This window comes from Pseudomonas putida (genome assembly GCF_009883635.2).
Classification (GTDB): domain Bacteria; phylum Pseudomonadota; class Gammaproteobacteria; order Pseudomonadales; family Pseudomonadaceae; genus Aquipseudomonas; species Aquipseudomonas putida_W.
Genome location: NZ_CP026115.2, coordinates 674123 through 904808, shown reverse-complemented (window position 1 = coordinate 904808; position 230686 = coordinate 674123). Strand labels below are relative to the sequence as shown.

The window sequence follows — 230686 nt, the reverse complement described above, 5'->3', positions numbered from 1 at the left end:
GCAGATTTCTGGAATATTAGGCCTAAAAAAAATAGGCCTTGAACCATGTCGCTCGATTCACCAACCCGGCACACCCTGCAGCTCAATGCCTTGCGCGCCTTCGAAGCGTCGGCGCGGCTCGGCGGTTTTGCCCGGGCTGCCCACGAACTGAAAGTCACGCCTGGGGCGATTGCGGCGTTGATCAAGACCCTGGAAACCCAGTACGGCGCCGCCCTGTTCGAACGCCATGCCAAGGGCGTGCGCCTGACCCCGCTGGGCGAAAGCGTGAAGACGCAGTTCACCGAGGCCTTCGATGCGGTGGAGGAGGCTGCCCGTACCTTGCGCCGGCTGGCTGCGCCGCAGCGGGTGCATATCGTCACTTCGCCGGCGCTGGCCCAGTTGTGGCTCGGGCCGCGATTGCCGCGCCTGACCGAAATGCTCGCACCCATCGAGATCTCGGTGACGGCGGTCGATGAACCGCCCAACCTCAAGCGCAGCCCGTTCGACCTTTGCCTGTTCTACATCGAGCAGGTCGAGCGCGGCCAGCGCAAGCTGGCCGATGAAGACATCCTGCCGGTATGCAGCCCCGCGCTGGCCGCGCAGATCACCGCGCCGGCAGACTTGGCCAGTGCGCGCTGCATCAAGGATGTCGGTTGGCAGGACTGGGATGTCTGGTCGGCGGCGATCATGCCTGAACAGCACTTCGTGGCCCGAGGCCCCGGTTTTTCCCTTTATTCGATCGCGGTGCAGCAAGCCTTGCTGGGCGCTGGCGTGCTGATCGGGCGCAGGAGCCTGATCCAGCCATACCTCGACAGTGGCGAACTGGTCGCGCCCCTGGCCCGTTCGGTGCCGCTGGGGTTGACCATCGCGGCATGGCGCCTGCCCGGTGCCACGGGCAACCCGCGTGTGGCGGCCGTAGAGGAAGCATTGAAACTGTTGGCCTAGGGTGTGGCCCCTTGCGGGGTAACACCCGTGCCAGCCGTGCAAGCCACGAAAATAGGACGTTCTGGCTATTCCGGTCGTTGCCCGCCAGGCATATGCTTGCCTGTCAGAGGAAGCACGTTGCCGCCTGCGGCAAACACAAGCACTGTCGGCAGCCACTTCATCGGGGCGCAGTTGCTGGACACCAGGGAGAGCGTCCATGAGTCAGGAATCAATGCCGGCACCTGCCGGTTTCAGTGAACAGCAGTTGGCCACGCTGTTCGCGTTGATCAGCGATGGCATCTGGGACTGGAATGCCAATACCGGCTACGTCTATCGCAACCCCGGCTGGTACGCCATGCTCGGCTACGAAAGCCATTCCATGGCCAACACCGTACTGACCTGGGAAAGCGTGATCCACCCCGAGGACTACCCCCGGGTGATGGCGCACTTCGAGGCCTATATCAACCAGCGCAACGAGCGCTATCTCATCGAGTACCGCTGCCGCTGCCACGATGGCAGTTACCTGTGGGTCGAGGACAGCGGCCATATCATCGGCCGCAACGAGGATGGCTCGGTGGCGCGCATGCTCGGCGCGCACCGCAATATCGATGCGGGCAAGCGCCTGGTGGCTCAGCTGGAGCAGAAGAACCATTCACTGGAAGCCCAGGTGGCCGAGCGCACCCGCGAGTTGTCGTGGGTCAACCAGCAGCTGCAACGCCAGCTCGACGAGAACCGCATCCTGGCCGAGCGCGACGCGCTGACGCGGATAGCCAATCGCTACCGGCTGGAGAAGACCTTGCAGCAGGAGTGCGAACGAGCCAAGCGCTTCCGCCAGCCGCTGGCGCTGGTTGCCATGGACCTGGATGATTTCAAGCCGATCAATGACCGCTATGGCCACGCCCGTGGCGATGCGGCGTTGATCCGGGTGGTCGAAAACCTGAGCACCAGCCTGCGTGAACTTGACCTGCTGGCGCGCTGGGGCGGCGACGAGTTCGTCATGGTGCTGCCGCAGACCACGCTGGGCGAGGCGCTCGGCCTGGCAGGGCAGTTGCGCCGGGTGATGGAGCGGCTTGAACCGGTGGGTGAGTGCCGGCTGACCCTGAGTTATGGCGTGGTGCAATGGCAGGAAGGGGAAGGCCAGGAAGAGCTGTTGGCCCGGGCTGACAAGGCCTTGTACCGGGCCAAGGAGGCGCGCAAGAACACGATTTCCGAGTGAGCCGATAGCGGATGAAAAAAGACCCGCGGCGCCAGGGGCGCAGCGGGCCAAATCGGCCTGGGCCGCTTCAGTGTCAGATATGCAGCGCGTGGCCCAGCGCGCGCAGTGCCGCTTCCTGTACCGCTTCACCCAGCGTCGGGTGAGCATGGATGGTGCCGGCCACATCTTCCAGCCGGGCGCCCATCTCCAGCGACTGGGCAAACGCCGTGGACAGTTCCGATACCGCCACGCCAACCGCCTGCCAGCCCACGATCAGGTGGTTGTCACGCCGCGCCACCACGCGCACGAAACCGCCTTTCGATTCCAGGCTCATGGCCCGCCCGTTGGCGGCGAACGGGAACTGCGCGACGATGCAGTCCAACCCTTGCTGGCTGGCTTGCTCCGGCGTCTTGCCCGCCACCACGACCTCCGGGTCGGTGAAACATACCGCGGCAATCGCTGCAGGTTCGAAACGCCGGGCCTTGCCGGCAATGATTTCGGCAACCATCTCGCCCTGCGCCATGGCGCGGTGTGCGAGCATCGGTTCGCCGGCCACGTCACCGATGGCCCAGACGTTGCGCATGCTGGTCTGGCAGCGTTCGTCGATGGCGATGGCGGCGCCGTTCAGCTTCAGGTCCAGGCATTCCAGATTGAAGCCTTTGGTCCGTGGCCGGCGGCCCACGGCCACCAGCACCCGGTCGGCTTCCAGGCGCAATTGCCCGCCCTGGCCATCGCTGGCCAGCAGGCAGCCGTTCTCGTAGCCTTCGACGCTGTGGCCAAGGTGCAGGGCGATGCCCAGTTTCTTCAGCGATTCGGCCACGGGCGCGGTCAGTTCGCTGTCGTAGGTGGGCAGAATGCGATCGCGTGCTTCCACCACGCTGACCTGCGCACCCAGCTTGCGATAGGCAATGCCCAGTTCCAGGCCGATGTAACCGCCGCCCACCACCACCAGGTGCTTGGGCAGGGCCTTGGGCGCCAAGGCTTCGGTGGAGGAAATGATCGGCCCGCCGAGCGGCAGCATCGGCAGTTCGACGCTGTGCGAGCCGGTGGCCAGCAGCAGGTGCTCGCAGCGGATGCGCTGGCCGTCGACCTCGACCTGCTTGCCGTCGAGGATCTTCGCCCAGCCGTGAATTACCTTGACCCCATGCTTTTTCAGCAAGGCGGCCACGCCGGTGGTCAGGCGGTCGACGATGCCGTCCTTCCAGGCCACGCTCTGGTCGATGTCCAGGCGTGGACTATCGACGCTGATGCCCAGTGGCGACTGCCCGGCAAAGCGTGCGGTCTGGTGGAACTGCTCGGCCACATGGATCAGCGCCTTGGACGGGATGCAGCCGATGTTCAGGCAGGTGCCGCCCAGGGCCTGGCCTTCGACCAGCACGGTGGGGATGCCCAGTTGCCCGGCGCGGATGGCGGCCACGTAGCCGCCGGGGCCGCCACCGATGATCAGCAGGGTGGTGTCGATTTTCTGTGACATGCTCACTCCAGCTCTCTACAAAAAAAGGCAGGCAGGTTGTTCGAGCAGGCCGCGCACGGCCTGGATGAACTGCGCGGCATCCATGCCATCGACCACCCGGTGGTCGAACGAGCTGGACAGGTTCATCATCTTGCGCACGACGATCTGGCCGTCGATCACCACCGGGCGCTCGACGATGCGGTTGACGCCGACGATCGCCACTTCCGGGGTGTTGACCACCGGGGTGCTGACGATGCCGCCGAGGGCGCCGAGGCTGGTCAGGGTGATGGTCGAGCCGCTCAGTTCTTCACGGCTGGCCTTGTTGGTCCGTGCGGCATTGGCCAGGCGCGCGATCTCGCCGGCATTGGTCCACAGGCTGGCGGCTTCGGCATGGCGCAGTACCGGCACCATCAGGCCGTTGTCACCCTGGGTGGCGATGCCCACATGCACCGCGCCGTGGCGGGTGATGACCTGGGCTTCGTCGTCGTAGGTGGCGTTGATCTGCGGGAAGTCGCGCAAGGCCACGACCAAAGCGCGGACCAGGAATGGCAGCAGGGTCAGCTTGCCACGCGTGTTGCCGTGCTTGGCATTGAGCTGCTGGCGCAGGGCCTCCACGGCGGTGACGTCGATCTCTTCCACGTAGCTGAAGTGCGCGACACGGCGCTTGGCGTCTTGCATGCGCTGGGCGATCTTGCGACGCAGGCCGATCACCTGCACCTGCTCGCTGTCGGTGCGCTTGGCATAGCCACTCGGCGCCTGGCCGGCAGCGCTGTGCGGCTTGCTCATGAAGGCGTCGAGGTCTTCGTGCAGGATGCGCCCGGCCGGGCCGCTGCCATGCACGTAGCGCAGCTCGATGCCGGCATCCAGGGCGCGCTTGCGCACCGCCGGCGAGGCCAGCGGCTTGTCGCCCGGCTGGCGCGGCACGATCGCGGCTTCGACGTGATGCTCGGGTGCCTGCAAGGCGGCCGGCTGCGGCGCTTTGGCTTCTGGCTTGGGTGCGACAGGTGCAACAGGCGCGCTGTGGGCTTCCACAGGTTTCGCCTGTGGCACATCCACATGGTTGCCGCTGCCTTCCACTTCGATGCGGATCAGCTCGCTGCCGACCGCCATCACTTCACCGGGCTGGCCGCCCAGGGCCAGCACCTTGCCGCTGACCGGCGACGGGATTTCCACGGTGGCCTTGTCGGTCATGACATCGGCTACCACCTGGTCCTCGGCGATCACGTCGCCGACCTTGACGAACCATTCCACCAACTCGACCTGCGCGATGCCTTCGCCAATGTCCGGCATCTTGATGACGTGCGTGCCCATTCAGACCTCCATGACCCGTTTCAATGCCGCGCCTACCCGCGAAGGGCCTGGGAAGTAAGCCCATTCCTGTGCGTGGGGGTAGGGGGTGTCCCAGCCGGTGACGCGCTCGATCGGTGCCTCGAGGTGATGGAAGCAATGCTCCTGCACCAGCGACACCAGTTCGGCGCCGAAGCCGCAGGTGCGGGTAGCTTCGTGCACGACCACGCAGCGGCCGGTCTTCTTCACCGACTCGACGATGGTCTCCAGGTCCAGTGGCCAGAGGCTGCGCAGGTCGATGACTTCGGCGTCGACACCGCTTTCCTCGGCGGCCACCTGGGCCACGTAGACCGTGGTGCCGTAGGTCAGCACGGTGACATCGTTACCCGGGCGGGTGATGGCGGCCTTGTCCAGCGGCACGGTGTAGTAGCCATCTGGCACGGCGCTTTGCGGGTGCTTCGACCAGGGGGTGACAGGGCGGTCGTGGTGGCCGTCGAACGGGCCGTTGTACAGGCGCTTGGGCTCGAGGAAGATCACCGGGTCGTCGCATTCGATCGAGGCGATCAGCAGGCCTTTGGCGTCATACGGGTTGGACGGCATCACCGTGCGCAGGCCGCAGACCTGGGTGAACATCGCCTCCGGGCTCTGGCTGTGGGTCTGGCCACCGTAGATGCCGCCGCCGCAGGGCATGCGCAGGGTCAGCGGGGAAATGAACTCGCCGGCCGAGCGGTAGCGCAGGCGGGCCATTTCCGAGACGATCTGGTCGGACGCCGGGTAGAAATAGTCGGCGAACTGGATTTCCACCACCGGGCGCAGGCCGTAGGCACCCATGCCCACGGCAGTGCCGACGATGCCGCTTTCCGAGATCGGCGCGTCGAACACCCGCGACTTGCCGTACTTGGTCTGCAGGCCCTCGGTGCAACGGAAGACGCCGCCGAAGTAACCGACGTCCTGGCCGTAGATCACCACATTGTCGTCGCGCTCGAGCATGACATCCATGGCCGAGCGCAGGGCCTGGATCATGGTCAGTGTGCTGGTGGCCATGGCGGTTTCCGGGTTGATGCTGTTGTTGTGATCGTTCATCTCAGACCCCCAGTTCCTGGCGCTGACGGCGCAGGTGGTCGGGCATTTCCTTGTACACGTCCTCGAACATCGAGGCCGCGCTCGGGATGTGGCCGTTGGCCAGGGTGCCGTACTGTTCGGCTTCCTTCTGTGCGGCGATGACCGCGGCTTCGAACTCGGCGGTGGTGGCCTGGTGTTCTTCCTCGGACCAGTGGCCGATCTTGATCAGGTGCTGTTTCAGGCGGGCGATCGGGTCGCCCAGCGGGAAGTGGCTCCAGTCATCGGCGGGGCGGTATTTGGACGGGTCATCCGAGGTCGAGTGCGGGCCGGCGCGGTAGGTGACCCACTCGATCAGCGAGGGGCCAAGGCCGCGGCGGGCACGTTCGGCAGCCCAGCGCGAGGCGGCGTAGACGGCGACGAAGTCATTGCCGTCGACCCGCAGCGAGGCGATGCCGCAACCCACGCCGCGGCCGGCGAAGGTAGTCTGCTCGCCACCGGCGATGGCCTGGAAGGTGGAGATCGCCCACTGGTTGTTGACCACATTGAGGATCACCGGGGCGCGGTAGACGTGGGCGAAGGTGAGGGCGGTGTGGAAGTCCGACTCGGCGGTGGCGCCGTCGCCGATCCAGGCCGAGGCGATCTTGGTATCGCCCTTGATAGCCGAGGCCATGGCCCAGCCGACCGCCTGCACGAACTGGGTCGCCAGGTTGCCGCTGATGGTGAAGAAACCGGCTTCGCGCACCGAATACATGATTGGCAACTGGCGGCCCTTGAGCGGGTCGCGCTCGTTGGACAGCAGCTGGCAGATCATCTCCACCAGCGACACGTCGCGGGCCATGAGGATGCTCTGCTGGCGATAGGTGGGGAAGCACATATCGGTGCGGTTGAGCGCCAGCGCCTGGGCGCTGCCGATGGCTTCCTCGCCCAGGCTCTGCATGTAGAAGGACATCTTCTTCTGGCGCTGGGCAACCACCATGCGGCTGTCGAAGATGCGCGTCTTGAGCATCGCGCGCATGCCTTGGCGCAGGACCTGCGGGTCGATGTCCTCGGCCCATGGACCTTGGGCGTTGCCTTGCTCGTCGAGCACGCGGACCAGGCTTTTGGACAGGTCGGCGGTGTCGGCAGCGTCGACATCGATCGGGGGTTTACGGACTTGCCCTGCGTCGTTCAGGCGCAGGTAGGAGAAATCGGTCTGGCAGCCTGGCCGGCCGGTGGGCTCGGGCACATGCAAACGCAGGGGGGCGTACTCGTTCATGCTTTTTACGCTCGCTCGGATGTTGTTTTTGTGAGCTCTGAAGCGGCCGCCGCTGAGTACCGGCTTGTGACTGGTAGGTCAGCGTCATCTACATCTTAGTGGGAGGGCAGGAGAATTTTTCTCTCAAGTTGATTGCCTTTGTCCGGCAGGGGAGATAAACATTCCGCATAAACATAAAAAACCGGTGAATTTGTCTCATGCGCAAACTCGATCGTACCGATATCGGCATTCTCAACAGCCTCCAGGACAACGCCCGCATCACCAATGCCGAACTGGCGCGGTCGGTGAACCTGTCGCCGACGCCCTGTTTCAACCGGGTCAAGGCCATGGAAGAGTTGGGGGTCATCCGCCAGCAGGTGACCTTGCTGTCGCCAGAGGTGCTGGGGCTGGACGTGAACGTGTTCATCCATGTCAGCCTGGAAAAGCAGGTCGAGCAGGCGTTGCACCGCTTCGAGGAAGAGATCGCCGAGCGGCCAGAGGTGATGGAGTGCTACCTGATGACCGGCGACCCGGACTACCTGCTGCGGGTGCTGTTGCCGAGCATTCAGGCGCTGGAGCGGTTTCTCGATTACCTGACACGGTTGCCGGGGGTGGCAAACATCCGCTCGAGCTTTGCCCTCAAGCAGGTGAGATACAAGACTGCCTTGCCGTTGCCTTCCAATGGCATGACCTTGCGGGAATAACTTTCACCTTTACTGGCCTCTTCGCGGGCGAGCCCGCGAAGAGGCCTGAACAGGCAACACAGAGGGTGCTTGATATTTTAAACACCCCAAGCCTATGTTGTTGTCAGCCTATAACAACAAGGACAAGCGTCATGACCACCGCCGCCCACCGCTCGCCTGCCGAGCTCTTCAAGGGCATCGACCAGATCGAATGCGTCACCCCCGACCTCAACGGCGTTCCTCGCGGCAAGGTGATGACCGCCGAAGGCTTTCTCGAAGGCCGTCGCCTGCAGATGGCCCGGGGAGTGCTGCTGCAATGCATCATGGGCGGCTACCCGCCGGCGCGTTTCTACGGCAGTGACGACGGCGACCTGGCGCTGGTGGCGGAGCCTGCGCAGATCCACCGCCTGCCGTGGAGCGAGGAGGGCCTGGCGCTGGCCATCTGTGACGCTAACGAGCTCGATGGCAGGCCTTCCGGGTTGTCCACCCGGGGGCAGCTCAAGGCGGTGATTGCCCGCTACGCCGCCCTTGGGCTGGCACCGGTGGTGGCGACCGAGCTGGAGTTCTTCGTCTTTGCCCCCAACACCGACCCACAGCAACCCTTCCTGCCACCCGTTGGCAAGGATGGCCGCCGCGAGCTTGGCCATTCGGCGTTCAGCGTCAGTTCCAACAATGGCCTTCGCCCGTTCTTCCAGGAGGTCTACCAGTGCATGGCGGCCCTGGGCCTGCCGCGCGACACCTTCATGCACGAAATGGGCGTGAGCCAGTTCGAGATCAATCTGTTGCACGGCGATCCGCTGCTGCTGGCCGACCAGACCTTCCTGTTCAAGCACCTGCTCAAGGAAGTGGCACTCAAGCATGGCCTGAGCGTGGTATGCATGGCCAAGCCGTTGGCGCACACCCCGGGCAGCTCCATGCACATTCACCAGAGCGTGGTGGAGATCGCCAGCGGACGCAACGTGTTCAGCGATGAACAAGGGCAGCCGACCGACACCTTCTACCACTTCATCGGCGGCCAGCAGGCGTGCATGGCCGACTTCACCGCGCTGTTCGCGCCCAACGTCAACTCCTACCAGCGGCTGTGCCACCCCTACGCCTCGCCGAACAATGCCTGTTGGTCCGAGGACAACCGCGCTGCCGGTCTGCGCATTCCGGCCAGCGCCCCGGTGGCGCGGCGGGTCGAGAACCGCCTGCCGGGTGCCGACGCCAACCCCTACCTGGCCATCGCTGCCAGCCTGGCCGCTGGCCTGCACGGCATCGAGCAGCGCATGCAGCCAACCGCGGCGATCCAGGGCGAGTTCGAGGTGCCGGAACACCTGAGCCTGCCGTGCACCTTGCATGCGGCCCTCGAACGCCTCAAGCGCAGCACCCTGGCGCGGGAGCTGTTCGGCAGCGAGTTCATCGATGGCTACTTGGCCAGCAAGACCCTGGAACTGACGGACTTCTTCAACGAGATCACCCCTTGGGAACGCCGCGTGCTGGCCGCACAGGCCTGATCGCGACACAACCGCTACTGGACGCGCCCCTGTCCGGCTATTTGTCTGGCAGGGGACTGCGCCGCGGCCATTTTGCTTTTATGCTTGCGAGCAAGCCAACGCCACCTGACCTGGGAGTTCGACGGGACGTATGCGGAACATCTGGAAGCCCTTTCAGTCGTTGTATTTCGCCGCCTTGATGATGTTGATCGGCTCAGGCCTGCTCAGTACCTACCTGGCGCTGCGCCTGGCGGCCGATCATGTCGACAGCCTGTGGGTCGGTGCATTGATGGCAGCCAACTATTTCGGCCTGGCCGTGGGCGGCAAGGTCGGCCACCGGCTGATCGGCCGGGTTGGGCACATTCGCGCCTATGCCACCTGTGCCGGTATCGTCTGCGCGGCGGTGCTCGGGCATGGCATGACCAGTTGGCTGCCGGTGTGGGTCGGGCTGCGGATGATCGTCGGCCTGGGCATGATGTGCCAGTACATGGTCATCGAGAGCTGGCTCAACGAGCAGGCCGAGGCCAAGCACCGCGGTGCGGTGTTCAGTGGCTACATGATCGCGTCCTACCTTGGCCTGGTGCTTGGCCAGCTGATCCTGGTGGTGCACCCGCAGCTGGGCCCGGAACTGCTGATGCTGGTGGCCATGTGCTTTGCCCTGTGCCTGGTGCCAGTGGCGATGACCCGGCGCATCCACCCGGCGCCCCTGCGCCCGGCGCCAATGGAGCCGAAATTCTTCATCAAGCGGGTGCCGCAGTCGCTCAGCACGGTGCTGGGTTCAGGTTTGATCGTCGGTTCGTTCTACGGCCTGGCGCCGCTGTACGCCTCCAGCCAGGGCATGACGACCGAGCAGATCGGTCTGTTCATGGGTTGCTGCATCTTTGCCGGGCTGCTGGTGCAGTGGCCGTTGGGCTGGTTGTCCGACCGTTATGACCGGGCGGTGCTGATCCGTAGCGTTGCGGTGGGCCTGGCACTGGCTTCGGCGCCGCTGGCGTTCCTGCCGAGCGTCCCGCTGGAGGTGCTGTTCGGCATCGGCTTCGTGATTTCGCTGCTGCAGTTCTGCCTTTACCCGCTGGCAGTGGCGTTTTCCAATGACCACGTCGAGAGCGAGCGACGGGTGTCACTGACCGCCATGCTGCTGGTCACCTATGGCGTGGGTGCCTGTATCGGGCCACTGGCGGCAGGGGTGCTGATGAAGGTGCTGGGGGCGCAGATGCTGTATGCCTTCTTCGCGTTCTTTGCCCTGGTACTGGTGTGGCGCATCCGGCCGAAAGCGGTTACCGGGCTGCACCAGGTGCAGGATGCTCCGCTGGGCCACGTGGCCATGCCGGCGGCCGGTTCGCCACTGTCGGCGGCACTTGACCCGCGGGTGGATGAGCAGACCGTGCAGGAGGTGATGCAGGCGCCGGTGGCGGCTGAGGATACCGAGGATGATCAGAAGGCTGAGCCGGTTGCCGAGGCTCGGCCTGAGGATGAGGTCAGTAAATCGGTGTAAGCCTGCCCCGGCCTCTTCGCGGGACAAGCCCGCTCCTACAGGGTATCGCGGACTCTGTAGGAGCGGGCTTGTCCCGCGAAGAGGCCGGGGCAGGAGGAGCACAATCAAAAACGCCACCCAATGGGTGGCGTTCTCGTATCGGCAGGCAACTCAGTAGTCGTCTTTGTCGAACCGCCGCGCCTCACGCTGCAGCTGGTACACAAAGCTTTCGATCTTGCGTTGTGCCTGGCCATTGAGGTTATGGAAGCGCACGCCAGCGAAGGTGGTGTTGATCCGCTCTTCATAATGCAGGTGGCGCAGCTCGACCATGGTGTCCACCAGGCCCAGGGGGTTGCTTGCCTTGAAGCGCTCGTACACCTGGCCCAGTTGCAGGCGGTCCTCGACATTCCCCTCGAAGCGCAGCTTGCAGCCGGTGGCAGAGATGTCCAGCAGCTTGCCGCGCAGGGCGCCGTTGCCTTTGAGGTGGGCGCCGTCGAGGATGATGTCGACCAGCTGCGACAGCTTCAGCGCGGCGCGAAAAGCGTTGCGACGCTGGTGGTAGGTCATTTCTTCCGGCATCGCGCCACGGTAGCAGCGGTGGCCGTCGACTTCGCTGATTTTCAGCTCGTGATTGCATTCCCAGGCGATGCGCACGCCGTCGTGGAAGCCTTCGACGCGGAACGGTTCGCCGTTCTCGATGAATTTTTCGCCATCGCGCGGGATCATTTCGTCCAGCGCCAGGGTATTGCTGTCACGGTCCACGTGTACCACGTAGCTCTGGAACCGCTGGCTGCGCTCATGGAAGGTAATGATCAGCGGATCATGGCTCTCTTGTAGCTGGCGCAGGTTGGCCGCGATCTCCAAGGGCGTGTTCAGCACCTTCGGCGGTTGCGGGGCATCGGCTTCATTGAACACGGGTTTTCAATCTCCAGGCAAAAACGACACACGCAAGTAACGGCATTTTGCCAGTATGTTCCGTGCCTTGATAGAAGTAATCACACTTGGCTGAGCGCCCGGGGCTTGGCAAGTGGTGATGTGGCGCCACGGCTGTCGTAGAGCGACGGTGCTTCGCCACCCTGAAGGATTCTGATCTGGTTGGCCGTGACGTGTTGCTGCACCTGGATGATCCGGCCATTGGTCTCGTTGACCTTCTGGCAGGCATCCATCAGCTGGGTCAGCACATCGAGCTGCTGCAGGATCAGCTCGCCGTTGTCCGACTGAGCCGCCAATGCCTGCACCCCGGCGCGGTTGGCGCTGAGGCCGAGGCCGGTAAGCAGGTTGTTGCGGCGCATGCCTTGCTGCTCGAGCAGGACGATCAGCGACTGCTTGCGGGCCAGGATGCCCTCCAGCGGCGCCATGTCGCGGCCGTGCAGGGCTACCGACTCCTGCTGGAGCAGGTCGAGCAGTTCCTGGGTCGGGGCGATGTCGTCTTCGATCAGTTGCAGCAAAGTGATGTCGTGCATGGCTAACTCTTGGCTTTACATAGCGTCCGTGAAGTCAGCGCGACGAACGGTCAGCGCTGGGCTTCGAAATCGAGCAGTTTGCTGGCGACACGGCCGGCATCGACCTGGTAGCTGCCGTCTGCGATCGCCTGTTTCAACTGCGCCACGCGGGCACTGTTGACGACGGGCTGGTCGCGCAGCTTGTCGCTGACCTTTTGCAACTGCTGGGCCTCTTGGCTGAGGTGTACCGCTTCTCCGCTGGCGCTGGCGCTTTTAGGCGCGTCTTGGGTTTCGCCGGTTTTCTCGGCGTTGCCGGACGTGGCGTTGCCACGAACGCCGCCTGTGATGGACGGAGAATTATTCAAACGACTGAAGTCGATGACCATGATCAGAAACCTCTGGGTATTTGGACGCTTGCCTTGTTTTCGGCCAACCCGAAAGAAACTTTAGGCACAAATGCTTAGCCGCCTGTCAGCAAGCTCGCGAACCCGTTTCTGGCACAGTTTAGGAAAAGCGGTTGCACACCGCCAGCGCAATCTACATGGCGACCTCAACCTGGCCGGGGCCGGTGACCCGGGCCTTGACCACCCGCTGCGAATTGAGGTTGCGCACGCGGATCTGCTCGCCCTGGCCGCCCTTGGCCAAGGCTTCGCCCGGCATGCGCACGCTCAAGGGGCCGCTGCGTGCGGTGATCACCACATGGTCGCCCTTGCGCACCACCTCGGCTTGCTCCAGGTGCTGTGCCGTGAGCACCTGGTCGAGCACCGTCGATCGCACCATCTTCATGCCCACCGCCTGATCGAGGTCGGTGAGGAAGCCCTGAGTCAGCGTACCGACGTCGCGCTCGCGCAGGGCTACGTCATTTTCGCCAACGACGTTGTCGCGCTTGAGCGGGCGGGTCACCACCACCACGTCGCGGAACAGCTTCACCGTCGCCGGCACGAAGAGGGTCCACGGCGCGCTACCGTCACAGCGTACCCGTACGGTGACCCGTCCCAGCGGCTGCGCCGGGCTTTCCAGCGAGGCGTCCAGCTGCTGGCTGCACAGCGGCATGCGCAGGCGCGGGTCGAGCGGGTTGACCTGGATTTCGTAGCGCCCGGGAGTCTGGGTGGTGGCCAGGTAGTCCTCGACACTGAATTCAAGAAACCCTTGGGTGACACCGATAAGCTGTTCAGGCAAGGTAACCGCGTCCGCCAGCGTGCGAACGCCGGGTGCCAGCAGGCACAGCACGGCGAGCGTGCCGCTCAGCAGGTGCGTCAGTCGTCGGAAATTTGTCGTTTTCGTGTACATGGCGCTCAAAAAAGCAAAGCCCGTGCCGAATTGGTGACCACGTAGCACCAAAATGGCAGATCGCATAAGGAGTCAGGCATGGCGGGGGTAATGGATTCAGTCAACCAGCGCACGCAGCTGGTTGGGCAGAATCGCCTGGAATTGCTGCTGTTCCGTCTCAACGGGGCGCAGCTTTACGGCATCAATGTGTTCAAGGTTCGCGAAGTGCTGCAGTGCCCGGAGCTGACCGTGCTGCCCAAGTCGCACCCGGTGGTGCGAGGCGTGGCCAACATTCGCGGGGCGACCATCCCGATCCTCGACCTGTCGATGGCGACGGGCCTGCCGGGGTTGCAGGAAGAAACGCGCAACAGCTTCGTGATCATCACCGAGTACAACACCAAGACCCAGGGCTTTCTGGTGCACTCGGTCGAGCGCATTGTCAACATGAACTGGGAAGAGATCCATCCGCCACCCAAGGGCACGGGGCGCGACCACTACCTGACCGCCGTCACTCGTGTCGACAACCGCATGGTCGAGATCATCGACGTGGAGAAGGTGCTGGCCGAAGTGGCGCCGTCGTCCGAGTCGGTGTCTGCCGGCGTGGTCGATGCCGAGGTGCAGGACAAGGCCACGCTGCTGCGGGTGCTGACCGTCGACGATTCGTCGGTGGCGCGCAAGCAGGTCAGCCGCTGCCTGCAGACAGTAGGTGTGGACGTGGTGGCGCTCAACGATGGCCGGCAGGCCCTGGACTACCTGCGCAAGTTGGTCGACGAGGGCAAGAAGCCGGAAGAAGAGTTTCTGATGATGATCTCCGACATTGAAATGCCGGAAATGGACGGCTATACGCTTACCGCAGAGATCCGCAGCGACCCGCGTATGCAAAAATTGCACATCTGCCTGCATACTTCGTTGTCCGGAGTGTTCAACCAGGCGATGGTCAAGAAGGTCGGGGCTGATGATTTCCTGGCCAAGTTCAAACCGGACGACCTGGCCCAGCGCGTGGTCGACCGGATCAAGGCAGCGCATTGAAGCAGCCGGGGGCATGCTCCCGGCACCAGTGATTGAAAAGAGGCGGCAGTAGTGTCTACGGGTAATTTGGAGTTCGAACAGTTCAGGGTCTTCCTGGAAAAAGCCTGTGGCATCCTGCTGGGGGAGAATAAGCAGTACCTGGTTTCCAGCCGTCTCAACAAGCTGATGGAACAGCAGGGCATCAAGAGCCTGGGCGAGCTGGTGCAGCGCATCCAGACCCAGCCGCGGGGCGGTTTGCGCGAACAGGTGGTAGATGCGATGACCACCAACGAGACCCTGTGGTTTCGCGATACCTACCCGTTCGAAGTGCTGAAGAACAAGGTCATTCCCGAGTTCATCAGGAACAACCCCGGGCAGCGCCTGCGCATGTGGTCGGCGGCCTGTTCGTCGGGCCAGGAGCCGTACTCGATCTCGATGGCCATCGACGAGTTCGAACGCAGCAACCTGGGCCAGTTGAAGATGGGTGCGCAGATCGTTGCCACCGACCTGTCCGGCTCGATGCTGAACAACTGCAAGACCGGTGAGTACGACAGCCTGGCGATTGCCCGTGGCCTGTCCCAGGAGCGCCTGCAGCGTTACTTCGACACCAAGGCGCCGGGGCGCTGGGCGGTCAAGCCGGCCATTCGCAGCCGTGTCGAGTTCCGCTCGTTCAACCTGCTCGACAGCTATGCGAGCCTGGGCAAGTTCGACATCGTGTTCTGCCGCAATGTGCTGATCTACTTCTCGGCGCAGGTGAAGAAGGACATCCTGTTGCGTATCCACAGCACCCTGAAGCCTGGGGGCTACCTGTTCCTCGGTGCCTCGGAGGCGCTGAACGGGTTACCGGACCACTACCAGATGGTCCAGTGCAGCCCGGGGATCATCTACCAGGCCAAGTAAGAACGGAGCGCCTGGTGCATGCCGGTGGTTCTGTAGTTCCCGTCAAACCGAGCCGCCGCGCGGGCGGCTCTTGATGTGCTGAACAACATGCTCAAGTCGGTACTTCCGAGAAAAAATAGGGCTCTAGATCAGTGAGTTGAGCAAGGAAAATCAAATGCTCAACTGCACTGATTTTTTTCAAGAATTTGAGAGAGTCGGATCCGCCAAGCGCAAGCGCAGGGAAAAAGCCATACATTTCATCATGTTTGAGCGGGCCGAGAGTGCTTAGGGCGGGTTTAAACAAGTCGTTGAAGTCGTTCGATTCAACTTTTCTTGAGAGGATAAAGCCTTGAAGGTGATTATTTAACTGTTCTTTTGAAAAGTCGGTTTTATAGAAAATGTAGTTGGAGCTAACGCTTGTGATTTCCAGTGAAAAGCCGCTATTTTCCCCCCATAGATACAAATCACCAAACGCGCTGCGTGCAATCAGGTGATATTTGTCGTGTTCCGCTAGCTGGGTGCCATCGATCCAAGATGAGACCACTGCCTCATATTCTTGTGGGTTAACCAGCCAGAAAATTCCGTCGCCGTAACCCCCCCAGCCGTGTTCGGACCAATACTCCAAAAGTTTTGCAGGGAGTTTGTCTTTGTACCGTTCTATCGTGGAGGGTGGTACCTCTATACGATCAATAGGTGGGCCGAATTTTTCGATAAATGCTGCAAAAATCTTATCCATGTTAATTTTCTCGTTTCAGCATTTGTGAAGTTTGACGTTCATTCGAGTGGTTCCTCGGAGCTCTGGTGGGACTGTTTCGGCAGCTTTTTTCAACTTGGGTATTTTTGATTTCCACTGAGGCCCGATTGTCGAATTAACTTTACGGTCTCCGAAGTCAGAGATCGCGTCCTTGCCTCCCACGATTAAATCCGGGTTGTGTAGTGCTGCTAAAACCGACATTCGATTCAAGGTTTTTTCGATTGCGACCTGCTGCGCCTCAAATGCATCCATGGTTTTTTGTAGCTCATTCTCAATGCTTTGTTGGACGGAGCCTTGATAGCGTTCTCTTGCTCTTTTCGCTACTCCAGAGTTTCTCTTGCTCGGGCTCGAAACGTTCTCCAAAAACTCCTCAACCGTCATCCAGTTGAGCCCGTCTTCCTGGCCATTCAGCTGGCGCTTGAATTCCCCTATTTTATACTCCGGCAACTTGCCTGTTTTAAAGCATTCAACGTGATGCAGTGCCATGAACCCCGGTCGGCTTTTCGGCGGCCCGTTGTCATTTTTTTGGGTGTTCGGTGTCTCTGGTTCCCGCCCGCCCACAGCGCCTTTGCGCCGCTCCGCCACCTGCAAATCCGGCCGCTTCTTCAACCCCTCCTCATGTTTGAGCATCCACTGCCCAAGTCGTGCGCCCTTACTGCTGGCCGCCATTTCCTGGGCCAGCACGCGCGCATCACCGCGCCCGCGCGTCAGGTACGAGACAATTGCCCCCAACAACAGCACCACGACTTCTACATGGCCAAGGGCTATGGAGTGAGCGGCCCGCGAGATCGCACTCGGGTCGTCCTGGCTGAATGCAGTCAAACCCTCCTCGCCACGCGTCCCCTCCCAGGCGCTGCGGATGCCATCAATGTAGTACTCGCCGATACGCGGCAAGCCATCGATGAAAAACTCGGCAATGGACGACAGGCCCAGAACGCCAAGGATCCAGCCGCTGACCTTGAGGCCCATGGCCGCGCCGGCACCGGCAAATGGAATCGCCCCGGCTCCTGCACCAAAGGCGCCAATTCCTGCACCTATGGCGCCGCCGGTGAGGGTGCTGCCAACGACAATCATTGCCATCTGCCTGACGACGATCAGCAGCTCGTCGATGATGCTGGCGATTTCCAGGTCGGCAAAACGTTGGCGCAATATATGCGCGGCTTGCCATTCGGCCTGATTGAAGGCGGACTCGACCGCCCGCACCCGGCGCAAGGTGAGTGCCAGTGAGGGTACAGCTTCGTTGTAGTAAGTGCGAAAATGGGCGCCTCCTTGATAGCCCATTCGGTCAGTGATGCGTGACTCGATTTCGTGCCATGACGGTGCGAAATGATGAAGAAACATGAGGTGTCTCCCTGACATCTATGTGCAGGGAAAATCTCATCACAAACGCGAGTAGGAAATTTCTGAGAAGAACGTAGGGTGCTTCCCAAAGTTCATTGCGGCAGGCGCCGTCAATTTTTTGTGTTGCCGCTTTTGCCGCCCGGCAATTGCCGCTTTCGCTTCGCCAGGCGGAAGCACTTTGCCGCTTTTCTGGCATCGCGCCATCAACCATCCGCGCCACAGCCCCGTAATTCCGGGCTTTCAGGTTTCTGGCACAGCCCTTGCTATACCTTGCTCAACGAAATTCCGGCCAACCTTCGAAGGTTTTCCCGACATGAGCATCAGTTTCGACAAGGCGCTTGGCATTCACGAAAAGGCACTGGGCTTCCGCGCCCAGCGCGCCGAAGTGCTGGCCAACAACATCGCCAACGCCGACACGCCCAACTACAAGGCGCGTGACATGGACTTCTCTTCGGTGCTCGCCGCCGAGAGCCAGAAGCAGCAAAGCGGCCGCTTCGCCATGGACCGCACCAACAGCCGCCACATCGAGGCCGAAGGCCTGGCGATGGCAGACGACTCGCTGCAATACCGCGTGCCGACCCAGCCGTCGATCGACCAGAACACCGTGGACGCCCAGATCGAGCAATCGAACTACACGGAAAACGCCATCGGCTTCCAGGCCAGCTTCACCTTGCTCAACAGTAAATTCAAAGGGCTGGTTTCGGCCCTGCGCGGAGAGTAATTCATGTCCCTTTCCAGTGTTTTCAACATTGCCGGCAGCGGCATGAGCGCGCAGAACACCCGCCTCAACACTGTTGCCTCGAACATCGCCAACGCCGAGACCGTGTCGTCGAGCATCGACCAGACCTATCGTGCGCGCCACCCAGTGTTCGCCACCACCTTCCAGAACGCGCAGAGCGGCGTCAGCCAGTCGCTGTTCGAGGACCAGGGCGAGGCGGGGCAGGGCGTGCAGGTCAAGGGCATCGTCGAAGACCAGAGCAATCTGGAGGCGCGCTACGAGCCGAATCACCCGGCGGCGAACAAGGACGGCTACGTCTACTACCCGAACGTCAACGTGGTCGAGGAGATGGCTGACATGATCTCCGCCAGCCGGGCGTTCCAGACCAACGCCGAGCTGATGAACACCGCCAAGAACATGATGCAGAAAGTGCTGACCCTGGGTCAGTGATAAGGAAGCCGGACCATGGCCATCGATACCTCCACCACCGGTGTCAATCTCAACGACGTCCTCGCGGCGTCCGGTGTCAGCACTGGCACCACCAAAAAGACCACCACCGATACCGCGTCCCAGACCGGCAACAGCTCGCTGGGCAAAGATGCCTTCCTGCAGCTGCTGGTTACCCAGATGCAGCACCAGAACCCGCTCGACCCGCAGGACAACGGCGAGTTCGTGGCCCAGTTGGCGCAGTTCAGCAGCCTTGAGGGCATCACCTCGCTGAACGAGTCGGTCACCAACATCACCAGTGCAATGGCCTCGTCCCAGGCACTGCAGGCGTCGTCGCTGGTCGGCCGCTCGGTGATCGTGCAGAACGACAAGGCCGTGGTCGATACCGCCGACAGCTTCAATGGTCAGTTCGTCGTGCCGCAGGCCATCGACGGGGCGAAGATTACCGTCAAGGACAAGGACGGCAACACCGTCAAGACCATCGAGGTGGGCGAGCAGAAAGCCGGCTACGCCGACTTCATCTGGGATGGCACCAACTCGAGCGGCGCTAAGGTCGACCCGGGCACCTATACCTTCACTGCCAGCACCACCGTGGATGGCAAGGCGGTGCAGATGAACACCCTGCTGCCGGCCAAGGTCACCAGTGTCAGCTTCAACTCCACGGGCGAGATGGTGCTCAACCTCGCCGGGGTCGGCAAGGTTTCCCTGTCCGACGTACAAACCATCGGTATCTAAGGCCAGAACGGCACAAGGAGCAACAGCATGTCTTTCAATATCGGCCTTAGCGGTCTGTACGCAGCCAACAAGCAGCTGGACGTTACCGGCAACAACATTGCCAACGTCAACACCACCGGTTTCAAGTCGTCGCGTGCCGAGTTCGCCGACGTCTACGCTGGCGCCAACCGCCTGGGCGTGGGCAAGAACCAGGTCGGCAACGGTGTGCGCCTGGCCGCAGTCTCCCAGCAGTTCACCCAGGGTGACGTGAACAACACCGGCAACGTGCTGGACATGGGTATCCAGGGTCAAGGTTACTTCGTGCTGTCCGACAACGGCTCGATGGTCTACACCCGTGCCGGTGCCTTCCAGACCAGCAAGGACAACTATGTCGTCACCTCCGACGGCCTGCGCCTGCAGGGCTATGCTGCCGACAGCAGCGGCAACATCAAGAAAGGTGTGCTGACCGACCTGAAGATCGACACCTCGGCCCTGCAGCCAAAGGCCACCAGCCTGATCGACCAGGGCATCAACCTGAACTCCTCGGCCACGTCGATCCCGCTGCCGTCGACGCCGCCGGTTGCCGGTGACATCGTGTTCGACCCGACTGACGATACTTCGTACACCAAGTCGTTCCCGACCAAGGTCTACGACAGTCAGGGTAACGAGCACACCATGGAGCAGTTCTACCGCAAGACCGACACCAACCAGTGGACGATGTACACCCTGATAGATGGTCGCAACCCGATGGACCCGACTTCCACGGCGCCGCTGGAAGCGACCATGACCTTCAATACCGACGGTAGCGTGGCGTCCATGGCCACCGACCCGGCCAGCATTCCGCCAGGTGCGCCGGCCAACGCCGAATGGGCGGTGACCAACAATACCTTCACCCTCAAGGGCTGGGTCCCGGCCGCCAAGGACGCTGCGGGCAACTGGGCCTCCAACGGTTCGGCGGAGAATACCGACGGCATGAAGCTGTCGATGAACAGCACCACCTCGTACAACACCGAAACCGCGCGCATGTCGCAGTCCCAGGACGGTTATGCCACCGGCATCCTGTCGAGCCTGAGCATCGACTCCACCGGCGTGATGTTCGCCAGCTTCAGCAACCAGCAGTCGCGTGCCATTGGCCAGGTAGCCCTGGCCAGCTTCGCCAACGATCAAGGCCTGCAGCAGATCGGTGGCACCCGCTGGACCGAGACCTACTCCTCGGGCATTCCGGGTATCGATACGCCGAAGACCGGTACCCTGGGCAGTGTCGAGTCCAACGCACTGGAAGGCTCGAACGTCAACCTGACGCAAGAGCTGGTCGAGCTGATCAAGGCGCAGAGTAACTACCAGGCGAACGCCAAGACCATCTCCACCGAAAGCACCATCATGCAGACCATCATCCAGATGACCTGATGGTCGCTGGCTGAGCATGCGTGGACTGACCCCTTTCCTGTAAAGGGGTCAGTCGTATTTGCAGGAGGGATCATGAAAAGGCTGGTTGTGACGTTGATCGCCGCTTTCTGCCTGTACCAGGCCCAGGCCGGCACCGCGCCCTGGTGGCGCTGGGAAAGCCAGGTGGATGGCCGCTTGGTGTGCTCGCAATGGCCGCCGGGGGAGGGCTGGAAGAAATTCGCCGGCCCCTTCAGCAATGGCGGTTGCCGCGAACCTTGATGAGGTCGGTACAGGTTTGCCGCCACCGGCAACCTGGCGCCGGATAACCGGCGGCAGCCCAATGACAAAACCCCGAAAAAGCCCGTATTCACGGGCTTTTTCACGAATTCGAAAAGTTGGTTCGGAACTTGCTTTAGAGCCTGCACAGCAACGGCGAGCGGCAAACGATCGTCAGTGCAGCGGAGGATGACTGTGGACAAGATGCTTTACGTGGCCATGACCGGCGCCAGCCAGAACGCGCTGGCGCAAAAGGCCCACGCCAACAACCTGGCGAACGTTTCCACCAACGGCTTCCAGCGCGACCTGGAACAGGCGCGCTCGATGCCGGTGTTTGGTGACAGCTTTCCGTCACGGGCGTTTGCCATGACCGAACGCCCGGCCACCGACTTCAGCGAAGGGCCGATGGTCGAGACCGGGCGTGACCTGGATGTGGCTGTGAGCGGGCAGGGTTTCATCGCCGTGCAGGCGCCGGATGGCAGCGAAGCCTACGTACGCACCGGTAGCCTTAACATCGACGCCCTCGGCGTGCTGCGCGCCGGCAATGGCATGCCGGTGATCGGCAACGGTGGCCCGATTGCCATTCCGCCAGAGCAGAAAGTCGAAGTCGGTGCCGACGGCACCATCAGCATCCGCTCGATGGGCGAAGACCCGCGGGTGATGGCCGAGGTCGACCGCATCAAGCTGGTCAACCCGGACATCAAGAGCATGACCAAGGGCCTGGACGGGCTGATCCACACCCAGAACGGCCAACCGGCTGCCGCCGACGTCAATGTGCGGGTGGTGTCGGGCTTCCTTGAAGGCAGCAACGTCAACGCCGTGGAAGAAATGACCTCGGTGCTGGCGCTATCCCGCCAGTTCGAGCTGCACGTGAAAATGATGAACGCGGCCAAGGAAGGCGATGAAGCCATGGCGCGTGTTTTGCAAATCGGCTAACCAACTTTGAACGGGTGCCGTAAAACAGGCGCACGAGGAGAATACTGATGCTTCCGGCTCTTTGGGTCGCTAAAACCGGCCTGTCCGCCCAGGACACCAACCTGACCGTCATTTCCAACAACCTGGCCAACGTCTCGACCACCGGCTTCAAGCGGGATCGTGCCGAGTTCGCCGACCTGCTGTACCAGATCAAGCGTCAGCCAGGCGCGCAGTCGACCCAGGACAGCGAGCTGCCATCGGGCCTGCAGGTCGGTACCGGTGTGCGCATTGTCGGCACCCAGAAGAACTTCCAGACCGGCAGCCTGCAGACCACCGAAAACCCACTGGACATGGCGGTCAACGGCCGTGGCTTCTTCCAGGTGCTGCAGCCAGACGGCACCGTCTCGTACACCCGTGACGGTACCTTCCACCTGAACTCCGATGGCCAGATCGTCACTGCCCAAGGCTTTGCCCTGGAGCCAGCGATCGTGGTGCCGAACGACGCCCAGACCTTCACCGTCGGCCAGGACGGCACCGTGTCGATCACCACCGCCGGCAACCCGGCTGCACAGGTGATCGGCAACCTGCAGACCGCCGACTTCATCAACCCGGCCGGCCTGCAGGCGATCGGTGACAACCTGTTCCTGGAAACCGCCGCCAGCGGTGCGCCACAGGTCGGTACCCCGGGCCTGAACGGCTTCGGCACCACCCTGCAGCAGACCTTGGAAAACTCCAACGTCAGCACCGTGGAAGAGCTGGTGAACATGATCACCACCCAGCGTGCCTACGAGATGAACTCCAAGGTCATCTCCACCGCCGACCAGATGCTGTCGTTCGTGACTCAACAGCTCTAAAGCCCTAGTACAGGTTCTACTCCCGTTACACCGTGAGGTAAGTGTCATGAAGCGTCTGTTGTCTGTGTTCGCCCTGGGGGGGGCGGTTGTGTTGGCAGGTTGCGTCGCGCCGACGCCCAAGCCGAACGACCCGTATTACGCGCCGGTTCTGCCGCGCACCCCGCTGCCGGCGGCAGCCAACAACGGTTCGATCTACCAGGCGGGTTTCGAGCAGGGCCTGTACACCGACCGCAAAGCGTTCCGCGTGGGTGACATCATCACCATCACCCTCAACGAACGCACGTCGGCGAGCAAGAACGCAGGTTCGCAGATCCAGAAGAACAGCAAGGCCGACATCGGCCTGACCTCGCTGTTCGGCTCCACCCCGAATACCAACAACCCGTTCGGCAGCGGCGACCTGTCGCTGGAGGCGGGTTACAGCGGTGACCGCACCACCAAGGGCGACAGCAAGGCCACCCAGGGCAACACCCTGACCGGCTCGATCACTGTCACCGTGGCCGAAGTGCTGCCCAACGGCATCATCGCCGTGCGCGGCGAGAAGTGGATGACCCTGAACACCGGTGAAGAGCTGGTGCGTATCGCCGGCCTGATCCGTGCCGACGACATCGCCACCGACAACACCGTGCCGTCCACCCGCGTGGCCGATGCACGCATCACCTATTCGGGCACCGGCTCGTTCGCCGATGCCAGCCAACCGGGTTGGCTGGACCGCTTCTTCATGAGCCCGCTTTGGCCCTTCTGAGTACGGATGAACATGTTCAACCTTAGGCAGCTGATAGCCGCGACCCTGCTCCTGTCCTGCGCGTTCGGTGCCCACGCCGAGCGCCTCAAGGACATTGCCAGCATCTCCGGCGTGCGTTCCAACCAGTTGATCGGCTATGGCCTGGTGGTGGGGCTCAACGGTACGGGTGACCAGACCACCCAGACCCCTTTCACCCTGCAGACCTTCAACAACATGCTGTCGCAGTTCGGCATCAAGGTGCCGCCTGGCTCCGGCAACGTGCAGCTGAAGAACGTCGCGGCGGTGTCGGTGCATGCCGACCTGCCGGCGTTCGCCAAGCCGGGCCAGGTGGTGGACATCACCGTTTCGTCGATCGGCAACTCCAAGAGCCTGCGCGGCGGCAGCCTGCTGATGACCCCGCTCAAGGGTATCGACGGCAACGTCTACGCCATCGCCCAGGGTAACCTGGTGGTCGGTGGCTTCGATGCCGAAGGCCGTGACGGCTCGAAGATCACCGTCAACGTTCCGTCGGCCGGCCGTATTCCTGGTGGCGCCTCGGTCGAGCGCGCCGTGCCGAGCGGCTTCAACCAGGGCAACAGCCTGACCCTGAACCTCAACCGCCCGGACTTCACCACCGCCAAGCGCATCGTCGACAAGGTCAACGACCTGCTCGGCCCAGGCGTGGCCCAGGCCGTGGATGGCGGCTCGGTGCGGGTCACCGCGCCCATGGACCCGAGCCAGCGGGTCGACTACCTGTCGATCCTCGAAAACCTCGAGATCGACCCGGGCCAGGCCGTGGCCAAGGTCATCATCAACTCGCGCACCGGTACCATCGTCATCGGCCAGAACGTCAAGGTCTCGCCGGCTGCGGTGACCCACGGCAGCCTGACCGTGACCATTACCGAAGACCCGATCGTCAGCCAGCCGGGGCCGTTCTCCAATGGCCAGACGGCGGTGGTTCCGCGTTCGCGGGTCAATGCCGAGCAGGAAGCCAAGCCGATGTTCAAGTTTGGCCCGGGCACCACGCTGGATGAGATCGTCCGCGCGGTGAACCAGGTGGGCGCGGCGCCCGGCGACCTGATGGCCATCCTCGAAGCACTGAAACAGGCCGGCGCCTTGCAGGCCGACCTGATCGTGATCTGAGGACGCTGCGGATGAATTCGAAAAGCCTGGTCTCCAGTCATGCTGACAGCGGTGCCTACACCGACCTCAATCGCCTGAGCTCGCTCAAGCATGGTGACCGCGACAGCGACGCCAACGTGCGCAAGGTGGCCCAGGAGTTCGAGTCGCTGTTCATCAGCGAGATGCTCAAGGCCTCGCGCAAGGCCAGCGACGTGCTGGCCGACGACAACCCGATGAACAGCGAGACGGTCAAGCAGTACCGCGACATGTACGACCAGCAGCTGGCGGTGAGCATGTCCCGCGAGGGTGGCGGTATCGGCCTGCAGGACGTGCTGGTGCGCCAGCTGTCGAAGCACAAGAGCACCCCGGTCAACACCAGCCCGTTCCCGCGTGTCGATGGCAACGCGCCGACGCTGTGGGGCAACAAGGTGGCCGACCCGGTGCAGGCGACGCAAACCACGGCCACGCGCAACGACGTCGCCGCGCTCAACTCGCGGCGCCTGGCGCTGCCGGGCAAGCTCACCGATCGCCTGCTGGCCGGCATCGTGCCTTCGGCCACCAGCCCGGCTGCAGCCACCAATACTGCCGCCGTGCCGGCCCGTGACGGGCAGCAGGTGGCCAAGGCCATCGCCATCCCGGACAACGGCCTGCGCATCACCGGTCGCGCCGTGGCGCAGCCGCCGCTGGCGCCGAAGAAGGCCTTTGCCGACAGCGACGAGTTCGTCGCCACCATGCTGCCGATGGCCGAACAGGCCGCCAAGCGCATTGGTGTCGATCCGCGTTACCTGGTGGCCCAGGCTGCCCTGGAAACCGGCTGGGGCAAGTCGGTCATGCGCAACAGTGACGGCAGCAGCAGCCACAACCTGTTCGGCATCAAGGCCAGCAGTAATTGGCAAGGCGATTCGGCGCGGGCGATCACCAGCGAATTCCGCGACGGCCAGTTCGTCAAGGAGACGGCGGCGTTCCGTTCCTACGATTCGTACCAGGACAGTTTCCACGACCTGGTAAGTCTGCTGCAGAGCAATTCGCGCTATCAAGATGCGGTGAAGTCGGCCGATAACCCAGAACAATTCGTGCGAGAACTGCAAAAGGCCGGGTACGCCACCGACCCGAACTACGCCAGCAAGATCTCGCAGATCGCAAGACAGATGAAGTCGTACGAGAGCTACGCAATGCTCGGTACCACAACGAAACTTTAAGGGTATGGAACCATGGCGAGTCTGATCAATATTGGCATGTCGGGGCTTGGCGCCGCGCAGTCGGGGATGTACACCCTCGGTAACAACATCGCCAACGCCGATGTCGAGAGCTACTCGCGCCAGCAGAACGTGCAGAAGACCAAGGGCGGCCAGCAGGTCGGCCAGGTGTTCATGGGTTCCGGGACCACCCTGGCTGACGTGCGTCGGGTGTACAACGCGTTCCTCGAGAACCAGCTGCGTACCACCACCTCGCTGAGCAGCGACGCCACCTCGTACCTGAATCAGATCACGCCGATAGATACCGCCCTGTCGAGCAGCGACACCGGCATCACTGCCGCGCTGCAAAGCTTCTTCAGTGCCATGCAGGATGCTGCCGCCAAGCCGACCGAGGACGCCTCGCGCCAGCTGCTACTGACCAGCGCCCAGTCCCTGGCCAAGCGTTTCAATACCCTGTCGGCGCAGCTCAACCAGCAGAACAGCGACATCAACGCCAACATGGCGTCGATCGCCGACAAGGTCAACGCCCTGACCAAGTCGATTGCCGACCTCAACGGCCAGATCTCCAAGATGACCGCCGTCAACGGCCAGCCCAACGACCTGCTCGACCAGCGCGATGGCGCGGTGCGCGAACTGTCGTCGCTGATCGGTGCCGACGTGGTGGAGCAGAAGAACGGCAACTACGACATCTACCTGAAGAACGGCCAGGCCCTGGTGCTGGGCAACACCACCCAGACCATCGGCGTCGAGCCGAGCGCCACCGACCCGACCCGCATGAGCCTGGTGCTCAATCGCGGTTCGACCAAGATGGACATCACCAACAGCACCACCGGTGGTGAACTGGGCGGCCTGATCCGCTACCGCAAGGAAACCCTCGACCCGGCGCTCAACGAGCTTGGCCGCGTGGCCCTGGTGGTGGCCGATGCCATCAACAGCCAGCTGGCCCAGGGTATCGACAAGAACGGTGACTTCGGTGCCACCCTGTTCGGCGATATCAACAGCGCCGCAGCCATCGCCCAGCGCAGCGTCGCCAAGACGGGCAACAGTGCAGGCTCCGGCAACCTCGACGTGACCATCAAGGACACCGGCAAGCTGACCACCAGCGATTACCAGGTGACCTTCAACAGCGACAAGCAGTACACCGTGCGCAAACTGCCTGATGGCACCGACATGGGTACCTACAGCCTCGACGACGACCCGGCGCCAGTGATCGACGGTTTCACCCTGTCCCTCAACGGCGGTGCCCTGAGCGCTGGTGACAGCTTCAAGATTACCCCGACGCGTAATGCCGCGGCGAACATCGACACCGTGCTGACCGACCCCAAGCGCCTGGCGCTGGCCGCGCCGCTGACCGCCACCAGCGGTTCGGGCAACAAAGGCACTGGCGTCATTACCCAGCCGACGCTGACTTCCGAGATGGACATCTACGATGCCACCCAGCGCTCGCAGCTGCAGACCGGCCTGAAGTACTCGACCCCGGTCAAGCTGGTGTTTGGTGACGACGGCAGCTCGCCGCAGGCGTACACGATGTACGACGCCAAGGGCAACAACATCGGCAGCGGCACGATCATCCCCGGGCAGGAAAACAAGCTGCAGCTGTCGGTACCGATGGTCGATGGCAGCGGCAACTCGCTGGGCAGCAGCTTCACCTTCGAGATGAGCGTCTCAGGCGCGCCGAAGAATGGTGACAGCTACACCGTGGCGCTGACCGGCGCGGGCTCGGCAGACAACCGCAACAGCCAGTCGGTGATCGACCTGCAGACCAAGTCCACGGTCGAAGTGGGGGCTGACGGCAAGGGCATCAGCTTCACCGATGCCTACGCGAAGCTGGTGTCCAACGTCGGCGGCAAGGCCGGCCAGGCGCAGATGGACAGCGACGCCACAACGGCCTTGCACACCTCGGCGCTGGATGCGCGCGACGGCGTGTCGGGTGTCTCGATCGACGAAGAGACCGGCAACCTGATCAAGTTCCAGCAGTACTACACCGCGTCGTCGCAGATCATCAAGGCGGCCCAGGAAACCTTCGCCACCCTGATCAACAGTCTTTAAGGAGCCGTAGATCGTGAGCGTACGCATCTCTACTTCGCAGTTCTATAACACCAACCAGGCCAACTACCAGCGCACCTTCTCCAACGTCAACAAGACGAGCCAGGAGGCCAGCGACTTTCTGCGCGTGCGCACTGCCGCCGACGACCCGGTGGGCGCCGCGCGCCTGCTGCAGCTGGAACAGCAGCAGAACATGCTGGGGCAGTACAGTGACAACGTCGTAAACGCACGCAACGCCCTGGGCACTGCCGAGAGTACCCTCAACTCCATCGGCACCATCTTGCAGCGCGTCAATGAGTTGGCGATCAGCTCCGGCAATGGCAGTTTCACCGACGCAGACCGCAAGGCCAATGCCTCTGAATTGGCCTCGCTAGAAGACCAATTGTTCACCCTGATGAACAGCAAAGACGAGAATGGCAAGTACCTGTTCTCCGGATCCAAGGGCGACACCGCGCCCTATGTGCGCAATGCTGACGGCACTTATAGCTACCAGGGTGACCAGGGGCAGTTGAAACTGCAAGTGGGCGACATGATCAGCCTCGCGGCCAACGAGACGGGTTATGACGCGTTCGAACAGGCTCTGAACACTAGTCGCAGCCAGACACAGCTCGTTTCGCCAGCGACCGATGATGGCCGTGTCAGCCTGTCCAATGGTCAGGTCTCCGGCAGCGTTACCTACAACGACCGTTTCCGCAGCGGCGAGCCATACAGCATACAGTTCACCAGCAGTACCCAGTACAAAATTCTGGATGCCGGTGGCAACGATGTAACGTTGGAAGCCAGCCAGGGTGGCACGTTCAAGCCCGATGGCGAAAACACCACCATCAGCTTCCGAGGCGTCGATATGCGCCTGAAAATCACCTTCCAGGCAGGTGACGAAGCCAATCCGGATGCCGCGATCGCCGGTCACACATTCAGCCTGAGCTCCAAGGCCGACTCCATTGCTGGCACTCGCAGCCCTGGTAACACCTCGACAGCGCAGATCACCGACGCCAGCATTAGCGATCCCGCCGCCTACAATGCCGCCTTCCCAGGCGCAGGCGCGGTACTCAAGTTCACTAGTGCGACAGATTTCGAGCTCTATTCGGCACCGGTAACCGCCGATAGTCGGCCGATCTCCACCGGCAGTCTTTCGGGTACTACTGCCACCGCAGCCGGCGTGAGCTTTGAGTTGTCGGGAGCGCCGAGTGCTGGTGATTCGTTCGCGATCAAGGTCAATACGCATCAGACCCAAAACGTCCTCGATACCATCAGCCAGCTCCGTACCGCGCTGAATACACCGCAAGATAGTGACCCCGTGGCCCGGCAGAACTTCCTGGCCTCCCTGGATTCCGCTGTTGGCAACATTGCCAGTGCGACCAACCAGGTTTCATCGTCAATTTCTTCCATCGGTGGTCGTGGGCAGGCGCTTGATGTTCAGGCTGAGACCAACGAAGCGCTGAGCACCGAGAACAAGAAGACTCAGAGTTCGATCCGCGAAAGCGACCCGGCTGAAGTGATGCTGCGCCTCGAGATGCAGAAGAACATGCTGCAGGCGTCCCTGCAGTCGTATGCCAAGATCGCGGGTCTGTCGCTGATCAACTACATCTGATCGAGCCGCAAATTTCTGTTTTTTGAGAGGGGTGAACCTTTAGCCGAGTGGTCACCCCGCTAAGTGAGCGCGCGTGAAGGCACAACCTCTTGTCACTATCGCCATTGCGGCGTTCAACAGTGAGTTTTTCCAAGGTGCTCTTGGCAGTGCCCTCGCCCAAGACTACCCGAACCTGGAAATCGTCGTCTGCGACGACAGCGCAGGAGGCGAAATCGAGGCAGTCTGCGAGGCGTTTGCCAGTGCCACGACAGTGCCCCTGCGCTATGTGCGTAACTCGCGGAACCTGGGGTTCGCTCACAACCTGCTGGCGTGCCTGGCGCAGTCGCGAGGCGAGCTGATCAAGTTCCTCTGCGACGACGATAGCCTGCTTGCCTGTTGCATCACACAGCAGGCCCAGGTCTTGATCGAACACGCCTCGGTCACTGTGGTGAGCAACCAGCGATTGCTGTGCGATGCGGATGAAGCGCCGCTGCCCCCGCGTATGCTCAACTGGCTGATCTCGTCCAGTAATGCGGTGCTCCACGGAACCGATCTGCTCGATTGCGTGAGCGACAATGCAATCAATTTGTTCGGCGGCATCAGTCATGCCTTGTTCCGCCGGGCGCAGGTCGAGGCGTACCTGGCGACGTTGGTGCATGAGGGAGGCTTCCGCGCCCGCGTGGACATGGCGCTTTACATATGCCTGCTGCGGCGTGGTCACTTGTGTAGCCTGGCTCAGATATTGAGCGTGGAACGGGTGCATCCGGGGCGCCTGAGTCATCACGTATCCATGACCGAGGCTGCCAAGGCGGAGAGCTCTTGGCTGTTGCAAATGTTGCAAGCTCGTACCGGCGAGGCAGCCCCTGCGAAAGGCTGGGTGAGGTTTTTGCCGTTGCAGGCATTTGGCGATGAGACCGAGCCCGTCTGGGAAGAGATGAACCTGCGCAGTGCCTTCGCCGAGCAGATGGATGACTTCAAGCTGCAGGTTGGTACCGACAGCCTTAGCTTCACCGAGCTGTATTCACAATGGCTTGAATGCCGCACCCTGAGCCAAGGCCAGGCGGGGTTGTTGGCCAGACGCATCGAGCAGTGGCCACAACGGCCAAGTATCTTGGCTGTGATATTCGCTGAGGGCTGTGACGATCTTGCTTTAGGCGCCACTTTAGACAGCCTGGCGACCCAATCCTATGCTGCTGGCCGCACTTGCGTGGTGGGGGCAGCCTATGCGCACTCGCAAAGATCTGGCATCGAATACCTGCCCTCGCCGGGATCGGATGCTGCACTGCTCAACCAATTGATGATCGATGATCCGCGCTCCGACTGGGTCTTCCTCTTGCGCGCTGGCGATCGCCTGCACCCGCAAGCGTTACTGCTCATGGCCGAGCGTATGGCTCTGCGTGCCGACAGCCTATGTCTGTACACGGATGAGGGAGCTTACGACGGACGCTTGTCTAGCGACCCGGTGTTCAAGCCTGATTTCAATCTGGACCTTATGCGCAGCCAGCCCTACGTCGGGCGCCTGTTGGCGTTCAAGTGCGAGGCGGTTCGTGGCGTGCATGGGTTCGATGAGCGTTTCGTGCGCCTGGCCCCTCACGATCTGCTATGGCGCCTGGTCGAAGGATACGGCGTGCACGTGGTGGAGCATGTTGCCGAATTGCTGGTGCAGTGTCAGTACACCTACGCCGATTGGTTGGCCGACCCGCAAGGGCAGGCGGAAGCCTCTGTAGTGGTGGAATCGCACTTGCAGCGGTTGGGTGTCGAGGCTTTGGTTGAGGCTATACCAGGCTGCATGATGTCGCGCGTGCATTACCGAAGCACGCACTCGGCGGGTGTATCGATCCTGGTTCATGCGGGACATGATGTTTTGGCGTTACGTCGTTGTGTGGAAGCGCTGTTCGAACACACGCGCTATGACGCCTACGAGGTCCTGCTAATCGCCAACGGCGACGAGCCGCTCGATGTGCGTGAATGGCTGAGCATGATGGGCGGATTGGCCGTCGCTTCACTGCGGGTGGTGGAGGTTCAGGCCCAGGGGCGAGTGGCGAGCCTGAACCAGGCCTGCAGGTACGCCCATGGCGAGTTCCTGCTAATGCTCGATGTAGGCTGTGTCGCATTCGATGGCCCGTGGTTGCAAGAACTGATGCTCCAAGCGCAGCGCCCTGAGGTCGGGGTGGTAGGGCCAAAGCTGTTCGGCCAGGATGGTAGTATCGCCTCCGGCGCTTTGGTGCTTGGCTTCCGTGGGCCGGCTGGTAACCCATTCCAGTGGGGGGCTGGCACCCGTAGCAATCCCTTGGACCGGTTGAACCAAGTGCAGAACTGGAGCGCGTTGAGCCTGGATTGCCTGTTGGTGCGGCGTGAGCTGTTCGAGACACTGCAGGGTCTGGATGTGCAGGCTATGCCTCATGCCTGGAGCGATGCTGACCTATGCCTTCGGGCACGTGAACAAGGCTACCTGGTGGTCTGGACGCCCTACGCCAAACTGGCAGTGGTTACATCCCGTACACCGGTTGAAGCAGACGAGTCTGCGCAAGCTCAGGGTCGACAAGCTTTCTACCAGCGCTGGTTGAGCAAGGTGGCCAACGATCCGGCTTATAACCCCAACTTGAGCCTGAACCTGATCAGTTTCAATCTGGAGCCAGGCGTGCGCGGTGGCTGGGACCCCTTCATCGCTAAAGCCACACACTCGGTATTGGCGGTGGCGCGCAATACCTCGGGTGTAGGTCACTACCGGGTCATACAGCCGTTCAGTGAGCTTGAGCGTGCCAGTTATGTCCAGGGGCGTCTCACGTTCAAGATGCCGAGCCCGGTCGAGCTGGCTCGGGAAAAAGCAGACACCTTGATCATGCAGTACCGCTATTCGCCCAATGACATCAAACGCCTGACAGAGCTCAAGCAAGTATGTGACACGCGCTTGATCTTCGAGCTGGACGACTATGCCATCGCCCCCCCGAAGAAAAACGATCATGCGCGCAACCAGCCCGGCAATGTGCGAGAAATGCTCGCACAAGCCATTGGCTTGTGCGATCGCCTGGTGGTATCCACTGAGCCGTTGGCCGATGCCTTGTCCAGCTTCCACGACGATATCCGTGTTGTGCCCAACATGCTGTCGGCCTCATTGTGGGGTGAGTTGCGCAGCGTTCGGCAAACCAGCGCAAGGCCACGAGTGGGCTGGGCAGGGGGTACCAGTCATCGCGGCGACCTGGAGTTGATGCTGGGGGTTGTCCAGGCCTTGGCTGATCAGGTCGATTGGGTGTTCTTCGGGATGTGCCCGCCGATGTTGCAACCCTACATCAAAGAGTTCTACCCCAACGTGCCAATGGTGGAGTATCCACAGAAGTTGGCCAGTCTCAATCTGGACCTGGCGCTGGCGCCGCTGGAGCAGAACCTGTTCAACGAATGCAAGAGCAACTTGCGGCTTCTGGAGTATGGGGTGTGTGGTTATCCAGTGATTTGCACGGATATCAAAGCGTATGCGGGGTACTTACCCTGCACCCGGGTCAGGGACAACACCACAGAGCAATGGCTGGCGGCGATCCGCATGCACTTGGCCGATCCGCAGGCGAGCTATCGCCAGGGCGATGCGCTGCGTGAAGCGGTGCTTCGCGACTATGTCCTGACACCACTCCATGTTCAGCACTGGGCCAATGCCTGGTTGGCAGACTGAACCCTTGCGCGTGGCTGAGCTGGCGCAGAACCCCCCTTATTTGAAGCAGGTGCTCTATGAACCTAACCGCCAACGGCTCCCGAAGTGATGTAACGGTCATCTTGCTCGGTCATGAGCAGGCAGATCATCGTGAACGGGCGCAGCATTTTTACCAGCAAGCCGGTGTGCCTTGCCTGGCAGTGGCGCCGTTGTATGCCGATAGCAGCGCTGATCTGTGTCGCAAGCGTTTGGCCCAGGCCTTGCAAAAGGTGAGCACCCCGTTGGTGGTGCTGGCGCTGGATGCTGACTTCGTACTTCCTTGTGCCTTGGACAACGCTGCCCGTTGTCTGAGTGAGTCTCCCTTGGCATTGGCTGCTCAGGGCTATGCGCTTGGCTATGTCGCGGGGGCGGCGAAGGTTGAGTACTACAGGCTGGGCTCGGCGTTGTCGCCTCAAGCAGTGGATATTGGCCAAGCCCAGGTACGCCAGTATGGCGCAGCGGCGCAACAAGCCTGGCGTGCCGTGGTGCGGGTGCCCGTCTTGCTGGATGTGCTGTCGCAGCTGCCCGATACGCTGGAGCTGGACTTTGCCGGATGGCGGGTGGCGCTCTCTTATGCGCTGTTGGCGCAAGGGAGCATTGCGCGCCTTGGGCAAACCGATGCGGTATGCGAGTACGCAGCCAGCAACGTGGCTGTCGTTCGTCGTGAAGATCAGCTCGCCCAGACGGTGCGGGTGCTGCGTCAGTGGGATGCGGCGACGGTGAATCTGTGCAGCGACGACTTCTCGTTGCTCAATGAGTTTGTCCGCAACACCTATGAGGTGCTCGAGCAACCTTTGTTGTTCACGTCGCCTTGGACGAGCGTTCTCGATCAACCTAAGCGGGTATTCGAGCCACAGCAGTTCGTCGAACTGCCTTACTACAATGCGAAGCTCTTCGACAGGCTGTCGGCACTGGAATTTCTCTGCCATGTCTGGCCGACTGGCGAACGTCAGTATCGAGCATTGGAAGGCAGTTGGGTGCGACAGCGCGAACTGTTGCATACCTACCCGAACGATACGCCGGAGAGTGCGTTGCAGCGGTATTGGCAAGCCTTGAGTTTGGGTTTGTTCAACCGCGAAGTGTGTCAACGCCTGGTCGGTGCGCTCGACCCGGTCAGTGATGTGGAGGCTGTGCGGGAGCTTTCTGACTGGGTGGTGAGCCTGTCCGAGGTGCCAGCCGTGCGGCTGGAGCAGGGGTTGGCGTCAACACCGTCTGGCAAGGTGTTGGCGATGCTCGAAGCGCTAACCTTGCCCCGGGCGGCTCATCAGCAAGTGTTGGCGCAGCTGGCTAGCGCGGGAGCGCCACAGATCGCGTTCGTCGTGCTCGATCTGGTTGATGACGACTTGGCCTTGCAAGCTACCTTCGACAGCCTGCTGGCCAGTGGCATACGTCATTTCAAGCTGCTGGTGCTGAAGGCTGGCAAACCCTCGATCATCACCACAGCACGCGACACGCTTCATTTCATTCAGGTGACGGCAGACAACTGGGTCGCCCACCTGAACCAGGCTGTGCGACAGCTGCCGAGTGAGTGGTTGATGTTGCTGCAAGCGGGTGAGCAATTGCTCAGCGCAGGGCTGCTGCACCTTTCCAGTGAATTGTGCAAGGCCCCTGGCTGCCAAGCTATTTGTGCCAACGAAGTGCAGCGTGATGCGCAAGGGCGCTTGCGCTCGGTGGTGCGCCCAGGTGCTGATCTGGACATGCTCCGCGCCCAGCCCGCAATGATGTCGCGGCACTGGCTGTTGCGTCGCCAGGCGGTGCTGGAAGTGGGAGGGTATTGCGAAAGCTTCCCCCACGCGCTGGAGTTCGACCTGTTGCTGCGCTTGGTCGAGGCACAAGGCATGAATTGCCTGGCTCACCTGGACGATGTTCTGGTGTTGGGCGAACAGACCAGTGAGGCACTGAACGCACAAGCGCTCAAGGCGCTCGAACGGCATCTGGGGCAATTGGGCTATCACGCTCAGGTCAGTGACCGGGGCGCAGCCGGGTTGCTTGTGGACTTTCGCCATGCCACCACTCCCTTGGTCAGCATCCTGCTGGTTAGCGACAACGCCGCTTCTGTGCAAGCCTGCCTGACCAGCATCTTGCAGCGCACGCGCTACCCACGTTACGAAGTTCTGCTGGCCTGTGCTGGACGAGAGCAGGGGGGCGACAATCGCTTCGGACAGCGCTTGAGTAATCGAGTACGGCTGCTGACCGGCGAGCCAGGCGCCTCCCGCAACGCGTTGCTGAACATGGCTGCCAGCCAGGCCCAAGGTGAGTACCTGGTACTGCTTTCGGAGCAGTGCGAGGTGATTACGCCCGCGTGGCTGGAAAGCCTGCTTAACGAGGCTCAGCGGCCGGAAGTCGGGGTTGTGGGGGGCGGGCTGTATGCAGCGGATGCAACCGTGGTGCATGCCGGTTACCAGTTACTCAGAGGCGCGCGCGTCCATTCGCCTTGGCTGGGTGTTGGAGCGCATTGGCAGCACACTGTGCATGGCTGCGTAGCCGTATCGGGCGCTTGCATGATGGTGAGCAAGGCGCTCTTCGAGCAATGCGAGCGGTTTCAGGCGGTGCCCGGGGCGGATATCGAGTTGTGCTTGCGTGCGCGTGAGAGTGGGTTGTCAGTGGTTTGGACGCCGTTGGCACATGTGCGTGGCGTGCTGCTGACCGATGCCGACGTGGGCCCATCGCTGGCCGAGCGCTGGCCGCAGGTTTTCAGTGAGCGGGCCTATGACGAGCCGTTGGATGGGCAAACAGGATTGGCGTGGTTGAGCGACCTGTGATGCTGTCCTGTTTGCCGCCAAGCACTTTCATCCTTTAGTTATCCCGGCAGTAAGAGTGCCTATATGAAACCGATTCGAATCGTTTGCGGAACACGTCTTTCCAAGCAGGATTTCGCAACGCACAGCGCGCTGGGGCGGTCACTACTGTCCAACTACGACGCGTGTCCTGTCGAGATCCGTTTATTCGCCGAAAACACCCAAGGGCTTTCGACGATTTACAACCAGGCCATCGAGGAAGTCCGGGACAACCCGGCCATCCTCGTGTTCGTTCACGACGATGTGCATCTGTGCGATTTCTTCTGGACTGATCGTGTGCGTGAAGGGTTGAGTACCTACGATATCATCGGTTTGGCGGGTAATGTTCGGCGTGTGGCAGGGCAGGTGGCCTGGCTGTTCGTCGATGATGCTTTTACCTGGGACGAGCGGAGCAAACTCTCCGGGCGGGTTGGGCATGGCCAGGGATTCCCGTGCCCGATCTCGAACTTTGGGCCAGCGCCTCAGGCTTGCAAGCTGCTCGATGGATTATTCCTGGCCGCGGATAGTGAGCGCCTGCTGCAAGCCGGCGTGCATTTCGATGAGCAGTTTGCGTTCCACTTCTATGACATGGACTTTTGCCGCCAGGCTGAACGCAACGGGCTAAGCATGGGGACTTGGCCACTGAGTGTGGTTCATGAAAGCGGGGGGGCGTTCGGTTCGCCGGCCTGGCGGGAAAATCTGCGACGTTACCGGCTCAAATATGGTGAAGTTCAGGATGGGGCGATGCTACCTGACGGTCAGGCTCCCACTTGAGCCTGACTGCGCAGTAACTGGGCGATCTGCTCAGGCGCATTCCACATCATGACATCCAGAATCGACAGGCCAGGCTCGAATGCATAAGGGTTGGTAGTGTATTCGACGCTGGCAAATCGCATGAACTCAAGCTGAATATCTAGCAGGGCAAAATCCTGAGGATCGAATAACGCTCGCCCACCTTCCGGGTTCAGGTAGGAGGCTGCGCCCATCTGGCGGCAGATTTCAGGCGCCCATCCGCCTGGTTTGTTGACCGTTCCCAAGTCCAGTCCTAGCTCCGAACAGACCTGGTAGTCGAATGGCAGCCCCAGGTAATCGCAAATCGACACCAGTCCCGCGATATTAAGTTGCACCAATCCATTATTTTGGGTGCGGGCAAAAGTCTGCGCGACCAGGTCGACAACAGCTTCGTAGTGGGGCGCCTTGCGACGATAATGGCTGAGTTTCCCCAGTACGCTGCGCTGGGTAGCTTCGAGGTCTTTGACCCGAGCCTCACGTGTCAGTAGCGTGGTCGATGATTGAATCAAAGGTGCGCTTATGTAATTCCAGCCCGCCTGTGGGTGCAGGACTCGATTACGGTTCATCCACGACCGTGGCGTGTACTGAGTTACATCGAATACTACCCACTGATCGGTATGGGCGATCAGCGCAAAGTGCCCCAAGTACGGGAAGAAGTAGGGCTGCATTATTCCCAGCCTCACATGGACCCCCTCAACATTTCGGCCAGTTTCTGAGCATGCCGATGCGCTTGGCAAATGACTTCGACCAAGCGTTCGGCGCCTTTCAGGTCGAGGGCCTGACCAATGGGCAGCTGCAGTGTTCGCTGGCACAAAGCATCGGTCACTGGTAAGTCCGGTTGCAGTCTGGAATCCTTATAAGGAGGGCAGCGGTGCACGCCCGGCGAGAAGTAACGGCGGGCCAGCACATTCTCAGCACGCAATACGCTTTTCAATTCGTCTCTCGTCAATCCAAACGTGGCAGCATCGACTTCGCAAACGACATACTGATAGTTTGTGCGACTGACACGCTGAGGTTGCATTAACCGAATGCCGGGCACATCAGCCAAGCCGCTTTCATAGACCTCAAACAGTTGTTTATTGCGCTGAAGAATGTGTTCGAAGTTGTTAAGGCTCAACAAGGCGATGGCTGCTTGGGCCTCGGACATGCGCCCATTGGCGGTGCGGTCTACAGGCACTGGATGCCCTGCGCCATAGCTGCTTCTGATGTTGCGCAGACGTGCTGCCAGTTCGTCGTTACTCGTGCAAATACAACCGCCTTCAGCGGCGCTGAATACTTTCGTGGCATGGAAGGAAAAGACCTCCAGTTCACCGCAACCTCCAACTGGGGTGCCCTGGATCTCGCAGCCAAAAGCATGAGCTGAATCGTAGTACAGGCCGATACCTCGTCGCTCGCATAGCTTGCTGAGCGCCTGTTGATCACACACGTCGCCCCAGAGGTTGACGGCCAAAACCGCGCTTACTTGCTCATCGTCGATCAAGCGCTCTACGTGAAGCGGATCAATTTGATGGGTGAGAGGATCGACGTCACAAAACAGTGGTTCCACACCCGACCACGTCAGTGACTGTGCGGTTGCAATGAAAGTGTAGGCCGGGGTAATGACTTTACCTTTAAGCCTCATCGCATCGGCTGCCATCATCAAGCCGATGGTGGCATTGGCCACGCAGATAACATGGCGAACGCCCAGACGCTGTTGCAGTTCAGTCTCGAGTTGCTGGACCAGTGGCCCTTGGTTGGTGTAGTACTGGCGTTCGAAAATCCCACGCATGGCCTGCACATAATCGTCCCAGGCGGGAAAGTAGAGTTGTCCAACAGGCAAGGGGGTAGCAAACGCGGGCTGGCCTCCTAGCATGGCAAGTGTGTAAATGCTCATACAATCGACATCTCTTGAATAGCCTCGGCCTGCTCTGATAGGAAGCGCATCAAGCGACACACTTCGACAATGTCTTGTTCATCCACGAAATTACCGCATGGCAGCAACAGGTAGCGCTCTGCGAGGTACTCGGTTACAGGCAATTGCCCTGTCAGAGTAGGATAGCCAGAGGTTTTCATGTGCAGGGGCGGGGAGTAGTAGGCCCTGGCGAGTACGTGTTCGGCGTTGAGTAAGCGTATGGTCAGTTCTCGTGGCAAGGGCCAAGCATCGAGTAGTTCTATCAAGATGTTTTTGAATCCGCAGCCCTCGGTTTCGTCGAAGGCTACCAAGCGTGCACCGACAATACCTTGCAGTTCTCTTTGGTAAATCCTGTAGCGCTGGCGATTATCCGCAACCTGTTGCTCCAGGTTATCAAGCCCAGCCAGGGCCATCGCGGCATGGACCTCATTGAGTTTGGCGTTCATTCCGAGCTCGACAACATTGTCGGGTGTATAGAACCCAAACCCACGCATGGCCAGCAGGCGTTGCGCCAACGCGGCATCGTTGGTGGTGATATACCCCCCTTCAAAGCCATTCAGCAATTTGCTGGCATGCAATGAGAAGCACTCTGCCACCCCGAAGCTACCCACTTTCCTGCCATCGAAGGTCTCATAAACAGACTCGACGGCATCCAGGAACAGCGGTATCCCAGTGTCTTGGGAAAGTTGTTCGAGTGCTGTGACATCGCAGCAGTTCACGATTGGGTGTACCCCAAGAATAAGTGCAGTGTCGTCATTGATGTGCGAGCGTGCCGTGTGTGCACTGATGGCCAAGGTATCGGCATCTACGTCGCAAAAACGTGGAGTCAACCCTGCCCACGCTGCGACATCCGCCATACGGCGGTATGTCAAGGAAGGCATCAGCAGTTCTTTTCGACCGGGCAATGCCAAGGCGCGGATGGTCAAAACCAGTGCCCAAAACCCACTGCAGAACGTAATGCAAAAGCGTGTTTGATGAAAATCCGCCAAGCGCTGTTCAAGCATCTGCACAACCGGACCATTGTTGGTGTACTGATGGGCGTCGTAGAAGACTCGTGAATAGCTCAGGAAACGGTCGAAGTCAGGGGCAACCAGGCTTGAGGTAGAGCGCGGTGCGACGAAGAGGGGATCCGCTCCAAACAAGGCCAGATCCGTTATGGTGCGCTTAGCGTTTTTCAATTGTCATGCCCTATGCAACACGAGCCAGCAGCACGTCATAACGATAATGGCCTGCATAAAATTCACTGGGCATCCTTTGAATCGAGGCGCTCCAGCCGCAGCTCGCGGCCAATGCCTCGAACTCGGCCGGGCTGCGCCATATACCGATCAGGGAGGCAGCCGTCTTCAGCTCGTGATCATGAGACTTGCCATCGGTATAAAAGGCTTGGTGCAGGTCCAGGTCGGGTAAGTTACCAATGAAGACACGGTCAACGTTGGTGTAATCCTGGCTAAGGCGCGTCAATACGCTGCGCGCGGTGTCCTCGGTAAAATAAGAAAAACTGCCATAGCACAACACCTTGGTAAAGCGCTCGGGGTAGGGCTCTGACAAAATGTACTCGCCGACATCTGCGAGCACAAACTGACGTTTCGGTTGTTCGAAATAACGCTTGGCAACGTCAATCAAAACGTCGGAGACATCCACGCCCAGGAAGCTTTCGCATGCATTGAAGAAATACTGTGACAGTGCGCCATTGCCACATGCTAAATCCAGTAACTGATCTTCAGGCGAAAGCTGCAATGCGTTGCGGATGGCCGCGACAATCATTGAAATTTGCTCGTCTGATACCGGCTCACCGTTAACAGTGCGCTTGATTTGGCGCCAGAAGTCTCCAGGCGCCATGGCGGCTGGGTACTTTTTGTAAATGGAATCCATCGTGCCCCCTTATAGATTGCGGCTTGTCAGCGCCCACCGGCCAATCAGCTCACCTTGGGGCAGGCTCATTAGGCAGCCTGGCAATTTCCCCATCAATCAGCGATCTGCAGTGGCATTTTCGGACCACGGCATGGTGTCCAAGTCTCCCAGGACACTTCTCGACGAGGTGTCAGTTGGTAGCCGGTTTTCTGACACATCAAGCGCTCTGGGGAAGCTTGAGCAAAAAGCCGGCCAGAATGCTCCGGAGGTGAAGTTTTATGGTCGGCAGCAGTACACGCAAGGCCCTGCAACGCCCCAGCTATAGACTCTGTCCGTTCGCAAGCGGAACCATGATCAGGCCCGTCAAACCAGTGGCTGCCACTTTGAGGGCTGGCTTCTGAGTGGTTCGAACGCGTTGGCCTCGTCTTTGCATGGCGCAGTGGATTGCCATCACCAGCAGGATGATGGTCCGGCTTTCTGGCCTAACGCCAATGTTAAACGCGAGCGCGGCTACAGTCTTTGGACGGTCGCGTTCTGACTGGGAGCGCATCACGTGAGTTTCGCACCGCTGGTTACGATTGCTATTCCATCTTACAAGCCACGGCATTTCGAGGCCGCCTTGCTGAGTGCGATTGCGCAGAGTTATGAAAACCTCGAAATCCTGGTCAGCGATGATTGCCCGACCGATGCGATAGAGCAAATCCTGCGGCGCTATGTGTCTCGAGCCCGTCGTGAAATTCGCGTCATTCACAATCGTCCAGGGCTTGGCGGGTTGATGAACTATACCCAGTGTGTAGTGGAAGCGCGTGGCGAGTTCGTCAAGATTTTGAATGACGACGATATCTTGATGGTTGACTGTATCGAGCGCATGGTCGAGGTGTTCCAAGCCAATCCTGATGTCAGCCTGGTGACTAGTCGGCGAGTGGTGATCGATACCTTGGGGGTACCGGCAACGGATATTCTTGCTACCTGCAGCCCCTTTGCCCAAGATACCGTAATCCAAGGTGTGGACCTGGCTGCATATCTGGTCGACGAAACGATCAACTTCATTGGCGAGCCCAGTACCGTACTGTTCCGCCGAGAGCATCTGGCGCATATCAAACCTAATATATCCTGCCTCAATGGCCACACGGTGCGCGCGATCAACGACCTGGCCATGTACGTCAACATTCTGCGCCATGGCCATCTGGCGTACCTGTGTGAGCCACTGTCCTGTTTTCGACGGCATGAAGAGCAGCGTCAGCAACAGTCCGATATACAAGACCTGTATCGCCAGTACATACACGTGTTCACTTCGCAAATACGTGAAATGGGGTTGTACTGCCCGCAACCGGATGGGCAAGTGCGCTGCCGTGCATTGTCGGGGGGGGCGGATGATTGGAGTCTGTTCCCGTTGCGCCAACGTTTCAGGGAGGAGGGCGCGCGGCTTGCGCATGAGAAACAGCAAGCACTGATGGCGCACAATGCTGCCAAATCCGTGGCTGGCCCGCATGACGTGCATATCCACCAGATCTTCTATTCTGCAGAAACCCTGGCCATGCTGGAGCCGGGCTTCATCCCGCTCGACAATAGCGGTCAGCGCCCTGACTGGGCCGAGTACTGGCCAATTCGCAATCTCCTGTTGAACAAGGATCTGGACGAGAACGCTTTCTATGGCGTGCTGTCTCCCCGCTTCAAGCAAAAGACGGGTCTGGACTCAGGGCAGGTGCTGGAGTTTGCAAGGTCGGCGCCAGGTGATGCCGATGTGTTGCTGTTCCCGATGTTTTTCGACGAACTCGCGTTCTATGAGAATACGTTCATCCAAGGGTTTGTGTGCCACACCAACATTTGGCCCGCATTCGTTGAAATGGCGCGACAACTGTGCCCTGGGGTGAACCTCGAAACCTTGATCATGGATGCGCGTCGTTCCCAGTTCTGCAATTTCTTCATTGCCAAGCCGCGTTTCTGGCGGCAGTGGTTCAATAAGGCGGAAACGATTTTCCATGCGGCGGAACAGGCCCGTACTGCGGAGCGGCCAGCCCCCTATGGTGCTGCACTCAATGAAGCCACACTGCATCGTGGCGAGAAGGGTTATGAGTGTAAGGTTTTCGTGATGGAGCGCTTGCTGTCGTTGATGTTGGCCACTGATCCGCAGTGGCGTGTGCATGCCTATGATTCTCTGAAGTTGGCTGCGCTGAATAAGCCTGTCGATGATAATTACATTCAGCTCAACCAATTGAAGATTCGCTTGTGCGAAAAGGATAGCCATGAGAATCGCATGGCTTACGAGGCGCTGAGAGAGAAAGTCTTCCGCAGCGCCTATGCGGAAAAGATTGCCGAGCTTGGCGGAAATGTTCGGCCTATCGCAGAGCAGATCAAAACTGCTTTGCGTAATGTTCAGGCGCTGCCAGGGTCACCGGAAGTTCCTCAATGGCTCGCACAGCGTATTCCCAGTGAGGCGCAGCAACGCTTGATAACCGAGCGGCTTGCGACCCATGCGGCGCCCCGTTTCGGCGTGTTGGTGTTGGACCGTGAAGGGCGTGCCGATCGCTTGATGGTGACACTGCAAAGCTTGAGCAAGGGGCGAAACCTCTATGCAGGCTTAAGCGTCGTCGCGTTGACGCCGCACGTTTTGCCGGGAAGTAACGGGCCGCAAGATGCACTGCGCTTCGTGCAGATCCACGGCGGTAGCCCGTTGCCGGGTATTGAGCAGGTTGTGCGCGAAGGTCGTTTCGACTGGTTCATGTTGGTCGAGGCAGGGAGCGTATTCACGGCGAGCGGTCTTTTGATCGCTGCGTTGGACCTGCTGAGTGCGCCAGGTTTGCGGGCGGTTTACGGGGACGAAGCGGTTGGCTCGGAGGGTGATGCCCATGAACTGGTACTGCGCCCGGATCTGAATCTGGACATGTTGCTCAGCTTGCCTGGCACGATGGCCAGCCATTGGTTGTTCAATCGTGAAGCGTGGTTGGCGTTGGGCGGTTTCCGTAGCGAGGCGGGGCGTGCTTTCGAGTTGGACTACATCCTGCGCCTGATCGATGACAAAGGCTTCGAGGGCTTGGGTCACATCAGTGAGCCGCTGTTGATACGAGCAGCTGCGCAAATGCACGATTGCCCGGATGAACGTCGGGCAATCCAGCGGCATTTGCAGGCGCGCGGGTTCGAGAATGCGACTGTCGATAGCCGCCTGCCGGGCCATTACGAGCTTGGCTACGGCGCCGGTGAGAGCGCGCTGGTGAGCATCATGGTGTCCACCCAGGGCGGGCTGGCTCGGGCTCATCGCTGCATGGACACTATCCTCGAAAAAACCGCCTATGGCGCCTACGAGATTTTGCTGCTGGACCAGGGTGATGAAGACCCTGCCCTTCAAAATTGGCTGGAAGGGCTTGAGCAGCTGGGTTCGCAGGCCCTGCGGGTGGTGCGATTCCCTGCCCAGTGGTCCCAGGCGCGAGTTCGTAACCAGGCCGCACAGCTAGCGCGTGGCGATTTGCTGTTGTGGCTGGATGCGGGGGTCGCGGTGCTGGAGTCCGACTGGTTGCAGCAACTGGTCAATCACGCCTGCCGTCAGGAAGTGGGGGCGGTAGGTGCCAAGTTGCTGGCGGGCGATTGCACCGTGGCTCAGGGGGGGTTGGTTCTGGGGCTCAATGGGCCGGTCGGGCAGGTCTTTGCCGGTCAATCCATGGGGGCTCCCGGCTATCTGCACCGTCTCCTGGTGGACCAGAACCATGCTGCGCTTAGTGGCAAGTGCCTGATGTTGAGCGCTTCGATGTTCCATGAATTGGGGGGCTTCGATGAAGATCAAGCGTTGGCGCCGTGGGCCGATGTGGACTTGTGTCTGCGTCTGCACAGTGCGGGTTACCTCAATGTGTGGACGCCAAGAGCCTCGTTGCTGATCAACGAAGCGCCCGAGCCGGCTGTGACGGCTGAGCAAGTTGATGCCTTGTATGCCCGTTGGCTGCCGTTGCTGGCCCGTGACCCGGCATACAACCCGAATTTTTCGTTGGGTACCGGCGAAGAGTTCAGTGTCAGCCCAAGCAGGCTGAGCTGGAAGCCTCTGTCTTCTTGGCAGCCTGTCCCTTCTGTGCTGGCTTATGCCGCAGATCAACAGTGCAGTGGGCAGCATCGGGTTATTCAGCCATTGGAGCAACTCAGCCGCGCTGGGTTGATTGATGGCACCCTGATCCATTCGCAATTATCCCTTACGGAGCTGGAGCGTTTTGCGCCGGACAGCATCGTGCTGCAGTGCCGCATAGGCGAGGCGCAGCTCGAGCGCATGCGTCGCATGCATGCTTTTTCCCGGACGTTCACGGTGTGCGAACTGGATGAATGGTTGCCCGGCCTGCCCGAGGGGAGCGCCTACCGATCGCAGATGCCAGAGGATATCGTGGGGCATTTGGGGCGCATGCTGGGTTATGCGGATCGCCTAGTGGTGCCTACAGATTCATTGGCAGATGCGTTGAAGGGGCTGCACGATCAGATCCACGTGGTGCACAGCAGGCTTGACCCGCGCCAATGGGCTGCCCTGGCAAGCCGTCGTCGACGTTCTGTCAGACCTCGGGTGGGTTGGGTTGGCGGCTTGGATCATGCAAGTGACCCAGAGGTGATGGTGGAGGTCGTCAAGGCCTTGGGTGGCGAGGTCGAGTGGGTTTACTTCGGCATCTGTCCGGAGGCGTTGCGGCCTTTCATTGACGAGTATCACCCGGCCGTCGTGGTCGCAGACTATGCCAAGGCCCTGGCGCGGCTCGACCTTGACCTTGCTCTGGCGCCGAGGGAGCAGACCTTGTTCAACGAGTGCATGAGCAATCTGCGTCTATTGGAGTACGGCGCTTGTGGCTTCCCGGTGGTCTGTAGCGACCTGGCCTGCCATCAGGGCGACCTGCCTGTCACTCGGGTGCGAAATCGTCTTGAAGATTGGCTGGACGCGATTCGCATGCACCTGAGCGACCTGGATGCCACGGCGCGCATGGGCGACGAGCTGCGAGCGCGAGTAATGCGCGACTGGATGTTGGATGGTGACCACCTGCAGCGCTGGCGCAAGGCTTGGCTGCCCGACTGACGCAGGCCTGGGAGGTAACTTTGGCAAGCCTATGTGCCATGGCCCGTGCTCCTCGTTTTCGAGGTGCCGCGGGTTGTTGCCGCAAAGGCTGTGCGTATTTGTTGCAACAGTGACTTGGCAGTCGAAACGTGCATCTCTAATCTATTGACTCAGCGGGCAGCCACATCGGTATGACGTGCAAGGCGTATGGCTTCGGCCTCTGTGTCCGCGATTTTCCGCCATTTCCATCGGGAAGCCACAATGATTGGCATCAAAAGCATCGCCAGTTACGTACCTGTCGAAGGCGTTGACAACTACGCCCAGGGTGCGAAATTCGGTAAGGATCAAGATTTTATTTTTGGCAAGATTGGCTCGACCTTCCTGCCGCGTAAAGGGGTGGCACAGGAAACGTCCGACCTGTGCGTAGAAGCGGCCAAGGCCTTGTTTGGGATCAATTCGTCGCTGGACCCGGCGTCCATCGATGCCGTTATCGTCGTGACCCAGAACGGTGACGCTGAAGGTCTTCCGCACACGGCCGCGATCGTCCAGCACAAGTTGGGATTGTCGACCCATGTCGCCGCCTTCGATGTTTCGTTGGGGTGCTCGGGCTATGTTTATGGCTTGTATGCGATGAAGGGCTTCATGGAAGCTGCAGGCTTGAAAAACGGCCTGCTGATCACCGCCGACCCTTATTCGAAGATCGTCGACCCTGAGGATCGCAACACCACAATGTTGTTTGGCGATGCCGCCACGGCCACCTGGATGGGTGAAGACGCCGACTGGCAGCTGGGCAAGTCGCTATTTGGCAGCGACGGTTCCGGTGCTGAACATTTGCGTACGACTGACGGCAAGTTTTTCATGAATGGCCGACAGGTTTACAACTTTGCGCTGGTCAAAGTGCCCGCGCATCTGAAGCAGTTGCTCGAAGTCAGCCATTTGCAGGCCCGGGACATCGACCTGTATTGCCTGCATCAGGGTAGTGCTGCAATCGTCGATGCCGTTTCTCAGCGCTTCGAGGAGGGTGAGCATCGGGCCAGGTTCGTCAAGGATATGGTCGAGACGGGTAACACCGTATCTTCGAGCATCCCGCTGCTATTGGAAAAACACGTGCTTGGTTCGCAGTACAAGCGTGTTGCCCTTAGTGGCTTTGGTGTGGGCTTGTCCTGGGGTTCGGCAATTATCGAGCGTCGTGACTGAGTGCTCGCGCTGTGCACTGAAACGCCGCCTCTTTCGGGGCGGCGTTTCACGTTCAGCCGTTGGCTTAGTGCTACCAGAGGCAGGGCGGCTTGAGGGTGGCCTTTGCTCTCCATACAGTGGTGCAGTGTAAGGCTTCATGCATTGGCCTGGATGCCCGTTGCGGCGGGAGCCAGTCGACCTCCAAACTATAAGCAGGATTGAGATGACTACTCTTCAGGAAATCAAAGACTTCATCCATTCGCCAGGGCTGAATGAAAGCATGGCGCAAGTGTGGGAGCTGATTGGTCACCACTATGAGCAGGCTCAGGTCACTCTGCCTCCAGAAAGCGCCATGCAGCGGCGAGAGATTTCCTTCCATGATCAGGTTCGCCTTCTGGGCTACCTGGCATTGATGCTCGAGGACGTACCCGGCGATGTGGTTGAAATTGGGGTTTGGAAAGGCAAGTCCCTGGTGTTGATGAATGAGGTTTTCAATCGTGCTCGTCGGATAATCGGCATCGACCCGTTCGAGTTGCCTAACCAGTTTCAGGAGTTTTCCCATTATCGGGAATTGCTATTGCCAAACGCCACCATCTTGAGAGGCTACTCGGAGCTGTGTGCAGAGCGCTTCCAGGCGTTGACGCCGCGTGTTGCCTTGCTGCATATCGATGGTGGGCATGCCGGTCGCAATGTGCTGCTGGATTTTCTGCTGTATTCACCGAGTGTGGTTGCTGGCGGATTTGTCGTATTTGATGACTACCGAGATTTCCGAAGCTCTCCAGAGGTTGGCCCGGCCGTTGATTTGCTCAGGGCTGGTGGCTACTTCAAAGGTTTCAATGTGCTCGGTGCGATCCCGGGTTACGAAAATAGCTACGTGCTGCAGCGCGTTTGACCTCAGCCGTGTCGCGTGAGGAGGCAATAAAGCACCTCCCTGCGCGGCACCTGACGAGTGGGGTGGGCGCCGATCAATTGTGATGCCCTTTTTTTGGCGTCAACTTGTTGATTTCATTGGGCTGGCAGGGTGCCAGCAATTTTTTCGAAAAAAGAACTAAAGCAACGAGCCCTGACGACGATAACTATTACGAAGGTTCTCTGTGCCATCCCCGGGCGAATGCCAAGGCCGGAAGCCGTAGTACCCAAACAACGAGGAATTCGTCATGGCTTTGACTGTAAACACCAACACCACCTCCCTGGGCGTTCAAAAGAACCTGAACCGAGCTTCCGACGCGCTGGCTACCTCGATGAGCCGCCTGTCCTCCGGCCTGAAAATCAACAGCGCCAAAGACGACGCCGCTGGCCTGCAGATCGCTACCAAAATGACCTCGCAGATCCGTGGTCAGACCATGGCGATCAAAAACGCCAACGACGGTATTTCCATCGCCCAGACCGCTGAAGGCGCGATGCAAGAGCAGGCCAACATCCTGCAGCGTATGCGTGAACTGGCCTTGCAGTCGCGAAACGACTCCAACAGCCCTGAGAACCGGGATGCACTGGACGGCGAATTCCAGAAAATGCTGCTGGAAATCGACCGTATCGCCAACAGCACCCAGCTGAACGGCAAGAACCTGCTGGATGGCTCTTCTGGCTCGATGGTCTTCCAGGTTGGTTCCGAAGCCAACGGCAACAACCAGATTACCGTCACCCTGAGCTCTGCCATGAGCACTACTGGTGGCCTGTCTGCGCTGGCTGGTAAGACTATCGTCGGTGCTGACAGCTCCACTGCCGAAACCAACTTCGCTTCCGCCATGTCGGCTATCGACAGTGCCCTGTCGACCATTGGTACCACCCGTGCCGACCTGGGTGCCGCTCAGAACCGTCTGACCAGCACCATCAACAACCTGCAGAACATCAACGAGAACGCTGAAGCTGCTCGTGGCCGTGTACAGGACACCGACTTCGCTGCCGAAACTGCCCAGCTGACCAAGCAGCAGACCCTGCAGCAGGCTTCGACCTCGGTACTGGCTCAGGCCAACCAGCTGCCGTCGGCAGTCCTGAAGCTGCTGGGCTAATCTGCCTGACAGTTGCCAGCGGGGGAGTGCATCCATGGCGCTTCCCCGCTTTTTCATTGTGAGGTGGTTAAGATGGACATGAGCGTCAAGCTGAACCTGTCCTATCAGGCTGCGCGTCAAGTCGAGCAGGTCACCGAAAAGCCGGTTGTACAGCCGACAGGTGTTTCCGGTGATGACAAGAAGGGCAACCCGGCCAACGTGCAGGGCGTTGACGACGTGAAGAGTGCCGTCGCGGAAATCGAGAAGTTTTTGAAAGAAACCCGACGTAACCTGGAATTCTCTACAGATGAAGAATCCGGCAAAATCGTGGTCAAAGTCATTGCCAGCGACAGTGGTGAACTGATTCGTCAGATCCCCTCGGAAGAGGCCCTGCGAATTGCCCATAGCTTGAGTGATGTCAAGAGTGTTCTGTTCGACGCCAAGGTTTGATCGGCTGCGAACATACCAGATGTGAATCATGTTGATCGTGCAGGAGCAGGATCGACGCGTTGATTGAGAGGGACAACAGCATGGCAAGCCCGATTACATCCAGCGTAGGCCTGGGTTCTGGCCTCGACATTGGTGCGATGGTCAAGGCGCTCGTTGGCGCTGATACTGCCGCCAAGCAGGCGCAAATTACCCGGCAGAGTAGCAACAATAGCGCGATGATCTCAGGTGTCGGCTCGCTGCGAAGTGCTTTGACGGCGTTTCAGGACGCCATGAAGAAGCTCAACGACAGCAATGCTCCCTCCTTCAATGCCTACGTCGCCAAGTCGGCGAACGAGTCGGTGGTCAAGGTAACGTCCAGCAACAGCGCAGTTGCCGGTAACTACGACATTGTGGTCAACCAGCTTGCCACCGGCTCCAAGGTGGCCAGTGCGAAACAGTTGGGTGGCGCCACAACGCCGATCACGGCTGGCCAGATGGTCATTAGCCAAGGTACTAGCGGCAAGACGTACAACGTCGATATTGCCAGTGGCGCCACGCTGCAGAGTGTTCGCGACCAGATCAACAAAGAGCTGGGTGCGAGCGGTATCACTGCAAACATCGTCAACGAGGACGGTGGTGCTTCCAGGCTGGTCTTGAGCTCCACTACTACTGGAGCGGATACCGATATTTCCGTTTCCGGCATTCCCGAGCTCGTAATCGATGGTGGCACAAAAATGTCGGGCGATGGGGCGGGCTTCATCAGTGCCAAGGCGCAGGATGCAAAGCTGACCATCGATGGTTTGAGTGTGACCAGCAAGTCCAACAAGGTTGAGGGGGCCATTAGTGGTCTGACACTGGAACTTACGGGCGTAAGTGCCAAGGATGCCGGCGGCAACGCTTCGCCAACGGCGCTGACGCTTACTGCCGACAACGATGGCCTGAAAAAATCGGTTCAGAGTTTTGTCGATGCGTACAATACCCTGCAGAAAGCAATCTCCAGTCTGACCTCGCCGACTTTGAACAGCGACGGCACGGTGCAGTCGCTGGGCCCGCTGACCAATGACCCGACCACTCGTTCGCTGCTTACGGACATGCGTAAGGTGCTGGCCGAGGTGGGGGCTGGCGACAAGCTGACGACCTTGGGTCAGTTGGGTGTCAATACCATGCAGGACGGTACGCTCGAGTTCAACAGCGTCAAGTTCAGCGCGGCTATGGACGACAAGAAGCTGGGTGCCGAAGTGCAGGAGTTGTTCACTGGCACTAATGGCGTTTTCGAGCGCATGAACAAGGCCATCGATCCTTACAATGCCACCGACGGCACCTTGGCCACGCGCAAGGCCAACCTCGACAAGGCGGCCAAGAACCTGTCCGACCAGCAGGCTGCTCTGGATCGCCGCACCGAGTCCCTGACCGAGTCCCTTACCAAGAAATTCGTCGCTCTGGACACCGCCTTGGGCAAGATGAAAGCACAAGCTGACCAGATCACCTCGATCTTCGAGGCGATCAACGCCCAGGCCAAAAAGTCCTGATCGTCTGATCCTGCCAAAAGCCCGGCGGCGTCCTCTGGATGCCCCGGGCTTTTCGCTTTTCCCCTAAAGTTTTTTGACGGGGCGGCGATACACAAGGTACAAGCAACCTTTTTCGCAGCAACGAGGCAGATCCATGAACCCGATGTTGGCCCTTCGGCAATACCAGAAAGTCAACGGTGTGGCCCAGACGTCTGAAGCCAGTCCGCACCGCCTGGTACAGATGCTCATGCAAGGCGGACTCGATCGCATGGCCCAGGCCAAAGGTGCCATGGCGCGCAACGATGTCGCCCAGAAGGGCATTCTGATCGGCAAGGTCATCGACATCATCGGTGGCCTGCGGGAAGGCCTGGACCTGGAAAACCACGCCGACAGCCTGGCCGAGCTGGACAGCCTGTACACTTACATGAGCCGGCGCCTGATCGAGGCCAACGTCAAGAACGACCCGGCCATCATCGACGAAGTAGCGCGCCTGCTGATTACCGTCAAAGAAGGTTGGGACGCAATCGGCGACCAGTCGTCGGCTTCCTGAGCAAGGAGCATGACATGAACGATGTGATCAGCCGTATCGAACAGACCCGTCAGCTGCTGCTGACGGCGCTGGAAAAGCGCGATTGGGATGCCGTGGGTGAGCTGGACCTGGAATGCCGCCTGCGCATCAATGATGTGCTGGGAGAGGCGCAGGGCCAGGAAGCGGATGTTCGCGACAGCCTGGAACAGCTGCTCGACGTTTATCGGCAATTAATCGACGTTGCAAGTGGCGAGCGTCAATCAATAGTCGACGAGATGACGCAAATCCGTCAGGCGAAAAACGCTGCCAAGGTATACCATCTGTTCAGTTGACCACAGATGAACAGAAAGCCGTGCGCCATTAATTTGACTGCACGGGATTTTTTGACTTTACTAGTGGCTGTTTTCGAATTTCAGACGTCCGAACACTGACCATTCAGTCGGAGATGTCGAGCATGCCCTGAGAAGGGCGCCGATATGACTAGGGAAGTTGCTATTGGATGTGGCGTGAAACCAAGATTCTCCTGATCGATGACGACAGCGCCCGCCGCCGCGATCTGGCGGTGGTCCTGAACTTTCTCGGCGAAGATAACCTCCCATGCTCCAGCCAGGATTGGCAGCAGGTCGTAGGGAGCCTGTCTTCGAGTCGCGAAGTGCTCTGCGTGCTGATCGGTACCGTCAATGCCCCAGGCAGTGTCCTCGGGCTGCTTAAGACAGTGGCTGGTTGGGATGAGTTCCTTCCGGTTCTGCTGATTGGTGAAATTTCTTCTGCGGACTACCCGGAAGAGTTGCGCCGTCGGGTCCTGTCCAACCTCGAGATGCCGCCGAGCTACAGCCAGCTGCTCGATTCGCTGCACCGTGCCCAGGTCTACCGCGAGATGTACGACCAGGCCCGTGAGCGCGGTCGTCAGCGCGAGCCCAACCTATTCCGCAGCCTGGTCGGCACCAGCCGCGCCATCCAGCATGTGCGGCAGATGATGCAGCAGGTGGCCGATACCGATGCAAGCGTGCTGATCCTCGGTGAGTCCGGCACTGGCAAGGAAGTGGTGGCGCGCAACCTGCACTACCATTCCAAGCGCCGCGAAGCGCCGTTCGTGCCGGTCAACTGCGGGGCGATCCCGGCCGAGTTGCTGGAAAGCGAGCTGTTCGGCCATGAGAAGGGCGCCTTTACCGGCGCGATCACCAGCCGTGCCGGGCGCTTCGAGCTGGCCAACGGCGGTACCCTGTTCCTCGACGAAATTGGCGACATGCCGCTGCCGATGCAGGTCAAGCTGCTGCGTGTGCTGCAGGAACGCACCTTCGAGCGCGTGGGCAGCAACAAGACCCAGAGCATCGATGTGCGCATCATCGCGGCGACTCACAAGAACCTCGAAACCATGATCGAGGACGGGACCTTCCGCGAAGACCTGTACTACCGCCTCAATGTGTTCCCGATCGAGATGGCACCACTGCGCGAGCGCGTGGAGGACATCCCGTTGCTGATGAACGAGCTGATCTCGCGCATGGAGCACGAGAAGCGCGGTTCGATTCGCTTCAACTCGGCGGCGATCATGTCGCTGTGTCGCCACGGCTGGCCGGGCAACGTCCGCGAGCTGGCCAACCTGGTCGAGCGCATGGCGATCATGCACCCGTACGGCGTGATCGGTGTGTCGGAGCTGCCGAAGAAGTTCCGCTATATCGACGACGAAGACGAGCAGCTGGTCGACAGCCTGCGCAGCGACCTCGAAGAGCGCGTAGCCATCAATGGCCACACCCCGAACTTCAGCAATCATGCGATGTTGCCGCCAGAAGGTCTGGATCTGAAAGACTACCTCGGTAGCCTGGAGCAGGGTCTGATCCAGCAGGCGCTGGACGATGCCAATGGTATCGTTGCGCGCGCGGCTGAACGTTTGCGCATTCGCCGCACCACTTTGGTCGAGAAGATGCGCAAGTACGGCATGAGCCGCCAGGGCGGCGAGGATCAGGCGGAGGACTGATTCCGCTTTTGAGTGTATGCCTTGAGTGTGATGTTGGGGCGTAGATCGAGCGCCGCCCGCGCGGCGCTCGATCTATGCCCCGCCACACCTCCAAAACCGTTCACCCCGAAGCCCCATCCCCGGCACGGCTATTGCTACACCGCTGGCACCACACCGTTTTTATGACGGTCAGCCACGCGAGAGAGCACGATGCCCCAGGCCGCCCACTTTTCCCGAGTCCCTGATCCGCAGGGGCGTACCCCGGTCGAACAGGAGAGTCGACAGGGGCTGGAGCAGGCATTCGCCCTGTTCAATCAGGTATCCACCCAACTCAACCAGTCCTACAGCATGCTCGAGGCCCGCGTCAGCGAGCTCAAGGGCGAGTTGGCGGTGGTCGGTCAGCAGCGCATGGCCGAGCTGAACGAGAAGGAGCGCCTGGCCAACCGCCTGCAGAACCTGCTCGACCTGCTGCCGGGCGGGGTGATTGTTATCGACGACCAGGGCCTGGTGCGTGAAGCCAACCCGGCAGCCTGCGAATTGCTCGGCGAGCCGCTGGTCGGCCAGCTGTGGCGCCAGGTGATCGCCCGCAGCTTCGCCCCGCGCGAGGATGACGGCCATGAAGTCTCGCTGCGTGATGGTCGTCGCCTGTCCATTGCCACGCGTTCGCTGGATGCCGAGCCCGGCCAGCTGGTGCTGCTCAACGACCTGACTGAAACCCGTCGCCTGCAGGATCAGCTGGCCCGGCATGAGCGCCTGTCTTCCCTGGGGCGCATGGTCGCCTCGCTGGCCCATCAGATCCGCACGCCGCTGTCGGCGGCCATGCTCTATGCCAGCCATCTGGCTGACGCTGAGCGCGAGCTTGCGCCAGAAACCCGCCAGCGCTTTGCCGGCAGCCTGAAGGAGCGCCTGCACGAACTGGAGCACCAGGTGCGTGACATGTTGGTGTTTGCCCGTGGCGAGCTGCCGCTGGGTGACCGGCTGACCCCGAAGGGCCTGTTCCAGGCCCTGCAACAAGCGGCCCAACCCCATGTGCAAGGGCATGCGGTGCGCTGGCAGTGCGACAGCCAGCTGGGTGAGTTGCTGTGCAATCGCGACACCCTGGTCGGTGCCTTGCTCAACCTGGTCGAGAACGCCTTGCAGGCCAGTGACAGCCCGGCGCGGCTCAAGGTGCACCTGTTTCGTCGTGAGCACACCCTGCACTTGAACATCAGCGATGCCGGCAGTGGTATCGATGCGCAGTTGCTGGGGCGCCTGGGCGAACCCTTCCTGACTACCAAGGCTACTGGGACCGGGTTGGGGCTGGCGGTGGTCAAGGCTGTGGTGCGTGCGCATCAGGGCAAGCTACAGCTGCGCTCGAAAGTCGGGCGTGGCACATGTGTAAAGGTTGAGCTGCCGTTGATCGACGGGCAGGCAACGGAGGTCGTGTGATGGCAATCAAGGTGCTGCTGGTCGAGGATGACCGCGTTTTGCGCCAGGCGCTGGGCGATACCCTGGAGATCGGCGGTTTTGCCTTCGATGCGGTCGGCAGTGCCGAGGAGGCGCTGGAGGCGGTGGCGGGCGAGGCTTACAGCCTGGTGGTCAGCGACGTGAACATGCCGGGCATGGACGGGCATCAGTTGCTGGCGCAGCTGCGGCGCCATCATCCACAGTTGCCGGTGTTGCTGATGACCGCCCACGCGGCCGTCGAGCGCGCCGTGGAAGCCATGCGCCAAGGCGCTGCGGATTACCTGGTCAAGCCGTTCGAGCCCAAGGCGTTGCTGAGCCTGGTCGAGCGTCACGCTACCGGGCGCCTGGCGGCAGCCGACAACGAAGGGCCGGTGGCGTGCGAGGTCGCAAGTCGACACCTGCTGGAGCTGGCTGCGCGCGTGGCCCGCAGCGACTCGACCGTGCTCATTTCCGGTGAGTCGGGGACTGGCAAGGAGGTGCTGGCGCGCTACATCCATCAGCAGTCGCCGCGGGCGGCGCAGCCATTCGTTGCGATCAACTGCGCGGCAATTCCGGACAACATGCTCGAGGCCACACTGTTCGGCCACGAGAAAGGCGCCTTCACCGGCGCCATCGCAGCCCAGGCTGGCAAGTTCGAGCAGGCCGAGGGCGGCACCTTGCTGCTCGATGAGATCTCCGAGATGCCCCTTGGCCTGCAGGCCAAATTGTTGCGCGTGTTGCAGGAGCGCGAGGTGGAACGGGTCGGTGGGCGCAAGCCGATCGCCCTGGACATCCGCGTGCTGGCCACCAGCAACCGTGACATGGCGGGTGAAGTGGCGGCGGGGCGCTTCCGCGAAGACTTGTATTACCGCCTTTCGGTGTTTCCGCTGACCTGGCAACCGCTGCGCGAGCGCCCTGGCGATATCCTGCCGCTGGCCGAGCGCTTGCTGGCGCGCCACGTGACCAAGATGAAGCATGCGCCGGTGCGGCTGTCTGCCGAAGCGCGCGCCTGCCTGCAGGCGCACGCCTGGCCGGGCAACGTGCGCGAGCTGGACAACGCCTTGCAGCGGGCGTTGATCCTGCAGCAGGGCGGGGTGATCGAAGCGGCGGATTTCTGTCTGGCAGGCGCCATTCCATTGTCAGGTGGAACGGTGGCCACTACATCGCCATTATCTGCGGACGAGGCAGTCGACTCGGGTGGCTTGGGCGACGACATGCGTCGCCATGAATTCCAGATGATCATCGACACCCTGCGCGCCGAACGTGGCCGCCGCAAGGAAGCGGCCGAAAAACTGGGCATCAGTCCGCGTACCTTGCGCTACAAGCTGGCGCAGATGCGTGATGCCGGGCTCGATGTGGAAGCCAGTCTGTTCGGCTGAAGACAGTCATTTATATGTTTGCGGTGCGGGCTGGCACATGAGTTGCTAGTTCAGGGCTATCCGCCGCATGAGTGTCAAAAAAATGCGGCCGCCGGAGAGAGAAGGTCATGAGCCAAGGTGTTGAATTCAATCGTCTGATGTTGGACATGCGGGCCATGCAGGCCGATGCCATGTCGTTGCCCAAAGCCACCGCTGCCCCCGAGCTGGCGCCTGGCCAAAGCACCTTTGCCGACATGCTCGGCCAGGCCATCGGCAAGGTCAGCGAGACCCAGCAGGCCTCAACCCAGCTCGCCAATGCCTTCGAGATCGGCAAGAGCGGTGTCGACTTGACTGACGTGATGATCGCCTCGCAGAAAGCCAGCGTGTCCATGCAGGCGTTGACTCAGGTACGCAACAAGCTGGTCCAGGCGTACCAGGACATCATGCAGATGCCGGTTTGAGGACGGAAGTAAGTCATGGCTGAAGCAGTCGTCGATAACGCCCCCGCCAAGAGCGGTGCGCCAGGTTCCAAGCCAGCGCGGTTCAACATGGCGTTTCTGGAAAACATCTCGCAGATGCCCATGCTGCGTCAGGTCGGCCTGCTGGTCGGGTTGGCGGCGAGCGTGGCGATCGGCTTCGCCGTGGTGCTGTGGTCGCAGCAGCCGGATTACCGGCCGCTGTACGGCAGCCTGGCCGGCATGGACACCAAGCAGGTCATGGACACTCTGGCCTCCGCAGACATTCCCTATCACGTCGAGCCCAACTCCGGTGCTCTGCTGGTCAAGGCCGACGACCTCTCCCGTGCGCGCCTGAAACTGGCGGCGGCCGGCGTGGCGCCGAGCGATGGCAATGTCGGCTTCGAGCTGCTCGACAAAGAGCAGGGGCTGGGCACCAGCCAGTTCATGGAAGCCACCCGTTATCGCCGCAGCCTGGAAGGTGAGCTGGCGCGTACCGTTTCCAGCCTGAACAACGTCAAGGCCGCTCGCGTGCACCTGGCGATCCCGAAAAGCTCGGTGTTCGTGCGTGACGAGCGCAAGCCAAGCGCTTCGGTACTGGTCGAGCTGTATCCGGGCCGTTCGCTGGAAGCCGGTCAGGTCATGGCCATCGTCAATCTGGTCGCCACCAGTGTGCCCGAGCTGGACAAGTCGCAGGTCACCGTGGTCGACCAGCGTGGCAACCTGCTCTCCGAGCAGCTGCAGGACACCGCGCTGACCATGGCCGGCAAGCAGTTCGACTACAGCCGCCGCATGGAAGGCATGCTGACCCAGCGTGTGCACAACATCCTGCAGCCGGTGCTGGGCAATGACCGCTACAAGGCAGAAGTGTCCGCTGACCTGGACTTCAGTGCGGTCGAGTCGACCTCCGAGCAGTTCAACCCGGACCAGCCGGCGCTGCGCAGCGAGCAAGCGGTCAACGAACAGCGTGCCAGCAGCCAGGGCCCGCAGGGCGTGCCGGGCGCGCTGAGCAACCAGCCGCCAGGCCCGGCCTCGGCGCCGCAAACCACCGGTGGCGCTGCGGCGCCGGCCGGTGCCATCCAGCCGGGTCAGCCACTGGTGGATGCCAATGGCCAGCAGATCATGGACCCGGCTACCGGCCAGCCGATGCTGGCGCCGTACCCGTCGGACAAGCGTGAGCAGACCACAAAGAACTTCGAGCTGGACCGCTCCATCAGCCACACCCGCCAGCAGCAAGGTCGCCTGACCCGCCTGTCGGTGGCGGTGGTGGTCGACGACCAGGTCAAGGTCGATGCCAGTGGTGAAACCACCCGTGCCCCATGGGGCGCCGAAGACCTGGCGCGCTTCACGCGCCTGGTGCAGGACGCGGTGGGCTTCGATGCCAGCCGTGGCGACAGCGTGACCGTGATCAACGTGCCGTTCGCCGCCGACCGTGGCGAAGAGATCGCCGATATCGCGTTCTACCAGCAACCGTGGTTCTGGGACATCGTCAAGCAGGTGCTGGGCGTGCTGTTCATCCTGGTGCTGGTGTTCGGTGTGCTGCGTCCGGTCCTCAACAACATCACTGGTGGCGGCAAGCAGGCTGCTGCGGACAGCGACATGGAACTGGGCGGGATGATCGGTCTGGATGGCGAACTGGCCAACGACCGTGTCAGCCTCGGTGGCCCGTCAAGCATTCTGTTGCCGAGCCCGACCGAGGGTTACGAAGCACAGCTCAACGCAATCAAAGGCCTGGTGGCCGAAGACCCGGGCCGCGTAGCCCAGGTCGTCAAAGAGTGGATCAACGCCGATGAGTGACAATCGAGCCATTACCGCCAAGCTGAGCCGTGTCGACAAGGCCGCGATCCTGCTGCTGTCGCTCGGTGAGACCGATGCTGCACAGGTGCTGCGGCACATGGGCCCGAAGGAAGTGCAGCGGGTCGGTGTGGCGATGGCGCAGATGGGCACCGTGCATCGTGATCAGGTCGAGCAGGTGATGAGCGAGTTCGTCGAGATCGTCGGCGACCAGACCAGTCTGGGCGTCGGCTCTGACGCTTACATCCGCAAGATGCTCAACCAGGCCCTGGGCGAGGACAAGGCCAACGGCCTGGTCGATCGCATCCTGCTGGGTGGCAATACCAGCGGCCTGGACAGCCTCAAATGGATGGAACCGCGTGCCGTGGCCGATGTGATCCGCTACGAGCACCCGCAGATCCAGGCCATCGTGGTCGCCTACCTCGACCCCGACCAGGCCGGTGAAGTGCTGAGCAACTTCGACCACAAGGTGCGCCTGGACATCGTCCTGCGCGTGTCGTCGCTCAATACCGTGCAACCGGCGGCGCTCAAGGAGCTGAACCAGATCCTCGAGAAGCAGTTCTCGGGCAACTCCAATGCGGCGCGCACCACCCTGGGCGGTATTAAGCGCGCTGCCGACATCATGAACTTCCTCGACAGCTCGGTGGAAGGCGCACTGATGGACGCGATCCGCGAGATCGACAGCGACCTGTCGGAGCAGATCGAAGACCTGATGTTCGTCTTCAACAACCTGGCCGATGTCGACGACCGCGGCATCCAGGCGCTGCTGCGCGAAGTGTCGTCCGACGTGCTGGTGGTGTCGCTCAAGGGTGCCGACGAGCGGGTCAAGGACAAGATTTTCAAGAACATGTCCAAGCGTGCTTCCGAGCTGCTGCGCGACGACCTCGAGGCCAAGGGCCCGGTGCGCGTCAGCGACGTGGAAACGGCGCAGAAAGAGATCCTCACCATCGCCCGACGCATGGCCGAGGCCGGCGAGATCGTGCTCGGCGGCAAGGGTGCCGAGGAAATGATCTGATCTTGCAGGCAGCATAAATCCCTGTAGGAGCGGGCTTGTCCCGCGAAGCAGGCGCCGCGGTGAGTGGCACCGGCTTCGCCGGTGTTCGCGGGGCAAGCCCGCTCCTACAGAGGCAGTTGATGAGTAGCTGAAGACATGCCCACCAAAGAATCCCACCCCAGCGACCTGATTCGTGCCCGCGACCTCGAGGGCGTCGATGTCTGGGCGCTGCCCAGCTTCGACCCGGAGCCTGAGCCGGAACCCGAGCCAGAGCCGGAAGTCGTCGAAGAAGTCGAGGAAGTGCCGCTGGAAGAAGTCCAGCCGCTGACCCTCGAAGAGCTCGAAGCGATCCGCCAGGAGGCCTACAACGAAGGCTTCGCCACCGGCGAGCGTGAGGGCTTTCACAGCACGCAACTGAAGGTGCGTCAGGAGGCCGAGGAGGCGCTTGCCGCCAAGCTGGCCAGCCTGGAGCAGCTGATGGGTCATTTGCTGGAGCCGATTGCCGAGCAGGACACGCAGATCGAACGCAGTATGGTGCATCTGGTCGCCCATATGGCGCGCCAGGTCATCGGCCGGGAACTGCGCAGCGACTCCAGCCAGATCACCCAGGTGCTGCGCGAGGCGCTGAAGTTGCTGCCGATGGGCGCCGACAACATCCGTATCCATCTCAATCCGCAGGATTTCGAGCTGGCCAAGGCCCTGCGCGAACGTCATGAGGAGCGCTGGAAGCTGCTCGAAGACGAAGCCCTGCTGCCGGGCGGCTGCCGCATCGAGACCCTGCACAGTCGCATCGACGCGACCATGGAAACCCGCGTCGAGAAGGCCGTGGCGCAATTGTTCGATCAGCTGCATGACCAGGCCCTGCACCCGGCGGCTGCGGACCTGTCGGTCGAACTGGACGCTAGCGATGCGCCTTGACCGCACCAGCTTCGGCAAGCGCCTGGGCGGCTACGCCGAGGCGATCGAGTTGCCGGTGCAGCCGGTGGTCGAAGGCCGCCTGTTGCGCATGGTCGGCCTCACCCTCGAAGCCGAAGGTTTGCGCGCCGCGGTAGGCGGGCGTTGCCTGGTGATCAACGACGACAGCTACCACCCGGTGCAGGTCGAAGCGGAGGTGATGGGCTTTGCCGGCAACAAAGTATTCCTGATGCCGGTGGGCAGTATTGCCGGCATCGCGCCAGGTGCGCGGGTGGTGCCGCTGGACGACAGTGGTCGCCTGCCCATGGGCATGAGCATGCTCGGCCGGGTGCTCGACGGTGCCGGGCGCGCGCTCGACGGCAAGGGCGGCATGCGTGCCGAGGACTGGGTGCCGATGGACGGCCCGATCATCAACCCGCTCAACCGTGACCCGATCAGCGCGCCGCTGGACGTGGGCATTCGCAGCATCAACGGCCTGCTCACCGTCGGTCGCGGCCAGCGCCTGGGGCTTTTTGCCGGTACCGGCGTGGGTAAATCGGTGTTGCTGGGCATGATGACCCGCTTCACCGAGGCGGACATCATCGTGGTTGGCCTGATCGGCGAGCGGGGCCGCGAAGTCAAGGAGTTCATCGAGCACATCCTCGGCGAAGAGGGGCTCAAGCGCTCGGTGGTGGTGGCATCGCCTGCGGATGATGCGCCACTGATGCGCTTGCGCGCAGCCATGTACTGCACGCGCATTGCCGAGTACTTCCGCGACAAGGGCAAGAACGTCCTGCTGCTGATGGACTCCCTGACCCGTTTCGCCCAGGCCCAGCGCGAAATTGCCTTGGCCATCGGCGAGCCGCCGGCTACGCGTGGCTACCCGCCGTCGGTGTTCGCCAAACTGCCCAAGCTGGTGGAGCGCGCCGGTAACGGCGAGCCCGGCGGTGGTTCGATCACCGCGTTCTACACCGTGTTGTCCGAAGGGGACGACCAGCAGGACCCGATCGCCGACTCGGCGCGGGGCGTGCTCGACGGCCACTTCGTGCTCTCACGGCGGTTGGCCGAGGAAGGTCATTATCCGGCCATCGACATCGAGGCCTCGATCAGCCGGGTCATGCCGCAGGTGGTGGATGCCGACCACTTGCGCCAGGCACAGAAATTCAAGCAACTGTGGTCGCGCCTGTCCCAGAGCCGCGACCTCATCAGCGTGGGCGCCTATGTCGCCGGCGGCGATCCGGAAACCGACCTGGCCATTGCCTTGCAGCCCAGGCTGGTGGACTTCCTGCGCCAGGGCCTGGATGAGAATGTCGGCATGGGCCAGAGCCGCGACCAGCTGGGGGCGATCTTCACGCCTCCGGCCAAGGGCTGATAAGCCATGAGCCTGCCCGGTCGCGCTGCGCGCCTGGCCCCTGTGGTCAACATGGCCGAAGAGGCGGAGCGCAAGGCTGCCCAGCGCGTGGGGCACTTCCAGCAGCAGGTGGTTCAGGCCCAGGCCAAGCTGACCGAGCTGGAATCGTTCCGCGAAGGGTACCAGGCGCAGTGGATCAATCGTGGCGGGCAAGGGGTGAATGGCAGCTGGCTGCTCAATTACCAGCGCTTCCTGGCCCAGCTGGAAACGGCCATGACCCAGCAGCGGCAAAGCCTGGCCTGGCATGAGAACAACCTGAAGAATGCCCGCGGTACCTGGCAGCAGGCCTACGCCAGGGTGGAAGGGTTGCGCAAGCTGGTGCAGCGCTACATGGACGAGGCACGGCGGGCCGAAGACAAGCGCGAGCAGCGTTTGCTGGACGAGCTGTCGCAACGCTTGCCAAGGCAAGGTCATGTGTAACCTGTAATGGGCTCTTCGCAGGGCAAGCCCGCTCCCACAAAGGTGACATAAGGCCCGACGGCTGTAGAGATCCTGTAGGAGCGGGCTTGCCCCGCGAAGAGGCCGGCACAGGCTACCTTGCCACTCCTGCATCGGGCTGCTAAACCTTGAAGAGTTGCATTCGCCATCATCGAAGGAATCGCTAGCATGGCAGTCGAGACAGATTTTTCGCAGGACGGGAAAAAGCTCACGATCAAGGTCAAGGGGCGTTTCGATTTCGGCAAGCATCAGGAATTCCGTGATGCCTACGAGCGCCAGCCTAAAAGGCCCGATTCGGTGGTAGTCGACTTGAAGGACGCCACCTATCTGGACAGCTCTGCGCTGGGCATGCTGCTGTTGCTGCGTGATCATGCCGGGGGTGACGACTCGGACGTGCGCGTGGTGCATGCCAGCTCCGACGTGCGCAAGATCCTGGCCATTTCCAATTTCGAAAAACTCTTCGATATCAGTTGAGCGCCCAGATGCCGGCCGAACAGGCGTTGACCGTGCTGGTGGCTGAGGACGGGGCGGTCGACCGCCTGCTGCTGGCGCAGATCGTCCGTCGCCAGGGTCACCATGTGTACACCGCGGAAAACGGCGAGCAAGCCGTGGCGCTGTTCGCCGAGAAGCGCCCGCAGTTGGTGTTGCTCGACGCCTTGATGCCGGTGATGGATGGTTTCGAGGCGGCGCGGCAGATCAAGGCGCTGGCCGGCGAGGCGCTGGTGCCGATCATCTTCCTGACCTCGCTGAACGAGGAGGATGCCCTGGTGCGTTGCCTGGAGGCCGGGGGCGACGACTTCATGGCTAAACCCTACAGTGCGGTGATCCTCGGTGCCAAGATCCGCGCCATGGACCGCCTGCGCCGCTTGCAGGCGACCGTGCTCGAGCAGCGTGACCAGATCACCCGCCACCATCACCACTTGCTCAACGAGCAGCGGGTGGCCAAGGCGGTGTTCGACAAGGTCGCTCACTCCGGTTGCATCACGGCGCCGAATATCCGTTACCTGCAGTCACCCTATGCGCTGTTCAATGGCGACTTGCTGCTGGCCGCGTTCACCCCGGCCGGTGACATGCACGTGCTGCTGGGGGACTTCACCGGCCATGGCCTGCCGGCCGCAGTCGGCGCGATGCCGCTGGCGGAAGTGTTCTACGGCATGACCGCGAAAGGCTACGGCCTGGCGCAGATGCTTCGCGAGATGAATGCCAAGCTCAAGCGCATCCTGCCGGTGGACATGTTCTGTTGCGCGCTGCTGCTCAACCTGAGTGTGCAGCGCGGTGCGGTGGAGGTGTGGAATGGCGGCATGCCGGATGGCTACCGGCTGTCGGCCGACTGCGAAGTGCTCGGCTGCCTGGGGTCGCGTCATCTGCCGCTGGGCATCCTGGCGCCGGAGCGCTTCGATGACAGCACCGAAGTGCTGCCATTGGCGGCGGGAGAGCGGCTGTTGCTGCTGTCCGATGGCGTGGTCGATACTGCGGACGAGCAGGAGCGCCTGTTCGGTGTCGAGCGCTTGCGCGAGGTGCTGGCCGCCAATCGTGATCCGGCGCAGTTGTTCGATGAAGTGATGCAGGCCCTGGAACGTTTCGGCGGGCGGCCCCGGGATGACATCAGCCTGTGTGACATTCGCATGTTCAGTGGCGAAGACCGGATGCCTGCGCCGACTCTGTATTCCGACAGCGGGCGCTCCAGCCCGCTGGACTGGGTGCTGGGGTTCGAATTGCGTGGTGAAAGCCTCAAGCGATTCAATCCGGTGCCTTACCTGGTGCAGTTGTTGCAGGAAATACATGGCCTGCGGCCGCGCACCGGCGCCTTGCACAGTGTGCTCAGCGAGTTGTATTCCAATGCCCTGGAGCATGGTGTGCTGGGCCTGGACTCACGGCTCAAACGTGATGTGCAGGGTTTTGCCGACTACTATCAGGAGCGGGCCCGGCGCCTGGTGGTGTTGGCTGAAGGCTTCGTGCGCATCGACCTGAAGGTGGAACCCTTAGGGGCGGGTGGGCGTCTCACTGTCGAGGTCCGCGACAGTGGTGCGGGGTTCGACGTGCAGCGTGTGTTGTCGCGTCCGCCCCAGGAGCAGGAATTGAGCGGACGTGGGCTGAATCTGGTGCGGCGGCTTGGCAGCCATGCCGAGTGGCGCGAGGGCGGCTGCTGTGCTCGCGTTCAGTTCGATTGGTGATGCGTCTGGAGGGCCGCAGAGCGGCTCAGGCATAATCCGGCTTGATCAAGGAGTGAACAAGTGACTGACATGCATATCGATCACAAGGTACTCAGCGAGCTGCAGGACGTCATGGAAGATGGCTACCTGCAGCTGCTGGAAACCTTTCTGGAAGACTCCGAGCGGCGCTTGAGCCAGCTGCATGGGGCAAAGAGCGCCGATGAGCTTGGCATGGCCGCGCACAGCTTCAAGGGCAGCAGCAGCAACATGGGGGCTGTCGGCCTTGCCCGGTTGTGCCAGCAGCTTGAAGAGCGCGTGAAGGTGCGGCCGCTGTATGGCATCGAAGACCTGATCAACCGGATCGATCAAGAATACCTGGAGGTGCAGTGCTTCTATCGCGGCGAGCGCAAGCGCGTTTTGGCGAACTGATGGCAAGTTGGCGCGAGTTTTGCCTCTCCATGGCCAGATGATATTCCAGTTTCTGGCGCGGAGACCGCTCAATGCCTGTCGCACCCAACCCTTTGTTGCAAGCCAACACCCTGAGCAAGCCTTCGAGTGCGGGCTCATCGCGGCTGGACAAGCCGCTGCAGGCGGCGGGCGGACTGGGCGGCGGCTTCGATCAGGTCATGGCTGGGCAGGCGCGTGACAATACGCCCGCTCGCAATGACAAGGTTGCTCAGCCCAGCCCTAAGGACAAGCCCGACGTTGCCCAGGGCGGCAAGAAGCAGGCCGCCGACAAACCGGCGGTTGCCGATGACGGCAACAAATTGCCAGCAGACGATGCGTCGCAGTCCAGCGATGCTGCAGCCACCAGCGACTCAGGCTCGCTCGATGCCAATCTGGTGGCGGGTCAGGTGACCGATGCGCAGCCCGGTGCGCAGTTGCTGCAGGCCCAGGCCGAGGCAGTGGCGCCCGTGTTGCAGGCGGCTATCCAGCAACCTCCGGCGGCAGCGGTTGCCGAGCCATTGACGGAGCAGCCCGAGGGCGAGGCTTTCGATCCGGATGCCGACCCCTTGGCCAACCTGCCAACGTTGCGCCTGGCCCTGGAGCAGAACGCCCAGGCCAAAGGCACGACGTCGGCGCACGCTGCCGATCCTGGCAAAACCCAGTCCGATGATGGGCAGGCGGCCGTCAATCCGTTGGCGACCCTGATCGAGAAGGTCGAGGGCGAGGCAGGAAAGTCCGAGACCGGCGACAAGGCCTTCGGCGCCTTGCTTGAAGACGGGCTCAAGGACACCAAGAGCGCCAGCAGCGATACCCGTGTCGACGACTTCGCCAACCGCCTGGCCAGCCTGACCCAGGCCGTTACCGCCAAGACCGCCAATGCCGTGCCGGTCAGCGCCAACCCCCTCCATCAGCCCTTGCAGATGAACCAGGGCGCCTGGGCCGAGGGCTTGGTCAACCGGGTCATGTACCTGTCCAGCCAGAACCTGAAGTCGGCGGATATCCAGCTGGAGCCGGCTGAGCTCGGGCGCCTTGATATCCGCGTCAATGTCGCGACTGACCAGTCCACCCAGATCACCTTCGTCAGTGGCCATGCGGGTGTACGTGATGCGCTGGACAGCCAGGTCTATCGCCTGCGCGAGCTGTTTGCCCAGCAGGGGCTGGCGCAGCCGGACGTCAACGTCGCTGACCAGTCGCGCCAGCAACAGCAGCAGGCGCAGCAGGACGCCTCGCAGTTGTCCGGGGTGGCCGCGCGCCGGGCGCAGGGCGGTGAGGGCGAGCAGGGTGGGCTGGGCGACGTCTCCCGGGCTGTCGAGCAGCAGGTGGTCATTGGCGACAGTGCCGTCGATTATTACGCCTGATGGGGCTGCCTTGGGTTTTGCAGTGTCTGTGGGATCGAGCGCCGCCCGCGCGGCGCATCGCGAGCTGCGCTCGCTCCTACGTTTATTTCGGGCCAATGCCTGCAGTGGGATTTGCGCGCGGACGCCTTGGCGCATGGCGCGATATTGCGTCGTACCAACGGTGCGGTCGCGCGCGCCTGTCACAGGCGTAACTGGCCAAAAACAAACGTAGGAGCGAGCGCAGCTCGCGATGCGCCGCGCGGGCGGCGCTCGATCTCACAGGCGATAAACCTCTCAAGACAAACATGGCATAACACTTGCTCAAGCCACGTCATCCTCCTTTGAAACCCCGATGGACGACGGATTATTGGCATGGCGAAGAGCGACGCAGTGAAAGACCCCGCCGCAAAAGGCAAACTCAAGCTGATCCTGCTGCTGGTGCTGGCCCTGCTGCTGGCAGTCGGCCTGTCGGTGGGTGCCACCTGGTTCATCATGCACAAGAGTGAACCGGCACCGGCCTCTGAAGCGGCCACCACCAACGTCAAGGCCCCTGCGATCTATGTGCCGCTGGCGCCCGCCTTCGTGGTCAACTTCAACCAGAACGGCCGCCAGCGCTACATGCAGCTGAGCATCACCCTGCAAGGCCGCAGTCAGGCCGACCTGGACGCACTCTCGGTGCACATGCCAGTGATCCGCAACAACCTGGTGATGATGTTCTCAGGGCAGGGCTTCGACACCCTGGCGGCCAGTTCGGTGGGCCAGGAGATGCTGCGTCAGAAAGCCACCGCGGTGGTCCAGGAAGTGGCGCAGAAGGAAGTCGGCAAGCCGGTGGTCGACCAGCTGCTGTTCACCAATTTCGTATTGCAGTAGGAGTCCGCAATGGCCGTACAGGACCTGCTGTCCCAGGATGAAATCGATGCCCTGTTGCATGGCGTCGACGATGGTCTGGTGCAGACCGAGAGCGTTGCCGAGCCTGGCAGCATCAAAAGCTACGACCTGACCAGCCAGGATCGGATCGTGCGGGGTCGCATGCCGACCCTGGAAATGATCAACGAGCGTTTCGCCCGTTACACCCGCATCAGCATGTTCAACCTGCTGCGCCGCTCTGCGGATGTGGCGGTAGGCGGCGTGCAGGTAATGAAGTTCGGCGAGTACGTGCATTCGCTGTATGTGCCGACCAGCCTCAACCTGGTCAAGATCAAGCCACTGCGTGGCACCGCGCTGTTCATTCTCGACGCCAAGCTGGTGTTCAAGCTGGTGGACAACTTCTTTGGCGGTGACGGCCGTCACGCCAAGATCGAGGGCCGCGAATTCACCCCCACCGAGCTGCGCGTGGTGCGCATGGTGCTGGACCAGTGCTTCGTCGACCTCAAGGAAGCCTGGCAGGCGATCATGCCGGTCAACTTCGAATACATGAACTCCGAGGTCAACCCGGCCATGGCCAACATCGTTGGCCCGAGCGAGGCGGTGGTGGTGTCGACCTTCCACATCGAACTGGACGGCGGTGGCGGCGACCTGCATGTGACCATGCCGTATTCGATGATCGAGCCAGTGCGGGAAATGCTCGATGCCGGCTTCCAGTCCGACCTCGACGACCAGGACGAGCGCTGGGTCAAGGCCCTGCGCGAGGACGTGCTGGACGTCTCCGTGCCGTTGACCGCCACGGTGGCCCGCCGCCAGCTGAAGCTGCGCGACATCCTGCACATGCAGGCCGGCGACGTGATCCCGGTGGAGCTGCCCGAGCACCTGGTGCTGCGCGCCAATGGCGTGCCGTCGTTCAAGGCGCGCCTGGGCTCGCACAAGGGCAACCTGGCCCTGCAGATCATCGACCCGATCGAGCGCCGCTGAACGCGTGCCGGTCGCTCTTAACGAATTGAATGCCTGTCGAGGACATCATGGCTAACGAAAACGAGATCACTTCCCCGGAAGACCAGGCTTTGGCCGATGAATGGGCTGCGGCCCTGGAAGAAACCGGTGATGCCGGCCAGTCCGATATCGATGCCCTTCTCGCCGGTGACAGCGGCAAGCCCGGTGCCGGTCGCCTGCCGATGGAAGAGTTCGCCAGCTCGCCGCGACCGAACGAAAATGTCAGCCTCGAAGGCCCGAACCTGGATGTGATCCTGGACATTCCGGTGAGCATTTCCATGGAAGTGGGCAGTACCGAAATCAACATCCGCAACCTGCTGCAGCTCAACCAGGGTTCGGTGATCGAACTCGATCGCCTGGCCGGTGAGCCGCTCGACGTGCTGGTCAATGGCACGCTGATCGCCCATGGCGAAGTGGTCGTGGTCAACGAGAAGTTCGGCATCCGCCTGACCGACGTGATCAGTCCCAGCGAACGTATCAAGAAGCTGCGCTGAGTGAAGGGTTCGATGCGGGCCGTGATGGCCTTGGCCACGTTGTTGGTCAGCGACCTGGCCATCGCTGCCGCCACGCCTGCAGCCAGCCCGGCTGCGGCGCCGGCCGCTGCGCCTGGCAGCCTGGGCGGGCAGCTGGCGCAGATGGTGTTCGGCCTGTTGCTGGTGGTGGGGCTGATCTTCTTTCTGGCCTGGGCGCTACGCCGCATGCAGGGCGCCACGCCCAAGGGCGGGCAGGTGATCGAGATCGTCGGCAGCCGCGCCATCGGCCCGCGTGACCGGCTGCTGCTGGTGCAGGTGGGCAAGGAGCAGATCCTCATCGGCCATACCCCGGGCAGCATCGAGGCCTTGCATGTGCTGGCCGAGCCCGTCGAAGTGCCCGCCAGCGCCCGCCAGGCAACGCCGGAATTTGCCCAGCGGCTGATGGAGCTGATGGGCAAGGATCAGAAGGACAAGAAGTGATGAGCAGCGCGCTGCGCATTGTAGTGACCCTGGCGCTGCTGCTGGCCGCGCCACTGGCTTTGGCCGCCGACCCGCTGTCGATCCCGGCCATTACCCTGTCCAACACCGCGGACGGGCAGCAGGAGTATTCGGTCAGCCTGCAGATCTTGCTGATCATGACGGCGCTGAGCTTCATTCCGGCGTTCGTCATCCTGATGACCAGCTTCACCCGCATCATCATCGTGTTCTCGATCCTGCGTCAGGCCCTGGGCCTGCAGCAGACGCCCTCGAACCAGGTGCTGACCGGCATGGCGCTGTTCCTGACCATGTTCATCATGGCGCCGGTGTTCGACCGGGTGAACCAGGATGCCCTGCAGCCGTACCTGAGCGAGAAGATGACGGCCCAGCAAGCCATCGACAAGGCCCAGGGCCCGCTCAAGGACTTCATGCTGGCACAGACCCGGCAGAGCGATCTCGATCTGTTCATGCGCCTGTCCAAGCGCACCGACATCGCCGGCCCTGACCAGGTGCCGCTGACGATCCTGGTGCCGGCGTTCGTTACCTCGGAGTTGAAAACCGCGTTCCAGATCGGCTTCATGATCTTCATCCCGTTCCTGATCATCGACATGGTGGTGGCCAGTGTACTGATGGCCATGGGTATGATGATGCTGTCGCCGCTGATCATCTCGCTGCCATTCAAGATCATGCTGTTCGTCCTGGTCGATGGCTGGGCGCTGATCATGGGCACCTTGGCCGGCAGTTTCGGCGGCGTCTGACGCCGCCAAGGAGAGCCCTGCATGACACCTGAAGTAGCAGTCGACCTGTTCCGTGACGCGCTGTGGCTGACCACCCTGATGGTTGCCATCCTGGTAGTGCCGAGCCTGTTGGTCGGTCTGGTCGTGGCGATGTTCCAGGCGGCCACGCAGATCAACGAACAGACCTTGAGCTTCTTGCCGCGCCTGCTGGTGATGCTGATCACGCTGATCGTCGCCGGGCCCTGGCTGGTGCAGAAGTTCATGGAGTACATCACCGGCCTGTACACCAGCATCCCGCAGCTGATCGGTTGAGCCTGCCATGCTGGAGCTGACCGACGCGCAGATCGGCACCTGGGTTGCCACCTTCATCCTGCCGCTGTTCCGGGTGACTGCGGTGTTGATGACCATGCCGATCTTCGGTACGCGCATGCTGCCGGCGCGCATCCGCCTGTATGTGGCAGTGGCTATCACGGTGGTCATCGTGCCCGCGCTACCGCCGCTTCCTGAATTCGATCCGCTGAGCCTGCGTGGCCTATTGCTGTGTGGCGAACAGGTCATTGTCGGCGCGTTGTTTGGTTTCTCGCTGCAGTTGCTGTTCCAGGCGTTCTCCGTTGCCGGACAGATCGTTGCTGTGCAGATGGGCATGGCGTTCGCCTCGATGGTGGATCCGGCCAACGGTGTCAACGTGACCGTCATCAGCCAGTTCATGACCATGCTGGTGAGTGTGCTGTTCTTGCTGATGAACGGTCATTTGGTGGTGTTCGAGGTGCTGACCGAGAGCTTCACTACCTTGCCAGTGGGCCATGCCCTGGTGGTCAACCACTTCTGGGAGATGGCTGGGCGCCTGAGCTGGGTGTTCGGTGCCGGCCTGCTGTTGATTCTGCCGGCGATCGCTTCCCTGCTGGTGGTAAACATCGCATTTGGCGTCATGACCCGTGCTGCGCCACAGTTGAACATCTTTTCCATCGGCTTCCCGCTGACGTTGGTGCTGGGGATGGCCATCTTCTGGGTAGGTCTCGCCGATATTCTTTCCCACTACCAGGCGTTGGCCAGCGAAGCACTGCAGTGGCTGCGTGAATTGGCAAGGGCGCGCTGAGCATGGCTGAAAGCGAGAGTGGTCAGGACAAGACTGAAGAGCCCACCGACAAGCGCAAGCGTGACGCGCGGGAAAAAGGTGAAATCGCCCGTTCCAAAGAGCTGAACACGGTGAGCTTGACCCTTGCCGGTGCCGGGGCACTGCTGGCGTTCGGCGGCAACCTCGCGGAAACGTTGATGACGCTGATGCGGATGAACTTTTCCCTCCCCCGCGAGGTGCTCACCGATGAGCGTTCGATGGGCTTGTTCCTGTTGGCGTCGGGCAAGATGGCCATCTGGGCGGTGCAGCCGATTCTCATGCTGCTGTTCGTGATTGCGTTCGTGTCGCCCATCGTTCTCGGCGGGTTCATCTTTTCCGGGAGCCTGTTGCAGCCAAAGTTCAGCCGGATGAACCCGTTGTCGGGCATCAAGCGCATGTTCTCGCTGAACTCGCTGACTGAGCTGCTCAAGGCGATGGCCAAGTTCTTCGTGATCCTGATCGTGGCGCTGGTGGTGTTGAGCAATGATCGCCAGGCACTGCTGGCAATCGCCAACGAGCCGCTGGAGCAGGCGATCATCCACAGCGTCCAGGTAGTCGGCTGGAGTGCCTTGTGGATGGCCGCTGGGTTGCTGCTGATTGCCGCCGCGGACGTGCCGTTCCAGCTGTGGCAGACCCACAAGAAGCTGAAGATGACCAAGCAGGAGATCAAGGACGAGTACAAGGACAGCGAAGGCAAGCCCGAGGTCAAGCAGCGCATCCGCCAGCTGCAGCGCGAGGTGTCGCAGCGGCGCATGATGGCCGCCGTGCCCGAGGCTGACGTGATCATCACCAACCCGACGCACTATGCCGTAGCCCTGCAGTACGACCCGGAGAAGGGTGGGGTGGCGCCGTTGCTGGTGGCCAAGGGCACCGATTTCATCGCCTTGAAGATTCGCGAGATCGGTGTCGAGCACAAGGTGCAGATCCTCGAATCGCCGGCCCTGGCGCGGGCGATCTACTACTCCACCGAGGTCGAAGGGGAAATCCCGGCAGGGCTGTACCTTGCGGTGGCGCAGGTGCTGGCCTATGTGTTCCAGATTCGCCAGTACCGCTCGGGCAAGGGTAAGCGGCCAGAGCCATTGAAGGAAGACCTGCCGATACCCCCGGACCTGCGCCGCGACAACTGATTCCAGCCTGCACCGGCCTCTTCGCGGGACAAGCCCGCTCCTACAGGTTCAGTACAAATCCCGGATGTGGCGCAAATCCTGTAGGAGCGGGCTTGAACTCCGCGAAGAGGCCGGTACAGGCAACATAAATCCATACTCGAGCAAAGTTGGAAGGCTTCTTGCAAAGCCACGCCCAAGCGCCCCTTGGGCGTCAAAGTTTTGCATCAAGAGGACTCGCGGTGGATCGCACTCAGTTAATCAGCAACGCCCGCAACAACCTGGCCGGGCTCGGCCGGGGCAACCTGGGCGTGCCGTTGCTGCTGCTGGTGATGTTGGCAATGATGATGTTGCCGATACCGCCGTTCCTGCTCGACGTGTTCTTCACCTTCAACATCGCGCTGTCGATCGTGGTCCTGCTGGTCTGCGTTTACGCTCTGCGCCCGCTGGACTTCGCCGCGTTCCCGACCATCCTGCTGGTGGCGACCTTGCTGCGCCTGGCGCTGAACGTGGCCTCCACGCGGGTGGTCATGCTCCATGGCCAGGAAGGCCACGGCGCTGCCGGTAAAGTGATCCAGGCCTTCGGTGAGGTGGTGATCGGCGGCAATTATGTCGTTGGTGCGGTGGTGTTCGCCATCCTCATGATCATCAACTTCGTGGTGGTCACCAAGGGCGCCGGGCGTATTTCCGAGGTGAGCGCGCGCTTCACCCTCGACGCCATGCCCGGCAAGCAGATGGCCATCGACGCCGATCTCAACGCCGGCCTGATCGACCAGGCCCAGGCCAAGATGCGCCGCGCCGAGGTGGCCCAGGAGGCCGAGTTCTACGGTTCGATGGACGGTGCCAGCAAGTTCGTCCGTGGTGACGCCATCGCCGGTTTGCTAATCCTCTTCATCAACCTGATCGGCGGCATGCTGATCGGTATGCTGCAACACAACATGTCGTTCAGCGATGCAGGCAAGGTCTACGCCTTGCTGACCATCGGTGACGGTTTGGTGGCGCAATTGCCATCACTGCTGCTGTCCACCGCTGCCGCGATCATGGTTACCCGTGCCTCGGGCTCCGAGGACATGGGCAAGCTGATCAACCGCCAGATGTTCGACTCGCCCAAGGCGCTGGGTGTGTCTGCGGGGCTGATGATCATCATGGGCCTGGTGCCGGGCATGCCGCACATCGCCTTCCTCAGCCTCGGCCTGCTGGCCGGTGGCGGCGCCTACCTGGTGTGGAAGAAGCAGCAGAAGGCCAAGATCGAAGCGCAGAAGGAAGCGCAACGCCAGCAGGACCTGCTGCCGTCGCCGCAGCGCGCGCTGGATACCAAGGAACTGGGCTGGGACGACGTGACGCCGATCGACATGATTGGCCTGGAAGTCGGCTACCGCCTGATTCCGCTGGTCGACCGCAATCAGGGTGGCCAGCTGCTGGCGCGGATCAAGGGGGTGCGCAAGAAGCTGTCCCAGGACCTGGGCTTCCTCATGCCGACCGTGCACATCCGTGACAACCTCGACCTGCAGCCCAGTGCCTATCGCCTGACGCTGATGGGCGTGATCCTGGCCGAGGCCGAGATCTACCCGGACCGCGAGCTTGCGATCAACCCAGGCCAAGTATTCGGTACCCTCAATGGTATCGCTGCGCGCGACCCGGCATTCGGCCTTGAGGCGGTGTGGATCGACATCGGCCAGCGCGCCCAGGCGCAGTCGCTGGGCTATACCGTGGTCGACGCCAGTACCGTGGTTGCTACCCACCTCAACCAGATCCTGCAGAAACACTGCCATGAGCTGATCGGCCATGAAGAGGTCCAGCAGCTGTTGCAGGTATTGTCCAAGGCATCGCCTAAACTTGCTGAAGAGCTGGTGCCCGGTGTCATTTCCTTGTCGGGGCTGCTCAAGGTCCTGCAGGCGTTGTTGTCCGAGCAAGTACCGGTGCGTGACATCCGCAGTATTGCCGAGGCCATCGCCAACAATGCCAGCAAGAGTCAAGATACCGCCGCGCTGGTGGCGGCAGTGCGCGTCGGATTGTGTCGTGCCATCGTCCAAAGCATTGTCGGCGTTGAGTCCGAGCTGCCTGTGATCACCCTTGAGCCAAGGTTGGAACAGATCTTGCTCAATAGTTTGCAAAGGGCCGGGCAAGGTCAGGAAGACGGTGTTCTTCTTGAGCCGAGCATGGCCGAAAAGCTGCAGCGTTCGCTGATCGACGCCTGCCAGCGCCAGGAAATGCAAGGCCAACCGGCCATTCTTCTGGTAGCTGGCCCGATCCGTGCCATGTTGTCGCGCTTCGGTCGCCTGGCTGTACCGAATTTGCATGTTCTGGCGTATCAGGAAATACCGGATAACAAGCAAGTCACCATCGTTGCCACAGTGGGCCCCAACGGCTGAGGTAGTGGGTTATGCAAGTCAAGCGTTTTTTCGCCGCCGATATGCGTCAGGCCATGAAGCTGGTCCGTGATGAGCTGGGCTCCGATGCCGCCATCATCGGCAACCGCCGCATTGCCGGTGGTGTCGAGCTGACCGCCGCGCTGGACTACAAGCTGTCCGCGCTGGCCCCGCGCGTGCCCAACGTCGAGCTGGAAGAAGAGCTGCGCAAGACCCAGTCGCGCATCGCCACTGCCCAGGCCGAGCTGGACAACCGCGCCGAGGCCAGCGAAGGCAACCGCCAATTGTTTGCCGGCCAATCGCTGACCGCAGCCGAGCCATTGATCGAACCGCATGTCGATGCCCCGGCAGTGGCTGCCGCACCTGCCCCGGCCCCGGTCGACCCGCGCCTGTTCGACGCCATGCGTTCGGAGCTGTCGGGCCTGCGTGAGCTGCTCGAAGTGCAGCTCGGCTCGCTGGCCTGGAACCAGCTGCAGGGTAGCAAACCAGCCCAGGCCAACCTCTGGCGTCGCCTGCAGCGCATTGGCCTGTCCGGCCCGATCGCCCGCGAACTGCTCGACCTCACCAGTGAGATCGAAGAGCCGCGCCAGGCCTGGCGTATGCTGCTCGCGCACCTGGCACGGATGATCGAAGTGCCACAGGTCGAACCGATCGAAGAGGGCGGGGTGATCGCCGTGGTCGGCCCAGCCGGCATGGGCAAGACCACCACCCTGGCCAAGCTGGCGGCGCGTTACGTGCTCAAGTACGGCCCGCAGAACCTGGCCCTGGTGAGCATGGACAGCTTCCGCATCGGTGCCCAGGAGCAGCTCAAGACTTTGGGGCGCATCCTCAACGTGCCGGTGACCTACGTCGACCCGGGCCAGTCGCTGGCAGCCGCGCTGGAGCCGTTGCTGCGCAAGCGCGTGGTGCTGATCGATACCGCCGGCCTGCAGGCCAGCGACCCGGCCCTGCGCATGCAACTGGAAACCCTTGCCGGGCGTGGCATTGCCGCGAAGAATTACCTGGTGCTGGCTACCACCAGCCAGAAGCAGGTGCTGACCGCTGCCTACCACAGCTACAAGCGCTGCGGCCTGGCTGGCTGCATCCTGACCAAACTCGATGAAACGGCGAGCCTCGGCGATGTGCTGAGCCTGGCCATCAGTCATGAACTGCCCGTGGCCTACCTCACCGACGGCCCGCGCATTCCTGACGACCTGCACCTGCCGCGCCCGCACCAGCTGGTGACCCGCGCGGTCAACGTGCAGTTGCAGGACGAGCCCAGCGAAGAGGCGATGGCCGACATGTTCGCTGATCTCTACCACAACCCGCGACGCGCAGGTTGAGGATGAAGCGTATGCAAAGTACCTACATTCCGGGGCTGGCAGTGCTGCCCCGCGTGTGGCTTGGGTCCAAGCGAGACAAGGTAAACAACGAACATGGGTAGCATGCATCCCGTACAGGTGATCGCCGTCACCGGTGGCAAAGGTGGCGTCGGCAAGACTAACGTTTCAGTGAACCTGTCCCTGGCGCTGGCCGAACTCGGCCGCCGGGTGATGTTGCTGGACGCCGACCTTGGCCTGGCCAATGTCGACGTATTGCTGGGCCTCACCCCAAAACGCACCCTGGCCGATGTCATCGAAGGGCGCTGCGAGCTGCGCGATGTGCTGTTGCAGGGGCCTGGCGGCGTGCGCATCGTGCCCGCCGCCTCCGGCACCCAGAGCATGGTGCACCTGGCCCCGGCCCAGCATGCCGGGCTGATCCAGGCCTTCAGCGAGATCGGCGACAACCTCGACGTGCTGGTGATCGACACCGCTGCGGGCATTGGTGACTCGGTAGTCAGCTTCGTGCGCGCAGCCCAGGAAGTGCTGCTGGTGGTGTGCGACGAGCCGACCTCGATCACCGACGCCTATGCGCTGATCAAGCTGCTCAACCGCGACTACGGCATGAACCGTTTCCGCGTGCTGGCCAACATGGCCCAGAGCCCGCAGGAAGGGCGCAACCTGTTCGCCAAGTTGACCAAGGTCACCGACCGCTTCCTTGACGTCGCCCTGCAATATGTCGGCGCCGTGCCGTACGACGAGAGCGTGCGCAAGGCAGTGCAGAAACAGCGCGCGGTGTACGAGGCCTTCCCTCGCTCCAAGTGTGCCCTGGCCTTCAAGGCCATCGCGCAGAAGGTCGACAGCTGGCCGCTGCCAGCCAACCCGCGCGGGCACCTTGAGTTCTTTGTCGAGCGCCTGGTGCAACCCACCAGCGCAGGACCCGTGCTATGAATGCGAGCGGCTTCAAGATGTACAGCAAGGCGTCGAAAGACGCCCAGTTCGAGCTGGTGGAACGCTACGCGCCGCTGGTCAAGCGCATCGCCTACCACTTGCTGGCACGCCTGCCGGCCAACGTCCAGGTCGAGGACCTGATCCAGGCCGGCATGATCGGCCTGCTGGAAGTGGCCAACAAGTACGACGCCAGCAAGGGCGCCAGCTTTGAAACCTACGCCGGCATCCGCATCCGCGGGGCGATGCTCGACGAGGTCCGCAAGGGCGATTGGGCACCGCGTTCGGTGCACCGCAATACGCGCATGGTCAGTGATGCGATGCGCGCAGTGGAAGCAAGAACTGGCCGCGACGCTAAAGATCATGAAGTTGCTGCCGAACTCCAATTGAGTCTCGATGATTACTACGGGATCTTGAACGATACCTTGGGGAGCCGCCTGTTCAGTTTCGACGACCTGTTGCAGGACGGCGAGCACGAAGGGCTGCACGAGGACGGCGCCAGTGGCCAGGTCGAGCCGTCGCGCGACCTGGAAGACGAGCGCTTCCAGGCTGCCCTGACCGATGCGATCGCCAACCTGCCGGAGCGTGAGCGCCTGGTGCTGGCGCTGTACTACGACGAAGAGCTGAACCTCAAGGAAATCGGTGAGGTGCTGGGGGTCAGCGAATCGCGAGTCAGCCAGTTGCACAGCCAGTGTGCCGCGCGCCTGCGCAGCCGCCTGGGGGAATGGCGGGCGCGTTGAGCCCGGGGTCGTTGCAGTCGTTTTCCACGTTGTACCGAATATGAATACGCGTGCTCGGGGCCGAGCGCGTTTGAGACTGCTTGGAGGTCTACTTGAACAAAGACATGAAAATCCTCATCGTTGACGACTTTTCGACGATGCGGCGGATCATCAAGAACCTGTTGCGTGACCTGGGCTTCACCAACACCGATGAAGCCGATGACGGCACCACCGCGCTGCCGATGCTCGAAAGCGGCCATTACGACTTCCTGGTGACCGACTGGAACATGCCTGGCATGTCCGGTATCGACCTGCTGCGCAAGGTCCGTGCCCACGATCGCCTGAAGACCATGCCGGTGCTGATGGTGACCGCCGAAGCCAAGCGTGACCAGATCATCGAAGCGGCCCAGGCCGGCGTCAACGGTTACGTGGTCAAGCCATTCACCGCCCAGGTGCTCAAAGAAAAGATCGAAAAGATCTTCGAACGCGTCAACGGCTGAGTCACGTCAGGGGGCGCCATGGAAACAACACAGACGTCTTTGGGGGAGTTCGAATCGACCCTGAAGAAACATGCCCAGGAGCTGGTCGAGAGCCTGGAACGGGGGCGTTTCGGCGATGCGGTGCAGCTGATTCATCAGCTCAACCAGACCCGCGACCGTGGCCTGTACCAGGAAGTCGGCAAGCTCACCCGTGAGCTGCACAGCGCGATCGTCAGCTTCCAGATCGACCCGCGCATGCCGCAGGCCGAGGAAGTCTCGCAGATTACCGATGCCACCGAGCGCCTGTCTTACGTGGTCAAACTCACCGAGGGTGCCGCCAACCGCACCATGGACCTGGTGGAGGAGAGCACGCCGGTACTCAACGACCTGGCTGCCGAGGCGCAAGGCCTGAGTGTCGACTGGCAGCGCTTCATGCGCCGCGAAGTCGCAGCGCCGGAGTTTCGCGAGCTGGTCAAGCGTGTCGACAGTTTCCTGACGCACAGCGCCGAGGGTAACCGCAAGGTCGCCGGCCACCTCAATGACATTCTGCTGGCCCAGGACTATCAGGACCTGACTGGCCAGGTGATCAAGCGCGTGACTGCGCTGGTGACCGAAGTGGAAAGCAATCTGCTCAAGCTCGTGCTGATGGCCAGTCAGGTCGACCGTTTTGCCGGTATCGAACACGACCACCAGCAGCTGCGCGCTGAAAAAGATGAAGAAAAACATCCGACTCGGGGTGAAGGTCCGCAGATTCATGCCGATAAGCGTGAAGACGTTGTGTCCGGTCAGGACGACGTCGACGATCTGCTGTCCAGCCTGGGTTTTTAAGGAGCACGTTTAATGAGCTTCGGCGCCGATGAAGAAATCCTTCAGGATTTCCTGGTAGAAGCCGGCGAAATTCTTGAGCAACTGTCCGAGCAACTGGTCGAGCTGGAAAGCCGACCCGACGATGCCGACCTGCTCAATGCAATCTTTCGCGGTTTCCACACTGTAAAAGGGGGCGCCGGCTTCCTTCAGCTGAACGAGCTGGTGGAGTGCTGCCACATCGCCGAGAACGTGTTCGACATCCTGCGCAAAGGTGAGCGCCGGGTCGACGCGGAACTGATGGACGTGGTGCTCGAGGCACTGGACACGGTCAACAGCATGTTCGGCCAGGTGCGCGAGCGCAGCGAAGTGACTGCGGCCACCCCGGAGTTGCTGGCGGCCCTGTCGCGCCTGGCGGAACCTGCCAGCGCCGAGGCCCCGGCAGCAGTTGTCGAGGCTGCACCGGAGCCGGTGGCCGCCGAGGCGGACATCACCGACACCGAGTTCGAACAGCTGCTCGACTCGCTCGATGCGGTCAAGGCAGAAGCGGCCGCAGCCGAAGCGCAGATGCAGGGCGAGACCCTGAGCGGCGCGGGTGACGACATCACTGACGACGAGTTCGAATCGCTGCTCGACCAATTGCATGGCAAGGGCCAGTTCTCGCCTGAACTGGCAGCCACCGAAGCGGTGGTCGAGGCCACTGCGCCGGTGAGCGACGAGATCACCGACGAAGAATTCGAGTCGTTGCTGGACCAGTTGCACGGCAAGGGCACCTTCCAGGCCGATGCCTTGCCGGCTGCCACTGCGGCTGTGGAAAGCGTGGTCGCGCCTGCCAGCAGTGACGAAATCACCGAGCACGAGTTCGAAGCGTTGCTCGACCAGTTGCACGGCAAGGGCAAGTTCACTGGTGAAACCGTTGCTGGCGAGGCGCCTGTCGCCGTGGCCGCGCCGGTTGCGGCCGTGGCGCAAAGCAAACCGGTCGCCAGGCCTGCTGCAGCCCCGGCTGCCGCTGCACCGGCCGCAGCCAAGCCGGCGCCAGCCCGCACCCCGGCCCCTGCGGCCGAAAAGCCTGCCAGCGAAGCGGAAACCACCGTGCGTGTCGACACTGCACGCCTGGACGAGATCATGAACATGGTCGGCGAACTGGTGCTGGTGCGTAACCGCCTGGTGCGCCTGGGCCTGAACAGCGGCGACGAGGCCATGTCCAAGGCCGTGTCGAACCTCGACGTGGTCACCGCCGACTTGCAGACCGCGGTCATGAAGACCCGCATGCAGCCGATCAAGAAGGTCTTCGGTCGCTTCCCGCGCCTGGTCCGCGATCTGGCGCGCCAGCTGAAGAAAGAGATCAACCTGGAGCTGGTCGGTGAAGAGACCGACCTCGACAAGAACCTGGTCGAGGCCCTTGCCGACCCGCTGGTGCACCTGGTGCGCAACGCCGTCGACCACGGTGTCGAGATGCCGGACGAGCGTGAAGCCTCTGGCAAGGCCCGGACCGGCCGCGTGGTGCTGTCGGCCGAGCAGGAAGGCGACCACATCCTGCTGTCGATCTCTGACGACGGCAAGGGCATGGACCCGAGCATCCTGCGCGCCAAGGCCGTTGAAAAAGGCCTGATGGACAAGGACGCGGCCGATCGCCTGAGCGAGTCGGACTGCTACAACCTGATCTTCGCTCCAGGCTTCTCGACCAAGACCGAGATTTCCGACGTGTCCGGCCGCGGCGTCGGCATGGACGTGGTGAAGACCAAGATTTCCCAGCTCAACGGCTCGATCAACATCTTCTCGGCCAAGGGCCAGGGCTCGAAGATCGTCATCAAGGTGCCGCTGACCCTGGCGATCATGCCGACCCTGATGGTGATGCTGGGCAACCAGGCGTTCGCCTTCCCGCTGGTCAACGTCAACGAGATCTTCCACCTCGACCTGTCGCGCACCAACGTGGTCGACGGCCAGGAAGTGGTGATCGTGCGCGACAAGGCGCTGCCGCTGTTCTACCTCAAGCGCTGGCTGGTTCAGGGCCAGGTGCATGAGGAGCAGCGCGAGGGCCATGTGGTGATCCTCTCGGTCGGCACCCAGCGTATCGGCTTCGTGGTCGACCAGCTGGTGGGCCAGGAAGAGGTGGTGATCAAGCCGCTGGGCAAGATGCTGCAGGGCACCCCGGGCATGTCCGGCGCCACCATCACCGGTGACGGCCGCATCGCGCTGATTCTCGACGTGCCGAGCATGCTCAAGCGTTACGCGGCACGGCGTATCTGATTTTCGGCGGCGCACCCTGGCGGGTGGCGCCGCCTAATGGAGTGTTTATGGCAGTCAAGGTCCTGGTGGTGGATGATTCCGGTTTCTTCCGCCGCCGCGTTTCGGAAATCCTCTCGGCGGACCCGACGATCCAGGTGGTCGGCACCGCGACCAACGGCAGGGAAGCGATCGACCAGGCACTGGCGCTCAAACCCGATGTCATCACCATGGACTACGAAATGCCCATGATGGATGGCATCACCGCCGTGCGGCACATCATGCAGCGCTGCCCGACGCCGGTGTTGATGTTCTCCTCGCTGACCCATGAAGGCGCCCGGGTCACCCTCGACGCGCTGGATGCCGGTGCGGTGGATTACCTGCCCAAGAATTTCGAAGACATCTCGCGCAACCCAGAGAAGGTCAAGCAGTTGCTGTGCGAGAAGGTACATACCATCTCGCGCAGCAACCGCCGTTTTGGCGGCTATACCAGCCACGCGCCGGTCAGCGCACCGGCGCCGGCCGCCAGCCATGCACCCGCCAGCAGCCTGGCCAGCGCCGCGCCGGTCCGTCCTGCCGCGCCTGCCCGTGCGGCGGCGCCGGCAGCAGCTGCGGCGCATGCCCCGGCTCCCAAGCGCAAGCCTTACAAGCTGGTGGCGATCGGTACCTCCACCGGCGGCCCGGTCGCCCTGCAGCGGGTGCTGACGCAGTTGCCGGCGAGTTTCCCCGCACCGATCGTGCTGATCCAGCACATGCCCGCCGCGTTCACCAAGGCATTCGCCGAACGCCTCGACAAGCTGTGCAAGATCAGCGTCAAGGAAGCCGAGGACGGCGACATGCTGCGCCCGGGCCTGGCGCTGCTGGCCCCAGGCGGCAAGCAGATGATGATCGACGGCCGTGGCACGGTGAAGATTCTGCCGGGCGACGAGCGCCTGAACTACAAGCCGTGCGTGGACATCACCTTCGGCTCGGCGGCCAAGTCCTATGGCGACAAGGTGCTGTCGGTGGTGCTCACCGGCATGGGCGCCGATGGCCGTGAAGGCGCGCGCCTGCTCAAGCAGGGCGGCAGTACCGTGTGGGCCCAGGATGAGGCCAGCTGTGTGATCTACGGCATGCCCATGGCCATCGTCAAAGCCAACCTGGCAGACGCGGTGTACAGCCTGGATGAAATCGGCAAACACCTGGTCGAGGCTTGTGTCTGATGGATGTGCTCAGCCTGATTGGCCTGATCCTGGCGTTCGTCGCCATCGTCGGCGGCAACTTCCTTGAAGGTGGCCACGTCGGTGCCTTGCTCAATGGCCCGGCGGGTCTGATCGTGCTCGGTGGTACCCTGGCGGCGGCACTGCTGCAGTCGCCACTGTCGGCGTTCAAGCGCGCGTTGCAGATCCTGCGCTGGATCTTCTTCCCGCCGCGGGTCGACCTGGCCGGTGGGATCGACCGGGTGGTCAACTGGAGCCTGACGGCGCGCAAGGAAGGCCTGCTCGGCCTGGAAGGCGTGGCCGATGCCGAACCCGACCCGTACGCCCGCAAGGGCCTGCAACTGCTGGTCGATGGTGCCGAGCCGGAATCGATCCGCAGCATCCTCGAAGTCGACTTCCTGACTCAGGAAAGCCGTGACATCCAGGCCGCCAAGGTGTTCGAGAGCATGGGCGGCTACGCCCCGACCATCGGTATCATCGGTGCGGTCATGGGCCTGATCCATGTCATGGGCAACCTGGCCGACCCTTCGCAGCTGGGCAACGGCATTGCCGTGGCATTCGTCGCCACCATCTACGGCGTGGCCAGTGCCAACCTGATCCTGCTGCCGATCGCCAACAAGCTCAAAGCCATCGTCATGCGCCAGTCGCGCTACCGCGAGATGCTGCTCGAAGGCCTGTTGTCGATCGCCGAGGGTGAGAACCCGCGCTCGATCGAGTTGAAGCTGCAAGGCTTCATGGAGTAAGCCATGCGCCGTCGCCGTCATACCGAGGAGCACGAGAATCACGAACGCTGGCTGGTGTCGTACGCCGACTTCATTACCTTGCTGTTCGCCTTTTTCGTGGTCATGTATTCGATCTCCTCGATCAACGAGGGCAAGTACAAGGTCATTTCGCAAGCGCTGCTCGGGGTGTTCAACGACCCTGAGCGGAGCATGAAGCCGATCCCGATCGGCGATGAGCAGCCGCTCAGCGTGAAACCGGCAGAACCCTTGATCAAGGACAGCGAGCAGACCGATGCGGGCCTGGCCCAGACCAACGTCGACCCGTTGAAGACCATCAGCGACGACGTGCGCGATGCCTTCGGCGACCTGATCAAGTCCGACCAGATGACCGTGCGCGGCAACGAGCTGTGGGTGGAGATCGAACTCAACTCGTCCTTGCTGTTCGGCAGTGGCGATGCCATGCCCAGTGACCAGGCATTCACCATCATCGAGAAAGTCGGCAACATACTCAAACCGTTCGCCAACCCGGTGCATGTCGAGGGCTTCACCGACAACCTGCCGATCCGCACGGCGCAGTACCCGACCAACTGGGAGCTGTCGGCGGCGCGGGCGGCGAGCATCGTGCGCCTGCTGGCCATGGAAGGGGTCAACCCGGCGCGCATGGCCTCGGTGGGTTACGGCGAGTACCAGCCGGTGGCCAGCAACGACACCGCCGAAGGGCGTGCGCGCAATCGCCGCGTCGTGCTGGTGATTTCCCGCAACCTCGAAGTGCGCCGCAGCCTGACCGGCTCGGGCAGTGCCAATGCCACCCCGGACGCAGCGTTGCGCCGTGCTGGCACACAAAGTGCACCGCCAGCGGGAAGCAGTAACTGAGTCAATTCTCTGTCGCTGCGTCGTCGTACTTGCGCGGCGCGGTCTTTGTGGGAGCGGGCTTGTCCCGCGAATGAGGCAGCGCGATTGATGGCACGGGCCATGCCCGTGTTCGCGGGACAAGCCCGCTCCCACAAGGGACGGCGCACATTCAATGAGTCATGAGTTGTCCTATGAGAGTCTGGGCAGTAGCCAATCAGAAAGGTGGTGTCGGCAAGACCACCAGCACCATCGCCCTGGCCGGCCTGCTGGCCGAGGCGGGCAAGCGCGTGGTCGTCGTCGACCTCGACCCGCATGGCTCGATGACCAGCTATTTCGGGCACAACCCGGATGCCCTGGAGCACAGCTGCTACGACCTGTTCCTGCACAAGGGCAGCGTGCCCGAAGGCCTGCCGGGGCAGTTATTGCTGCCCACCAGCGATGAGCGTATTTCGCTGCTGCCGTCGAGTACCGCATTGGCGGTGCTGGAGCGTCAGTCGCCAGGGCAGAGTGGCCTGGGCCTGGTGATCGCCAAGAGTCTGGCGCAGTTATGGCAGGATTTCGACTTTGCCCTGATCGACAGCCCGCCATTGCTCGGCGTGCTGATGGTCAACGCCCTGGCTGCCAGCCAGCAGCTGGTGATCCCGGTGCAGACCGAGTTTCTGGCGGTGAAGGGACTGGAACGCATGATCGGCACCTTGGCCATGATCAACCGCTCGCGCAAGCAGGCGCTGCCCTACCAGATCGTGCCGACCCTGTTCGACCGCCGTACCCAGGCTTCGCTTGGCACCCTCAAGGTGTTGCGCGATACCTATGAACACCAGGTGTGGCAGGGCTACATCCCGGTCGACACGCGCCTGCGCGATGCCAGCCGCAATGGTGTCACGCCGTCTCAATTCGATGGCAAGAGCCGCGGGGTGATCGCTTACCGCGCGCTGCTCAAGCACATGCTCACCTACAAGCCGGCCGCGCAGGTGGTTTCATGAACCGGCCTGTCGGCACCAGACCACAACTGGCCCTGCAGTCGTACCTCGATGGGCTGTTGCAGGAGGCCACCGAGGCCGAGGATATCCTCGACCTGCCAACGCCTGCCCAGGCGCCCACGGGCAATGACGAATTCGCCGCCGCCGTGCGCGAAGAGCAGGCGCGGGATGCTCGCCAGCCAACTGCCGCAGCCAGGCCTTTTGCCGAGCCGCAGTTGAAGGTGCTGCCAGCCGTGCTGCCGGTAGAGCAGCCGGTGGTGGCCGTGGTCGAGACTGAAGTGGTGGCAGAGGCCAGCATCCCGGTGCTGACCGAGGTGCCAGCGCCAGAGCCGGTCGCACCCCTGGTGGACGTGCACCTGCCAGCGGCAGGCATGGCCGACACGCCGGCCCCGCCGGCCAGCGTCGATGGCCGCCCGGCCTGGGCTGCCGAGCCGTTCGAGTGCCTGTTGTTCGACGTCGCCGGGCTGACCCTGGCGGTGCCGCTGGTTTGCCTGGGTTCGATCTACAGCCTGGAAGGCCAGGAGCTGACACCGCTGTTCGGCCAGCCAGACTGGTTCCTGGGCATCCTGACCTGCCAGGCCGGCAACCTCAAGGTGCTGGACACCGCGCGCTGGGTCATGCCCGACCGCTACCGCGACGACTTCCGGCAAGGCCTGAATTACGTGATTTCCGTGCAGGGCTACGAATGGGGCCTGGCGGTGCATCAGGTCAGCCGCTCGCTGCGCCTGGACCCCGCCGAGATCAAGTGGCGCAGCCAGCGTGGCCAGCGCCCCTGGTTGGCCGGCACGGTCATCGAACACATGTGTGCACTGCTCGACGTTGCCGAACTGGCCGAGCTGATCGCCAGCGGCGCGGTCAAGCAGTTGCATGCCAAACAGAAATGACACCGAACACAACCGCCAACAGCGGATTTAGAGGGCTAGGGGAATGAAAAAGTCGTCTGCGCAAGGTTCTGAAGATCCGATCCTGCAGTGGGTAACCTTCCGTCTGGACAACGAGTCCTACGGCATCAACGTCATGCAGGTGCAGGAAGTGCTGCGCTACACCGAGATCGCTCCGGTGCCGGGCGCGCCAAGCTACGTGCTGGGCATCATCAACCTGCGCGGTAACGTGGTGACCGTGATCGACACCCGCCAGCGCTTCGGCCTGATGCCATCGGACGTGACCGACAACACCCGCATCGTCATCATCGAGGCTGACAAGCAAGTGGTCGGCATCCTGGTCGACAGCGTTGCCGAGGTGGTGTACCTGCGTCAGTCGGAAATCGAAACGGCGCCGAACGTCGGCAACGAAGAGTCGGCCAAGTTCATCCAGGGCGTGTGCAACAAGAACGGCGAACTGCTGATCCTGGTCGAACTGGATAAGATGATGACTGAGGAAGAGTGGTCCGAGCTGGAGAACATCTGAGTTGATCTTCGAGGTGGCGGTAATCTTCCTGGCGCTGCTGTGGGCCCTGAGCCTGTGGTTCTTCCTCAACTACAGCAAGCGCCAGCGCGAGCTGGCGGCGCAGCAGGCCGTGGGCGATGCCCTGCGCGACCAGCGCATCAAGGACCTGGCCAAGCGCCTGGACGACTACCAGAACGGCACCGTGCGCATGGGTGAGGCCATCCATGAGCTGCGCGCGACCGTGGCGCCGCTGCCGGAAAAGCTTCAGCAGCTGGAGCAACGCGACCCCAGCAGCGTGACTTTCACCCAGGCCGCCAAGCTGGTGGGCATGGGCGCCAGCGTGGCGGAACTCACCGAAACCTGCGGCCTGACCCAGGCCGAGGCGGAATTGATGAGCAAGCTGCACCGCGGCGAGTGAAACACGAAGGGCGCCTGAAGGCGCCCTTCGCTTTTCTGGCTCAGTGCGCGACGCGCTACGTCAGTGATTCAGGTTGCGCCAGCCGAACCCGTTGTTGACGCGTACTATCCGTGAAACACGGAACAGTGACTGGAGCGTGTTCTGCAACTCCTCGGTCGAAACAGGGTGCAGGTCGGCCCCCAGCAGCGTGGGCGGGTTCAGCAAGGGACAACTGAACAGCTTGTAGATCTTTTTCATCTGCCGCAGTGCAGGCAGGCTATGGTCCACGGCCTGATTGAACATGCCAATGCCGGTGAGCTCGCTCAGGGCTTTGGCATAGGTGGCGATCCTGGGTGCATGGGCGCCCTTGGCCGGCCAGTGCTGATTTTGAGTGAAGAAGCCGGGCCTGGAATCGAGCTTGAGGTTCATCGTGTGAATGACCTCCATCAGGGTCGGGTTGCCCGGATGGCTACCGATCACGCTGGTGTTGTATTGCTGATGAGCGCCCCTGAACGGGTTCGATGTGGGCTGCTCCAGCAATAACCCTTCGGCGGTGGTTCGCAGCGGTACATTGCCGATCCAGTCGTTGGCTGAAGCGTCGTTGATGATGCCTGCCGCCGAAGGATGAGAGGGGGTGGCCAGCAGGTCATTGTCGATGTCCATGTACAGGCCGCCATCCTGGTACAGCGCATGATACTTCAGCATGTCGTTGGCGGCCGTCAGATGGGAGGAACCTCGCGCAGGCCCCTCCATGGCGGCATCGTAGAATGGCCTGGTGTATCCCATGTTGGTGTAGAACCTTTGTCGCTCAAGGGGAAGCACCTGCAGGTCGGGTGCGGCGACGGCCAATGCACGGGCATTGTGATTGAAGGCTGCGGCGTTCTGCTCGGACAGATAGAGGCAATGACCGTAACCGGCATCCCTGAGCAGCCTGGAGTTGCGCCCGATACGTGTGAGCATGCCGGCTGTCAGGGGCTTGTCGCCGATCCACAGGTGTACCACGCGCCTGGGAATGTGTGCCTGGTTTACCCCGGGAACCCTGGGTACTTCGATGGGCAGGCTTATTTCTACGCCGAGATTGCGCAGCGTGCTTTCGCGCATGGCATTGGTGACGAAGCGCGGGCCATCGATATCTGGCTGATAGGCACGCAATTGCGTGTGCTCCGCGACATAGCGTGTCGGCGAGGGGTGTCCGATATCGCTTGTCTTCACAAAAGCGTCGGTCTCCAGCTCATACAGCCAATGCGTTGCCGGGTCGCGTACATCCACGAGCGTGTCCATGCCGACGTGCGTGGTCTGGCGGCTGATCAGCATTTGCCGCGGGGGGGCGGGAAGTGGCTCGACGGGGACCGGCTGTTCGAAGAATGCCTTGAAGTTGTCACCGGTCCAGCGCGGCCTGGGTGCCCTTGTCGGGCTGAGCGGATAGCCGATCTGGCCATTGATTCTGCCAGGAGCTACGAATCCATCGAATTGTGTCCGGAAAACCTTCTTGCTGGCGGACCACACATTGTCAGCCAACGGCAGGGCACACAGTGCTCCAAACGCGACGTTCAGGGCACCATCGGTTTTTTCTTCAAGATTCTTGCCATTGATGACTTCATCCAGGCCCAGGCCGAGCTGGGCGATTCCGCCAATGGCAACCACCCATCCCAGGCCAGGCACCACCAAGGTCAACGGGGCAAGCAGGGTCATCGTCTGATTCAGGTAGCCTCGCCATCTGGCCTTGATGACATCGCTGTTGGTCGTGATCAGAAACCGGGCATCGTCGTAGCTTCGCTGCCGTAGCCGCGAGGTGATGTGGCTGAACAGGCCGTCGGTTATCAGCGGGCTGTATTCGTCGACCTTGTGATTGATGTACTGCGTTGACCAGCCGCTGGCCGGGATGACCAGGTTGTTGACATACAGGAAGCGCGGCCCCTGGTAACTGGCCAGCCCTTTGAGGGTATCTTCCAGCCCTGTGTAGCCGAGCCCGGTTGAAAAGTCCTGGAGGCGAAAGTGCGTCAGCAATGATTTGCGCTTTTCGCTGTCCTTGCACTGTTGCACCAGCCAGGCTTTCATCGCGCTGGTGTTCTCGAACTCGTGCAAAGGCGATGAATTGCCGGGTACGTAGAGCAAGGTCAGCCCAGAGCTCCGATCCGTAAGGCACGGGATATCGGTGGCTACATAGCCGTAGATGTTGAGCATGCGTGTTTCGACGGTGTCAGCGTGCGCTGGCGAGGCGTCACCATCAGCTGCGATGCCAATCGCCCGCCAGGCCAGGTCGCAACCTGCTTCGCTCAGGCTGCCTTCCTCGACCTGCTTGTTGCAGGCCGCGAGAAAGTTCACCTGGGACAGCGTCGCGTAATCATCGAACTTGTGTTGCCAGTAGTGGTCGAGGCTGGCGATGTACTCATCGTGCAGATCCAGATCCCAGATGAACGTCTGAAATGCATGTGTATCGGTGGCGATCTGAGTTTGCTGGGTATACCGCATGGGCTGCGTCTTGTGGAACACGCCTTGATAGACGGCGTAATCATCCAGCGTGCCGAACAGACCGCCCTGCGGAAGCTCATCGACGATCTGCACGTGCCCTTGGGCAAACGCCCTGGCCCAGCTTTCCTGAGGCAGGCTCCAGTCGCGCAGAAGCCCGAGAAAGTCGAGCACACCATAGGTGCTCGGCGCAATGTGTTGCAGGTTGTCGGGCTGCTCTTGCCACTTTGACAACACCGCCTGGCCTAGGGGTAGCTGCTCGACGACCTTGGCAATCCAGCCTCCCTCAGGGTTGGGCTTGTAATGCAGGGTCACCGCCACGGCGGTGTCGGGATCGAAGTCTGAACCCTGGGCCTTGGCCCACTCCCGTATGCGTTTGATGCTGAGCCGATCGGGGCGCGGGATATGGGTGAGGTGATCGCGTGCGTGCTGGATCCCGGATGGGTGCAATTGAGTCGTCATGTGCTGACCTGCCATTGTCGTGGGGCCTGCATGATGGACGCAGGCCCGATGCCGCAAGGGGTATGTATGTACTCAGGTCGTGGCCCAGGAATGGTTGCCGCCGACCTTGACCAGGCGGTTCAGCGGTAGCAGGTTGCGCAATGCCTGTTGGTAATGGTCAAGTGTGATGAACTGCCATGAGTGGATGCGCGGCATGTTGTACAAGCTCATGATCTGGCGCAGGGTGCGCAGAACCGGCAGGCGTTGATCGACAACATGGGTGAGCAGGTCAGGCCCTGTCAGGTAGCTCAGGCGCCTGGCGTAGCGATAGAAGCCAGCAGGGTCTTCGGCCAGGCTCGGCTTACTGTCGTAGAAATCCTGATTGGTCTGATAACGAGCGAGCATTTCCTCGGAAATTGCCTCGAGCGTGGGGTTGCCTGCATGGCTGCCGATCACGCTGGTGTTGTAGAGGCAGTTCATGCTCATTTTCTCGTTGGACATCGGGGGCGGCAGCAGCAGGCCATCCGGGGCGGTGAGCAGTGCAACCTGATCGAGCGCTTCACCAGGGTTGCCGACGGGGTGCCCGTCGACGACCAGGCGTGGTTCGCCCGCTGCCAGCAGGTAGTCGTCCACATCCATGTACAGCCCACCTTCATGGTGCAGCATGGGGTAACGCAGGACGTCGGAAGCTGAGGCGAAGTTGCACGCCACCCCGCCGTTGCCGTCCAGCGCGGCCTGATACTGGGCGTAGTATCGGCCTTGCTGGAAGGTGCGGAAGAAGGTTTGCTCTTCCAGCGGCAGCACCTGCAGGCCCGGGGCGTGCTCGGCGAGGAGGCGCAGGTTTTCGGCGTAGGCCGATGGCGACTCAGCAGAAAGAAACAAACGGATAGCGTAGGCACTGTCGTTGGCGCGTGCGGCATTGCTTGCCAGGTTGGCGATCAGCGACGGGTCGATCACCTTGTCGCCAACCCAAAGGCAAGAGATCGTTTTCGGGATTGCCTGGCTGCTCTCGTCCGGCACCAGAGGAAAATCCACCGGCAGTGGCAAGTCGACGCCCAATGCCCGAAGGGTGCGCATGCGTGTGGCGTTGCTGACTTCCCGACCGGTACCTGCCGGCACCAGATCGCGGCTGCCAGGGCGGGCGATGTAGGCAATCGGGTCGACGTCATTGAGTGCGTGTTGCTGAATGAAGGCGTCTCGCTCCATGTCGTAGATGACGCGTGCGTTGTAGGTATTGATACGCGCGTCGAGGTTATCTGGTGTGCCATCGTAGCGAGGGACCCGTATCACCGAGTCGGCCACAGCTTGATCGCCTTCCGGCAATGGCGGGATAGGGTCAGGGATATGAAAGTAGGGCGCGATATCGACGTCTGGCAGGTGCGGCGGTGAAAGCGGGCTGAGCGGGTAACCGAGCTGATCGTTGAGGCGGCTTGGCACTACGAAACGGTCGCTCTTGCTTTCGAACAGTACCTTGCTGCGGGCAACCCCGTGCACGATCAGCGGCACGGCATTGAGCAGGCCCCAGGCGATGTCGGCCACGCCGTCTTGCCTGTCTTGCAGGCCCTTGCCATTGATGGCCTGGTCCAGCCCAAGGCCGAGCTGGGCGATGCCACCGAGCGCCAGCAGCGGTGCCAGGCCAGGTACCACAAGGCTCAGCGGTGCTAGCAGGTTGAGCGTGGTGTTGAGGTAGGTGCGCCAACGTGCCTTGGTGACGTCACTGTCGGTGGTGATGATGAAGTCGGCATCGTCGTAGCTGCGCTGGCGCTGCCGCTCAGCCAGGGCCTGGAACAGGTCGCCAGCGATTCTGGGGCTGTATTTACCGGGCCGATAGTTCACGTAGTCGCGGGGCGACCAGGTGCCATCGTCGTTGAAGAAGCCGTGCTCCGGCGGCAAACGATGCCTGCGGGGATATTCGCCCAGGCCTTCCAGGGCGGTATCGAGGCCACTGAAGTCCATGCCCTGGGGGCCGTCGGCCAGTCTGAAGTGCTGCCTGAGGGCCTGGCGGCTGGCGGGGGCCTTGCATTGTTGGCCAACCCAGTCCTTGAGTAGCGTCTCGCTGGCGAACTCCAACAGCGGAGCGCTGTTGCCTGGGGCGTAGAGCAGGGTCAGATCGCTACTGGCGTCGTTGATGTACAACAGGTCGGTTGCGGCATAGCCATAGATATTCAGGGTGCTCAGGCGCAGGCCTTGGCCGCGCGGCAGCAGGTCGGCGGCACGCCAGGCCAGTTGGCGTCCGGCATCGCTGAGGCTGCCTTGGGCGACCTGAAGGTTGCAGGCGGCGACGAAATTGAGCTTGCTGGACAATCGGTAGCTGTGCAGATGGTTGCGCCAGTAATCGTCCAGCATGGCTTTGAACGGCGTGTGGAAGTCCAGCGCGGCGATGAACTGTTGAAACGCTTCGGCGGCTATCGGAAGGTGCGTCGAGGCGTCGTAACGGGCGGGTTTGGTTCGCCGGAACAGACCATTGAACACTTGGTGGGCCGCGCCAGGGTGGTTGAAGGCTGGCGCTGGCAAGGTTTCGACCATGCGCAACGGGCCATCGGGCAGGGTACCGGCCCAGGAGGGCTTGATCAGGGCATCGAGCAGATCATTGCTGGATTCACCTTGCCAGTTGCCCAGCAGCGCCTGCGCCAGGCTCTGGCGCTGGGTCACTGCCGCCAGGTAGGCGCGCGGGCCATCAGCGCGGTAATGCAGGGTGACGACATCGATCTGTTCGGGGTCGAGGTCGAGGCCACGCTTGGCCAGCCACTGGCGGATCCGCCGATTGGCCTCGCGATCGGGGCGTGGCATGTTGCTCAAGTGGTCGCGGACGTACTGCACACCGCTGACGTTGATTCTGCTGGCAGACATGGGGGTTACCTTGCTCGGTTGGAGGAACGGGCAAGGCTGCGTTGTCGAGGCTCGCTGGCTGCGGTAGATATCTACAGGGATCAGCCTGGTGGCAGGCGCAATGGGTCGGGCGTGATGTCGCGCTCGGTGGCGGGCTCGTCGCTGAAGCCGACCGGAACCCGGCCGCGCAGTTGCCAGGCGAAGGCAATGATTTCGGCGATGGTCAGGTAGAGAGCTTCGGGGATTTGTTCGCCAAGCTCCAGGCGCGCCAGCAGGCGCACCAGCTCGGCGTTTTCGTAGATCGGCACTTCATGTTCGCGGGCCAGGGCCAGGATGGCTTCGGCCAGCTCGTCGTCGCCCTTGGCGGTCAGCGTGGGGGCCTGCTGGCCATCGTAATTGAGGGCGATGGCCTGGCGCGGTTGCTTGTGGGTCATGCGGTTTCATCCACCCAGCGTTGTTCCACCCGCGTGCGCGGGCCCTGTGGTGGAATGCCGGGGTGGCATTCCAGGTCGCCGACTTCCAGGCCACGCGCCAGCAGGCGTTCGCGCAGAGCGCCGAGCTGGCTGTCGATCAGCCGCGCGGTCTGCTCGCGCTCGGCCCACAGCTGGCCGGACAGACGCCCCTGGCTCAGTTGTGCCCGAACCTGCAAGGGCCCCAGTGGTGCCAGGTCGAACGCCAGGTCGATCCGCCACAGTGCCTGCAGCGGGTCTTGCGGCTCACGCTGCTGACGTTCGGCCTGCTGTTCCGGGGTTTCTTCGCGCTGCAGTTTTACTTGCAGAGGGATGAACTCCTGGCCGTGGCGGACGGGTATTTCGGTTTGCCAGGTGGTCTGCAGGTTGCCGTTATCCAGCGTGCCGGATTGCTGCAGGCTGCTCAGGGCGTGGCTCTGCAGGCGCGAGATGGCAGCGGCGGCCAGGCGCAGCAATTGCTGCAGGTCGCCTTCGTTTTCCATGGCCTGCAGCAACCGTGAGGGCAGCGGGAATGCGCCTGGCGGTGTCCTTGGGCTGACCCGGTCGAGCATGCCCAGTGCGCTGCGGGCCATGGCCGGCAGCGCCTGGGCCAGGGTGCTGGCGGCGGTCACCGGGCTGGCCTGCGCGCTGGCCGAGGCCTGCGCTACCAGCCGCACCAGTTGTGCCTTGAGGTCGGTGGCCACGCTGGCGCTGAGGCCGCCAAGCAACTTGGCCTCGAGAAAGGCGCCGCTGTTGCTCAAGGCTTGGGCGAGCGTCTTGCCGTCACTTAGCTGACGGGCATCCGGCAGGCTGGCCAGCAGGTTGCTGGCGGTGCTGCGCAGTTCACCGTCACTGCCCGGGCTGTTGGCAATCTGCTGCAGCGCGCCGAGCAGGCCGGGCAGGGAGGCCTGGCGGCCCTGCTGAGTCAGCAACTGCTGGGCGATGTTCAATTGTTCCTGGCGACCGCTGAGTGGCACGAAACGCAGCGACTGGTCACCTTGCACCAGGGCACTGAGCAGGCTACCGATCGGCAGCGGGCGCGGGCTGTCGATGGTCAACGTGGCACCGGCCTGGGCAGTGTTGAGCAGGCTGACCTGCGAGCGGAAGCTGGCCACTTCGCCCGCCGCTTGTGGCAGCGGCTGGTTGGTAAGAACCTTGCCCTGCAGCAGGGTACCGACCGGCACCTTGCTGGTATCGAGCTGGGTGAGTGTGGCGACGTTGCTGGCACTGGCTTGCTGCACCATGACGGCCAGGCGGTTGCTCTCTGGCTGGCTGATGGTGAACTGGCTGCCTTGCGCGAACGGCTGGCTGGCAGTGGCCTGGAGCTGGGTCTGGCTGCCGCTGGCCTGAATCACTTGCAGCACCAGCTGGAAGGTACTGCCGCTCTGACGCATCGCCAGCACTTCGGCCTGGGCGGTTTCGCCGGGCTTGAGCAGGCCGGGCTGCGCCTGGGTCAGGTTGAGCAGCTCGCCGGTCAGCTGGGCCTTGATCGCCTGCGGATTGATGGCGGTTTGTGCGCCGAGACTATTGATTTCAGTCATGATTGTATACAACCTGTGGAGCCCGCCCTCTTGGCAGCGTGGCAGCACATGTAATAATGCCTGCCGTCTGTCACTGCCAGTATAACGGCAGCGAGTTGGGCGACTTGAGAAGCATATAGATAAGGCGAATCCGTGACCCTTCACCTCCAAGCCGTGGGCCTGGCCTGCGAGCGCGACTGGCGCCTGTTGTTCGAGCACCTCGATTTCGAGCTGCGCCCCGGCGACATGCTGCAGATCAGCGGCCCCAACGGTAGCGGCAAGACCAGCCTGCTGCGCCTGTTGGCCGGGCTGATGCAGCCGACTGCCGGGCAGATCCTGCTGGGTGGCCAGCCGCTCGGCGAAAAGCGCCACGCTCTGGCCAGCATCCTGCTGTGGATCGGCCACGCTGCCGGTATCAAGGACCTGCTCACGGCGGAGGAGAATCTCACCTGGCTTTGTGCACTGCACCAACCGGCCACCCCTGAAGCCATCTGGTCGGCACTCGAAGCGGTCGGGCTGCGCGGTTTCGAAGACGTTGCCTGCCATACCCTGTCTGCCGGCCAGCAGCGCCGCGTGGCCCTGGCCCGGCTGCACCTGGACAGCCCGCCGCTGTGGATCCTCGACGAACCCTTTACCGCCCTCGACAAGCAGGGCGTGGCCCAGCTCGAAGTGCATCTGGCGGCCCACTGCGAACAGGGCGGCACGGTGGTGCTGACGACGCACCACACGCTGGAGTGCAAGCCGACCGGCTACCGGGAACTCAATCTGGGGCAATGGGCGGCATGAGCGTATTCATCCTGTTGCTGCGCCGTGAGGCGCGCCTGCTGTTCCGCCGCCCGGCGGAACTGGCCAACCCGCTGGTGTTCTTCGCCATCGTCGTGGCGTTGTTCCCGCTGGCGGTGGGGCCGGAAAGCCAATTGTTGCAAACCTTGTCGCCTGGATTGGTCTGGGTCGCAGCCTTGCTGTCCGTGTTGTTGTCGCTCGACGGCCTGTTCCGCAGCGACTTTGAGGACGGTTCGCTGGAGCAGTGGGTGCTGTCGCCGCATCCGCTGGCCATGCTGGTACTGGCCAAGGTGCTGGCGCACTGGATCTTTTCCGGGCTGGCGCTGGTATTGTTGGCGCCATTGCTGGCGCTGATGCTTGGCTTGCCCAGCCACTGCCTGCCGGTGCTGCTCGGCTCGCTGCTGCTGGGCACGCCGGTATTGAGCCTGCTAGGCGCTGTTGGCGCGGCGCTGACGGTCGGTCTCAAGCGCGGTGGTTTGTTACTGGCGTTGCTGATTCTGCCGTTGTATATCCCTGTATTGATCCTGGGCAGTGGTGCACTGCAGGCGGCATTGCAAAATATGCCTGCCACTGGCCATTTGCTCTGGCTCGCCAGCCTGACAGCCCTGGCGGTTACCCTGGCGCCCTTTGCGATAGCGGCCGGCCTGAAGATCAGCGTCGGCGAATAACGAGTCCCGGGCTCTCAAGCCCGGCTAATACCCTGGATGTACCTGATGAAAATGAGCTGGACGTGGTTCCACAAACTGGGTTCGCCGAAATGGTTCTATGCCATCAGCGGCCGCATGCTGCCATGGCTGGCCGTTTCCGCCGTGCTGCTGCTGGTCACCGGCGTGGTCTGGGGCCTGGCTTTCGCCCCAGAGGACTACCAGCAGGGCAATAGCTTCCGCATCATCTATATTCACGTGCCGGCGGCGATGCTGGCGCAGTCCTGCTATGTACTGCTGGCAGTGGCCGGCGTGGTGGGGCTGGTATGGAAGATGAAACTGGCCGATGTCGCCCTGCAATGTGCGGCACCCATCGGTGCCTGGATGACCGCCGTGGCGCTGGTCACCGGGGCCATCTGGGGCAAACCGACCTGGGGCAGCTGGTGGGTCTGGGACGCACGGCTGACGTCGATGCTGATCCTGCTGTTCCTGTACTTCGGCATCATCGCCCTGGGCCAGGCCATCAGCAACCGCGACAGCGCGGCCAAGGCTTGCGCGGTGCTGGCCATTGTCGGCGTGATCAACATTCCGATCATCAAGTACTCGGTGGAGTGGTGGAACACCCTGCACCAGGGCGCGACCTTCACCCTCACCGAAAAACCGGCGATGCCGGCCGAAATGTGGCTGCCGCTGCTGTGCACGGCGCTGGGTTTCTACTGCTTCTTCGGTGCCGTGCTGCTGCTGCGCATGCGCCTTGAAGTGCTCAAGCGCGAGGCGCGCGCCAGTTGGGTCAAGGATGAAGTGTTGAACAGCCTGGGGCGGAGGGCCGCGCGATGAGTTTCGCTTCCTTCGGCGATTTTCTCGCCATGGGCCACCACGCCCTGTATGTCTGGTCGGCCTATGGCATCTGCCTGGCGGTGCTGGCGCTGAATGTCGCTGCACCGCTGCTGGCCCGCCGTCGCTACCTGCAAGATGAGGCGCGCCGTTTGCGCCGGGAGAACCACCAGTGAATCCGCAGCGCAAGAAACGCCTGTTCATTATCCTCGGCCTGCTGGCCGGGGTTGCGGTTGCCGTCGGCTTTGCCTTGAGCGCCCTGCAGCAGAACATCAACCTGTTCTACACCCCGACCCAGATCGCCAACGGCGAGGCGCCGCTGGACACGCGCATTCGTGCCGGCGGCATGGTCGAGAAGGGCTCGGTGCAACGTTCCTCCGACTCGCTCGACGTGCGCTTCGTAGTCACCGACTTCAACAAGTCGGTGCCAATCACCTACCGCGGGATCCTGCCGGACCTGTTCCGTGAAGGGCAGGGCATCGTCGCCCTCGGCAAGCTCAATGGCGACGGCGTGGTGGTGGCTGACGAAGTACTGGCCAAGCACGACGAGAAGTACATGCCACCCGAGGTCACCAAGGCCCTGAAGGAAAGCGGCCAGGCGGCCAGCGGTGCGGGGGCCAAGCCATGAACGCGGCACTGGTGATCCCCGAACTCGGCCAGCTGGCGATGATCCTGGCGATCTGCTTCGCCGCCGTGCAGGCCACGGTGCCGCTGCTCGGTGCCTGGCGCGGCGACAGCCTGTGGATGAGCCTGGCGCGCCCGGCAGCCTGGGGCCAGTTCACCTTCCTGGTGTTTGCCTTTGCCTGCCTGACCCACGCCTTCATGACCGACAACTTCTCGGTCGCCTACGTGGCCAGTAACTCCAACAGCGCCTTGCCGTGGTACTACAAGTTCAGTGCCGTCTGGGGCGCCCACGAGGGCTCGTTGCTGCTGTGGGCGCTGATCCTCGGTGGTTGGACCTTTGCCGTGTCGATCTTCTCGCGGCAACTGCCGCAGGTGATGCTGGCCCGTGTACTGGCGGTCATGGGCATGATCAGCGTCGGCTTCCTGAGCTTCCTGATCATCACCTCCAACCCGTTCCAGCGCTTGCTGCCGCAGGTGCCGACCAATGGACGCGACCTCAACCCGCTGCTGCAGGACTTCGGCCTGATCGTCCACCCGCCGATGCTGTACATGGGCTATGTGGGCTTCTCGGTGGCCTTCGCCTTCGCCATCGCCGCGCTGCTCGGCGGGCGCCTGGACGCGGCCTGGGCGCGCTGGTCGCGGCCCTGGACCATCGTCGCCTGGGCCTTCCTCGGCGTCGGCATCACCCTGGGCTCGTGGTGGGCTTACTACGAACTGGGTTGGGGCGGCTGGTGGTTCTGGGACCCGGTGGAAAACGCCTCGTTCATGCCCTGGCTGGTGGGCACCGCGCTGATCCACTCGCTGGCGGTGACCGAAAAACGCGGGGTATTCAAGAGCTGGACTGTGCTGCTGGCGATTGCCGCCTTCTCGTTGAGCCTGCTGGGGACCTTCCTGGTGCGCTCCGGCGTGCTGACCTCGGTGCATGCGTTCGCCGCAGACCCGGCGCGTGGCGTGTTCATCCTGATCTTCCTGCTGTTCGTGGTGGGTGGCTCGCTGACCCTGTTCGCCCTGCGCGCCCCGGTGGTCAAGAGCCAGGTCGGCTTCGCCCTGTGGTCGCGTGAAACCCTGCTGCTGGCCAACAACCTGATCCTGGTGGTGGCGGCTTCGATGATCCTGCTGGGCACGTTGTACCCGCTGGTGCTCGATGCCCTGACCGGGGCCAAGTTGTCGGTCGGCCCACCTTATTTCGATGCCCTGTTCCTGCCGCTGATGGCGCTGCTGATGGTGGTGCTGAGCGTGGGCGTGGTGGTGCGCTGGAAGGACACCCCCGGCAAGTGGCTGGCGAACATGATGACTCCGGTGCTGATTGGCAGCGCGGTGCTGGCGCCGGTCGCCGGCTTCATCGTCGACGACCTCGACTGGCCGGTCCTCAGCGCCTTCGCCCTGGCGGCCTGGGTGGTGTTCGGCGGGCTGCGAGACATTCTCGACAAGACCCGCCACAAGGGCCTCGCCAAGGGCTTGCGCGGCCTGACCCGCAGCTACTGGGGCATGCAGCTGGCGCACCTTGGCCTGGCGGTGTGTGCCCTGGGCGTGGTGCTGTCGAGCAATAACAGCGCCGAGCGCGACTTGCGCATGGCACCGGGCGAGAGCGTCGAGCTGGGCGGTTACCACTTCCTGTTCGAGGGCGCCAAGCATTTCGAGGGGCCGAACTTCATCTCCGACAAGGGCACCATCGTGGTCACCCGCGACGGCCGTGAAGTGACCACCCTGCACCCGGAAAAGCGCCTGTACACCGTGCAGCAGTCGATGATGACCGAGGCAGGCATCGATGCCGGCTTCACCCGTGACCTGTACGTTGCCCTGGGCGAGCCGCTGGAAAACGGCGCCTGGGCGGTGCGCGTGCATATCAAGCCTTACGTCCGCTGGATCTGGTTGGGCGGTCTGCTGACCGGCCTGGGCGGGTTGCTGGCGGCCTTCGACCGGCGTTATCGCGTCAAGGTCAAGACCCGGGTGCGCGAAGCCCTGGGCGTGTCTGGAGCTGCTGCATGAAGCGTTGGATCATGGTCGTGCCACTGGTGGTATTCCTGCTGATGGCGGTTTTCCTTTACAAGGGATTGTTCCTCAAGCTCGACGAGCTGCCTTCGGCGATGATCGGCAAGCCGTTCCCGGCGTTTGCCCTGGCGTCGACCCAGGGTGACCGCAACCTGACCCAGGCCGACCTGCACGGCCGGCCAGCGTTGGTCAACGTGTGGGCCACCTGGTGCCCATCGTGCAAGGTCGAGCACCCGTACCTGAACCAGCTGGCCCAGCAGGGCGTGGTGATCCATGGCATCAACTACAAGGACGACAACGCCGCCGCGCAGAAATGGCTGGCCGAGTTCCACAACCCGTACCAGCTGGATATCCGTGACGAGCAGGGCAGCCTGGGGCTGGACCTGGGCGTGTATGGCGCGCCGGAAACCTTCCTTATCGACGCCAAGGGCATCATCCGCTACAAGCACGTCGGCATCGTCGACGCCGACGTGTGGCGCGAGCAGCTGGCGCCGCTGTACCAGGGCCTGGTCGACGAGGCCAAGCCATGAGGCGCTGGCTGGCAGCCGCCGTGCTGGGCATGAGCCTGGCCGGCGTGGCCAAGGCGGCCATCGATACCTACCAGTTCCGCGATGACGCCGAGCGCGAGCGTTACCAGCAACTGACCAAGGAACTGCGCTGCCCCAAGTGCCAGAACCAGGACATCGCCGACTCCAACGCACCGATCGCCGCCGATCTACGCCGCGAGATCTTCCGCATGCTCGGCGAAGGCAAGAGCAACCAGCAGATCGTCGACTTCATGGTCGACCGCTATGGTGACTTTGTGCGCTACAAGCCAGCGCTCAGCGGCCGCACCTGGCTGCTGTGGTTCGGCCCGGGCATCCTGTTGGCTGGTGGCTTCGTGGTGCTGGCGGTGATCGTCCGCCGTCGCCGTGGCCCGGCAAACCACGCTGCACAGGAACTGTCCGTCGAAGAACGCGAGCGTCTCGCCAAACTGCTGGAAAAAGAACAGACCCATGACTGAATTCTGGCTTAGTGCGGGCCTGTTGTTGCTCGCCGCCCTCGGCTTTCTGCTGATCCCGATCCTGCGTGGCCGTCGCCAGCAGCAGGAAGAAGACCGCACCGCATTGAACGTCGCCCTGTACCAGGAGCGCGTCGCCGAACTGGCCGCCCAGCAGGCCGCCGGCGTGCTGGACCAGGCGCAAATGGCCAAGGGCCGCGATGAGGCGGCCCGTGAGCTGCTGGCCGATACCGAAGGCGCGGAACCCGCGCGCCAGGGGCACCTGGGCAAGGCCCTGCCATTGCTGGCGGCCGTGCTGGTGCCAGCACTGGCATTGGGGCTGTACCTGCACTTCGGCGCGGCGGACAAGGTCGAGCTGACCCAGGAATTCGCCGCCGCACCGAAAACCATGGACGAAATGACCACGCGCCTCGAACGTGCCGTGCAGGCCCAGCCGGACTCGGCCGAAGGCCTGTACTTCCTTGGCCGTGCCTACATGGCCCAGCAACGCCCGGCCGACGCGGCCCGGGCCTACGAGCGCGCCGTCGCCCTGGCCGGTCGCCAGCCCGAGCTGCTGGGCCAGTGGGCCCAGGCGCTGTACTTCGCCGCAGACAAAAAATGGAGCGCGCAGGTGCAGGGGCTGACCGACGAAGCGCTCAAGGCCGACCCGAACGAGGTCACCAGCCTTGGCTTGCGGGGCATCGCCGCCTTCGAGGGCGAGCGCTACCAGGAAGCCATCGACTACTGGAACCGCCTGCTGGCGCAATTGCCCGAAGGCGATGCCTCGCGGGCGGCGCTGCAAGGTGGCATCGACCGCGCGGCAGAGCGCCTGGGCACTACCGGCAGCAAAGCGCAGGCCACTGCGGCAGCCCGCCTGAAGGTGCGGGTGGAACTGGCGGCGGCGCTCAAGGACAAGGTCAAGCCTGACGACACCGTGTTCATCTTCGCCCGTGCAAGCAACGGCCCGCCCATGCCGCTGGCGGCCAAGCGGGTCACCGTGGCGCAATTGCCGCTGGAGGTGGAATTGTCCGATGCCGACGCTATGCTGCCGCAGATGAAACTGTCCCAATTCGCCGAAGTCCAACTGGTTGCACGAGTATCGCGCGCAGGCCAGCCGACCCGCGGCGAATGGATCGGCCAGAGTGCGCCTCTGGCCAATACCACCCAGGCCACCCAGCACCTGACCATCGACAGCCCCGACCAGTAAGAGAACAACGCCATGCACAGCACCGTCCGCCTGACCCTGATCACCCTGGCCCTGGGGTTGTCCGCGTGTACGGCGCATCAACCGTATGAGCAGCCGTCGCCGCCGATCGAGACAGCGCCACCGCACCAGGGGCCTGCGGTGAAACCGTTGCCAGGCGGCCAGCCGTCGACCCAGCCGAGCAAGCCGGCGGCGATCCCCAAGCCGATGCCACGCACCTCCGCCAGCTTCGCGCCACCGCCGGGTGGCGCCAGCCACTGGGATCCGAAGCTCGGGGTGTATGTGCTGGAGAACAAGACCAATGTGTTTTACCGGCAGCGTACCTACTACCGCTATGACAATGGCTGGAGCTGGTCGCTGAACCCGGATGGCCCATGGCAGGAAACCGACAGCAGCGGGGTGCCCGGCGGGCTGGGACGCGCTTACGGGCAGTAATCCGCAAGCCGGTACAGTACAGTTTTAGCTGGATATTTCAGTTGACTGTACTGGCCGGTGACTCCGCATAATGCCCCTTCGAATTGACTCGGAGGTGGCATGAGCAAGACAGTCCTGGTACTGGTAGAAACCGTCGACGATTATCTGCCATTACTCGAAAAGGCCGGCTACCGTCTGATTCGTGCCCCATCCCCACAAATGCGTGCCGACGCGATCCAGCGCCATGCCGGCCAGATCGACGCCGTGCTTACCCGTGGGCCGCTGGGCCTGACTGCCGCTGAAATCGCCGCCTTGCCCAAGCTGCAGATCATCTGCGTGATAGGTGCTGGCTACGAGCAGGTCGACCTGGCCGCCGCTGCCGCCCGTGGCATCACCGTCACCAATGGCGCCGGCGCCAACGCCGCGGCAGTCGCCGACCACACCCTGGCCATGCTGCTGGCGCTGTTGCGTGACATCCCTCGCGCCGATGCCAGTACCCGTCGTGGCGAGTGGAACCGGGTGATCAGCCCTTCGGTCAGCGGCAAGCGCCTGGGCCTGCTGGGCCTCGGCGCGGTTGGCCAGGCCATCGCCCAGCGCGCCAGCCTGGGCTTCGACATGAACATCAGCTATCACAGCCGCACCCCGCGAACGGACATGCCGTACACCTGGTACGACAGCCCGTTGCACCTGGCCGATGCCGTCGACATCCTGGTCGTTGCCACCCCCGGTGGTGCCAATACCCGCCATCTGGTCGATGCCCAGGTGCTCGAGGCACTGGGCGCGGAGGGTTACCTGGTGAATATCGCCCGGGCCAGCGTGGTCGACACCCAGGCGCTGGTATCAGCCCTTGAACAAGGCCGGCTCGCCGGCGCCGCACTCGATGTGTTCGATGACGAACCCGCCGTGCCTGACGCTCTCAAGGCTCTCGGCAATACGGTGCTCACGCCCCACGTGGCCGGCCAGTCGCCCGAGGCCGCTCGCGACACCGTGGCCCTGGTGCTGCGCAACCTGCAGGCCTTCTTTGCCGGCAAACCGGTGCTCACGCCGGTCCGCGCGTAACCCTTTCAATACCCAGCCGGCATTGCCGGATCACAAGGAGCGTTTGATGCAACTCGAAATCTTCCAGGTCGATGCCTTCTCCGCCGAGCCCTTTGGTGGCAACCCGGCGGCGGTGATCCCGTTGCAAAGCTGGCTGCCGGACGATGTGCTGCAGCGCATCGCCGAAGAGAACAACCTGTCGGAAACGGCCTACTTCGTGCGCAATGGCGAGACCTTCGACCTGCGCTGGTTTACGCCCACCGTCGAAGTCGACCTGTGCGGCCACGCCACACTGGCTTCGGCCTACGTGCTGTTCGAACAACTGGGCGAGCAAACCGAAGTGCTGCGCTTCAACACCCGCAGTGGCGAGTTGCGGGTCAGCCGTGGCGCCGACGGCCTGCTGGCCATGGACTTCCCGGCCAAGCAGCCGCAAGCCGTGGAGGTGCCAGCCGGCTTGCTGGAGGCGCTGGGCCTGAGTGCGGCCAAGGCCGTCTACCGTTCCGATGACTATGTGGTGGTGGTCGATGACGCCGCGCTGCTCGACCCGCTGAAGCCTGATTTCGTCGCCTTGTCGGCATTCGACGTGCGTGGCATCGCGGTCACTGCCGCTGGCCGTGGCTACGACTTCGTCACCCGTTGGTTCGGCCCGCGGGTCGGCGTCAATGAAGACCCGGTCACTGGCTCTGCGCATACCTCGCTGGCGCCGTTGTGGGCCGAGCGGCTGGGCAAGTCGTCGCTGAGCTGCGAGCAGGGCGGGGCGCGCAAAGGGCAGTTGCACTGTGAAGTCCCAGGCAATGGCCGGGTGATCATCAGCGGGCGTGCGGCGTTGTACCTGCGCGGTAGCGTGTACATCTGACCGAACGGATGGGCTGCGGGCTCCGAGCTGCGGGGCCCGATCTATACTTGCTGGCCCAACCTGCAAGGAGCCCTATCATGACCCTGGAAAAAAGCGGCAGCTGCCTCTGCGGTGAAACCCGTCTGCGGGTCACTGTCGACAATACCCACATCAGCGCCTGCCATTGCAGCATGTGCCGCAAATGGACCGGCGGCCCGCTGCTGGTCGTGGACTGCAGCCAGGCGCCGGTCTTCGAGGGGCGGGCACCGGCGGTCTACGATTCCTCCGACTGGGCCCAGCGTGGTTTTTGCAGCCGTTGCGGCACGCACCTCTACTACCGGCTCAAGGACAAGGACCACTATGCGGTCCCGGTAGGCCTGCTGGATGGCGACGAGGCCTGGGATTTCGAGCTGCAGATCTTCGTCGAGCAGAAACCCGCCTGGTATTGCTTCGCCAACCAGACCAAGGAACTGACCGGCGAGCAAGCGTTCGAGCAGTTCGGCTGAGCCATTGCCGCCAGCCCTGCACAGCGGTAGCCTGCGCGCATCCATGAACAGGAGCAAAAAGCGTGAAGCGCGGTGTGATGTATGCTGGTGGGGCCGGTGCATTGTGGGGCATGGTACTGATGGTTCCGGAGCTGTTGCCGGAGTTCAACCCGATGCTGCTGAGCAGCGTGCGCTATGCGATGGTCGGCCTGATCTCGTTGCTGCTGGCCGCGCCGATGGCCCGGCAACTGCGTCAGCTGACTCTGGCGGACGGCTGGATGCTGCTGCGCCTGGCAGTGGTCGGCAACCTGCTTTACTTCATCTGCCTGGTGGCGGCGATCCAGCGCCTGGGCGTGGCACCTGCCTCGCTGATCGTCGGCGTGTTGCCGCTGACCATCACCCTGTATGGCCGCAACGACAGCGGCGCAGTGCCGATCCGGCGCCTGATCGGCCCGCTGGCGCTGATTATTGCCGGCATGCTGTGCATCAACCTGGAGACCTTTGCCTTTGCCCCGGGCAATATCGGCGACAAGCTCCTGGGGCTGTTCTACGCCTTGGCCGCGCTGGCCTGCTGGACTTGGTACGCGGTGCAGAACAGCCGTTATCTCAAGCAGAGCGGGCATTTTGACAGTCACCAGTGGTCGGTGCTGATCGGCGTGCTGACCGGCCTGAGCAGCCTGCTGATGGTGGCCGGCCTGGCGATGTGGCAGCCGCAGCAGCTGCAGGTCGAGGCACCGATGACGCGTTGGTGGCTGTTCTGGGGCGCGTGCCTGGGCTGTGCAGTGCTGGGGTCTTGGTTGGCCACGGCGCTGTGGAACGCTGCGTCCAAGCGCCTGCCGCTGACCTTGAGCGGGCAGCTGATCGTGTTCGAAACCCTGTTCGCGCTGTTGTATGCCTTCCTCTGGCGGCAAGCCGGGCCGAGCTTGCTGGAAGCAGCGGCGATCATGCTGGTGATCGGCGGGGTGTTGTGGTCGATGCGTCAGCATGGAACACCACGCGAGCTTGCCAAACCCGTGCATTCCTGAGAAAAGGGCGCCCTTGAATTTCAGCGTTGGAGCCTGCCCATGAGCAGCGAACTGCAGATCACCGACCTCGTCGAAGGCGACGGTAAAGCCGCCGTCAAAGGCGCCCTGATCACCACCCAATACACCGGCTGGCTGGCCGACGGCAGCGAGTTCGACTCGTCGTGGTCGCGGGGCAAACCGTTTCAGTGCGTGATTGGCACCGGCCGTGTCATCAAAGGCTGGGACCAACATTTCTGTTAGTTACACGGCGTTTATGGTCGCCCATCTGAGTAGGGCAATCGCTACCGCGAACCCTCCTAGAGCAAGAGGTAGCCAGTTGTCAGTGAACCATGGAGTGACGCACATTCCACGCACCACAGCGAACGCCTTACAACCCCAAGTGATGATCGCTGGCATTGTTTTAGTAAGGTGAGCGTATCTGGTGCACATATCCAAATTAGGCTCATTGTGACCCATAAAAAAGCCGGTAACAACCACGCTAGTTCTATATTCTCTAGTTAGTTCATGAATGCTTGGTGTATGGTCTTCAGGCCCTGAGCGAGATTCGTCTTCAGCCAATTTATCGTGACAAGTGACAGTCCACTCAAGTGAGAGGGTTTCAATCTTTTCAAATTTCTCATCTGGATAGGTTTCTGAAAGTAGCCTTCTTCCCTCCCGCTTGAGTTCTAATCTGTAAAGAATCAGAGCAACCCAACCTAAAGCCGCATCATAAATCTTATCCATTCTTTCATCGAATCTACGGGTGTTATCGGGTATGCGCTGGTAGAAGCGAAAGACCAAATATAGATTAACAGCCGCCATCAGGCCCCAGGAATGACTGGCATTTCGTTTAGGTGTAATTTCTAATCCTAGAAATTTTATAGTCGTTAGATCTATCCCATAAAACCAAAGAACTAATGCTATGCTAGAAAATCCAATCAACAAGCCGCGAGCCTTGCTAAAGTCTGGACTATCAATGTCGTTCAATTGGAAATAGCTCCCTAGTCTGAATAATAACTAACGTTACCTGCCACCTGCCAGCGTATATGACATCATTGCATGCAGACAATAAAATAGCTCTGATGTCTCCTTCAGGATGTTCAGCATTTCTTGAGCACTGCTGTCATCATGAGTAAATGATTCAACTACTTCGTAGTCGTCATTGATCATCATTAGAGCTTTCACAGGTTGTCCGCCATTATGCATCCTCTGTATGAGCTTGCTAGTGTCTTCCCTTTGCATAGTCGACTTCTTAACATCAAGGGCTGGATCTTTCGTTATTGGATACCGGAAATACGTGCTCGATGAGTCAGTTGCTTCAATTGCTGCTATCCATCCATCAAGCTCAGGTGGCAGAACCCAATCGGTGTGTGGGACTTTAGCAAGCGCCTCTGCCTTTTGATTTAAGAGGGTGCGTAGCTCAGCGTATAAAGGGCCTAAGCCATGAACGTTGTATAGTGGCTTGCGTTTCTTGCCTACCATGACACTGGGCTCGCTGGACGCGGGTTCATCACCATAAGGAATGGTGAATTTGCGATGGAGTGTGATGATTGCGGATTTAAGATAAAGTTCGATGGCGTGGCGGTAGAGGAAGCTTACAGGTAGATTTGAATTAAAGTGCAGTGGCTTGTCTGGATCATTGAGAGAGTCAGCAGCGTGCTTGAAGGAATCAGCTACCGCACCAAACCCTAAGTCGTAATGTTGGTCAAGCGGCATGAGCATATAAAGCATAATTATTCCTCCTGAAAAATCATGGCAGCGGCCTTATGATAGCACTCTATTAAACAAGGAAAAGCCACTTTGGCTGATCTAGTTCCTCCTCATCCTAAAATTGACAGCCCGTTTTTACACAACCTCAAATCTTCACAGGTCGGAAAATCCCTTGACAGTCAGCGCCTGCGCTTGAGGGTATACCGGTGTAAATGCGGGTATACCACTCATGATTCTACAAATCCCTGCACCCATAAACGGCAATGCCCCGCCAAAGCTCCATGCAGGGCCATAGCGAGGCGTTTGATATGCTATCCATCCTACCCCATTGGATCATTCACAGCGTTGCTGTATGAGGCGGGCTTTAAACGGCTGCTTTCAATTCCTTCTTGATCCTGTACACCGTGGCAACTCCACACTCTGCCAGCTTGGCCACATCATCGGCAGTCATGGTTGGGTGCTTGGCCATGATGTTCGTCACCTTCTCCCACATCGCAGCATTCTTACCTTTGCCAGCTGGTTTCCACTCAGGGTTAACTGCCTTCTTATTCTCGATACCCTGTTTGATGCGCTCCACACGCTTCTCTTGATCCAGCCGTGCCATAGTTGCCATCAAGTCTAGGAGCATGTTGTTGATCACTTCCATAATGGCACCTGTGATGCCGTTACCATCAACCAACTGGTGAGAGGTGGGTAGATCGACTACTACCAGACGCAAGCCCTTGGCCTTGATGGTCGATTTCAGTGCGTCCCATTCAGCACTGGACAACCTAGACAACCTGTCAACCGATTCACAGACGATGGAATCACCCGCTTGCGCAGCACTAAGCAGACGGGAAAGCTCTGGGCGCTCCAGCTTGGTTCCTGAGATGTTCTCAGCGTATACGTCTGCAATGATGAGGTTGTGGTCACTGGCGAAAGCCTCAAGCATCTGACGTGCACGGTTTGCATCCTGATCCTTCGTGGAAGCACGCAGATACAGATGAGCTTTCATAGTTGCTATCCTTTGTCTATCAATTCGATGGATCTATGATAAGCGATCATATAGCTATCATCAATAGGTATTTTGATAGTCGCTATCGGATAGGGCTGGCACTACCTTTTGAGTAGAGTCAATTGATAGCGGATTCACGCTTGGTTCCCTCATCCAGTGCATGATAGCTTTCTGCCTTCAATAGGCATGGAGCAGATCTTATGAAGCTGGGTTCGATGGTAGTCGTAGCCGCACTTTCGGGAGTCTTAAGTGGGTGTGCTGGGCAGCCTCCGCTGCAACGTCCGCCATTCCCCGTAGAGGAATACCAAAAGCTGGTGCTGGACGGTGCTGGCACGGTTTCCGGGCAGGTGTTTATGAAAACTGTCGGTGGAGATGTTAAGTACGGTGCTGGCAGCGAGGTCGCTCTGTTTCCCGTGACGAGCTATTCGAATTTCTGGTATCAGAATGGTTACTTGCAATCCAAGCCAATCGTTCCTTCCGATGAGCGGCAAAAGAAATATATGAAGGTCACGCAGGCTGACGGGAACGGTAATTTCAAATTCACAAATGTCGCTCCCGGTGATTACTACGTCAGCTCAATGGTGGTTTGGCAAGCACCTACCCAATTCGGCCTTGCAACGCAAGGTGGTTATGTCGCGAAACCTATTGCCGTTGACGAGAAAACAGAAGCGAGAGTCATGTTAACTCGCTGACTGGCATCATTTCGTTTTTAACCTTCGTGCTCCTTCCTGATATCGGGGAAGGGGCGATACATTCTATAAGCACCATAGCTTGCGTATGAATCGTTTAGGCCTCTTGCCTACGCCCTCACCATCACTCAGGTGAGAAATCCTCTAATATCGCCGTATAGGGCCTCCCAGGTGCGTGCATTAGGGATTTTCCTGCTATTTCTGATCAATGTCGATCATTCCGATTTATAAGGACAGGAATTGCAGGGGGTTTGGCAGGTGTGCTTAGACCAATTGTCGTCAATACCACGTACAATCAAGGCTGTAGCGGATTGAGGTGAGTTCACGATGTTCCTCGGGTGGTCGGAAAAGTGAGTTTCTACCCTGTATTCAATCCTGTTCATTTCTCACCAAGCTGATGTGTCGGCAGGGTGTGTAACGCGTTCCTACGTCGATTCTGAGGCGTTGTGTGACCACAACCCTTGTAGATTTGTCGTAGAACGACAGTAGGAACATCTCAGGTGTAATGCATGGCGGCCCTGATAGGGCCTATAAGGCGATTACAGGCGTTTTAAGCCTAAGCAGTATGTCGCATTGTCTTTTGCGAGATCGTTGCTTAAATCGAGCCTCTGGGCCTTACAGGCGTATATGCCTGATGGCAGGGCAGGCAGCCTGATTTCGGAACCCTTTTCCGTAGGACCCTGCAAAATAGATGCCAAGTGGGATTGACAAAAGCCGGTTTGGGCTGGTAGAATGAAGGCATACTGCCGAACGAAGTGAGGTAGTAAAAGCACTATAGATAGAAGATATTATATTATCTGCTAAGCAGATAGAATTATATAATAATCAATAAACAAATATAATAATTATAAAGACAAATATACTATATGCTTTAGCATATAAATGTATTGCTTAAGAATCTACAAATAGATGGTCAATCAGACCATCCAATCCTCAGAGAGATATCCTACAACGTAACGTTGTGAAGAATACTCATCTCAGTCAGCGACTGAACGCATTGTTCCTGTGCAAAGCACAGAGAAGAGGTCAAGAGCTTGTTCGGTCTCATTGACCTCTCATTCAAGATCAATAGCATTCGCACTGCTGTGCTCGCTGGCTGACACTGAATGTATGAGGTCAGTGATGACTGCTGGCAGTCGAAGAGAACCTTCGCGAGATCACTCAACACAGCATGGCTGTGAATGATCCTGTCTGTTGCCAATCGGTTATCACGCTCCAATGTTCAACGTCATCGTTGACGGTATGACACCAATCCATCTCGACAGACTGGGTGTCAGCGCAATGAGCCAGTAGGCGAATGCTTTTGATCTTGATAGGTGAGGATAACCCTCATCCGCTCTTGATCCTCTTCCTCTATGCGCTGCACAGGAAGAATGCATTCAGTCATCCAATTGGGATGTTTTCATCATTAGTTGATCAATCTATGCGACTGAGTACATCAACGCGCTCAGGAAGGCCTCAAATAACGCCATACAGCAATGATCTAATTTGAGGTAAGGCCGATGTACTGCTTAAGCTTAAAACGCCTGTAATCGCATTATAGAGCGCTAGAGGCAGTAGGATGTTCTGGATGAACAACCCTGCATACCATCATCGGCAAATAAATGCAACGAAATACGTTGCTGATATTGACAAATCCCTGTAACTAACGGTATTATAGATAATATCAAGACGAGAAATTGATTCATGCTTCCCTCAATCGGCGTGAAACCTCAGTACCATGTAAGGTCTTGATCGAATGTTGAGATTCGCCACAGGCTTGAGTCTCCATTTCAGCAGGGTATGCCTTCTCCTTCATATCCTGCTGACATCTTCCAAAGATGAATGGCACCCAATATTCCTGGGTGTTGTGGATTAGTCGGAAACGACTGTTGATTGATGTTCATGTTTCTCTTCTCCAAGAGTCCCTTGCCACACCATTCATCTCTTTCACATTAGTTGACTGCAACCTTCACAGGTCAACTAATCCAAAGCCCCGTGTCCTATTCTCTTCAGTATTGAGAGTGGGGCACGGGTTTTATTATGCGCATGATAAAAAGCGTACCATTTAAACTGACACCTATGAGGATCATTCCATTAAAGCTCGAAAAAACAATGTCTACGTCCGCACCAGTACTTCGTTCGGAACAACCATTCATGACAGCAACGGATTCAACTACTGCCTAATCTGTCACTCTCCTATGCCCAATCGGAGGTCTGATACGAGAACGTGCTCTCACACTTGCCGCAGTAAGCTCAGTCGCATTCAATCCGGTCAACCAGCACTCAGTTTGCATTTACCAATCGACGTTTACACACAACTGAGTGTGGCAGCCATTAACCAGGGTGTGAGCAATGATGTCATTGCGGCGAACATTTTGTCAGTGGCATACGGCTATAACAAATCTATTGGAGAGTCTGCATGACCCTATCATACAAACGCTTGCAAAATGCGATTACGAAACGACTCGAATCAGCAGATGAGCCTTCTGTGAAGGCAGATAATCCTTCGACCAAAGGTCATTCGACTGACATCATTAGTCGCCAGCATGTTCCAGCCACCATCGTTCCTCAATTATCTGAGGAAGAGGTAGTTAGTAACTACAAACAAACAGTGTTGGGCCATATGCGTAATATCATCCACAATCAGAAAAACGAGGAATCAACAAATGTCTAAAAAGCTCAGCACAACCAAAATCACAGGCGTTCCACCAGTTTGGAGCGACGATGAATTTAATTTGAAACTACGGGTTGCATTACATGCTTATGAACACACCAGGGCGTCAGCAGAATGCATCAGTCACCCCATTGAAATCGAATGGCTCAAGCTGGTGGTTGAGAAATGTAACAAAGGATACGCATTCCGTGATCACCATTCGATTGAGCATGATCAACTCCGTAATGTCATCTGGATGACCAAGCCTATTGAAGTTCAAGCTGTAGAGATCGAAGAAATTAAACGTCAGGTTAAGAATGACTACGTTGCTCACCTGCAAACTAAGTTGGACGAATACAAATCCAAGCTTGCTCAACAGCTTGTGGAAGCACAGGAAGAGAAGGAGCGTCGAGCAGCTGAGCAAGCAAAAGCCAAAAAACTTCGTGACGCTCAAGCTGAAGCGGATGCTTGCTTTGGCGATCTGGTCATCCCAGAAGGTTATCCAGTGGCACAAGGTGCGCAATTCAGCATGGACGTTGTAGACGACTAATTGGCGTCTACAGCAAACCTATCAAATATATAAGAGGGAAGTGATAGTGACTAATCGAATGACCAATCGAGAAATACAGCAGCAGATGAAGCATTACAAATCATTGAGAGCAGCAGCCGGTGTAACTGGTAATCGGGCTGAGTGGCAACGCTGCTCAGATATGATTGAAATGCTATCTTCCAGATTCACCATCACTGGTTGACATCAGCCGTTCACGCTAATCAATTTATGACTTCTACGAAGCATATAACGTATGCCCTCAATAGGGTTATCTGTGTATTCGCCCCAGTTAATTAGCTCTGGTAGCTCAGGGGAGATAATCATCTCCTCCCCTAAATGCAGCATACGATAACCCAACGTGACATTGCTCTCAGATTTTCGTTTGATTCCTTGATACACCCAAGGAAATATTTCATCAACGACCTTAATTAATTTGCCTTGGTATACAGATATTCTGTATCCCGCTTGTTTTAGTAAACCATTGAGCTGCACAGGATCAGCAATCATCATCCTGTCTTGGGTAATGGCAGCATTTAATGTATTGCCATCGGCAATTGGTGATCGCTCTAACACTGAAAGTTCTACATCAATTGCTTTACGCCGTTCACTGTAAGACTGCAGCTCAGTCGTAATTTCGTCATCGTCCACTGTTGCCAATAGTTTAGTAAGGCGACTGATTGCTGATGAGGCAACATCTCTCTCGCTGGTTAGTGCAAGCTTTCGCTTGTCGTTAGCCGAAAGCTGTATAGCCTGTAATGCTCGTTCAATCCAATGAACAGCAGTAAGTGAATACACATACGACACAACCTGATACGGAATGGTCTCTGAGTTTGCACACCCCGCTGACTTCAAGCGATGATGTGTTCCACATCGCATGTTGTTGGGTTTGCCGTCTTTCTGGTGAACAATGTAGTTGCTGCCACACACACCACACACCACCAAACCAACTAAATGGTTCTTGCTCGTTCTTTGTCTTGGCATTGTTGCTACAGCTTTCTTTCTCTGCTGAGCAAGCAGGAACAATTCATCACTGATGATAGACGGGTACACATTGGGGATCTCATCCCAATAACCAATTACAGCTTTGTTTCTCAACCAACCTTCAACAGTCGGTCCACTGCATTTACTCAGCTCGCTTACACCAGATGTCCGCAGACGATTGGCAATAGTCGTCTTGCCAACACCAGATGCATACAGTTCGAAAGCTTGGCGTACGTGCACAGCAATATGTTCAATCACATCACCACCACTTGTCAGCCAGATAGGCGTGTGACGCTTTACCTTCCCTGTCGCCTTAGCTTGTTCACGACGTATGGCATAGCTTGCTTTGGTTCGCTCGCTGAGGGCCTTGGAGTAGCTGTGGGCAGCTTGGATCTTTGCTGCCAACAGGTGCAGGTGACCATTGTTAACCGATTCTTTTGTATATTCGATCTGATCATCCAAGGTGACGATGTTCACCCCGGCATACAATATGGGTTTTAGTACTTCAGCGATCATCTCAAATGCAGGTAGACGACCTGTACGGTCGATTGCTTCCACCAGCACACAGTCACCACCTTTGATCAACCCTGCTTCTACAGCCTGCAAAAGTTTGGCAAAGCCACCACCCTCCTTTACGTGCTCACCGTGATAACCACTACGCCCGAGGTCTTCATAGGTGAGATCGGACAGGGTGTAATCAGGGTGATCCTGAACCCACCGTGTCACCATCTGACGCTGCCGCTCAGCACTGCTACCACTGGTTTGGCGGGCGCTGCTGAAGCGAATGTAGGGGATGGCTGAGGGCATACGGCCTGCTTCCTGCTGATTGTCCTAAAGGACGATGACCAAAAGGGCAGGATACACGGTGGTGTACTTTGCGGAAAGGCTGTGACCAGGGGCTGATGGGCATGCGCGTGGGCGGCAAGCGCAAGCTGCAGGTGCCGGCGCACCTGGGGTATGGCGAGCGCAGCGTGGGGGCTATTCCGCCGAATTCGGACCTGACCTTCGAGATCGAATTGCTGGAAGTGCTGACGCGGGATGATTGATGGCGGTGGGGCTGGTAGGTGTTTGCCTTGAGAGATGTAGCGTCTGTGAGATCGAGCGCCGCCCGCGCGGCGCATCGCGAGCTTTGCTCGCTCCTACGTTTGTTTCGCGCCAATTATTCCGGTGGGATTTGCGCGCGAACGCCTTGGCGCATGGCGCGATATCGCGTCGTACCAACAAGACGGTCGCGCGCGTCTGCCACAGGCGTTACTGGCCAAAAACAAATGTAGGAGCGAGCAAAGCTCGCGATGCGCCGCGCGGGCGGCGCTCGATCTCATAAGCGATGTAACTCCCAAGGCGGACATATTTCCGCAACACTCCTGCTCTAACGTAATCCTTGCCTAGGGAACGGCATCCACACTCAAGGAGGAACCAAACGGGTTGCGGACACTCTGAGTCCTGCTCGTTGCCAAGGATGGCAATCACTAACACGGATTGCCTTGCGGCATAGGCCGCAGGGCAATGTGGCGGGTATCCAGCTACCTATTGCCACAAGAGCCTGCCTACATGAAGTTGCCATCTTTCCTTCGACGTCGCCGTCACCTGTTGCTCAGCGTGGCCCTCGTCGCCGCGGCTGTGCCGCTGACACTGGAAGTGGTCGAGAGCCGTGCTCAACCGGTCGATGGCACCCAGACGCTGGTATTCCTGCGCCATGCCGAAAAGCCCGGTGAAGGCCTGGGGCAACTGAATTGCCAGGGGCTCAACCGTGCGCTGGACCTGGCCACCTTGCTGCCGGAGCGTTTCGGCAAAGCGGATTACGTATTCGCCGCCAACCCCTCGCGGCACGTCGAGGAAGGCAGTCAGGACCAGAGCTACAGCTACATCCGCCCGTTGATGACCATTACCCCCAGCGCCATTCGCCTGGGGTTGCCGGTCAACATCGACTTCGGCGCCAACGACACCGACGAACTCGCCGACGAACTGCTCAGCGAGAAGTACCGTAATGCCACCGTCTACACCGCCTGGTCCCATGGCTATCTGCCAGAGCTGATCAATACCGTGGCCGGCAAGGCATTGGGCGATGATCGGGTGATCACCCAGGAGTGGAGCGGCGACGATTTCGATACCCTCTACGTCCTCACCCTGACCTGGCACGACGGCAAGGCCAGCCTGCTCAGCCGTAACGTCCGCCAGGGCCTGAATGGCGGTGCCCATAGCTGCCCGACCTGATCCACTCCTGCAGGGCCAGCGCGACCCTGCAGGAAAGGCCAAGCGGCTAACGGCCGAACTTCATCGGCCAGCCCACCACCTTCTTCGCCCGCGGTGTGGCATAGGTGCGTACCTTGGAGGTGCTGAGCCCCATCCGTACCAGCGCCTCGGCCATGGTCACCGCCGCGCTCACGCCATCGACCACCGGTACCCCGGTACGCTGGCGAATCTGCTCATCCAGCCCGGCCATGCCGCCGCAGCCCAGGCAGATCACCTCGGCCTTGTCGTCACGCACGGCACGTTCGGCCTGCTCGACGATGGCCTCCACCGCGCGTAGCGGGTCTTCTTCCAGTTCCAGCACAGCCAGGCCACTGGCCCGTACCGAGGCGCAGCGGTCATACAACCCGGACAGCTTCAGGCGGTCTTCGATCAGCGGCACGGTGCGGTCCAGGGTGGTCACCACCGAATAGGCATGACCCAGGTACATGGCGGTGCTGGCGGCGGCATCGGTGATGTCCACCACCGGTACGTTGAGCAGCTCCTGCAGGCCTTCGCGGCCATGCTCGCCGTAGCCGGCCTGGATCACGGCATCGTAAGGGCCGTCGTAGGCCAGCACCCGGTCCATCACGGCGATGGCAGCCAGGTAGCTCTCGAAATTACCCTCCACCGACTCGGCGCCGAACCAGGGGGTCAGGCCGATGATCTCCGTGCCGGGCGCGGCGACGCTGCGCGCTTGTTCGGCGATGGCCTCGGTGATGGCTTCGGTGGTGTTGACGTTGGCGATCAGAATACGCATGGGCAGTCCTCCTTGATCAATGGCTGCTGTGGTCGACGGCGATGCACTCGCCGCTGACATCGTGGTATTGGCGGTTGCGCGGGGCGATCAACAGGTACACCGCAGCGGCGATGCCGGCGCCGATCAGCCAGGAGAACGGCGCGATACCGTGGAAGTTCGGCACCAGCGCCAGGATGATGGCCAGCAGTGCAGCGGGCACGAAGGCGACCACGGCACGCAGGTTGATGCCCTTGCTGTAGTGGTAGGCGCCGGTCGGGTGCTCGGTGTACAGCTCCGGCACGTTGATGCGGCCTTTGCGCAGCAGCCAGTAGTCGGCCATGATCACCCCGTACAGCGGGCCGAGCAGGGCGCCCAGGCCGGACAGGAAGTACACGATCACCAGCGGGCTGTTGTAGAGGTTCCAGGGCAGGATCAGCACCGCCAGGGTCGCGCTGATCAGCCCGGCGCGGCGGAAGTTGAGGTGGCGGGGCGCCAGGTTGCTCAGCACGAATGCCGGTGCGACGAAGTTGGCCATGATGTTCACCGCCACGGTGACGATCAGGAAGGCCAGGCAGCCGAGCACCAGGAACGGGGTGCTGGGGATGCTGGCGACGATCTGGGTCGGGCTGTCGATGATCTGGCCGTTGATCTGGAACTGCGCGCCGCACAGCACCACGGTGATTATGGCGAACACCAGGATGTTCACCGGCAGGCCCCAGAAATTGCCGACGCGGATGGTCTTGCGGCACGGCGAGGAGCGGGCGAAGTCGCAGAAGTTCAGCACCAAGGTGCCGTAGATCGCCAGCCACAGGGCACCACCGGCAAAGATGTTGCGCCACATCTCATAGCCGGTCAGCGGCTCGGCCACCGACCAAGCGATGCGCGCATCGGCCTTGAAGTACATGAACACCGCCAGGCTGGCCACGGTCAGCAGGATCACCGGGCCGGCGAAGGCCTCGTAGCGGCGCACCATCTCCATGCCGTAGGCGAGGATCACCAACTGCACCAGCCAGATCGCCACGAAGCATACCCAGCCCAGGCTCGACAGGCCGAGGATGCTGTCGTGGTCATAGGCGGCGACCTGCGGCCACACGGCGGTGAGCAGCACGCGCAGCACCACCGAGGCCAGGTAGGTCTGAATACCGAACCAGGCGATGGCGATGACTGCACGGATCAGCGCCGGGATCTGCGCGCCATGGATGCCGAAGGCGATGCGGCTGATCACCGGGAACGGTACCCCGGTCTTCTGCCCCATGTAACCGGACAGGTTCATGAAGAAGTACACCAGTGCCGCGCCGATCGCCAGCGACAGCAGGATCTGCCAGCCGCCCAGGCCAAGGGCGAACAAGCCCATGGCGAAGGAGTAGTTGGCAATGTTGTGCACATCGTTGGTCCACAGTGCAAAGATGCTGTAGCGGCCCCAGCGGCGGCCTTCGATACGGGTGGGTGCGAGGTCGCGGTTGTGCAGGCGTGGGCTCAGGCCGAGTGGCGGCATCTCGCCTGCAAGGGTGGAAGAGGGGCTGGTGCTGGCGACGGATAGTTCAGGGGCAAGGTCGAGGCTGGTACTCATTCCGGCAGGCTCCTGATGCACGTGGACTGCGATGAGCGGGCATGCGCACGGGCTCGCCATCTCGTCGGTGCAGCTTGGCATCACTGGGTTCTGGGCGCGGCGGCCGGTGTTGGACCGGCGTCGCGAGTTCTTGTGTGTATGTTTCGCAGGGTTTGTATACAAAACACGAACACACAAAAGCGAGTTCCATGCCAGGGAAAAAGCGAGTCTCAGGTAGCCACTAGTTTGAATCTAAGCAGTTGAAAATTAAGTTGATGAAATAAAGGAAATATAAGTTGACCAAATGAACAGGTTTAAATTTTTAGTTGGCTGATTAGTTGATCATTTGGTCAAAATTAGTTGCGCGGGATGTGTAACGTATTGGGGCGTTACCGGAAAAAGTGCACACAAAAATGGCACCTATGGTGACATTCTTGTGTGCAAAAATTAGCCAGTTTGCCATTTGAATGGATACACTCAGTCCATCGGCGGCAACCGTCGCTTCACCGGGGTCTTCTTGATGATCGCGGTGTTGGTTTCGGCCAGCACATTGATGCGGTCGAGCAGGGTATCGAGCTGCTCCATCGAGCGCACATGCAACCGTGCGATGAAGCAGTCCTCGCCGGTGACCTTGTCGCACTCGGTGAATTCGGGGATGGCGATGATCTGCCGTTCCACTTCCTGCAACTGCCCCGGCAGCGGGCGAATGCGCACGATCGCCTGCAACTGGTAGCCGAAGCTGCGCGGGTCGACTTCCACGGTGTAGCCACGCAGTACGCCGCGTTCTTCGAGGCGGCGCAGGCGCTCGCTGACGCTGGGGGCCGAGAGGCCGCTGATCTGCGCCAGGGCCTTGAGCGAGCGGCGTGAATCTTCCATCAAGGCATTGATCAGCAGTTGGTCGATGGCGTCGGTCATGGTTACCTCATCAGGCAAATCGGGAAAGTTGCCTTGATAGTAAAGGTGAGCCGGCTGATATGCCTTGGATATCCGCTGGAAGGTGCACGGCGACCCTCCGCATACTATGTCCATCATCCAAGGGAGGTGTGAGATGGACAGTTCATTGCGCCGTGGCTCGCTGGAAATGGTTGCCGCCATGCTGATTTCCGGGACCATCGGCTGGTTCGTGCTGGTGTCGGGGCAGCCGGTGCTGGAAGTGGTGTTCTGGCGCTGCGTGTTCGGTACCGGTACCTTGCTGGCGATCTGCGCGGCGTTCGGCTTTCTCAAACCGGGCGTGATCACCCGGACGGCATTCCTGCTGGCCATCGCCAGTGGGGTGGCCATCGTCGGTAACTGGGTGCTGCTGTTCGCCTCCTACTCGCGGGCGTCGATTGCCATCGGCACGGCGGTGTACAACGTCCAGCCGTTCATGCTCGTGGGGCTGGCGGCGCTGTTCCTGGGCGAGAAGATCACCGTCGCCAAGGTCACCTGGCTGAGCGTGGCATTCCTGGGCATGCTGGCGATCGTCAGTGCCCATGGCGCCGGGCAGGCCAGTGGTGAGGACTACCTGCAAGGCATTGGCCTGGCGCTGGGCGCGGCGTTCCTCTATGCGATTGCCGCGTTGATCATCAAACGGCTGAAAGGCACGCCACCCCACCTGATCGCGTTGATTCAGGTCGCCACCGGGGTGCTGCTGCTGGCGCCGTGGGTGAAGCTGGGCGGGCTGCCGGGCGAGCCGTCGGCGCTGGCCAGCCTGGTGACCCTGGGCATGGTCCACACCGGGTTGATGTATGTGCTGCTGTACAGCGCCATTCAGCGCCTGCCGACGGCGCTGACCGGTGCGTTGTCGTTCATCTACCCGATTGCCGCGATCCTGGTCGACTGGGTGGCCTTCGGGCACCGCCTGGCGCCTTTGCAGTGGTTGGGGGTGGCGTTGATTCTGCTGGCGGCAGCGGGCATGCAGCAGGGCTGGTGGTTCCGTTCTGCACAAGTGCCGGCCAAGGGGTAGAATGGCGGCCTTTTCACTTGCTTGCGACCCGCCATGACTTCACCGATCCACACCCTCGAACAGCACCTGCTCGCTGCCCTTGACCCCGCCCCCACGGAAACCCGCCGCCTCTTCCACGGCCGCGGCCGTTGCTGGGAGGGCCTGGAGCAGGTCACGGTGGACTGGCTGCAGGGTGTGCTGTCGGTGGCGCTGTTCCGCGAACCGCCCGAGGGCCAGCTGGGCGAGCTGGAAGCCATGCTGCGCAACCTGGCCGAACGCCCGCAATGGACCGGCCAGGCGATCCTCATCCAGCACCGTTACCTGCCCGACAGCCCGGGCCAATGGCTGCTGGGCGAGCCTTGCCAGCAGCGTGAGGTGATCGAGGATGGCCTGACCTATCTGCTCGACCTGGGCGTGCGGCAGAACAACGGCCTGTTCCTCGACATGCGCTACGGCCGGCGCTGGGTGCGTGAGCAGGCGGCGGGCAAGCGCGTGCTCAACCTGTTCGCATACACCTGCGGCTTCTCGGTGGCGGCGATTGCTGGCGGTGCCGAACAGGTGGTGAACCTGGACATGGCCAAGTCGGCGCTGTCGCGGGGGCGTGATAACCACCGGCTGAACGGGCACGATGCGTCGCGGGTCGCCTACCTGGGGCATGAGCTGTTCAAGTCATGGGGCAAAGTGCGCAAGTACGGGCCTTACGACCTGATCATCATCGACCCGCCGACCTTCCAGCGCGGCAGCTTCGTGCTGACCCAGGATTACGCCAAGATCCTGCGGCGACTGCCGGAATTGCTGAGTGAGGGTGGGACGGTGCTGGCCTGCGTCAACGACCCGGGGATCGGGCCGGAGTTTCTGATCGAGGGGATGGCCGAGCAGGCACCTTCGCTGGCCTTCTTCGAGCGGCTGGAGAACCCGCCGGAGTTTCCGGATGTGGATCCGGCGGGGGGGCTGAAGGCTTTGGTGTTCCGCCAGGCGACATCAGGCTGAGATCCCCCGCACCGGCATGGGATACACCTGGGCGAAGCTCACATTGTCAGTCTGGTCCACGCGCTTCTTCAGCCGCTCGTTGAACGCCCGGCTCACCGCATACTGTCCGCCGGAAATAGTGCGGAACTGCGCCGTCAGCACGAAGCCGTTCAAGTCCATGCGGTCAACCCCGAACACCTGCAGCGGCCCCTGCAGGTTGATACGCAGCAGAGGGTCTTCGCTGATCGACTGCCCCACCTCATGGATCAGCCCCAGCGACTCGTCGACGTCGCTGTCATAGGTGAACTGTACCGAGAAGAACGCATAGGCGAACTGCCGCGACTGGTTGGTGACGGCCTTGATCTGGCCAAACGGTACCGAGTGCACGAAGCCCTTGCCGTCGCGCAGGCGCAGGGTGCGGATGGTCAGGCTTTCGACGGTGCCGGCATGACCGGAATCGAGCACCACCCAGTCGCCGATCGAGATGGTGTCCTCGATCAGGATGAACAGACCGGTGATCACGTCCTGCACCAATTGCTGCGAGCCAAAGCCGATGGCCAGGCCGATCACCCCGGCACCGGCCAGCAATGGGGCGACGTTGATGCCCAGGTTGGCCATGGTGGTGATGGTGCAGATGACGATCAGGATGACTTTCACCGCGTTGCGCAGCATCGGCAGGATGGTGCGCACCCGGGTGCTCGGCTGGCGCGAGGCTCGGCGCCCGACGGCGGGCTTGAGCGCTTCCTGGATGGCGGTATCGAGCACCACCCAGAGCAGCCAGGTGACCAGCAGGATCAGGCCGATGCTCGACAGCGAGTTGCTGATCGCCTGGCCGAGGCTGTTGCTCAAGGCGAAGTCGATTACCGAGAAGCCCCAGATGCGCCCCAGCAGTTCGATGAAGGCCACTGCCATGGCGATGCGCAGCAGCGCGTGGGCCAGGCTGCGCAGCAGTTCCTTGTAGGGCCGCACGCGCTGGGTCGGATCGCTGTCGTGGGGCGCCAGTAAATGTTGCAGCAGGGTGCTGACAAACACGGTGGAAACCAGCAGCACCGTGGTCAGCAAGGCGTTCTGCAGCGCCTTCTGGCTTTCTTCGCCGGCGCCAAGCAGGTGGATGGCCGAGACCAGGATCATTAACAGGATCGGCAGGTACCACAGCGCCGAGAAGATGCGCAGGGTCTCTTGCACGGCGCGGTGCTGCACGCGGTCCTTGTAGCTGCGGTTGCGAATCAGGTGGGCGACCGGGCGGCGCAGGCGGATGATCAGGCTGGCGAAGACCAAGGTGGCGGTCAGGCCGGTGATCACGGCGACGCTGGCAGTAATGTTGCCGCCCAGCTGGCGGGCGATCTGCGGGCTGGTCAAGGCGTCGCTCCAGGCGGCGAGGAAACCGATCAGGAACAGCGGGCGCGGTGCCAGGCGCTTGATCACCGCCACCGCCGCGCGCTTGTGGCCAGCATCGAACAGGGTGATCAGGCAGAGGATGATCGAGGTCGAGAACAGGCCGCTGCTGGTCGCGTAGGCCAGGCTCAAGCCCAGGGCGCGGGCAATCGAAGGGTCGAGGAAACGGCTGACGTACAGCGTCAGCGGCAGGCTGGCGAGGGCCGGCAGTGTGTACGGCAGCAGGTAGCCCAGCAGGCTGCTGGCGCGTTTGCGCGCGCTCAGCCACGGCCTGCCGGCCAGGCGTTTGCTGAGCCAGCGGCCGAGCATGGTCAGCAGGGCGAAGCTGGCGGCCCAGGTCAGCGTCAGCAGGATGAAGTTGCCGGCCAGTTGTAGCGAATCGCTGGCCGAGTGGCGGTCGACCAGGCGTTCCACTTCCTGGGCGGCACGGTCGGTGCGCAGGCGCCAGGCATCGACCAGGTGGGCGTCAAGGTCGAGTTCCTGGGCGGCGCTGTCCAGGCCGTCGGCCAGGGCACCGAGCAGGCCACCTTGCAGCACCGGTTCCGGTTCGGCGGGTTGTTCTTCGGTGAGGGCAGGGTCTGCGGCCAGCAGGTGAGTGCTCAGCAGGCAGCCGAGCAGCAGGGTGGAGAGGGAACGCAGCACTGGAGTACTCCTTGGGCCGGGGTGAGCGGGGCAGGGTTACTCAAGGAACTGATTGATGGTGGGAAGAAAAAGTTCGATTGGTGTGCAAGCAGGGCCGGCCTCTTCGCGGGTCAAGCCCGCTCCCACAGGGATACCACACCATTCAGGCCTGTGGTGATCTTGTGGGAGCGGGCTTGCCCGCGAAGAGGCCGGTCCTGCTTACATCAATTACTGCTTATCGGTGTAGATCTGGTCAAACACGCCACCATCATTGAAGTGGGTCTTCTGCACGGTACGCCAGTCACCAAAGGTCTTCTCCACCGAGAGGAAGTCGACTTTCGGGAAGCGGTCGGTGTACTTGGCCAGGACGGTCGCATCCCGCGGGCGCAGGTAGTTCTGCGCGGCGATTTCCTGGGCCGCTGGCGACCACAGGTACTTCAGGTATTCCTCGGCCACGGCCTGGGTGCCTTTCTTGGCCACCACCTTGTCGACCACGCTCACCGGCGGCTCAGCCTCGGCCGACACGCTCGGGTAGACCACTTCGAACTGATCGCGGCCGAATTCGCGGGCGATCATCTCGGCTTCGTTCTCGAAGGTGACCAGTACGTCGCCGATCTGGTTGGTCATGAAGGTGGTGGTGGCGGCACGGCCACCGGTGTCGAGCACTGGCGCCTGCTTGAACAGCTTGCCGACGAATTCGCGGGCCTTGGTTTCATCGCCGCCCTGCTTGAGCACATAGCCCCAGGCCGACAGGTAGGTGTAGCGGCCGTTACCCGAAGTCTTGGGGTTGGGCACGATCACCTGCACGCCGTCCTTGAGCAGGTCCGGCCAGTCTTTCAGCGCCTTCGGATTGCCCTTGCGCACGATGAACACGGTGGCCGAGGTGAACGGCGCGCTGTTGTTCGGCAGGCGGCTCACCCAGTTGTCCGGCACCAGCTTGCCGTTGTCGGCCAGGGCGTTGATGTCGGTGGCCATGTTCATGGTGATGACATCGGCCGGCAGGCCATCGATCACCGCACGCGCCTGCTTGCTCGAGCCGCCGAAGGACATCTGCACATTGACCTTCTCGTTGTGCTCGGCCTCCCAGTGCTTCTGGAAGGCCGGGTTGTAGTCCTTGTAGAAATCGCGCATCACGTCATAGGAAACGTTCAGCAGGGTTGGAGCGGCCTGGGCCAGGTTGCCGAGGGCCAGGCCGGCGGCGAGCAGCGATGCGGTGAAGAGTTTTTTCACGTTGCGTCCTTGTTCTGGTTCAAATGTTTGGCAATGTGCCAGCGACTATAACGTTTGGTTCTTGGGCGTTTAAAGACCGAATGGCGCTTTGCTTATTCGGTTTTTGGAAACAGCGCATTACCACATCGCGAGCAGAACGCTGCGGCATGCTCATGCGTTTTCTTGTGGCAGGTCGGGCAGTCATGTTGCAACTGCTCGCCGCGCATCGCGTTGGCCAGTTCGGCGGTGAAGATCCCGGTCGGCACGGCGATGATCGAGTAACCGGTAATCATCACCAGCGACGACAGCACCTGCCCCAGCGGTGTCTTCGGCACGATGTCGCCGAATCCCACCGTGGTCAGGGTAACGATGGCCCAGTAGATCCCTTTGGGGATGCTGGTAAAGCCATGCTCCGGCCCTTCGATCACATACATCAAGGTGCCGAACACCGTCACCAGGGTGGAAACCGTCACCAGAAACACGATGATCTTCTGCTTGCTGCCGCGCAGCGCCTCCATCAGGTAGTGCGCCTGCTTGAGGTAGGGGCTGAGCTTGAGCACCCGGAAGATCCGCAGCATTCGGATCACCCGGATGATCAGCAGGTACTGGGCGTCGCTGTAATACAGGGCGATGATCCCCGGCACGATCGCCAGCAGGTCGACCAGGCCGTAGAAGCTGAAGGCGTAGCGCAAGGGCTTGGGCGAGCAGTACAGGCGGGTGAGGTACTCGGCCAGGAATATCGCGGTGAAGCCCCATTCGATGGCGGCCAGCAGGCCGGCGTAGCCCTGGTGGATCTCGTCGATGCTGTCGAGGATAACGGTGACCAGGCTGGCCAGGATGATCAGCAGGAGGATCTTGTCGAAGCGTCTTCCAGCCACGGTGTCGGTCTGGAAGACGATGACGTAGAGCTGCTCGCGCAGGCTCGCAGGGTTGTTCATTGGCTCGTTCCACAATTGCGATGGGCAGAGCCTAGGGGCTGCGTTTCAGCTGTGCAAGCGGCTGGGATTGCGCTGTCGGGGCTGGGCCAGGTGGCTGCCCAGATGCATCAGCCAGCAAGCAGCGACGAAAGGCGCAGTCAACCCGGAGACAGGCAGTAGCTTGAACACCGGTTGCAGCAGCAGGGCCAGGGCAATGGCCAGCAACGTCACCCAAGGCTTTTCACCCTGGCGGCTGAAGGCCAGCGCCGCCAGCGCGGCATTGAAGCCGAACAAGCCCAGCCACGCAGCTTGCGCCTGATCGGCGAGCAGTGCCACACCGCCGCCAATGGCCGAACCGAGCACGGCCCACATCGCGGCATAGGGGTTGGCAACGAACATCCCGACAATGATCAGCAACCCGGCCAGCGGCTGGTCGAGCAGGAAGATCTGCCCCACGCCACGCGCCAGGGCATACGCCGGTTCTGCCTCGACGAAGGCGCTGGGTGCGGGGCTGGCGAACAACAGGGCAACCCAGCCGAGCAGCACGAAGGGTGCGGTATAGGCGACCAGCAGCTTGCCGCCACGCTTGCGCCATTGGTGGGTGATGATGCTCGACAGGCCGCCGGCCGCGATGATCAGCGGCGGCAGGATGACCGACCAGGGCAGCACGGCGCTGATCAGAATGCCGATCAGCACGCCGTTGTAGCAATACAGCCCGGCCTGGCGGTCAGCGCGGTCGTAGCCGCGGCGTTGGGCAGTGAGCAGGCCGGCGAGGGCGCCGAGCAGAGCGCCGCCGACCAGGTTCGGGGCGGTCAGCAGGATGGCCAGCAGGCAGCACAGGCCGCACAGGGGGTTGCGCAGCAGCAGCACCTGGCTGAAGCCGTTGAGCAGCGCCGTGGCCCAGTCGGGGCACGGGTTGACGAAATTCTTGGTGTACATGGGCAGTCAGCAAGGTTGATGGGGGAGCGGTGGGCCTCTTTGGGCCTCGGTTTTCCGCAGGTTTGGTGTATGTGGAGGGCGTTGCCCTCCATTCGCGGGTCAAGCCCGCTCCCACAAGACTGTAGGAGCGGCCTTGTGTCGCGAAAGGGGCGCAAAGCGCCCCCCGGCGATCTCAGACCAGGGTCTCGATCCGCAAGGTATTAGTTGAACCCGGCTTGCCGAAAGGCACACCGGCAGTGATCAGCAGCGTGTCGCCACGGCTGGCCATGCCTTGCGCCTGGGCGATTTCCAGCGCGGTGGACACCACTTCGTCGACCTGGCGCAGGCGGTCGTTGACCACCGAGTGCACACCCCAGGCCACGCTCAGGCGGCGGGCGGTGGCCAGGTTCGGCGTCAGGTTGAGGATCGGCGCCCGTGGCCGCTCGCGGGCGGCACGCAGGGTCGATGCGCCCGACTCGCTGTAGTTGACCAGCACCGCCACCGGCAGGATGCCGCTGATACGGCGAATCGCGCAGCTGATGGCGTCCGATACGGTAGCCTCGGCCTTCGGCCGGCCGACGTCGAGCTGGGCCTGGTAGTCCGGGCCGTTCTCCACCTGGCGGATGATCTTGCTCATCATCTGCACGGCTTCCAGCGGGTAGTCACCCGAGGCGGTCTCGGCCGACAGCATCACCGCGTCGGCGCCTTCGGCCACGGCGTTGGCCACGTCGGTGACTTCGGCGCGGGTCGGTGCTGGCGAGAAGCGCATCGATTCGAGCATCTGGGTGGCTACAACGACCGGCTTGCCCAGCTGGCGGCAGGTGCCGATGATGCGCTTCTGGATCTGCGGCACGCTTTCGGCCGGCACTTCCACGCCCAGGTCGCCACGGGCAACCATGATCGCATCCGCCAGTTCCGCGATGGCTTGCAGCTGCTCGACTGCCGATGGCTTCTCGATCTTGGCCATCAGGTAGGCGCGGTCGCCGATCAGCTGGCGCGCTTCGACGATGTCTTCCGGGCGCTGCACGAACGACAGGGCTACCCAGTCCACGCCCAGTTCCAGGCCGAAGGCCAGGTCACGACGGTCTTTTTCGGTGAGCGGGGAGAGGTCGAGCACCGCTTGCGGCACGTTGACGCCCTTGCGGTCGGACAGCTCGCCGCCGTTCAGCACTTCGGTGTCGATGGCGTCATTGTGCTTGGCGGTTACGCGCAGGCGCAGCTTGCCGTCGTCGAGCAGCAGGTCCATGCCTGGCTCCAGTGCGGCGATGATTTCCGGGTGCGGCAGGTTGACCCGGCGGCTGTCGCCCGGGGTCTTGTCCAGGTCCAGACGCAGGGCCTGGCCGCGTTGCAGCTGGACCTTGCCCTCGGCGAAGCGGCCGACGCGCAGCTTCGGCCCTTGCAGGTCCATGAGGATGCCCAGCGGGTAGTTCAGCTGCTGCTCGACTTCGCGGATCCACTGGTAGCGCAGGGCGTGGTCGGCATGTTCACCGTGGCTGAAGTTGAGGCGGAAGATGTTCACGCCCGCTTCGACCAGCTGGCGGATGTCGTCGATGCCTTTGATCGCAGGGCCGAGGGTGGCGAGGATCTTTACTTTTTTATCAGGCGTCATGATTGGGCAGTCTCGAGGATCAGGATGGCGCGGAAGTCGTTGACGTTGGTACGGGTCGGCTCGGTGACGATCAGGGCATCGAGCGCGGCGAAGTAGCCATAGCCGTTGTTGTTGTCCAGCTCGTCGCTGGCCGACAGGCCCAGGGCTTCGGCGCGGGCGTAGCTGTCCGGGGTCATGAAGGCGCCGGCGTTTTCTTCCGAACCGTCGATGCCGTCGGTGTCACCGGCAAGGGCATACACGCCAGGCAGGCCCTTGAGGCTTTCGGTGAGGCTGAGCAGGAACTCGGCATTGCGCCCGCCACGGCCGTTGCCGCGCACGGTGACGGTGGTTTCACCGCCGGAGAGGATCACGCAGGGCGCCTTCAGCGGCTGGCCGTGCAGCACGATCTGCCGAGCGATGCCAGCGTGTACCTTGGCCACTTCGCGCGATTCACCTTCCAGGTCGCCGAGGATCAGCGGGCTGAAACCGGCCTGGCGAGCTTTCACTGCGGCGGCTTCGAGCGATTGCTGGGGCTTGGCGATCAGCTGAAAGTGGCTGCGGGCCAGGGCCGGGTCATCGGCCTTGACGGTTTCCGATGCGGGGTTGTTGAGCCAGTCGATGACGGCTTTCGGCGCTTCGATGTTGTAGCGCTTGAGGATCGCCAGGGCATCGGCCGAGGTGCTCGGGTCGGCCACGGTCGGGCCGGATGCGATGACGGTGGCCAGGTCGCCAGGCACGTCGGAAATCGCATAGGTGTAGACGGTGGCTGGCCAGCAGGCCTTGGCCAGACGGCCGCCCTTGATCGCCGAGAGGTGCTTGCGCACGCAGTTCATCTCGCCGATGGTGGCGCCGGATTTGAGCAGCGCCTTGTTGATCTGTTGCTTGTCCGCCAGGGTCAGGCCTTCGGCTGGCAGTGCCAGCAGGGCGGACCCACCGCCAGACAGCAGGAAGATGACGCGGTCTTCTTCATTGAGGTTGCTGACCAGCTCCAGCACGCGCTTGGCCACGGCCAAGCCGGCGGCGTCGGGGACCGGGTGAGCGGCTTCGACCACCTCGATCTTCTGGCAATTGGCGCCGTGACCGTAGCGGGTCACGACCAGCCCGGAGACTTCGCCCTGCCAGCTCTTTTCGACCACTTCGGCCATGGCGGCTGCGGCCTTGCCGGCGCCGATGACGATGACCCGGCCGCTACGGTCGGCGGGCAGGTAGGGTTCGAGCACTTGGCGCGGGTGGGCGGCGGCGATGGCTGTGTCGAACAGGTCGCGGAGAAGTTTTTGCGGATCGACCGACATGGCAGGCTCCCATTTATTGTTGTTCTGCAGAATCGAAAACGCCCCTGGAACTGCCTCCGTGCAGGCCGAACCAGGGGCGGGTGTTGCTCGGGGTAACCCTTGAGCCTGTGGTCGCAGGCTCAGGGGTATGGAGGTCTTACTTGTCGTCGCGGATCGAGAAGTTGGCCATGTGCTCCAGGCCTTTGATCAGCGCCGAGTGGTCCCAGTTGCCGCCGCCCAGGGCCTGGCAGGTGTTGAACACTTGCTGGGCATTGGAGGTGTTGGGCAGGTTGATGCCCAGTTCCTTGGCGCCTTGCAGGGCCAGGTTGAGGTCCTTCTGGTGCAGGTTGATGCGGAAACCTGGGTCGAAGGTGCCTTTGATCATGCGCTCGGCGTGCACTTCGAGGATCTTCGACGAAGCGAAGCCGCCCATCAGGGCTTCACGCACCTTGGCTGGGTCGGCGCCGTTCTTGGCGGCGAACAGCAGGGCTTCGGCCACGGCCTGGATGTTCAGGGCGACGATGATCTGGTTGGCCACCTTGGCGGTCTGGCCGTCGCCGTTGCCACCGACGCGGGTGATGTTCTTGCCCATGGCTTCGAACAGCGGCTGGGCGCGCTCGAAGGCTTTCGGGCAGCCACCGACCATGATGCTCAGGGTCGCGGCCTTGGCACCGACTTCACCGCCAGACACCGGGGCGTCCAGGTAGGCGGCGCCGGTGGCCTTGATCTTCTCGGCGAAGGCTTTGGTGGCGGTAGGGGAGATCGAGCTCATGTCGATCACCACCTTGTTCGGGCCCACGCCTTCGGCGACGCCGTTTTCACCGAACAGGACGCTTTCGACCTGTGGGGTGTCCGGGACCATGACGATGATGAATTCAGCTTCCTGGGCCACTTCTTTCGGGTTGGCCAGGGCCACTGCGCCAGCGGCGATCAGGTCGGCCGGGGCAGCGTCGTGGTGGGTGGAAACGAAGATGCTGTGCCCTGCTTTCTGCAGGTTCTGCGCCATGGGCTTGCCCATGATGCCGGTGCCGAGGAAACCGATTTTAGCCATGAGAAACTACCTCTTTATATTTGTTCGCATTCCCAGTGGGAGCAGTGATTCAGATCGCGTTGTGCGTTTTCAGCCAGCCCAGGCCCGCTTCGGTGGTGGTCAGCGGCTTGTATTCCGCGCCCACCCAGCCCTGGTAGCCGATGCGGTCCAGGTGTTCGAACAGGAAGCGGTAGTTGATCTCGCCAGTGCCTGGTTCGTTGCGGCCCGGGTTGTCGGCCAGCTGGATGTGGTTGATCAGTTTCAGGTTGGTTTCCATGGTGCGAGCCAGGTCACCTTCCATGATCTGCATGTGGTAGATGTCGTACTGCAGGAACAGGTTGTCACTGCCGACTTCAGCCTGGATTTCCAGCGCCTGTTTTGTGGTGTTCAGGTAGAAGCCCGGGATGTCGCGGGTGTTGATCATTTCCATGACCAGACGGATCCCGGCAGCTTTCAGCTTGTCGGCGGCGTAGCGCAGGTTTTCCACGAAGGTCTTGCGCACGTCGGCGCACTGCAGGCCGTGTGGACGAATGCCAGCCAGGGCGTTGACCTGGGTGTTGCCCAGCACCTTGGCGTACTCGATGGCCTTGTCGACACCGGCGCGGAATTCTTCGACGCGGTCAGGGTGGCAGGTGATACCACGTTCACCCTTGGCCCAGTCGCCCGCCGGCAGGTTGAACAGCACTTGGGTCAGGCCGTGGGCGTCCAGCTGCTGCTTGATTTCGGCAGCGCTGAAGTCGTACGGGAACAGGTATTCGACGCCGCTGAAGCCAGCGTCGGCGGCAGCCTTGAAGCGGGCCAGGAAGTCCTGTTCGGTGAACAGCATGGACAGGTTGGCAGCGAAGCGAGGCATGGGTTGTCTCCTTGCGATGAAGGCCCCCAGGGCTAGCCTGGGGGCGTCAGGCGATCAGTCCAGCAGCGAGATGGCGGTTGGCGCGTCGTTGCCGACCAGGGCCAGGTCTTCGAACTCGTTGACCGCGTTGATCTCGGTGCCCATGGAAATGTTGGTCACACGCTCGAGGATCACTTCGACCACGACCGGCACGCGGAACTCTTCGGCCATCTTCTGTGCCTTGAGCAGGGCAGGGGCGATCTCGGCCGGCTCGAACACGCGGATGGCCTTGCAGCCCAGGCCTTCGACCACGGCGACGTGGTCGACACCGTAGGTGGCCGCGTCGGTCGAGTTGATGTTCTCGAACGCCAGTTGTACACAGTAATCCATGTCGAAGCCACGCTGTGCCTGACGGATCAGGCCCAGGTAGGCGTTGTTAACCAGCACGTGGACGTACGGCAGGTTGAACTGTGCGCCGACGGCCAGTTCTTCGATCATGAACTGGAAGTCGTAGTCACCCGACAGCGCGACGACCTTGCGCTTCGGATCGGCTTTGACAACACCCAGCGCGGCAGGGATGGTCCAGCCCAGCGGGCCGGCCTGGCCGCAGTTGATCCAGTGGCGTGGCTTGTACACGTGCAGGAACTGCGCGCCAGCGATCTGCGACAGGCCGATGGTGCTGACGTAGCAGGTGTCCTTGCCGAACACCTGGTTCATCTCTTCGTACACGCGCTGCGGCTTGACCGGCACGTTGTCGAAGTGGGTCTTGCGCTGCAGGCTCGACTTGCGTTGCTGGCAGTCTTCCAGCCAGGCCTTGCGGCACTTCAGCTTGCCAGCGGCTTTCCACTCGCGGGCCACTTCGAGGAACACGTCCAGCGCCTTGCCGGCGTCGGAAACGATACCCAGGTCCGGGGTGAACACGCGGCCGATCTGGGTCGGTTCGATGTCCACGTGCACGAACTTGCGGCCTTCGGTGTAGACGTCGACGGAACCGGTATGGCGGTTGGCCCAGCGGTTACCGATACCGAACACCAGGTCGGACTTCAGCAGGGTGGCGTTGCCGTAGCGGTGCGAGGTCTGCAGGCCGACCATGCCGACCATCTGTGCGTGGTCGTCCGGGATGGTGCCCCAGCCCATCAGGGTCGGGATTACCGGTACGCCGGTCAGTTCGGCGAACTCGACCAGCTTGTCGCTGGCGTCGGCGTTGATGATGCCGCCACCGGCTACCAGCAGTGGGCGCTCGGCGTCATTGAGCAGGGCCAGGGCTTTCTCGGCCTGTACGCGGGTAGCGGACGGCTTGTTGATTGCCAGTGGCTCGTAGGCGTCGATGTCGAATTCGATCTCGGCCATCTGCACGTCGAACGGCAGGTCGATCAGCACAGGGCCAGGGCGGCCGGTGCGCATTTCATAGAAGGCCTTCTGGAAGGCGTAAGGCACCTGGCCTGGCTCCAGAACGGTGGTGGCCCACTTGGTGACCGGCTTGACGATGTTGGTGATGTCGACGGCCTGGAAGTCTTCCTTGTGCAGGCGGGCACGGGGTGCCTGGCCGGTGATGCACAGGATCGGGATGGAGTCGGCCGAGGCGCTGTACAGGCCGGTGACCATGTCGGTGCCGGCAGGGCCGGAGGTGCCGATGCACACGCCGATGTTGCCTGGGTTGGCACGGGTGTAGCCCTCGGCCATGTGCGAGGCGCCTTCGACGTGACGAGCGAGGACGTGATCGATGCCACCGACTTTCTTCAGGGCCGAGTACAACGGGTTGATGGCAGCCCCCGGGATGCCGAACGCGGTATCTACACCTTCACGGCGCATGACCAGAACGGCTGCATCGATTGCTCTCATTTTGCTCATGGTTTGTGCCTCATCGATTTTGTAATTGTATACAACTTGCTTTGTGCCAGAGTGTATTCATGGCTGACCGCTCAGGTCAACGGGTTTTCGTCGGACAAGCTGGCTTTCGTTCGAGCACCCGTGAAAACGGCGGTTTGCGATCTCGCATACGATCGTTTCAATTTATTGTATACAAAAATAGATTCAGTTGTGTTCTATTGGCTTATCGGTTTTTCACCTGCCCTCAGGGCTTCTCACAACAAGAAGAGGACCTTTCCATGAACGCTTTGAACCTGAAAGTCGCTGTCAGCCTGGTGAACGCCGCGCTGGCGGCGGGTCGCAAGATCAATGCAGCGCCACTGACCGTGGCCGTGCTCGATGCCGGCGGGCATCTGTTGGCCTTGCAGCGCGAGGACGGCGCCAGCCTGATTCGGCCGGAAGTGGCCACCGGCAAGGCCTGGGGTGCGATTGCCCTGGGCAAGGGCTCGCGCCTGCTGGCGCTGGATGCGCAGCAGCGGCCGGCGTTTTTCGCGGCGTTGAACGGCCTGGGCGAGCGGCCGGTGGTGCCGGCGCCGGGTGGTGTGCTGATTCGTGATCAGGACGGCAAGGTGCTGGGAGCGGTGGGGATCAGCGGCGATACGTCGGATATCGACGAGCAGTGCGCGATCAGTGCTATCGAAGAAGCTGGGTTGAAGGCAGATGCCGGGGTTGCGGCGTAGCGCTCTATCCGTTGTACCGGCCTATTCGCGGGACAAGCCCGCTCCCACAGGATCTTCACAGGCCTGAGAGCCGTGGGGTCCTTGTGGGAGCGGGCTTGCCCCGCGAAGAAGACCCCGCCGAGCTTCAGGCTGCTTCAGGCTCACAGCCCTTGAGCACCATGCGAATGATGGTATCGGCTGCGGCGTCGTAATCGCTGTCGGCCAGTTTGGCCTTGCCGGTCACTGCGGAAATCTGCCAATCGAAATCGGCATAAGTCTGGGTCGCGGCCCAGATGCTGAACATCAGGTGGTGGGCATCGACATGGGCGATCTGCCCGCGGTCGATCCAGCGCTGGATGCACTCGATGTTATGCCGGGCCTGCTCGTTCAACTGCTCCACCTGGTTCGGCGACAGGTGCGGTGCGCCATGCATGATTTCGCTGGCGAACACCTTCGAGGCATGGGGCAGGTCACGCGAAATGCGGATCTTCGAGCGGATGTACGCACTCAACACCTCTTTCGGATCACCGTCGGCATTGAACGGCGTCGAGGCCTGCATGATCGGCGCGATGATGCTCTCCAGGACCTCGCGGTAGAGGTTGTCCTTGGACTTGAAGTAGTAATACACGTTCGGCTTGGGCAGGCCGGCCTTGGCGGCGATGTCACTGGTCTTGGTGGCGGCGAAGCCCTTATCGGCGAATTCTTCACTGGCTGCGCGCAGGATCAGCTCCTTGTTGCGCTCGCGAATGGTGCTCATGTCAGGGATCTTCCTCGTTTATGGCCACCTCTAAGAGGGATCGGGCATGGTAGCACCGCGCCCGACGGGGGCTCAAGGCAGCGGCTTTGGGCTAGAATCCGGCAATTGACTCATTTGGATACAAGCAAACATGGCAGGAAGCAGTCTACTGGTACTGATCGACGACATCGCCACGGTGCTCGACGATGTTTCGCTGATGACCAAGGTCGCGGCGAAGAAGACCGCAGGCGTGCTGGGCGACGATTTGGCGCTCAATGCCCAGCAGGTCACCGGCGTGCGCGCCGAGCGCGAGATTCCGGTGGTGTGGGCGGTGGCCAAGGGGTCGTTGGTGAACAAGGCGATTCTGGTGCCGGCGGCACTGTTGATCAGCGCGTTCATCCCCTGGGCGGTAACGCCGCTGCTGATGCTCGGCGGCGCCTACCTGTGCTTCGAAGGCTTCGAGAAGCTGGCGCACAAGTTCCTGCACAGCAAGGAAGAGGACGAACTGCAGCACGAGGCGCGCAAGGAGGCCGTGGCCGATGCCACTATCGACCTGGTGGCATTCGAGAAAGCCAAGATCAAGGGTGCGGTGCGTACCGACTTCATCCTCTCTGCGGAAATCATCGCCATTACCTTGGGCATCGTCGCCGACTCGCCGCTGACGCAGCAGATCATCGTGCTGTCGGGCATTGCCGTGGTCATGACCATCGGTGTGTATGGCCTGGTGGGCGGTATCGTCAAGCTCGATGACCTGGGCTTGTGGATGACGCAAAAGTCATCGAGCCTGGCACGTGCTGTCGGCAACGGGATTCTGCGCGCTGCGCCATACATGATGAAGAGCCTGTCGGTGATCGGCACCGCCGCGATGTTCCTGGTCGGGGGCGGGATCCTGGTGCATGGCATTGCGCCGCTGCATCATGCCATTGAAGCCTTCAGCGAAGGGCGGGGTGGGGCGTTGACTGGCGGGCTGCTCAACGGCGTTGTTGGTGTTGTGGCCGGTGCCGTGGTGCTTGCGGTAGTGAGTGCAGTGGGGAAGATTTGGCGCGCGCTACGGCCAGCCCACTGAGGTTGCATGGCCGGGGCTTAGCCCCGGTTCGCTGGACAAGCCCGCTCGTACAGGTGAAGCACAATCTTCAGCATCTGTGAAATTCCTGTTGGAGCGGGCCCGCGAAGGGCCGCAGTGCGGCCCCGACCTTCAGGTCAGAAGTGCACTTTCACCAGGAAGCTCATGGTGTTCTGGTCGGTGGTGAAGGCATCGCTGTCCTTGATGCCGTACTTGTTTTTCCAGTAGTCGTATTCCACACCCACGTACAACTGCTTTTCGCCAAGGTGCAAAGCCTTGCCCAGGTCGTACTTGATCTGCGGGTTGAAGTGCAGGTTGGCGTGGTAGGTGCCACGGCGGTTCTCGTCGTTGTCGACCACCCAGTCCATGAAACCATCGATCAGCACGTCGGAATCACCGACGGGGATGGTGTAGGACCAGACCGGAGTGATCTGCCAGACGTTGTCGCCTGCACGGCTGCCATCGGTGGTGCGGTTGTAGAAGTTCAGCTGGAAGTAGTCGAAGCCCGGGATAGCCAGGTCGAAGCCTGGGCCGATCAGGTACGACTCGGTGTCACCCTCGCCGAACTCATAGGTCATCGCCAGCAGCACGTCCTTGACCGGGCCGAACTCGATCTTCTGGTCGAAAATCTTGTTGAACGACAGGCGCGGGCTGATTTCGCCGTAGTAGGTGTTGGGGCCGTTGCCCGCATCTTTCTGGCCCTGGTAGAAGATCTTGTCGACGAAAATGAAGTTGTCGCCGTATTTCCAGCCATCGGCGTGCTCGAAGGTGACAGTCTGCTGGATCGCCGGGTTGACCTTGAAGTTCTTGCCCCACAGGTAGGTCAGGCTGTTGTTCTGCCACTGCAGCAGGTCGCCGGCGAAGGTGGTGCCGCAGGCCAGCAGGCCGCCCGCGAGAATCAGGCTATTGATGGTACGCATTGCGAGTGTCGCTCCCTTGATTGATCTGTTGTCAGCGCTCGTTGTTGGCGCCTTTTTTGTCTTTTGAGTCAGCTTTTTTCGATAGGCCACAGCTGTTTGGCAAGGGTTGGGCCAACTTTCCTCGGCTGGCACAACCTTCCTGCTCGACTTCGTTCTGAACGGATGAAAAGGGTCTTTCAGGCTGGCAACACGTTGGCCAACCGCCCGAATTCATTGACTGAGCGGTCAGTAAACGCAGGCAGAATCCATCCTGCCCTGATCGAGGGGGCGCGCAGATTACTGGCTTGCGCGCCGCGCCTCAAGTGCTCCGTCCTGGAGCACGGTGATTCAAACCTGGGCGATTGATCAGGTTTTCAGAAATGTACCTTGATCAGCGCGCTGGCGACACTCTGGTTGCTCTCCAGATTGCCGCGGCTGTCGATGCCGTACTTGTCTTTCCAGTAGCTGTACTCGAAGCCGACATAGAGCTGCTTGGCCCCGATGTTCAGGGCCTTGCCCAGGTCGTACTTGACCTGCGGGTTGAAGTGCAGGTTGGCATGGTAGGTGCCACGACGGGTCTGGTCGTTATCGGTGACCCAGTCCATGTAACCGTCGATCAGAATATCGGACCTGCCCACGGGAATGGTGTACGACCAACCGGGGGTGATCTGCCAGACGTTGTCGCCAGGGCGGCTGCCTTCGGTGTTGCGCACATAGAAGTTCAGCGTGAAGTAGTTGAAGCCGGGGATGTCCAGGTCGAAGCCGGGGCCGATCAGGTAGGCCTCGTTGTCGCCTTCGCCGCGCTCATAGGTCATGGCCAGCAACACGTCCTTGATCGGGCCGAACGCAAGCTTCTGGTCGAAGATCTTGCCGAACGACAGGCGTGGGCTGAATTCGCCGTAGTAGGTGGTCACGCCTTTGCTGGCGTCGGGCTTGCCGTTGTAGAAGATCTTGTCGACGAACATGAAGGTGTCGCCGTACTTCCATTTGTTGGCGTGCTCGAAGGTGATGGTCTGCTGGATATCGGGGTTGACCTTGAAGTCCTTGCCGTACAGGTACGTCAGGCTTTCGCCGTGCCACAGCAGCCAATCGCCTGCGTGGGCGGGGAGGGTGGCCAGCAGGCTGCTGCCCAGCAGCAGGCTTGATGCGATGCGCTTCATGTTGTGATTCCCGGACTTATTGTTTTTGTTGGCGGTTTTTTTGGCGCGCAGGCGCCCCGAGCGGCCCATTCCGGCGGGCCGACGGTGAAGCGGTTAATGCGCAGATGAGCAGGGGCGGCAAACTGCGCCGCCCCGCTCAGGGCTCAATGGCCGTGGCAGGCGTCGTTGTGCACGGCGCGCTCGGCACCACCGAGGATGTTGAACAGCACGTTGAGCACCAGGGCGCTGACCGTGGCCATGGCGATCCCGCTGTGGGTGATGGGTTCCATCCACTGCGGCATCTGCGCGAAGAACTCCGGCTTGACCACGGGGATCAGGCCAAAGCCGACGCTCACCGCCACCAGCAACTGGTTGCGGCGGTCGCCGATGTCGGCTTCCTGGAGGATCTTGATCCCGGTGGCGGTGACCATGCCGAACATGGCGATGGACGCGCCGCCCAGTACCGCAGGCGGGATCGAGGCGATCAGGTAGGCCGCCTTGGGCAGCAGGCTGAGCACGATCAGCAGTGCACCCGCCGTTACCGTGACGTAACGGCAACGCACGCCCGTCATCTGCACCAGGCCGATGTTCTGGGCGAACGAGGAGTGGGTGAAGGTGTTGAAGAAACCGGCGATGAACGACGCACCGGCATCGCACAACAGGCCGCGACGCAGCATCCCTGGTGTCACTTCACGGTCTGTCACCTTGCCCAGGGCGAGGAACATGCCCGTGGACTCGACGAAGATGATCACCACCACCAGGCACATCGACAGGATCGGCGCCAGGCTGAAGGTCGGCATGCCGAAGTGCAGTGGGGTCACCACTTGCAGCCACGGCGTGTCGCTCAGGCCCGACAGGTCGACCATGCCGATGGAGCCGGCCAGGATGTAGCCCAGGCCCATGCCCACCAGCACCGACACATTGACCCAGAAACCGCGCATGAAGCGGTTGATCAACAGGATGACGGCCAGCACCAGGCCCGCCACCAGCAGGTAGATCGGCGAACCGAAGGTCGCAGCGTCCTGGCCGCCACCGGCCCAGTTGACTGCCACCGGGAACAGCGACAGGCCAATCGAGGTGATCACCGTACCGGTGACCAGCGGCGGGAAGAACCGTACGACCTTGGACATGAACGGCGCGATCAGCATGCCGAAGAACCCGGCAGCGATGGTCGCGCCAAAGATCCCCTGCAGGCCTACGCCCGGCATGCCGGCCATGGCCACCATGCTGCCGACGGCAGCGAAGCTGGCACCCATCATCACCGGCATGCGGATCCCGACCGGGCCGATACCGAACGACTGGATGATGGTTGCGACACCGGCGACCAGCAGGTCGGCGTTGATCAGGAAAGCGACTTCTTCACGAGACAAACCAGCGGCCTGGCCGATGATCAGAGGGACGGCAATCGCACCCCCGTACATCAGCAGCACATGTTGCAGGCCAACCAGGATCAGTTGGAACAGGGGCAGAGGCTGTCGCGGCGGCGCAACTGGAATGTACGCCTTGCGTGACTCGGACATGCAGCACCTCGAGTTTTGTTTTTATTCTCGGATCCAAGCGCCAGTCGCATACGGCAGGCCCGTTGGAGGCAGCCTGGGGTTCCCGCACGCAGTCGAACGCTCGATGCTTGCTTGTTGCATGAATCTATAAGGGCGAGGCCGGGGTTGCCGGCCTCTTCGCGGCGCAAGGCCGCCCCCGCCCGGGCGCGCGGACGCCCAGGCAGGAGAGGGTGGATCAGTTGACCTGGGCGCCTTTGGCGATCCAGTCACCGACGAGCTTGCGCTCTTCGGCGGTCATCTGGGTGATGTTGCCCAGCGGCATGATCTGGCTGGCAACCGCTTGCGCCTGAATGCGCGCGGCCTGGGCCTGGATCTGCTGCGGGGTGTCGAACATCACGCCGGCAGGGGCTGCGCTGAACAGTGGGCTGGTCGGTTTCGACGAGTGGCACACGCTGCAGCGTTCCTGGATGACTTTGTGGATCTTGTCGAAGTCGCCACCGGCGGCCTGTGCGGTCGCCTGGGCCGGAGCCTCGGCTGGCGCGGCTGGGGCTTCGGCGGCCTTGGCGGTTTCCTCGGCGCGCAGCTCGGCAGCGGTCTTGCCGCCGACGGCGGTGGCTGGCAGCGGCTGGTACTCGACCTTCGCTGCGGCCTGCTCAGGGCTGACGGCCATCGGCTTGGGGCCGGTGACGTAGGCCAGGCAGATCATCGCCAGGGCGCCGACCGGCAGGGTCCAGGCGTACTTGTTGCTGTCGTGGCGGGTGTTGAAGTAGTGGCGGATCAGAACCGCGGCTACTGCGATGCCAGCCAGGATCAGCCAGTTGTACTGGCTGCCGTAGGCGCTCGGGAAGTGGTTGCTGATCATGATGAACAGCACCGGCAGGGTGAAGTAGTTGTTGTGACGCGAGCGCAGCAGGCCCTTGGCCGGCAGTACCGGGTCCGGGGTCTGGTTGTTCTCGATCGCCGCCACCAGTTGGCGCTGGGCCGGCATGATGATGCGGAACACGTTACCGACCATGATGGTGCCGATGATCGCACCGGTGTGCAGGTACGCACCACGGCCGCTGAACACCAGGCTGAAGCCGAAGCAGGCGGCGATGATCAGGACGAACAGCACGGCGCCGAGCAGGGCAGGGTGCTTGCCCAGCGGCGAGTCGCACAGGAAGTCGTAGATGAACCAGCCGGCGACCAGCGAACCGATACCGATGGCCACGCCTTCGGCACCGCTCAGGGTGCTGCCGGGTGCCAGCAGGTACAGGCTCGGGTTCCAGTAGAACACCACGCACAGCAGGGCGATACCGGACATCCAGGTGAAGTAGGCTTCCCATTTGAACCAGTGCAGGTTCTCGGGCATTTTCGGGGGTGCGAGCTTGTATTTCTCCAGGTGGTAGATACCACCGCCGTGAATCGCCCAGAGATCACCCGACAACCCATCGCGCGGGTTGCTTCGGTTCAGGTGGTTCTCCAGCCAGACGAAGTAGAACGATGCACCGATCCAGGCGACACCGGTGATCATGTGAACCCAGCGAATGCTCAGGTTCAGCCATTCGTGAAGGTGTGCTTCCACAGTATGTACCTCTGCCGATCACCGTGAACGATGATCGACCTTTTCTTATTGGTGGGGATTGAGGATCAGCATCTGTTCCTCGGTGAAGTAATGCTCATCGCAGTTGTTGCCAGAACCACTGCGATCAACCACCAGGAAGTCATCCCGCTTTTCGATCGTCAGCACCGGGTGGTGCCAGACGCCGCGATGGTAATTAACGCCCTGCCTGCCGTTACTACGGAAGGCACGGACCAAGCCTGATACAGGTGCATCGCCAACCGGCGCGACCACGATCAGAAAGGGGTTGCCGAGCAGCGGGATGAAAGCCTGGCTGCCCAGCGGATGGCGCTCCAGCATACGCACGGTCAGCGGCATGTCCTGCGCGTCGGCGCGGAAGATGCTGATGATCGCCTTGTCTTCAGGCTCGGCGGTCTCGACCGTGGCGAGCTTGTGAAAGCGCATGGTCGAGCCGTTGTTGATCATGAAGTGGTCGCTGCCATCGGTTTCGATCACGTCTCCGAATTCGGCGAAGGCTTCTTTGGTCAGGGGCTCGATCATCAGGGTGCGCATGCGGTTATCTCTTCTATTGTTCGTTTTTCTGAATTTGGGTTCGGCTGTTGCTTACAGCTGCAGCAGGCGGAACAGGGCGATCAGGTTGATCTGCGCCAGGGCTTCCTTGAATTCGGCATCGGTATCGTTGTGGATACGTTTTTCGAAGGCGGCGAGGATCTGGTGCCGGTTGCTGCCCTTGACCGCCATGATGAACGGGAACTGGAACTTGGCCTTGTAGGCGTCGTTCAGTTCGGTGAACCGGGCGAACTCTTCGGCGGTGCACTCATGGATGCCGGCGCCGGCCTGCTCGTTGGTGCTCGATTCGGTCAGCTCACCCTGGATGGCGGCCTTGCCGGCCAGGTCCGGGTGAGCGTTGATCAGCGCCAGTTGGTCGGCGTGATTGGCGCTGAGCAGGATGTCGCTCATGCGCTGGTGCAGCGCCTCGATCTCGTCCAGTTCGCCCAACTGGCCCAGGTCGTAGGCTTTTTCGGCGACCCACGGCGAGTGCTCGTAGATGTCGGCGAATACCTTGACGAAGGTGTCACGGTCCAGGGCGGATGGCTTGAGGGTCTTGAAGGCGGTCATCAGGCGTTCTCTTTCTTGTACGGGTGGGTGGCGTGCCAGTGGCGGGCGATGTCCACGCGACGGGCGAACCAGACCTGGTCATGGCTCTTGGCGTAATCGACGAAGCGCTTGAGTGCAGCCAGGCGCGCCGGGCGGCCGACCAGGCGGCAGTGCAGGCCGATGGACAGCATCTTCGGTGCTTCGGCGCCTTCGGCGTAGAGCACGTCGAAAGCGTCTTTCAGGTACTGGAAGAACTGCTCGCCGCAGTTGAAGCCCTGTACCTGGGTGAAGCGCATGTCGTTGGTGTCGAGGGTGTACGGGATCACCAGGTGCGGCTTGCCGGTCGGGTTGTTCGGCTCCCAGTAGGGCAGGTCGTCGTCGTAGGTGTCGCTGTCATAGAGGAAGCCACCTTCCTCCATTACCAGGCGGCGGGTGTTCGGGCCGGTGCGGCCGGTGTACCAGCCCACTGGGCGTTCGCCGGTGAGTTCGGTGAGGATGCGGATGGCTTCGAGCATGTGCTCGCGCTCCTGGGCCTCATCCATGTTCTGGTAGTCGATCCAGCGGTAGCCGTGGCTGCAGATCTCGTGGCCGGCTTCGGCCATGGCACGGATCACGTCGGGGTGGCGCTGGGCGGCCATGGCCACGGCGAAGATGGTCAGTGGAACGCCGCTGTCCTTGAACAGCTTGAGCAGGCGCCAAACGCCGGCGCGGCTACCGTACTCGTACAGCGATTCCATGCTCATGTTGCGCGCACCCTGCAGGGGCTGGGCGGCTACCATCTCGGACAGGAAGGCTTCGGACTCTTTGTCACCGTGCAGGATGTTGCGTTCGCCGCCTTCTTCGTAGTTGAGGACGAAAGACAGCGCGATGCGAGCGTTGCCCGGCCATTGCGGGTGAGGAGGGTTGTTGCCGTAACCGATCAGGTCGCGAGGGTAGTCAGCGCTCACTGCAGTCTTCCTTCTTGTGTGTTGGTGCGGGGTGGGCGGGCCGCGTCGGGATGTCGCACCACCGGATGGGCTGATTGTATACAACTTCTGAAATCTTTTGTAAGCCTGTTTTTCCGCATTTCTTCCCTTTTGTCGCATGAGAATGCGTTGCAAGAAACCTGCCTGATTGGTCAGCTAATGGTGTAAGGCTCTGCACGGCGTCTGTATTTGCGACTGATGGCCGGTTTATCGGGGCTGCGACAGAAGGGATCAAAAAATTGTGTACAATCTGGCGATGAAATGTCTTAATGACGTCATTCCCGCACATCGCAGGCCCTGAGCTGGGGCGTTGGCTGTGTATTTTTTGCCCATAGATTGAACAAGAGGCGACAAGCAGATGGGACGTTTGACCACACACGTACTGGATGCCGCGCATGGCTGCCCAGGCAGCTCGATCAAGGTCGAGCTGTATCGCGTCGAAGGCCAGCAACTGGAGCTGGTGAACACTGCCCTGACCAACAGCGATGGCCGCGTCGACGCGCCGCTGCTGCAAGGTGACGATTACCGTACCGGCGTCTACCAGCTGCAGTTCAGCGCTGGCGCCTACTACCGTGCCCGCGGCGTGCAGCTGCCGGACACTGCATTTTTGGATGTTGTCGTGCTGCGTTTCGGCATTGATGAAAAGCAGGAGCACTACCACGTGCCGCTGCTGATCTCGCCGTACAGCTATTCGACCTATCGCGGAAGCTAGTTGGTCGCTAGAAGAATCTTCGTAGGTCCTTTGGCCCGCTCCCACACTGGCGGGCTTTTTTTCGTCTGCTGTTTTTGTAAACCCTTTGCTGGCCTCTTCGCGGGACAGGCTATAGAAATAAAGAAAGGGCGCCGAAGCGCCCTTGGTTGGTGCGGTGAGGGTCAGAGGAACACGAACTTGGCAATGAAGATCGCGCACAGCACCCACAGGCTGGCGGAGATTTCCTTGTACTTGCCGGTACCTGCCTTCAATGCCACATAGCTGATGAAGCCCAGGGCGATGCCATCGGCGACGGAGAAGGTCAGTGGCATCATGATCACGGTGACGATCGCCGGAATGCTGTCGGTGGCTTCGTCCCAATGAATGTGCGCCATGCTGCCCATCATCAGCATCGCTACATAGATCAGCGCGCCGGCAGTTGCGTAAGCCGGGATCATTCCTGCCAGTGGCGCGAAGAACATCGCGGCGACGAACAGAATGCCCACCACTACTGCAGTCAGGCCGGTCCGGCCACCTGCGGCCACGCCGGCAGCACTTTCCACGTAGCTGGTCACCGGTGGTACGCCGACCACAGCACCAAACACGCTCGAAGCACTGTCGGCCTTCAACGCCCGCGACAGGTTTTCAATGCGGCCATCCGGCGCCACCAAGTTGGCTCGCTGGGCCACGCCCATCAGCGTGCCGGCAGTGTCGAACATGTGCACGAACAGGAACGCCAGCACCACGCTGATCATGCTGACGTTGAACACGCCGGCCACGTCCATGGCCATCCAGGTCGGTGCCAGGCTCGGCGGCATCGACATCACCCCGCCAAACTTCACCAGCCCCAGGCCCCAGCCGGCCAGGGTGACGCCGATGATGCTGATCAGGATCGCGCCGAACACGCGCTTGTAGCTGAGGATGGCGATCAGCAGGAAGCACACTGCCGCCAGCAGCGGCCCTGGCTCATGCAGTGAACCCAGCTTGATCAAGGTGGCCGGGCTGTCGACGATGATGCCCGCGGTCTTCAGGCCGATCAGCCCGAGGAACAATCCGACGCCGGCCCCCATGGCATGGCGCAGGCTCACCGGGATGCTGTTAAGCAGCCATTCGCGCACTTTTGACAGGGTGAGGAACATGAACAGCACGCCCGAGACGAATACCGCCCCCAGCGCCGTTTCCCAGTTGTAGCCCATGGTGCCGACCACGGTATAGGTAAAGAAGGCATTCAGGCCCATGCCTGGCGCCAGGCCCACCGGCCAGTTGGCGTACAGGCCCATCAGCAGGCAGCCCAGCGCGGCGGCGATGCAGGTGGCGACGAAGGCGGCACCATGGTCGATGCCGGCGTCGGCCATGATGTTGGGGTTGACGAAGATGATGTACGCCATGGTGATGAAGGTGGTCACCCCGGCGATCAGTTCGGTTCTGACAGTGCTGCCGTGTTGCTTGAGTTTGAAAATCCGTTCCAGCCAACTCGTTTCGAGCGGTGGCGCGAGATCCAGCGTAGGGGCTTCGGATTTGCGGCTTTCCACAGCGAGTACTCCTCAAGTCTTTCTTGTTGTTGTTGGAGCCATTGTCCTGAGCAATGCACTTGGTGGCTCCGCGAGGGAAGGCAGACGTCTGACGCGTTTTGTTGACTCACGGGTCAAGATGTTGCTCGGTGGATTATGCTTTTGTGTACAAAGAATGCAAATAATGTTTTATCTTTTGTATGCGCAATGCGTCGTATAACGGCTATATAGGTAAAACGCCCCCTGCGGAATCGCCTCAGCCTGTGTACAATGGCGCCATACTTTCTCTTCGTGCCTCGAGAGCCCATGAACGAACAGCTGCAACCTCTGAAAAAACCTGCGCGCACTGGCAAGGCCGGCCGCAGTGGTACCCAGGACGACATCGTCTATGCGCACATCTTCGAGGCGATCCTCGAGCAGCGATTGGCGCCGGGCACCAAGTTGAGCGAGGAAGCGCTGGGTGAGATCTTTGGCGTCAGCCGCACCATCATCCGCCGCGCCCTGTCGCGCCTGGCCCACGAAAGCGTGGTGCTGCTGCGGCCGAACCGCGGTGCCGTGGTGGCCAGCCCGACGGTGGAAGAGGCGCGTCAGGTGTTCTTCTCGCGGCGCATGGTCGAACGTGCCATTACCGAACTGGCCGTGCAGCACGCGACGCTGGAGCAGCTCAACGAGCTGCGCCAGATGGTGCGAGAGGAGCGCGACAGCTTCTCCCGTGGCGACCGCGGTGCTGGTATCCGCCTTTCCGGCGAGTTCCACCTCAAGTTGGCCGAAGCCGCAGGCAACGCCCCGCTGGTCAGCTTCCAGCGCAGCCTGGTGTCGCAGACTTCGCTGATCATTGCCCAGTATGAGACCGGCACGCGCTCGCACTGCTCATACGACGAGCACATGCAACTGATCGATGCGATTGAGGCGCGTGATGCCGAACAGGCGGTGAGCCTGATGATGCACCACATGGACCATATCGACAGCAAGCTGAACCTGGACGAGGAGAGCGCCTCGGACGACCTGCATGCGGTGTTCTCGCATCTGCTGAAAAAGCCTAAGGCGACCGCCAAGGGTTGATCGTTTGCCTGGGTGATTGAGGGGCGCGAAGCGGCCCCAGCCATTTCTGGCCAATAACCAAACGTCTGCTAAATTCTTGTGAGCAAACCTTCATCAAGCAGTTGGGCTTGCGCATCCATTGCGTTCCACTACTTGAGGATAGGTCGATGACCATGTCTCTAGGTACACGGATGGGCGCCGAGCTGGTCGGCACCTTCTGGTTGGTTCTTGGTGGCTGTGGCAGTGCCGTACTTGCAGCCAGTTCCCCTATCGGCATCGGTGTGCTCGGTGTCGCCTTCGCTTTCGGTCTTACCGTGCTGACCATGGCCTTCGCCATCGGTCATATCTCCGGTTGTCATCTCAACCCCGCCGTGTCGTTTGGGCTGGTGGTGGGTGGACGTTTCCCGGCCAAAGAGCTGTTGCCGTATGTGATCGCCCAGGTGATCGGCGCCATCCTGGCAGCTGGGGTGATCTATCTCATCGCCAGCGGCAAGGCCGGCTTCGAGCTGTCCTCGGGCCTTGCATCCAACGGCTACGCGGACCATTCGCCTGGCGGCTACACACTGGGCGCGGGCTTTGTCAGTGAAGTGGTGATGACGGCGATGTTCCTGGTGGTGATCATGGGCGCCACCGACGCCCGTGCCCCGGCAGGCTTCGCGCCGATTGCCATTGGCCTGGCCCTGATCCACCTGATCTCGATCCCGGTGACCAATACCTCGGTCAACCCCGCGCGTAGCACGGGGCCGGCATTGTTCGTCGGCGGCTGGGCCCTGCAGCAGCTGTGGCTGTTCTGGGTGGCGCCGCTGATCGGGGCTGCGATTGGCGGCGCGCTATACCGGGGCCTTGCGAAAGAGCCTTAGCGCTGGTGCACGCAACGCCCGGCGGCGTAGGTTTCGCGCACGGTGCGGTCGTCACCCAGGGTGGTTAGCACGAACAGGGTTTCCTCGATGCTGCTGGACTGCTGAATGCGGTAGTCCAGCAGCGGCGTGGCCTTGTAGTCGAGCACCACGAAGTCGGCATCGTTGCCCGGGCGCAGGCTGCCGATACGGTCGTCCAGGCGCAAGGCGCGAGCGCCGCCGAGGGTGGCCAGGTACAGCGACTTGTACGGGTGCAGGCGTGCGCCTTGCAGCTGCATCACCTTGTAGGCCTCGTTCAGGGTGTTGAGCAGCGAGAAGCTGGTGCCGGCACCGACGTCGGTACCCAGGCCCACATTGACCTTGAAGCGCTCGGCCTGGGGCAGGTTGAACAGGCCGCTGCCGAGGAACAGGTTGGAGGTCGGGCAGAAGGCCACGGCCGAGCCGGTTTCCGCCAGGCGCTGGCATTCGCTGTCGCACAGGTGCACGCCGTGGGCGAACACCGAGCGCTCGCTGAGCAGCTCGAAGTGGTCGTAGACGTCCAGGTAGCCTTTCTGCTCGGGGAACAGCTCTTTCACCCAGTCGATTTCCTTGAGGTTCTCGGACAGGTGAGTGTGCATGTACAGGCCTGGGTATTCCTTCAGCAACTGACCGGCCAGGGCCAGTTGCTCCGGCGTGCTGGTCGGGGCGAAGCGTGGGGTCACGGCATAGTGCAGGCGACCCTTGCCGTGCCAGCGCTCGATCAGCTGCTTGCTCTCGGTGTAACCGGACTCGGCGGTGTCGGTCAGGTAGTCCGGGGCGTTGCGGTCCATCATCACCTTGCCTGCAATCATCCGCAGGTCCAGGCGCTCGGCTTCTTCGAACAGGGCATTGACCGACTGCGGGTGCACGCTGCCGAACACTAGAGCGGTTGTGGTGCCGTTGCGCAGCAGTTCCTTGAGGAAGATCTTCGCTACCTTGTCGGCGTGGTCCTTGTCGGCGAACTGCTTCTCGCAAGGGAAGGTGTAGGTATTCAGCCAGTCCAGCAGTTGTTCGCCGTAGGAACCGATCATGCCGGTCTGCGGGAAGTGGATGTGGGTATCGATGAAGCCCGGGGTGATCAGCGCGTCCTGGTAATGCACCACCTCGATGTCGGCTGCGAGGTTCGGCAGCAGCTCGCTGGCAGGGCCGACGGCACTGATGCGGCCATCGTCGATCACCAGCAGGCCGTCCTCGAAGTACTCATGGGAAGCGTCCAGGCCTACCTCGGCCGGGTCGGCGATGCTGTGCAGGATGGCGGCACGGTAGGCTTTGCGGGTAACGGTCATAACACACTCGTCAAATGGCTTGGCTGCGCCGGGAGGGCGGCAGCAACTGGGCAATGGGGCCGGCGTTGGCGGCAGCGTCGTGCTGGCCGAAGCAGGCGTTGTAGGTGGCAATGATTTCGCCAGCGATGGACACGGCAATCTCGATCGGCAGCTTGCCCTTGACCTCGGGCAGGCCCATCGGGCAGCGCATGCGCGCCAGCACGGCATCGTCGTAGCCGCGCTCGCGCAGGCGGTGCTCGAACTTGACCCGCTTGGTCTTCGAGCCGATCAGGCCGAACCAGGTGAAATCGTTGCGCTTGAGAATGGCGGCGGTCAGTTCCAGGTCGAGCTGGTGATTGTGGGTCATGACGATGCAGTAGCTGCCTGGCGGCAGGTCTGCGACTTCGTCGACCGGTTCTTCACTGACGACCTTGCTCACCCCGTTGGGGATGAGTTCGGGGAATTCCTGTTCACGCGAGTCGATCCAGCGCACCCGGCAGGGCAGCGCGGCGAGCAAGGGTACCAGAGCACGGCCGACATGGCCCGCGCCGAACACGGCGATGTGCGCTTGCACCGCAGCCATTGGCTCGAACAGCAGCACGGTGGCACCGCCACAGCACTGGCCGAGGCTGGCACCGAGGCTGAAGCGCTCCAGGTGCGGGGTGTTGCGGTGTTCCTCGAGCATCTGCCGGGCGATGTGCAGGGCCTTGTATTCCAGGTGGCCGCCGCCGATGGTGTCGAACAGGCCGGTGCCGCTGACGACCATCTTCGAGCCAGCGTTGCGCGGGGTCGAGCCGCGCTCCTCGATGATGGTCACCAGCACGCAGGCTTCGCCGCGGGACTGGTGGTCGGCGAGGGCGTTGATCCATTGGTGCATGATGCAACCTCTCTATGTCGCGCCGCAGGTCCTGTGGGAGCGGGCTTGTCGGGGCGCCGAACCGCCGCGAAGAGGGCGGTAAGGCTACCTTCGCATTCGCGGGCAAGCCCGCTCCCACAGGGTTCCTCGCTGTCAGTGAGTCACGGTTTCCAGTTCGGCTTGGGCAGGTTGTGCATCGGCCACCGCCTTGCGCATCTGCTCGCAACCCCACAACACCCGCTCCGGTGTTGCCGGTGCATCCACCTGTGGCTGCACGCGGTAGTCGGCGATGCTGGCCACGGCGTCCTTGAGCGCACACCAGGCAGCGATGCCAAGCATGAACGGCGGCTCGCCCACGGCCTTGGAATGGAACACGGTGTCTTCCGGGTTCTTGCGGTTCTCCACCAGCTTCACCCGCAGGTCCAGTGGCATGTCGGCCACCGCTGGGATCTTGTAGCTGGCCGGGCCGTTGGTCATCAGCTTGCCCTTGGCGTTCCACACCAGCTCTTCGGTGGTCAGCCAGCCCATGCCCTGGATGAAGCCGCCCTCGACCTGGCCGATGTCGATGGCCGGGTTCAGCGAGTCGCCCACGTCATGCAGGATGTCGGCGCGCAGCATCTTGTACTCGCCGGTCAGGGTGTCGACGATCACTTCCACGCAGGCGGCGCCGAAGGCGAAGTAGTAGAACGGCCGGCCGCGCGCCTGGCTGCGGTCGTAGTAGATCTTCGGCGTGCGGTAGAAGCCGGTGGTCGACAGCGACACCTGGGCGAAGTAGGCCTGCTGCACCAGTTGCTCGAAGCTGACGATCTGGTCACGCACGCGCACATGGCCGTTGCGGAACTCGACGTCTTCCTCGGTCACCTGGTAGTGCCGTGCGGCAAACTCGGTGAGGCGCTTCTTGAGGATCTCGGCGGCGTTCTGGGCGGCCTTGCCGTTCAGGTCGGCGCCACTCGAAGCCGCGGTCGGCGAGGTGTTGGGCACCTTGTCGGTATTGGTTGCGGTGATCTGGATGCGGCTGAAGTCGACCTGGAACACCTGTGCCACCACCTGTGCCACCTTGGTGTTCAGGCCCTGGCCCATCTCGGTGCCGCCGTGGTTCAGGTGGATGCTGCCGTCGGTGTAGATGTGGATCAGCGCGCCGGCCTGGTTGAGGAAGGTGGCGGTGAACGAGATGCCGAACTTGACCGGGGTCAGCGCCAGGCCCTTCTTCAGCACCGGGCTGTTGGCGTTGAAGCGGCGGATCGACTCGCGGCGCTCGGCGTAGTCGCTGCTGGCTTCCAGTTCGGCGGTCATCTCCTCGAGCATGTTGTGCTCGACGGTCTGGTAGTAGTGGGTGACGTTGCGCTCGGTCTTGCCGTAATAGTTGGCCTTGCGCACGGCCAGCGGGTCGCGGCCCAGGTGGCGGGCGATGTGGTCCATCACCTGTTCGATGGCGACCATCCCCTGCGGGCCACCGAAGCCGCGGTAGGCGGTGTTGGAGGCGGTGTTGGTCTTGCAGCGGTGGCCGTGCACGGTGGCATCGCCCAGGTAGTAGGCGTTGTCGGAGTGGAACATGGCGCGGTCGACGATCGAGCCGGACAGGTCGGGCGAGTAGCCGCAGTTGCCAGCCAGGTCGAGGTTGATGCCGTGCAGGCGGCCGTCGTCGTCGAAGCCGACGTCGTACTCCACATAGAACGGGTGGCGCTTGCCGGTCATGGTCATGTCTTCGACCCGTGGCAGGCGCATCTTGGTCGGCTGGCCGGTCAGGCGCGCGACCACCGCGCACAGGCAGGCCGGGCTTGCCGCCTGGGTTTCCTTGCCGCCGAAGCCGCCGCCCATGCGGCGCATGTCCAGTACCACCTTGTTCATCGGCACGTCGAGCACTTCGGCGACCAGCTTCTGCACTTCGGTGGGGTTCTGCGTGGAGCAGTAGACGATCATGCCGCCGTCCTCGGTGGGCATCACCGAGGAGATCTGGGTTTCCAGGTAGAAATGCTCCTGGCCGCCGATGTGCAGGGTGCCTTGCAGGCGGTGCGGGGCGCTGGCCAGGGCGGCGGTCGAATCGCCGCGCTGGTGGGTGTGGCTGTCGAGCACGAAGTGCTTTTTGCGCAGGGCATCGACCACGTCCAGCACCGGTTCCAGGTCTTCGTACTCGACGATGGCGGCCATGGCTGCACGGCGCGCAGTTTCCAGGTCGCGGGCCGCCACGGCGAGTACCGGCTGGCCGAAGAACTCGACCTTGTCGATGGCCAGCAGCGGGTCGCCGGCGACTACCGGGCCGATGTCCTTCAGGCCCGGGATGTCTTCGTGGGTGATGGCGATGCGCACGCCTTCGAAGGCGTAGCAGGGCGTGGTGTCGATGCGCAGGATGCGCGCATGGGCACGGTCTGCGGTGCGCGCATAGACGTGCAGCTGGTTGGGGAATTCCAGGCGGTCGTCGATGTACAGCGCTTCGCCCGACACATGCTTGTCGGCGCTGTCGTGCTTGACACTGCGGCCGACCCCGGTGGTCAGGTCCTGGCTGAACAGTTCGGCCATCTCGGCCTGGCTCTTGGCTACGTGATGGTTAGACATAGTCGGTCACCCGGGTCTCGATGTAGGGCGTTTGCTGTTCGATGAAGTACTTGCGCAGCAGGTTCTGCGCGGTCAGCAGGCGGTATTCCTTGCTGGCGCGGAAGTCGCTGAGCGGGGTGAAGTCCTCGGCCAGGGCCTGGCAGGCGCGTTCGACGCTGGCCTGGGTCCACGGTTTGCCGCGCAAGGCCGCTTCGCAGGCGCGGGCGCGTTTCGGGATGGCCGCCATGCCGCCGAAGGCAATGCGCACGCCGCTGACCACGCCGTCTTCGATGCTCAGGTTGAAGGCGCCGCACACGGCGGAGATATCGTCGTCCAGGCGTTTGGACACTTTATAGGCACGGAAGGCCCAGTCGTTGCTGGCGCGTGGCACGATGATCTTCTCGATGAACTCACTGTCCTGGCGGGCCGTGATGCGGTAGTCGATGAAGTAGTCTTCCAGTGGCATGACCCGCTGGCGCTCGCCCTGGCGCAGGACCACCTGCGCATCCAGGGCGATCAGCAGGGGCGGCGAGTCGCCGATGGGCGAGGCGTTGCCGATGTTGCCGCCGAGGGTGCCCTGGTTGCGGATTTGCAGCGAGGCGAAGCGGTGCAGCAGGTCGCCGAAGTCCGGGTATTCCTCGTTGAGTGCGCCGTAGCAGTCGGTAAGCGGTGTGGCGGCGCCGATTTCCAGGTGGCTGGTGGTCTTGTCGATGCGCTTGAGTTCAGCGACGTGGCCGACGTAGATCATCACCGGCAGGGTCTTGTGGAACTGGGTGACTTCCAGCGCCAGGTCGGTACCGCCGGCCAGCAGGCGGGCTTCAGGGTGCGAGCTGTACAGGTCGGCCAGGTCGGCCACGGTCAGCGGCACCAGGCAGCGCTTGTCGCCGCTGTTGAGCTCGCCGGTCTGGGTCGGGGCGATGGCCTTGAGGCGGGCGATGGTCTGCCCCTGCTGAGCGTCGAACTGGTCGCGGCAGGGCAGGCGGCAGCTTTGCTCGGCGGCGTCGAGGATCGGGCGGTAGCCGGTGCAACGGCACAGGTTGCCGGCCAGGGCTTCCTGGGCCTGATGCAGGTCGGCGCCCTGGCTGTTCTTCTGCAGGGCGAACAGCGACATGACGAAGCCAGGGGTGCAGAAGCCGCATTGCGAGCCATGGCAATCGGCCATGGCCTGCTGCACGCTATGCAGTTGGCCGTTGTGCTTGAGGCCTTCGACGCTGATCAGTTGCTTGCCGTGCAAGGAGGAGACGAAGGTCAGGCAGGAGTTCAGGCTGCGGTAGCGCAGGCTGTCCTCGCCCTGTTCATCCTGGACAAGCTCGCCGACCACCACGGTACAGGCGCCGCAGTCGCCACTGGCGCAGCCTTCCTTGGTGCCGGGTTTGCCCAGGTGCTCACGCAGGTACTGCAGCACCGTCATGTTCGGGTCCAGGGCATGCTCACTACGCAGCTCCTGGTTGACGAGAAACTGGATCACGGGGATGGCCTCGCAATGGTTTTATTGTTGTTGGGCGGACAATAAGCAGACCTGTCGCGGCGGTCAATATTTTTCTGACTCAAAGGTCAGGAAATTGCGCATGTCGGTGCCCAGCCGAACACAGTGCCCTTATCACAAGCATAGATCGCGCCGTGCGGCCGGCTGCCTGGCAGGTCAAATAAAGCGCCATGCCCCTCTGCGCGTGCGCTGGGCAAGTGCGCTACAATCGCTCCCTTGTGCCCAGTTCAATGATTTTGAAGGAAAACCATGACGTTCAAGGCGCCGGACAGCCTCTCCGAGCAGATTGCCGACTACCTGGCCGAACGCATCATTCGTGGCGAGCTTGCGCCCGGTGAGCGGATCCAGGAGCAGAAGGTCACCCAGGCCCTCAGCGTCAGCCGCGGCTCGGTGCGCGAAGCGCTGTTGATCCTCGAACGTCGCCATTTGATCGCGATCCTGCCGCGACGTGGCGCCCATGTCACCGAACTGGACGAGCGCAGTGTGCGCAGCCTGTGCACCCTGATGGGCGAGTTCTACATCCTGCTCGGCAACGCCGTTGCCCAGAAATGGCGCCTGGAAACCGACCTGCGCCCGTTCCTGAACATCCAGCAACGCCTGCAGCAGGCGCGCGATCATCAGGACATCAAGGTGTTCGTCGCCGAGAGCTTCGCGGTGATGCGTGCTGCCTACCCCTTCGCCGACAACCCTTATCTGCAGGAAACCGTGGAAAACCTGCAGCCGGCCATGAGTCGCGCCTACTACCTGGCCCTGGACCAGCGCCAGGCCAACATGGACGACTACCTCGACCTGTTCGCCCGCCTGCTCGATGCCGTGGTTGCCCGTGACCTGTCGCGCATCCGCGAGGTGCTCACCGCCTATGGCCAGCGCAGCTGCGAACTGGTGCTGGCGGCGCTGGCCCGGGGCTGACCGATGCGCCTGAAGTGCATTCGTCTGGCCGGGTTCAAGTCGTTCGTCGACCCGACCACGGTCAACTTCCCCAGCAACATGGCGGCCGTGGTCGGCCCCAACGGCTGCGGCAAGTCCAACATCATCGACGCGGTGCGCTGGGTGATGGGCGAAAGTTCGGCGAAGAACCTGCGCGGCGAGTCGATGACCGATGTCATCTTCAACGGCTCCACCAGCCGCAAGCCGGTGAGCCAGGCCAGCATCGAGCTGGTGTTCGACAACAGCGAAACCACCTTGCTGGGTGAATACGCCGCTTATGCCGAGATTTCCATCCGCCGCAAGGTCACCCGCGACGGGCAGAACAGCTACTACCTGAACGGCACCAAGTGCCGCCGTCGGGACATCACCGACATCTTCCTCGGCACCGGCCTGGGCCCGCGCAGCTACTCGATCATCGAGCAGGGCATGATCTCCAAGCTGATCGAGGCCAAGCCCGAAGAGTTGCGCAACTTCATCGAAGAGGCGGCCGGCATTTCCAAGTACAAGGAGCGCCGCCGCGAGACCGAAAGCCGCATCCGCCGCACCCAGGAGAACCTGGCGCGGCTGACCGACCTGCGCGAAGAGCTGGAACGCCAGCTCGAACGCCTGCACCGCCAGGCCCAGGCCGCCGAGAAGTATCGTGAATACAAAGCCCAGGAACGCCAGCTCAAGGCGCGCCTGTCGGCATTGCGCTGGCGTGACCTGGATGAGCGTGTACGCCAGCGCGAGACGGCGATCGGCGACCAGGACATTGCCCATGAGGCGCTGGTTGCCGAGCAGCGCAATGCCGATGCCAGCATCGAGCGCCTGCGTGACGGCCACCATGAATTGTCAGAGCGCTTCAACCAGGTACAAGGCCGCTTCTATTCGGTGGCCGGTGATATCGCCCGGGTAGAGCAGAGCATCCAGCACGGCCAGCAGCGCCTGCGCCAGTTGCAGGACGATTTCAAGGAAGCCGAGCGCACCCGCCAGGAAACCGAATCGCACCTGGGCCATGACCGCACCCTGCTGGCCACCCTGGGTGAAGAGCTGGCCATGCTCGAGCCAGAACAGGAACTGACCCTGGCCGCCGCCGAAGAGGCCGCCGCCACCCTCGAAGAGGCCGAGCTGGGCATGCACGGCTGGCAGGAGCAGTGGGACGGCTTCAATACCCGCTCCGCCGAGCCACGGCGCCAGGCCGAAGTACAGCAGGCGCGCCTGCAGCAGCTGGAAACCAGCCTGGAGCGTCTGGCCGAGCGACAGCGCAAGCTGGTCGAGGAAGGCGAGCAACTGGGGGTGGAGCCACAGGATGTCACTCTGCTCGATCTCTCCGAGCAACTGGCCAGCAGCGAGATGCTGCTCGAAGAGTTGCAGTTGTCGGAGGAGCAGGTGGTCGAGCGCCTGGAAAGCGTGCGCGAGCAACTACAGCAAGCCACCCATGCCCAACAACAGCAGCAGGGTGATCTGCAACGCCTCGGCGGCCGCCTGGCCTCGCTGGAGGCACTGCAGCAGGCTGCGCTGGAGCCGGGCGTCGGCGCCGCCGACTGGCTGCGCGAGCACGGCCTGGAGCAGCGCCCGCGCCTGGCGGAGGGCCTGCGCGTGGAGCCGGGTTGGGAGCTGGCAGTGGAAACCGTGCTCGGTGCCGATTTGCAGGCCGTGCTGCTGGACGATTTTGCCGGGCTGGATTTCAGCGGCCTGGAGCAGGGTGAGCTGCGCCTGCTGCTGGCGGCTGGCGACAGCGAGCGTCAGCCCGGCAGCCTGCTCGACAAGGTCGAAGGGCGCATTGATCTGACCCCGTGGCTGGGCCGCGTGCAGCCGGTCGAAGACCTTGCCGAGGCTCTGGCGCGGCGTGCCGCATTGGCTGAAGGGCAGAGCCTGGTCAGCCGGGATGGCTACTGGGTTGGCCGCCATTTTCTGCGCGTCAGCCGGGGTGGCGAGGCCCAAGGTGGCGTGCTGGCCCGCGGTCAGGAAATCGAACGCCTGGGTCAGGAACAGCTCGAGCTTGAAGCAGCGCTGGAGCAGTTGGACCAGCAGCTTCAGGCAACCCGCGAGCAGCAACTCGATCTGGAAGAACAGCGTGAGCAGCTGCGCCGCCGCACCCAGGATGAAAGCCGCCAGCACGGCGAACTCAAGGCCAGCCTCTCCGCCGGCCGCGCCCGCGCCGAGCAGGTGGAGCTGCGTCGTCGTCGCCTGCAGGAAGAGCTGGCTGAGCTTCAGGAGCAGCGTGCCCTGGAGCAGGAGCAGCTGGGTGAGGCACGCCTGGTGCTGCAGGAGGCTCTGGACCTGATGGCCCAGGACACCGAGCAGCGTGAACAGCTGATGGCGCGCCGCGACACCCTGCGCGAAGGCCTCGATCGCATCCGCCAGGAAGCCCGCCAGCACAAGGACCACGCCCACCAGCTGGCCGTGCGCCTGGGGTCGCTGCGTGCGCAGCACGACTCCACCCGTCAGGCCCTGGAGCGCCTGGAGCAGCAGGCCGCGCGCCTTAGCGAGCGCCAGGAGCAATTGAGCCTGAACCTCGAAGAAGGTGAGGCGCCGCTCGAAGAACTGCGCCTGAAGCTCGAAGAGCTGCTGGAGCGGCGCATGAGCGTCGACGAAGAAATGCGCCTGGCGCGCCTGCACATGGATGAAGCTGATCGCGCACTGCGCGATGCCGAAAAGCGCCGCACCCAGGCCGAGCAGCAAGCCCAGTTGCTGCGCGGCCAGCTGGAACAGATGCGCCTGGAAAACCAGGGCCTGGACATCCGCCGCAAGACCTTGCAGGAACAATTGCTGGCCGACGGCTACGATTTGCAGGGCGTGCTCGCCACCGTCGAGGCCGACGCCAGCGAGCAGGGCACCGAGCAGGAACTGGAACAGATCGAAGGTCGTATCCAGCGCCTGGGTGCGATCAACCTGGCGGCCATCGAGGAGTACGAACAGCAGTCCGAGCGCAAGCGTTACCTTGACGCCCAGGACGCCGACCTGGTCGAGGCTCTCGACACCCTGGAAAACGTCATCCGCAAGATCGACAAGGAAACCCGCAACCGCTTCAAGGATACCTTTGATCAGATAAATGCCGGATTACAGGCACTTTTTCCAAAAGTTTTCGGTGGCGGCAGCGCTTATCTGGAACTGACGGGCGAAGATCTACTCGATACAGGGGTGACGATCATGGCGCGTCCGCCAGGCAAGAAGAACAGCACCATCCATTTGCTGTCCGGCGGCGAGAAGGCACTGACCGCATTGGCGCTGGTGTTTGCCATCTTCAAGTTGAACCCCGCACCGTTCTGCATGCTCGACGAGGTCGATGCGCCGCTGGACGATGCCAACGTCGGGCGGTACGCCCGGCTGGTCAAGGAAATGAGTGAAAGCGTGCAGTTCATCTACATCACCCATAACAAGATTGCCATGGAGATGGCGGATCAATTGATGGGGGTGACCATGCACGAGCCCGGTTGCTCACGTCTTGTTGCAGTTGATGTGGAGGAGGCCCTGGCCATGGTGGACGCCTGATGAGCGAAGATAGGGCGAAAACTGTAGGCAAATGCCCCCGTCATGTGCGACAGACGGTGTAAAGTTGTCTTTGGTCGTGCTAGCTTAATGTCACTCGTTTTTTGCGTGGGTAAAACGCCTGTCAGAACATAGAGTTGGCGCCACGTGTTAAAGGGCTTTGAACCCTTTGTTTTCAAGCATATTTTTATAGAGGCACGGGATTACATGGAAATCGGTCTGCGCGAGTGGCTGATCGTCATCGGCGTCATTGTCATCGCCGGTATTCTTTTCGACGGCTGGCGCCGCATGCGCGGCGGAAAAGGCAAGCTGAAATTCCGTCTGGATCGCAGTTATTCCAACCTGCCGGACGAGGAGGGCAGCGCTGAAGTGCTCGGCCCGTCGCGGGTGCTGGATGCCCAGAAGGAGCCTGAACTGGACGAGGCCGACCTGCCGTCGCTCAGTGCACCGGCGCGTGAGCGCGAACGTGAGCGCGAGCCGAAACCGGCCAAGGCCAGCAAACGCGGCAAGCGCACGGCAGAGGCGCAGCAGCAGGGCGACCTGAACCTGGCCGCCGAGCCGCGTGAACCCGACCTTTTCGCCGATGCCGACGAAGATTTCGCCGCCGACAACACCCGCAACAACGGCTTTGCTGCTACCGGCAACGCTACCAAGGAGTTGCCACCGGTCGAGGAAGTGCTGGTGATCAGCGTGATTTCCCGCGACGAAGGCGGCTTCAAGGGCCCGGCCCTGCTGCAGAACATCCTCGAAAGCGGCCTGCGTTTCGGCGAGATGGACATCTTCCATCGCCACGAAAGCATGGCCGGTCACGGTGAAGTGCTGTTCTCCATGGCCAACGCAGTCAAGCCAGGCATCTTCGACCTGGACGACATCGACCACTTCAGCACCCGTGCCGTGAGCTTCTTCCTCGGCCTGCCAGGCCCACGTCATCCGAAGCAGGCCTTCGACGTGATGGTGGCGGCCGCGCGCAAGCTGGCCCACGAACTGAATGGCGAACTGAAGGACGACCAGCGCAGCGTGCTGACCGCCCAGACCATCGAGCACTACCGCCAGCGCATCGTCGAGTTCGAGCGCCGTGCGCTGACCCAGAAGCGCTGATGTGCCCAAGTGGGCGGACCTGGCCTCGGTCTCGCACACCCTGTTTCAAGCGCAAGAGCAGCCCTGGGCTGCTCTTTTGCTTTGCAAGAGAACCTGAAAAATGACCGCCGAAACCCGAATCCACCAACTGCGCGCCGAACTCGACCAGCACAACTACCGCTACTACGTGCTCGACGAGCCGAGCGTGCCCGATGCCGAATACGACCGCCTGTTCAATGAACTCAAGGCGCTCGAAGCCGAGCATCCGCATCTGGTTACCCCCGACTCGCCCACCCAGCGTGTCGGCGGCGCTGCCTTGGCAGCCTTCAGCCAGGTACGTCATGAAGTGCCGATGCTCAGCCTGGGCAACGCCTTCGAAGAGGCCGACCTGCGCGAGTTCGGCCGCCGCGTGGTCGAGGGGCTCGACCAGCCTGGCGCGGTGGACTTCAGCTGCGAGCCGAAGCTCGACGGCTTGGCAGTGAGCCTGCTCTACCGTGATGGCCAGCTGGTGCAGGGTGCCACCCGTGGCGACGGCACCACGGGCGAGGACATCAGCGCCAACGTGCGCACCGTGCGCAACATCCCGCTCAGGCTGCAGGGCGAAGGCTGGCCCGCCGTGCTCGAAGTGCGCGGCGAGGTGTACATGAGCAAGGCCGGCTTCGACCGCCTCAATGCGGCCCAGGCTGAAGCGGGCGGCAAGACCTTTGCAAACCCGCGCAACGCCGCTGCCGGAAGCCTGCGCCAGCTGGACTCGAAGATCACCGCCAGCCGCCCGCTGGAATTCTGCTGCTACGGCGTCGGGCAGGTTTCCGAGAGCATCGGCGAAAGCCACATTGGCATCCTTGAGCAGCTCAAGCAGTGGGGGCTGCCGATCAGCCGCGAGCTCAGGCATGCAGCCGGTATTGAAGAGTGCCTTGCCTACTACCGCGACATCGGCGAGCGACGCAACAGCTTGCCGTACGAGATCGATGGCGTGGTATTCAAGGTCAACAGCCTGGCTGCCCAGCGCGAGCTGGGTTTCCGTGCGCGAGAACCGCGCTGGGCCATTGCCCACAAGTTCCCGGCCATGGAAGAGCTCACCGAAGTGCTGGACGTGGAATTCCAGGTCGGCCGTACCGGCGCGGTCACGCCCGTGGCGCGCCTGAAGCCGGTCAAGGTAGCCGGTGTGACGGTGTCCAACGCCACCCTGCACAACATGGACGAAATCGCCCGGCTGGGGCTGCGCATCGGTGACACGGTGATCATCCGCCGTGCCGGAGACGTGATCCCGCAGGTCATGCAGGTGGTGCTTGAGCGCCGTCCCGACGATGCGCGCCCGGTACAGGTGCCGAGCGAATGCCCGGTCTGTGGCTCGCAGGTCGAGCGCACCCAGTTGGTCAAGCGCAGCAAGGGCAAGGAAACCACCAGTGAAGGTGCGGTGTACCGCTGCGTCGGCCGCCTGGCCTGCGCTGCCCAGCTCAAGCAGGCGATCATTCATTACGTCTCCCGCCGCGCCATGGACATCGATGGCCTGGGCGAGAAAAGCGTCGAGCAGCTGGTGGATGAAGGCCTGATCAGCTCGCCGGCTGACTTGTACAAGCTGGAATTCGATCAGATCGTCGGCCTGGAGGGCTTTGCCGAGGTCTCCAGCAAGAAGCTGCTGGACGCCATCGAAGCCAGCAAGCGCCCAAGCCTGGCGCGCTTCATCTACGCATTGGGCATTCCAGATGTCGGCGAGGAGACCGCCAAGGTCTTGGCTCGCTCGCTGGGCAGCCTGGCCCGCGTACAGCAGGCGCTGCCGCAGGTGCTGACCTACCTGCCGGATATCGGCCTGGAAGTCGCCTACGAGATTCACAACTTCTTCGAAGACGAGCACAACCGCAAGGTCATCGAGCAGTTGCTGGCCTGCGGGATGCAGCTGCAAGATGAAGGTGAGCTGGCTGCCGAGTTCGCCGCCAGCACGACCCTTGCCGGCATGATCGCCAAGCTGGACATCGCCTCGGTCGGGCCGACCGGCGCCGAGAAGCTGGTCGCCAGGCTCGATAGCCTGGACAAGATCATCGCCGCTGACGGCATCGACCTGCGCCAGGCCCTGGCGGCGAAACAGGCCGAGGCGGTGCGCGAGTTCTTCAAGGATGAGGCCAACCAGAAGCTGGCTCGTGATATCGAGGCCCAGCTGTTGGCCTTCGGCATGCACTGGAGTAGCGAAAAGAAGGTGGCCGAAGGGCTGCCGCTGGCTGGCCAGACGTGGGTGCTGACAGGGTCTCTGGAGCGCTTCAGTCGCGACATCGCCAAGGAGAAGCTGGAGGCGCTGGGTGCCAAGGTGGCCGGCTCGGTTTCAGGCAAGACCCACTGTGTGGTGGCAGGCCCTGGCGCCGGGTCCAAGCTGGCCAAGGCCAGTGAGCTTGGGGTGAAGGTGCTGGATGAAGAGGCCTTTGTAACCTTCCTGGCAGAGCACGGCATCACTGTCTGACCCTGTGGGTTCTTTTAAAGGCCGCGCGACCTCCTTGCCGGCGCCCCCGGCAAGGCGGCTCCTGCAGGCATATGCGGTACCTGTAGGAGCGGGTTTACCCGCGAAGAGGCCGGCCCTGCCCAGCGCAACCCAGACAAGTCATTGAGAAATGATGACTTTTTCTTCCACAGAGGTTGTATCTTCGCCCCAGACCGGTACAATGGCGCGGCTCGCTGCTTGGCGAGCTGTGTAGTGGTGGCCCCATCGGTCCCCCCGCATTGATTACCCGTTAACCTGGTCAGGCCCGGAAGGGAGCAGCCATAGCGGGAACATCGAGTGCCGGGGTGTGGCTGGTGGGGCCGCCTCCATTTCCGGGGTCGGAAAAATCATTCGGACCGGCGCATCGCCTCATCCATCTTCTGATCGCTGGTTACAGCTGTCGCATGATCCAGGTGCCGACAACGATCACGACCAACGAAAAACCTGCTCCCATGCCAAACAGTATCAGCAACTCCCAAGGGGAGGCGTACCTGGCTTTGCGCATGTCTTCTTGCAGTGCCTCGATCTCAAGGTACATTTCCTCGCGTATTTCCTGAATGGAGCGCCGCATGGTTGTTCCACTGATCATTTGATCAGAAGGCTGATGATTCCGCTCAGGGCTGCCAATGTGGCGGAGCCGACGATGATGGGATAACAGAACATCTCGCGATTTCGTTCGTTTCAGATGTCGTTGTAGTCTCTGTGGCTTTAAAACCCAGGTACTTCAAGGGCTGCAGTGCGCGCCGGAAATTGTCCTTGGTTAAAAAGAGAAACCTCCTACACGCGGCGCCTGTGAGAAGCGCCGTCTATGCGGCGCTGTCCGGCTGATGCCCTCAAAGGCTGTATTTCTCGTCAATTCTGCGTTTGTCGAGCGCGTAGCGCTTGATGTCGATCGCTTCAGTCTCCAGCTGAGCATCCAGCTCATCCATATCGCGCTTTTTCAGCGCTGCGATATGAGCTTTGGTGGCTTGATAGTTGATCATCTCTGCAGCGTCATGCCCGCTGACGGGGTCCCACAGGATGGAAAGCGGCCAGCACAGCAGGTTCACCACACCAAAGCCGTAAGCGCGCCCGTAGAATGATCCGCCACCTGGGAGCAGACCGAGGCCGGCGGCAAGCCCGGGTTTTTTCTCTTCAACCGAGAGGTTTCTGGCGCGGTAGCCGGCGAGTTCCGACTCTTGGACCGAGTTGAGGCCGGTGGCACTTCGGAAGTTTCTTTCAGAAGGTTGGATTTCCATCCGGCTCAAGGCTGAACCACCGAAATTTCCTCTGAATACCCCACTGCCCCATACCTCTGAACAATCCTGTCGATTTCCCCCGACTGCTTCATCCGCACCAATGCCCGCAAAACCCCTTGGGTCGGTATCGCCGGGTCATTCCTCACCATGCACCCCAGCGCCTGTTCCTCCAGCACGGCCTGTATCGGCAGGTGCTGCTCGGCTGGCAAGCCCTGATTGAACCACTGCAATGACAGCTCATTGCTCACCGCATGCTGATACCGCCCGATCTGCAGCTTCTGCAGCGCCAGTTGCTGGCTGCGGCTGTCCTCGCGGAGCAGGCGCCCCAGGGCAAACAGCGGCTCCAGGGTGCCGTAGGCATACCCCAGCACCGTGCCGATCGCCTGGGGTGGCAGTTGTTCGGGGCGAGCAGGGGTGGCGGCGCCCGGTCGCCCGACCAGCACGTCGCGCTGAAGAATAAACGGAATGCTCCAGACGAAACTCCCCGGCCGATCATTGAACCACTGGCTGCTCACATAGCAGCGCACATCGATGTCGCCCGCATCCATTGCCTGTTGCAGGCGCAGGCGTGCCATCACGTGGTACTCCGGGCGCACGCCGGCTTCCCGGGCCAGTGCCTGGATCAGGTCGAATACAAGGCCCTCCACCGGCTGGCCGCCTTCGACCCGTACCAACGGCATGCTCCAGCTCTCGGCCATGGAAAAGCGCAGCACCGGTTGTTCCGCCAGGCTGTGAGCGGTCCAGAGCAAGAGCAGGGCCAGCAGTCGTCGCAATGCACATCCTCCTTGAACAGCGCGCCAGTTGCTTAGCTTAGACGAGCTGTGCAGGGTGCAATTTTGCCCCCGCTCCGCTAGCATTAGCGATCTTCCGCTCGATCAGGCTGCGATGGTTTTTCGATGAGTTATCAGGTTCTTGCACGTAAATGGCGTCCGCGCTCGTTCCGCGAAATGGTCGGCCAGACCCATGTGCTCAAGGCCTTGATCAATGCCTTGGACAACCAGCGCCTGCACCACGCCTACCTGTTCACAGGTACCCGGGGTGTGGGCAAGACTACCATTGCGCGAATCATCGCCAAATGCCTCAACTGCGAAACTGGCATCACGTCCACGCCCTGTGGCACCTGCTCGGTGTGCCGGGAGATCGACGAGGGCCGCTTCGTCGACCTGATCGAGATCGACGCCGCGAGCCGCACCAAGGTCGAAGACACCCGCGAACTGCTCGATAACGTGCAGTACGCGCCAAGCCGTGGGCGCTTCAAGGTCTACCTGATCGACGAAGTGCACATGCTCTCCACCCACTCGTTCAACGCCTTGCTCAAGACGCTGGAAGAGCCGCCGCCCTACGTCAAGTTCATCCTTGCCACCACCGACCCGCAGAAGCTGCCGGCGACCATCCTGTCGCGCTGCCTGCAGTTCTCGCTGAAGAACATGAGCCCGGAGCGGGTGGTCGAACACCTGAGCCACGTGCTGCAGGCCGAGAACGTGCCGTTCGAGCCGGATGCCTTGTGGCTGCTCGGCCGTGCGGCCGATGGGTCGATGCGGGACGCCATGAGCCTGACCGACCAGGCCATCGCCTTCGGCGAGGGCAAGGTATTGGCCGCCGATGTGCGCGCCATGCTCGGCAGCCTTGATCATGGCCAGGTCTATGGCGTGCTGCAGGCGCTGCTCGAAGGCGATGCGCGGGCGTTGCTCGAAGCCGTGCGCAACCTGGCCGAGCAGGGGCCGGACTGGAGCGGCGTGCTGGCCGAAATGCTCAATGTGCTGCACCGCGTGGCCATTGCTCAGGCGCTGCCCGAGGCGGTCGACAACGGCCAGGGCGATCGCGACCGGGTGCTGGCGCTGGCCTCGGCGTTGCCGGCCGAAGATGTGCAGTTCTACTACCAGATGGGCCTGATCGGGCGCCGCGACCTGCCATTGGCGCCGGACCCGCGGGGCGGATTCGAAATGGTCCTGCTGCGCATGCTGGCGTTCCGCCCGGCAGATACCGACGATGCGCCGAAACCGGTGCTAAAGCCAGTGGGGATCAGCCAGGCCACAGCTGATCCGGCAACCCCGGTGGCAGCGCCAGCCGTTGCTGTCGAGGCGCCTGCCGTTGAGCCGCCGCAGCCTGCGCCAGTGGCGCCGGCCCCGCAGGCTGAGGCCGCACCGGTTGTGGAGCCGGCGCCTGAGCCAGAGCCTGAACCAGAGCCCGAAGTTGCCGCGCCTGAGCCGGTGGTGGTGGAGGAGGTCATCGACCTGCCCTGGGAGGAGCCTGCTGCGGCGCCAACGCCTACGCCTGCGCCCGAGCCAGCACCCGCTCCGGCCCCAGCTCCGGTTGCAGCCTCGCAGAACGCCCAGTCGGCCTACGACGAGCCGCCCTTCGATTCGTCCGCCTACGCTTCGGCTGGCATGGACCGCGACGACGAGCCGCCCATGGATGAGGACTACTACGGTGGCGAAAGCGACCCAGTAGGCTTCAGCTACCTCGACGAGCTGGCCGAACACGTCCAGGAGGAGGCGCCTGCCGCCGCCCCCGAGCCACTGCCAGCGGCTCAGCCCGCGACCGGCCTGGCTCTGCAATGGCTGGAATTATTCCCACAGTTGCCTGTGTCCGGCATGACAGGCAACATCGCTGCAAACTGTACGTTGATGGCAGCCGACGGCGACGACTGGTTGCTGCACCTGGACCCAGGCCAGGGTGCGCTGTTCAACACCACCCAGCAACGCCGGCTGAACGAGGCGCTCAACCAGCATCTGGGGCGCACCCTGAACCTGCGGATCGAGCTGATTCGCCCCGAGCAGGAAACCCCGGCCCAGGCAGCGTCACGCAAGCGCGCCGAGCGCCAGCAGGACGCCGTGCTGTCGATCGAGCAGGATCCGTTGATCCAGCAGATGATCAAGCAGTTCGGTGCCACGGTGCGACAGGATACTATTGAGCCTGTAGACGCCCTGGCCAGCCAGGGCCAGTAATCGATAACCATGCGGCCGGCCCCGCGCCGGGCCGCATCACATGACCCAATCGAGGTATACCCCCATGATGAAAGGTGGCATGGCCGGCCTGATGAAGCAGGCCCAGCAGATGCAGGAAAAGATGCAGAAGATGCAGGAAGAGCTGGCCAACGCCGAAGTCACCGGCCAGTCCGGTGGCGGCCTGGTGAGCGTGGTGATGACCGGTCGTCACGACGTCAAGCGCGTCAGCATCGACCAGAGCCTGATGTCGACCGATGAAGACGACAAGGAAGTGCTGGAAGATCTGATCGCCGCTGCGCTGAACGACGCCGTGCGCAAGATCGAGCAGAACAGCCAAGACAAGATGGGCAACATGACCGCTGGCATGCAATTGCCGCCGGGCTTCAAGATGCCGTTCTAAGGCATCGCGTTGCACGGAGCCGCCGCTGGGTAACCGCGGCGGCTTTTTATCGCCTGTGCAAATGGCCCGCTCACAGGGTCTACTGATTTGACGCCCATGCCTGCGCTGGGTATAAACCGCCTCTCATTGATTTATCAGGCATTTCCCATGAGCTTCAGCCCCCTGATCCGACAACTGATCGACGCCCTGCGCACCCTCCCGGGCGTCGGCCAGAAAACCGCCCAGCGTATGGCCTTGCAGCTGCTCGAGCGTGACCGCAGCGGCGGCCTGCGCCTGGCCCAGGCGTTGAGCCAGGCCATGGAAGGGGTCGGGCATTGCCGTCAGTGCCGGACCCTGACCGAGCAGGAGCTGTGCCCGCAGTGCAGCGACCCGCGCCGTGACGACACGCAGCTGTGCGTGGTGGAAGGGCCGATGGATGTGTATGCGGTGGAGCAGACTGGCTATCGCGGGCGTTACTTCGTGCTCAAGGGGCACCTGTCGCCGCTCGATGGCCTGGGGCCTGAGGCGATCGGTGTGCCGCAGCTGATGGCGCGGATCGAAGAGCAGGGCAGTTTCACCGAGGTGATTCTGGCGACCAACCCGACCGTGGAAGGCGAGGCGACGGCGCATTACATCGCCCAGTTGCTGAACGAGAAGGGGCTGGTGGCGTCGCGGATCGCCCATGGTGTGCCGCTGGGCGGGGAGTTGGAGCTGGTTGATGGCGGCACCCTGGCCCATGCCTTTGCCGGGCGCAAGCCGATCTCGCTCTGAGTCATTGGGGCTGCTTTGCAGCCCCAATGAGAAACTCAGTACTCGCTCAGGGAAAACTCAGTCAGGCAGAAGGTCGGTACCCCGGCCGCCTGCAGCCGGCGCGAGCCATCCAGCTCCGGCAGGTCGATGATCGCCGCCGCCTCGAATACCTGCGCGCCGGTGCGACGTACCAGGTTGGCGGCAGCAAGCAAAGTGCCGCCGGTGGCAATCAGGTCATCGAATATCAGCACCGAATCGCCTTCGCACAGGCTGTCGGCATGCACTTCCAGGAACGCTTCGCCGTATTCGGTCTGGTAGCCCTCGCTCAAGACGTCAGCCGGCAGCTTGCCCTGCTTGCGGAACAGGATCAGCGGCTTGTTCAGTTGGTGGGCGATGATCGAGCCGATCAGGAAACCACGCGCATCCATGGCGCCGATGTGGCTGAACTCAGCCTCGACGTAACGCTCGATGAACTGATCGGCCACGTAGCGCAGCCCGCGCGGCGACTGGAACAGCGGGGTGATGTCGCGGAAGATCACGCCGGGCTTGGGGAAGTCCACTACCGGGCGGATCAGGGCTTTGAGGTCGAAGGCGTCGCTGTGCATTGTTGCGGGTATCCTGGGAAAACGAATGCCCAAGTATACCCGCTAAACGCCGGCCTCAGGCCTCGATTGCACCACCGGCCAGCGCGCACAGCTGGATCGGGTCGAGGATGTGCACTTCCTTGCCCTCGGCGCGGATCAGGCCGTTCTGCTGGAAGCGGGTAAACACCCGCGACACGGTTTCCACCGCCAGGCCCAGGTAATTGCCGATTTCGTTGCGTGACATGCTCAGGCGGAACTGGTTGGCCGAGTAGCCGCGGGCGCGGAAGCGAGCGGACAGGTTGACCAGGAAGGTGGCGATGCGCTCGTCGGCGGTCTTCTTCGACAGCAGCAGCATCATCTGCTGGTCGTCGCGAATTTCACGGCTCATCACCCGCATCAGTTGGCGACGCAGCTGTGGCAGTTGAACGGAGAGCTCATCAAGGCGCTCGAAGGGGATTTCACAGACCGAGGTGGTTTCCTGGGCCTGGGCCGACACCGGGTAGGCCTCGGTGTCCATGCCGGACAGGCCGACCAGCTCGCTGGGCAGGTGGAAACCGGTGATCTGTTCTTCGCCTCCGTCGCTCAGGCTGAAGGTCTTGAGGGCGCCGGAACGTACGGCGTAAACCGAGCCGAAATTGTCACCCTGGCGGAACAGGAACTCGCCTTTCTTCAGCGGGCGCCCGCGTTTGACGATTTCATCCAGTGCATCCATGTCTTCCAGGTTGAGCGAAAGAGGCAGGCACAGGGGGGCCAGGCTGCAGTCCTTGCAATGGGCCTGGTTGTGAGCGCGCAGTTTGACTGGCTCGGACATTTGAATCATTCCTTGTGGGAAAGCACACATAAGTCGTAAGGGTAACTCACGACCGAGGGTGTAGGCCAGTCTGCGCTACTTTGAAGCGGACTGGCGAAACCCCGGCAGGAAAATGCCGGGAGTCCTTGCCAGCCCATAGTGTGCCTGCCCCAGGAGCTTGTCCATGTGGTCGATTGACTCCGCAATCAGATAACCCGCGAGAAGCGCTGGCGGTTTTGCATCGCCAGGTAGGCATCGAACACCATGCACACCGAGCGCGCCAGCAGGCGCCCGGCCGGCAGGATGCGGATGCCCTTGTCGTCCAGGCTGATCAGGCCATCGCGCTGCATGGTCTGCAGTTCTGGCCAGAGTTCGTTGAAATAGCCACGAAAATCGACGGTGTATGCCGTCTCGATCGGCTCGAAATCCAGTTCGAAATGGCAGATCAGCTGCTGGATCACGGCGCGTCGCAGGCGGTCGTCGTGGTTGCAGACCAGCCCGCGCTGGGTCGCCAGCTGGGCGTTGGACAGGCTGTCCTGGTAGGTGTTGAGGTCGCTGCTGTTCTGGCAGTACAGGTCGCCGATCTGGCTGATCGCCGATACCCCCAGGCCGATCAGGTCGCAATGGCCGTGGGTGGTGTAGCCCTGGAAGTTGCGCTGCAGGGTGCCTTCTTCCTGGGCGATTGCCAGTTCGTCGTCGGGCAGGGCGAAGTGGTCCATGCCGATGTAGCGGTAGCCGGCGGCGGTCAGCTGTTCGATGGTGTTGCGCAGCATCTCGAGCTTTTCTGCCGGGGCCGGCAGGTCATTGCCGTCGATACGCCGCTGCGGCATGAAGCGCTCGGGCAGGTGGGCGTAGTTGAACACCGAGAGGCGGTCGGGTTGCAGGCGGATCACTTCGTCGACGGTGCGGGCGAAGCCTTCCACGGTCTGTTTGGGCAAGCCGTAGATCAGGTCGAGGTTGATCGAGCGGAACTGCAGGGTGCGCGCTGCTTCGATCAGGGTGCGGGTCTGTTCCAGGCTCTGCAGGCGGTTGACCGCACGCTGTACGGCCGGGTCGAGGTCCTGCACCCCGAGGCTGACGCGGTTGAAGCCCAGTTCGCGGAGCAGGCCCATGGTCGACCAGTCGGCTTCGCGCGGGTCGATTTCGATGCCGTAGTCCCCGGAGTCGTCATCCAGCAGGTTGAAATGCCGGCGCAGGGTGGCCATCAGCTGGCGCAGTTCGACATGGCTGAGGAAAGTCGGCGTGCCACCGCCGAAATGCAGCTGCTCAACGCGCTGTTTAGGGTCCAGGTGGCAGGCGATCAGCTGGATCTCCTGCTCCAGGCGCTGCAGGTAGGGCGCGGCGCGGCCGCGGTCCTTGGTGATGACCTTGTTGCAGGCGCAGTAGTAGCAGATGTTGGCGCAGAACGGCACGTGCACGTACAGCGACAGCGGGCGCACGGCCCGGCGGCTCTCGCGCAGGGCGTGGAGCAGGTCGAACGAGCCTACCTCGCTGTGCAGTTGCACCGCGGTCGGGTAGGAGGTGTAGCGTGGGCCGGCGAGATCGTAGCGACGGATCAGGTCGGCATCCCAACGTAGGTCGGCGAGCATGTGGGCGGTCCCCGGATGATGCAGCAGTGTCCGGAGTCTATGGCCGTCTGTAGGAAACTGTGTTGATTTGTATCAAGCGCCCGTCAGTGGCCCATGAGCCAATGCTGGTGCGGGCCGGGCAAGGTCCAGATACCGAACAGGATCACCAGCACGCCGCCCGCCATGCGCACGCTGCGCCGTCTCAACAAGGCGTTTACCCGCTCCGCCGCCAGGCCGGTGGCCAGCAGGATTGGCCAGGTGCCCAACCCGAATGCCAGCATTAGCGCCGCGCTGTAGCCCGCATTGCCCTGGCTGGCCGCCCACAGCAAGGTGCTGTACACCAGGCCGCATGGCAGCCAGCCCCACAGCGCCCCCAACAGCAGCGCACGGGGCATGCTGGACACCGGCATCAGGCGCGAGGCGGCCGGCTGGATATGCCGCCACAACCCCCGGCCCAGCGCTTCGATGCGGGTCAGCCCGCTCCACCAGCCGGCCAGGTACAGGCCCATGGCGATCAGCAGCAACGCAGCCACCGCGCGCAAGGCCATGGCCGCCGGGCTGCTGGCCAGCGCCCAGCCCGCCAGGCCCAGCAGCAGGCCGGCGCAGGCATAGCTGAGGATGCGTCCCAGGTTGTAGGCCATCAGCAGGCGCAGGCGCCGGCCGCGTTGCTCGGGGGGGATGGCCAGGGTCAGTGCGCCCATCAGGCCGCCGCACATGCCCAGGCAGTGCCCGCCGCCGAGCAGGCCAAGCACCAGTGCCGAGCCGAGCAGGGGCAGCAGGTCAGGCACGGGGTGGTGTTTCCTTATCGTCTGGCGTTGCGCTTTGTTCGGGTTTGACGGCCGCCTGGTGTCGCGGGTCCTGATCATCGAACAGGATGCTGTGGGCCGGGCCGTCGAGGTCGTCGTACTGGCCGCTGTCCACTGCCCAGAAGAAGATGTAGACGGCCACGCCAACCAGCAGCAGGGCGGCCGGGATCATCACATAGAGCGCGGGCATGGCGTTCTCCTTGGGTGTTGCGCTGCGTTCATCGCGGACAAGCCTGCTGGTACCGCCAGGCGGGTCAGGCGCAGGGCATTGAGCACCACGATCAGCGAACTGACCGACATGCCGATGGCCGCCCATACCGGGGTGATCCAGCCAAGCGCGGCGAACGGCAACATGAGGCCATTATACAGGGTCGCCCAGAGCAGGTTCTCGAGGATGTTGCGGCGGGTGCGGCGGGCCAGGTCGAAGGCCTGTACCAGTGCCTGCAGGCGGTTGGACAGCAGCACTGCGTCGGCGCTGGTCTTGGCCAGGTCGGTGGCGCTGCCCATGGCGATGCTGATGTCGGCAGCAGCCAGCACCGGCACGTCGTTGACCCCGTCGCCAAGCATCAACACTTTGCGACCCGACGCCTGCAGTGCCTTGAGCCGGTCCAGCTTGTCATCCGGGCGCAGGCCGCCGATGGCCTGGTCGATGCCCAGTTGCGCGGCCACCTCGACGACCATCGGCGAACTGTCGCCAGACAGCAACAAAGTGCGCCAGCCGCGTGCCTGGCAGGCAGCGAGCAGCGCCGGGGCATCCTCGCGCAAGCGGTCATCCAGGCCGAACCAGGCCAGCGGGCCCTGGCGGTCGCCCAGCAGCAGCCACTGGCCGCGAGGTTCCGGCACGGTGGGGATTTCGGCGCCACTCAGGGCGCAGGCGAACGTGGCCTGGCCGATGCGCAGCGGCTGGCCGTCGACCCTGCCTTCAAGGCCGAGCCCGGGGACTGTCTGTACGTCGTCGGCGGGGGCGGCGGTGCGGCCAAAGGCGCGTGCAATCGGGTGTTCGGAGCGGTTCTCGAGGGCGGCGGCGAGGGCCAGGCAGCGGTCGGCCGGCAGTGCCGCCAGAGGGCGGATGCTGCGCAGGGTCAGGCGACCTTCAGTGAGGGTGCCGGTCTTGTCGAAAATCACCGTGTCGATCTGGTTCAGGCCCTCAAGCACATGGCCGCGGGTCACCAGCAGGCCGAGCTTGTGCAGGGTGCCGGTGGCGGCCGTGAGCGCGGTCGGGGTGGCCAGCGAGAGGGCGCACGGGCAGGTCGCCACCAGCATGGCCAGGACGATCCAGAATGCCCGCGCCGGGTCCAGATACCACCACCACACGCCGATGGCCACGGCGGCCAGCAGCGAGAACAGCAGGAAGAACTGCGAGGCACGGTCGGCGATTTCCGCCAGCCGGGGTTTCTCTGTCTGGGCGCGTTCAAGCAGGCGGACAATGGCCGACAGGCGCGAGTCATGGCCGAGGGCTTCGACTTCCACGTTCAGTGTGCTCTCGACGTTCAGCGTGCCGCCGGTGACGCGCTCACCGGCTCGCCGTGGTTGCGGCAGGTACTCGCCGGTCAGCAGTGACTCGTCGACGCTGGAGCGCCCTTCGACGATGCGCCCGTCGGCCGGGATCACCGCGCCAGGCAGCACCTGCACGGTGTCGCCACGCTGCAGTTCACCGAGCAGGATGCGTTCGGCCCGCCCGTAGCTGTCCAGGCGCAGGCATGAGGCCGGTAGCAGGTTGACCAGCTGCGCGGTGGCAGCGGCCGTGCGTTCGCGGGCGCGGCGCTCGAGGTAGCGGCCCGTGAGCAGGAACAGGGCGAACATGCCAACGGTATCGAAATACAACTCGCCACTGCCGGTCACGGCCGTCCAGATGCCGGCGCCGAAGGCCAGGCCGATGGCCAGCGACACCGACACGTCCATGGTCAGGTGGCGGGTGCGCAGGTCGCGCGCGGCGCCCTTGAAGAACGGTGCGCAGCTGTAGAACACGATGGGGATGGTCAGGAACAGCGCGACCCAGCGCAGGATCGTGTGCATCTCCGGCGACAGGTCGATGTTGAATTCTGGCCAGGTGGCCATGGTCGCCATCATCGCCTGGAACCACAGCAGCCCGGCCACGCCCAGGCGGCGCAGGGCGCTGCGGTTCTCCCTGGCGAGCTGCTCGGCGGCTTGGTCGGGCTGGTACGGGTGGGCGGCGTAGCCAATCTGGCGCAGTTCGGCGAGCAGCCGGGACAGCGGCAGCTGCTGGTCGTCCCAGTTCAGCAGGAGGCGGTGGTTGGACAGGTTCAGGCGGGCTTCGGCGACGCCGGGCAGGTTGCGCAGGTGCTTTTCGATCAGCCAGCCGCAGGCGGCGCAGCTGATGCCCTCGACCAGCAGGGTGGTTTCGGCCAGATCGCCGGCATGGCGAACGAAGCGCTCCTGCACGTCGCTGCGGTCGTACAGGGCCAGTTCGTCTTGCAGTTGTTTCGGCAGTGCCTCGGGGTTGGCGCTGCTGTCACTGCGGTGCTGGTAGTAGTGCTCCAGGCCGCCGGCGACGATAGACTCGGCCACCGCCTGGCAGCCGGGGCAGCAGAACTGCCGGGGCTCGCCGAGGACCACGGCGGTGAAGCGGCTGCTGGCGGGGACGGGCAGGGCGCAGTGGTAGCAGGGGGTGGGTTGGGTCATAAGGCGAACACGGCTGGTGGGGCAGATGATATACCCTGTGGGAGCGGGCTTGCCCGCGAATGCGGTTGATCAGGCGATGATGTTTTCAGGTCTGGCGCATTCGCGGGCAAGCCCGCTCCCACAGGGAATGATGATGTGGCTATTGCTGGTGTTCGGCTCCCTGGAGCGCTTCATCGCCCAACTGTAAGGTCACGCCATGCTCGACCTTCTCTTCCTCGAACAACCGCCACACATGCGCGTCCTGGCTGCCGAGCAGCTCCACGAACCGACGCCCGTCGACCTTGTCGTCCAGCTGCCCGACATAGCGCCCGGCCTCGACCCGGCTGAGCAGCACCTTGCGGTCCTTGTCCGGCTGGGTCGGCGAAATCAGGTTCAGTTCCAGGCTCTGCGGGTCGCTGTTGCCGTTCAGGCGCACATTCACCTCGCCGGTCAGCTCATCCAAGTGCACGCTGGCCTTGAGGTTGAGGGTCTGGGCCAGCAACTCACGGTCCAGCGAGCGGTTGATGCCCTTGCCAGCCTCGTAGTAGTTGTCGTTGACCAGGTTGTCCGGGTTGTTTACGGCAATGCTGACCATGGTCAGGCTCAGGCACACCGAGGTGGTCAGGATGCCGATGATGATCCAGGGCCAGAGGTGCTTGTACCAGGGGCTGGCGGCGGTGGCGGCAGGCATTGTCAATGTTCTCTCTGTCAGCGGATCTGCGGGCCGATGAAGCGGCTCTTGGCTTCAACCTTCGCCGCGCTGTCGTCGGCGCTCTTGAGGATGAAGGTGATTTCGTTGGTGGTCGAGGGCAACTTCTCGGGCGCGATCGACAGCTGTACCGGCAGGCTGACGATATCGCCGGCGGCCACGCGGATTTCGCGCTGGCCTTCCAGGCGCAGGTCGGGCAGGCCGGCGGCGTCGAGCACGTAGACGTGGTCGCGCTGGTCCTTGTTCATGACCTTGAGGCTGTACACGTTCTCGATCCGGCCCTGGGCGTTCTCGCGGTACAGCACGCGGTCCTTGCTGACGTCGAAGCCCACCAGCGAGCGGGTGGCGAAGGCGGTGCCCAGGGCGATGATCATCACCAGCAACACCACGGCATAGCCGATCAGGCGCGGGCGCAGCATGTGGGTCTTCTGCCCCGAGAGGTTGTGCTCGGTGGTGTAGCTGATCAGCCCCTTGGGATAGTTCATCTTGTCCATGATGCTGTCGCAGGCGTCGATGCACGCCGCGCAGCCGATGCACTCGATCTGCAGGCCGTCGCGGATGTCGATGCCGGTGGGGCAGACCTGCACGCACATGGTGCAGTCGATGCAGTCGCCCAGGCCCTTGGCCTTGTAGTCGATGTCCTTCTTGCGCGGGCCGCGGGTTTCGCCGCGGCGCGGGTCATAGGAGACGATCAGGGTGTCCTTGTCGAACATCACGCTCTGGAAGCGCGCATAGGGGCACATGTACACGCACACCTGTTCGCGCAGCCAGCCGGCGTTGCCGTAGGTGGCCAGGGTGAAGAAACCGACCCAGAAGTAGGCCCAGCCATCGGCCTGGCCTGTGAAGAATTCGGTAAGCAGTTCGCGGATCGGCGAGAAGTAGCCGACGAAGGTCATGCCGGTGACGAAGCCGATCAGCAGCCACAGGCTGTGCTTGGCGAACTTGCGCAGGAACTTGTTGCCGCTCATGGGCGAGCGGTCGAGCTTCATGCGCTGGTTGCGGTCACCCTCGGTGACTTTTTCGCACCACATGAAGATCCATGTCCACACGCTTTGCGGGCAGGTGTAGCCGCACCATACGCGGCCGGCGAACACGGTGATGAAGAACAGGCCGAAAGCGGCGACGATAAGGATGCCCGAGAGCAGGATGAAGTCCTGGGGCCAGATGGTGGCGCCGAAGATGTAGAACTTGCGCTCCGGCAGGTTCCACCACACAGCCTGGTGGCCACCCCAGTTCAGCCACACGGTGCCGAAGTAGAGCAGGAACAGCACGGCGCCGCCGACCATCCGCAGCCTGCGGAAGATGCCGGTGAAGGCGCGGGTGTAGATTTTCTCGCGAGAGGCGTAGAGGTCGACGGAATCCTTCCCTTTGTTGGCAGGCGGGGTGACGTCATGTACCGGAATTTGCTTGCTCATCATCAAGTCCCACGGCAGTGGAGAAACGCCGCGGCCAGTGCGTGCCGGCCGCAGTCTCGCGCATTCTGCTAGCGCGCTGCGATCAATGATACGCCGCTGGTGGCGATATGGGATCGCGCTGCGACCTTTAGTCGCGTTGGGTTGGTGGTGTGAATCGTGTTATGGCGGGTGTCAATTGATCCAGGTCATCTTGTGCTGCTTTTGCCGGCCCTTTCGCGGGGCAAGCCCGCTCCTACAGGGGAATGCGAAACCTTGTAGGAGCGGGCTTGTCCCGCGAAGAGGCCAGGCCTGCCTTACTCGGCAGGCTCAGGCTGATGCGACAGGCTGTACACATAGGCGGCCAGCAGATGCACCTTGTCATTACCCTGCAGCTGTTCCTGTGCGGGCATCTGCCCCTGGCGACCATAGCGAATGGTCTGTTGCAGCTGGGCAAAGCTCGACCCGTAGATGAACGCCTGCGGGTGGGTCAGGTTTGGCGCGCCCATGGCTGGGGTGCCTTTGCCCTCAGGCCCGTGGCAGGCCACGCAGTTGGCGGCGAACAGCTTCTGGCCGTTCTCGGCATCGGCCTTGGCACCTTCTGGCAACGTGCGACCATCGAGCTTGCTGGTGACGAACGCGGCGACATCGGCCACGCCCTGTTCGCCGAGCACTTCACCCCAGGCCGGCATCACCCCGTGGCGGCCGCCCATGATGGTGGTCTTGATGGTTTCCGGCTCGCCGCCCCAGCGCCAGTCCTGGTCGGTCAGGTTGGGGAAGCCGTAGGCACCCTTGGCGTCGGAACCGTGGCACACCGAGCAGTTGGAGGCGAACAGCCGGGCGCCCATCTTCAGTGCTTGCGGGTCCTTGGCCACCTCTTCGATCGGCATCGCCGCGAACTTGGCGAAAATCGGCCCGAAGCGTGCGTTGGCCTTGGCCATTTCCTTTTCCCACTCGTGCACGCCGGTCCAGCCCGGCTGGCCGTTGGAAAACTCGGTCTGCTTGTCGTTATCCAGGTACGAATAGCCCGGCAGGATGCCTTTCCAGTTGCCCAGGCCCGGGTACAGCACCAGGTAGCCAAGGGCGAAGATGATGGTGCCGACGAACAGCCAGAACCACCATTTCGGCAGCGGGTTGTCGTATTCCTCGATGCCATCGAAGGCATGCCCGACGGTTTCGTCGGTGACCTCTTCGCGCTGGCCCTTGCGGGTCGACAGCAGCAGCCAGGTCAGCGAGAAGATGGTGCCCAGGGTCAGGACGGTAACGTACAGACTCCAGAAGGTTGTCATTGTTGTTTGCTCCCAGAAGCTTTTGCTTGCTCGACGTGCTTGCTGGCCCCGGGATCATCCGCGAAGGGCAGTTGGGTCGCTTCGTCGAAGTCCTTCTTGCGTCGTGGGTTGAACACCCACAGCGCCAGGCCCACGAAGGCCACCATCACCACGACGGTGCCCAGGCCGCGAATCATCCCGATATCCATCAGCGTCACCGTTTGCTTTTGATGATGGTGCCAAGACCCTGCAGGTACGCGACCAGTGCGTCCATTTCGGTCTTGCCCTTGACTGCGTCGCGGGCGCCGGCGATGTCGGCGTCGCTGTACGGCGTGCCGAGGGTGCGCAGCACTTCCAGCTTCTTCGCGGTATCCTTGCCGTCGAGCTTGTTCTCGACCAGCCACGGGTAGGCCGGCATCTTCGACTCCGGTACCACGTTGCGCGGGTTGTACAGGTGCGCGCGGTGCCAGTCATCGGAGTAGCGGCCACCGACGCGGGCCAGGTCCGGGCCGGTGCGCTTGGAGCCCCACAGGAACGGGTGGTCCCAGACGCTTTCGCCAGCGACCGAGTAGTGGCCGTAGCGTTCGGTTTCGGCGCGGAACGGGCGGATCATCTGCGAGTGGCAGCCAACGCAGCCTTCACGGATGTAGATGTCACGGCCTTCGACTTCCAGCGCGGTGCGCGGCTTCATGCCCTCGACCGGCTTGTTGGTGACGTCCTGGAAAAACAGCGGGACGATCTGGGTCAGGCCACCGACGCTCACGGCGATGACCATGAAGAAGGCCAGCAGGCCTATGTTCTTCTCGACGGCTTCATGCTTCATCAGTGCGCTCCCACGACGACGATCTTGGCGGCTTCCTCGGCCTGTACCGGGTTGGCGGCACGTACGGTACGGAACACGTTGTAGGCCATCAGCAGCATGCCGGTGGCGAAGAACGCACCGCCCAGGGCGCGGACGATATAGCCCGGGTGGCTGGCCTGCAGGGCTTCGACGAAGGAGTAGGTGAGCGTGCCGTCATCGTTGATGGCCCGCCACATCAGGCCCTGGGTGATGCCGTTGACCCACATCGAGGCGATGTACAGCACGGTACCGATGGTCGCCAGCCAGAAGTGCGCGTTGATCAGGCCGACGCTGTGCATCTGCTCGCGGCCGTAGAGTTTCGGGATCATGTGGTAGACCGCACCGATCGAGATCATCGCCACCCAGCCGAGGGCACCGGCGTGCACGTGGCCGATGGTCCAGTCGGTGTAGTGCGACAGCGAGTTCACGGTCTTGATGGCCATCATCGGGCCTTCGAAGGTGGACATGCCGTAGAACGCCAGCGACACCACCAGGAAGCGCAGGATCGGGTCGGTGCGCAGTTTGTGCCAGGCGCCCGAGAGGGTCATCATGCCGTTGATCATGCCGCCCCAGCTCGGTGCCAGGAGGATGATCGACATCACCATGCCCAGCGACTGCGCCCAGTCCGGCAGCGCGGTGTAGTGCAGGTGGTGCGGGCCGGCCCAGATATACAGGGTGATCAGCGCCCAGAAGTGGACGATCGACAGGCGATAGGAGTAGATCGGCCGTTCAGCCTGCTTGGGCACGAAGTAGTACATCATCCCCAGGAAGCCGGTGGTGAGGAAGAAGCCCACGGCATTGTGGCCGTACCACCACTGGATCATCGCGTCGGTAGCGCCGGCATAGGCCGAGTACGACTTGAACAGGCTCACCGGCAGCGAGATGTGGTTGACGATGTGCAGCATCGCGGTGACCACGATGAAGGCGCCGTAGAACCAGTTGCCGACATAGATGTGCTTGGTCTTGCGCTTGACGATGGTGCCGAAGAACACCAGCCCGTAGGTGACCCAGACGATGGCCAGGAGGATTGCCAGCGGCCACTCGAGCTCGGCATATTCCTTGGTGGTGGTGAAGCCCATCGGCAGGGTGATCAGCGCGCCGACGATCACCGCCTGCCAGCCCCAGAAGGTGAAGGCGGCCATGCTGTCGGAGATCAGCCGGGTCTGGCAGGTCCGCTGCACCACGTAGTAGCTGGTGCCGAACAGCGCACAGCCACCGAAGGCGAAGATGACCAGGTTGGTGTGCAGCGGGCGCAAGCGGCCGAAGCTGGTCCAGGGCAGGTCCAGGTTCAGTTGCGGCCACACCAGCTGCGAGGCGATGAAGACGCCCAGGCCCATGCCAAGGATCCCCCAGACCACCGTCATGATGGCGAACTGGCGGACGACCTTATAGTTATAAGCAGTCGGACTGATTGCTGTGCTCATTCTAAGGTTCCACGGTTTTGGTGTTCTTGTTGGTCGAAAAATCGGCGCCAGTATCGATAACCGCTTGGGTTATGGCAACGCAAGGATCCTTGCGCCGACCCGTGTCCGGGCCCTTTCGCCGGTGTCCCACGGCGATAGGGTCGGGACGATTGTACACAAATAAATATTTGTAATGTGTACCGTTTTTCATATTTTTCTGATCGATCGGTCAAGCTTTTTCTGGGGCGGCATCAGGCTGTGCGCCGCGTCTGCTTCGGTCCTTTCGGCGCGAAGCCCACTGTGGCAACAAGCTTAGTTCTGTTCGGAGGGGGTGCAAGGGAGGGGTGGAGCGGGGAGAGGGGCCGCAAGGCGGCCCCAAGGGTATTACTGGGCGGTCAGGTTCTCGGTAGCGCCGTTCTGCGACAGGCTATACACATAGGCTGCCAGCAGGTGCACCTTGTCATTGCCCTGGATCTCCGCCTGGGCCGGCATCTGCCCTTGGCGGCCGTAGCGAATGGTCTGCTGCAACTGGGCGAAGCTCGAACCATAGATGAACGCCTGCGGATGGTTCAGGTTCGGCGCGCCCATGGCCGGGGTGCCTTTGCCTTCAGGCCCGTGGCAGGCTACGCAGTTGCTGGCGAAGAGTTCCTTGCCCTTGACCGGGTCGGCCTTGACCCCTTCCGGCAGGCTGCGGCCGTCGAGGTTGGTCAGCACGAACGCGGCGACATCCGCCACGCCCTGGTCGCCGATCACCTCGACCCACGCCGGCATCACGCCGTGGCGGCCATTCATGATCGAGGCCTTGATGGTCTCCGGCTCGCCGCCCCAGCGCCAGTCCTGGTCGGTCAGGTTGGGGAAGCCGTAGGCGCCCTTGGCATCCGAGCCGTGGCATACGGAGCAGTTGGAGGCGAACAGGCGGCTGCCCATCTTCAGCGCCTGTGGGTCGTTGGCCACTTCCTCGACCGGCATGGCGGCGTACTTGGCGAAGATCGGGCCGAACCTGGCGTCGGCCTTTTCCATCTCCTTCTGCCACTCGTTGGCACCGGTCCAGCCATTCTCGTAGCCCGGCAGGATGCCTTTCCAGTTGCCCAGGCCCGGGTACAGCACCAGGTAACCGGCACCGAACACCAAGGTGCCGACGAACAGCCAGAACCACCACTTGGGCAGCGGGTTGTCGTACTCCTCGATGCCATCGAAGCTGTGCCCCATGGTCTGGTCGGTGGTGCTGTTGCTCTGGCCCTTGCGGGTAGACAGCAACAGCCAGGCCAGGCCGATCAGGCTGCCGATGGTCAGTACGCTGACGTAGGTACTCCAGAAGGTGGTCATTGCGCTTTGCTCCTCACAGCCGCAGTCATGGCAGCAGGTTCCTGCCCGGCGGGGGGCAGGCGGTCGTCGACGAAGGGCAGCAGGCGCGCTTCGGCGAAATCATGGTCGCGGCGACGGTTGAACACCCACAGTGAGAGGCCGATGAAGGCGATCATCACTACCAGGGTGCCCAGGCCACGGATCATGCCGATGTCCATTTCCATGGTGGTTACCTCTTGTTCTTGATCGCGGTGCCGAGCACCTGCAGGTAGGCGACCAGGGCGTCCATCTCGGTCTTGCCCTTGACGGCGTCACGGGCGCCGGCAATGTCCTCGTCGGTGTACGGCACGCCCAGGGTGCGCAGGGTGCGCATCTTGGTGTCGGTGTGGCTGTTGTCGACCTTTTCGGCGACCAGCCACGGGTACGACGGCATCTTCGATTCCGGTACCACGTTGCGCGGGTTGTACAGGTGCGCGCGGTGCCAGTCGTCCGAGTAGCGGCCGCCGACGCGGGCCAGGTCCGGGCCGGTGCGCTTGGAACCCCACAGGAACGGGTGGTCCCAGACGCTTTCGCCGGCGACCGAGTAGTGGCCGTAACGTTCGGTTTCGGCGCGGAACGGGCGGATCATCTGCGAGTGGCAGCCGACGCAGCCTTCACGGATGTAGATGTCGCGGCCTTCCAGTTGCAGCGCGGTGTAGGGCTTCATGCCTTCGACCGGCTTGTTGGTGACGTCCTGGAAGAACAGCGGGACGATCTGGGTCAGGCCGCCGATGCTCACGGCAAACACCATCAGCAGGGCCAGCAGGCCTACGTTTTTCTCGATGACTTCATGTTTCATCAGGCAGGTCTCCTCAAGCCAGCTGGGCATTCGCAGGGGCGGCGTCGAGCGCCGGCGAACGCACGGTGCGCCAGGTGTTCCAGGCCATCAGGAACATGCCGCTGAGGAAGATCGCGCCGCCGACGAAGCGCACGATGAAGCCTGGGTGGCTGGCCACCAGGGTTTCCACGAACGAGTAGGTGAGCGTGCCGTCGCTGTTGACCGCGCGCCACATCAGGCCCTGGGCGATGCCGTTGACCCACATCGAGGCGATGTACAGCACGGTGCCGATGGTCGCCAGCCAGAAGTGCGCGTTGATCAGGCCAAGGCTGTGCATCTGCTGCTTGCCGAACACTTTCGGGATGGTGTGGTACAGCGCGCCGATCGAGATCATCGCCACCCAGCCGAGGGCGCCGGCGTGCACGTGGCCGATGGTCCAGTCGGTGTAGTGGGACAGGGCGTTGACTGTCTTGATGGCCATCATCGGGCCTTCGAAGGTGGACATGCCGTAGAACGCCAGCGACACCACCAGGAAGCGCAGGATCGGGTCGCTGCGCAGTTTGTGCCAGGCGCCCGAGAGGGTCATCATGCCGTTGATCATGCCGCCCCAGCTTGGTGCCAGGAGGATCAGCGACATCACCATGCCCAGCGACTGCGCCCAGTCCGGCAGGGCGGTGTAGTGCAGATGGTGCGGGCCGGCCCAGATGTACAGGGTGATCAATGCCCAGAAGTGGACGATCGACAGGCGATAGGAATACACCGGGCGTTCGGCCTGCTTGGGAACGTAGTAGTACATCATCCCGAGGAAGCCGGCGGTGAGGAAGAAGCCTACCGCGTTGTGGCCGTACCACCACTGCACCATGGCGTCGGTGGCGCCGGCGTAGACCGAGTACGATTTGGTCAGGCTGACCGGCAGCTCCAGGTTGTTGACGATGTGCAGCAGTGCCACGGTGAGGATGAAGGCGCCGAAGAACCAGTTGCCCACGTAGATGTGCTTGGTGGTGCGTTTCATCAGCGTGCCGAAGAACACGATGGCGTAGCAGACCCAGACGATGGTGATCAGGATGTCGATCGGCCATTCCAGCTCGGCGTATTCCTTGGAGCTGGTGTAGCCCAGCGGCAGGGTGATGGCCGCCAGCAGGATCACCAGTTGCCAGCCCCAGAAGGTGAACGCGGCCAGGCCTGGTGCGAACAGGGTGGTCTGGCAGGTGCGTTGCACCGAATAATAGGAGGTGGCGAACAAGGCGCAGCCGCCGAAGGCAAAGATCACCGCATTGGTATGCAGGGGGCGCAGGCGGCCGAAGCTGGTCCAGGGGAGGTCGAAGTTGAGGGAAGGCCAGGCGAGCTGGGCGGCGATGAAGACGCCGAGCCCCATCCCGACGATTCCCCACACCACCGTCATGATGGCGAATTGGCGGACCACCTTGTAGTTATAGGCGGTACTGCTGGTTGTGTTCATGTATGGGTTCCCATCCACGGTTATTTTGGCAGGCTTTACAGCGAGGCAAGCATGAGTAATGGGCAAAGTGCCGGTATTGACGGGGATCAATGGGCGCAAGTCGGAAATGTCCCAGGCTTGCGCTGCGATCCCCCGCGAAACGGGGGGAAGGGCGTGCGCCCGCGTGCCTGATCCTGGCCCATGGTGCGGGTGCGCCGATGGACAGCGAGTTCATGATTGAGATGGCGCAAAGGCTGACAGCGCTTGGGGTCGGGGTGGTTCGTTTCGAGTTCCCCTACATGGCCGAGCGGCGCAACGGCGGCGGCAAACGGCCGCCCAATCCGCAGAAGGTGCTGCTGGAATGCTGGCGCGAGGTGTACCGGCAGGTGCGACCTTTGGTCACGGGCCGGCTGGCCATTGGCGGCAAGTCGATGGGCGGGCGCATGGCCAGTCTGCTGGCCGATGAGCTGGGGGCGGATGCGCTGGTGTGCCTGGGGTATCCGTTCTATGCGGTGGGCAAGCCGGAGAAGCCCCGGGTCGAGCACCTGGCCGAGCTGAAGACGCGTACGTTGATCGTGCAGGGCGAGCGCGATGCGCTGGGCAATCGGGAGGCGGTGGAGGGCTATGCGCTGTCACCGGCGATCGAGGTGAGCTGGCTGGTGGCGGGGGATCATGACCTGAAGCCGTTGAAGGCTTCGGGGTTCAGCCATGAGCAGCACTTGCAGGCGGCGGCTGAAAAAGTAGCGGGTTTCCTGAAGGATTAGCGCTGGATTCTTCGCGGGCATGCCCGCTCCTACAGGGTTACGCGATCTCCTGTGGGAGCGGGCAAGCCCGCGAAGACGCCGGCGCAGGTATATGCTTAGTCGCGGTACTCGCACAGGTAGGCGGTATCCACTTTCACCTGCAGCTGGAACTTGCTGTCGGCCGGCACGTTGAACTTGTCGCCAGCGTTGAAGGTTTCCCAGTTGTCGCTGCCCGGCAGCTTCACGGTCAGGGCGCCGGACACCACATGCATGATTTCACGCTTGGCGGTGCCGAACTCGTATTCGCCCGGGGCCATCACGCCCACGGTGGCAGGGCCTTCTGCGCCAGCAAAGGCGATCGACTTGACGGTGCCGTTGAAGTACTCGTTGACCTGGAACATGGGCGACTCCTGAAAGAATGGGGGGTGAAAAAGGGCTGGCCAGTATGCCCAAGCCCATTCGCCCCGTCATCTGCTTTCAAGTGCCGTTCGCGGGCAGGCTCAAGGGCAGCAGGCGTGCGGTGTTGCGGGCATCTTCCAGGGCCCGGTGCTGCTGCCCGCAGAAGTGCATGCCCGCCAGCTGCAGTGCACCATTGAGCCCGGTCGGGCGCTGCAGGTGGCGAGCCTTGGCGAAGCGCTGCTTGAGGTTGATATGCGGCAGCTCGCGCAGCAGGCTGTCGACCGCATGCTGGCGCCATTCCTGCAACAGCTGCTGGCGGTCGTAGTCGCCCCAGCTGACCCAGGCCTGCAACTGCCCGCGGTGGTGCCCCAGCCAGCGTTCGAAACGCGCCCACACTTCGGGGAAGGCCGCAGCGCTGTCGACGCTGGCCTGGCTGATGTGCGTCAGCTCGCGGCAGAACGGTGTCAGCTGCGGCCGTCGCCGGGGCCGCACGAAGCGTTGGAAGTGGTCCACTTCACGGCCTTCGCGGGTTACCAGGCTGGCGCCAATTTCAATGATTTCCATCTCCGTGACCGGCCAGCCACCGTCATCGGTGGTGGCTTCCAGGTCGATCACCAACCAGTGGCCCATACCAGGCTCCCTCGCCATACATGCCAAAGCAGCGTAGCCAATGTCTGGCCACACGGCATCCCCTGGCAAAATGCCCTCACTTTGGCATAACCAGCAGTTGTGCCATGCCGGGAAAACGCCTAGCTTAAGCGCATCCAGGTATGAAACGTGATGAGCGTCCGCTTTGACTCCAGCGCCCGGCCTGAAGGTAATCTCCACCCTGATGATGCTGGCTGCGGCCTGGCTGGCGGTGCCGGCGTGGGCTGCCGACGCCATCGACGTGAAGATCGGCGCCGCGCATTTCCCGCCTTATACCGTGCGCCCGGAGCAGGGCGCCGACACCGGTTTGCTGCCCCAGCTGGTCGAGGCGTTGAACCGCTTGCAAGACGACTACCGCTTCGTTCTGGTGCCCACCTCCATTCAGCGGCGCTTTGGTGATTTCCAGCAAGGCCGCACCGACATGGCGATCTTCGAGAACCCCGAGTGGGGTTGGCAGCAGATTCCGCACCAGACGGTGGACATGGGCCTGGAAGATGCCGAAGTGTTCGTCGCCAGGAAGCTCAATGGCCGTGACCAGCATTACTTCGACAGCCTGGGTGGCAAGCGCCTGGCGTTGTTCAACGGTTATCACTACGCCTTCGCCAACTTCAACCCTGACCCCAACTACCTGCGCAAGGCCTACAACGCGACGCTCACCTATTCCCACGACAGCAACCTGCTCATGGTTCAGGCTGGCCGTGCCGACATTGCCCTGGTGACGCGCTCGTACCTGAGCGACTTCCTGGCCCGCAACCCCGACAGCCTCAACCAGCTGATCGCCTCACAGCGCATCGATCAGGTCTACCACCACTATGCCTTGCTGCGTCCCGGTGCCCCGATCACCGATCAGAAGTTCGCCGAGCTGCTGCGCTACCTGCGCGACACAGGCGAATTGACGCGCATCTTCCAGCCCTACCGGATCACCGTCGCCGCGCCGAACGACTAAATTCCCCGGGTATGGGCACGTCATCAGAATTGAGCCTTTCTTTCATTCTTTCGTGAGCCAAGACCATGCCGTTCGATGCCGCTTCGCAGCCCCTGTCTCTACCCCGCTGGCGCAGCCTCGATGCCGAGGAGAATGACCGTCGGTTGAGCCTGACCCTTGAAGGGCGGCCATTGATCCAGGTGTGTCTGGAGCCGGGCGATACGCTGCAAGTGCATGTCCAGAGCCTGTGCCCGGAGCGCCCGCAGCAGGCGTTATGGGCCGCCTGCTATTGGCTGCTGTCCCGCGATCCGGCTCGCCAGCGCCTGGCTGTGCGTCTGCCTTCCAATGTGCCGGAAGCTTTGGCCAGCGGTTTGCTGGTGGCCGGCGAAGTCGCCGGCGTCTACCTGTGCGAGCGCGCGTTGTTCTGGCAGTTGCCGCAGCCGTGGCTGGGTGCTTCGAGCGGCGCTGTCTACCCGCAACAGATGCAGTTCAGCAACGGCAAGCGCCATCCACGCCGGGCACCCAAGCCGCGTGGCGAGGTGTATCGCCGCTTCGATGCACGGCTGGGGGCCTGGGTGTCGTTGCGCACCCTGGAAGTCGACCAGGACCTCGAGCGCTTCAGCCGCTGGCAGAACAACCCGCGGGTAGAGAAATTCTGGCAGGAGGCGGGCTCGCTGGAGCAGCACCGCGAGTACCTGGCCAAGCTTGAGGCCGACCCGCATACCCTGACCCTGATCGGCTGTTTCGATGATCAGCCGTTTGCCTACTTCGAAGCGTACTGGGCCAAGGAAGATCGCATTGCGCCGTTCTATCCGGCCGATGATTACGACCGTGGTATCCACATGCTGGTGGGGGAAGAGGCGCACCGTGGCCCGCACAAGGTCGCCAGCTGGCTGTCGGCACTGGTGCACTACCTGTTCCTGGACGACCCGCGCACCCAGCGGGTGGTGGCTGAGCCCCGTGCCGACAACGGCAAGATGATCGGCTACATGCACGACCAGTGCTTCCATTGCGACAAGGAATTCGACTTCCCGCACAAGCGCGCTGCGCTGATGATTCTGGGGCGGGAGCGGTTCTTCGATCGCTGCAAATTGGTGTGAGTCCGCGTCGCCTGCTTCGCGGGGCAAGCCCGTGAAGCAGGCGACGCCGATGTATCAGGCTTGTCGGTTGGCGGTCTTGCGGCAATGCACCAGGGCATCGCGAATCATGAAGTTGACCAGGGTCGGCGACACGCCCAGTTCCTTGGCGATGTCCTTCTGCGGCACACCATGCAGGCGGTACATCTCGAAGGCATAGCGGGTGCGCTGAGGCAGTTCGTTGAGCGCCTCGGCGATGTGTTCGAGCGCTGCCAGATTGATGTGCGTGGCCTCGGGCGAAGCGTTCGGGATGACCACGTTCAGGCCTTCCTCTTCGCTGCCGGAATACTTCAGCTCCATCGCCTGCTTGCGGTAATGGTCGATGGCCAGGTTGCGCACGATCTGGAACAGGTAGCTGAGCTGCGCCTTGAACGACGAGGTGATCTGCGGGGCGGCGCTGAGCCGGAAGAAGGCATCCTGCACCACATCCTCGGCGCGCGAGCGGCAGCCGGTGATGCGCGCCGCGATCTTGACCAAAATGCTGCGATTGTCAACGAACGCCTGGAGTAATGGTGAATCGCACTTACTTGTGGATAGTTGTTCCGCCATGGAAATCACCTTGTCTCGAAGGGGGAGGGGAGCGCCCCACTTGGGGAAGCTTCCTACGACGTGCGACAAACTATTCAGAATGATAATGATTGTCAAATACGAAAGTTAATGAGTTTCCATTAGTTTCGGTTCTAAGCTGAATGGCGTGATGCAATTCACCTTGCGCCCCCGCTCACACCGCTAATTTCCCGCCGCGCCCATCCGTTCCCCTGTGTACATCCGGCCGCTGCCGCTGCCCGCCGACCTTGTGCGGGGCAGCCAGCCCGACTTAACCAGACACTGGCAGGAACCCCCCATGACGGACGCCTTCGAACTCCCGCTCTCGCTGGTCCAGGCCCTGGCGCAACGCGCCGCGCAGACCCCGGACCGCATCGCCCTGCGCTTTCTGGCCGATGCTCCCGGCGAGCAGGCCGTGCTCAGCTATCGCGACCTGGATGCGCGTGCGCGCAGCATCGCTGCGGCCTTGCAGGCCCGTGCCGGGTTCGGCGCGCGGGCTGTGCTGCTGTTTCCCAGCGGCCCGGACTACGTAGCGGCGTTCTTCGGTTGCCTGTACGCCGGGGTCATTGCCGTACCGGCCTATCCACCGGAGTCGTCACGCCGCCATCATCAGGAGCGCCTGCTGTCGATCATCGACGACGCCGAACCGCGCCTGCTGCTGACCGTCGGCGCGCTGCACGACAGCCTGCAGGATCTTGAAGCCCTGAGCGGCGACAACGCGCCCGAACTGCTGGCGGTGGATGCGCTTGATCCGGCACTGGCCGATCACTGGCGCGAGCCTGAGCTGAGCGCGGACGACATCGCCTTCCTGCAATACACCTCTGGCTCCACCGCGCTGCCCAAGGGCGTGCAGGTCAGCCACGGCAACCTGGTGGCCAACGAGCAACTGATTCGCGCGGGCTTCGGCATCGACCTCAACCCCGACGATGTGATCGTCAGCTGGTTGCCGCTGTACCACGACATGGGTCTGATCGGCGGGCTGCTGCAGCCGATCTTCAGTGGCGTGCAGTGCGTACTGATGTCGCCGGGCTACTTCCTCGCCCGGCCGCTGCGCTGGTTGCAGGCCATTAGCGAATACGGCGGCACCATCAGCGGCGGGCCAGACTTCGCTTACCGGCTGTGCAGCGAACGGGTCAGCGAAGCGGCCCTGGCCGGCCTCGACCTGAGCCGCTGGCGTGTGGCCTATTCCGGTTCCGAGCCGATCCGCCAGGACAGCCTCGCCACCTTCGCCGACAAGTTCGCCGCCTGCGGTTTCCAGCCGAGCAGCTTCTTTGCCAGCTATGGCCTGGCCGAAGCTACCTTGTTCGTCAGTGGCAGCCGCCGTGGCCAGGGGATCGGCGCGCTGGAACTGGACGCCGAGGCATTCGCCGCCAACCGCGCCGAGGCCGGCAAGGGCAGTGTATTGATGAGCTGCGGCTACCCTCAGCCAGGCCACGCGGTGCGCATCGTCGAGCCACAGCAGCGTGAGGTACTGGGCGACAATCGGGTTGGCGAGATCTGGGCCGGCGGCCCAAGCATTGCCCTGGGTTACTGGCGCAACCCTGAGGCCACGGCGCGCACCTTCGTCGAAATGGACGGCCAGACCTGGTTGCGTACCGGTGACCTCGGTTTCATGCGCGACGGCGAGGTGTTCGTCACCGGGCGCCTGAAGGACATGCTGATCGTCCGCGGTCAGAACCTTTACCCGCAAGACCTGGAAAAGACCCTGGAGCGAGAGGTCGAAGTCCTGCGCAAGGGCCGGGTGGCCGTGTTCGCCGTCGACGAGCGGGGCGAGGAGGGCATCGGCGTGGCAGTGGAAATCAGCCGCAACGTGCAAAAGGCGGTAAAGCCCGAGGACCTTATCAAGACCCTGCGCCAGGTGATCGCCGAGGCCTGTCGCCAGGCACCGGCCGTGGTCCTGCTGCTCAACCCGGGGGCACTACCGAAGACCTCCAGCGGCAAGCTGCAGCGTTCGGCGTGCCGCCTGCGCATGAATGATGGCAGCCTGGATTGCTATGCACGCTTCCCCACGGCTGCCGAGCCGGCTGCAGATGCAGCAACCGGCGATGAGCTGCAGGCACGCATTGCCGGCATCTGGCGCGAGGTCCTCAAGGTCGAGGCGGTTGCCGCGGACGATCACTTCCTGCTGCTGGGTGGCAACTCCATCGCCGCTACCCAGGTCACTGCGCGCCTGGCCGATGAGCTGAGTATCCCGCTAAGCCTGCGGACCCTGTTCGAGGCGCCGACACTGGCCGAGTACAGCGCGGGGGTGGCAGTCATCCTTGCTGAAGGCACAAGGGGTGCCACCGCTATCACAGCGTTGAACCGTGGCCAGGCCTTGCCGCAGTCGCTGGCACAGAACCGCCTGTGGCTGACCTGGCAGCTTGAGCCGCAGTCTGCGGCCTACAACATTCCTGCCGGGCTGCACCTGCGCGGCGAGCTGGATGAGGCCGCACTTGAAGCCGCATTCCAGTCGCTGATAGCGCGCCACGAATCGCTGCGTACGGTGTTCAGCGAAGAGGATGGGCAGGCGTTGCAGCGCGTCCTGCCGGAGCAGCCTTTCACCCTTCAGCGCCTGGACCTGGAAGGCCTGGCGCCTGAACAGGTGATCTCGCGCCGCGAGCAAGAGGCGCAACAGCCCTTCGACCTGACCCAGGGCCCGCTGCTGCGTGTGACCCTGGTGCGCCTGGACGACGAAGATCATCAGCTCTGGGTGACCTTGCACCACATCGTCGCCGACGGCTGGTCGCTGAACATCCTGCTCGACGAGTTCGCCAAGCTGTATGCCGCCCGTTGCCAGGGCCTGGACGCCAAACTGCCAGCGCTGACACTGGGTTACGCCGACTACGGTACCTGGCAGCGCCAGTGGCTGGCCGAGGGCGAAAGCGCCCGTCAGCTCGACTACTGGAAAGCCGCTTTGGGCGATGACTCGCCAGTGCTCGACCTGTACCCGGACCAGCCGCGCTCCAGCCAGCATGAAAACCACGCTGCCCGCTTGAGCGTGAAAGTGCCGGCCAAGCTGGCCGACGCCCTCAAGGGCCTGGCCCGCGAACAGCAGGCCAGCCTGTTCATGGTCCTGCTGGCCGCCTGGCAAGGCCTGCTGCACCGCTACACCGGCCAGGGCGACATCCGCGTCGGCGTGCCCAATGCCAACCGCCCGCGCCAGGAAACCCAAGGCATGGTCGGCTTCTTCATCAACACCCAGGTGCTGCGTGCGCAGCTGAATGGCCGCCTGCCGTTTGCCCAGTTGCTGGCCCAGGTGCGCGGTGCGACCCTCGACGCCCAAGCCAACCAGGACCTGCCATTCGAGCAACTGCTCGAAGCCCTGCCTGAAGCGCGTGAACAGGGCCTGTTCCAAGTCATGTTCAACCACCAGCAGCGTGACCTTTCAGCATTGCGCCGCCTGCCGGGCGTGCTCGCCGAAGAGCTGCCGTGGCACAGCCGCGAAGCCAAGTTCGACCTGCAGCTGCACAGTGAGGAAGACCATCAGGGACGCCTGAGCCTGGCATTCGACTACGCCGCCGAGCTGTTCGAAGCCAGTACCGTCAAGCGCCTGGCCCAGCACCTGCTGGCGCTGCTCGAGCAAGTCTGCGCGCAACCGCAACTGCCGTTGGGTGACGTACAGCTGCTTGACGAACAGGGCCGCCAGCAACTGCTGGCATGGGGTGAGGCACCCGCGCCCGCCCCGCAGCGGCTGCTGGTCGAGCAGCTCAACGAACAGGCCCGCCTGACCCCGGAGCGCACCGCGCTGGCCTGGGAAGGCGGCAGCCTCGACTACGCCGAGCTGCACCAGCAGGCCAACCGCCTGGCGCACTACCTGCGCGACAAAGGCGTCGGCCCCGACACCTGCGTGGCCATCGCGGTCGAGCGTTCGCCGCAGCTGCTGGTCGGCCTGCTGGCCATCCTCAAGGCGGGCGGCGCCTATGTCCCGCTGGACGTCGACTACCCGGCCGAGCGCCTGGCCTACATGCTGGGTGATTGCCAGGCCAGCCTGCTGCTCAGTCACAGCAGCCTGCTTGGCAAGCTGCCGCAGGTCGACGGCGTCAGCGCCATCGCCCTCGACCAGCTGCATCTGGACAGCTGGCCAAGCCAGGCGCCGGGCCTGCACTTGCACGGCGACAACCTGGCCTATGTGATCTACACCTCCGGCTCCACCGGCCAGCCGAAGGGCGTGGGCAACACTCATGCCGCGCTGGCCGAGCGCCTGCAGTGGATGCAGGCCCGCTATGCGCTGGATGCCAGTGATGTGCTGATGCAGAAGGCACCGATCAGCTTCGACGTGTCGGTGTGGGAATGCTTCTGGCCACTGATCACCGGCTGCAAGCTGGTGCTGGCCGGCCCCGGCGAGCACCGCGACCCGCAGCGCATCGCCACCTTGGTTGAGCAGCATGGCGTGACCACACTGCACTTCGTGCCGCCGCTGCTGCAGGTGTTCGTGCAAGAGCCGCTTGCCGCTGGCTGCAGCAGTCTGCGCCGGGTTTTCTCCGGTGGCGAGGCGCTGCCTTCGAACCTGCGTGACCGTGTGCTGCAACTGCTGCCACAGGTGCAGTTGCACAACCGCTACGGGCCGACCGAAACCGCCATCAACGTCACCCACTGGCATTGCCAGGCTGAAGATGGCGAGCGTTCGCCGATCGGTCGCCCGCTGGGTAACGTGCTCTGCCGGGTGTTGGACGATGAGCTTGAGCTGGCTGCGCCTGGCGTGCCGGGTGAGCTGTACCTGGGCGGTGCCGGTCTGGCCCGGGGTTACCTGGGCCGCCCAGGCCTGACTGCCGAACGTTTCGTACCCCAGGCCGATGGCAACGGTGCGCGCCTGTACCGCAGCGGCGACCGCGCCCGCTGGCAGGTGCAGAGTGAAGCCCTGGAATACCTCGGGCGTCTCGATCAGCAGGTCAAGGTGCGTGGCTTCCGCGTCGAGCCGGAAGAAGTGCAGGCCTGCCTGCTGGCGCAGCCGGGGGTCGAACAGGCACTGGTGCTGATTCATCAGGATGCGGTCGGTGCGCAGCTGGTCGGTTACTACAGCGGCACTGCGTTGTCTGATGTCTTGCTGGCCGCCTTGGCCGAGCAATTGCCGGCGTACATGGTGCCATCCCAGTTGATCGGCCTGGAGCACATGCCGCTGGGCCCAAGCGGCAAGGTCGACCGCAAGGCGCTGCCCGCTCCGGTCTGGCAGCAGCGTGCCGATGTCGAGCCACAGACCGCGCTGCAACAGCAGGTGGCGGGCATCTGGCGCGAGGTGCTGAACCTGCCGCAGGTCGGCCTGCACGATGACTTCTTTGCCCTCGGTGGCCACTCGCTGCTGGCCACCCAGATTGTCTCGCGGACCCGCCAGGCGTGCGATGTCGAGCTGCCGCTCAAAGCGCTGTTCGAGGCCAGCGAGCTGGCTGCGTTCTGTGAGGAAATCGCCCGTATCCGCGCTGCCGGTGAGTGCAACCAACAGGGTGAGATCGCCCTGGTCGACCGCCGCCAGGCGGTGCCGCTGTCGTACTCGCAGCAGCGCATGTGGTTCCTCTGGCAGATGGAGCCGGACAGCCCCGCCTACAACGTCGGCGGCATGGCGCGACTGAAGGGCGCGCTGCATGTGGATGCCTTCGAACGCGCCCTGCAGGCGCTGATCGTGCGCCACGAAACCCTGCGGACCACCTTCCCGAGCATCGACGGCGTGCCGTACCAGTGCGTGGCCGACGACAGCGGGCTGCAACTGGACTGGCAGGACTTCACGGCGCTGCCGGCCAATACCCGTCAGCAGCGCCTGCAGCAACTGGCTGACGACCAGGCCCACCAGCCATTCGACCTGGAGCGCGGCCCGCTGCTGCGCGCCTGCCTGGCCAAGACCGAGGACCGTGAACACTACTTCGTGCTGACCCTGCACCACATCGTCACCGAAGGCTGGGCCATGGACATCTTCGCCCGCGAGCTGGGCGAGCTTTACGAAGCCTTCGTCGATGACCGCGAATCGCCACTGGCGCCGCTGCCGGTGCAGTACCTGGACTACAGCGTGTGGCAACGGCAATGGCTGGAAAGCGGCGAGGGCGCACGCCAGCTGGCCTACTGGAAAGCCCGCCTCGGCGATGAGCACCCGGTGCTGGCACTGCCCGCCGACCGCCCGCGCCCGGCGGTGCAGAGCCACCGCGGTGAGTTGTTCCGCTTCGACCTCGACCCGGCACTGGTCGCCCGCGTGCATGCGTTCAACAACCAGCGCGGCCTGACCCTGTTCATGACCATGACTGCCACGCTGGCGGCGTTGCTGCACCGCTACAGCGGCCAGCGCGACCTGCGCATCGGCGCGCCGGTGGCCAACCGTATCCGCCCGGAAAGCGAAGGCTTGATCGGCGCCTTCCTCAACACCCAGGTGCTGCGCTGCGAACTCGACGGGCAAATGACTGCCGCCGCCTTGCTCGACCAGGTGCGCCAGGCCGCCATCGAAGGCCAGTCGCACCAGGACCTGCCGTTCGACCAGCTGGTCGAGGCCCTGCAACCGCCGCGCAGCAGCGCCTACAACCCGCTGTTCCAGGTGATGTGCAACGTGCAGCGCTGGGCCTTCCAGCAGAGCCGCACACTCGCCGGCATGCAGGTGGATTACCTGGTCAACGACGCCAGCGCCACCAAGTTCGACCTGTACCTGGAGGTCACCGACCTCGACGGCCGCCTGGGCTGCTGCCTGACCTACAGCCGCGACCTGTTCGACGAGCCGCGCATCGCGCGCATGGCCGAGCACTGGCAGCAGCTGCTGGTCGGCCTGCTCGACAACCCGCAGCAGCGCTTGTGCGAACTGCCGATGCTGGCGGATGCCGAACAGCAGGTGCTGATCGGCCAGTTGCAGGGTGAGCAGGACTTCGCCCTCGACCAGACGCTTCACGGCCTGTTCGCCGCCCAGGCTGCGCGTACGCCGAAGGCGGGTGCGCTGACCTTCGCCGGCCAGCACATGACCTACGCCGAGCTCGATCAGCAGGCCAACCGCCTGGCCCGTGCCCTGCGTGAACGTGGGGTCGGCCCGCAGGTGCGGGTGGGCCTGGCGCTGGAGCGTTCGCTGGAGATGGTGGTCGGCCTGCTGGCGATTCTCAAGGCTGGTGGCGCCTATGTGCCGCTCGACCCGGAATACCCGCTCGACCGCCTGCGCTACATGATCGAAGACAGCCGCATCGGCCTGCTGCTGAGCCAGCGCGCGCTGCTCGAAACCCTCGGTGAACTGCCTGACGGCGTGGCGCGCTGGAGCCCGGAAGACGACGCCGCGAGCCTGTGTGCCTACAGCGATGCGCCGCTGGACAACCTCAACCTGCCGCAGCATCAGGCCTACCTGATCTACACCTCTGGCTCCACCGGCAAGCCCAAGGGCGTGGTGGTCAGCCACGGTGAAATCGCCATGCACTGCCAGGCGGTGATCGACGCCTTCGGCATGCGCAGCGACGACTGCGAGCTGCACTTCTACTCGATCAACTTCGATGCGGCCAGCGAACGCTTGCTGGTACCGCTGCTGTGCGGCGCCCGCGTGGTGCTGCGTGCCCAGGGCCAATGGGGCGCCGAGGACATCTGCCAGTTGGTGCGCGAGCAGCAGGTGAGTGTGCTTGGTTTCACCCCGAGCTATGGCAGCCAGCTGGCTCAGTACCTGGCGACTCAGGGCGAGCAGCTGCCGGTGCGGCTGGTGATCACTGGCGGCGAAGCGCTGACTGGCGAGCACCTGCAACGCATTCGCCAGGCCTTTGCCCCGCAGCAGTTCTTCAACGCCTACGGCCCCACCGAAACCGTGGTCATGCCGCTGGCCTGCCTGGCGCCGGAGGTGATGCCTGCCGACGCTGGCAGCGTGCCGATCGGCCGGGTGATCGGTGCCCGCACGGCGTACATCCTCGACGAGGACCTGGCCTTGCTGCCTCAAGGGGGGATCGGCGAGCTGTACGTCGGCGGTGCCGGCCTGGCCCAGGGTTACCACGACCGCCCGGGCCTCAGTGCCGAGCGCTTTGTCGCCGACCCGTTCAGCCGCGATGGCGGGCGCCTGTACCGCACCGGCGACCTGGTGCGCCTGCGTGCCGATGGCCTGGTGGAATACGTTGGTCGTGCCGATCAGCAGGTGAAGATCCGCGGCTTCCGTATCGAGTTGGGCGAAATCGAAAGCCGCCTGCAGGAACATGCCGATGTCGACGAGGCGGTGGTCCTGGCCCTCGACCTGCCAGGTGGCAAGCAACTGGTCGGTTACCTGGTGTGCCAACAGGCCACTGCCGACAGCGAAGCTCAGTCCGCACTGCGCGAAGCAGTCAAGGCCGATGCCCGTCAGCACCTGCCGGACTACATGGTGCCCGCGCACCTGGTGCTGCTCGAACGCCTGCCGCTGATGGGCAACGGCAAGCTTGACCGTCGCGCACTGCCGGCACCGGACCTGGAGCAGGCCCGCCAGCATTACCAGGCCCCGGCCAATGAGCTGGAGGAGCAGTTGGCGCAGGTCTGGCGCGAAGTGCTCAACCTGTCCCGCGTGGGTGTGCAGGACAACTTCTTCGAACTGGGTGGTGACTCGATCCTGTCCATTCAGGTGGTCAGCCGCGCACGCCAGTTGGGCTTGCAGTTCACCCCGCGCGACCTGTTCCAGCACCAGACCATCCAGACCCTGGCGGCCGTGGTCAGCCGCAGCGCCGCGCCGAGCAGCATCGAACAAGGCCCGCGCGAAGGACGCAGCGGCCTCACGCCGATTCAGCACTGGTTCTTCGACAGTGATGTGGCCCAGCCGCAGCACTGGAACCAAGCGGTGCTGCTGGAGGCACGCCAACCCTTGGACCGCGCCACCTTGGAACAGGCCCTGGCTGCGTTGGTAGCGCACCACGACAGCCTGCGCCTGCGCTTCACCCTGGGGCAGGCGGCCTTCGCTGCGGTGTCTGTCGAGCAGCTGTTGTGGACCGCCACGGTCGCCGACTTCGCCGACTGCCAGGCGCTGTACACCGACGTGCAACGCAGCCTCGACCTGGAACGGGGCCCGCTGTTGCGCGCCTTGCTGGTCAGTGACGGGCAGGGCGCCCAGCGCCTGCTGCTGGCGATTCACCACCTGGTGGTCGACGGTGTGTCCTGGCGCGTGCTGCTCGAAGACCTGCAGGCGCTGTATCGCGGCCAGCCACTGGCGGCCAAGACCCACGCCATGGCCGACTGGGCTGCGCGCCTGGCCAGCTACGCCGGCAGCGATTCGCTGCGCGACGAGCTGGACTGGTGGAAGGGCCAGCTTGGCAGCGTGCGCCATGAGCTGCCGTGCGATCATCCGCAGGGTGGCAACCTGCACCGGCATGCCAACACCCTGGCCATCGGCCTGGACGCAGAGCAGACCCGGCAGTTGCTGCAACAGGCACCGGCGGCCTATCACACCCAGGTCAACGACCTGCTGCTGACCGCGCTAGCCCGCACCCTGTGCCGCTGGAGCGGTGACCAGGAAGTGCTGGTGCAGCTCGAAGGCCACGGCCGTGACGGCCTGTTCGAGGACATGGACCTGACCCGCAGCGTCGGCTGGTTCACCAACGCCTACCCGCTGCGCCTGAGCCCGCAGGTCGGCGACGACGATGCTGCGCGTGCCACCTCGATCAAGTGCATCAAGGAACAGCTGCGGCAGGTGCCGCACAAGGGGCTGGGCTACGGCGTGCTGCGCTATCTGGGCGATGAGGTCAGCCGCGAAAGCATGGCGGCGTTGCCGCAGGCGCGCATCACCTTCAACTACCTGGGCCAGTTCGACCAGCAGTTCGACGAGGCCGCCTTGTTCCTGCCGCTGGATGCGCCGGCCGGCCTGGCTCATGATCTGGATGCGCCACTGCCGAACTGGCTGAGCATCGACGGCCAGGTCTATGGCGGTGCCCTGCAACTGCGCTGGACCTACAGCCGCGAGCGCTATGACGAGCGCACCATCGCGCAGTTGGCCGAAGCCTATCGCCAGGAGTTGCTGGCGCTGGTCAGCCACTGCCTGGCCGATGGCAACGGCAGCTTCACGCCCTCGGACTTCCCGCTGGCGCACCTGAGCCAGCAGCAGATCGACGCGCTGCCGGTGCCCGCCGCGCAGATCGAGGACGTCTACCCGCTGACACCGATGCAGGAGGGCATGCTCTTGCACACCCTGCTGGAACCGGGCACCGGCCTGTACTACATGCAGGACCGCTACCGCATCAACAGCGCCGTCGACCCGCAACGTTTCGCCCAGGCCTGGCAGGCCGTGGTGGCGCGTCACGAAGCCCTGCGCGCCTCGTTCAGCTGGAATGCCGGCGAGACCATGCTGCAGATCATCCACAAGCCGGGCAACACACCGGTGGACTATCAGGACTGGCGCGGCCTTGATGAGGCGGCCCAGGAGGCGCGCCTGCAAGCCCTGCACAAACAGGAGCGGGAAGCGGGCTTTGCCCTGCTGCAGGAGGCGCCGTTCCACCTGCGACTGGTGCGGGTCGATGACGAGCGCTACTGGTTCATGATGAGCAACCACCACATCCTCATCGATGCCTGGTGCCGCTCGCTGCTGATGAACGATTTCTTCGCGCTCTACCAGGCCCTCGGCGAAGGCCGCCAGGCCCAGTTGCCGGTGCCGCCGCGCTACCGCGACTACATCGGCTGGCTGCAACGCCAGGACATGGACGAAGCGCGCCGCTGGTGGCAGGCCAACCTGGCCGGCTTCGAGCGCGCCACGGCGCTCCCCAGCGACCGCCCGCTGCGCAACGACCACGCCGGTGACGGCATGGTGGTGGGCGACTGCTACACCCGCCTGGAGGTGAGTGATGGCGTGCGCCTGCGCGAACTGGCCCAGGCCCATCAGCTGACCATCAACACCTTCGCCCAGGCGGCCTGGGCGCTGGTACTGGCGCGCTACAGCGGTGATCGCGATGTGGCCTTCGGCGTGACCGTGGCCGGGCGGCCGGTGAGCCTGCCGCAGATGCAGCGCACGGTCGGCCTGTTCATCAACAGCATCGCCCTGCGCGTGCAACTGCCCGAGCCGGGCCAGCGTCGCAGCGTGCGCCAGTGGCTGCAGGGCGTGCTGGAGCGCAACATGGAGCTGCGCGAGTACGAGTACCTGCCGCTGGTGGCGATCCAGGACTGCAGCGAACTGCCCAAGGGCCAGCCGCTGTTCAACAGCCTGTTCGTGTTCGAGAACGCCCCGGTGGAAACCGCAGTGCTCGACCACGCCCAGCACCTCAATGCCAGCTCCGATTCGGGCCGCACCCACACCAACTTCCCGCTGACGGCAGTGTGCTACCCGGGCGATGACCTGGGCCTGCACCTGTCATTCGACCAGCGCTACTTCGACTACCCGACCGTCGAGCGCCTGCTGGCCGAGTTCAAGCGCTTGTTGCTGGCCTTGGTGCAAGGCTTTGACGGGGAGGTGAGTGAATTGCCGTTGCTGGGCGAAGACGAACAGCGCTTCCTGCTCGACGACTGCAACCGCACCGAGCACGCCTACCCGCTGGAGCAGAGCTACGTGGCACTGTTCGAAGCGCAGGTGGCTGCCCACCCTGAGCGCACCGTGGCCCGCTGCCTCGAAGCGTCTTATGACTACGCCGGGTTGAACCTCGCGGCCAACCGCCTGGGCCATGCATTGGTTACAGCGGGCGTGGCCATCGACCAGCCGGTTGCCCTGCTGGCCGAGCGTGGCTTGCCGCTGCTGGGCATGATCGTCGGCAGCTTCAAGGCCGGCGCGGGCTACCTGCCGCTGGACCCGGGCCTGCCGTCGGTGCGCCTGCAACGTATCGTCGAGCTGAGCCGCACGCCGGTGCTGGTGTGCAGCGCGGCCTGTGCCGAACAGGCACGACAGTTGCTGGATCAACTTGAGGGAGTGACGCGGCCGCAGCTGCTGGTGTGGGAAGAGGTGCAGGGCAGCAGCGTCGCCAGCCACAACCCGGGCATCCACAGTGGGCCGGACAACCTGGCCTACGTGATCTACACCTCCGGCTCCACCGGGCTGCCGAAGGGCGTGATGGTCGAGCAGCGCGGCATGCTCAACAACCAGCTGAGCAAGGTGCCGTACCTGGCCTTGAGCGAACATGACGTGATCGCCCAGACCGCCTCGCAGAGCTTCGACATCTCGGTCTGGCAATTCCTCGCCGCGCCGTTGTTCGGCGCCCGGGTGGAGATCGTGCCGAACGCCATCGCCCATGACCCGCAAGGTTTGCTGGCGCATGTGCAGGCCACCGGCATCACGGTGCTGGAAAGCGTGCCATCGCTGATCCAGGGCATGCTGGCCAACGATCATCAGGCGCTGGATGGCCTGCGCTGGATGTTGCCGACCGGCGAGGCGATGCCGCCGGAGCTCGCTGCGCAGTGGCTGCAGCGTTATCCGCAAATCGGCCTGGTCAATGCCTACGGGCCGGCGGAGTGCTCGGATGACGTGGCCTTCTTCCGCGTCGACATGGCCTCGACCCAGGGCAGCTACCTGCCGATCGGCACGCCGACCGACAACAATCGCCTGTACCTGTATGGCGAGGACCAGGCCCTGGTACCGCTGGGGGCAGTGGGTGAGGTGTGCGTGGCTGGCACCGGCGTCGGCCGCGGCTATGTCGGCGACCCGGTGCGCACGGCACTGGCCTTCATCCCGCACCCGCACGGGGCGCCTGGTGAGCGCTTGTACCGTACCGGTGACCTGGCGCGGCAACGCCCGGACGGAGTGCTGGAGTATGTCGGCCGGATTGACCATCAGGTGAAGATCCGCGGTTATCGTATCGAGTTGGGCGAAATCGAGGCGCGTCTGCACGAGCAGGCCGAGATTCGCGATGCGGCGGTAGGGGTGCAGGAAGGTGCCAATGGCAAGCACCTGGTGGGCTACCTGGTGGCGCACCAGGGCGTGGCTGCCGACGCCGTGTTGCTGGAGCAGGTCAAGCAACGCCTGCGTGCGGAGCTTCCGGAGTACATGGTGCCGCTGCACTGGGGCTGGTTTGCCAGCCTGCCACACAACGCCAACGGCAAGCTTGATCGCAAGGCGTTGCCGGCCATCGAGATCGGCGGGCAGCACAGCCAGGCCTACCTGGCGCCGCGCGATGAATTGGAAGAGGCGCTGGCCGGTATCTGGGCCGACGTGCTCAAGGCCGAGCGGGTCGGGGTGCATGACAACTTCTTCGAGCTGGGCGGGCATTCGCTGCTGGCCACGCAGATCGCTTCGCGGGTGCAGAAGCAGTTGCAGTTGAACGTGCCGCTGCGGGCGATGTTCGAGTGCAGCACGGTGGAGGAATTGGCCGAGTATGTGCGCGGGTTGCAGGGCAGCGGGGTGGATGAGGCCAAGGCTGATCGGCTCAGTGATCTGATGGCCGAGCTCGAACGGCTGTAGATCGCTGGGGGCGCTTTGCGCCCCATTCGCGGGACAAGCCCGCTCCTACATGTACTCCGTAAGGCTTGAATTTTGTGGGGTTTCTGTAGGAGCGGGCTTGCCCCGCGAATGGGCTGGAGCAGGCGATCGAGTTTTCAGCGCTTGCCGAGAATTTTCCCGAGCAATTCGGGCCGCGGTGCGCCTTGCTGGCTCTGCAGGTTGCCCTGCTCATCCTGATAGAAAATCGCCGGGGTCGCCTGCAGCCCCATCTCCTCCATCAGCGCCATGTTCGCCGCCAGCTTCTGCTGCACGGCATCTGGCACCTTGTCCAGCGGCTTCAAGGTACTCGCCTTGCCCGCTTTCTCGTGCTCATGCAGCGCCTTGGCCGGGTCCTTGGCTGCCAGCAGGGCTGCCGACTTGCCCGGGCTGTCCTCGCGGATGATACCGACCATGATATGGCGCAACTGCACCTTGCCCGAGTCCACCCAAGGCCGCGCCTGTTCCCAGAACATGTTGCAGTACGGACAGTTGGGGTCGCTGAACAGGTACACCTTGCGCGGCGCACTGTCCTTGCCGTCGGCGATCCAGGCGGTTTTCTCCATCTTTGCCCAGATCTCTTTGCTCATTGGCGCGTACACCAGCTTCTGCAGCGGCTCGGCGCTGAGGTCCTTGCCCTGCTCGTCGAACAGGCTGCCGACCAGCACGTGCTTGCCGTCTGGCGTCAGGTACAGCGCCAGGGCACTGTTCTGGTACTCGGCGGCATAGCCGCGCAGGCCGTTGGGCGCATCGAAGCTGCCCTTGATTTCGGCGCCCTTGGCTTGCAGTTGCTGGATCGCCTTGGGCAGGTCTTCGGCCTGCACCAGCGGGGCGGCCAGCAGGGCCAGGGACAGGGGCAGCAGGGCAGTCAATCGCATGTCAGTTTCCTTGTGCGGCAGGGGCGGGCGCCTTGGCCCGCTCGAAAGGTTCCAGGGCATGACGCAGGCTGGCCCGCGACAGCTCGCCGAGATGGCTGCCGATCAGGCGGCCGTCGGCGTCGTAGAACAGCGTGGTGGGCAGGGCCATCGAACCGACCCGCTGGGCCAGCGCGCCGGTGCCGTCGAACAGCACATGGGTCAGGCTCAGCCCGGTGGTGGCGAGGAAGGTCGTGACGTTTTCCGGCGTCTCGCCCTGATTGACGAAGATGAAGGTCACATGGGGGTATTCGCCCTGGGCCTGTTGCAGCACCGGCATTTCGCGGCGGCATGGCGGGCACCAGGTGGCCCAGATATTGATCACCAGCGGTTTGCCACGGTAGCTGTGCAGGGCCACGGACTGGCCAGTGGCATTGCGCAGGCTCAGTTCGGGCAGTGCGGTGCCCTTGCTGTACAGGTGGCTGCCCAGGCTGGTCAGGCCCCAGAACAGCGCACCGCTGAACAGTGCCCAGCCCAGCGGGCGCCGCAGACCCGGCTGGCGCCAGCCCTGCCAGAGGGTGGCGAGGACGATGCCGACCAGGCCCGACCAGAGCAGGAAGCCGCCGTCGCGGATGTCGATGACTTGCACCAGGTCGTCGCGGTACATCGGCCAGTAGGCCAGCACGAAACCTATGCGGGCGCACAGCAGGCCGACCAGGAACAGATTGAACAGCGCCGATTCCGGGCTTTCACCGCCCCGCCGGGCGACCCACCAGCCAACCAGGCAGGCGACGCCGAGGGCGGCGAGCATCAGCAGGTGGTTGAGGGCCATGGTCAGCGGCCCAAGGGTTACCGTCAGCATCAGCCTTGGCTCCGGGTCTGGGTCCAGTGTTGCAGGAACGCGGCGGCATCCACCTCGCCGGTGATGCGCCGGGCGCGGCGCTCTTCGCCTTCCGGGCCGAGCCAGATGATGCTGGGCGGGCCGGGTACCTGGTAGCGCTGCAGCAGGGCGCGGCTGGCGGCAGAATCGGCGGTCACGTCCAGGCGCAGCAGGTGCACGCCGGCCAGGCTGGTTTGCACGTCGGGGCGGGTGAACACCTGCTTTTCCATGACCTTGCACGACACGCACCAGTCGGCGTAGTAGTCGACCATCACCCACTGGCCGCGGGCCTTGGCGGCATCCAGCTCGCGTTGCAGGGCTTCAGGGCTGCTGACCGTGACGAAGTGCTCGTCGGCCTTCTGCCCGGTAGCGACTGCGGTGCCACCGGCGAACGGTCGCAACGGTTGCCACAGATCGTCGCCCCCTGCAGCAGCGCCGACCAGCAGCAGGCCACCCCATAAGGCGCCCAGCAACGGTACGGCACGTAGCGCCGGCAAGCGCTGTAGGGCCGGCCACATGGCCCAGCCCAGGGCGATCAGCCATGCACCGCTCAGTGCCAGCAACACGGGGGCGGCGAGCAGGCTGCGCACGGTGTACAGGGCCATGGCCAGGAACACGAAGCCGAACACCCCCTTGACCCGGTTCATCCATGCGCCCGGGCGTGGCAGGTAACGGTTGCCCAGGGTCACCAGCAACAGCAGCGGCACGCCCATGCCCAGGCCGAGGCTGAACAGCACCAGCGCGCCTTGCAGCACATCGCCGCTTTGCGCGATGAACAGCAGCGCACCCGCCAGCGGCGCGGTCATGCAGGGGCCGAGCAGCAGGCCGGAAAGGGCGCCCAACAGCGCTGCGCCGTACAGGTTGCCACCACGGGTGCCTTGGCCGGCGCGGTCGAGGCGATCGCGCAGGGCCGCCGGTAGTTGCAGCTCGAAGGCGCCGAACATGGGCAGGGCGAGGAGGATGAACAAGCCGGCCAGGCTGCCCAGCAGCCAAGGTTGCTGCAGCCACGCCTGCAGGCTGGCCCCCAGCAATGCCGCGACCACACCCAGGGCCGCATACACCATCGCCATGCTCAGCACATACACCCCGGCCAGCAGCCAGCCACGCCGGGCGCTGGCGCCGTTGCCCAGGACCAGGCCAGCGAGGATCGGAAGCATCGGCAGCGAGCAAGGGGTGAAAGCCAGCAGCAGGCCGAGGCCGAAGAACGCCAGCAGGCTCCAGGCCAGGCTGGCGTTCTGCAGGCCGCTGGCCAGTGCCTGGTCGCTGGCTTGTTCGGTGGCCGGCGTCGCGCTGCCGCCCAAGTCGATGGCGGTGGTCTGCGGTGGGTAGCACAGGCCAGCATCGGCACAGCCCTGCCAGCCGAGGCGCAACTGGCCTTGGGCATTGGCCGGGATCAGCAGTTCGAGCTGGTCGCGGTAGACCGCGCTGTCACCAAAGAACTCGTCATGGTGATTGAGGGCGGGGGGGAGTTGCGGCTGCTGCTCGGCAGTCAAGCCGTCGAATTTCAGGCGCTTCTGGTAAAGGTAGTACCCCTGCTTGATCTGGAAGTACAGGCGCATCTGTCCATCGGCCTGGCGGTCGTGGGTCAGCACGAACGCTTGGTTGACTGGCAGGAAGTCCGGTTTGACGTCAAACGGGTTGGCCTGCAACGGGCCGGCCAGGAGGAACGTCAGGAAGAGCAGGAGAATGCGCATGTCTTCGCCTTGGCAGATCTGGGAGTGGGGCCATGCTGGCCGGGGACGATTAACCCAAGGTTAAACCCTTCCTACATGACGTTGATCCAGGCCAACGCGTCGGCCCGAATAGCGCGACATATTGTCGGCTTGACTTTGCTTATGCTCACGTCCTTGTTGTAAAGTTGACATATAAGTCAGTTTTTTCTGACTTGCGGTTCAAGGTTCTCACCCGTCCGAGTTCCCCGCACAAGAATCAGAAAAGTTGGGCAGAACCGCTGCTGCCCAGAGGATCAAGCATGTCCAACCGTGATATTTCCCGGCGCGCCTTCTTGCAAGGCGGCCTGATCGCTGGTGTCGGTGTGACCATGGCGCCACTTGGCAGCCAGGCATTCGCCGCCCTGATGGAGGAGCGCGTCACCACCTCGCCGCAAAAGTGGATGAACCATGACGGCAAGGCGCGTTTTCGCAACGACGCACTGTCGAAAGTCTGCGGCAACAAGGTCTTCGCCCGCGACATCCGCGCCAAGGACATGCCCGGCTGGCCGACCCAGCAAGGCCACGCGCTGCTGCTCAAGGCAACCAAGGTCGACCGCATCTATGCCGGCCATGACCTCAGCCTGCTCGGCACCGACCTGCAGCCGGACCGTATCGTCACCGCCGCCGACCTGGCGAAGGATGGCATCGCCTGGCCCGAGGCCCATTCGCCCGACCCGCTGCTGCCGCCCGGCCAGGTGCCGATGTTCATCGGGCATCCGGTGGCGATCCTGATCTGGCACGACTTCGAACGCTTCCGTCAGGCCAAGCGCAAGCTGCAGTTCAACGACAAGGCGATCCAGTACGGCGCCCAGGCCCCGCTGTACCAGCGTGACCCCTATGGCAGCTTCCGCTTCGTGCGTGTGGGCGGCGCCACGCCGTTCGACGACGATGAATTCTCCAGCCTGAAGAATTCCATGCTGTTCCCTACCATCCTCAACCGCAAACCGGTGTGGTCCAAGCAACCCAACCAGCACGGAGACCTGACCGAGCAGGGCCTGTTCTACGCCAAACGCATGGGTGAACAGCTGGACAACCCGCCCGAGGACTGGCTGGTGTTCGACGAGCGCTACAAGACGCCGTCGATCGAGCCCGCCGCGCTGGAGCCGGACAACGGCAACGGCTGGTACGACCAGGCGACCGGCACGCTGCACTTCGTGGTCGCGACCCAGTGCCCGTTCGAAGTGGCGCAGGAATGCGTGCACATGATCAAGCCGTCGCGCTTCGCCCTGAACACGTTGAACATGCACCCGGGCTACACCGTCGGCTACGGCTCCAAAGACAACAATATCTTCGTCTTCTACGCCGCCGTGGCCGCACTGTATGGCGCCGGTGTGCCGATCCGCCTGGCCAACGACCGCTACGAGCAGTTCCAGAGCGGCATCAAGCGCCATGCCTTCGACATCCGCTACCAGCTGGCCGTGGACAAGAAGGACCACCGCTTCAAGATCTTCCGCGCCGACATGAGCTGCGACGGCGGCGGGCGCATCAACTATAGCCCGTCGGTGGCTGCGGTGGGCGCCACCGCGGCGCAGTCGATCTACTACATGCCGCAGAACGATCTGTCGGTGACCGCCTACTACTCGCGCGGCGTCGAGGCCGGCTCCATGCGCGGCTACGGCACCCTGCAGAGCATGGCCGCCACCGAGATGATGGTGGATGAAATCGCCGGTCGCCTGGGCGTCGACGCCATCGACCTGCGCCGCGCCAACGCCCTGAAGTCGGGCATGAAGAACACCCAGGGTGCGGTCCCGGCCGGTGCCCTGCGCTTGTATGAGATCCTCGACAAGGCTGCCGTGCACGACTGGTGGCGCAACCGCGATGCCCGCAAGCAGCAGATGGACGCCAAGGACCCGGACCACTGGTACGGCGTTGGCTTCGCCATCTGCCAGAAGGACTTCGGCACCGGTTCCGAGGCGCCGATGGCCAGCGTCGAGTTCACCGCTGATGGCCGCATCAGCCTGCGCCACATCGGCACCGAGCTGGGCACTGGTATGTCCACGTCCCAGGCGCTGGTGGTCAGCGATTTCCTCGGCCGCTCGGCCGACGAGGTGAAGACCGCCGTCACCGAATGGCCGGAGTTGCAGCTGACCACCAGCGGCAACCCGTACCTGATCAGCCAGCCCGAGCAGGACGCGGCACTGCGCAACCCGCGCTGGGTCGGCAAGCTGGCCTCGCCGTCGTCGGCGACCAACTCGGCGTTCTACTTCAGCCATGCCACCCGTGAAGCGGCCCGCGTGCTGTTCAACCACGGCCTGTGGCCGGCGGCCATGGCCATCTGGAGCCAGGGGCCCCATGGCGGCCAGGCCAACCCGTTGGTGGTGCGCCGGGAGAATGCGGTGTGGGTCAACGGCGAGCTTACCGGCAATGGTCTGTCGCCGATCCCCTTTGCCCAGCTGGCGCAGAAGGCCCACGAGATGGGGCTGATTACCGGCGTCAGCGTGCACGGCTTCAACCGCTGGAGCTGGGCCGAGGCCGACTTCGTCATCGACGGCGTGCGCGAGCGATTCCCGCTCGATGCCGTGGCGGTGAAGTACGGCGACGGCGCGGTCAATGCCAAGAAGGCGCAGATGAGCAGCCACGGCTACCACCTGCTCGACCGGCAGAACGCCGCCTATCCGGACACCCAGCTGAACAACGCCATGGTCACCTACTACAGCCCGGTGGCGACCATCGTCGAGGTCAAGGTCAACAAGGGCACCCACGAGGTTGAGGTGATCAACCACCACAGCTGGGTCGAGTGCGGCCGTGTGCTGGTGCCGGAACTGGTCAAGGGCCAGCTCGAAGGCGGTATCGCCATGGGCATCGGCCATGCACTGACCGAAGAAATGCCGTTGTACGAGGGCGGGCCTGGGGAGGGCGACTGGAACTTCAACCGCTACCGCCTGCCGCACGCGCGGGATGTGGCGGTGTGGAAGCAGACCAGCGAAATCCTCCCGCCGCTGTCACCGACCGACCCGTCCAAGGGCATCGCCGAAGTGGTGATGATCCCGGTCGTCGGTGCCATCGGCAACGCCGTGGCGCATGCCATTGGCAAGCGCGTGCGCGATCTCCCCATCACCCCAGCCCGTATCAAGGAGGCCCTCAATGGCTAACCGTCCACTGCAACTGACCCTCAACGGTCAACCGGTCGGCCCGGTCGAGGTCCCTGATGACCTGGCGATGATCGACTACCTGCACGAACACCAGAACCTCACAGGTTCGCGCCTGGGCTGCGGCCAGGGCATCTGCCATGCCTGCGTGGTGATCGTCGACAACCCCGACGGCACCAGCGAGGAGGTGCGCACCTGCATCACCGGCGCGCATTACTTCGAGGGCAAGAAGGTTCGCACCATCGAAGGCCATGCCAAGCAGGACGAGGCCGGCAACCTGACGCTGAACCCGATCCAGCAGAAGTTCGTCGACCTGTTCGCCTTCCAGTGCAGCTACTGCGCGCCGGGCTTCGTCAATGCAGCCACGGTGCTGGTGGAAACCGCCCAGCGCCAGCCGTTGAAGAAGAGTGAAGTGGAAGACCGTATCGAGGCCAGCCTCGGCCACCACATCTGCCGCTGCACCGGGTACGTGCGTTACTACGACGCCACCCGCACGGTGCTCAATGACCTTGGCCTGGTCAAGGAGGGTTGAGCATGGGCATCGTTCGTAGCACGCTCGCGCTGGCCCTTGGCCTTGCCGTCGTTTCGCTGGCCCAGGCGGCCGATGAGGCGCAGGTCAAGCGCGGTGAATACCTGGCCCGTGCGGCCGACTGCATGGCCTGCCACACGGCCGAAGGCGGTGCCCCGTTCGCCGGTGGCCTGCCGATCCATTCGCCGTTTGGCACCATCTATGGCAGCAACATCACCCCGGACAAGCAGTACGGTATCGGCAACTACTCCGCCGACGAGTTCTTCGCCGCAGTCACCGAGGGCAAGCGCAAGGACGGCGCCAACCTCTACCCGGCGATGCCTTACACCTCGTACCACCTGATCAAGCGCGAGGATTCCGATGCGATCCTCGCCTACCTGATGACCGTGCCGCCGATCAACCGCCCGGCGCCGCAGACGGCGTTGAGCTTCCCGTTCAACGTGCGCCTGGGGTTGACCGGCTGGAACATGCTCTATGGCAAGAGCGTGCAACTGCAGCCGACCGAGGGCAACAGCCCGGCCTGGCAGCGCGGGCAGTACATGGTCGAGGTGATGGGCCACTGCGGCGAGTGCCACACGCCGCGTAACCCTATTGGTGCGTTGCAGCAGGACAAGCGCCTGACCGGCAGCCTGCTGCTGGGTTACCTGGCACCGAGCCTGCTGGCCAAGGACCTGGCCGAGCGGGGCTGGACCCAGCCTGACCTGACCACCTTCCTCAAGCATGGCATCAGTGCACAGGGCAGCATGTTCAACGAGATGTACCCGGTGGTGCACCACAGCACCCAGCACCTGACCGATGCCGACCTGAGCGCCATGGCCACCTACCTGCTGGGCGACCAGCCGCCAGCGGCGAAGGTGATCGAAGCTGTCGCCCTGGAGGGCATGAGCGACAGCGCCAAGCGTGGCCACCAGCAGTACCTCAATGTGTGCGCCGGTTGCCATGGCGTCGACGGCGAAGGCAAGCCGCACATCGCGGTGGCCATGCGCGGCAATACCGTGCTGCGCCAGGACGATTCGCGCAACCTGGTCAAGGCCATTCTCGACGGTATCCGCGAGCAGCAGTTCACCGGCTTCGAGCGCATGCAGCCGATGCCGGGCTTCGCCGACAAACTTGACGACCAGCAAGTGACGGACATGGTCAACTACCTGCGCCAGGCCTGGGGTGGATTGCCCGGCGACCTGACCGTACAGCAGCTCGCCGAGCTGAAGGCGGAGTAAACCGTGCAGCATCTCGATCTCCAGGTGATCAGCCAGGCGCTGCAGTGGTCGTGCAATGGCCAGCGGGTGTGGTTGTGCACGGTGCTCGCCACCTACGGCTCGGCGCCGCGTGCGCCGGGCTCGCTGCTGGCGGTCAACGCCAGCGGCCAGTGGCTGGGGTCGCTGTCGGGCGGTTGCGTCGAAGATGACTTCCTCGAACGTGTGGCGCGGGGCGAATTCCCCGAGCCGATTGCCATCGTGCGCTATGGCGATGGCAACGACCCGCGTTCGAGCATTCGCCTGCCTTGCGGCGGCGTGCTCGAGGTGCTGGTGGAAAACCTGCCGGCCGACTGTGAGGTGCAGGCCCACCTGCGTGAGCTGGAAGGCGCGCTGCGCGGCCAGCGCCGGTTGTTGCGCGAGGTGAGCCTGCCGCAGGGTGAGCGCATTGTTGTCGACGACCACAGCCAGGGACCACGCGTGGAACGTGAAAGCGGCCGCGTGCGCTTGCGTGTCGGTGCTGCCCAGCGTCTGCTGCTGGCTGGCTACTCCAGCGTCGCGCATTTCTGCGCCGAGTTCGGTAAAGGCATGGGCTTTGAAGTCATCCTCTGCGACCCGCGTGACGAGGTGCTCGAAGGCGTGGTGCTGGACGGCATCGAGGTGCGCCGCGAGCTGCCGTCGGAGTTCATCGCCAATGGCGGTTGCCATGCCGACACGGCAGTGGTTGCATTGACCCATGATCCGAAAATAGATGACTTGGCCATGCTTGAAGCCGTGCGTACCGAAGCGTTCTATATCGGCGTGATGGGCTCGAAGGCCACCTCCGACAAGCGTCGCGAACGCTTGCACCGCATCGGCGGCTTGGGCTACGACGAACTGGCGCGGATCCACGCGCCAATCGGCCTCAACCTGGGCAGCAAGACCCCGGCCGAGATCGCCCTGGCGGTGCTCGCCGATATCCTGCGCCTGCGCAACGGCATCGGGCGGGCGGCGCTGTGAGTGTGGTGGCGTTGGTGTTGGCGGCTGGCAGCAGCGTGCGTTTCGGTGCTGACAAGCGCCGCGCGCTGATGGCGGATGGTCGCAGCTTGCTGGTGCACAGTGTCGAGCGTGCTTGCGCGGTGTTCGATGACGTGCGGGTGGTGTTGCGTGACGGCGAGCGGGGAGAGGAGCTGGGGTTGCCGTCGGCGTGCCGGGTCATCAGCAGTGCCGATTTCGCGCAGGGCTTAGGCCATAGCCTGGCGGCTGGCGCCGCTTCGCTGGTTGACAGCGAGGCGCAGGCGGTGGCGATTCTGCTGGGTGACATGCCCTGGGTGGCGCCCGAGACCCTGGGCTTGCTTGCACGCGAGGCCGGTGGGTCGACGATTGTTCTGCCTTGTCATGACGGGCAGCAGGGCCATCCGGTGCTGTTCGGGCGTGATTTCTGGCCAGCGCTTGCGCGGCTGACGGGCGATGAAGGGGCGCGCTCGGTCGTCAGGGCCCATCCAGACCGTTGCGTCAGGCTCGCGGTCGAGGATGCTGGCGTGCTGCGGGATGTCGATACGCCCGATGCACTGCGCCAATGAGCGTCGGTTCTACTCATCTTCTTCTTCATCATCGAAGGCACAAGGTTCCAGTTCGCCAAGTTGGGAAAGCAGAATCAGATGCACGTCGGCCTTGAGCCGCTGGAGATTGGCCAGGCTGGCAGGCCCGCCCAGCATCAACGCCGGGACGAAACCATACATCTCGTCTGGCGCCAACGTCCCCAGTGTTTCCCTGGCTGATTCGAACAGGCCCAGGTCGATCCCTTCAGTCATTACCCACATGAGCAGACCTTGGATCTTCGCGTCTCGCTCTTCGTCGGTCGCGCTGTAGGCGCCATCGATGTATTGGGATGCGTAGGTAGTGATGGTCAGGACTGACCCGGTTTCTTCACCCCAGAGGTACAGCTCGCCGAAAGCGCTACGGGCGATGAGGTGGTAGGTGTCGCGGGTTTCGAAGTCAGTGCCTGCCAGCCAGTAGGTCACGACGTCTTCGTATTCCTGCGGGTTGACCATCCAGAACAGACCGCCGCCGTAGCCGCACCAGCCGTGGTCTTTCCAGTAGGTCAGGAGTTGGTTTGGGAGTTTGTCTTTGTAATGCTCAAGAGCGGAAAGGGGGACGGGCTGGTGGCCGATGGGGTCGTTGAAGGTTTCGAGGAAGATGGAGAAGAGTACGTTCATTTTTTAGATCCTTTTATTCCTATCGGGTAAGGGCTTCAAAAGTCGGAAAAGCTATAGGGTTCGATTGTGCAAAGCTGAGACAGCGGTACCAAGTGTTCAATTGCTTTCAGCTTTTCAAGATTATCGAGTCGAATAGGGCCGCCGAACACCAAGGCCGGAACAAAGCCATACATCTCGTCTGGGCCAAGTATGCCGAGGCTCTTTTTAGCCGGTTCAAACATGTCATCAAAATCATTTGAATCCAAATCTCTGCAGGCGAAGAAGCTCTGCACTAGCCTGTCCATGTCGGACGGCGCGACTTCACGTTTGCTGCCAACGTATCGGCCTATATGCGGTGCGATTTTCAGTGAGAATCCGGTTTTCTCACAAATAAATAAAGGTCGCCAAAGGCTCCACGGGCTATGAGATGGAATTTGTCGTACGTTGCCAGATTTGCACTCTCGAGCATAGAGGCGACTACGCCCTCATACTCTTGAGGGTTTACGGTCCAAAACATTCCATCGCCGTACCCACACCATCCATGCTCCATTCAATATTGCAGAAGTTTATCCGGTAGCTTCCCCTTGTAACGCTTTATGGTCGATGTGGGGACCTCCTACCTGTGTGTAGGCTCACCGACCTGTTCAATAAAAACAGAAAATGCTTCATCCATTTTGATGACCTCCAGTTTGTTAGCACTTGTGTAGTTTCACGTTTAAAAGCCCGGCCTTGCCTCCCATTTCGGCCATTTCTTCGGCAGCCTGTCGGAGCCCTCCTATCCTGCTTTTCCACTGAGGACCAATACTTGAGTTAACCTGTCTGTCGCCGAAATCAGCAATAGCGTCTCGGCCACCCGCACTAAGATCAGGGTTATGCAAGGCTGCGAGGGTTGACATCGTCTCCTTAGATTGCATTTCCGAAAGTTTTCTCGCTTCTCGCTGACCCATCGTTTTGGATAAGTCCTCCTGAATCCTATCTCTTAGGCTTATGTAAAGGTCCTTGCGTGCCTTTTTAGCAAGTGTGGGATCACGTTTGACAGGGTTGGCGCCATCTGCTCGGAGACGCCGATCAGGTCGGTGAGGATGCTTTTGATGTCGAGGTCGGCGAAGCGCTGGTACAGCAGGTCGCCGGCTACCCATTCCGCCTTGTGGAACGCGCGCCGGACGGTGTCCACGCGGCGCAGGTTGAGGGCCAGTGACGGCACTTGTTCGTTGAGGTAGGTACGGAAATGGGCGCCTCCCTGATAGCCCATTTCATCGGTGATGCGTGTTTCGATATCGCGCCAGGTGGGCACGATTTACCAGAGCAGCATGAGGCGTCTCCCTGCCAATTTTGTGCAGGGGAAATCACATCATGAAGCTGAGTGGGAAATTCCTGAGTCAGCCGTAGGAAAAGTCTATTTCGTTATTGGTGGCGGGGGTAGAGGGGGCCGGATTGAGGTGTTGCTGCGAGGGTACGGCTGGAGGGATTTGGCGTCCTGAAGATCGAGCGCCCCTCGCGCGGCGCATTGCGAGCAAGCTCGCACACTGGTAAATCACCAGCTTCCAGTCCTGCGCTGTGGGAGCCGCGCTTGCCGGCGATGGGGCGCGAAGCGGCCCCGGCAATATATGCAACAACCTTGAAATCGTGGGGCCGCTTTGCGGCCCATCGCCGGCAAGCGCGGCTCCCACAAGTACAGCGCACGCCTGGACGCTAGTGATAATCCTGTGGGAGCGGCCTTGCGGCGCTCGATCTCACCGGCGCTGAAAACATCAAGGCGAACACAAAAAGGTCCATAATCCCCCCTTAATCCCTCCATAGTGCAATGCCAGCCACACCACTCCGGGAGCCTCACCATGCACGTTCTGCTCTGCGAGGACGATGACCTGATCGCCAGCGGCATCTGCGCCGGCCTCACCGCCCAGGGCCTGACCGTCGACCGCGTGGCCAATGCCGCCAGCGCCCGGGCGTTGCTGCAAGCGGCGCAGTTCGACGTGATGATCCTCGACCTCGGCCTGCCCGACGAGGATGGCCTGAAACTGTTGCGCCGTCTGCGCCAGCAAGGTGTGGACCTGCCCGTGCTGGTGCTCACCGCGCGCGATGCAGTCACCGACCGGGTCGATGGCCTGCAGGCCGGTGCCGACGACTATCTGCTCAAACCTTTCGACCTGCGTGAGCTGGCCGCACGCCTGCATACCCTGTTGCGCCGGGTGGCGGGGCGGGCGGTGAACGTGATCGAGCATGGCCCGCTGCGCTACGACCCGAGCAGCTGCGAAGCGACCCTGGCCGGCCAGCCTGTAGACCTGTCGCGTCGTGAGCAGGCGCTGCTCCAGGCGTTGATGCAGAACCCCGGCCGGGTGTTGTCGAGCGAGCAACTCAAAGACTGCGTGTATGGCTTCAGCGACGAGGTCGAGAGCAACGCGCTGAACGTGCATATCCATCACCTGCGGCGCAAGCTCGGCAACAGTATCGTCGAGACCGTGCGTGGCCTGGGTTATCGCCTGGGGCCTGCACTGGCGCCGGAGCAAGCCTCCGAGAGAAACGCCTCATGAGCCTGCGGGTACGCCTCAGCCTGATCCTCGGCACCGCCTTCATCATCATCTGGGCGCTGGCAGCCGCGTGGATGTTGCGCGACCTGCGCCAGCAGATGATGTTCTCCCTCGACCAGCGCCTGGTGGCTTCGGCGCGCATGGTCGCCGGGCTGATAGACCAGTTGCCGCAGCCGCTGGCGGCCAAGGGCGAGGATGCGCATTTTTCCGCCGACCAGTTGAGCGTGCCCGACGGCATGGCCTGCCAGGTGAGTTCCCTGCGCGGCGAGATCCTTGCCAGCAACCACAAGCATGACGGCGCCATGGACGACCAGCGCAGCGGCTTCCGTGACCAGACCATCGACGGTGCGTTGTGGCGCACCTTCACCTACAACCACGGTGACGTACGCATCACCACCGCCGACCGGCACATGGAGCGCGAGGCGCTGAACCAGTCGATCCTGCTGGCCGCCTCGGCACCGGTGCTGATGGCCTTGCTCGGCAGCCTCGGGCTGCTGTGGATTGGCCTGGGCAAAGGCCTGGAGCCGCTCAATCGCATGCGCGACGCCCTGCGCCGACGGCGTGCCGACAGTGTCGAGCCGTTGCAGGTGGCCGGCTTGCCCAGCGAGTTGCAACCCTTGCTCGACACCCAGAACCAGCTGTTCCTGCGCATCGCCCAGACCATCGAGCGCGAACGGCGCCTGACCGACGATGCCGCCCACGAACTGCGCAGCCCGCTGACGGCGATCAAGACCCACCTGCAGGTGGCGCGCATGACCGACGGCGCGGTGCGCGAGCAGGCGCTGGAGCATGCCGAGCAAGGCGCCGATCGCATGCACCGGACCCTGGAGCAGCTGCTGATGCTGGCGCGGGTCGAGGGCAGCCTGTCGTTCGAGGACGGGGTGCAATGCAGCGCCGAACAGGTCGCCCGCCAGGCGGTGCAGGATGCGGGTGGCGGTGACAATCGGCGCATCGTTTTGCACCTGCCGCAGGAGGCTACGCAGATCTACCTGGGCATGCCTGCGCCGCTGGCGGTGGCGGCGTTGCGCAACCTGCTGGACAACGCCCTGCGCCATGGTGGTGATACCGAGGTGGAGCTGGAAGTGCAGATGGCCGATGGGCAGGTGGGGTTCATGGTGCGTGACCATGGGCCGGGCATTGCCGATGGCGATCTGCAGCACCTGACCGAGCGCTTCTGGCGCAACGGGCAGAGTGGGGGATGTGGGTTGGGGTTGGCGATCGTTCAGGCGATCGTGCAGCGCTGTGCCGGCAGCCTCAGGTTCGACAGTCGCCAAGATGGGTTGCGGGTTCTGCTGCAGGTGCCGGCGCGTTCGGCCAGCTGATCTTCAATGCCTTTGCCGGCCCTTTCGCGGGACAAGCCCGCTCCCACAAGAGCTTGCCGTATTTGTAGGAGCGGGCTTGCCCCGCGAAGAGGCCGGCACAGGCTGAGGAAATTCCCGCAACAACCGCTAAATCCTCCCCGCACTCAAGCGTTTTCCAAGCGATAACTGCCCATTCGCTTGCTTGCGAGGATTCACCCATGTCCACCGCTACCAGCCTTGCCCAGGTCCCGCCGGCCAGCGCGCCGCAACCTTTGTACGAATTCAGTGACTCGCCCCTGCTGCTGCGCCAGCAGCAACAGGAATCCAACGCCCGCAGCTACCCCCGGCGTATCCCGCTGGCGCTCAAGCGCGCCCGTGGCATCCACGTCGAGGATGTCGAAGGCCGCCAGTTCATCGACTGCCTGGCCGGCGCCGGCACCCTGGCCCTGGGCCACAACCACCCGGTGGTGATCGAGGCCATCCAGCGCGTGCTAGCTGACGAACTGCCGCTGCATACCCTGGACCTGACCACGCCGGTCAAGGACCGTTTCGTCCAGGACCTGTTCGGCATCCTGCCCGAAGCCTTGCGCCGCGATGCCAAGGTGCAGTTCTGCGGGCCGACCGGCACCGACGCGGTGGAAGCGGCGCTCAAGCTGGTGCGCGGTGCCACCGGGCGCAGCACCGTGCTGGCCTTCCAGGGCGCCTATCACGGCATGAGCCAAGGCGCGCTGAGCCTGATGGGCAGCCATGGTCCCAAGCAGCCACTGGGCGCGCTGCTGAGCAATGGCGTGCAGTTCATGCCGTACCCCTACGACTACCGTTGCCCGTTCGGCCTGGGCGGTGAAGCCGGGGTCAAGGCCAACCTGCATTACCTGGAAAACCTGTTGCTCGACCCGGAAAGCGGCGTGCCGCTGCCAGCGGCGGTGATCCTTGAAGTGGTGCAAGGTGAGGGCGGGGTGATCCCTGCCGACATCGAGTGGCTCAAGGGTGTGCGACGCATCACCGAACAGGCTGGCGTGGCGTTGATCGTCGACGAGATCCAGAGCGGCTTCGCCCGGACCGGGCGGATGTTCGCCTTCGAGCATGCCGGCATCGTGCCGGATGTGGTCACGCTGTCCAAGGCCATTGGTGGCAGCCTTCCGCTGGCGGTTGTGGTTTATCGCGACTGGCTGGATACCTGGAAGCCAGGCGCCCATGCCGGCACCTTCCGCGGCAATCAGATGGCCATGGCCGCCGGTTCGGCGGTGATCAATTACCTGGTGGAGCACCGCCTGGCCGAACATGCCGAGGCCATGGGCCTGCGTTTGCGTGAGCATCTGCAGCGGCTGCAACGGGATTATCCGCAACTGGGTGATATCCGTGGCCGTGGCCTGATGCTTGGGGTGGAGCTGGTCGATCCGCAAGGTCAGCCGGATACGCTTGGCCACTCGCCTGCCAATCGGGTACTGGCACCGAAGGTCCAGCGCGAATGCCTCAAGCGTGGGCTGATCCTCGAGCTGGGCGGGCGCCATGGCGCCGTGGTGCGCTTCCTGCCGCCGCTGATCATCAGTGCGCAACAGATTGACGAGGTAGCGCAGCGCTTTACCGAAGCAGTGGCCGCGGCGATTTGAGTCCGGGAGGGCCGCGCTGCGGCCCTCTCGTGCAGCCTGATCAATCGCTATTTTCACCCAGGCGCCAATACCCCATCGTCATCAGGCTGTCGCGCTTCAGCCCACGCTGTTTTGTCAGGTACCGGCGAATCTCCAGCACCGTCGCCGACTCCCCGGCCACCCAGGCATAGAACGCGCTTTCCAGCGGCAGGCTGGCCAGTTCGCGCACCGCATGCTGCATGGCCTGGCCATGCTCGCAGCGCAGCAGCTCGCGGGGCAGCCAGTGCAGGCGGGTATTGGCGCTGTGCCGCAGGGGCAGGCAATCAGCCTCCTGCGGGACTTCGATGAAGGCTTCCACGGCCAGTTCGGGCTGTTGCTCTGCCAGTGCTTCGAGAATGCCGGCGATGGCGGGCAGCGCTGTTTCGTCGCCGATCAGCAGCACGTGGCGTGTACCTTGTGGTGGCTTCCACTCATAGCCGCCGGGGTCGCCGGCATGGGCCTGGTTCGGCGCCACCATCACCAGCCGGTCGCCCTCCTGGGCATGGGTCGCCCAGGCCGAGGCCGGCCCATTGACGCCGTGCAGCACAAAGTCCACATCGACTTCCAGGGCATCCGGGCGCAAGGCACGGATGGTATAGGTGCGCATGGGTGGGCGCTGTTCGCGCGGCAGCGCGCTGTGCGCCGTCTTCCAGTGCACGTCGTGGGGCAGGGTTGGCAATGAGCCGTCAGCGGCGGGAAATAACAGTTTCACGCGCTGGTCGGGCGCCAGGGTGTGCATGAGCTCGACATCCGGGCCGGTGAACACCAGGCGGGCGAACGATGGGCTGAGGGCGATGCGCCGGGCGAGTACCAGGTCGAACGCGCGGTAGGGGCGGGCGCCTGGCGATTGGCCCTGGATCAGGCGACGCAGGCCTTGTTGCCAGGCCTGGAGCATGCTGGCGGAGCGGGTCATGGGGAAATCCTCTAGCAAGCGGCTTTCCCTATGAACGAGTTGCGCGTACGGCGAATTAACCGTTGTCCGCGTTCGCTACCTGCCAGCCACCCCCCAGCGCCTTGTACAGCGCCACGCTGCCCTGCAGGCGAGCCAGGCGCAACTGCGCCTGCTGGTCCTGGGCGAGATAGAGCGTGCGTTGGGTTTCGAGCACGCTCAGCAGGGTTTCGGCCCCGGCTGCGTAGCGCCGTTGGGCCAGGTCGAAGGCCAGGCGCGCCTGTTCGACCTCCTGGTCCTGCCACTGGCGCTGCTGCTCAATGCCGTGGATGGCATTGAGGGCCTTCTCGACATCGGCGAAGCCGGCCAGGATGCTGCTGCGATAGCTCTCCAGCAGCTCATCCTGCTCTGCTTGGGCCAACTGCTGCGCCGCTCGCAGCCGGCCATTGTTGAAGATTGGCGCGACCAGGCCGGCGGTCAGGGTGTAATAGGAACTGTCGAAGACCTCGGCGAGGGTGCTTGCGCCGGTGCCAATGTTGGCGCCCAAGGTCACTTTTGGCAGCAGGGCGGCCCTGGCCACCTGCACATTGGCGTGGGCGGCGGCCAGGCGTGCTTCGGCGGCGGCGATGTCTGGGCGGCGGGCGAGCAGTTCGCTGGGTACGCCGCTGCCAATGCGCGGCCAGTTCACGGTTGCCAGCGCTTCACCCGTGGTGGGCAGGGCCTGGACCGGGTCGCCCAGCAGAGTAGCAAGAGTAACGCGGTTGTCCTGCCACTGTTGTTCGAGCAGCGGCACTTGCCGCGCCTGGGCGGCCACCAGGCTGCGCTGCTGGGCCAGTTCCAGGCGTGTCGCGGAGCCGGCGCGCTGACGTGTTTCGACCAGCGCCAGGACATCACGGGCGTTACGCAGGTTGAGGCGGGCAATGCGCAGCTGTTCTTCCAGGGCCAGGCCCTGCAAGTAACTGCTGGCCACGCTGCTGACCAGCGTCAGTTCGACCGTCTGGCGCTCGAAGCGGCTGGCGTCGAGGCTGTGCAGGGCGCTCGAACGCGCAGCGCGCAGGCCTCCCCAGAAGTCGATCTCGTAGCTGGCGACGAGCTGCATGCCGAACGACGTACTGGTCCGCTCATACTTGCTGACATCGAGCTGGTCATAGCCCTCGCCATGCAGCAGGCGCTGGCGGCTGCCGTCGAGCTCGAACCTGAGCTCCGGCAGCAGCGGCGCGCCGGCGATCACCGCCTTGGCCTGGGCCTGGCGCACGCGCGCGGTGGCGGCGGCAAGGTCGTGGGCATTGGACCGGGCGCGTTCTACCAGGCGGTCCAGTTCGGCGCTGTCAAAGGCCTGCCACCACTGCGCCGATGGCAGGCTGGCAGAGGGCTGGAGGGTTTCGCCTTGCCAGGCGGTGGGTGCAGCGATGCCGCTGGATGGCGTGGGCGGCAGGCTGCAGGCGGCGAGGCCCAGGCACAGGGACAACAGGCTGATGCGGCTTGGCAGGGTCATGGGCTATTCGCTGGTGAGGGCTTTGACCGGGTCGAGTCGGGCGGCTTTGCGGGCCGGCATGAAGCCGAACACGATGCCGGTGAGAACGGCGCAGGAGAACGCACCGAGCATGGCGGGCAGGGTGAAGGCCACGGCAACCTTGCCCAGCATCAATGCGCCGCCGATCAGCAGGGCCAAGCCAATGCCGGCCATGCCGCCGACCATCGACAGCATCACCGCTTCGCTGAGGAACTGGCGCAGGATGTCGTGCTGGCGTGCGCCCGTGGCCATGCGGATACCGATTTCGCGGGTGCGCTCGCGCACCGTCATGAGCATGATGTTCATCACCCCGATGCCACCGACCAGCAGCGAGATCGCGGCAATCGCCCCGAGCATCAGCGACAGGCTGTTCTGGGTGCGTGCCTCGGCCTGGATCAACGCGGCCGAGTTGGTCAGTTCGAAATCGTGACGGCCCTGGTGGCGCTGGCGCAGAAGGCGGTCGACGGCGGCTTCGGTTTCATCGACCCGTGCCGCGTCGACGGCGGCGACAGTGATGTAATCGGGGTCGCGCTGGCCGAACAGGCGGATAGCCGCTGCCGAGTAGGGCACCACGATGCGCCCGTCGGCATCCTGGTCGCCGGAGCTCGCGCCTTTGCCGGCGAGAATGCCAATGACCTGGAAGGGCACGTTGCCGATCAGCAGGTACTGGCCAAGCGGATCGCGGTCAGGTGCGAGCATCTTTTCCCGGACTTTCTGGCCGATCACGGCCACTGCCGCGCCACTGGCTTCGTCGGCGTCGGTGAAGAACGCCCCTTCGACCGCCGGCCAGTTGAAGATCAGCGGGAACTGGTTGTTGTTACCGCCCACGTAGAAGCGCTGGCTGTTGTTGCCGTGGCGCACCATCACCTTTTCGCCCAGCACCGGCATGATCTGCCTGACCTGGGGCAGTTGGCCGATGGCGGCGACGTCATCGAGGGTAATGGTGCCGGCAGGTTCACCCAGTGTGGCGGGCTTGCTGTTGAGGTAGAGGATGTTCGAGCCGAAGGCGGCCATCTGCGCCATCACCTGGCGCTTGCTGCCTTCGCCGACGGCCAGCATGACCACCACCGAGGCGACCCCGATGACGATGCCGAGCAGGGTCAGGGCGGTGCGAAAGCGGTTTACCCACATGACCCGCCAGGCGGCTTGCAGGGCTTCGACCAGCTCACCCTTCCAGGCCCCGCGCAGGGTCGCGCCTCGGTCCAGGCGCTGGCGCAGGTCGTCGGCTTGCAAGGCTTGGCGCGGAGCGCTGGGTGCCTGGCCGGTCGCGCTGTCGCTGATCATCTGGCCGTCGCGGATTTCGATCACCCGCTGTGCCCGCGCCGCCACCTTGTGGTCGTGGGTGATCAGGATGATCACGTGGCCCTGGCTGGCCAGTTCGTCGAGCAGCGCCATGACTTCGGTGCCGCTGTGGCTGTCGAGCGCACCTGTGGGCTCGTCGGCAAGGATGATATGGCCGCCGTTCATCAGCGCCCGGGCGATCGACACCCGTTGCTGCTGGCCGCCCGAGAGCTGGTGCGGGCGGTTGGCGCTGCGGCTGGCCAGGCCCAGGCGGGCGAGCAGGGCGGCGGCGCGGGCATGCCGCTCGCTGGCGGGCGTGCCGGCATAGATGGCCGGCATCTCGACGTTTTCCTGGGCCGAGCCCGAAGGGATCAGGTGGTAGCCCTGGAACACGAAGCCGAACGCCTCGCGGCGCAGCCAGGCCAGTTCATCGCTACCCAGCTCGGCCACGTTTTTGCCGGCGAAGCGGTAGCTGCCCGACGTCGGGCGGTCGAGGCAGCCAAGTATGTTCATCAAGGTCGACTTGCCCGAGCCGGATGCACCGACGATGGCGACGAACTCCCCAGGGTGGATTCTCAGGCTGATGCCGCGCAGCACATCGACCTTGGGGCTGTCCTGGCCACCGTAGGATTTGCGGATATCGACCAGTTCGATCAGCGGCGCAGTCATTCAGCCTCCGCTGGCGCTGGGGGCGCCCATCAGCAGTTGCTCACCTTCGCTAAGACCTTCAAGTACCTGGATTCGCAGGCGGTCGCTGAGCCCAGTACGTACCTGGCGCTGCACCACCTTGCCGTGACTGTCGAGCACCCTTGCCATGTGCAAGTTGCCGTTGTCGTCCAGCGCGGCAAGCGGCACGGTCAGCACCTGGTTAGCCTGGCCGGCCACGAAAAACACCTGAGTGGTCATGTCGGCCATCAATGCGCCGTCCGGGTTGTCGACATCGAGCAGCACGGTGTATTGCACCACTTGGTTGGTAGCATTGACCGGGCTGCCACCACCCTGACTGGTCTGCTCCAGGGGTTTGGGTGGAATCGGCAGGATTTGCCGCACCTTGCTGTTCCAGCGGCGTTTGCCACCGGACAGCGTGGTGAAGTAGGCGGTCATGCCAGGTTTGACCTTGCCGATATCGGCTTCCGAGACCTGAGCCCAAACCGTCATGGGGGACAACTTGGCAATGCGCAGAATCAAGGGTGTCTGTTGCTGAGCATTCAAGGTCTGGCCTTCACGGGCGTCGACGGCCACCACGGTGCCGTCCATCGGCGCATAGATGCGCGTGTAGCCTAGCTCCGCCTCGTCGCTGCGCAGGCTGGCCTGGGCTTGGCGGATCTGGGCCTGGAACATGTCGATGCGCGCCTGGGTGACCTTGAGCTGGGCAGCAGCGGCCTGGACGTCCTCATCGCGGGTGGCGCCGGCGGTGGCAAGCTCGCGCTGGCGCTTGAGCTGCTGGCTGGCCAGCTCGAACTGCGCACGCTGCTCGGCGAGCTGGGCCTTGAGGTTGTCGATCGAGAAGCGCCCGGCATCCAGCCGTGCCTGCTGGGTGGAGGGGTCGATCTCGACCAGCAGTTGGCCCTTGCGCACCGGGTCGCCCGCTTCCACGTGCAACGTGCGGATCTGTCCCGAAGCCTGGGCACCAACATCCACGTAACGCCGGGGCTGCAAGGTGCCCAGGGCGGTCACGCTGCTTTCGATGTCTGCCCGCGTGACCGTGACGGTACCGAGCGGTTGCGCGCCGAAGGGCAGGGCTTGCCAGGCCAGCAGGCAGCCCAGGCTCAGCAGGCCCACGCCAGTGAGGATGAACTGGCGGCGGGGGGAGGTTAAACGGCTCATGCGGACTTCCAGCCTGGGTAGTGGTCACGCGCTGCCAATCGAGGTGCGCACCGAAGTCCCAGATAAACGAAGGCCGGCCAGGTGGATTTAGCCTGAACGAGGGGGCGGAGGGCGTGTTGCTGAGAATAGTTATAATTTGTACTATCACAGCCCGGTATCACTCAGTCCCGCACGTGGGTTGCAAGGACGATTTCAGGTGCTGTTGTGGAACATTACTATCGCGAACTGGTGAGCTTCCTTTGTACCCGCCTGGGCAACCGCCAGGCTGCGGAGGACGTTGCCCACGATGCCTATCTGCGTGTACTTGAGCGGACCGAAAGCGGGCAGATCGAGCATCCGCGGGCGTTTCTCTACCGTACGGCACTCAACCTGGTGATCGACCGGCACCGGCGCCATCAGGTGCGCCAGGCCGAATCACTGGATGCGCTGGAGGCCGATGGGCGCTTTCTCAGCGCCGAACTCCAGCAGGACATGCAACTCGACCAGCGCCTGGCCATGATGCAAAAGGCTTTGGATGAACTGAGCAAGGTGTGCCGCGACTGCTTTCTGTTGCGCAAGCTCGATGGCCTGTCACACCAGCAGATTGCAGAGCGCCTGGGTATCTCCCGCAGCCTGGTGGAAAAGCACATCGTCAATGCCATGAAGCACTGCCGTGTGCGCATGCGGCAGTGGGAGTCCTGAACGTAGGGTGAAGGGCAAGTGAAAATTCTGTGTAATGGCCACTTGATTTCTCCCGCTTTCCCGACAAATATCTAAATTGACCCCTCCAGGTACAGCCCTGGCGGTTGCCTGTTTCTGGCGCAGTTTGGTCAGGGAGCTGTCCCTTTTCACCTGACGGCCCAGGTCCGAAAATGACTAACAAGACCCTGCGCATCCTGATTGCCGACGAGCACCCGCAGCAGCGCCTGCAGCTGGAAAAACTGCTCAATGGCCTTGGCTATTACCGGATTGCCCCTGTCGAATCTTTTGAAGAGTTGCAGCGCCTGGTGCAGTGCGCCTTGCAACCGTTCAACCTGCTGCTGGGCAATATCGAGCTGGCCAGCCATGCGGGCGTCGACCTGGCACGGTTCTGCCGGGTCAGTTCGCAGATCCAGCATGCCCTGCTTTACCATTCGCAACACCTGAAAGTGCCTGTCGTGCCGCAGACCGAGCGCCAGGCCGTCAGCGTGAGCCTGCCACAGGTACCGGATAACGACGCGCTGCAATCCTTCATGGCGATCATCGACAGCCCTGTGCTGGTCGGCAAGATTGCCCTGCCTTCCGGGCTGGCGAGTGGCGCGGCCTATGCGCGCAAGCCCAGGAACTTCGGCCACACCGTCTTCAGCCGTTAGTGGCGTTGCTGGGGGCAAGGCGGCGGGCATTTGCTATCCTCTTGCCCTTTGCCGATCTGCGGACCCCTGCCATGACTGCCATCGATACCGCTCGCCCGCCCCGGTTCAGCCGCGGCGACCACCGGACCCTGGGCCTGGCGGCACTGGGCGGCGCGTTGGAAATCTACGATTTCATCATCTTCGTGTTCTTTGCCCTGACCCTCAGCCAGCTGTTCTTCCCGCCGGAAATGCCCGAGTGGCTGCGCCTGCTGCAGAGCTTCGGCATCTTCGTCACCGGTTACCTGGCGCGACCGCTGGGCGGCATCCTGATGGCGCATTTCGCCGACCACCTCGGGCGCAAACGGGTGTTCAGCCTGAGCATCCTGATGATGGCCTTGCCGTGCCTGCTGATCGGGGTGATGCCGACCTATGCCGACATCGGCTATGCGGCCCCGCTGATCCTGCTGGCGTTGCGCATCCTGCAAGGCGCCGCTGTAGGTGGCGAAGTGCCGAGCGCGTGGACCTTCGTCGCCGAGCATGCGCCAAACGGGCGTCGTGGCTATGCCCTGGGCTTCCTGCAGGCAGGGCTGACCTTCGGTTACCTGCTGGGTGCACTGACAGCGACCCTGCTGGCGCACCTGTTCACACCGCAGGAGATTCTCGATTACGCCTGGCGTTATCCGTTCCTGCTCGGTGGAGTGTTTGGCGTGATCGGTGTGTGGCTGCGCCGCTGGCTCAGCGAGACCCCGGTGTTCCTGGCCTTGCGCGAACGTCAGGAGCAACCGGTCAAGTTTCCGCTACGACGGGTGCTGGGCGAGCACCGCTCGGCGTTGATCCCGGCGGCACTGCTGACCTGCGTGCTGACTTCCGCAGTCGTGGTACTGGTGGTGATTACCCCGACGGTGATGCAGCAACGCTTCGGCATGACGGCGGGGCATACCTTCGCCCTGAGCAGCGTGGGCATCGTCTTCCTCAATATCGGCTGTGTGCTGGCCGGCTTGTTGGTCGACCGCCTGGGCGCCTGGCGCGCATTGATGATCTACAGCGTGCTGCTGCCGTTGGGCATCGCTGCGCTGTACGCCAGCCTGGTGGGGCAGTGGGGCATGACCTGGCTGGCCTATGCGCTGGCTGGGCTGGCCTGCGGTGTGGTGGGTGTGGTGCCGTCGGTGATGGTCGGGCTGTTCCCGGCCGAGATCCGTGTTTCGGGGATTTCCTTCACGTACAACGTGGCTTACGCGCTATGGGCCAGTACCACGCCGCTGGCGTTGATTGCACTGATGCCGTGGAGCCCGTGGGTGTGTGTCGGTTTCTGTCTGATCATGGGCACGGTCGGGCTGCTGACCGCCTTGTATTTCGGGCGTCGTGAGCCATTGGCGTTCGCAGCGGAGCCAATGCCGATCATGTGCGGTGACAAATGAGTCAGTAGTGGCGGCGGGGCGTTGAGGCAGACTTCCAGGCGGGGGTTATTGGAATAACCTATTAGCCAAATTTAACCTGGAAGGTTAATTTCTCATGGAAAAGAGAACGCCTCATTGCTCGCTGGAGCGGGTGAGAGCATTGGTCAGCGCTGGCCGCATCAGTCCGACGACTGCTTCGTTGCGGGGCGCGCAGGCCCTGGGAGTGGAGTATCCGGAGATGCTTGAGATTATCAACGGTCTGGAGCGCAGAGACTTCCACAAGAGCATGACCAGTTATGCCGACCACCGCATTTGGCAAGATGTCTACCGACCGCTTACAGCCAAGGGTTACTTGTACCTGAAACTGTCGGTAGTGGATGACGTGCTAATCGTGTCTTTCAAGGAGTTGTAACCATGAAATGCCCAATTTGCGGCGGTGCGGAGCTTGCACCGGATATTCTGGACATGCCCTATCGCTACAAAGGGGAGTCAACAGTGATTCCTGATGTTTCAGGCGACTACTGCTCTGCCTGTGGCGAGGCAGTACTGAGTCATGGCGAGGCTTTGCGTGTCAGTGAACTGATGTCTGCTTTTAATCGCCAGGTCAATGCTCAAGATGTTGACCCTGATTTCATTACTACCGTGCGCAAGAAATTTGATTTGGATCAGCGGGAGGCTGGTGAAATATTCGGTGGAGGAGTGAATGCTTTTTCACGATACGAAAACGGCAAGACCAGACCGCCAGTGGCGCTGATCAAATTGTTCAAGCTGCTCGACCGTCACCCGGAGTTGTTCGAAGAAATCAGGACAGCGTGAAAGCGGTGCACAATGCAAAGCCCCCGGCTCTCACGAACCGGGGGCTTTTTGTTGCTGCATGGGCAGTGGCCTTACATGTTCGGGTAGTTCGGCCCACCAGCGCCTTCAGGGGTGACCCAGGTGATGTTCTGCGCTGGGTCCTTGATGTCGCAGGTCTTGCAGTGCACGCAGTTCTGCGCGTTGATCTGGAAGCGCTTGCTGCCGTCTTCCTGGCTGACCACTTCGTACACGCCCGCCGGGCAGTAGCGCTGGGCCGGTTCGTCATACAGCGGCAGGTTGCTGGCGATCGGCACGTTCGGGTCGGTCAGCTTCAGGTGGCAGGGTTGTTCCTCTTCGTGGTTGGTGCTGGAGAGGAATACCGAGCTGAGCTTGTCGAAGCTGAGCTTGCCGTCCGGTTTCGGGTAGTCGATCTTCTTCGACTCGGCGGCCAGCTTGAGGCAGGCGTAGTCCGGCTTGGTGTCGTGCAGGGTGAACGGCAGCTTGCCATTGAACCAGTTCTGGTCGACATAGTTGAAGGCACCACCGAGCAGTGGGCCGAACTTGTGCAGTGCCGGGCCGAAGTTACGGCTGGCGAACAGTTCTTCGTACAGCCAGCTGGCCTTGAACGCGCTGACGTAGCCGTCGAGCAGGTCGCCACCCTCGCGACCGGCAGCCAGTGCGTCAGCCACCGCCTCGGCGGCGAGCATGCCGGATTTCATGGCGGTGTGGCTGCCCTTGATCTTCGAGAAGTTCAGGGTGCCGAGGTCGCAACCGATCAGCGCGCCGCCGTTGAAGACCATTTTCGGCAGCGAGTTCAGGCCGCCTTTGCAGATGGCGCGGGCACCATAGCTGATGCGCTTGCCGCCTTCGAGATACTGGCTCATCACCGGGTGGTGTTTCAGGCGCTGGAATTCATCGAACGGCGACAGGTAAGGGTTGGCGTAGGAGAGGTCGACGATCAGGCCGACCACTACCTGGTTGTTTTCCAGGTGATAGAGGAACGAACCGCCGGTGTTGTCCTTGCTGGTCACGTCCAGCGGCCAGCCAGCGGTGTGCACCACCAGGCCCTGCTCGTGCTTGGCCGGGTCGATTTCCCAGATTTCCTTCAGGCCGATGCCGTAGTGCTGGACGTCGGCTTCGCTGTCGAGGTTGAAGCGTTTGATCAGCTGCTTGCCGATATGACCGCGGCAGCCTTCGGCGAACAGGGTGTACTTGGCACGCAGTTCCATGCCCGGGGTGTACAGGCCGTCCTTCGGATTGCCTTCGCGGTCGACACCCAGGTCACCGGTGACGATGCCGCGGACCACGCCGTTTTCGTCGAACAGCGCTTCCTGGGCGGCGAAGCCCGGGTAGATTTCCACGCCCAGGTTTTCGGCCTGCTGGGCCAGCCAGCGGCACAGGTTGCCCAGGGAGATGATGTAGTTGCCGTGGTTGTGCATGGTCTTGGGCACGAACAGGTCCGGGACCTTGGTCGAGCTGTCGGCACTTTTCAGCACATAGATATCGTCGCGTTTCACTTCGGTGTTGAGCGGGGCGCCGAGCTCTTTCCAGTCCGGGAAAAGCTCGTTCAGGGCGCGGGGTTCGAACACCGCGCCAGAGAGAATATGAGCACCTACTTCGGAGCCTTTTTCCACCACGCAGACGCTGATCTCGCTACCGGCTTCGGCGGCCTTCTGCTTCAGGCGGCAGGCGGCGGACAAGCCCGCGGGGCCTGCGCCGACGATGACCACGTCGAATTCCATGTATTCGCGTTCCACAGGTTCTCTCCTACTCATCAAGGCTCGTGCTGTTGCTTTGTCTTATGGGTGCTTGCGTGCAGCGGCGCTTCACTGGCGCGAAACTGTAGCTACGCAATGGACGGACTACACCGTTTTGTCTTGGCGCGCATTATATCTACACCACTTGGCGGGTCCAATACAAACGTTTGTTTGAATTTGCCGGAGCCCAGTAAAATCACAGGGACGCGGCTGGAAGGTGACCGATTTGCCGTATTGACCGGATTGGGTGTTGCGGTCAAGATACGAGCGGTTTTACGTTCGCCGTAGGCTTGCAGCCGGGCGCAGGTACACCTCTAAAGACCAGGTGTGGAGCAGGGTTTTGCGGCCTTTGGCCGGTTTGTAGTGGAGTTTACACGCCACCACAGAAAATGACCCGTGGGTATTTGCCGCAACAGTCGCGACAAGACTGTTCGGTCACCATGAAGTTTGCCCCTCCCGGTACGTTTTCAGAGGTGCCCTTGTACCCACGCGCATCGCCGGGCTCTGCCCCAGGCGACTATCTATTCACCGGAGAGTAACGAGGAATCCATGAAGGTTCTTGTAGCTGTCAAACGAGTGGTCGACTACAACGTCAAGGTTCGCGTCAAGGCGGACAACTCCGGCGTCGACCTTGCTAACGTCAAGATGTCCATGAACCCCTTCTGCGAGATCGCCGTGGAAGAAGCCGTACGCCTGAAGGAAAAGGGTGTCGCGACCGAGATCGTTGTCGTCTCCGTCGGCCCGACCACCGCTCAGGAGCAGTTGCGTACTGCCCTGGCTCTGGGTGCCGACCGCGCCATCCTGGTCGAAGCCGCTGACGAGCTGAATTCCCTGGCCGTGGCCAAGGCGCTGAAAGCCGTTGTCGACAAGGAACAGCCACAGCTGGTGATCCTCGGCAAGCAGGCCATCGACAGTGACAACAACCAGACCGGCCAGATGCTGGCCGCGCTGACCGGCTTCGCCCAGGGTACCTTCGCCTCCAAGGTCGAAGTGGCTGGCGACAAGCTGAACGTCACCCGTGAAATCGACGGCGGCCTGCAGACCGTTGCGCTGAATCTGCCAGCCATCGTCACCACCGACCTGCGCCTGAACGAGCCACGCTACGCGTCGCTGCCGAACATCATGAAGGCCAAGAAGAAGCCGCTGGAAACCGTGACTCCAGATGCGCTGGGCGTTTCCCTCGCCTCCACCAACAAGACCCTGAAAGTCGAAGCTCCGGCTGCCCGCAGCGCTGGCATCAAGGTCAAATCGGTGGCCGAACTGGTCGAGAAGCTGAAGAACGAAGCGAAGGTAATCTAAATGACTATCCTGGTTGTCGCTGAACACGAAAACGGTGCCGTAGCCCCGGCCACCCTGAACACTGTCGCCGCTGCCGCCAAGATCGGTGGTGATGTGCACGTGCTGGTCGCTGGCCAGAACGTCGGTGGCGTTGCCGAAGCCGCTGCGAAGGTCGCTGGCGTGGCCAAGGTGCTGGTTGCCGATAACGCCGCCTACGCCCACGCCCTGCCAGAAAACGTCGCGCCGCTGATCGTTGCTCTTGTTGGACAAGGCGGGGCCGGCGGCTACAGCCACGTACTAGCCCCGGCCACCACCAACGGCAAGAACATCCTGCCACGCGTTGCCGCGCTGCTGGACGTTGACCAGATCTCCGAGATCATCTCGGTTGAATCGGCCGACACCTTCAAGCGCCCGATCTACGCCGGTAACGCCATTGCCACCGTGCAATCGAGCGCTTCGGTCAAGGTCATCACCGTGCGTACCACCGGCTTCGACGCCGTGGCTGCCGAAGGTGGTTCGGCTGCTGTAGAAGCTGTCGCTGCTGCGCACAACGCCGGCATCTCGGTCTTCGTTGGCGAAGAACTGGCCAAGTCCGACCGCCCAGAGCTGACCGCTGCCAAGATCGTCGTTTCCGGCGGCCGTGGCATGGGCAACGGTGACAACTTCAAGCACCTGTACAGCTTGGCCGACAAGCTTGGCGCTGCCGTTGGTGCCTCGCGCGCTGCGGTCGATGCCGGCTTCGTGCCGAACGACATGCAGGTCGGTCAGACCGGCAAGATCGTTGCGCCACAGCTGTACATCGCCGTCGGTATCTCCGGTGCGATCCAGCACCTGGCCGGCATGAAGGATTCCAAGGTGATCGTCGCGATCAACAAGGATGAAGAAGCGCCGATCTTCCAGGTGGCCGATTACGGCCTGGTCGCCGACCTGTTCGAAGCTGTTCCGGAGCTGGAAAAGCTGGTCTGATCCGCCTGCTTCACTTATAAAGAAGCCCGGCCCTCGCATTGAGGGCCGGGCTTTTTTGTTGCCGGGCAAGGAGTGAAGGATGGTGTTGCGCGAAGCGGGCAGGGTGCTGGCATGCATGGTGGCGCTGCTGTCGCCGGTGGTGATGGCGGCAGGCAAGTGCGAGCGACTGGTGGCAACCGGCAGCCCGGACGCACCGCCGTATGCCTGGCAAGACCCGAGCGACCCGAAGCACCTGATCGGTGCCAATGTCGACCTGCTGCGCCAGGTGCTTGGCGAGCTGGGGGTGAAAGTCGAGGTGCTCAGTGCCGGTCGGCGCGATCAGGCGCTGGAAGAGGTGCGCAGTGGGCGCATGGACCTGCTGCTCGATACCCCCATGCAAGTGGAGCAGCTGACGGCGCTGGACTACATCCACCCACCCTTGCAGCTCAATGAATACCTGGTCTGGACGCGTCACGACGCTACGCTGGAGTTCGAAGGCCCGGCCGACCTGGCCAAGTACCAGGGCAGCCTGTCCGAGCGTGCCCGCCTGACCCCGGCGTTCACTGCCTTCGCCAAGGCCCAGTTGAAGCTGGTGCCGGCGCAGAACCTCACCCAGGCCTTCCAGAAACTGGTGCTGGGCCAGGTCGATTATGTATTGGCCGGGCGCTACTCGGGCATGGCCATGACCCAAAGCCTGGGCATGAGCAACAACCTCATCGCGCGCGGCTTGCCAGTGGACCGCCCTGGCCTGTACCTGGCCTTGTCGCACAATTCGGCCTGCAATGACGCGTGGTTGCGTGGGCAATTGGCGAAAAAGCTGACAGAATTGCCGATCTCCGGTGCGTCCGAAGCCGTGCTGCAACGTAATGTCGAGCGTTGGAAAGCGCAGATGCAAGTGCAGGCGGACGCCCCAAAACATTAGGAAGAGTGCGTGAGAACCCAATCCCTTATCCTGGTCGTGGCCATGCTCGGCCTGGCCGGCTGCGCCAAAGACCCGGCGCCCAATGAGCAGATGCGAATTTCCGAGCAGGCGCTGGAGCAGGCCAAGGCAGTCGGAGCCACCGACCAGGTCGAGGCGCTGAAGCTGGCCGAAGACAAGTTCGCCCGGGCCAAGACCAACATGCTGACCGAGGACTACCGTGACGCACGCCTGCGTGCCGAGCAGGCCGAGCTGGATGCCCGCCTGGCCGAGGCGCAGGTGCTGAACCAGAAGAGCGAAGAGCAGCTTCAGCTGCTGCAAACGCGGGTCAAGCGCCTGCGCAAGCAACTGGAGGTGCAGCCATGATGCGCCTGAATGCGAAAACCGCGCTGGCACTGCTGGTGCTGACGGCCGGCTTGCAGGGTTGCGCCAGCCAGCGCAGTTCGGCGGCGCTGGATGACGCGACCGCGGCCTTCCAGAAGGTCAAGGACGATGCCGACGTGCTGCGCAGTGCCCCGCGTGACGTGATCCGTGCCGGTGAGTCGCTGTCCCGCGCCGAGCGCCTTTCCGGCTACATCGGCACGGGCAGCGACGTGCGCCATTATGCCTACCTGAGCCAGCGCTACAGCGAGATTGCCGGCGAGCATGCCAAGCTGGCGCTGAGCGAGGAGCGTCGGGCCAAGCTCGACCTCGAGCGTCAGCGCCTGCAGTTGGCCTTGCGTGAGGCCAAGCTGGCCAGTGTGCAGCAGCAGGGCAAATGGGTGGAGAACCAGATTGCCGCGTTGGCCTCGGAGCAGGCTGACCGAGGCCTGGTGATGACCCTGAGTGACGTGCTGTTCGACACCGGCAGTGCCGACCTGAAGAGCTCGGCCAGCCGCACCGTGCTCAAGCTGGTGCAGTTCCTCCAGCTCAATCCGCGTCGCGTGGTACGGATCGAGGGCTATACCGACAGCACGGGCACGCCAGAAGACAACCTCAAGCTGTCGCGCGATCGTGCCCAGTCGGTGGCAGACATGCTGGTCGACCTGGGGATCGACGAGAAGCGCCTGCAGGTCGAAGGCTATGGCGACCAGTACCCGATCGAGGCCAATGCTTCGGAGCGTGGCAGGGCGCAGAATCGCCGGGTGGAAATCGTCTTCTCTGACGACAAAGGGCGACTCGCGCCAGCGCGCTGATCACCTTGAAAAAGGGCCGCTTTGCGGCCCATCGCCGGCATGGCACGGATTAGTCGTTTTGACAGGTGTCACGCTACGGTATTGTTGACTACCTAGCCATCTGTCCCAGTACACTTTGCAACTGTTACGGTATGCTCTACCGTCAGTGAGTCGTACAAGAATAACGAGCCGCCTGCGCGTCGAGATACCGCCATGACCAACCTGCTGCTGTACCAGCGTATCGCCCAGCAACTGGCCGATGACATCCGTCGCGGTGTCTACCAGCCGGGTGAGCGCGTACCGTCCGTGCGCAAGATGAGCGCCCAGCTCAACGTCAGCCATGCCACGGTGTTGCAGGCCTACGCCAATCTCGAGGATCAGGGGCTGATCCGTGCCCGGCCGCAGTCGGGCTACTACGTGCATCAAACGCCCGCTCTGACCGCGCAGACGCCGGATATCGCCCGGGTCGAGCGCCCTGGTCTGGTCACGCGTGCCAGCATCATCCAGCAGGTGTTGACCGAGGCGCGCCGCGATGGCGTGTTCCCATTCGGCGCCGCGGTGCCGCACGTCGATTACCTGCCGGTGCGCGCTTTGCACCAGCAGATCGCCAAGGTCACCCGCTTCCACAGCCCGCGTGCCTTCAGCTACATGTTCAGCCCCGGCTTCGAGCCACTGCGCCGGCAGATCGCGATCCGCATGCGCGATGCGGGTGTGCTGGTCGACCCGCGTGAGGTGATCGTCACCCATGGTTGTGTCGATGCCTTGCAGATGTCGCTGCGGGTGCTGACCCGGCCGGGTGACCTGATCGCGGCCGAGTCGCCGACCTATTACGGGCTCTTGCAGTTGGCGGACCTGCTGGGGTTGAAGGTGATCGAGATCCCCAGTGACCCGTCCACCGGCATCAGCCTAGAAGCTTTGCAGTTGGCCGCCAATCAGTGGTCGATCAAGGCCTTGGTGTTGACCACGCGCCTGAGCAATCCATTGGGCGGTACTGTGCCAGAGGAACGGCAGAAGCAGTTGCTGCGCCTGGCATCGGACTTCGATATCCAGATCGTCGAAGACGACATCTATGGCGAACTGATGTTCGAGCAGGGCAAGACCAAAGCGCTCAAGGCCTTCGACCGGCTGGACCGGGTCATCTACTGCTCGAGCTTTTCCAAGACCCTTTCGCCGGGGGTGCGGGTCGGCTGGATGGTGGCGGGGCGTTATCAGGATGAAATCCAGCGTCTGCAGACGTTCACTACCCACTCGGCGTGCAGTGTGACGCAAATGGGCGTGGCAGCGTACCTGGAGAACGGCGGCTACGACCGGCATCTGCGCTATATCCGCCAGGAATATCGCAAGAACCTCAGTGCCTACCAGTTGGCGGTTCAGCAGCATTTCCCGGAAGGTACCCAGATGACCCGGCCAACCGGCGGTTTCATTCTCTGGGTCAGTCTGCCGGGGCGGGTGAACACGCAGGAACTGCATGTGCGTGCACTGGAGCAGGGCATCAGTATCGCGCCCGGGCTTATCTTCAGTAACACCGAGCAGTTCAACCACTGCATACGGCTCAACTGCGGCATTCCATGGAACAAGGAGGCCGAGCGGGCGGTCATCACGCTCGGGCTTTTGGCCCAGCAACTATGCAGAGAATCACAGCCCTCACTTTTGTAGGCTTGCCAGCAGCGGGTGGAACAGAGAGCATACGCACTTTTACAATCCCGCCTGCCTGTCGATGTCCATGAATCTGTTGCGTAGTGTCGCCCTGATGATCTGTATTGCGCCGCTCTGCCTGCCTTTGGGTGTGGTCCAGGCTGCGCAGCCTGCTGCCCAGGCGCAAGCAAGGCATGACAAGGCGGCAAAGCCTGCAGCCAAAGCCAAGCCAGCGGCCAGCAAGGCCAAAGCCAAGCCCAGGAAGCCGGTCAGCAAGGTGGCCACGCAGACGTTGCCCAAAGCCAAGCTGGACCTGAGCCTGCCGACCGAAATGGTCAAGAATCTCGAGCCGGAAGTGGGTGATCCTTCAACCCGGCGCAAACCTTTGCTGCCTGCCATGTTCACGGAAAAACCGGAAACCAACGACAGCCCGTTTCAGCTCAACGGTCGTTTGATCAGCAACGAGATGCAGCTGCAGCTGCGTAACGAAAGCCGGCATGACGTGGAAGGCGCGGCGATCGATTTCCAGTTCCGCAACTGAGCTGGCTCAACTGACTGCCGGGTCACGGCCGTTTTCATCGGGTTGGCAATTTAAAACGCATGTTTGAGCGGTTACTATCCAGGGACGATCGTCCCGTTTTGTTCCAGGGAGTCCTGATTTAGCCATGAAGTGTCGTGAGGGTTGTGGTGCCTGCTGCATCGCCCCGTCCATCAGCTCGGCGATGCCGCGCATGC

At 62.5% G+C, this 230686-nt stretch carries 201 protein-coding genes, 1 other RNA gene and 4 pseudogenes (1 of these 206 only partly in view); 125 read left to right on the top strand and 81 right to left on the bottom strand.

Annotated features, from left to right (window positions below; all coding sequences use genetic code 11):
- Nucleotides 1-45: 45 nt before the first annotated feature.
- Both C2H86_RS04150 and C2H86_RS04145 read left to right on the top strand, forming a co-directional pair.
- Nucleotides 46-924, top strand: coding sequence for a LysR family transcriptional regulator (locus C2H86_RS04150; protein WP_159411549.1), 879 nt, complete (start codon nucleotides 46-48; stop codon nucleotides 922-924).
- A gap of 196 nt (nucleotides 925-1120) precedes the next feature.
- Complete coding sequence (locus C2H86_RS04145) at nucleotides 1121-2119, top strand: sensor domain-containing diguanylate cyclase (RefSeq protein ID WP_159411548.1); 999 nt, start codon at nucleotides 1121-1123, stop codon at nucleotides 2117-2119.
- A gap of 73 nt (nucleotides 2120-2192) precedes the next feature.
- On the opposite strand, the gene lpdA is transcribed toward C2H86_RS04145, so the two are convergent.
- Genes lpdA through C2H86_RS04125 form a run of 4 tightly spaced genes read right to left on the bottom strand, consistent with a single transcriptional unit; the run spans nucleotide 2193 to nucleotide 7155 of the window.
- Nucleotides 2193-3572 (bottom strand): dihydrolipoyl dehydrogenase, encoded by a 1380-nt coding sequence (gene lpdA / locus C2H86_RS04140; protein ID WP_159411547.1) that lies wholly within the window; start codon nucleotides 3570-3572, stop codon nucleotides 2193-2195.
- 15 nt (nucleotides 3573-3587) lie between these two features.
- Nucleotides 3588-4862, bottom strand: coding sequence for a dihydrolipoamide acetyltransferase family protein (locus tag C2H86_RS04135; protein ID WP_159411546.1), 1275 nt, complete (start codon nucleotides 4860-4862; stop codon nucleotides 3588-3590).
- Nucleotides 4863-5921, bottom strand: a complete 1059-nt coding sequence (locus tag C2H86_RS04130; protein ID WP_159411545.1) for an alpha-ketoacid dehydrogenase subunit beta — start codon at nucleotides 5919-5921, stop codon at nucleotides 4863-4865.
- A 1-nt stretch (nucleotide 5922) separates the two neighbouring features.
- Nucleotides 5923-7155, bottom strand: coding sequence for a 3-methyl-2-oxobutanoate dehydrogenase (2-methylpropanoyl-transferring) subunit alpha (locus C2H86_RS04125; RefSeq protein ID WP_159411544.1), 1233 nt, complete (start codon nucleotides 7153-7155; stop codon nucleotides 5923-5925).
- 197 nt (nucleotides 7156-7352) lie between these two features.
- Between C2H86_RS04125 and bkdR the strand changes: the two genes are divergently transcribed.
- The 3 genes from bkdR to C2H86_RS04110 all read left to right on the top strand — a co-directional run bounded on the left by bkdR (nucleotide 7353) and on the right by C2H86_RS04110 (nucleotide 10787).
- Nucleotides 7353-7838, top strand: a complete 486-nt coding sequence (bkdR, locus tag C2H86_RS04120) for a Bkd operon transcriptional regulator BkdR (RefSeq protein ID WP_012315571.1) — start codon at nucleotides 7353-7355, stop codon at nucleotides 7836-7838.
- A gap of 233 nt (nucleotides 7839-8071) precedes the next feature.
- Nucleotides 8072-9313 carry a glutamine synthetase family protein gene (locus tag C2H86_RS04115; protein WP_163986001.1) on the top strand — a complete coding sequence of 414 codons (1242 nt, stop codon included), beginning with the start codon at nucleotides 8072-8074 and terminating at the stop codon, nucleotides 9311-9313.
- Between the two features lie 130 nt (nucleotides 9314-9443).
- Nucleotides 9444-10787: an MFS transporter gene (locus C2H86_RS04110; RefSeq protein WP_103446459.1), complete on the top strand. Its 1344-nt coding sequence runs from the start codon at nucleotides 9444-9446 to the stop codon at nucleotides 10785-10787.
- Between the two features lie 150 nt (nucleotides 10788-10937).
- Here C2H86_RS04110 and C2H86_RS04105 read toward each other — a convergent pair whose 3' ends face one another.
- The 4 genes from C2H86_RS04105 to flgA all read right to left on the bottom strand — a co-directional run bounded on the left by C2H86_RS04105 (nucleotide 10938) and on the right by flgA (nucleotide 13498).
- Nucleotides 10938-11681, bottom strand: coding sequence for a flagellar brake protein (locus C2H86_RS04105; RefSeq protein WP_159411542.1), 744 nt, complete (start codon nucleotides 11679-11681; stop codon nucleotides 10938-10940).
- An 80-nt stretch (nucleotides 11682-11761) separates the two neighbouring features.
- On the bottom strand, nucleotides 11762-12229 hold the full coding sequence (locus tag C2H86_RS04100) for a flagella synthesis protein FlgN (protein ID WP_159411541.1): 468 nt from the start codon (nucleotides 12227-12229) through the stop codon (nucleotides 11762-11764).
- Between the two features lie 50 nt (nucleotides 12230-12279).
- The gene (flgM, locus tag C2H86_RS04095) at nucleotides 12280-12594 is read right to left on the bottom strand and encodes a flagellar biosynthesis anti-sigma factor FlgM (protein WP_159411540.1); all 315 of its coding nucleotides are present in this window, start codon (nucleotides 12592-12594) and stop codon (nucleotides 12280-12282) included.
- Nucleotides 12595-12745: 151 nt separating this feature from the next.
- Entirely contained in the window at nucleotides 12746-13498 is a 753-nt protein-coding gene (flgA, locus tag C2H86_RS04090) for a flagellar basal body P-ring formation chaperone FlgA (RefSeq protein WP_159411539.1), read from the bottom strand.
- A gap of 78 nt (nucleotides 13499-13576) precedes the next feature.
- Here flgA and C2H86_RS04085 point away from each other — a divergent pair, with 78 nt between their 5' ends.
- Both C2H86_RS04085 and cheR read left to right on the top strand, forming a co-directional pair.
- The gene (locus C2H86_RS04085) at nucleotides 13577-14506 is read left to right on the top strand and encodes a chemotaxis protein CheV (protein ID WP_103446463.1); all 930 of its coding nucleotides are present in this window, start codon (nucleotides 13577-13579) and stop codon (nucleotides 14504-14506) included.
- Nucleotides 14507-14557: 51 nt separating this feature from the next.
- The gene (gene cheR / locus C2H86_RS04080) at nucleotides 14558-15385 is read left to right on the top strand and encodes a protein-glutamate O-methyltransferase CheR (protein ID WP_159411538.1); all 828 of its coding nucleotides are present in this window, start codon (nucleotides 14558-14560) and stop codon (nucleotides 15383-15385) included.
- 91 nt (nucleotides 15386-15476) lie between these two features.
- Here cheR and C2H86_RS04075 read toward each other — a convergent pair whose 3' ends face one another.
- Nucleotides 15477-16100, bottom strand: coding sequence for a GAD-like domain-containing protein (locus tag C2H86_RS04075; protein ID WP_159411537.1), 624 nt, complete (start codon nucleotides 16098-16100; stop codon nucleotides 15477-15479).
- Nucleotides 16101-16115: 15 nt separating this feature from the next.
- Entirely contained in the window at nucleotides 16116-17459 is a 1344-nt protein-coding gene (locus C2H86_RS04070; protein ID WP_159411536.1) for a DUF6861 domain-containing protein, read from the bottom strand.
- A 313-nt stretch (nucleotides 17460-17772) separates the two neighbouring features.
- On the opposite strand from C2H86_RS04070, the gene flgB reads away from it, so the two are divergent.
- The 15 genes from flgB to C2H86_RS03995 all read left to right on the top strand — a co-directional run bounded on the left by flgB (nucleotide 17773) and on the right by C2H86_RS03995 (nucleotide 36657).
- Nucleotides 17773-18180: a flagellar basal body rod protein FlgB gene (gene flgB, locus C2H86_RS04065; RefSeq protein ID WP_103446465.1), complete on the top strand. Its 408-nt coding sequence runs from the start codon at nucleotides 17773-17775 to the stop codon at nucleotides 18178-18180.
- A 3-nt stretch (nucleotides 18181-18183) separates the two neighbouring features.
- A complete protein-coding gene (gene flgC, locus C2H86_RS04060) occupies nucleotides 18184-18627 on the top strand; it encodes a flagellar basal body rod protein FlgC (protein WP_027921143.1) in 444 nt (147 codons plus the stop codon).
- Between the two features lie 15 nt (nucleotides 18628-18642).
- Nucleotides 18643-19359: a flagellar hook assembly protein FlgD gene (gene flgD / locus C2H86_RS04055; protein ID WP_159411535.1), complete on the top strand. Its 717-nt coding sequence runs from the start codon at nucleotides 18643-18645 to the stop codon at nucleotides 19357-19359.
- A gap of 27 nt (nucleotides 19360-19386) precedes the next feature.
- Nucleotides 19387-20745: a flagellar hook protein FlgE gene (gene flgE, locus C2H86_RS04050; RefSeq protein WP_159411534.1), complete on the top strand. Its 1359-nt coding sequence runs from the start codon at nucleotides 19387-19389 to the stop codon at nucleotides 20743-20745.
- A gap of 72 nt (nucleotides 20746-20817) precedes the next feature.
- Nucleotides 20818-21003: a hypothetical protein gene (locus C2H86_RS04045; RefSeq protein WP_159411533.1), complete on the top strand. Its 186-nt coding sequence runs from the start codon at nucleotides 20818-20820 to the stop codon at nucleotides 21001-21003.
- Between the two features lie 192 nt (nucleotides 21004-21195).
- Nucleotides 21196-21936: a flagellar basal-body rod protein FlgF gene (gene flgF, locus C2H86_RS04040; RefSeq protein ID WP_085677753.1), complete on the top strand. Its 741-nt coding sequence runs from the start codon at nucleotides 21196-21198 to the stop codon at nucleotides 21934-21936.
- A 47-nt stretch (nucleotides 21937-21983) separates the two neighbouring features.
- A complete protein-coding gene (gene flgG / locus C2H86_RS04035; protein ID WP_027921148.1) occupies nucleotides 21984-22769 on the top strand; it encodes a flagellar basal-body rod protein FlgG in 786 nt (261 codons plus the stop codon).
- Nucleotides 22770-22815: 46 nt separating this feature from the next.
- Complete coding sequence (gene flgH / locus C2H86_RS04030) at nucleotides 22816-23511, top strand: flagellar basal body L-ring protein FlgH (protein ID WP_103446469.1); 696 nt, start codon at nucleotides 22816-22818, stop codon at nucleotides 23509-23511.
- A 12-nt stretch (nucleotides 23512-23523) separates the two neighbouring features.
- Nucleotides 23524-24633, top strand: a complete 1110-nt coding sequence (locus C2H86_RS04025) for a flagellar basal body P-ring protein FlgI (RefSeq protein ID WP_103448217.1) — start codon at nucleotides 23524-23526, stop codon at nucleotides 24631-24633.
- A gap of 11 nt (nucleotides 24634-24644) precedes the next feature.
- The gene (gene flgJ / locus C2H86_RS04020) at nucleotides 24645-25811 is read left to right on the top strand and encodes a flagellar assembly peptidoglycan hydrolase FlgJ (protein ID WP_159411532.1); all 1167 of its coding nucleotides are present in this window, start codon (nucleotides 24645-24647) and stop codon (nucleotides 25809-25811) included.
- 12 nt (nucleotides 25812-25823) lie between these two features.
- Nucleotides 25824-27857 carry a flagellar hook-associated protein FlgK gene (gene flgK, locus C2H86_RS04015; RefSeq protein WP_159411531.1) on the top strand — a complete coding sequence of 678 codons (2034 nt, stop codon included), beginning with the start codon at nucleotides 25824-25826 and terminating at the stop codon, nucleotides 27855-27857.
- Nucleotides 27858-27870: 13 nt separating this feature from the next.
- Complete coding sequence (locus C2H86_RS04010) at nucleotides 27871-29445, top strand: flagellar hook-associated protein 3 (RefSeq protein ID WP_159411530.1); 1575 nt, start codon at nucleotides 27871-27873, stop codon at nucleotides 29443-29445.
- A 73-nt stretch (nucleotides 29446-29518) separates the two neighbouring features.
- Nucleotides 29519-33088 carry a glycosyltransferase gene (locus C2H86_RS04005; protein ID WP_159411529.1) on the top strand — a complete coding sequence of 1190 codons (3570 nt, stop codon included), beginning with the start codon at nucleotides 29519-29521 and terminating at the stop codon, nucleotides 33086-33088.
- A gap of 248 nt (nucleotides 33089-33336) precedes the next feature.
- Nucleotides 33337-35868, top strand: a complete 2532-nt coding sequence (locus C2H86_RS04000) for a glycosyltransferase (RefSeq protein WP_240349682.1) — start codon at nucleotides 33337-33339, stop codon at nucleotides 35866-35868.
- A 63-nt stretch (nucleotides 35869-35931) separates the two neighbouring features.
- Complete coding sequence (locus C2H86_RS03995) at nucleotides 35932-36657, top strand: glycosyltransferase (RefSeq protein WP_159411527.1); 726 nt, start codon at nucleotides 35932-35934, stop codon at nucleotides 36655-36657.
- Here C2H86_RS03995 and C2H86_RS03990 read toward each other — a convergent pair.
- From C2H86_RS03990 to C2H86_RS03975, 4 genes are read right to left on the bottom strand one after another with little or no spacing between them, the layout of a single operon-like run.
- Nucleotides 36642-37343 carry a WbqC family protein gene (locus C2H86_RS03990; RefSeq protein WP_159411526.1) on the bottom strand — a complete coding sequence of 234 codons (702 nt, stop codon included), beginning with the start codon at nucleotides 37341-37343 and terminating at the stop codon, nucleotides 36642-36644. The two genes, C2H86_RS03995 and C2H86_RS03990, sit on opposite strands and share 16 nt — an antisense overlap.
- Before the next feature lie 11 nt (nucleotides 37344-37354).
- Complete coding sequence (locus tag C2H86_RS03985) at nucleotides 37355-38548, bottom strand: DegT/DnrJ/EryC1/StrS family aminotransferase (protein WP_159411525.1); 1194 nt, start codon at nucleotides 38546-38548, stop codon at nucleotides 37355-37357.
- A complete protein-coding gene (locus C2H86_RS03980; RefSeq protein ID WP_159411524.1) occupies nucleotides 38545-39744 on the bottom strand; it encodes an aminotransferase class I/II-fold pyridoxal phosphate-dependent enzyme in 1200 nt (399 codons plus the stop codon). The genes C2H86_RS03985 and C2H86_RS03980 overlap by 4 nt, the downstream gene beginning before the upstream one ends.
- 10 nt (nucleotides 39745-39754) lie before the next feature.
- Complete coding sequence (locus tag C2H86_RS03975) at nucleotides 39755-40438, bottom strand: class I SAM-dependent methyltransferase (protein WP_159411523.1); 684 nt, start codon at nucleotides 40436-40438, stop codon at nucleotides 39755-39757.
- A 532-nt stretch (nucleotides 40439-40970) separates the two neighbouring features.
- Between C2H86_RS03975 and C2H86_RS03970 the strand changes: the two genes are divergently transcribed.
- The 43 genes from C2H86_RS03970 (at nucleotide 40971) to C2H86_RS03760 (ending at nucleotide 85888) form a co-directional block, all read left to right on the top strand.
- A complete protein-coding gene (locus C2H86_RS03970; RefSeq protein ID WP_159411522.1) occupies nucleotides 40971-45449 on the top strand; it encodes a glycosyltransferase in 4479 nt (1492 codons plus the stop codon).
- Between the two features lie 240 nt (nucleotides 45450-45689).
- On the top strand, nucleotides 45690-46625 hold the full coding sequence (locus tag C2H86_RS03965; RefSeq protein WP_159411521.1) for a ketoacyl-ACP synthase III: 936 nt from the start codon (nucleotides 45690-45692) through the stop codon (nucleotides 46623-46625).
- Nucleotides 46626-46827: 202 nt separating this feature from the next.
- Complete coding sequence (locus tag C2H86_RS03960) at nucleotides 46828-47496, top strand: class I SAM-dependent methyltransferase (RefSeq protein WP_159411520.1); 669 nt, start codon at nucleotides 46828-46830, stop codon at nucleotides 47494-47496.
- A gap of 265 nt (nucleotides 47497-47761) precedes the next feature.
- Nucleotides 47762-48613 carry a flagellin domain-containing protein gene (locus C2H86_RS03955; protein WP_159411519.1) on the top strand — a complete coding sequence of 284 codons (852 nt, stop codon included), beginning with the start codon at nucleotides 47762-47764 and terminating at the stop codon, nucleotides 48611-48613.
- A gap of 72 nt (nucleotides 48614-48685) precedes the next feature.
- A complete protein-coding gene (locus C2H86_RS03950; RefSeq protein WP_159411518.1) occupies nucleotides 48686-49042 on the top strand; it encodes a flagellar protein FlaG in 357 nt (118 codons plus the stop codon).
- An 80-nt stretch (nucleotides 49043-49122) separates the two neighbouring features.
- Entirely contained in the window at nucleotides 49123-50550 is a 1428-nt protein-coding gene (gene fliD, locus C2H86_RS03945; RefSeq protein WP_159411517.1) for a flagellar filament capping protein FliD, read from the top strand.
- 133 nt (nucleotides 50551-50683) lie between these two features.
- A complete protein-coding gene (gene fliS / locus C2H86_RS03940) occupies nucleotides 50684-51079 on the top strand; it encodes a flagellar export chaperone FliS (RefSeq protein WP_159411516.1) in 396 nt (131 codons plus the stop codon).
- A 14-nt stretch (nucleotides 51080-51093) separates the two neighbouring features.
- Nucleotides 51094-51390 carry a flagellar protein FliT gene (locus C2H86_RS03935; RefSeq protein ID WP_159411515.1) on the top strand — a complete coding sequence of 99 codons (297 nt, stop codon included), beginning with the start codon at nucleotides 51094-51096 and terminating at the stop codon, nucleotides 51388-51390.
- A gap of 167 nt (nucleotides 51391-51557) precedes the next feature.
- Entirely contained in the window at nucleotides 51558-53033 is a 1476-nt protein-coding gene (gene fleQ, locus C2H86_RS03930; protein WP_110636502.1) for a transcriptional regulator FleQ, read from the top strand.
- Nucleotides 53034-53222: 189 nt separating this feature from the next.
- Nucleotides 53223-54440 (top strand): sensor histidine kinase, encoded by a 1218-nt coding sequence (locus tag C2H86_RS03925; RefSeq protein ID WP_159411514.1) that lies wholly within the window; start codon nucleotides 53223-53225, stop codon nucleotides 54438-54440.
- Nucleotides 54440-55816 carry a sigma-54-dependent transcriptional regulator gene (locus C2H86_RS03920; RefSeq protein ID WP_159411513.1) on the top strand — a complete coding sequence of 459 codons (1377 nt, stop codon included), beginning with the start codon at nucleotides 54440-54442 and terminating at the stop codon, nucleotides 55814-55816. The genes C2H86_RS03925 and C2H86_RS03920 overlap by 1 nt, the downstream gene beginning before the upstream one ends.
- 107 nt (nucleotides 55817-55923) lie before the next feature.
- Entirely contained in the window at nucleotides 55924-56256 is a 333-nt protein-coding gene (gene fliE, locus C2H86_RS03915; protein ID WP_085677773.1) for a flagellar hook-basal body complex protein FliE, read from the top strand.
- A gap of 15 nt (nucleotides 56257-56271) precedes the next feature.
- Nucleotides 56272-58047 (top strand): flagellar basal-body MS-ring/collar protein FliF, encoded by a 1776-nt coding sequence (gene fliF / locus C2H86_RS03910; protein ID WP_159411512.1) that lies wholly within the window; start codon nucleotides 56272-56274, stop codon nucleotides 58045-58047.
- Entirely contained in the window at nucleotides 58040-59059 is a 1020-nt protein-coding gene (gene fliG, locus C2H86_RS03905; protein ID WP_060508302.1) for a flagellar motor switch protein FliG, read from the top strand. The genes fliF and fliG overlap by 8 nt, the downstream gene beginning before the upstream one ends.
- Before the next feature lie 135 nt (nucleotides 59060-59194).
- Nucleotides 59195-59956, top strand: a complete 762-nt coding sequence (gene fliH, locus C2H86_RS03900) for a flagellar assembly protein FliH (protein WP_159411511.1) — start codon at nucleotides 59195-59197, stop codon at nucleotides 59954-59956.
- Nucleotides 59946-61304, top strand: coding sequence for a flagellar protein export ATPase FliI (gene fliI, locus C2H86_RS03895; RefSeq protein WP_159411510.1), 1359 nt, complete (start codon nucleotides 59946-59948; stop codon nucleotides 61302-61304). The genes fliH and fliI overlap by 11 nt, the downstream gene beginning before the upstream one ends.
- A 6-nt stretch (nucleotides 61305-61310) precedes the next feature.
- Complete coding sequence (fliJ, locus tag C2H86_RS03890) at nucleotides 61311-61763, top strand: flagellar export protein FliJ (protein ID WP_159411509.1); 453 nt, start codon at nucleotides 61311-61313, stop codon at nucleotides 61761-61763.
- A gap of 186 nt (nucleotides 61764-61949) precedes the next feature.
- Complete coding sequence (locus tag C2H86_RS03885; protein ID WP_110636523.1) at nucleotides 61950-62255, top strand: STAS domain-containing protein; 306 nt, start codon at nucleotides 61950-61952, stop codon at nucleotides 62253-62255.
- A gap of 8 nt (nucleotides 62256-62263) precedes the next feature.
- On the top strand, nucleotides 62264-63955 hold the full coding sequence (locus tag C2H86_RS03880; protein ID WP_159411508.1) for an ATP-binding SpoIIE family protein phosphatase: 1692 nt from the start codon (nucleotides 62264-62266) through the stop codon (nucleotides 63953-63955).
- A gap of 60 nt (nucleotides 63956-64015) precedes the next feature.
- On the top strand, nucleotides 64016-64363 hold the full coding sequence (locus tag C2H86_RS03875; RefSeq protein WP_159411507.1) for an Hpt domain-containing protein: 348 nt from the start codon (nucleotides 64016-64018) through the stop codon (nucleotides 64361-64363).
- A gap of 71 nt (nucleotides 64364-64434) precedes the next feature.
- Nucleotides 64435-65739, top strand: a complete 1305-nt coding sequence (locus tag C2H86_RS03870) for a flagellar hook-length control protein FliK (protein WP_159411506.1) — start codon at nucleotides 64435-64437, stop codon at nucleotides 65737-65739.
- Nucleotides 65740-66090: 351 nt separating this feature from the next.
- Nucleotides 66091-66588 carry a flagellar basal body-associated protein FliL gene (gene fliL / locus C2H86_RS03865; RefSeq protein ID WP_159411505.1) on the top strand — a complete coding sequence of 166 codons (498 nt, stop codon included), beginning with the start codon at nucleotides 66091-66093 and terminating at the stop codon, nucleotides 66586-66588.
- A gap of 9 nt (nucleotides 66589-66597) precedes the next feature.
- Complete coding sequence (gene fliM / locus C2H86_RS03860) at nucleotides 66598-67566, top strand: flagellar motor switch protein FliM (protein ID WP_027921190.1); 969 nt, start codon at nucleotides 66598-66600, stop codon at nucleotides 67564-67566.
- Between the two features lie 47 nt (nucleotides 67567-67613).
- Nucleotides 67614-68078: a flagellar motor switch protein FliN gene (gene fliN / locus C2H86_RS03855; protein WP_110636814.1), complete on the top strand. Its 465-nt coding sequence runs from the start codon at nucleotides 67614-67616 to the stop codon at nucleotides 68076-68078.
- A gap of 12 nt (nucleotides 68079-68090) precedes the next feature.
- On the top strand, nucleotides 68091-68537 hold the full coding sequence (fliO, locus tag C2H86_RS03850) for a flagellar biosynthetic protein FliO (protein WP_159413055.1): 447 nt from the start codon (nucleotides 68091-68093) through the stop codon (nucleotides 68535-68537).
- Complete coding sequence (gene fliP / locus C2H86_RS03845) at nucleotides 68537-69292, top strand: flagellar type III secretion system pore protein FliP (protein WP_159411504.1); 756 nt, start codon at nucleotides 68537-68539, stop codon at nucleotides 69290-69292. Before fliO ends, fliP begins: the two co-directional genes overlap by 1 nt.
- 21 nt (nucleotides 69293-69313) lie before the next feature.
- Nucleotides 69314-69583: a flagellar biosynthesis protein FliQ gene (gene fliQ / locus C2H86_RS03840; protein WP_159411503.1), complete on the top strand. Its 270-nt coding sequence runs from the start codon at nucleotides 69314-69316 to the stop codon at nucleotides 69581-69583.
- Nucleotides 69584-69590: 7 nt separating this feature from the next.
- Complete coding sequence (fliR, locus tag C2H86_RS03835) at nucleotides 69591-70367, top strand: flagellar biosynthetic protein FliR (protein WP_159411502.1); 777 nt, start codon at nucleotides 69591-69593, stop codon at nucleotides 70365-70367.
- 2 nt (nucleotides 70368-70369) lie between these two features.
- Complete coding sequence (flhB, locus tag C2H86_RS03830; RefSeq protein ID WP_159411501.1) at nucleotides 70370-71512, top strand: flagellar biosynthesis protein FlhB; 1143 nt, start codon at nucleotides 70370-70372, stop codon at nucleotides 71510-71512.
- A 218-nt stretch (nucleotides 71513-71730) separates the two neighbouring features.
- On the top strand, nucleotides 71731-73860 hold the full coding sequence (flhA, locus tag C2H86_RS03825) for a flagellar biosynthesis protein FlhA (RefSeq protein WP_159411500.1): 2130 nt from the start codon (nucleotides 71731-71733) through the stop codon (nucleotides 73858-73860).
- 11 nt (nucleotides 73861-73871) lie between these two features.
- On the top strand, nucleotides 73872-75179 hold the full coding sequence (flhF, locus tag C2H86_RS03820) for a flagellar biosynthesis protein FlhF (protein WP_159411499.1): 1308 nt from the start codon (nucleotides 73872-73874) through the stop codon (nucleotides 75177-75179).
- A gap of 93 nt (nucleotides 75180-75272) precedes the next feature.
- Nucleotides 75273-76106, top strand: coding sequence for a flagellar synthesis regulator FleN (fleN, locus tag C2H86_RS03815; protein WP_054884183.1), 834 nt, complete (start codon nucleotides 75273-75275; stop codon nucleotides 76104-76106).
- Complete coding sequence (gene fliA / locus C2H86_RS03810) at nucleotides 76103-76843, top strand: RNA polymerase sigma factor FliA (RefSeq protein ID WP_103446502.1); 741 nt, start codon at nucleotides 76103-76105, stop codon at nucleotides 76841-76843. Before fleN ends, fliA begins: the two co-directional genes overlap by 4 nt.
- Before the next feature lie 104 nt (nucleotides 76844-76947).
- Nucleotides 76948-77322 (top strand): chemotaxis response regulator CheY, encoded by a 375-nt coding sequence (locus C2H86_RS03805; protein ID WP_103446503.1) that lies wholly within the window; start codon nucleotides 76948-76950, stop codon nucleotides 77320-77322.
- An 18-nt stretch (nucleotides 77323-77340) separates the two neighbouring features.
- The gene (locus C2H86_RS03800) at nucleotides 77341-78129 is read left to right on the top strand and encodes a protein phosphatase CheZ (RefSeq protein ID WP_159411498.1); all 789 of its coding nucleotides are present in this window, start codon (nucleotides 77341-77343) and stop codon (nucleotides 78127-78129) included.
- Nucleotides 78130-78141: 12 nt separating this feature from the next.
- Entirely contained in the window at nucleotides 78142-80355 is a 2214-nt protein-coding gene (locus C2H86_RS03795) for a chemotaxis protein CheA (RefSeq protein ID WP_159411497.1), read from the top strand.
- Nucleotides 80356-80402: 47 nt separating this feature from the next.
- A complete protein-coding gene (locus C2H86_RS03790) occupies nucleotides 80403-81533 on the top strand; it encodes a protein-glutamate methylesterase/protein-glutamine glutaminase (protein ID WP_159411496.1) in 1131 nt (376 codons plus the stop codon).
- Nucleotides 81533-82273, top strand: coding sequence for a flagellar motor protein (locus C2H86_RS03785; RefSeq protein ID WP_103446507.1), 741 nt, complete (start codon nucleotides 81533-81535; stop codon nucleotides 82271-82273). Before C2H86_RS03790 ends, C2H86_RS03785 begins: the two co-directional genes overlap by 1 nt.
- A 3-nt stretch (nucleotides 82274-82276) precedes the next feature.
- On the top strand, nucleotides 82277-83125 hold the full coding sequence (gene motD, locus C2H86_RS03780) for a flagellar motor protein MotD (protein ID WP_159411495.1): 849 nt from the start codon (nucleotides 82277-82279) through the stop codon (nucleotides 83123-83125).
- Nucleotides 83126-83295: 170 nt separating this feature from the next.
- Complete coding sequence (locus tag C2H86_RS03775) at nucleotides 83296-84087, top strand: ParA family protein (RefSeq protein WP_159411494.1); 792 nt, start codon at nucleotides 83296-83298, stop codon at nucleotides 84085-84087.
- Complete coding sequence (locus C2H86_RS03770) at nucleotides 84084-84968, top strand: CheW domain-containing protein (protein ID WP_159411493.1); 885 nt, start codon at nucleotides 84084-84086, stop codon at nucleotides 84966-84968. The genes C2H86_RS03775 and C2H86_RS03770 overlap by 4 nt, the downstream gene beginning before the upstream one ends.
- Nucleotides 84969-85011: 43 nt before the next feature.
- On the top strand, nucleotides 85012-85491 hold the full coding sequence (locus tag C2H86_RS03765; RefSeq protein WP_016393802.1) for a chemotaxis protein CheW: 480 nt from the start codon (nucleotides 85012-85014) through the stop codon (nucleotides 85489-85491).
- A 1-nt stretch (nucleotide 85492) separates the two neighbouring features.
- Nucleotides 85493-85888, top strand: a complete 396-nt coding sequence (locus C2H86_RS03760; protein WP_159411492.1) for a DUF2802 domain-containing protein — start codon at nucleotides 85493-85495, stop codon at nucleotides 85886-85888.
- A 60-nt stretch (nucleotides 85889-85948) separates the two neighbouring features.
- Here C2H86_RS03760 and C2H86_RS03755 read toward each other — a convergent pair whose 3' ends face one another.
- The 4 genes from C2H86_RS03755 to C2H86_RS03740 all read right to left on the bottom strand — a co-directional run bounded on the left by C2H86_RS03755 (nucleotide 85949) and on the right by C2H86_RS03740 (nucleotide 93596).
- Nucleotides 85949-88798, bottom strand: a complete 2850-nt coding sequence (locus C2H86_RS03755; protein ID WP_159411491.1) for a dermonecrotic toxin domain-containing protein — start codon at nucleotides 88796-88798, stop codon at nucleotides 85949-85951.
- Nucleotides 88799-88870: 72 nt separating this feature from the next.
- Nucleotides 88871-91627 carry a dermonecrotic toxin domain-containing protein gene (locus C2H86_RS03750; protein ID WP_159411490.1) on the bottom strand — a complete coding sequence of 919 codons (2757 nt, stop codon included), beginning with the start codon at nucleotides 91625-91627 and terminating at the stop codon, nucleotides 88871-88873.
- A gap of 80 nt (nucleotides 91628-91707) precedes the next feature.
- A complete protein-coding gene (locus tag C2H86_RS03745) occupies nucleotides 91708-92040 on the bottom strand; it encodes an EscU/YscU/HrcU family type III secretion system export apparatus switch protein (RefSeq protein ID WP_159411489.1) in 333 nt (110 codons plus the stop codon).
- A complete protein-coding gene (locus C2H86_RS03740; protein WP_159411488.1) occupies nucleotides 92037-93596 on the bottom strand; it encodes a flagellar hook-length control protein FliK in 1560 nt (519 codons plus the stop codon). The genes C2H86_RS03745 and C2H86_RS03740 overlap by 4 nt, the downstream gene beginning before the upstream one ends.
- A 132-nt stretch (nucleotides 93597-93728) precedes the next feature.
- Here C2H86_RS03740 and ccmA point away from each other — a divergent pair, with 132 nt between their 5' ends.
- The 15 genes and pseudogenes from ccmA to C2H86_RS03665 all read left to right on the top strand — a co-directional run.
- On the top strand, nucleotides 93729-94361 hold the full coding sequence (gene ccmA / locus C2H86_RS03735) for a cytochrome c biogenesis heme-transporting ATPase CcmA (protein ID WP_159411487.1): 633 nt from the start codon (nucleotides 93729-93731) through the stop codon (nucleotides 94359-94361).
- Entirely contained in the window at nucleotides 94349-95026 is a 678-nt protein-coding gene (gene ccmB, locus C2H86_RS03730) for a heme exporter protein CcmB (RefSeq protein ID WP_430738571.1), read from the top strand. The genes ccmA and ccmB overlap by 13 nt, the downstream gene beginning before the upstream one ends.
- A 45-nt stretch (nucleotides 95027-95071) precedes the next feature.
- Nucleotides 95072-95839, top strand: coding sequence for a heme ABC transporter permease (locus C2H86_RS03725; RefSeq protein WP_159411485.1), 768 nt, complete (start codon nucleotides 95072-95074; stop codon nucleotides 95837-95839).
- Nucleotides 95836-96012 carry a heme exporter protein CcmD gene (gene ccmD, locus C2H86_RS03720; RefSeq protein ID WP_103446517.1) on the top strand — a complete coding sequence of 59 codons (177 nt, stop codon included), beginning with the start codon at nucleotides 95836-95838 and terminating at the stop codon, nucleotides 96010-96012. The genes C2H86_RS03725 and ccmD overlap by 4 nt, the downstream gene beginning before the upstream one ends.
- A complete protein-coding gene (ccmE, locus tag C2H86_RS03715; protein ID WP_159411484.1) occupies nucleotides 96009-96464 on the top strand; it encodes a cytochrome c maturation protein CcmE in 456 nt (151 codons plus the stop codon). Before ccmD ends, ccmE begins: the two co-directional genes overlap by 4 nt.
- Before the next feature lie 11 nt (nucleotides 96465-96475).
- On the top strand, nucleotides 96476-98449 hold the full coding sequence (locus tag C2H86_RS03710; RefSeq protein WP_205524611.1) for a heme lyase CcmF/NrfE family subunit: 1974 nt from the start codon (nucleotides 96476-96478) through the stop codon (nucleotides 98447-98449).
- The gene (locus C2H86_RS03705) at nucleotides 98446-98982 is read left to right on the top strand and encodes a DsbE family thiol:disulfide interchange protein (protein WP_159411482.1); all 537 of its coding nucleotides are present in this window, start codon (nucleotides 98446-98448) and stop codon (nucleotides 98980-98982) included. Before C2H86_RS03710 ends, C2H86_RS03705 begins: the two co-directional genes overlap by 4 nt.
- A complete protein-coding gene (locus C2H86_RS03700; protein WP_159411481.1) occupies nucleotides 98979-99455 on the top strand; it encodes a cytochrome c-type biogenesis protein in 477 nt (158 codons plus the stop codon). The genes C2H86_RS03705 and C2H86_RS03700 overlap by 4 nt, the downstream gene beginning before the upstream one ends.
- On the top strand, nucleotides 99448-100638 hold the full coding sequence (gene ccmI / locus C2H86_RS03695) for a c-type cytochrome biogenesis protein CcmI (protein ID WP_159411480.1): 1191 nt from the start codon (nucleotides 99448-99450) through the stop codon (nucleotides 100636-100638). The genes C2H86_RS03700 and ccmI overlap by 8 nt, the downstream gene beginning before the upstream one ends.
- A gap of 12 nt (nucleotides 100639-100650) precedes the next feature.
- Nucleotides 100651-101070 carry a hypothetical protein gene (locus C2H86_RS03690; protein WP_103446523.1) on the top strand — a complete coding sequence of 140 codons (420 nt, stop codon included), beginning with the start codon at nucleotides 100651-100653 and terminating at the stop codon, nucleotides 101068-101070.
- Between the two features lie 99 nt (nucleotides 101071-101169).
- The gene (locus tag C2H86_RS03685) at nucleotides 101170-102108 is read left to right on the top strand and encodes a 2-hydroxyacid dehydrogenase (RefSeq protein ID WP_159411479.1); all 939 of its coding nucleotides are present in this window, start codon (nucleotides 101170-101172) and stop codon (nucleotides 102106-102108) included.
- Between the two features lie 46 nt (nucleotides 102109-102154).
- Nucleotides 102155-102943 carry a PhzF family phenazine biosynthesis protein gene (locus C2H86_RS03680; RefSeq protein WP_159411478.1) on the top strand — a complete coding sequence of 263 codons (789 nt, stop codon included), beginning with the start codon at nucleotides 102155-102157 and terminating at the stop codon, nucleotides 102941-102943.
- Between the two features lie 77 nt (nucleotides 102944-103020).
- Entirely contained in the window at nucleotides 103021-103428 is a 408-nt protein-coding gene (locus tag C2H86_RS03675) for a GFA family protein (RefSeq protein ID WP_159411477.1), read from the top strand.
- Nucleotides 103429-103490: 62 nt separating this feature from the next.
- Nucleotides 103491-104432 carry a DMT family transporter gene (locus C2H86_RS03670; RefSeq protein WP_159411476.1) on the top strand — a complete coding sequence of 314 codons (942 nt, stop codon included), beginning with the start codon at nucleotides 103491-103493 and terminating at the stop codon, nucleotides 104430-104432.
- A gap of 39 nt (nucleotides 104433-104471) precedes the next feature.
- Nucleotides 104472-104660, top strand: a pseudogene (locus C2H86_RS03665) (FKBP-type peptidyl-prolyl cis-trans isomerase); the annotation flags it as partial.
- A 12-nt stretch (nucleotides 104661-104672) separates the two neighbouring features.
- On the opposite strand, the gene C2H86_RS03660 reads toward C2H86_RS03665, so the two are convergent.
- From C2H86_RS03660 to C2H86_RS03650, 3 genes are all read right to left on the bottom strand, one after another.
- Entirely contained in the window at nucleotides 104673-105398 is a 726-nt protein-coding gene (locus tag C2H86_RS03660) for a hypothetical protein (RefSeq protein WP_159411475.1), read from the bottom strand.
- 36 nt (nucleotides 105399-105434) lie between these two features.
- Nucleotides 105435-106142 carry a hypothetical protein gene (locus C2H86_RS03655; protein WP_159411474.1) on the bottom strand — a complete coding sequence of 236 codons (708 nt, stop codon included), beginning with the start codon at nucleotides 106140-106142 and terminating at the stop codon, nucleotides 105435-105437.
- Between the two features lie 343 nt (nucleotides 106143-106485).
- On the bottom strand, nucleotides 106486-107115 hold the full coding sequence (locus tag C2H86_RS03650; RefSeq protein WP_159411473.1) for a recombinase family protein: 630 nt from the start codon (nucleotides 107113-107115) through the stop codon (nucleotides 106486-106488).
- A gap of 200 nt (nucleotides 107116-107315) precedes the next feature.
- Here C2H86_RS03650 and C2H86_RS03645 point away from each other — a divergent pair, with 200 nt between their 5' ends.
- From C2H86_RS03645 to C2H86_RS03635, 3 genes are all read left to right on the top strand, one after another.
- On the top strand, nucleotides 107316-107807 hold the full coding sequence (locus tag C2H86_RS03645; protein ID WP_240349681.1) for a hypothetical protein: 492 nt from the start codon (nucleotides 107316-107318) through the stop codon (nucleotides 107805-107807).
- Nucleotides 107808-110205: 2398 nt separating this feature from the next.
- Nucleotides 110206-110460 carry a hypothetical protein gene (locus C2H86_RS03640; RefSeq protein WP_159411472.1) on the top strand — a complete coding sequence of 85 codons (255 nt, stop codon included), beginning with the start codon at nucleotides 110206-110208 and terminating at the stop codon, nucleotides 110458-110460.
- Complete coding sequence (locus C2H86_RS03635; RefSeq protein ID WP_159411471.1) at nucleotides 110453-110989, top strand: hypothetical protein; 537 nt, start codon at nucleotides 110453-110455, stop codon at nucleotides 110987-110989. Before C2H86_RS03640 ends, C2H86_RS03635 begins: the two co-directional genes overlap by 8 nt.
- Before the next feature lie 204 nt (nucleotides 110990-111193).
- Here the strand turns inward: C2H86_RS03635 and C2H86_RS03630 are convergent, their stop codons facing one another.
- The gene (locus C2H86_RS03630; RefSeq protein ID WP_159411470.1) at nucleotides 111194-112777 is read right to left on the bottom strand and encodes a recombinase family protein; all 1584 of its coding nucleotides are present in this window, start codon (nucleotides 112775-112777) and stop codon (nucleotides 111194-111196) included.
- A gap of 74 nt (nucleotides 112778-112851) precedes the next feature.
- Between C2H86_RS03630 and C2H86_RS03625 the strand changes: the two are divergent.
- Both C2H86_RS03625 and C2H86_RS03620 read left to right on the top strand, forming a co-directional pair.
- Nucleotides 112852-113016, top strand: a pseudogene (locus tag C2H86_RS03625) (FKBP-type peptidyl-prolyl cis-trans isomerase); the annotation flags it as partial.
- Between the two features lie 505 nt (nucleotides 113017-113521).
- Nucleotides 113522-114184 (top strand): histidine phosphatase family protein, encoded by a 663-nt coding sequence (locus C2H86_RS03620; protein ID WP_159411469.1) that lies wholly within the window; start codon nucleotides 113522-113524, stop codon nucleotides 114182-114184.
- Nucleotides 114185-114230: 46 nt separating this feature from the next.
- Here C2H86_RS03620 and C2H86_RS03615 read toward each other — a convergent pair whose 3' ends face one another.
- From C2H86_RS03615 to C2H86_RS03605, 3 genes are all read right to left on the bottom strand, one after another.
- On the bottom strand, nucleotides 114231-114959 hold the full coding sequence (locus tag C2H86_RS03615; RefSeq protein ID WP_159411468.1) for an aspartate/glutamate racemase family protein: 729 nt from the start codon (nucleotides 114957-114959) through the stop codon (nucleotides 114231-114233).
- Between the two features lie 16 nt (nucleotides 114960-114975).
- Nucleotides 114976-116508, bottom strand: a complete 1533-nt coding sequence (locus C2H86_RS03610) for an NCS1 family nucleobase:cation symporter-1 (RefSeq protein WP_159411467.1) — start codon at nucleotides 116506-116508, stop codon at nucleotides 114976-114978.
- 456 nt (nucleotides 116509-116964) lie between these two features.
- Nucleotides 116965-117402 carry an Lrp/AsnC family transcriptional regulator gene (locus tag C2H86_RS03605; RefSeq protein WP_159411466.1) on the bottom strand — a complete coding sequence of 146 codons (438 nt, stop codon included), beginning with the start codon at nucleotides 117400-117402 and terminating at the stop codon, nucleotides 116965-116967.
- A gap of 133 nt (nucleotides 117403-117535) precedes the next feature.
- Between C2H86_RS03605 and C2H86_RS03600 the strand changes: the two genes are divergently transcribed.
- Together C2H86_RS03600 and C2H86_RS03595 are read left to right on the top strand one after the other, a co-directional pair.
- On the top strand, nucleotides 117536-118432 hold the full coding sequence (locus C2H86_RS03600; RefSeq protein WP_159411465.1) for a DMT family transporter: 897 nt from the start codon (nucleotides 117536-117538) through the stop codon (nucleotides 118430-118432).
- Nucleotides 118433-118465: 33 nt separating this feature from the next.
- Nucleotides 118466-119401, top strand: coding sequence for a class I SAM-dependent methyltransferase (locus C2H86_RS03595; RefSeq protein ID WP_159411464.1), 936 nt, complete (start codon nucleotides 118466-118468; stop codon nucleotides 119399-119401).
- Here C2H86_RS03595 and C2H86_RS03590 read toward each other — a convergent pair.
- The 9 genes from C2H86_RS03590 to gcl form a co-directional block, all read right to left on the bottom strand.
- Nucleotides 119393-121417, bottom strand: a complete 2025-nt coding sequence (locus C2H86_RS03590) for a mechanosensitive ion channel family protein (protein WP_159411463.1) — start codon at nucleotides 121415-121417, stop codon at nucleotides 119393-119395. The two genes, C2H86_RS03595 and C2H86_RS03590, sit on opposite strands and share 9 nt — an antisense overlap.
- A gap of 207 nt (nucleotides 121418-121624) precedes the next feature.
- Nucleotides 121625-122626 (bottom strand): sulfate ABC transporter substrate-binding protein, encoded by a 1002-nt coding sequence (locus C2H86_RS03585; protein WP_159411462.1) that lies wholly within the window; start codon nucleotides 122624-122626, stop codon nucleotides 121625-121627.
- A gap of 92 nt (nucleotides 122627-122718) precedes the next feature.
- The gene (locus C2H86_RS03580; RefSeq protein ID WP_159411461.1) at nucleotides 122719-123543 is read right to left on the bottom strand and encodes an ion transporter; all 825 of its coding nucleotides are present in this window, start codon (nucleotides 123541-123543) and stop codon (nucleotides 122719-122721) included.
- 45 nt (nucleotides 123544-123588) lie between these two features.
- Nucleotides 123589-124461 (bottom strand): urea transporter, encoded by an 873-nt coding sequence (locus tag C2H86_RS03575; RefSeq protein WP_159411460.1) that lies wholly within the window; start codon nucleotides 124459-124461, stop codon nucleotides 123589-123591.
- A 172-nt stretch (nucleotides 124462-124633) separates the two neighbouring features.
- The gene (gene pyk, locus C2H86_RS03570; protein WP_054884146.1) at nucleotides 124634-126049 is read right to left on the bottom strand and encodes a pyruvate kinase; all 1416 of its coding nucleotides are present in this window, start codon (nucleotides 126047-126049) and stop codon (nucleotides 124634-124636) included.
- Nucleotides 126046-127320: a glycerate kinase type-2 family protein gene (locus tag C2H86_RS03565; protein ID WP_159411459.1), complete on the bottom strand. Its 1275-nt coding sequence runs from the start codon at nucleotides 127318-127320 to the stop codon at nucleotides 126046-126048. Before C2H86_RS03565 ends, pyk begins: the two co-directional genes overlap by 4 nt.
- Nucleotides 127321-127456: 136 nt before the next feature.
- Nucleotides 127457-128350 (bottom strand): 2-hydroxy-3-oxopropionate reductase, encoded by an 894-nt coding sequence (locus C2H86_RS03560; protein WP_103446540.1) that lies wholly within the window; start codon nucleotides 128348-128350, stop codon nucleotides 127457-127459.
- A 49-nt stretch (nucleotides 128351-128399) separates the two neighbouring features.
- On the bottom strand, nucleotides 128400-129182 hold the full coding sequence (gene hyi, locus C2H86_RS03555) for a hydroxypyruvate isomerase (RefSeq protein WP_159411458.1): 783 nt from the start codon (nucleotides 129180-129182) through the stop codon (nucleotides 128400-128402).
- 54 nt (nucleotides 129183-129236) lie between these two features.
- Nucleotides 129237-131012, bottom strand: coding sequence for a glyoxylate carboligase (gene gcl / locus C2H86_RS03550; RefSeq protein WP_159411457.1), 1776 nt, complete (start codon nucleotides 131010-131012; stop codon nucleotides 129237-129239).
- 257 nt (nucleotides 131013-131269) lie between these two features.
- Between gcl and C2H86_RS03545 the strand changes: the two genes are divergently transcribed.
- Complete coding sequence (locus C2H86_RS03545) at nucleotides 131270-131710, top strand: GlcG/HbpS family heme-binding protein (RefSeq protein WP_159411456.1); 441 nt, start codon at nucleotides 131270-131272, stop codon at nucleotides 131708-131710.
- 124 nt (nucleotides 131711-131834) lie between these two features.
- On the opposite strand, the gene C2H86_RS03540 is transcribed toward C2H86_RS03545, so the two are convergent.
- Nucleotides 131835-132446 (bottom strand): TetR/AcrR family transcriptional regulator, encoded by a 612-nt coding sequence (locus tag C2H86_RS03540; RefSeq protein ID WP_110636668.1) that lies wholly within the window; start codon nucleotides 132444-132446, stop codon nucleotides 131835-131837.
- A 130-nt stretch (nucleotides 132447-132576) separates the two neighbouring features.
- Here C2H86_RS03540 and C2H86_RS03535 point away from each other — a divergent pair, with 130 nt between their 5' ends.
- The gene (locus tag C2H86_RS03535) at nucleotides 132577-133491 is read left to right on the top strand and encodes a DUF808 domain-containing protein (protein ID WP_159411455.1); all 915 of its coding nucleotides are present in this window, start codon (nucleotides 132577-132579) and stop codon (nucleotides 133489-133491) included.
- A gap of 134 nt (nucleotides 133492-133625) precedes the next feature.
- On the opposite strand, the gene C2H86_RS03530 is transcribed toward C2H86_RS03535, so the two are convergent.
- From C2H86_RS03530 to puuE, 7 genes are all read right to left on the bottom strand, one after another.
- On the bottom strand, nucleotides 133626-134408 hold the full coding sequence (locus C2H86_RS03530) for an outer membrane protein OmpK (protein ID WP_159411454.1): 783 nt from the start codon (nucleotides 134406-134408) through the stop codon (nucleotides 133626-133628).
- A 353-nt stretch (nucleotides 134409-134761) separates the two neighbouring features.
- Nucleotides 134762-135547 carry an outer membrane protein OmpK gene (locus tag C2H86_RS03525; RefSeq protein WP_159411453.1) on the bottom strand — a complete coding sequence of 262 codons (786 nt, stop codon included), beginning with the start codon at nucleotides 135545-135547 and terminating at the stop codon, nucleotides 134762-134764.
- Nucleotides 135548-135690: 143 nt separating this feature from the next.
- A complete protein-coding gene (locus C2H86_RS03520) occupies nucleotides 135691-137046 on the bottom strand; it encodes a nucleobase:cation symporter-2 family protein (protein ID WP_159411452.1) in 1356 nt (451 codons plus the stop codon).
- 214 nt (nucleotides 137047-137260) lie between these two features.
- Nucleotides 137261-138589, bottom strand: a complete 1329-nt coding sequence (locus C2H86_RS03515; RefSeq protein ID WP_159411451.1) for a urate hydroxylase PuuD — start codon at nucleotides 138587-138589, stop codon at nucleotides 137261-137263.
- Between the two features lie 45 nt (nucleotides 138590-138634).
- Nucleotides 138635-139138 (bottom strand): ureidoglycolate lyase, encoded by a 504-nt coding sequence (locus tag C2H86_RS03510; protein WP_054884133.1) that lies wholly within the window; start codon nucleotides 139136-139138, stop codon nucleotides 138635-138637.
- Between the two features lie 51 nt (nucleotides 139139-139189).
- Nucleotides 139190-139705, bottom strand: a complete 516-nt coding sequence (gene uraD, locus C2H86_RS03505; RefSeq protein ID WP_159411450.1) for a 2-oxo-4-hydroxy-4-carboxy-5-ureidoimidazoline decarboxylase — start codon at nucleotides 139703-139705, stop codon at nucleotides 139190-139192.
- A complete protein-coding gene (gene puuE, locus C2H86_RS03500) occupies nucleotides 139705-140631 on the bottom strand; it encodes an allantoinase PuuE (protein WP_027921250.1) in 927 nt (308 codons plus the stop codon). Before puuE ends, uraD begins: the two co-directional genes overlap by 1 nt.
- 376 nt (nucleotides 140632-141007) lie before the next feature.
- On the opposite strand from puuE, the gene uraH reads away from it, so the two are divergent.
- Nucleotides 141008-141361 carry a hydroxyisourate hydrolase gene (uraH, locus tag C2H86_RS03495; protein WP_054884130.1) on the top strand — a complete coding sequence of 118 codons (354 nt, stop codon included), beginning with the start codon at nucleotides 141008-141010 and terminating at the stop codon, nucleotides 141359-141361.
- Nucleotides 141362-141522: 161 nt separating this feature from the next.
- Here uraH and C2H86_RS03490 read toward each other — a convergent pair whose 3' ends face one another.
- Nucleotides 141523-142872, bottom strand: coding sequence for an NCS2 family permease (locus C2H86_RS03490; RefSeq protein ID WP_159411449.1), 1350 nt, complete (start codon nucleotides 142870-142872; stop codon nucleotides 141523-141525).
- Between the two features lie 285 nt (nucleotides 142873-143157).
- Here C2H86_RS03490 and C2H86_RS03485 point away from each other — a divergent pair, with 285 nt between their 5' ends.
- Nucleotides 143158-143913 (top strand): GntR family transcriptional regulator, encoded by a 756-nt coding sequence (locus tag C2H86_RS03485; protein ID WP_159411448.1) that lies wholly within the window; start codon nucleotides 143158-143160, stop codon nucleotides 143911-143913.
- 146 nt (nucleotides 143914-144059) lie between these two features.
- A complete protein-coding gene (aqpZ, locus tag C2H86_RS03480; RefSeq protein ID WP_159411447.1) occupies nucleotides 144060-144752 on the top strand; it encodes an aquaporin Z in 693 nt (230 codons plus the stop codon).
- On the opposite strand, the gene guaD is transcribed toward aqpZ, so the two are convergent.
- The 4 genes from guaD to xdhA all read right to left on the bottom strand — a co-directional run bounded on the left by guaD (nucleotide 144749) and on the right by xdhA (nucleotide 150888).
- Nucleotides 144749-146053, bottom strand: coding sequence for a guanine deaminase (gene guaD / locus C2H86_RS03475; protein WP_159411446.1), 1305 nt, complete (start codon nucleotides 146051-146053; stop codon nucleotides 144749-144751). The genes aqpZ and guaD overlap by 4 nt on opposite strands.
- A 10-nt stretch (nucleotides 146054-146063) precedes the next feature.
- A complete protein-coding gene (xdhC, locus tag C2H86_RS03470; protein WP_159411445.1) occupies nucleotides 146064-146909 on the bottom strand; it encodes a xanthine dehydrogenase accessory protein XdhC in 846 nt (281 codons plus the stop codon).
- Nucleotides 146910-147041: 132 nt separating this feature from the next.
- The gene (gene xdhB, locus C2H86_RS03465; RefSeq protein WP_159411444.1) at nucleotides 147042-149441 is read right to left on the bottom strand and encodes a xanthine dehydrogenase molybdopterin binding subunit; all 2400 of its coding nucleotides are present in this window, start codon (nucleotides 149439-149441) and stop codon (nucleotides 147042-147044) included.
- The gene (gene xdhA, locus C2H86_RS03460) at nucleotides 149434-150888 is read right to left on the bottom strand and encodes a xanthine dehydrogenase small subunit (protein ID WP_159411443.1); all 1455 of its coding nucleotides are present in this window, start codon (nucleotides 150886-150888) and stop codon (nucleotides 149434-149436) included. The genes xdhB and xdhA overlap by 8 nt, the downstream gene beginning before the upstream one ends.
- Before the next feature lie 267 nt (nucleotides 150889-151155).
- Between xdhA and C2H86_RS03455 the strand changes: the two genes are divergently transcribed.
- The 5 genes from C2H86_RS03455 to ffs all read left to right on the top strand — a co-directional run bounded on the left by C2H86_RS03455 (nucleotide 151156) and on the right by ffs (nucleotide 159171).
- Nucleotides 151156-151815 carry a GntR family transcriptional regulator gene (locus C2H86_RS03455; protein ID WP_159411442.1) on the top strand — a complete coding sequence of 220 codons (660 nt, stop codon included), beginning with the start codon at nucleotides 151156-151158 and terminating at the stop codon, nucleotides 151813-151815.
- A gap of 3 nt (nucleotides 151816-151818) precedes the next feature.
- Entirely contained in the window at nucleotides 151819-155307 is a 3489-nt protein-coding gene (gene smc / locus C2H86_RS03450) for a chromosome segregation protein SMC (protein ID WP_159411441.1), read from the top strand.
- Nucleotides 155308-155511: 204 nt separating this feature from the next.
- Nucleotides 155512-156402, top strand: a complete 891-nt coding sequence (gene zipA / locus C2H86_RS03445) for a cell division protein ZipA (protein WP_159411440.1) — start codon at nucleotides 155512-155514, stop codon at nucleotides 156400-156402.
- A gap of 100 nt (nucleotides 156403-156502) precedes the next feature.
- A complete protein-coding gene (ligA, locus tag C2H86_RS03440; RefSeq protein WP_159411439.1) occupies nucleotides 156503-158833 on the top strand; it encodes an NAD-dependent DNA ligase LigA in 2331 nt (776 codons plus the stop codon).
- Nucleotides 158834-159074: 241 nt separating this feature from the next.
- An RNA gene (gene ffs, locus C2H86_RS03435) (signal recognition particle sRNA small type) lies at nucleotides 159075-159171 on the top strand.
- Between the two features lie 71 nt (nucleotides 159172-159242).
- Here ffs and C2H86_RS03430 read toward each other — a convergent pair.
- The 3 genes from C2H86_RS03430 to C2H86_RS03420 form a co-directional block, all read right to left on the bottom strand.
- Nucleotides 159243-159422, bottom strand: coding sequence for a hypothetical protein (locus C2H86_RS03430; RefSeq protein WP_159411438.1), 180 nt, complete (start codon nucleotides 159420-159422; stop codon nucleotides 159243-159245).
- Nucleotides 159423-159684: 262 nt separating this feature from the next.
- The gene (locus tag C2H86_RS03425) at nucleotides 159685-160089 is read right to left on the bottom strand and encodes a hypothetical protein (RefSeq protein ID WP_159413053.1); all 405 of its coding nucleotides are present in this window, start codon (nucleotides 160087-160089) and stop codon (nucleotides 159685-159687) included.
- 5 nt (nucleotides 160090-160094) lie between these two features.
- A complete protein-coding gene (locus C2H86_RS03420) occupies nucleotides 160095-160862 on the bottom strand; it encodes a substrate-binding periplasmic protein (RefSeq protein WP_159411437.1) in 768 nt (255 codons plus the stop codon).
- A 123-nt stretch (nucleotides 160863-160985) separates the two neighbouring features.
- Between C2H86_RS03420 and dnaX the strand changes: the two genes are divergently transcribed.
- From dnaX to recR, 3 genes are all read left to right on the top strand, one after another.
- A complete protein-coding gene (gene dnaX / locus C2H86_RS03415) occupies nucleotides 160986-163037 on the top strand; it encodes a DNA polymerase III subunit gamma/tau (RefSeq protein WP_159411436.1) in 2052 nt (683 codons plus the stop codon).
- 64 nt (nucleotides 163038-163101) lie between these two features.
- Nucleotides 163102-163437: a YbaB/EbfC family nucleoid-associated protein gene (locus C2H86_RS03410; protein ID WP_027921266.1), complete on the top strand. Its 336-nt coding sequence runs from the start codon at nucleotides 163102-163104 to the stop codon at nucleotides 163435-163437.
- A gap of 147 nt (nucleotides 163438-163584) precedes the next feature.
- Nucleotides 163585-164187, top strand: coding sequence for a recombination mediator RecR (recR, locus tag C2H86_RS03405; RefSeq protein WP_054884114.1), 603 nt, complete (start codon nucleotides 163585-163587; stop codon nucleotides 164185-164187).
- 35 nt (nucleotides 164188-164222) lie between these two features.
- Here recR and C2H86_RS03400 read toward each other — a convergent pair whose 3' ends face one another.
- From C2H86_RS03400 to ccoN (C2H86_RS03325), 16 genes are all read right to left on the bottom strand, one after another.
- Nucleotides 164223-164771 carry an adenine phosphoribosyltransferase gene (locus C2H86_RS03400; protein ID WP_009683910.1) on the bottom strand — a complete coding sequence of 183 codons (549 nt, stop codon included), beginning with the start codon at nucleotides 164769-164771 and terminating at the stop codon, nucleotides 164223-164225.
- 55 nt (nucleotides 164772-164826) lie between these two features.
- On the bottom strand, nucleotides 164827-165561 hold the full coding sequence (gene fnrA, locus C2H86_RS03395; RefSeq protein ID WP_110636726.1) for a Crp/Fnr family transcriptional regulator FnrA: 735 nt from the start codon (nucleotides 165559-165561) through the stop codon (nucleotides 164827-164829).
- 185 nt (nucleotides 165562-165746) lie between these two features.
- Complete coding sequence (gene hemN, locus C2H86_RS03390; protein ID WP_159411435.1) at nucleotides 165747-167129, bottom strand: oxygen-independent coproporphyrinogen III oxidase; 1383 nt, start codon at nucleotides 167127-167129, stop codon at nucleotides 165747-165749.
- Between the two features lie 83 nt (nucleotides 167130-167212).
- Nucleotides 167213-167896 (bottom strand): sulfite exporter TauE/SafE family protein, encoded by a 684-nt coding sequence (locus C2H86_RS03385; protein ID WP_159411434.1) that lies wholly within the window; start codon nucleotides 167894-167896, stop codon nucleotides 167213-167215.
- Nucleotides 167889-168104 (bottom strand): cbb3-type cytochrome oxidase assembly protein CcoS, encoded by a 216-nt coding sequence (ccoS, locus tag C2H86_RS03380; protein ID WP_159411433.1) that lies wholly within the window; start codon nucleotides 168102-168104, stop codon nucleotides 167889-167891. Before ccoS ends, C2H86_RS03385 begins: the two co-directional genes overlap by 8 nt.
- A complete protein-coding gene (locus C2H86_RS03375; RefSeq protein WP_159411432.1) occupies nucleotides 168086-170557 on the bottom strand; it encodes a heavy metal translocating P-type ATPase in 2472 nt (823 codons plus the stop codon). The genes ccoS and C2H86_RS03375 overlap by 19 nt, the downstream gene beginning before the upstream one ends.
- Before the next feature lie 139 nt (nucleotides 170558-170696).
- A complete protein-coding gene (locus C2H86_RS03370) occupies nucleotides 170697-171227 on the bottom strand; it encodes a FixH family protein (protein ID WP_159411431.1) in 531 nt (176 codons plus the stop codon).
- Between the two features lie 17 nt (nucleotides 171228-171244).
- A complete protein-coding gene (ccoG, locus tag C2H86_RS03365) occupies nucleotides 171245-172660 on the bottom strand; it encodes a cytochrome c oxidase accessory protein CcoG (RefSeq protein ID WP_110636747.1) in 1416 nt (471 codons plus the stop codon).
- Between the two features lie 293 nt (nucleotides 172661-172953).
- On the bottom strand, nucleotides 172954-173925 hold the full coding sequence (ccoP, locus tag C2H86_RS03360; protein ID WP_159411430.1) for a cytochrome-c oxidase, cbb3-type subunit III: 972 nt from the start codon (nucleotides 173923-173925) through the stop codon (nucleotides 172954-172956).
- Nucleotides 173922-174113 carry a CcoQ/FixQ family Cbb3-type cytochrome c oxidase assembly chaperone gene (locus tag C2H86_RS03355; RefSeq protein WP_027921276.1) on the bottom strand — a complete coding sequence of 64 codons (192 nt, stop codon included), beginning with the start codon at nucleotides 174111-174113 and terminating at the stop codon, nucleotides 173922-173924. The genes ccoP (C2H86_RS03360) and C2H86_RS03355 overlap by 4 nt, the downstream gene beginning before the upstream one ends.
- Nucleotides 174114-174118: 5 nt before the next feature.
- Nucleotides 174119-174727, bottom strand: coding sequence for a cytochrome-c oxidase, cbb3-type subunit II (ccoO, locus tag C2H86_RS03350; RefSeq protein ID WP_054884105.1), 609 nt, complete (start codon nucleotides 174725-174727; stop codon nucleotides 174119-174121).
- A complete protein-coding gene (gene ccoN, locus C2H86_RS03345) occupies nucleotides 174727-176169 on the bottom strand; it encodes a cytochrome-c oxidase, cbb3-type subunit I (protein WP_159411429.1) in 1443 nt (480 codons plus the stop codon). The genes ccoO (C2H86_RS03350) and ccoN (C2H86_RS03345) overlap by 1 nt, the downstream gene beginning before the upstream one ends.
- A 363-nt stretch (nucleotides 176170-176532) precedes the next feature.
- Nucleotides 176533-177474, bottom strand: a complete 942-nt coding sequence (ccoP, locus tag C2H86_RS03340) for a cytochrome-c oxidase, cbb3-type subunit III (protein WP_159411428.1) — start codon at nucleotides 177472-177474, stop codon at nucleotides 176533-176535.
- Nucleotides 177471-177677 (bottom strand): cbb3-type cytochrome oxidase subunit 3, encoded by a 207-nt coding sequence (locus C2H86_RS03335; protein ID WP_054884102.1) that lies wholly within the window; start codon nucleotides 177675-177677, stop codon nucleotides 177471-177473. Before C2H86_RS03335 ends, ccoP (C2H86_RS03340) begins: the two co-directional genes overlap by 4 nt.
- 5 nt (nucleotides 177678-177682) lie before the next feature.
- Nucleotides 177683-178291, bottom strand: coding sequence for a cytochrome-c oxidase, cbb3-type subunit II (gene ccoO, locus C2H86_RS03330; protein ID WP_054884101.1), 609 nt, complete (start codon nucleotides 178289-178291; stop codon nucleotides 177683-177685).
- Between the two features lie 13 nt (nucleotides 178292-178304).
- Nucleotides 178305-179729, bottom strand: a complete 1425-nt coding sequence (gene ccoN, locus C2H86_RS03325; RefSeq protein ID WP_060508208.1) for a cytochrome-c oxidase, cbb3-type subunit I — start codon at nucleotides 179727-179729, stop codon at nucleotides 178305-178307.
- 51 nt (nucleotides 179730-179780) lie between these two features.
- On the opposite strand from ccoN (C2H86_RS03325), the pseudogene C2H86_RS03320 reads away from it, so the two are divergent.
- Nucleotides 179781-180472 (top strand): annotated as a pseudogene (locus C2H86_RS03320) (alpha/beta family hydrolase).
- 95 nt (nucleotides 180473-180567) lie between these two features.
- Here the strand turns inward: C2H86_RS03320 and C2H86_RS03315 are convergent.
- Both C2H86_RS03315 and C2H86_RS03310 read right to left on the bottom strand, forming a co-directional pair.
- A complete protein-coding gene (locus C2H86_RS03315) occupies nucleotides 180568-180852 on the bottom strand; it encodes a pyrimidine/purine nucleoside phosphorylase (RefSeq protein WP_110636762.1) in 285 nt (94 codons plus the stop codon).
- Nucleotides 180853-180928: 76 nt separating this feature from the next.
- Nucleotides 180929-181480 (bottom strand): exonuclease domain-containing protein, encoded by a 552-nt coding sequence (locus C2H86_RS03310; protein ID WP_159411426.1) that lies wholly within the window; start codon nucleotides 181478-181480, stop codon nucleotides 180929-180931.
- Nucleotides 181481-181643: 163 nt separating this feature from the next.
- Between C2H86_RS03310 and C2H86_RS03305 the strand changes: the two genes are divergently transcribed.
- Together C2H86_RS03305 and C2H86_RS03300 are read left to right on the top strand one after the other, a co-directional pair.
- Nucleotides 181644-182444 (top strand): substrate-binding periplasmic protein, encoded by an 801-nt coding sequence (locus C2H86_RS03305; RefSeq protein ID WP_159411425.1) that lies wholly within the window; start codon nucleotides 181644-181646, stop codon nucleotides 182442-182444.
- A 65-nt stretch (nucleotides 182445-182509) separates the two neighbouring features.
- Nucleotides 182510-183523 (top strand): GNAT family N-acetyltransferase, encoded by a 1014-nt coding sequence (locus C2H86_RS03300; protein ID WP_159411424.1) that lies wholly within the window; start codon nucleotides 182510-182512, stop codon nucleotides 183521-183523.
- A 54-nt stretch (nucleotides 183524-183577) separates the two neighbouring features.
- Here C2H86_RS03300 and C2H86_RS03295 read toward each other — a convergent pair whose 3' ends face one another.
- Nucleotides 183578-184108 carry an RNA polymerase factor sigma-70 gene (locus C2H86_RS03295; protein WP_079229034.1) on the bottom strand — a complete coding sequence of 177 codons (531 nt, stop codon included), beginning with the start codon at nucleotides 184106-184108 and terminating at the stop codon, nucleotides 183578-183580.
- A 295-nt stretch (nucleotides 184109-184403) separates the two neighbouring features.
- Here C2H86_RS03295 and C2H86_RS03290 point away from each other — a divergent pair, with 295 nt between their 5' ends.
- On the top strand, nucleotides 184404-197345 hold the full coding sequence (locus C2H86_RS03290; protein WP_159411423.1) for a non-ribosomal peptide synthetase: 12942 nt from the start codon (nucleotides 184404-184406) through the stop codon (nucleotides 197343-197345).
- Nucleotides 197346-197479: 134 nt separating this feature from the next.
- Here the strand turns inward: C2H86_RS03290 and dsbG are convergent, their stop codons facing one another.
- The 3 genes from dsbG to dsbD are packed head-to-tail and all read right to left on the bottom strand — an operon-like array spanning nucleotide 197480 to nucleotide 200788.
- Entirely contained in the window at nucleotides 197480-198238 is a 759-nt protein-coding gene (gene dsbG, locus C2H86_RS03285) for a thiol:disulfide interchange protein DsbG (protein WP_159411422.1), read from the bottom strand.
- Nucleotide 198239: 1 nt separating this feature from the next.
- Nucleotides 198240-199076: a TlpA family protein disulfide reductase gene (locus tag C2H86_RS03280; RefSeq protein WP_159411421.1), complete on the bottom strand. Its 837-nt coding sequence runs from the start codon at nucleotides 199074-199076 to the stop codon at nucleotides 198240-198242.
- A complete protein-coding gene (dsbD, locus tag C2H86_RS03275) occupies nucleotides 199076-200788 on the bottom strand; it encodes a protein-disulfide reductase DsbD (RefSeq protein WP_159411420.1) in 1713 nt (570 codons plus the stop codon). Before dsbD ends, C2H86_RS03280 begins: the two co-directional genes overlap by 1 nt.
- A 278-nt stretch (nucleotides 200789-201066) precedes the next feature.
- On the opposite strand from dsbD, the gene C2H86_RS03270 reads away from it, so the two are divergent.
- From C2H86_RS03270 to C2H86_RS03250, 5 genes are read left to right on the top strand one after another with little or no spacing between them, the layout of a single operon-like run.
- Nucleotides 201067-203898, top strand: a complete 2832-nt coding sequence (locus tag C2H86_RS03270; RefSeq protein ID WP_159411419.1) for a xanthine dehydrogenase family protein molybdopterin-binding subunit — start codon at nucleotides 201067-201069, stop codon at nucleotides 203896-203898.
- Nucleotides 203891-204427 (top strand): (2Fe-2S)-binding protein, encoded by a 537-nt coding sequence (locus tag C2H86_RS03265; protein WP_013973477.1) that lies wholly within the window; start codon nucleotides 203891-203893, stop codon nucleotides 204425-204427. Before C2H86_RS03270 ends, C2H86_RS03265 begins: the two co-directional genes overlap by 8 nt.
- Before the next feature lie 2 nt (nucleotides 204428-204429).
- Nucleotides 204430-205641: a cytochrome c gene (locus C2H86_RS03260; RefSeq protein ID WP_159411418.1), complete on the top strand. Its 1212-nt coding sequence runs from the start codon at nucleotides 204430-204432 to the stop codon at nucleotides 205639-205641.
- A 3-nt stretch (nucleotides 205642-205644) separates the two neighbouring features.
- Nucleotides 205645-206616 (top strand): XdhC family protein, encoded by a 972-nt coding sequence (locus tag C2H86_RS03255; RefSeq protein WP_159411417.1) that lies wholly within the window; start codon nucleotides 205645-205647, stop codon nucleotides 206614-206616.
- Entirely contained in the window at nucleotides 206613-207179 is a 567-nt protein-coding gene (locus C2H86_RS03250; protein WP_159411416.1) for a nucleotidyltransferase family protein, read from the top strand. The genes C2H86_RS03255 and C2H86_RS03250 overlap by 4 nt, the downstream gene beginning before the upstream one ends.
- A 9-nt stretch (nucleotides 207180-207188) precedes the next feature.
- Here C2H86_RS03250 and C2H86_RS03245 read toward each other — a convergent pair whose 3' ends face one another.
- From C2H86_RS03245 to C2H86_RS28300, 4 genes and pseudogenes are all read right to left on the bottom strand, one after another.
- The gene (locus tag C2H86_RS03245) at nucleotides 207189-207815 is read right to left on the bottom strand and encodes a GAD-like domain-containing protein (protein WP_159411415.1); all 627 of its coding nucleotides are present in this window, start codon (nucleotides 207813-207815) and stop codon (nucleotides 207189-207191) included.
- A gap of 35 nt (nucleotides 207816-207850) precedes the next feature.
- A pseudogene (locus C2H86_RS03240) lies at nucleotides 207851-208467 on the bottom strand (GAD-like domain-containing protein).
- Nucleotides 208468-208486: 19 nt separating this feature from the next.
- Nucleotides 208487-208765, bottom strand: a complete 279-nt coding sequence (locus tag C2H86_RS28305) for a polymorphic toxin type 15 domain-containing protein (RefSeq protein WP_240349707.1) — start codon at nucleotides 208763-208765, stop codon at nucleotides 208487-208489.
- A gap of 14 nt (nucleotides 208766-208779) precedes the next feature.
- Nucleotides 208780-209088 carry a hypothetical protein gene (locus C2H86_RS28300; RefSeq protein ID WP_240349745.1) on the bottom strand — a complete coding sequence of 103 codons (309 nt, stop codon included), beginning with the start codon at nucleotides 209086-209088 and terminating at the stop codon, nucleotides 208780-208782.
- Between the two features lie 541 nt (nucleotides 209089-209629).
- Between C2H86_RS28300 and C2H86_RS03230 the strand changes: the two genes are divergently transcribed.
- The 3 genes from C2H86_RS03230 to C2H86_RS03220 all read left to right on the top strand — a co-directional run bounded on the left by C2H86_RS03230 (nucleotide 209630) and on the right by C2H86_RS03220 (nucleotide 213233).
- Nucleotides 209630-210325: a response regulator gene (locus tag C2H86_RS03230; protein ID WP_159411413.1), complete on the top strand. Its 696-nt coding sequence runs from the start codon at nucleotides 209630-209632 to the stop codon at nucleotides 210323-210325.
- Nucleotides 210322-211644: an ATP-binding protein gene (locus C2H86_RS03225; RefSeq protein WP_159411412.1), complete on the top strand. Its 1323-nt coding sequence runs from the start codon at nucleotides 210322-210324 to the stop codon at nucleotides 211642-211644. Before C2H86_RS03230 ends, C2H86_RS03225 begins: the two co-directional genes overlap by 4 nt.
- Nucleotides 211645-211841: 197 nt before the next feature.
- Complete coding sequence (locus tag C2H86_RS03220; protein ID WP_159411411.1) at nucleotides 211842-213233, top strand: aspartate aminotransferase family protein; 1392 nt, start codon at nucleotides 211842-211844, stop codon at nucleotides 213231-213233.
- Nucleotides 213234-213273: 40 nt separating this feature from the next.
- Here the strand turns inward: C2H86_RS03220 and C2H86_RS03215 are convergent, their stop codons facing one another.
- Genes C2H86_RS03215 through C2H86_RS03200 form a run of 4 tightly spaced genes read right to left on the bottom strand, consistent with a single transcriptional unit; the run spans nucleotide 213274 to nucleotide 218761 of the window.
- Nucleotides 213274-214164, bottom strand: coding sequence for a siderophore-interacting protein (locus C2H86_RS03215; RefSeq protein ID WP_159411410.1), 891 nt, complete (start codon nucleotides 214162-214164; stop codon nucleotides 213274-213276).
- 55 nt (nucleotides 214165-214219) lie between these two features.
- A complete protein-coding gene (locus C2H86_RS03210; protein WP_159411409.1) occupies nucleotides 214220-215635 on the bottom strand; it encodes an efflux transporter outer membrane subunit in 1416 nt (471 codons plus the stop codon).
- Between the two features lie 3 nt (nucleotides 215636-215638).
- Nucleotides 215639-217603 carry a MacB family efflux pump subunit gene (locus C2H86_RS03205; RefSeq protein WP_159411408.1) on the bottom strand — a complete coding sequence of 655 codons (1965 nt, stop codon included), beginning with the start codon at nucleotides 217601-217603 and terminating at the stop codon, nucleotides 215639-215641.
- Nucleotides 217604-218761, bottom strand: coding sequence for an efflux RND transporter periplasmic adaptor subunit (locus tag C2H86_RS03200; RefSeq protein ID WP_159411407.1), 1158 nt, complete (start codon nucleotides 218759-218761; stop codon nucleotides 217604-217606).
- A gap of 204 nt (nucleotides 218762-218965) precedes the next feature.
- Here C2H86_RS03200 and C2H86_RS03195 point away from each other — a divergent pair, with 204 nt between their 5' ends.
- The 5 genes from C2H86_RS03195 to C2H86_RS03175 all read left to right on the top strand — a co-directional run bounded on the left by C2H86_RS03195 (nucleotide 218966) and on the right by C2H86_RS03175 (nucleotide 222284).
- Complete coding sequence (locus C2H86_RS03195) at nucleotides 218966-219442, top strand: sigma-70 family RNA polymerase sigma factor (RefSeq protein ID WP_159411406.1); 477 nt, start codon at nucleotides 218966-218968, stop codon at nucleotides 219440-219442.
- A 170-nt stretch (nucleotides 219443-219612) separates the two neighbouring features.
- On the top strand, nucleotides 219613-220092 hold the full coding sequence (locus C2H86_RS03190; RefSeq protein WP_159411405.1) for a histidine kinase: 480 nt from the start codon (nucleotides 219613-219615) through the stop codon (nucleotides 220090-220092).
- A gap of 71 nt (nucleotides 220093-220163) precedes the next feature.
- Nucleotides 220164-221489, top strand: a complete 1326-nt coding sequence (locus C2H86_RS03185; protein WP_159411404.1) for an MFS transporter — start codon at nucleotides 220164-220166, stop codon at nucleotides 221487-221489.
- A gap of 94 nt (nucleotides 221490-221583) precedes the next feature.
- Nucleotides 221584-221880 carry a type II toxin-antitoxin system MqsR family toxin gene (locus C2H86_RS03180; protein WP_159411403.1) on the top strand — a complete coding sequence of 99 codons (297 nt, stop codon included), beginning with the start codon at nucleotides 221584-221586 and terminating at the stop codon, nucleotides 221878-221880.
- A gap of 2 nt (nucleotides 221881-221882) precedes the next feature.
- The gene (locus tag C2H86_RS03175; protein WP_159411402.1) at nucleotides 221883-222284 is read left to right on the top strand and encodes a type II toxin-antitoxin system MqsA family antitoxin; all 402 of its coding nucleotides are present in this window, start codon (nucleotides 221883-221885) and stop codon (nucleotides 222282-222284) included.
- Nucleotides 222285-222355: 71 nt separating this feature from the next.
- Here the strand turns inward: C2H86_RS03175 and C2H86_RS03170 are convergent, their stop codons facing one another.
- Nucleotides 222356-224020 (bottom strand): electron transfer flavoprotein-ubiquinone oxidoreductase, encoded by a 1665-nt coding sequence (locus tag C2H86_RS03170; RefSeq protein WP_240349680.1) that lies wholly within the window; start codon nucleotides 224018-224020, stop codon nucleotides 222356-222358.
- 549 nt (nucleotides 224021-224569) lie between these two features.
- On the opposite strand from C2H86_RS03170, the gene C2H86_RS03165 reads away from it, so the two are divergent.
- The 8 genes from C2H86_RS03165 to C2H86_RS03130 form a co-directional block, all read left to right on the top strand.
- Complete coding sequence (locus tag C2H86_RS03165) at nucleotides 224570-225319, top strand: electron transfer flavoprotein subunit beta/FixA family protein (protein WP_014590265.1); 750 nt, start codon at nucleotides 224570-224572, stop codon at nucleotides 225317-225319.
- Nucleotides 225320-226264, top strand: a complete 945-nt coding sequence (locus C2H86_RS03160; protein ID WP_159411401.1) for an electron transfer flavoprotein subunit alpha/FixB family protein — start codon at nucleotides 225320-225322, stop codon at nucleotides 226262-226264.
- Nucleotides 226265-226343: 79 nt separating this feature from the next.
- Nucleotides 226344-227165 carry a substrate-binding periplasmic protein gene (locus tag C2H86_RS03155; protein WP_159411400.1) on the top strand — a complete coding sequence of 274 codons (822 nt, stop codon included), beginning with the start codon at nucleotides 226344-226346 and terminating at the stop codon, nucleotides 227163-227165.
- A 9-nt stretch (nucleotides 227166-227174) separates the two neighbouring features.
- Nucleotides 227175-227528: a DUF4398 domain-containing protein gene (locus C2H86_RS03150; RefSeq protein WP_159411399.1), complete on the top strand. Its 354-nt coding sequence runs from the start codon at nucleotides 227175-227177 to the stop codon at nucleotides 227526-227528.
- Nucleotides 227525-228337, top strand: coding sequence for an OmpA family protein (locus C2H86_RS03145; RefSeq protein WP_159411398.1), 813 nt, complete (start codon nucleotides 227525-227527; stop codon nucleotides 228335-228337). The genes C2H86_RS03150 and C2H86_RS03145 overlap by 4 nt, the downstream gene beginning before the upstream one ends.
- Nucleotides 228338-228529: 192 nt before the next feature.
- Nucleotides 228530-229972 (top strand): PLP-dependent aminotransferase family protein, encoded by a 1443-nt coding sequence (locus tag C2H86_RS03140; protein ID WP_027921315.1) that lies wholly within the window; start codon nucleotides 228530-228532, stop codon nucleotides 229970-229972.
- A 67-nt stretch (nucleotides 229973-230039) separates the two neighbouring features.
- Nucleotides 230040-230492 (top strand): hypothetical protein, encoded by a 453-nt coding sequence (locus tag C2H86_RS03135; RefSeq protein WP_159411397.1) that lies wholly within the window; start codon nucleotides 230040-230042, stop codon nucleotides 230490-230492.
- A 124-nt stretch (nucleotides 230493-230616) separates the two neighbouring features.
- Nucleotides 230617-230686: the 5' portion of a YkgJ family cysteine cluster protein gene (locus tag C2H86_RS03130; protein WP_159411396.1), read on the top strand. 185 nt of this gene lie beyond the right edge of the window; only the first 70 of its 255 coding nucleotides appear in the window; the start codon lies at nucleotides 230617-230619; its stop codon lies off the right edge, out of view.

Coding starts and splice junctions, on each gene's coding strand:
- C2H86_RS04150 (WP_159411549.1), top strand. CDS start 46: ATGTCGCTCGATTCACCAACCCGGCACACCCTGCAGCTCAATGCCTTG.
- C2H86_RS04145 (WP_159411548.1), top strand. CDS start 1,121: ATGAGTCAGGAATCAATGCCGGCACCTGCCGGTTTCAGTGAACAGCAG.
- lpdA (WP_159411547.1), bottom strand. CDS start 3,572: ATGTCACAGAAAATCGACACCACCCTGCTGATCATCGGTGGCGGCCCC.
- C2H86_RS04135 (WP_159411546.1), bottom strand. CDS start 4,862: ATGGGCACGCACGTCATCAAGATGCCGGACATTGGCGAAGGCATCGCG.
- C2H86_RS04130 (WP_159411545.1), bottom strand. CDS start 5,921: ATGAACGATCACAACAACAGCATCAACCCGGAAACCGCCATGGCCACC.
- C2H86_RS04125 (WP_159411544.1), bottom strand. CDS start 7,155: ATGAACGAGTACGCCCCCCTGCGTTTGCATGTGCCCGAGCCCACCGGC.
- bkdR (WP_012315571.1), top strand. CDS start 7,353: ATGCGCAAACTCGATCGTACCGATATCGGCATTCTCAACAGCCTCCAG.
- C2H86_RS04115 (WP_163986001.1), top strand. CDS start 8,072: ATGACCGCCGAAGGCTTTCTCGAAGGCCGTCGCCTGCAGATGGCCCGG.
- C2H86_RS04110 (WP_103446459.1), top strand. CDS start 9,444: ATGCGGAACATCTGGAAGCCCTTTCAGTCGTTGTATTTCGCCGCCTTG.
- C2H86_RS04100 (WP_159411541.1), bottom strand. CDS start 12,229: ATGCACGACATCACTTTGCTGCAACTGATCGAAGACGACATCGCCCCG.
- flgM (WP_159411540.1), bottom strand. CDS start 12,594: ATGGTCATCGACTTCAGTCGTTTGAATAATTCTCCGTCCATCACAGGC.
- flgA (WP_159411539.1), bottom strand. CDS start 13,498: ATGTACACGAAAACGACAAATTTCCGACGACTGACGCACCTGCTGAGC.
- C2H86_RS04085 (WP_103446463.1), top strand. CDS start 13,577: ATGGCGGGGGTAATGGATTCAGTCAACCAGCGCACGCAGCTGGTTGGG.
- C2H86_RS04075 (WP_159411537.1), bottom strand. CDS start 16,100: ATGGATAAGATTTTTGCAGCATTTATCGAAAAATTCGGCCCACCTATT.
- C2H86_RS04070 (WP_159411536.1), bottom strand. CDS start 17,459: ATGTTTCTTCATCATTTCGCACCGTCATGGCACGAAATCGAGTCACGC.
- flgB (WP_103446465.1), top strand. CDS start 17,773: ATGAGCATCAGTTTCGACAAGGCGCTTGGCATTCACGAAAAGGCACTG.
- flgC (WP_027921143.1), top strand. CDS start 18,184: ATGTCCCTTTCCAGTGTTTTCAACATTGCCGGCAGCGGCATGAGCGCG.
- flgD (WP_159411535.1), top strand. CDS start 18,643: ATGGCCATCGATACCTCCACCACCGGTGTCAATCTCAACGACGTCCTC.
- flgE (WP_159411534.1), top strand. CDS start 19,387: ATGTCTTTCAATATCGGCCTTAGCGGTCTGTACGCAGCCAACAAGCAG.
- C2H86_RS04045 (WP_159411533.1), top strand. CDS start 20,818: ATGAAAAGGCTGGTTGTGACGTTGATCGCCGCTTTCTGCCTGTACCAG.
- flgG (WP_027921148.1), top strand. CDS start 21,984: ATGCTTCCGGCTCTTTGGGTCGCTAAAACCGGCCTGTCCGCCCAGGAC.
- flgH (WP_103446469.1), top strand. CDS start 22,816: ATGAAGCGTCTGTTGTCTGTGTTCGCCCTGGGGGGGGCGGTTGTGTTG.
- C2H86_RS04025 (WP_103448217.1), top strand. CDS start 23,524: ATGTTCAACCTTAGGCAGCTGATAGCCGCGACCCTGCTCCTGTCCTGC.
- flgJ (WP_159411532.1), top strand. CDS start 24,645: ATGAATTCGAAAAGCCTGGTCTCCAGTCATGCTGACAGCGGTGCCTAC.
- flgK (WP_159411531.1), top strand. CDS start 25,824: ATGGCGAGTCTGATCAATATTGGCATGTCGGGGCTTGGCGCCGCGCAG.
- C2H86_RS03995 (WP_159411527.1), top strand. CDS start 35,932: ATGAAACCGATTCGAATCGTTTGCGGAACACGTCTTTCCAAGCAGGAT.
- C2H86_RS03990 (WP_159411526.1), bottom strand. CDS start 37,343: ATGCAGCCCTACTTCTTCCCGTACTTGGGGCACTTTGCGCTGATCGCC.
- C2H86_RS03985 (WP_159411525.1), bottom strand. CDS start 38,548: ATGAGCATTTACACACTTGCCATGCTAGGAGGCCAGCCCGCGTTTGCT.
- C2H86_RS03975 (WP_159411523.1), bottom strand. CDS start 40,438: ATGGATTCCATTTACAAAAAGTACCCAGCCGCCATGGCGCCTGGAGAC.
- C2H86_RS03965 (WP_159411521.1), top strand. CDS start 45,690: ATGATTGGCATCAAAAGCATCGCCAGTTACGTACCTGTCGAAGGCGTT.
- C2H86_RS03960 (WP_159411520.1), top strand. CDS start 46,828: ATGACTACTCTTCAGGAAATCAAAGACTTCATCCATTCGCCAGGGCTG.
- C2H86_RS03955 (WP_159411519.1), top strand. CDS start 47,762: ATGGCTTTGACTGTAAACACCAACACCACCTCCCTGGGCGTTCAAAAG.
- C2H86_RS03950 (WP_159411518.1), top strand. CDS start 48,686: ATGGACATGAGCGTCAAGCTGAACCTGTCCTATCAGGCTGCGCGTCAA.
- fliD (WP_159411517.1), top strand. CDS start 49,123: ATGGCAAGCCCGATTACATCCAGCGTAGGCCTGGGTTCTGGCCTCGAC.
- fliS (WP_159411516.1), top strand. CDS start 50,684: ATGAACCCGATGTTGGCCCTTCGGCAATACCAGAAAGTCAACGGTGTG.
- C2H86_RS03935 (WP_159411515.1), top strand. CDS start 51,094: ATGAACGATGTGATCAGCCGTATCGAACAGACCCGTCAGCTGCTGCTG.
- fleQ (WP_110636502.1), top strand. CDS start 51,558: ATGTGGCGTGAAACCAAGATTCTCCTGATCGATGACGACAGCGCCCGC.
- C2H86_RS03925 (WP_159411514.1), top strand. CDS start 53,223: ATGCCCCAGGCCGCCCACTTTTCCCGAGTCCCTGATCCGCAGGGGCGT.
- C2H86_RS03920 (WP_159411513.1), top strand. CDS start 54,440: ATGGCAATCAAGGTGCTGCTGGTCGAGGATGACCGCGTTTTGCGCCAG.
- fliE (WP_085677773.1), top strand. CDS start 55,924: ATGAGCCAAGGTGTTGAATTCAATCGTCTGATGTTGGACATGCGGGCC.
- fliF (WP_159411512.1), top strand. CDS start 56,272: ATGGCTGAAGCAGTCGTCGATAACGCCCCCGCCAAGAGCGGTGCGCCA.
- fliG (WP_060508302.1), top strand. CDS start 58,040: ATGAGTGACAATCGAGCCATTACCGCCAAGCTGAGCCGTGTCGACAAG.
- fliH (WP_159411511.1), top strand. CDS start 59,195: ATGCCCACCAAAGAATCCCACCCCAGCGACCTGATTCGTGCCCGCGAC.
- fliI (WP_159411510.1), top strand. CDS start 59,946: ATGCGCCTTGACCGCACCAGCTTCGGCAAGCGCCTGGGCGGCTACGCC.
- fliJ (WP_159411509.1), top strand. CDS start 61,311: ATGAGCCTGCCCGGTCGCGCTGCGCGCCTGGCCCCTGTGGTCAACATG.
- C2H86_RS03885 (WP_110636523.1), top strand. CDS start 61,950: ATGGCAGTCGAGACAGATTTTTCGCAGGACGGGAAAAAGCTCACGATC.
- C2H86_RS03880 (WP_159411508.1), top strand. CDS start 62,264: ATGCCGGCCGAACAGGCGTTGACCGTGCTGGTGGCTGAGGACGGGGCG.
- C2H86_RS03870 (WP_159411506.1), top strand. CDS start 64,435: ATGCCTGTCGCACCCAACCCTTTGTTGCAAGCCAACACCCTGAGCAAG.
- fliL (WP_159411505.1), top strand. CDS start 66,091: ATGGCGAAGAGCGACGCAGTGAAAGACCCCGCCGCAAAAGGCAAACTC.
- fliM (WP_027921190.1), top strand. CDS start 66,598: ATGGCCGTACAGGACCTGCTGTCCCAGGATGAAATCGATGCCCTGTTG.
- fliN (WP_110636814.1), top strand. CDS start 67,614: ATGGCTAACGAAAACGAGATCACTTCCCCGGAAGACCAGGCTTTGGCC.
- fliO (WP_159413055.1), top strand. CDS start 68,091: ATGCGGGCCGTGATGGCCTTGGCCACGTTGTTGGTCAGCGACCTGGCC.
- fliP (WP_159411504.1), top strand. CDS start 68,537: ATGAGCAGCGCGCTGCGCATTGTAGTGACCCTGGCGCTGCTGCTGGCC.
- fliQ (WP_159411503.1), top strand. CDS start 69,314: ATGACACCTGAAGTAGCAGTCGACCTGTTCCGTGACGCGCTGTGGCTG.
- fliR (WP_159411502.1), top strand. CDS start 69,591: ATGCTGGAGCTGACCGACGCGCAGATCGGCACCTGGGTTGCCACCTTC.
- flhB (WP_159411501.1), top strand. CDS start 70,370: ATGGCTGAAAGCGAGAGTGGTCAGGACAAGACTGAAGAGCCCACCGAC.
- flhF (WP_159411499.1), top strand. CDS start 73,872: ATGCAAGTCAAGCGTTTTTTCGCCGCCGATATGCGTCAGGCCATGAAG.
- fleN (WP_054884183.1), top strand. CDS start 75,273: ATGGGTAGCATGCATCCCGTACAGGTGATCGCCGTCACCGGTGGCAAA.
- fliA (WP_103446502.1), top strand. CDS start 76,103: ATGAATGCGAGCGGCTTCAAGATGTACAGCAAGGCGTCGAAAGACGCC.
- C2H86_RS03805 (WP_103446503.1), top strand. CDS start 76,948: ATGAAAATCCTCATCGTTGACGACTTTTCGACGATGCGGCGGATCATC.
- C2H86_RS03800 (WP_159411498.1), top strand. CDS start 77,341: ATGGAAACAACACAGACGTCTTTGGGGGAGTTCGAATCGACCCTGAAG.
- C2H86_RS03795 (WP_159411497.1), top strand. CDS start 78,142: ATGAGCTTCGGCGCCGATGAAGAAATCCTTCAGGATTTCCTGGTAGAA.
- C2H86_RS03790 (WP_159411496.1), top strand. CDS start 80,403: ATGGCAGTCAAGGTCCTGGTGGTGGATGATTCCGGTTTCTTCCGCCGC.
- C2H86_RS03785 (WP_103446507.1), top strand. CDS start 81,533: ATGGATGTGCTCAGCCTGATTGGCCTGATCCTGGCGTTCGTCGCCATC.
- motD (WP_159411495.1), top strand. CDS start 82,277: ATGCGCCGTCGCCGTCATACCGAGGAGCACGAGAATCACGAACGCTGG.
- C2H86_RS03775 (WP_159411494.1), top strand. CDS start 83,296: ATGAGAGTCTGGGCAGTAGCCAATCAGAAAGGTGGTGTCGGCAAGACC.
- C2H86_RS03770 (WP_159411493.1), top strand. CDS start 84,084: ATGAACCGGCCTGTCGGCACCAGACCACAACTGGCCCTGCAGTCGTAC.
- C2H86_RS03765 (WP_016393802.1), top strand. CDS start 85,012: ATGAAAAAGTCGTCTGCGCAAGGTTCTGAAGATCCGATCCTGCAGTGG.
- C2H86_RS03755 (WP_159411491.1), bottom strand. CDS start 88,798: ATGACGACTCAATTGCACCCATCCGGGATCCAGCACGCACGCGATCAC.
- C2H86_RS03750 (WP_159411490.1), bottom strand. CDS start 91,627: ATGTCTGCCAGCAGAATCAACGTCAGCGGTGTGCAGTACGTCCGCGAC.
- C2H86_RS03745 (WP_159411489.1), bottom strand. CDS start 92,040: ATGACCCACAAGCAACCGCGCCAGGCCATCGCCCTCAATTACGATGGC.
- C2H86_RS03740 (WP_159411488.1), bottom strand. CDS start 93,596: ATGACTGAAATCAATAGTCTCGGCGCACAAACCGCCATCAATCCGCAG.
- ccmB (WP_430738571.1), top strand. CDS start 94,349: ATGGGCGGCATGAGCGTATTCATCCTGTTGCTGCGCCGTGAGGCGCGC.
- C2H86_RS03725 (WP_159411485.1), top strand. CDS start 95,072: ATGAAAATGAGCTGGACGTGGTTCCACAAACTGGGTTCGCCGAAATGG.
- ccmD (WP_103446517.1), top strand. CDS start 95,836: ATGAGTTTCGCTTCCTTCGGCGATTTTCTCGCCATGGGCCACCACGCC.
- C2H86_RS03705 (WP_159411482.1), top strand. CDS start 98,446: ATGAAGCGTTGGATCATGGTCGTGCCACTGGTGGTATTCCTGCTGATG.
- C2H86_RS03700 (WP_159411481.1), top strand. CDS start 98,979: ATGAGGCGCTGGCTGGCAGCCGCCGTGCTGGGCATGAGCCTGGCCGGC.
- ccmI (WP_159411480.1), top strand. CDS start 99,448: ATGACTGAATTCTGGCTTAGTGCGGGCCTGTTGTTGCTCGCCGCCCTC.
- C2H86_RS03690 (WP_103446523.1), top strand. CDS start 100,651: ATGCACAGCACCGTCCGCCTGACCCTGATCACCCTGGCCCTGGGGTTG.
- C2H86_RS03685 (WP_159411479.1), top strand. CDS start 101,170: ATGAGCAAGACAGTCCTGGTACTGGTAGAAACCGTCGACGATTATCTG.
- C2H86_RS03680 (WP_159411478.1), top strand. CDS start 102,155: ATGCAACTCGAAATCTTCCAGGTCGATGCCTTCTCCGCCGAGCCCTTT.
- C2H86_RS03675 (WP_159411477.1), top strand. CDS start 103,021: ATGACCCTGGAAAAAAGCGGCAGCTGCCTCTGCGGTGAAACCCGTCTG.
- C2H86_RS03655 (WP_159411474.1), bottom strand. CDS start 106,142: ATGCTTTATATGCTCATGCCGCTTGACCAACATTACGACTTAGGGTTT.
- C2H86_RS03650 (WP_159411473.1), bottom strand. CDS start 107,115: ATGAAAGCTCATCTGTATCTGCGTGCTTCCACGAAGGATCAGGATGCA.
- C2H86_RS03645 (WP_240349681.1), top strand. CDS start 107,316: ATGAAGCTGGGTTCGATGGTAGTCGTAGCCGCACTTTCGGGAGTCTTA.
- C2H86_RS03640 (WP_159411472.1), top strand. CDS start 110,206: ATGACCCTATCATACAAACGCTTGCAAAATGCGATTACGAAACGACTC.
- C2H86_RS03635 (WP_159411471.1), top strand. CDS start 110,453: ATGTCTAAAAAGCTCAGCACAACCAAAATCACAGGCGTTCCACCAGTT.
- C2H86_RS03630 (WP_159411470.1), bottom strand. CDS start 112,777: ATGCCCTCAGCCATCCCCTACATTCGCTTCAGCAGCGCCCGCCAAACC.
- C2H86_RS03620 (WP_159411469.1), top strand. CDS start 113,522: ATGAAGTTGCCATCTTTCCTTCGACGTCGCCGTCACCTGTTGCTCAGC.
- C2H86_RS03615 (WP_159411468.1), bottom strand. CDS start 114,959: ATGCGTATTCTGATCGCCAACGTCAACACCACCGAAGCCATCACCGAG.
- C2H86_RS03610 (WP_159411467.1), bottom strand. CDS start 116,508: ATGAGTACCAGCCTCGACCTTGCCCCTGAACTATCCGTCGCCAGCACC.
- C2H86_RS03605 (WP_159411466.1), bottom strand. CDS start 117,402: ATGACCGACGCCATCGACCAACTGCTGATCAATGCCTTGATGGAAGAT.
- C2H86_RS03600 (WP_159411465.1), top strand. CDS start 117,536: ATGGACAGTTCATTGCGCCGTGGCTCGCTGGAAATGGTTGCCGCCATG.
- C2H86_RS03595 (WP_159411464.1), top strand. CDS start 118,466: ATGACTTCACCGATCCACACCCTCGAACAGCACCTGCTCGCTGCCCTT.
- C2H86_RS03580 (WP_159411461.1), bottom strand. CDS start 123,543: ATGAACAACCCTGCGAGCCTGCGCGAGCAGCTCTACGTCATCGTCTTC.
- C2H86_RS03575 (WP_159411460.1), bottom strand. CDS start 124,461: ATGTACACCAAGAATTTCGTCAACCCGTGCCCCGACTGGGCCACGGCG.
- pyk (WP_054884146.1), bottom strand. CDS start 126,049: ATGACGCCTGATAAAAAAGTAAAGATCCTCGCCACCCTCGGCCCTGCG.
- C2H86_RS03565 (WP_159411459.1), bottom strand. CDS start 127,320: ATGTCGGTCGATCCGCAAAAACTTCTCCGCGACCTGTTCGACACAGCC.
- C2H86_RS03560 (WP_103446540.1), bottom strand. CDS start 128,350: ATGGCTAAAATCGGTTTCCTCGGCACCGGCATCATGGGCAAGCCCATG.
- hyi (WP_159411458.1), bottom strand. CDS start 129,182: ATGCCTCGCTTCGCTGCCAACCTGTCCATGCTGTTCACCGAACAGGAC.
- gcl (WP_159411457.1), bottom strand. CDS start 131,012: ATGAGCAAAATGAGAGCAATCGATGCAGCCGTTCTGGTCATGCGCCGT.
- C2H86_RS03545 (WP_159411456.1), top strand. CDS start 131,270: ATGAACGCTTTGAACCTGAAAGTCGCTGTCAGCCTGGTGAACGCCGCG.
- C2H86_RS03540 (WP_110636668.1), bottom strand. CDS start 132,446: ATGAGCACCATTCGCGAGCGCAACAAGGAGCTGATCCTGCGCGCAGCC.
- C2H86_RS03535 (WP_159411455.1), top strand. CDS start 132,577: ATGGCAGGAAGCAGTCTACTGGTACTGATCGACGACATCGCCACGGTG.
- C2H86_RS03530 (WP_159411454.1), bottom strand. CDS start 134,408: ATGCGTACCATCAATAGCCTGATTCTCGCGGGCGGCCTGCTGGCCTGC.
- C2H86_RS03525 (WP_159411453.1), bottom strand. CDS start 135,547: ATGAAGCGCATCGCATCAAGCCTGCTGCTGGGCAGCAGCCTGCTGGCC.
- C2H86_RS03520 (WP_159411452.1), bottom strand. CDS start 137,046: ATGTCCGAGTCACGCAAGGCGTACATTCCAGTTGCGCCGCCGCGACAG.
- C2H86_RS03510 (WP_054884133.1), bottom strand. CDS start 139,138: ATGCGCACCCTGATGATCGAGCCCCTGACCAAAGAAGCCTTCGCCGAA.
- uraD (WP_159411450.1), bottom strand. CDS start 139,705: ATGACCGCCTTCAAGACCCTCAAGCCATCCGCCCTGGACCGTGACACC.
- uraH (WP_054884130.1), top strand. CDS start 141,008: ATGGGACGTTTGACCACACACGTACTGGATGCCGCGCATGGCTGCCCA.
- C2H86_RS03485 (WP_159411448.1), top strand. CDS start 143,158: ATGAACGAACAGCTGCAACCTCTGAAAAAACCTGCGCGCACTGGCAAG.
- aqpZ (WP_159411447.1), top strand. CDS start 144,060: ATGACCATGTCTCTAGGTACACGGATGGGCGCCGAGCTGGTCGGCACC.
- guaD (WP_159411446.1), bottom strand. CDS start 146,053: ATGACCGTTACCCGCAAAGCCTACCGTGCCGCCATCCTGCACAGCATC.
- xdhC (WP_159411445.1), bottom strand. CDS start 146,909: ATGCACCAATGGATCAACGCCCTCGCCGACCACCAGTCCCGCGGCGAA.
- xdhB (WP_159411444.1), bottom strand. CDS start 149,441: ATGTCTAACCATCACGTAGCCAAGAGCCAGGCCGAGATGGCCGAACTG.
- C2H86_RS03455 (WP_159411442.1), top strand. CDS start 151,156: ATGACGTTCAAGGCGCCGGACAGCCTCTCCGAGCAGATTGCCGACTAC.
- smc (WP_159411441.1), top strand. CDS start 151,819: ATGCGCCTGAAGTGCATTCGTCTGGCCGGGTTCAAGTCGTTCGTCGAC.
- zipA (WP_159411440.1), top strand. CDS start 155,512: ATGGAAATCGGTCTGCGCGAGTGGCTGATCGTCATCGGCGTCATTGTC.
- ligA (WP_159411439.1), top strand. CDS start 156,503: ATGACCGCCGAAACCCGAATCCACCAACTGCGCGCCGAACTCGACCAG.
- C2H86_RS03430 (WP_159411438.1), bottom strand. CDS start 159,422: ATGCGGCGCTCCATTCAGGAAATACGCGAGGAAATGTACCTTGAGATC.
- C2H86_RS03425 (WP_159413053.1), bottom strand. CDS start 160,089: ATGGAAATCCAACCTTCTGAAAGAAACTTCCGAAGTGCCACCGGCCTC.
- dnaX (WP_159411436.1), top strand. CDS start 160,986: ATGAGTTATCAGGTTCTTGCACGTAAATGGCGTCCGCGCTCGTTCCGC.
- C2H86_RS03410 (WP_027921266.1), top strand. CDS start 163,102: ATGATGAAAGGTGGCATGGCCGGCCTGATGAAGCAGGCCCAGCAGATG.
- recR (WP_054884114.1), top strand. CDS start 163,585: ATGAGCTTCAGCCCCCTGATCCGACAACTGATCGACGCCCTGCGCACC.
- C2H86_RS03400 (WP_009683910.1), bottom strand. CDS start 164,771: ATGCACAGCGACGCCTTCGACCTCAAAGCCCTGATCCGCCCGGTAGTG.
- fnrA (WP_110636726.1), bottom strand. CDS start 165,561: ATGTCCGAGCCAGTCAAACTGCGCGCTCACAACCAGGCCCATTGCAAG.
- hemN (WP_159411435.1), bottom strand. CDS start 167,129: ATGCTCGCCGACCTACGTTGGGATGCCGACCTGATCCGTCGCTACGAT.
- ccoS (WP_159411433.1), bottom strand. CDS start 168,104: ATGCCCGCGCTCTATGTGATGATCCCGGCCGCCCTGCTGCTGGTTGGC.
- C2H86_RS03375 (WP_159411432.1), bottom strand. CDS start 170,557: ATGACCCAACCCACCCCCTGCTACCACTGCGCCCTGCCCGTCCCCGCC.
- C2H86_RS03370 (WP_159411431.1), bottom strand. CDS start 171,227: ATGCCTGCCGCCACCGCCGCCAGCCCCTGGTACAAGCACCTCTGGCCC.
- ccoG (WP_110636747.1), bottom strand. CDS start 172,660: ATGAGCAAGCAAATTCCGGTACATGACGTCACCCCGCCTGCCAACAAA.
- ccoP (WP_159411430.1), bottom strand. CDS start 173,925: ATGACAACCTTCTGGAGTCTGTACGTTACCGTCCTGACCCTGGGCACC.
- C2H86_RS03355 (WP_027921276.1), bottom strand. CDS start 174,113: ATGGATATCGGGATGATTCGCGGCCTGGGCACCGTCGTGGTGATGGTG.
- ccoO (WP_054884105.1), bottom strand. CDS start 174,727: ATGAAGCATGAAGCCGTCGAGAAGAACATAGGCCTGCTGGCCTTCTTC.
- ccoN (WP_159411429.1), bottom strand. CDS start 176,169: ATGAGCACAGCAATCAGTCCGACTGCTTATAACTATAAGGTCGTCCGC.
- ccoP (WP_159411428.1), bottom strand. CDS start 177,474: ATGACCACCTTCTGGAGTACCTACGTCAGCGTACTGACCATCGGCAGC.
- C2H86_RS03335 (WP_054884102.1), bottom strand. CDS start 177,677: ATGGAAATGGACATCGGCATGATCCGTGGCCTGGGCACCCTGGTAGTG.
- ccoO (WP_054884101.1), bottom strand. CDS start 178,291: ATGAAACATGAAGTCATCGAGAAAAACGTAGGCCTGCTGGCCCTGCTG.
- ccoN (WP_060508208.1), bottom strand. CDS start 179,729: ATGAACACAACCAGCAGTACCGCCTATAACTACAAGGTGGTCCGCCAA.
- C2H86_RS03315 (WP_110636762.1), bottom strand. CDS start 180,852: ATGTTCCAGGTCAACGAGTACTTCAACGGCACCGTCAAGTCGATCGCC.
- C2H86_RS03310 (WP_159411426.1), bottom strand. CDS start 181,480: ATGGGCCACTGGTTGGTGATCGACCTGGAAGCCACCACCGATGACGGT.
- C2H86_RS03300 (WP_159411424.1), top strand. CDS start 182,510: ATGCCGTTCGATGCCGCTTCGCAGCCCCTGTCTCTACCCCGCTGGCGC.
- C2H86_RS03295 (WP_079229034.1), bottom strand. CDS start 184,108: ATGGCGGAACAACTATCCACAAGTAAGTGCGATTCACCATTACTCCAG.
- C2H86_RS03290 (WP_159411423.1), top strand. CDS start 184,404: ATGACGGACGCCTTCGAACTCCCGCTCTCGCTGGTCCAGGCCCTGGCG.
- dsbG (WP_159411422.1), bottom strand. CDS start 198,238: ATGCGATTGACTGCCCTGCTGCCCCTGTCCCTGGCCCTGCTGGCCGCC.
- C2H86_RS03280 (WP_159411421.1), bottom strand. CDS start 199,076: ATGCTGACGGTAACCCTTGGGCCGCTGACCATGGCCCTCAACCACCTG.
- dsbD (WP_159411420.1), bottom strand. CDS start 200,788: ATGCGCATTCTCCTGCTCTTCCTGACGTTCCTCCTGGCCGGCCCGTTG.
- C2H86_RS03270 (WP_159411419.1), top strand. CDS start 201,067: ATGTCCAACCGTGATATTTCCCGGCGCGCCTTCTTGCAAGGCGGCCTG.
- C2H86_RS03265 (WP_013973477.1), top strand. CDS start 203,891: ATGGCTAACCGTCCACTGCAACTGACCCTCAACGGTCAACCGGTCGGC.
- C2H86_RS03260 (WP_159411418.1), top strand. CDS start 204,430: ATGGGCATCGTTCGTAGCACGCTCGCGCTGGCCCTTGGCCTTGCCGTC.
- C2H86_RS03245 (WP_159411415.1), bottom strand. CDS start 207,815: ATGAACGTACTCTTCTCCATCTTCCTCGAAACCTTCAACGACCCCATC.
- C2H86_RS03230 (WP_159411413.1), top strand. CDS start 209,630: ATGCACGTTCTGCTCTGCGAGGACGATGACCTGATCGCCAGCGGCATC.
- C2H86_RS03225 (WP_159411412.1), top strand. CDS start 210,322: ATGAGCCTGCGGGTACGCCTCAGCCTGATCCTCGGCACCGCCTTCATC.
- C2H86_RS03220 (WP_159411411.1), top strand. CDS start 211,842: ATGTCCACCGCTACCAGCCTTGCCCAGGTCCCGCCGGCCAGCGCGCCG.
- C2H86_RS03215 (WP_159411410.1), bottom strand. CDS start 214,164: ATGACCCGCTCCGCCAGCATGCTCCAGGCCTGGCAACAAGGCCTGCGT.
- C2H86_RS03210 (WP_159411409.1), bottom strand. CDS start 215,635: ATGACCCTGCCAAGCCGCATCAGCCTGTTGTCCCTGTGCCTGGGCCTC.
- C2H86_RS03205 (WP_159411408.1), bottom strand. CDS start 217,603: ATGACTGCGCCGCTGATCGAACTGGTCGATATCCGCAAATCCTACGGT.
- C2H86_RS03200 (WP_159411407.1), bottom strand. CDS start 218,761: ATGAGCCGTTTAACCTCCCCCCGCCGCCAGTTCATCCTCACTGGCGTG.
- C2H86_RS03190 (WP_159411405.1), top strand. CDS start 219,613: ATGACTAACAAGACCCTGCGCATCCTGATTGCCGACGAGCACCCGCAG.
- C2H86_RS03185 (WP_159411404.1), top strand. CDS start 220,164: ATGACTGCCATCGATACCGCTCGCCCGCCCCGGTTCAGCCGCGGCGAC.
- C2H86_RS03180 (WP_159411403.1), top strand. CDS start 221,584: ATGGAAAAGAGAACGCCTCATTGCTCGCTGGAGCGGGTGAGAGCATTG.
- C2H86_RS03175 (WP_159411402.1), top strand. CDS start 221,883: ATGAAATGCCCAATTTGCGGCGGTGCGGAGCTTGCACCGGATATTCTG.
- C2H86_RS03165 (WP_014590265.1), top strand. CDS start 224,570: ATGAAGGTTCTTGTAGCTGTCAAACGAGTGGTCGACTACAACGTCAAG.
- C2H86_RS03160 (WP_159411401.1), top strand. CDS start 225,320: ATGACTATCCTGGTTGTCGCTGAACACGAAAACGGTGCCGTAGCCCCG.
- C2H86_RS03155 (WP_159411400.1), top strand. CDS start 226,344: ATGGTGTTGCGCGAAGCGGGCAGGGTGCTGGCATGCATGGTGGCGCTG.
- C2H86_RS03145 (WP_159411398.1), top strand. CDS start 227,525: ATGATGCGCCTGAATGCGAAAACCGCGCTGGCACTGCTGGTGCTGACG.
- C2H86_RS03140 (WP_027921315.1), top strand. CDS start 228,530: ATGACCAACCTGCTGCTGTACCAGCGTATCGCCCAGCAACTGGCCGAT.
- C2H86_RS03135 (WP_159411397.1), top strand. CDS start 230,040: ATGAATCTGTTGCGTAGTGTCGCCCTGATGATCTGTATTGCGCCGCTC.